Source organism: Acinetobacter sp., from assembly GCF_039596015.1.
GTDB lineage: Bacteria > Pseudomonadota > Gammaproteobacteria > Pseudomonadales > Moraxellaceae > Acinetobacter.
Map to the genome: position 1 here is coordinate 1 of NZ_JBCNKN010000005.1, position 216529 is coordinate 216529.

Below are 216529 nucleotides of genomic sequence, written 5' to 3' on the forward strand. Positions count from 1 at the left end.
ACCACGGGTCTTGAAACTGGCGCATTGTGGCAATACAGCACCGATAGCGGTACGACTTGGACGACAGGAACAGGCAACAGCTTTAACCTGGCAGAAGGCAGCTATACCGCAGGTACCGTACAGATCCGTCAAGTGGATGCCGCGGGCAATGTGGGTAGTGCGAGCAGCTTAGGTGCAGTGACCATTGACCAAACCAATCCAGCGAGCCTGCCACTACCAAGCTTAGCCGTGGATACCGGAAGCAGTAACAGTGACGGCATCAGCAGCAATGGCACGATCCATGTGGATACCACGGGTCTTGAAACTGGCGCATTGTGGCAATACAGCACCGATGGCGGTACGACTTGGACGACTGGAACAGGCAACAGCTTTAACCTGGCAGAAGGCAGCTATACCGCAGGGATGGTGCAAATCCATCAAGTGGATGCCGCGGGCAATGTGGGTAGTACGAGCAAGTTAGGTGCAGTGACCATTGATACAGCAGTTGATGCTAAAGATGATATTAAAAATCTAAATCCAGTGGCTTTGGATAATGAGACCTTAACCACGATTAATGCAAATAATGTCAGTTTGCTTGGGGTTGGTAGCATCATTGACGTGAGTGTTACAGGTAACAATACCAGCTCTGTTGGATTTGCAATTCCACAAAATAGTGCAAATGCAGGCAAAGGTTATGAAGGCGATGTTGTTATTACCGTAAGTCATGATGATTTAGTGGCAGTGGCTGGTGGTATTAATGTGCTGATAGTGGATGCACATACCAATCAAATCATTGAAATAGCAACCAGCAACTCTGGATTAGTTGCAGATGCACTCGGCCTAAGTGTATTAGGTGTTGTAAATGATGGAAATACAGTTGCAGTACACCTGAAGGATTTGCCTGAGGGCGACTATCGTGTGGTTGTACAAGCCAATAGCGCATTGGGTGATTTAGTCAGAGGATTAAATCTAACGGCATTATCCTCTGATGGTGCAGTATTAGGTCAGTCTAATCAGACTTTGATTGTAGACGCTTTAAATACTGCTTTAGGCGGAGGGGTGGTTGCAAACTTAATTACTGGTGGTGTGCTCAATCCATTATTGAGTACTGTGAATGGCTTAACCCTTGATTTAGGTGTGCAACAAGTACTGAATGGTTTAGTTGGAGTACCATTGTTAGCAGGTGTTGTTTTGCCAACAGCTAACAGTTTATTAAGTACGATTTCGACTTATCTTGTTGATAACTTGGCTACAGTACTGTCTAGTACGAATGTAACGATTAATGGTACTCAAAGTCACTACACAACATCACAAGTGACTGGCAATGTGATAAGCGATGCAGATCCTCAAGCGGATGTTCTGGGTTTAATTAATGCGGGTACAATTGTTGCAGTGAATGGTGTTGCCATATCTCAAACAGATGGTTCAACAACGAGCATCGTTGGTCAATACGGTACTTTAATTATTGATAAAAATGGTGCTTATACCTACACCTTGAATGGCGATGCTCATGCAGCAGGGAAAACAGATCAATTCACTTATACCTTGTCGAATGTCGCATCTAGTGATACTGCGGTATTAAACATTAACATTGCTGATGTTATCGCCCCAAATACACCTGTGATTACAAGTGCAGATATTACTGGTTCGATCAATAATAATTCGCCGACCATTACAGGTACAGCCGAAGCCAACAGTACGGTAACTGTTTATGATAATGGCACACCAGTTGGTACGGCACCTGTAGATGGCTCAGGTAATTGGACATTTACACCAACCAGTCCGCTTATTGATGGTAATCATAGCATTACTGTTACAGCCAAAGATGCTGCTGGGAATGAAAGTTCGGCAACTACGGCAGATACATTTGTCGTAGATACGGTCATCAATGCACCTGTCATCACCAGTGATATTCCTGCATTGACCAATAACAAATTGCCAACCATTACAGGTACGGCAGAAGCCAATAGTACGGTAACTGTTTCTGATAATGGTACAGCAATTGGTACGGCAGCTGTAAATAGTTCAGGCAATTGGACATTTATACCGACCAATCCACTGATCGATGGTAATCATAGTATTACCGCAACAGCCAAAGATGCTGCGGGTAACGTAAGTACGGTGAGTGTTGTAGCAGATACATTCACACTAGATACTACACCACCAGCGGTTACCATTTGGGGTGCGCAGGATCATGCGGGTGGAGATACGGGCAACGTATACTCAGGTGTAACCATTGATGACAATGCCCCAACGCTATATGGTGTGGCTGAACCTGGCAGTACGGTGACCTTGAGTCAAGATAGTGGTACGGCAGTGTCTCTGACGACCGATGCCAATGGTAATTGGAGTTATACACCAGCAACAGCATTGACGGCGGGTAATCATAATTGGACAGTGACAGCAACAGATGCGGCAGGCAATGTTGCAAATGATACATTTAATTTAACGATTACGAATGCTACAGCACCTGTTGCTGCAGTTTCTAACAATGCTTTACTAGGTATTCTGAATGCAGATGTTCTTGGGGCTATTAGCTTGGATAAGCAGGTATTTGCCGCAGCAGATCCAAATGATGACTTAAGTACCGTTGAAATCCGATTTGGATCAGCATTGGGGCTAGGTGGTGAAAAATTCAACTTCTCATCTGAGTTGAAGACGTTATTTGGTTACGATGTTCAGGTTCAAACGAGTACGCTATCTGTTCTTGGAATAGGTAATGATGCAGTAATTACGATTAAATCGGCATCTGGGGCAGCACTGGACAATCAGGAAATCAATGAATTCTTGGCATCTGTAACGATGAGTGGTGGCCTATTAGGAGGTGTTCTTAATCTAAGTTTATTGAGTAATTTAAAAGTTACCGCAACAGACTTGGCGGGTCATTCGACTTCATATACTAACGGTACAATCGCTGACGTTGGTGTTCTAAAAAGCCTGCTTAGTGGTACGTCTTCACCAATCGTAATGGGTACAGATAATAGTGAGAGCTTAGGTAACTCAAGTGCATCTAGTAGTCAACATATTTACGGTTTAAAGGGCGATGACACCCTTAATGGTGGTGCGGGTAACGACATTCTACGTGGTGGTGATGGCAACGATATCTTAAATGGTGGTGCGGGTAACAACTACTTAAATGGTGGTGCTGGCAATGATACCTTTAATAGCCTGATTGGCGGTGGTTCTGATACAGCAGTGTATAATGTGCTGAATCAGACCGATGCGACAGGTGGTAATGGTACAGATACATGGAATAATTTCCATGTAGGTAAGGTGGGTACAGATACTGATGCTGACAAAATTGATATTCACAAGTTATTAGATAGCAATGCGAATGCAGGGAATATTCATGATTATGTGAGTATTGTGAAAGATCAGACAGATACGACAAATACGAAGTATGACGTCGTTGTTGATCGTGATGCAGGAGGTGCATTGCCATCTGGGGTATTATTACATCTGGTATTAGATACAGCACAAACATCAGGAAATCTGACAATAGATGAATTAATCAAAAACCAACAGCTATTGTTCTGATAATCTAAATTTTACGATGGAAGAGAGCCTTTGGGCTCTCTTTTTTATGATTAAAAATAATAGGTTAAATGATTTTATAATAAATAATGTGCTATATTGTTAAAGACAAAGTTTCGTGGAAAAACGATGAAAAAAATATGTTTGAATATGATTGTTAAAAATGAAGCACATATTATAAAAAAGACATTGAAAAATATTTGTGATCATATTGAAATTGATACATGGGTGATTTGTGATACAGGTTCAACAGATAATACAATAGAAGAAATAAAACAATTTTTTCAAGAAAAAAATATTCAAGGTGAAATCTATCAGGACGAATGGACAAGCTTTTCCCATAACAGAAATTTAGCTTTGCAACGATGTTCAGGTAAAAGCGATTATATTTTAATTTTTGATGCGGATGATTATTTTGAGGGTGTATTTAAATTACCACAGGTCTTAGAAAAAGACAGTTATTTAATGAATATGAGTAGCGAATCAAAAAGTTTACGTTATCAGAGAAAATTATTATTAAAAAATGATGCTGGTTTTTATTGGCGTAGTGTGTTACATGAGTTTATTGATAACAAAAATCATGGCATAACATTTGGGACAATAGAAGGTGATTACTATGTTGTATCGGGTCGCCAAGGGAATCGGAGTAAACAATCTGATAAATATTCAAAAGATGCTTTAATATTAAAAACAGCATTTGAACAAAAAGAAGATGAAGAACTTTTACCACGTTATGCATTTTATTGTGCCCAATCGTATCGTGATGCTGGAGATATAGATCAGGCGATTCATTGGTATAAAAAACGTATTGAACTACAAAATGGATGGAGTGATGAAATTTATTGTAGTTATATCGAATTAGGTTTATTGCTTGAACGACAAGAAAAAATAGATGATGCAATTTCAGTTTGGTTAAAAGGAGTAAGCCACGATGCAAAACGAACAGAATGCTGGTATCAGTTAGCCCGTATTCATAACTGGAATAAAAGATATGACCTTGCATATTGTTTTGCAAAACAAGGTCGTACATTAGTGTTTCCGCAGGGTAATCGCTTGTTTGTGAATCGAGATATTTATCACTACTGGATTATTTATGAATGGTGTTTAAATTCATTTAAAATCGGGATGATGGATGAATCTTATGAAGCATTTAAATTATTAATTAATGTTGCTCCAAATGATTTAATTAAAAGACTAGAAAGTCAGGTTTTATCGTATCGGGATATGATTTTAAATGATAAAACTCAGTCTTATCTAGAATTAAAAAATAAGCTTAATAGTTTAAATATTGATATTAAAATTTAGTCAGATTAGTTTTTATCGAATAATTTTTATTTTTAAAATGCTATATTGATTGCTATATCATATAGCAATTTTTATGATGGGGTGTTTAAGGTGAATATAAGAAGTGTCTCCATGCTTAGGTTGAAAGTGATCTAGCCCTCATCCTGTATTTCCAGATAGTGAAACAATGAAATTTTATAAAGCAATATATTAATTAAAGGTAATTCATTTTTAAGACTTCTGTATAGATTATTTCATAATAAAAATAGCAAGAAAGAAATGATAAACATTCTAATCTTCGAAATTTGATGGGGAAAATGGTGAAAGGAACTAATTATTAAGCATATTTATATAAAAAAGTTGTTATTTTGTTTAATTGTTAAGCTAATTTAAGATTAAATTAAGTTTTCTACGCTCATTACATTTTATGCTTTAGGTGAAAAAATGGTCAATGATTATGGAGAATCAGATGATGCAAGCTCAAGTAGAGCAGCAGAGTACATCTCGAGTACGTGCGATTTTTAATGTGACAAGCGGCAATTTTTTAGAACAATATGATTTCTTTTTATTTGGCTTGTATGCCAAATTTATTGGTGAGACTTTCTTTAAGTCTGAAAGTGCATATGCTGCTCTGATTAAGACATTTCTGATTTTTGCTGTAAGTTTTTTAATGCGCCCAATAGGTGCATTGGTTTTAGGACCTTATGTTGATCGGATTGGACGTCGTAAAGGCTTAATGGTGACATTAAGTATTATGGCGTTGGGTTCCGTTATTATTGCTTTTACGCCAGGTTATGAATCTATTGGGATTGCAGCAGCGATTTTAATTTTTGCGGGGCGTTTGGCACAAGGTTTTTCAGCAGGTGTGGAACTTGGTGGCGTATCTGTTTATCTTTCAGAAATTGCAGATAAGCATAATAAAGGGTTTATCACCAGTTGGCAGTCTGCCAGTCAACAGGTTGCAGTTATTTTTGCTGCGCTGTTAGGATTTGGTATTCACCAAATTTTTACAGAGCAACAAGTTTCAGCATGGGCATGGCGAATTCCATTTATTGTGGGATGTTTGATTATTCCAGCGATTTTTTATTTACGTGGTAATTTGAAGGAAACAGAAGAATTTACTTCGCGTAAACATCACCCAACTACAAAAGAAATTCTTTCTACATTAGCACAAAATTGGAAAGTGGTTATTGCGGGTATGTTGATGGTCGCAACCACCACCACAATGTTCTATTTTATTACCGTTTATACGCCAACTTATGGTAAAGAAGTTTTACATTTGACCAGTAATCAAAGTCTGATTGCAACGATATTTGTCGGGGTAAGCAACTTTATTTTCCTACCAATTGGAGGAATATTGGCAGACAAGTTAGGGCGTAAAACTATTTTGATGAGCATGACCATCCTGATCTTATTCTGCGCTTATCCATTATTAAGTTGGCTAACGAGTAATATTAGCCTTGCGCATATGCTAGAAGTTTTGTTTATTTTGTCTGTTTTATATAGTTTCTATAATGGTGCACTTGTTGTGACGTTAACTGAAATTATGCCTAAAACTGTTCGTACAGCAGGCTTTTCTGTTGCGTATAGTCTGGCAACGTCTGTATTCGGTGGATTAACACCTGTGATTGCGACTTATATTGTTGGACAAACGGGTAGTCAAAGTGCTCCTGCTTTTTGGCTTATGACAGCAGCAGTGGTGAGTTTAATCTCGACATGTTATGTGTTTATGGTTGCTAAATTGCATACTTCACAGGAAGTTGTTGCTGTAGAGGCTTAAAAGAAGTCTAGAGCGGATGAGTTTTTGGTGAATCAATCATCGATGGAAATTAAATTCGCTTACTTTTAAAGCATAAATTGAAAATTTGGCGAAACAATATGCAGTTGTTTGTTTTTGATTGAAAAATTACTTGATCAAAGATCAGAATCTTTATATTATTTCGCACATGGAAGCGTGGCAGAGCGGTTTAATGCACCGGTCTTGAAAACCGACGAGGGTTCACGCCCTCCGTGAGTTCGAATCTCACCGCTTCCGCCAAATTCTAAAAAGCCCTTGTTTTTACAAGGGCTTTTTTTTTTGCTTGTTTTATTCTGAATAAAACTGGTTTATTACATCGTAAATAAACCAATAAATTAAATATACTCAGAAAAATTATTTATTTGCCATCAAAAACGAAGGTTATCTTTGTGTGACTTTCAGCTTATGTAAGTGCAGAGAATATTAAATGAGTACTCAACCGTTGCTTAAATAACATGTACGGGCAAGTCATGTGCCATCAAGGATAGCGCAATTCCTTACGAGCAGTTATGATGCTTAAAATTGAATTTTGCGGTAAGTTGCACATGAAAATTGTTGCTGATGAAAATCTTGCTTTTACAGATTATTTTTTTTCTGAGCTCGCTGAAATAGAAACCAAACCAGGACGAACGCTAAAACAGTCAGATTTGACCAAATGCGATACATTGCTTGTACGTTCTGTGACTCAGGTGAATCAGACATTATTAAGCCAGACACCTGTTCGTTTTGTTGGAAGTGCAACGATCGGGACTGATCATCTGGATATTGCTTATCTGGAACAAAATAATATTACATGGGCAAATGCAGCAGGGTGTAATGCGCAAGCGGTTGCAGAATATGTCATTACTGCATTACTGCATTTGCAGCCTGAACTTTTGCATGCCGAACAAAACTTTACCCTTGGTATTATTGGGCTTGGCAATGTTGGGCGCAGACTGGCATTCATGGCGGAATTAATGGGCTGGCAAGTGCTAGGGTATGACCCATTTGTACAGCATGAAAATATCAAACAGGTTGAACTCTCTGTCTTGTTGCAACAAGCCAATGCGATTTCTTTACATGTGCCTTTAACGAAAACAGGTGAGTGTCCAACTTATCATCTGATCAATGAACAACGCTTGGCACGCTTATCGCCAAAAGCAATTTTAATTAATAGTTCACGCGGGCCAGTCATCGAAGAAAGTGCATTGATTGCAGACATCTTAAAAACTGGTCGTCAGGTTGTTTTAGATGTTTTTGAGCATGAACCTGTCATTTCTCAAGAACTGCTTGATTTGGTCAGTTTGGTTACACCGCATATTGCTGGGTATAGCTTAGAAGGCAAAGCACGAGGTACACAGATGATCTATGAGGCTTTTTGTCAGCATAATCAAAAAACAGCGAACAAAGACTTTCGGACACAACTGCCAACATGTGCAGATTATTTTACCCATGTGCCATTCAAGCAGGCTTTAAGCCAACACTTAACCCAGATATATGATATTGCACAGGACGATGCTAGCTTGCGTGCTTGTGTGGTTAATGGATTTGTAGATCAACCTGCCTTTGATGCACTCAGAAAAAATTATCCGCTACGCCGGGAATGGGCTGCACATGGAGGGCCTGCTGCATGAGCCAGTCTTACCAACCGACTTGTGATTTGGCCGCATTAAAGGCACGTGCTGAGCTTTATCAACGCATTCGTCAGTTTTTTGCTGCACGTGAAGTCCTTGAAGTTGAAACACCTGTTTTATCGCAGGCAGGTGTAACCGATGTTCATTTGGCATCTGTTGTGGCTAAAAGGCATGTGAATGGTCAATTACAAACACATTATTTACAAACCTCGCCTGAGTTTGCAATGAAGCGTTTACTCGCGAGTGGTAGTGGGCCAATTTATCAAATTTGTAAAGTTTTTCGGGATGATGAACACGGGCGCAAACACAATAGTGAATTTACCATGCTTGAATGGTATCGCCCGCAATTTAGTTTGCAAGATTTGATGCACGAAACAGCAGATTTACTCAATGTATGTCTAGCGGAACGATTTGGTGAACTTCGCCCAGTTGTGCTGAGTTACAAACATGCATTCCAAGACCGTTTAGATCTAAATCCACTACAAGCGACGCTCAAAGAATTAAAAGATACAGCCCATCGGGTCGGGTTAAATCTTGACTTGGGGGATGATCGGTTGGCATATATGGATTTATTATTTTCACATTTTGTTGAGCCAAGTTTAGGATTTGATGCTCCCGTATTTCTAACTGATTTTCCACCTGAAATGGCATCTTTAGCTAAAACTAAACAAGACGATGATGGAGAGTGGGTTGCTGCTCGATTTGAGGTCTATATCGAAGGTCTAGAGTTAGCAAATGCGTATGATGAACTGGTCGATGCGGATGTGCTAAGACAGCGTTTTGATGCGGATAATGCAGAAAGAGAAAAGCAAGGACTGGCTATCATGCCTGTAGATGAGCATTTATTGGCGGCATTGCCACACATGCCTGCTTGTTCTGGTATTGCATTAGGCGTAGACCGTTTATTAATGATCGCTCAAAACAAGCTACAACTGGAAAAAGTCATTACCTTTCCAGCAGATATTGCATAAATGTACCAAGTGCGCATAGTTTTAGGTTATGCGCACTTATTTAGAATATTTAGCAATGTTCATCTGTGATTAATATTGCAGCATGTTTTTTTAATTGAGAAAGGGCATCAATTCGTCTTTGAATTAGCATTTCACCAATATCAGGGCCTTTGATTTCTGCGGGCAAATCTTGTGCCTTAATAGAGCGTACACATTCAATAGCTTTGTGCATATAATCTGCCTGAGGATAGGCGCGATTTTCTAACCCCAAACGACCTTTCGCATCACATTCACACGCCTGAATAAATGCTTCCACACGCTCAGGTTTTCGCAACACATCCAATCGCTGTAGTAAACGCCACAATGTCCCCGGTTTTAATTTTAATGCCTGATGACATTTGAGATGTTCTTTACATACGGCCAAAGCCAGTTGCTTCATGGTTGTCGGGACTTTTAAACGATCACAAATTGTTGTAACAGGTAAAACACCACGTTCTTCATGCAAAATATGTCGAGGTAAAATATCAACAGGGGTGAGTGCTTTTCCTAAGTCATGAACCAACACGGCAAAACGCACATCTAGGCTATAGTTGGCTTGGCAAGCTTGACGTAATGACAACAGGGTATGTACCCCACAATCAATTTCAGGATGAAATTCAGGACGTTGTGGTACTCCAAACAGTGCGTCAATTTCAGGGAATAACACCTTTAATGCGCCGCATTCACGTAAAACTTCAAAATAAACTTCGGCATTTTTTTCCATTAAAGCGCGAGAAGTTTCTTTCCAGACACGTTCAGGTGTCAGGCTATCAAGCTCACCTGAAACCGCCAATTTCTGCATGAGTGCCAGAGTTTCATCTGCAATACGAAAACCATATTCAAAATATCGGGCAGCAAACCGTGCAACGCGCAAAACACGTAGCGGGTCTTCCACAAACGCATGGGAAACATGGCGCAGAATTTTCTGTTCTAAATCACGTTGACCATGATATGGGTCATAAACAATGCCATTTTCATCTTGTGCCATTGCATTGATTGTGAGATCTCGACGGATGAGATCCTGTTCTAAAGTAATTTCTGGGGCGGTAAAAAATTCAAATCCATGATAACCATGCCCTTGTTTGCGCTCTGTCCGTGCGAGTGCATATTCTTCTTTGGTTTCGGGATGTAAAAAAACGGGGAAATCTTTACCAACAGGTTGATAGCCTTGTGCCAGCAGTTGCTCTGGCGTCGCACCAACAACTACATAATCCTTTTCGTGATAGGGGTGACCCAGCAGTCGATCTCTGACTGCTCCACCGACTAAATAAATTCGCATGAAAAAACCTCTATTCTAAAGGCAATCATGCTACAGAATAGAGGTTTACACAAGCCTGTTCAGTGTGCTTTTGTACAAGGTTAAGCTTGTTGTTCCTGTTGGATTTCAGCCACAGTCAAAGCAGTCATATTTACCAAACGACGAGTCGTTGTTGTCGGGGTAAGAATATGAACTGGTTTCGCTGCACCTAATAAAATAGGCCCAATCGTGACATTATTTCCTGATGTTGATTTTAACAAGTTGAAGGAAATATTTGCCGCATCAAGGTTAGGCATAATCAACAAATTCGCTGAACCTTTGAAACGTGAATTTGGGAATGCAAAATGACGAATGCTTTCGTCTAATGCAGCATCACCATGCATTTCACCTTCAACAGCCAGCTCAGGTGCTTGTTCTGCAAGTAGGCGATAAACTTCACGCATTTTTTGCGCACTTGGGTCAGATTCATTGCTACCAAAGCTTGAATGTGACAACAATGCAACACGTGGTTCGATACCAAAACGACGTACTTCAGCAGCCGCTAAAATGGTCATTTCAGCAAGTTGTTCAGCCGTTGGGTTGGTATTGACATAGGTGTCGGCAATAAACAGATTACGGTCTTCAAGCATCAATGCGTTTAGCGTAAAGAAGTTGTTCATATCTTCTTTTAGACCAATTACATTACGCACGAAGTCAAGGTGAATGTCGTAGCTACTGTATGTACCACACAACATACCATCTGCCTTACCAAATTTAACCAGTAAAGAGGCGATTAAAGTTGAACGACGACGTGCTTCACGTTGCGCATATTCAATGGTGATACCTTTACGCTGCATTGTATCGTAGTAGTCTTTCCAGAATGCTTCGTACAATGGATTTTGTTCTTGGTCAACGATTTCAATATTTTGACCATTCACTAAGCGTAAGCCTAATTTTTGAATATTTTCTTCGATAACTTTGGTGCGACCAATTAAAATTGGATGTGCAATGCCTTCATCTACAACAACTTGCGCAGCACGTAATACACGAACATCTTCACCTTCGGCATAGGCAATACGTTTTGGTGCACTTTTTGCCTGAGCGAAAATTGGTTTCATGATAAACGCAGAGTTATAAACGAACTCTGAAAGTTGTTGATGATACGCTGCAAAGTCGGCAATCGGTCTGCTTGCAACACCTGAGTCCATTGCAGCTTTTGCAACAGCAGGTGCAATTTCCAAAATAAGACGTTGGTCAAGCGGGCGAGGAATAATGTAGTCACGTCCAAATGCTGCTGATTTTTCACCATAGGTTGCAGCATCAGCTTCGACATGTGCCATACGCGCAATTGCGTGGACACAGGCGATTTTCATTTCTTCATTAATGGTTGTGGCACCGACATCTAACGCACCACGGAAAATATAAGGGAAACAAAGCGCATTGTTCACTTGGTTTGGATAGTCTGAACGACCTGTCGCCATAATCACGTCTGGACGTGCTGCATGTGCATCTTCAGGTAAAATTTCAGGATCTGGGTTCGCCAAAGCAAAGATAATTGGATTTTCAGCCATTTTCTTCACCATATCTTTGGTGAGAATACCTGCTGCAGAAAGCCCAAGGAACATGTCCGCGCCATCCATAACCTCATGCAATTGGGTTTGAGGGATGTCTTGTACATATTCTTTTTTAGAGTCGTCCAGACCTTCACGTGAAGTGGTTAACAGACCACGCGAGTCAGCGACAGTAATGTTTTCTCTTTTTGCGCCCAAAGCACGAAGAAGATTTAAACAAGAAAGTGCGGCTGCACCTGCACCTGATGCAACAATTTTAATATCTTCAATTTTTTTGCCAGTCAGAATTAATGCATTGAGCAATGCTGAACCGACAATGATACTTGTTCCGTGTTGGTCATCATGGAATACAGGAATCTGCATGCGTTCACGCAATTTTTTCTCGATATAGAAGCATTCAGGCGCTTTAATATCTTCCAGATTGATCCCACCAAAGGTTGGTTCTAATGCAGCAACAATATCGACAATTTTGTCGGGATCATTTTCTGCAATTTCAATGTCAAAAACATCAACCCCAGCAAATTTTTTAAAGAGAACGCCTTTACCTTCCATAACAGGTTTTGACGCTAATGGCCCAATATTCCCTAAACCTAAAACAGCAGTACCATTACTGATCACAGCAACAAGATTACCGCGCGCAGTATAACGGGCTGCCGTTGATGGATCACGTGCGATTTCTAAACAAGGCTCTGCAACACCAGGCGAATAAGCAAGAGCGAGGTCACGTTGGTTACTTAATTGCTTGCTAGGTGTAACACTGATTTTACCAGGGCGTGGAAATTCATGATAATTCAGCGCTTGTTGTTTGAGTGTTTGATCGTCCATTTGTATCCCATATACGACAGGTGATTCCAGATCATCAAGGGATGATCTGGTAAAAAATTTAATCGAATATAGCATTAGTTTTTAAGTTCGCACAGTTCAAAAGTGCTTAATTTTTTATATGTATAATGGTATTTCTATAAATTATTGTGATGAAGGTGAAGAATTTAGATGATTAGTGAAATAAATCAGGGTTTAGGCTGATCATCTCACTTTATTTTAGGGCTAGGCAATATAATTAAGGATTGAAAGCGCGACAACGGGAGCGGTTTCAGTTCTTAATACACGTTCACCAATACACCAGTTTTGAAAACCAGCCTGATTGGCTGTTTCAATTTCTGCTTCACTTAGCCCACCTTCAGGGCCAATCAATAATGCGACCTGAGCAATTTGAGTTGCAGAAAGTTGTAATGCCTGTTTATTGGGTGCTAAAACCAATTTGGTTTCAGGCAAAGGTTGGGCAAACCATTCATTTAAAGAAATCGGGGGAAGGATTTGTGGAACTCGATTCATTCCACACTGTTCACAAGCGGCAATGGCAATGCTTTGCCAATGATCTAGTTTTTTTTGATCGCGGTCGTATTTTAAGCGCATTTCACAGCGGTCACTGGTCAGTAGTTGAATTTGCGCAACACCGAGTTCAGTGGCTTTTTGGATGGCATAATCCATACGGTCGCCTTTACTCATGACTTGCCCAAGCAGGGCCTGAAAATGAGGTGTTCGGTCATCGGCTTGGAAAGATAACACACGAACAAAGGCATTTTTTTTATTGATTTCATCGAGTTCAACGAGGTATTCACCCCCTTGTCCATTAAATAAAATCGCTTGTTGCCCCAGTTGTGCGCGAAGTACTCGAACCCAATGATGAAATACGGTTTCAGTGAGCATGACACGTTCATTCACGTCCAAAGCTGTTTCTATATAAAATCGATTACTCATAGGGTTCGGAACTCTTTATAACAATTAAGCCAGACCGAGGTCTTTAACAAGCTTACGGGTTGGATCTGTGGTGTTCATTGTATAAAAATGCAAACTCGGTGCACCACCTGCAATGAGTCGTTCGCACAGTTTTACAACAACCTCATGCCCAAATGCCTGAATACTTTTGCTGTCATCGCCGTAACCTTGTAATTGTTTACGAATCCAGCGTGGTACATCAGCGCCTGTGCCATCTGCAAAACGAATAAGATTGTTTGCATTGGTAATTGGCATGATGCCTGGCGCAACAGGAATATCAACCCCTTCTTTTTGAAGACGTTCAATAAAGTAAAAATACGCATCTGGATTAAAAAAGAATTGGGTGATGGCTGCATTTGCCCCCGCTTGTGCTTTTTCAACAAAGCGTTTGATATCGGTGTCAAAATTTTCAGCTTGTGGGTGCATTTCAGGATATGCCGCCACTTCGATATGAAAATAATTGCCCGAATGTTCACGGATAAAGCGAACCAAATCTTGTGCGTAAGGCAATTCACCTAAGCCGACCTGACCCGAAGGTAAGTCACCACGCAATGCCACAATGCGGTCAATCCCTTGAGATTTGTAGAGATCTAGAAGCTCGGCAATACGGTTTTTATCATCACCAATACATGAAAGGTGTGGGGTAACTGGAGTGCCTTTACCATTAAAATCTGCAATTGCGGCCAGTGTACGTTCACGAGTTGAACCACCAGCACCGTAAGTAATGGAGAAAAACTCGGGATTAAGCTGTTGTAACTCTTGATGAACGAGTCGTAATTTTTCTGCACCCGCATCAGTTTTAGGTGGGAAAAATTCAAAAGAAATAGGAACGTGCTTGGTCATATCCAAATCCATTTTGAGTACATTTTAAAGTCATAAAAAAGGGCAGAAGGTTTTACGTTCTGCCCTAATCTGTCTTAGTATTTGTAAGCGTCAGATTTGAATGGACCTTCAACAGGTACACCGAGGTATTCTGCTTGTACTTGCGTCAATTGAGTCAGTACACCACCAAAACCAAGTACCATTGCCGCAGCAACTTCTTCATCTAGTTTTTTCGGTAATACTTCTACACGAATATGCGCTTGTTTTTCAGCAGCAGGCAGGTCAGCAAATTTTTCTTGGAACAAGTGAATTTGACCTAGAACTTGGTTGGCAAAAGAACCATCCATCACACGTGAAGGGTGACCTGTTGCATTTCCAAGGTTAACCAAACGACCTTCAGAAAGAAGAATCAGATAGTTGCTTTCGTCTTCTGAACGATAAACTTGGTGAACTTGAGGTTTTACTTCAACCCATTTGTAACCACGTAAATAGTTGGTGTCAATTTCAGTGTCAAAGTGACCGATATTACAAACAACAGCGCCTGCTTTTAATGTATCCAGCATTGCAGAGTCACAAACGTGGTAGTTACCCGTTGTCGTCACAATGAGGTCTGTGTTTTGAAGCAAATCAAGATTGATGTCTTCTTTTTTACCTGTTTGAACACCGTTTTTATATGGAGAAACGACTTCGTAGCCATCCATACATGCTTGCATTGCACAAATTGGGTCAATTTCAGTTACACGTACAATCATGCCTTCTTGACGAAGTGATTGAGCAGAACCTTTACCTACATCGCCATAACCAATGACAAGCGCACGACGGCCAGAAAGAAGCATGTCTGTACCACGTTTGATGGCATCGTTTAATGAGTGACGGCAGCCGTATTTGTTGTCGTTTTTAGACTTGGTTACAGAGTCGTTGACGTTAATTGCTGGAACTTTGAGTGTGCCTTCTTTCCACATTTCAAGAAGACGAGCAACACCTGTAGTTGTTTCTTCAGTAATACCGTGGATACGTTCTAAAAGGGTAGGGTATTTTTCATGAACAACAGCAGTTAAGTCACCGCCGTCATCTAAAATCATGTTGGCATCCCAAGGTGTGCCATTTACATTGATTTGTTGTTCTAAACACCAGTTATATTCTTCTTCTGTTTCGCCTTTCCAAGCAAAAACAGGAATACCACGTGCGGCAATTGCTGCTGCTGCATGGTCTTGAGTAGAGAAGATGTTACAAGATGTCCAGCGAACTTCTGCACCTAATTCAACCAATGTTTCAATTAAAACAGCAGTTTGGATTGTCATGTGGATACAACCCAAAATTTTTGCGCCTGCAAGTGGTTTTGCCGCAGCATAACGCTTACGCAAACCAATTAATGCTGGCATTTCAGCTTCTGCAAGTTTGATTTCTTTACGGCCGTAATCAGCAAGTGAAATATCGGCAACTTTATAATCTGTGAATGAAGCATTAACCGCGTTCATCAGGATCTCCTAGGGAAAAAATAGTATGGATCATTCTGTTCGCGGATGCCGTTGTCTTGCGCAGCAATGCTGCTTACATCGAGCCTGGCAAATTTACATTTATATGCCTGTAAATTGTTGCAGCATCCCTCGACTAACGCAACATTGTACTTGGAAAAGCTTTTAGTGCCAATGCAGTTTTGTTTATTATCTGCCTAATTATTTCTTTGGATTCAAACGATGGCGTTAAATATTCCCCAATCTTTGGTCAATCTTGACGCAAACTGTGGTGTTTTTGCAGTCTGGATGGTGTTACAGCATCATGGTGTGAACATGGATATTGCTGAGTTGGTAAAAATATGCCGTCATGACGATGGTGATGGTACATTTACGATTGCTTTGGCGGTTGCACTCAAAAAAATGGGGTTTGATGTGTCATTTCATTCAGATCAAGACCCGAATATTGATGCCATAGAACGCATGAGCTATAGAGAAGCCAAAGCATTAAAGATTCCAGTTCAAGCTGCACTGAGTTATCAAGAAATTCAAACCGCGATTTTGAATGGAAAAATGGTGATTGTTTATTACGATACTTTAGATGATATTGGAAATCAGTCGTTAGTGTATTCTATTGATTTAAAAGAAATTTGTTTCTTTGATAATTTTGAGCCAATGCCTGCGGTTGTTTTTGAAAAACAACGCAAGGCAGAGGGGATTTGTCGACAGGCAATCGTGATTGGTGATCATGATTTACATATTCATTCGACTAAATTGAACTAAATTTGGCCTTGAAACCTTACTCGGTTTGATTCAAAGCTAATCTAAGAAATAAAAACATGATGTGATGTGGTCATAAAAATTATCCAATAAAAAGTGAATCACGGAGGATTCACTTTTTAACGACTTTTAAGATTAATCGATTTTGGGATGCTGTTTCGCCAAATGATCGCGTTTGGCTTGAAGCTCCTCAATTTTAGAATCGATTTGCTCAATTTTTTGCTCTAAATTATCGTGATATTGTTCAAGTAATTCTTCTGCCTCTTCAGTGTCTACCGCAATAGGTGTCGCACCTTTGAGTGGCAAATTGGCTGTTTCTTTTAAATAAACTGCGGTGATAATACCGAAAACACCAAAAAACATCAGATAATAGGCTGGAACCATAATGTTATGGGTCATTTCAACTAGCATTGCGGTAATGGTTGGGGTTAAACCCGCAATAACCACCGAAATATTAAAAGCAATGGCTAAAGCACTGTAACGAATTGCTGTTGGAAATAAGGCAGGGAGTGTCGATGCCATTACGCCAATCAGCATGTTTAAAGATAAAGCTAAAACCAATAGTCCAAGAAAAATTAACAGGACATTATCTGAATCAAGCAATAAAAATGCAGGATAAGAAAATAGGAGAAGTGCTGTACTTCCTGCAAAAATGAAAGGACGACGTCCAATTTTATCGCTCAACATACCAATGAAAGGCTGAACAAATAGCATCCCGATCATGACGGCAATAATAATTAAAACCCCATGATTTTCTGGATAGCCTAAGTTATGTGAGAAATAACTTGGGAGATATGTGAGTAACATGTAGTAGGTGACATTTGTACAGAGCACTAGACCGACACAAACCAGTAAGCTACGTTTATGTTGTTTAAAAATTTGTTTAAAACTTGCTTTTTGTGGTTGTGATGTCGTTTGTTGCATTTCACTATGTGCCTGAAATGCAGGTGTTTCATCTAGTGCATGACGTAAATATAGACCAATCATGCCTAAAGGTAAGGCAAGAAGAAAGGGAATACGCCAACCCCATTCTAAAAATCTATCTTCACCAATTGAAAAGTTAATCAGTGAAACGACACCAGCACCGACGACAAAACCAAGAATCGAGCCAAAATCAAGCCAACTCCCCATAAAGCCACGTTTACGGTCTGGTGAGTATTCCGCCACGAAAATGGCTGCACCCGCATATTCACCACCAACGGAGAAACCTTGTGCAATTTTGACAATCAATAATAAAATCGGTGCCCATATCCCAATCGTTTCATAAGAGGGAATTAAGCCAATTCCAAAGGTACTGATTGACATAATAATAATGGTCATGGCAAGAACTTTTTGCCGACCATACTTATCCCCTAGAACCCCAAAAAATAAGCCCCCAAGCGGTCTAAAAACAAAAGGAATAGAGAAAGTCGCAAGTGCAGCAATCATCTGCACACTTGGTGATGAGTGAGGAAAGAAAATTTTACCTAAAACATAGGCAACATAACCATAAACACCAAAATCGAACCATTCGATGGCATTGCCAAGAGCGGCTGCCCGAATAGCTTTTTTGGTCTTTTCATAATCGACAATTGCAATATCATCAATTTCTAATGGTTTTGTTTTCCTTTTAAATGTGCGCATTTACAATTCCTTAAATGCAATGTTTCAGACAGATGCTTTAAGTTATAAAATCTCTGTTGCGACATTGTTTACAAGTTTTTAAAATGCGATATTTAAATTAATCTTTTCCAAAAAGTGATCATAAACTCAATGTTTGATTTTATAATCTTTTTTGAAAAACTATAAATATCAATGAATTAATATTTTATGCCGAATATGGAATTTGGTATGTTGTGCGATTATGGAAGAAATGTTGGTTTCTTTTTTTAGTTATGTAAAATTATTATATTAAATTATAAAATTATGTTAGTAAGCAAGGTGATCAAAAAACCCTCTTCGTAAAGAGGGCTTGGTTTGAGCTTAAAACAAGATGAAATTAAGCTTCAATGGTTTGTACATTAATTTTTTTCGCCGGGTCTGCTTTGCGACGAACTTCTGGAACAGGTTCACCATAATATTGACGGTCTGCAAAGTAACTTGAACGAACCATTGGTGCTGACCAGATATTTTTAAAACCAAGTTTGCGACCATGTTCAGCATAGCGTTCAAACTCTTCTGGCGTTACAAAACGGTCAATTGGTGCATGGTTTTTAGATGGCTGTAAATATTGACCAATCGTGACATAGTCAACGCCATGCGCACGTAGATCATCAAGCAGAGAAATCACTTCGTCTTCGTTTTCACCAATACCAACCATCAGACCACATTTTGTTGGAATCTCAGGGCAGTATTCTTTAAACATTTTAAGCAGGTTCAATGAGTGTTGATAATCTGAACCTGGACGCATTGCTTTATAAAGGCGTGGTACAGTTTCAATATTGTGGTTAAACACATCTGGCGGGCATTCAGTCATGATGCGTAATGCAATATCCATACGCCCACGGAAATCTGGAACCAAAATTTCAAGGAGGGTATTTGGACTGAGCTGGCGTGTTTCTTTAATACAATCTACAAAATGTTGTGCGCCACCATCGAGTAGGTCATCTCGGTCTACAGAGGTAATCACTGCATATTTGAGTTTTAGATTGGCAATGGTTTCTGCCATGTGGCGAGGTTCATCTGCATCTAAAGCGTTTGGACGACCATGTGCAACATCACAGAATGGGCAACGACGTGTACAGATGTCACCCATAATCATGAAGGTTGCAGTACCCCCACCGAAACATTCGGGTAGGTTAGGACAAGCAGCCTCTTCACAAACGGTATGCAGTTTTTGAGCGCGTAAAGTTGTTTTAATACGTTGCACTTCTTCAGGTGCGGTCATTTTAACCCGAATCCAGTCAGGTTTACGCGGCACTTCAACCGTAGGAATCACTTTAACAGGAATTCGGGCGACCTTTTCTGCGCCACGTAGTTTGACCCCCTGTTCAGGTTTACGGTTACTTGTCATATTCAACTTTTCCACTGTTTGACGATAAGCGATTTTAAGTACTGAGCCCCTCATTATAACGAAAACCATAACCTTTAGGGGCGAAAAGGCATTCATGAAATAAATATTGACATAAAATATTTATGCTATGGAAATACGGTAAATTCACCTATATTCTGCTAAAATTTACTATAAAATGTCACGAAAATAAATCGGAAAGGGAGTGTTGAATGCGACGCAAGAAAGAGGTCATCAGAGGGAATTTTGTGAAATATGATGCTGTAGTCCTTGGTTCAGGCCCTGCGGGCGAAGGTTCCGCAATGAAATTGGCGAAGTCAGGCAAGCGTGTTGCGATTGTAGAAATGCATGAACAGTTAGGTGGTAACTGTGCGCATGTTGGCACCATTCCAAGTAAGGCTTTACGTCAAACTGTTTCAAGCATTATTCGTTACCAACGTGACCCAATGTTTCAAAAAGTCGGTGAATGGAAGAAATTCACCATGAAACAAGTGTTGACGCATGCACATCGCGTGATTCAACAACAAGTTGCGACACACTCCCGTTTTTATGACCGTAATAATATTGATGTTTATCATGGTCGTGCCTATGTGCAAGACAAAAATACGGTCATGGTGTTTACGCCTGAAGGGATTAAAGAAACGATTGTTTTTGATGAACTTGTCATTGCAACAGGAAGTCGTCCATATCATCCGCAAGGACTAGATTTTAAACATCCACGTGTATTTGATTCAGATAAAATTTTAGATTTGGACTATACCATCGGCAAAATTATTATTTATGGTGCTGGTGTAATTGGCTGTGAATATGCGTCTATCTTTATTGGGTTAAATAACAAAGTTGACCTGATTAACACCCAACCAAAATTATTAAGCTATTTAGATGCTGAAATTTCGGATGCACTGTCTTATCACTTGCGTGAGCAAGGCGTATTGATTCGCCATAATGAACAGATTGATCATCTTGAAACATTTGATGACCATGTGGTGCTATATCTACAAAGTGGTAAGAAAATTAAAGCCGATGCTATTTTGTGGTGTAATGGTCGTTCAGGAAACACCGATGGTTTAGGTCTGGAAAATGTCGGTCTGACACCAAACAGTCGCGGTCAGTTAACGGTAAACGAAAAGTACCAGACTGAAGTTGAAAATATTTATGCAGCAGGTGATGTTGTTGGATGGCCGGCCTTAGCTTCGGCAGCGTATGACCAAGGTCGTTGTGCTGGTGCGAACATGAGTGGCGAAGAAAATGTAAAACCTGTGACCGATATTCCGACAGGGATTTACACCATCCCAGAAATTTCATCTTTTGGTAAAACTGAACAGCAGTTAACTGAAGAAAAAATTCCTTACGAAGTTGGACAAGCATCTTTCCGTCATTTGGCACGTGCGCAAATTACAGGGGATACAGTGGGCGAGCTTAAGATTTTATTCAACCGTGATACGTTGGAAATTTTAGGTATTCACTGCTTCGGGAATAACGCTGCGGAAATTATCCATATTGGGCAAGCTGTGATGCAAAGTCCAAACAACAGTTTAAAATATTTTATTGAAACAACATTTAACTATCCAACGATGGCAGAAGCTTATCGTGTGGCTGCGTTAAATGGTTTAAATCGTTTATTTTAAATCTTTGAATAAATAAAGATCAAAAGGGTGTGATTGAATCGCGCCCTTTTTTATATGCAAGACAATTAAACATATTACAACAAAGTTGCTGAATATAATTTTGAGTTTAAATAGGATAGATTGATGAAAATCTCAGCAGGAAAAGTTAATAAAAGATAAGTTGGCGTGTTTTTCGCAAAGAGAATAATGAAAACAGGATGTCATTGTTGAAATATGAATATTAAAACTGCGTTAAACCCTACATCTTCTGCTACATCATGGTTCGCTCGTCTGGAACTCAGATTTTCTGCACAACAAGAACGCACTGTTTTGAAGCATAGAAAACATTATGGCCCGATTCGTGTGCAAAAAATGTTGTGGCCTGAGAAAACAGGGGTTTGTCATACCATTATTGTGCATCCGCCCGCAGGTATCGCAGGTGGAGATCACTTGAGTTTTGTCATTGATGTGGCGGAAAAAGCCCATGCGTTGGTGACGACTCCGGGGGCAGGGAAATGGTATAAAACCAATGGTAAGCAGGCTTTTCAGGACATACAGATAGAGGTTAAGGCCAATGCGATTTTTGAATGGTTGCCTCAGGAAACCATGCTCTTTAATGGTGCGGTGGCACAAACCAAAAATCATATCCATTTGGCTGAATCTGCAAGTTTTATGGGTTGGGAAATGTTGGTGATCGGGCGTCAGGCACGGTTGGAAAGTTTTGAAACAGGGCAATACCATAGCGAGATCAAACTTTGGCGAGAACAGAAGCTGTTGGTTGCAGATACTTTGTATTTTCAGGGAAATGATCGCTGGTTGAGTTCTCCACTGGGGATGAACAATTGTGCTGTGATGGGCAGTTTTTGGGCGGTGTCACCGCCGCAGTTTCGTAAACAAAATGTGTTGGAACAGCAGCTTGAACTTATTCGTGAACTAATGATGCGAATGGATACACCTGTCACCGTGACGTTATTGGACGATGTAATTTGTGGTCGTTATTTAGGTCATGATACTCGGCAATGTCATGATGCCTTTGCTGCAATTCGTGCAAGGCTACGCCGTTATTGGTTTGATCTTGATGAAGAATTTCCAAGAATCTGGCGTACATAATAGTATCGAATTGATTGTTTTTAAAACAGATAAATGGCATATGCGATTTTTTAGCATGCATTTTGCTTAAGTTAAACCAGATGCGATTTAGGAACGAGATATGGAACTCAATCCCACCGAAAAAGATAAACTCCTCATTTTTACTGCTGGGCTAGTCGCAGAGCGTCGTAAGGCGCGGGGATTAAAACTGAATTATCCTGAGGCAATTGCTTATATTTCAGCAGCATTGTTAGAGGGGGCACGAGATGGAATGAGTGTTGCCGAGCTTATGCACTTTGGAACAACCTTATTGTCTCGTGAAGATGTCATGGATGGCGTGGCAGAAATGATTGCTGAAGTACAGGTTGAAGCGACTTTTCCAGATGGCTCAAAACTGGTGACAGTCCATCAACCTATCATCTAAATAGAATAAAAAGGAGTAGCACATGATTCCTGGTGAAGTGATCACCGAAGAAGGTGAAATTGAACTAAATGTCGGTAGAGAAACATTCAAACTTAGTGTTGCCAATACGGGAGATCGTCCGATTCAGATTGGCTCGCATTTTCATTTTTATGAAGCAAACGATGCGTTGTTGTTTGACCGTGCTGCGGCAAAAGGGTTTCGTTTAAATATTGCAGCAGGTACAGCAGTTCGGTTTGAGCCAGGACAACAGCGAGAAGTTGAATTGGTTGCATTGACAGGAAAACGTGAGGTGTATGGTTTTGCTGGACGTGTGATGGGGAAATTAGATTTATGATCCAGATTCGTATCGCCTGTATGATGGATTTAGATGCCATCCATGCACTTATTCAGCCCCATGTTTCTGATTTTATTGTCGATGAAACGGGTAAAAATCATTTTACGAAACAAAGTATTGAATCATTACTGCTACAACCACAAAGCCATTATTTTGTTGCGGAAAAAGAGCAAACCATTGTTGGTGTGATTGCCTATCGTCAACCTGCTCATTTGCTGCATTTTTTTGTAGAGGAGAAATATCAGCATCAAGGTATTGGTCGCAAGCTATGGGACTTCGTAGAAAAACAAGTGACTCAACAGCACGTGGATACATTCACAGTAAATTCAAGTTGTAGTGCTCAAGCTGTTTATGCGCGTTTCGGATTTATTTCCGTTGAACCCGTAACCGAGAGTCGAGGGCTAAGATTCATTCCGATGAAGAAATTTTATACCTCTGCAAATATTACACATTAAAGGTATGTCTCAATGAAAATGTCACGTCGTGCGTATGCCGAAATGTTTGGCCCAACCGTTGGGGATCGTGTTCGTTTAGCCGATACCGAGCTGTTTATCGAAGTTGAACAAGATTTTACTGTTTATGGTGAAGAGGTTAAGTTTGGTGGCGGTAAAGTCATTCGTGATGGCATGGGGCAGTCACAGTTATTGGCGGATGACGTTGCAGATACGGTGATTACCAATGCCTTAATTGTGGATTGGTGGGGCATTGTTAAAGCCGATGTGGGGATTAAAAATGGGCGTATTTGGAAAATAGGCAAAGCAGGCAACCCTGATATTCAGCCTGAAATTAGCATTCCACTTGGTGCTGCAACGGAAGTAATTGCAGGTGAAGGGCAAATTTTAACAGCGGGTGGCGTGGATACACATATTCACTGGATTTGCCCGCAACAAGTTGAAACTGCACTGATGTCTGGTGTCACTACGATGGTTGGTGGTGGAACAGGGCCAGCAGCAGGTACATCGGCAACCACAGTTACTCCGGGGCCTTGGCATATTGGTACCATGTTACAAGCCATTGATGATTTACCGATGAATATTGGTTTGCTAGGCAAAGGCAATTTGAGCTTGCCTGAACCGATTCGGGAACAGATTAAAGCGGGCGTTATCGGCCTGAAATTACATGAAGATTGGGGTTCAACCCCAGCGGCTATTGATAACTGTTTAAGTGTTGCCGATGAATTTGATGTGCAAGTGGCAATTCATACTGACACTTTAAATGAAAGTGGCTTTTTAGAAGAAACACTAGCGGCATTTAAAAATCGTACCATCCATACCTACCATACCGAAGGTGCGGGTGGTGGACATGCACCTGACATTTTAAAGGCGATTGGTCAGTCCAATGTTCTGCCTTCATCAACCAACCCGACACGTCCATATACCGTCAACACCATTGATGAACATTTAGATATGCTGATGGTCTGCCATCATCTAGCCCCCGCTATTGCTGAAGACATTGCATTTGCAGAAAGCCGTATTCGCCGTGAAACCATTGCAGCAGAAGATATTTTGCAGGATATGGGTGCAATTGCAATGATGTCCTCCGACTCTCAGGCAATGGGGCGTGTGGGTGAGGTGATTATTCGTACATGGCAAACAGCACATAAAATGAAGCTGCAACGTGGCAGTTTAGAAGGTGACAATGCCGTTCATGATAATAACCGTGTGAAACGCTATATTTCCAAATACACCATTAACCCTGCAATTACGCATGGTTTAAGTCATGAAATTGGTTCAGTTGAAGAAGGTAAATTGGCTGACTTGGTGTTGTGGAAGCCCGCATTTTTTGGGGTGAAGCCTTCTATGATTATTAAAGGCGGCATGATTGCGGCTGCACCAATGGGGGATATCAATGCCTCGATTCCAACCCCTCAGCCTGTGCACTATCGACCAATGTTTGGCGCGTATCCGCGTGGTGTGCATCGTACTTGTTTGACCTTTTTGTCACAAGCTGCAATTGATGCGGGTGTACCTGAAAAACTGGATTTAAAGAAAATGATCAGTCCATGTAAAAACACCCGTGAGATTCAAAAATCAGATTTAAAACACAATAGTTATTGTCCTGTGATGGAAGTGCATCCTGAAACCTATGAAGTTCGTGCTGATGGCGAGTTACTGACTTGCGAACCTGCCGAAGTGCTTCCGATGGCGCAGCGTTATTTCTTGTTTTAACAGGGATTCGACTTTTTAAATCTAAAAATAGATGGATATAAATTTAAATGAAAATCTACACCCAACGTCTTGAACATATTTCGCCAGAACAGCAGTTTGAAACCGTTGAACTGAGCTTTGATACAAGACAAAAATCACGCTTTCGTGCCACATTGTCGAATGGCACGGACATTGGTGCAGATTTACCACGTACAGGCATTTTACGGAGCGGCTCATTCATTGCAACAAATACAGGTGATGTGTTGAGAGTAAATGCCAAACCAGAACATTTAATGCAAGTGACGACACAGCATGAATTTGACTTGCTCAAAGCTGCCTATCATTTGGGCAATCGTCATGTACCTTTAATGTTGACGCCAACCGCACTGTATTTTGAACCTGACCATGTTTTGGCTGAAATGGTGGAAGGTTTAGGCTTGGTGGTAAATGAAGTTGAGCATCCGTTCGAGCCTGAAAGCGGTGCTTATGCACAGCACAGTCATGAGCATCGTTTAAGCCCGATTAAGGCTTTGCATCATGTCCATCACTAATGCAGCACAGTTGCTCAAACTACTCACGCTGTCTTCTACAGCATTGCCAGTTGGGGCTTACTGTTATTCGCAAGGTGTGGAAAGTGCAATAGACATTGGCTTGATTCAAGATGAAGCCAGCAGCAAGGCCTATTTTGAAGATGTGCTGGAACTGCTTTTGGTTCGTTTTGAGTTGCCGTTATTGCAACGATTGATTCAAAACGCAAAGAATATGGATGCATTTTTGCCATGGGCAGAGCTGTATAAAGCCAGTCGTGAAAGTAAAGAATTACTGGCTGAATCGCAGCAGTTGGCATTTTCTTTGAATGCGTGGATTAAAGATGTATTGCAAATACCTGTCGAGGTGAAAAAACAATACGGTTTTGTCCCTGTGTATGCAGAGCTCTGTGCCCGTTTAAATCTGAATGTAATGGATGCACTTACCGCCTATTGTTTCACTGTATTGGAAAATCAGGTGCTTGCTGCGGTAAAGACTGTTCCATTGGGGCAAATGGCAGGACAACGGATTTTATGGCATTTGCATAGTCTAGTTCCCGATGCCGTGGCACATGCCATGCAATTGCCTGATGAAGCTTTAAGCAGTGCCTTACCACACTATGCCATGCTCAGTATGCAGCATGAAACTCAATATTCACGATTATTTAGATCATAAAGCAGATTTTCTCGTTTAGTACGAGATTCATAAATTGAGAAGGAAATAACGATGTCAGAACGTAGCCCGTTGCGTGTTGGAATTGGTGGTCCAGTGGGATCAGGAAAAACCGCATTAACATTAAATCTATGCCGTGCTTTACGTGACAAATACAACATGGCAGTGGTGACTAACGATATTTACACCAAGGAAGATTCTAATTTTTTAACCCGTAACGAAGCCATGAACCCAGAGCGTATTGTGGGCGTTGAAACAGGCGGCTGTCCGCATACTGCAATTCGCGAAGACGCATCGATTAATCTGGCTGCTATTGATGATTTGTGTGAAAAATTTGATGGTTTGGAATTGATTATTATTGAAAGTGGTGGGGATAACTTGGCAGCAACTTTTAGCCCAGAGTTATCTGACTTGACGTTATATGTGATTGATGTGGCAGGTGGTGAAAAAATTCCACGTAAAGGTGGCCCGGGAATTACGAAGTCAGACTTATTGATTATTAATAAAACAGATTTGGCGCCGATGGTGGGAGCAAATTTAGACGTTATGGATCAGGATGCCAAGCGGATGCGCGGTGAAAAACCATTTTTATTTTCCAATATGAAAACGGAAGATGGTTTGGCACAGATCATCGAATTTATTGAAAAACAAGGCTTATTAAAAGCTTAGTTATTCGCACTGAGGAAATTGATATGCAAAAACTAAATCATAAAATCTTTGCAGCTATTTTTGCGAGTATGCCGATGCTTGCTTTGGCACATCCCGGGCATGAGTTCCCTGAGCTAGGTTTCTTAAGTGGGTTTGTTCATCCATTTACAGGTCTAGATCATATGTCGATGGCTGTTGGTTTGGGAGTTTTACTTTATAAAGCGAAACAGCGTTGGCAGGTAAAAGGATTATTGGGGCTTGCCTGTGCCTTGATGTTTGGTTTTGCGATTGGGGCACAAAATTGGCTTACTGCAAGCGTTGCTGAATATGGAATTGTCGCTTCACTATTGTTTTTGGCATATGCTTTATGGCGCAAACAGGCGACTTTATTACCCACGGCAACGGTGTCATTTGCCATATTTCATGGAATGGCGCATGGAACTGAACTGAGTGGGCATGGGCACTGGACTGCACTCATGTTGGGTATGGCGAGTGCAATGAGTCTTTTGTATGTTGTGGGACTCGGATTGGGTGCAGTATTGCAGCGTTTCCTTCCTCAACAAGGGCGAAAAATGGTGGCTGCTGTTGTCGCTTTTATTGGGTTACTCGGTTTAGCCTGATTCACAGATGATGTGAATATTTTACTTTTCGCTTCCACAAAACAGCTCTTGGTTTACAGTTAATCAAGAGCTGACAAAACAAGTCGTCACGACTGTCTTATTTCTTCACCAAATCTTGCATAATTCTCCATAATTTGTGTTTAAAAAATAATGCAATTTGATGTCATGAGTAGATGGCATGATGCGATATTTCTGGACGTATTTGCTGTGCATTGTTTCTTTAAGTGGGTGTATTGTGACGACAACACATGCCCAAGTTGCAACCATGACCTGTAACACTGTGCCTGTCACGACGTTTCATATTGAAAATGGATATCATGATGATGACGGGCGAGAACATGAACCTGTACGCACCCGCCGTGAGCAATTACCCGATCATTTACGTAGGGATAATCGACCTGATGAAATTGAAGAGCAAACAGACCTCTTATAATGCCTGTTTTTGAAATAAACCTGCGCGTACTAATCCCGCCTTGGTTTCTTTAATTAGTTGCCATGATGCAGGAAGTGCTAATTGTTGTAAGTCCCGATCTGCTTCAACATAAATAAATCCTTGCGCTTTAATGAGTGGATCTGCCAAAGTCGCTAAAGATTGCCATAAATCTAAGCTATATGGTGGGTCAAGAAAAACCACATCGAACTGTTGCTTTAAACGTGGTAAAACCACTTCGGCAGTATTGACATGTAATTTACAATTCTGAATGTTTAAGCGTTCAATATTTTGCTTTAAGAATTGACTCTGATTTTTATCGGGTTCAATCATCACCAACTCACGTGCGCCACGTGACAATGCTTCAAAACCTAATGCACCTGAACCTGTACACATGTCGAGTACAACAGCATTTTGAATATTCCACATTAACCAATTAAACAAAGTTTCCCGTACCCGATCAGGAGTTGGGCGTAGACCTTCGACTGTGGCAAAAGGTAAAACCCGTCGTTTCCATTCACCGCCAATAATGCGTAATTGATTTTTCATATTCACTATTCACTAATGTCCGGTTGAGATGCTATGCGACTAGGGGTTGCAGCTGCATTTTGTGGTTTATTTTTTTCTTTTGTATTTGGTGTTGCATTTGGATCTGCTTGCAAAATATTTTGCCCGCTTGGAAGTTGTCCCGGTTGGATCCCCGCTGTCATTAAACTTCCAGTAATTTGATGCGATGTCGGGCGAATCGGATTATTTTTGCGTTGTACCAACCAATAATCAAAGATAGGTCGAGCCAATTGTGCGGCTGCACCACCATGACGACCATTTTCCCAAATCACGGCAACGGCAATTTGTGGGTTATCAGCAGGGGCAAAGCCCACAAATAAAGCATGGTCAAGCTGGCGTTCTGTAAGCAAGGATTCATTATAGCGTTTACCTTGAGCAATACTTTTTACCTGTGCTGTCCCTGTTTTACCTGCAATGAGATAAGCACTCGTCCGAATACGATGTCCTGTTCCAGCTTCAACAACATTCACCATTGCATCACGCATTCTGACCCAATCTTCGTCGGTACCATTAAACTTAACACGTCCATCTGGTGCATTACGAACTGGGAACGGTTTTGAACCTTTGGTATTGCTTAACACGTGTGGAACTACGTGATTACCATGGTTAGATAAAATAGCGGTTGCCATTGCCAACTGGAGTGGTGTTGCAGTAAAGGCACCTTGACCAATACTGACAGAAATTGTTTCACCACGAAGCCATTTGCTTTTGCGGACTTTCATTTTCCATTCTGGATTTGGATACAAACCTGAGTTTTCATTCGGCAAATCAATCCCTGTTTTTGCTCCGAAACCAAATTGGCGCATCCATTCATTCATGTGCTCAATCCCCATTTGACTTGCTAATGTGTAGAAATAGGTGTCACATGAAAATTGAATGGCTTTATCTAAATCAACAATACCATGACCAGTTTTTTTCCAGTCACGGAACTTATGAGAATCGCCTGGTAAATGGAAATAACCTGGGTCATTGATTTTGGTTGACCAGTCGATTACACCATAATTAATCCCACCTAGACCTTCAACAGGTTTGATGGTTGAACCTGGTGGATAAACCCCTTGTAAGGAACGGTTATATAAGGGTTGGTCAATATTATCTCGTAGGGCGCTGTAGTCCTTACTACTGATACCAGAAACGAACAGGTTCGGGTTAAAGCTTGGGCTAGAAACCATAGCAAGCACTTCACCTGTACGTGGGTCAATGGCAACAATTGCACCACGACGTCCTGCTAATTGCTCAGAAGCAACCGTTTGCAAACCATAGTCCAAAGACAGGTAAAGATCATTCCCACGTGCAGGGTCTTTACGACCTAAATAACGTAACACATTGCCATGAGCATCGGCTTCAACAGATTCATTTCCTGGTGTTCCATGAAGCAGATCTTCATAAAATTTTTCAACCCCAATTTTACCAATCAGGTTCGTTCCTGCATAAACATCTTTATTAATGGTTTTGAGTTCTTTGTCATTAATTCGTCCTACATAACCAATGACATGAGCGAAAAGTTCTCCGTAAGGATAATAACGCGTCATTTGCGTTTCAATTTTTACCCCAGGAAATTTATATTTAACTTCACTAAATTTGGCAATCTCAGCTTCATTGAGATTGAGTTTTAATGTCACACGTTCGGTTTTTTTAGCAGTTTTAATTCGACTATTAAAACGATCTACATCATCTTGTGTTAACCCCAGTACAGGAATCAGGGCTTTTACGGTTGCATCAATGTCTTCAACATCTGCTTTACTTAAAGTTGCAGTAAATACTGGGTAGTTATCGGCCAATAAAATACCGTTACGGTCATAAATATAACCACGAGCAGGGGCTAGAGGCTGTAGACGAATACGGTTATTGTCTGATGCAGTCGAAAATTCTTGATAATGAAAAATTTGCAAATAAATGTAGCGGGCGATCAGTGCACTAAAACATAATACAACAAGCCCAATGGCAATGAATATGCGACTACGAAAAAGGCGCTTTTCTTGCTGAACATTCTTGAGGGGGAGATGTTGCTTCATAGTCAGTTCATCAATCTGTTATTGGGCTTGAAAAGCGCATTATTTTAACTCAAGCGGCTCATGAATGAAGCAGTATTTTTTATATTCTGCATAAAACTTGTTGTATTGAACAAATTGAATACATAAACCTCAAAAATATGCTATCAATCAGGAGGCCATCACTCATTTTGAAATAGTCGTGTGATTAACTATTTGGGATGAGTGAAAAATAGCTGTTGTTGTGGGCATTTGTGCAAGGTCTGCAGTCCTAAAACCCATTTGTAAGATGTTTGTACGCATTTTTGCCAATAAAGGCCAATAGAAAATACAAATTTGGTATACTTTAACGTATTGTATTGGCTCAAAATAGCAGATTAAGTCACATAAAACCCTAAAACCGAGAGCGCTTCATGCTGGAATATATTAGTCACTTGTGGCAAGTTTTTCTGAATCGTCCAGATCATTGGGCGATTATCAGTATTATTCCCGTAACGGCCTTTGTCACTTGGGCGCATGTGTGGATGGCACTCAAGATGGTGTTTTTTCCCATTCATTTCTGGGGCTTTCATATTGGTAGTATTCCTGTGGGGTGGCAAGGCATCGTGCCACGTAAGGCAGGGCGTATTTCTGGCATCATCACCGACAACACACTTAAAAAAATTGGTTCACTGAGTGAATTTCTTGAAGCCATGAATCCTGAAGAAATGGCAAGAATCATTGGTGAACAGATTAATCGAGATTTAGAAAATTTAATTGATGAGATTATGCTTGAGCGTAATCCTGTCCTTTGGGAAAACATTCCTTATTCCATTCGCCGCCGTATTTATGATCAGGCACATAAGCAACTGCCAAGCGTTTTAGAGCATCTCGTTACAGAGCTGACCAGTAATGTCGAATCTTTGGTCGATATGCGTGAAATGGTGGTTCGTCAGATGGAAACTGACCGCCGTTTAATGGTTCGCATGTTCCTTAAAGTTGGTAAAAAAGAGATCAATTTTATTTGGCATATTAGCGCGCTGATTGGTTGTGTTTTTGGGTTATTCCAAATGATCGTCTGGTTTATTGTGCCTTGGCACTGGACCGTTCCTTTCTGGGCATCTATTTGGGGCTTCTTAACCAACTGGATTGCAATCTGGATGGTCTTCAATCCTATTTATCCTCACTATGTTCGCTACCCGCAGTTCTTTCGACGCACAAAAAATCATCAATTTCCGTGGATTATTCCTATGATTCCAAGAATAGGAACGTATAATATCCAAGGGGCATTTATGAAGCGCCAAGAAGAAGTTTCCGATGTGTTTGCCAAAGTTGTGACTGAAGAGTTAATCACAGTGAAAACCATCATGACCGAAATGATGTATGGTCTTCATAAAGAAAGAACGCGCCGTATTGTCAAACAGCATGTGAATCAAATTATGGATACACCTTTGGTTCGGACCACATTACAGTTGTCTTTGGGACCAAAAGAGTACGCACGGTTAAAAACAGACTTGATTGACCGCTCAATTGAAATTACGATGGTTCCCGTATGCGACCCTGCATTTAATGCAAGCCGTGCCCGTAAAATATTTCAAATGTTTCGTGACCGTATTCGAGAATTAACTCCAGATGAGTTTCAAAATCTATTACGTCCCGCATTTAAAGAGGATGAGTGGATTTTGATTTTATTAGGGGGTGTGACTGGCTTTATTGCTGGTACAATACATTTGTTTGTTGCTTTTTTATAAGGTTTAATTTTCATGGGCTAATTCAAGCACATGATATTAAGCTGTTTTACTATAGATGAGGATTTATTAAATGCGCATTATCTTACTCGGACCACCTGGAGCAGGTAAAGGCACTCAGGCTCAGTTGATCTGTAAGCGCTATGATATCCCACAAATTTCAACCGGTGATATGCTCCGTGCTGCGATTCGTGAAGGTACTGAATTAGGTTTAAAAGCCAAAAGTGTCATGGAAGCTGGCGGTTTGGTTTCTGACGACCTGATTATTGGTTTGGTAAAAGAGCGTATTGCACAGCCTGATTGTGTAAATGGCTGCATTTTTGATGGTTTCCCACGTACTATTCCACAAGCAGAAGCTTTGGAAAAAGAAGGGATCACGATTGACCACGTAATTGAAATTGATGTACCTGACGAAGAAATTGTTCAACGTCTTTCAGGTCGTCGCCAACATCCTGCATCGGGTCGTGTTTATCACATCGTTTATAACCCACCAAAAGTAGAAGGTAAAGACGATGTAACAGGCGAAGATTTAGTTCAACGTCCTGATGACCAAGAAGAAACGATTCGTAAGCGTTTAACTGCTTATCATGCAGAAACAGCGCAGTTGGTTGGCTTCTATCAAGGTCGTGCAGCTTCTGGTGTAAATGCACCAAGCTATGACAAACTCAATGGCTTACGCCAGATTGACGATGTTCAAGCAGACTTGTTTAAAATTTTAGATCAATCTAAATAAGCTTGATCTTAAATTAAAATCCAAAGAGTCCTAATCGATATTAGGGCTCTTTTTATATGGAAGATGAAATGTTAAAAATTGCCCTAACTATTTTGGTGGTTGTCAGTTTTGTTATGCTGATGTTTTTATTGCGCCAAAGTAAACGTATGCTGAATGAGGTGCAAAAGCAAAATGCAGCATTGCCGAAAAAGCCACGTGAACGCGAGTTACATCCGAAATTAAAGCAGGATCAGGATAAATAGAAAATTGGTTATTTAGGCGCACCAAACTCAAAGCGTTCAGGCCAGTTACACACATCAGACACGACACATTCTGCACATTTGGGTTTACGTGCGACGCAGCAGTAACGCCCATGTAAAATGAGCCAATGGTGTGCATCTAACATAAACTCTTTGGGAATCACTTTAATAAGTCGTTGTTCTACTTCAAGCACATTTTTCCCTACGGCCAATCCTGTTCGATTACCTAATCTAAAAATATGTGTATCTACTGCCATGGTTGGATGACCAAACGCTGTATTTAGAACGACATTGGCAGTTTTGCGTCCAACGCCCGGCAATGCCTCTAAATCTTTACGGCTGTCTGGCACTTCACCTTGATGTTTTTCAATTAAAATTTGACAGGTTTTAATGACATTTTCAGCTTTTGAATTATATAAACCAATGGTTTTTATATAGGGCTTGAGTCCATCTACACCTAATGCAAAAATCTGTTGTGCTGTGTTAGCAACAGGGAAAAGTTTATCGGTTGCTTTATTGACACTTACGTCGGTAGCTTGTGCAGAAAGCATAACTGCAATGAGTAGCTCAAAGGGAGAAGAAAACTTAAGTTCAGTGGTTGGATGTGGCCGTTGTTCTTGCAAGCGTTCAAAAAAAATCTGAATCTGCTTTTTGGTCATATTTTTACTGGTCATCTTAAACCCCTTGCACTTGTTCAAGTTCAGTTTGCAGTAGGCTTAATTGTTGACGCTTTGCTTCATCGTCATGTACAGAAAGCTGTTTTTCGAGTTTTTTGATTTGAGTACGAAGTTTTGCAAGCTGAATAGTCATTTTTGCATCGGCAACAAGCGATGCAGTATTGGTTTTTTCTGCAAGTTGAATCGTGGGTACAGCATTTAAATATTGAGAAAACTGAGCAAATAACTCACTGTCAATTTCAGCACGAACGATTGGGCCTTTGCGCAGTTTACGACGTTGTTCTTCACGTTGGATATGCGCATAGTAACGATAGCGCAAGTCATTTTGTTGTTCTTGTTGAATTTCTACCGTTGGAATCGCCTGAGGATCTGGAACGAGATCGATACAGTCGACAGGGCAAGGTGGAATACACAATTCACAGCCTGTACATAAGTCACTTAACACCGTGTGCATGACTTTACCACTTCCAATAATCGCATCGACAGGGCAAGCACTGATACATTTGGTACAGCCGATACATTCATCTTCTCGAATGATGGCTTTCATTCGTTGTGGTCGACCATCGGTCTGAATTGGCCAGACGCTTTGTTCTGCAATCAGTTTTGGTCGTTTTAGAAGTTCTGCCAAAGCATCGGCAACAGGTTGTCCTCCTGGTACACATTTATTGGCATCTTCTCCCTGAGCAATCGACTGGGCATAAGGTAGGCAACCATCACGGTGTCCACAAAGTCCACATTGGGTTTGGGGCAGTAAAGTATCAATTTGCTGGATGAGAGAAAATGTTGAACTCATTGGGCTACTAACTAAAACGAAGGGAAGGGATAACATGCACAACAGTGCAAGTGGGTTATTCTAGCATAAATGTAAGATGGACGATGCTGTTAGGAAAATAGCCGCTTTAAAAATGAAAAGAGCCAACACAGGGTCAGCTCTTGATTCATTGGGTAAAAAACTTATTTTTCTACGAACGCACGTTCAATTACGTAATCGCCCATTTCACCCATGCGTGGAGATTCTTTTAAACCGTGTTGGTCAAGAAGTGCCGCAACGTCTTTTAAGAAGTGCGGGCTACCGCAAAGCATTGCACGGTCAGTTTCTGGGTTAAAACGTGGTAAACCGATTTTTTCAAATAAAGCACCAGATTCAATAGCGGTTGTTACACGGCCTTGAGTATGGAAGTCTTCACGCGTCACGGTTGGGTAATAAACCAGTTTGTCTTTGATACCAAGTTCTTCAAAGAATTCGTGGTTTGGCAGTTCATTTAAAATCAGGTCTTGGTAAGCCAATTCGCTGATGAAACGTGTACCATGAACAACAATGACTTTTTCAAAGCGTTCATAGGTTTCTGGGTCACGAATAATAGACAAGAATGGTGCTAGACCTGTTCCTGAAGATAATAAATACAGGTTTTTACCTGGTAATAAGTCATCGATGACTAAAGTCCCTGTCGGTTTTTTAGAAATCAGAATTTCATCACCAACTTGAACTTTTTGTAAAATAGAAGTTAATGGACCGTCTTGAACTTTAATTGAGAAAAACTCAAGTTCTTCTTCATAGTTTGCACTTGCAATCGAGTAAGCGCGCATTAAAGGCTTGCCGTTAACTTCCAGACCGATCATGACAAATTGACCGTTTTTGAAACGTAAACTTTGGTCACGTGTCGTTTTAAAACTAAATAAAGTGTCATTCCAGTGGTGAACGTGAGTGATGCGTTCAGCGTTAAAAGCAGCCATTCGAGAAATCTCAAGTACGAATAATAAATTGATGGGTATTTTAATCTAAAATTATAGCCTATAAACTGAATATATTTAATTGTCTTTATAAGAAAAAATGATGAGTAACTTATTGAGTATACCGATGATTGGTGTGATGCGTTCTCCGTATAAGGAGAAATTCGGTATTCCACGACAACCAAACCTTGTTGAAGTTGAGAGTTATATTGAAATGTTTGCGCCGTATGATACCGAGCAGGCATTTGAAGGGTTGGATGCTTTTAGCCATATTTGGTTGCTATGGCAATTTCACCAAAACAAAGCGCAGGACAAAACGACCTTTCGGGCACAGGTTCGTCCGCCACGTTTGGGTGGCAATGAAAAAATCGGAGTTTTTGCGACACGCAGTATGTATCGTCCATCTCCTATTGGTTTGTCTGTGGTGAAGTTTAAACGTGTTGTGCGTGAACAAGGACAATTGCGGGTCTATGTTCAGGGAAGTGATTTGCTTGATGGTACGCCCGTTTTGGATATTAAGCCGTATATTGCGTATTCAGATGCAATTGTGGATGCACAAAGTGGTTATGCCATGCAGGCGCCAGTGTTGAAATCTGTAATATGGCAGCCGCAGGCTTTGGCTCAACAGCAGGTGTATGTAGAGCAGACATTGCTTTTAGAACAAACACTGAATGAACTGGAACAAGTATTGGCTTTAGACCCACGACCAGCATATCAGCATGACCCCGAACGGGTTTATGGATTACGTTTTGCTGCGTTTAATATTCGTTTTCAGGTCGATGAACAATCCATTACGGTGGTGGAGATACAATGGGTTGGAAATGATATTTAGTTGAGAAAAGACGGACATCTTTTCAATGGAAATCATCTACATCAGTAGGCTAAAACTGCTACCATTGCGGCTTGAAATTAAAAAAGAATAGTATTGAGGGGTGCTCATGGGGACAACGCACAGATTGGATCAATTTTCCTTTATGATTGATTTAACGTGGTGTTTAGATCAATTGCTGCAAGATGGGAAAATTTCTGAGCGAGATCGGGCACTGGTTCTCACCACTCAACGCAGTCGGGCGCAGTTGGCATGGCATCCTCTACAGTGGATTGCACAGTTTAATTTTCAGGATTTAAGCCTGTCACAGCCATTAAATTTAAAGGCATTGTGTCAGTGGTTATCTGAAAAATCAGGGCTGCCTTTTTTCCGTATTGACCCGTTAAAGGCAGATGTGCCTACGTTAACGGCAATTATGTCACAAGAATTTGCTGTGCATAATCGAATTTTAGCAGTTGCCGTGACGGATACAGAGGTTGTCATCGGCACAGATCAGCCATTTATGAAGGATTGGTTGATTAATCTGGAACCGAGTTTAAAACCAAAACAGATTAAACGTGTTTTGTTAAATCCTGAACAATTACAACGCTATTTGGTCGAGTATTATCAGGTGAGTCGTGCTGTGCATTCGACCCAGCATGGGAGCATGCCTGAGCAAAAAGGCGTAGAAGCCTTATTACAACTGGGGGATATGCAAAACCCCGATGCTAATGATCAGCACATTGTAAAACTGGTCGATTGGGTTTTACAGTTTGCTTTTGAACAAGGTGCAAGTGATATTCACTTAGAGCCACGTCGTGAAAAAAGCAAGGTTCGTTTTCGTATAGATGGCGTGTTGCATACCATTTATAACATGCCATCCAATACACTCAATGCGGTTATTGCCCGTATTAAAATTTTGGGGCGAATGAATGTTGCTGAAAAACGCAAACCTCAGGATGGGCGTTTAAAAACCAGAACACCAAAGGGAATCGAAACAGAATTACGTTTGGCAACGCTCCCGACAGCATTTGGCGAAAAAATGGTGTTGCGTATTTTTGACCCTGAAGTGTTGGTTCGTAGCTTTACCCAACTTGGTTTTGATGAAAAATTGCTGCAAAAATGGGATGAGCTAACCCATCATAGTCATGGCATTATTTTGGTGACAGGGCCAACGGGGTCGGGGAAAACCACGACATTGTATTCATCGTTAAAACAGTTAGCGACGGAACAAGTCAATGTTTGTACCATTGAAGACCCGATTGAAATGATTGAACCGAGCTTTAACCAGATGCAGGTCAATCATGCCATTGAGCTGGAATTTGCTGATGGTGTACGTGCGCTGATGCGTCAAGACCCAGACATTATTATGGTCGGGGAAATTCGAGATCAGGACACGGCTGATATGGCGATTCAAGCTGCACTGACAGGACATTTGGTGCTCTCGACATTGCATACCAACGATGCACCATCGAGTTTGACACGGTTACATGATTTGGGTGTACAGCCATTTTTATCTTCGGCGACCTTGCTTGGTATTTTGGCACAGCGTTTAGTGCGAACTTTATGCCCACATTGTAAACAACAGGCGGCAATGGATGAACAGCAATGGAAATATTTAACAGTGGATTATGTGGTGGATATTCCAAAAACGTCATTTGTTCCTGTTGGATGCGAAGCCTGTCGTTTTACGGGTTACAAAGGGCGAGTCGGGATTTATGAATTTATGCCTTTAAGTTTGCAGCTTAAACAATTGGTGAGTGATAATGCACCCTTGGCAAAATTGCGTCATCAGGCAAAAGTAGAAGGGGTCGAACCGTTACGGATTGCAGGTGCAAGGAAAGTGGTGGCGGGCGTTACGTCTTTAGAAGAAGTATTGCGGGTTGTTCCTTTAAACTAAACAATCATCAAAGCATTGCCTTAACCTTGAGCATCAAATTTGAAACGCTTTGATTTTTTGAATTGAATCTTTCGGTGAGGCTTTTGGGTGGATTTTGCGATGCAATTTATGTAATAAAAATAGTGACTCAGTTGTGTCAATAAAAAAAGCAGCAAGAAAATTGCTGCTTGTTTCCACGTTTATTTTTGTATTGAACACCACAATATGTGTGGGGTTACTTGGTTAAAATCAGACGATTATTACGTGTGAGGCGTAAACGGTATTCTTCCCCTGCATGCATAATGCGAATTTCACGACCAAGCGCAAATAAGTTATTAGAATGTAGCATTGGTAAAGATTGAGCTGCTTCGGTACTGCGTGTAAACAAGTTAAAAGGTGCGTTCATGTTTGTGTTCTCCGTGGTGTACTTTAGTGTTTTAAATGATAATCATTATCGAATAATACTGTCAATCCTAAATTTTAGAATTTATAAAGAACTTTGTAACACGTAAACTATGTGTCAACAGATAACAGGGGGAATGAATATTGAAACCAGTAATTGATGTGGCGATTGGCTTGGTTTTTTCACAGGCAAAAGTGCTTGTCGGTTGGCGTGAGGCAAAGCAGCATCAGGGCAATAAATATGAGTTTCCGGGGGGTAAAGTTGAGCAAGGGGAAACACCTGTACAGGCATGTCGACGTGAAATTTTAGAAGAGGTTGGGGTGGATATTCAGACTTGGCATCCATTTCAGTTGATTCAACATGATTATGAAGATCTTGAAGTTCGTCTTCACATCTTTTTTGCGCAGCTTGAACAAAACCAAATGCAACAGGTGAAACAACAGTGGCAATGGTATACACGTGTTGAATTGCTGACTTTAAATTTTCCAAAAGCAAATGTGGACATTTTAAAGCGTTTGTATTGGGCACCATATTTAAAAATCAGTCCAAAGTTGTCTGAACTGACCGATCAAGCAGATGACCGATTATTTTATTTTCGTCCAGAACAATGGACTGAACAGCAGATGCAAGCAATTAGAGAATTGTCTGTTGCCCAGCAGGCTCAGCTTATTTTAAATGAAAATGACTGGAAGACACTGGATCAATCGGTAATTAAAATAGCGGCCGTTCATTTAAAACAATCTCAATTAATGCAAAAAAGTGTCGGAGATTTGATGATTGGTCAGCGTTATATTGCTGCCTGCCATGATTTGGAAAGTTTGCAACATGCACAGCATATCGGCTGTGAAGCTGTGTTGTTAAGTCCTGTTTTAGCAACACCGAGCCATCCCAATGATATGCCTTTAGGATGGCAGCAAGCACAAGCGTGGATAGAAACTGTAGATATTCCCGTATTTGCTTTAGGTGGAATGCAACCTGCATTTTTGCAACAGGCAGCGCAATACGGTTTTTATGGTTTGGCAGGTATTTCTAACTTTTAAAGTTATAAACTAGGGTTGAGCCTTGCTGGCTTGTTGCTGAATCAACTGAAGTTGTTTTTTGACAGCACTGTCTGATGCCAGACTTAGACCACGTTGCGCCAGTGATTTGGCCTGAGCATATTTTTTCTGCGATAAAGCACTTTGAGCCAGCACAACATAACTTTGCGGTGCTTGAGGAGAAATGCGCTGTGCCTGTGTTGCCAGACGTTCTGCTTGCACATATTGTTGGCGATTCAGCGCAACCTGAGCCTGCCCAATGACCTGCTGAAATGCAGGAAGTTTGGAGCCATCATTTTGCTGTGGTTGGGGCTGCTGTTTTGGAACAATGACAGTTGGTGTGACAGGGGTGCGTTTAATTTCACCTGGGTTATATGGGGTGATGGTCACCCCATGAGATGATGTTTGACTGTCAGAATGTGATGGCGTTACTGGTTTAGGTGTTGGCGAATGTGTTGAGGGTTGTAAGGTATTACAGCCCACCAATAATGTCGTGATTCCAGCACCTAAAACAAACTTAAAACGCATCCATTATTCTCCTATCCAAAATTAATTTGCATCGTAACTACCACTTGAAATAACACGTGCAGGTGGTGGGTTATCTGAATCACTTTCGTGAATCAAGTTTTCTATGCTATCTGGTTGAGCCGAAGTTGCAGGGGCTGAAGCGCCGTTGTCTGAACTTGGCGCAACCTGATAATGTGGCAATGCACAGTTGGTTGAATGGTTTGGAATGTGAGAAACCATCAATGGAATATACATCGCACCAGAGCAGCCTTGAGCAGACAGATTTCCGCTTGCAACATCAATCCAATGCCATTGAACGTCATCAGGTTGTTTAAAGTTAATCGGTTGTTGGCGCAATTGTTTCATGACATTTGTCCATACGGGCAATGCACCAGACGAACCTGTTAAGCCTGTAATTTTGTTGTCATCACGTCCTAACCATACCACTGTCAAATAATTTCCAGAGAAACCTGCAAACCATGAGTCACGTGTGTCATTGGTGGTACCCGATTTACCTGCTAGTTTTAGATTGGTTGGCAAGCTACGATACGCTGCCTGACCTGTACCCGAACTCATGACTTGTTGTAAGCCATAGTTTAAAATATATGCACTAGATGGATTGATGGTTTGTTGTACATCTAAGCTATAACGGTCAAGTATTTTACCGTTTTGATCTACGACAGAACGAATTGCTTTGGTTGGATACTTAAAGCCACCTGATGCAAAATTACTATAAATCCCCAATATTTCCATTGGTGACATATTCACCGCGCCTAAAAATACAGAAGGGTAGGCTGGAATCGGGCTAGTAACGCCAAATTTGCGTAATTGGTTGCTAAATGCTGGAACACCAAATTCTTGTCCTAAACGTACAGCAGCAAGGTTATAAGAATGTTCAAGTGCCTGTACCATTGGTACCATGCCATGACCACCGCCACTATAGTTTTTAGGTGTCCAGTTCTTACCATCACTTGGAATACTAATTTCTGTATCCTGAATTAAAGATGCCCAAGTGTAACGACCTGAGTCGATGGCATTTAGATAAATCACAGGTTTAAGTAATGAACCCACTTGACGTTTGGCATCTAAAGTACGGTTAAAGCCAGTAAAACTTTGGGTTGAACCAATGGCTGCAACAAGTTCGCCATTATCTGGCCGCTGAATAAGAACAGCACCTTGTAAATTGCTTAATGTACGTGGATTGCCTTTGCTTAATTGGTCAACCGTTTGTTTAAAGGCTGTTTGTGCTTTGGTTTGAGCAATTGGATCAAGCGTGGTAAAGATGCGTAATCCTTGATTGGTCAAGTCGGATTCCTGATATTCGCTACGAAGTTGGCGACGGACAATGTCCATAAAGTCAGGGAAACGAGAAGGCCCTAAAGCAGGTTTTTCGACAACACCAAGAGGACGAGCACTTTCTTGTTCATATTGGGCCTGAGTTAGATAACCCATCACTAACATATTGTGTAAAACAGTATTACGACGATTCAATGCACCTTCTGGATTGCGCCAAGGATTGTACAGTGAAGGGCCTTGTACCAGACCAACTAAATAGGCTTGTTGCGCAATATTGAGTTCACGCAGTGGTAATCCAAAATAGAACTGTGAAGCTAGACCATAACCATTAATAGAATAGTTGCCATTTTGACCTAGATGCACTTCATTTAAGTAAGCTTCTAAAATTTCATCCTTGCTATAGTGCATTTCAAGCAATAAAGCCATTAAGGCTTCATTGGCTTTACGTTTGTAAGTTTGCTCAGGAGACAAGAAGAAGTTTTTGACAAGCTGCTGCGTGAGTGTTGAACCACCCTGACGCTTGCCACCCGTAATATTACTCATAATGGCACGTGCAGTACCACGAATTGATACGCCATGATGATGATAAAAATTTCTATCCTCAGTGGAAACCAAAGCTTCAATGAGTGGCTTAGGCACGTTTTTGAGTTTAATCAGTACACGGTCTTCATTATGCTGAGGGTAGATCCCCCCAATGAGTAACGGTTCAAGGCGAGTCATGCCCGTATTGGTTGGTTTTGTTGTTTTAACATCAGTAATGCTGTCTTGAGCAAACTGAATATTCAACACCTGTTCTGGCTCGGTGCTATCACCAAAGTCAAACCCACGCGTATGAACATATAGCGTATTGCCATTTACAACGAATGTACCCGGCTGGGTATAGCTGTCAGCACGTTTATAACCTAAAAGGTTCAACTCTTCTAGAAAGTTGGTTTCACTGACAGGTGCCTGAGCATAAATTTCAAGTGGTCGTGCATATACCTTGGCCGGAATGTCCCAACGCTGACCTTCAAATTTAGTCCTAATGATATTGTCTAGACGCACAAGGTAAACACTGAGCGCCAGAAAACCGCCAATTACCAAAATGCAAAAAATAAGTGCAAAAATGCCAAGACCGCGTTGTGACTTCATAAAAAGTGATAAGCTATCCAAGATAAACTGTGTAATCATGCGAAGCTTTTTTATAATTTGCAATGATTATTCGTATCCCAATGCAAAAATCTGTACAAAAAGACAGATGAATCAAACGTTTTGTGGGCTTTTTAAAATATTTTAACAACGTGCTATTATTGGCGCGAATCCGAACGGAGCGCTTGAATTGGTGAGAATTTCACACAAGTCGTTTCGCAACATTGGTTTAATGGGTCGTCCAGACAAGTCCTCTGTTGTAGAAACCCTTTGTCTTATTTATGACCATCTATTGGCATTAGGGTTACACCCAATTTTTGATGTAGAAACAGCAAAACTGGTTCCTTATCAGGATTGTCAAATTGTTGGACGTCATTTAATGGGCGAAGTTGCTGATCTGGTTGTTGTGGTTGGGGGCGATGGTTCCTTATTACATGCAGCACGGGCTTTGGTGAAATACAACACTCCTGTTGTTGGGGTAAACCGTGGTCGCTTAGGGTTCTTAACCGATATTAAACCGAGCATGGTGTTGTCGAAACTGGATCAGGTCTTAAAAGGTGAATTTCAGTTAGATAAGCGTTTCTTGCTGGAAATGGAAATCCGTTCTGCGGGTGATGTTATTTATCAGGCGATTGCCTTAAATGATATTGTGCTGCACTCAGGGCGTTCGGTACACATGATTGATTTTGAACTGTCAATTGATGGGCAGTTTGTGTATCGCCAACATAGTGACGGTTTAATTGTTTCAACACCAACAGGTTCAACCGCATATGCGCTTTCTGGTGGTGGCCCGATTATTCACCCAAGTATGGATGCGATTGCGTTAGTTCCGATGCACCCACACACTTTGTCATCCCGTCCGATTATTGTGGGTGATCAAAGCGAAATAAAAATTAGGGTTCAAGAAAACCGTGTTATGCCGATGGTCAGTGCCGATGGTCAGCATAGTGTGGCACTCAATGCAGGAGATGCTTTACATATTCGTAAGCACCCATTTAAATTAAATCTATTACATCCACCTGGGTATGATTTTTATATGTCGTGCCGTACTAAACTTGGTTGGAATCAGGATTTTGAAGCCTTAACTCAGCAGGAAGAATGAGATGAATATTGAACAAATGCTGTCTGTGTTAGACCCTGAAATTGTACAGCGTTTAAAAACAGCAGTTGAAATTGGAAAATGGCCGAATGGCGTTGCGTTGACACAAGAACAGCGTGAAATTTGTATGCAGGCGGTTTTAGCTTGGGAATACAAACATTTACCTGAAGAAGAACGCACAGGCTATATTGACCGTGGTAAGAAAAAAGAGGGTGAAGTTTGTGAAGATGATCATCACAAAACTGAACCTGAGTTTAAGCCAATTCGTTTTGTTTAAATGATATATCCCGTGTCATTTAAATGGCTTCTCTACGGATGATCTAAAATCCGTAGAGAGCAAAAGTCAAAAAATAATTAAAATCGATCTTGCCAGAGTTGTTTTGCTTTGAGCATAGCATCTTCATAAGTTGCACAGACACCCATCGTATATAAAGCAATACCCATGGTTTCAGTGACGGCCACTTCGCCATATTCATGTGTTTGTTTGCCTTCCCACACTGCTTTAAACACAGATAAATCCAGTTCTTCTTCTATATCGCTGCGGCCAGCCGTAAGTTTTGGTAATTCATGCTCGTACATTGCACCTTCATGAATACCACAAATCAGGGTTTTGGCATCGGGGTTACGTTCAAACTCTCCGCCTTCACCTTTAATCACGGCACTGTTTTTATAACCCAAAGTAAACGCCGTGCGTTGATGTGAGGCACGATACGCAGGGTGGAAAATTGCCTGCAACGTTGCTTTGGCATTAAATGGGTTAATTAAACGTGCCAATGTATGCACAGGTGAACGTAAGCCCATCACATTTCGGAGTCCGATTAATTCATCTAGAACAGGTGAAATGACCGAAAGAGGCAAATAGGCAAAATGACGATCAGCCAGTTGTTGTGCAACATCGGTCTGATTTTGACAGATTGGATAGTCGAGATAATCTAACACTTGTTCGGTATAGACTCGGTTTAAAGTGTGTCCTGCTGCACCATGCATGACGATACGATAACCATGATGTGCCAATGTTAAAGCTGCAAGTAAAAACCAAGGATAGTGTTTACGTTTACCTGCGTAAGATGACCAGTCTAAATCGACATCAAGTGGGGTAAATGGCAGTTGATCTCGTGTGGCTCGAACGAAGCCTGCTAATTCTTCAACCGATTCTTCTTTCACCCGTAATAACATTAAAAATGCACCGAGCTGCACATCTAATACGTCACGTTTTAAAATCAGGCTAAAAGCGTCATACGCTTCTTGATAGGTTAACGAGCGCGCTCCTGTTTTTCCTTTGCCGATAATACGGATGTACTGCGCAAAGGGGTGTTCAAAGTCCTGATACAGATTACGTTTGGTATTCATTTCAATATATAGCTTTTATAAGTGTTAAAAATTATCATACCGAATTATAACGCAAGGCAAAACAGATTTTTGGTGAGCGGTTAAACCTTTAATTTCTAGTCATTTTACACGAATTGGTGAAGGGAAACTCGTCTTGGTGTTTGTACTGTTGAGATGATGTTTTGGGTATAGCTCTTGTGTATTGCGTTGTAATTGTTCTATTTTAGCGAATGGCGCAAGTGATTCATCTAAAGTTGAATCGTTCTCTTTGATCTTGAGTAACATTTCTGATTTGAATATGGTTATACTTGCAAACAATCCGTTATGCGTATGGGGCGAATTCAACATGGTCCATGATGATCATCAAACGACTTCTCTAAATTTAGATCAAATCCGTTCAGATATTGATAGTGTCGATCAACAGATACAAGATTTGTTGAATCGTCGAGCACGTTTGGCTGAGGCTGTGGCAAAAGCGAAATTTGCAACAGAAGAGAACCCGTTATTTTACCGCCCCGAACGTGAGGCGCAGGTTCTACGTCGAGTGATGGAGCGTAATCAGGGGCCTTTATCTGATGTCACAATGGCACGTTTGTTCCGTGAAATCATGTCGGCCTGTTTGGCACTTGAAGCACCGCAAAGTATTGCTTTTTTAGGGCCTGAAGGGACATTTACACATGCTGCTGCATTAAAGCATTTTGGTAAAGATGCTGTGGTACGCCCAATTACCACCATTGATGAAGTGTTCCGTGAGGTTGAAGCGGGCAGTGCGCATTATGGCGTTGTACCTGTTGAAAACTCATCTGAAGGCGTGGTCAACCATACTTTAGATTGTTTTAAAAATTCAAATTTAAATGTGATTGGGGAAGTTGAATTACGTATTCACCATCAATTCCTCATTTCAGAAAATACTCGTAAAGACAGCATTAAACAAATTTATGCGCACCAGCAAGCATTGGCACAATGCCGTAAATGGTTAGATGCACATTACCCTGGGGTAGAGCGTATTGCACTGTCTTCAAATGGTGAAGCTGCGCGCCGTATTCGCAATGAATGGCATTCGGCAGCCATAGCGTCGGATGTTGCGGCAAGTACCTATGGTTTGGAGATTTTGCATAGCAATATTGAAGATAACCCAGAAAATACAACACGTTTCTTGGTCATTGGTCGTGAAAAAATTCCAGCAAGTGGCAATGATAAAACATCATTACTGATTGCAGCACATGACCGTGCTGGTGCATTACTGGATATTCTGGAGCCTTTTGCAAAACACGGAATCAGTTTGACCAGTATCGAAACGCGCCCTGCGCTTCCTGAAAAATGGGCGTATGTGTTCTTTGTTGATTTAGAAGGGCATATTGATCAGCCAAATGTTGCGGCTGCACTAGATGATATCCGTCCGATTGTGAAAGAGTTACGAATTTTAGGATCTTATCCTGCTGCGGTTCTTTAAAGATCATGCTAAGGCTTCTGGAGATGTTCAGAGGTCTTATTCTGTTTGCCATCCTTCATCATAAAAGAAGGATGATTCATTGTTAGTGAAAGGTTCAATGCTTATGTTGTCGCACAAGGCGAGAGGGTAAAGATGTCATCTCCGCTGTTTCATAAAGTTGCATTTATTGGATTAGGACTGATTGGTTCAAGTCTGGCACGGGTTATTCAGGCACAAGGTTTGGCTGAACAGGTGGTGGCTTCGACACGGTCAAAACAAACTTTGCAGGATGCTTTGGCACTTGGGTTGATTCAGCAGGGATATGCGTCACCTGAACAAGCGGTACAAAATGCTGATTTGGTGGTTTTGGCGTTACCTGTGCAGGCAACAGAAAAGGTATTGCATTTGATTAAGCCTTATCTGAGTGAAAACGCCATCTTAACCGATGTGGGCAGTACCAAAGGTAATGTGGTTGCAGCGGCAAAACGCGTTTTTGGAAACCAACTTCCCGCAGGGTTTGTGCCGGGACATCCTATTGCAGGTAGTGAACATACAGGTGTTCATGCCGGAAAAGTTGACTTATTTGCCAACCATAAAGTGATTTTGACGCCATTAGACAGCAGTGCAACATGGGCAGTAGATCAGCTCGTGGCATTATGGACAGCTGCTCAAGCTGAAGTCATTTGCATGGATGTGCAAAAACATGATGAAGTGTTGGCACATACCAGTCATTTACCGCATTTGATGGCATTTAATTTAGTCGAGCAACTGGCAAACCGTGAAGATAATCTCGATATTTTCCGTTATGCAGCAGGTGGCTTTCGTGACTTTTCACGGATTGCAGCATCTGATCCACAAATGTGGCATGACATTTTCTTTGCCAACAAAACTGCAATTTTAAACGCTGTTGATGGTTTTGAAGCACAACTTGCAACCATTCGTAAACTCATTGAAGATGAAAATTCGAGTGAATTAATGGGGCTACTTGAACATGCTCAGGCAGCCCGACAACACTTTAACCATATGCTTGCCAAAAAGAATGTATCGGAGGCGAATCACGTGACACAAAAATTTACCATCCAGCCACAACAACATCAGTTTAAAGGAACATTCACGGTTCCTGGTGATAAATCGGTGTCACATCGTTCCATCATGTTTGGTGCAATTGCCGAAGGCACAACACATGTGACAGGTTTTCTGGAAGGTGAAGATGCATTAGCAACTTTGCAGGCATTTCGTGATATGGGCGTGGTCATTGAAGGCCCTGCCAATGGTGAAGTGACTATTCATGGTGTCGGCATGCAAGGCTTAAAAGCACCTCAGCAGGCGTTATATATGGGTAATTCTGGCACCAGTATGCGTTTGCTTTCTGGCATGTTGTCTGCACAAAAGTTCGATACAGTCATGACAGGTGATGCTTCATTGTCAAAACGTCCAATGGAACGGATTGCTAAACCATTACGTTTAATGGGTGCTCAAATCCAGACCACAGGTGAAAAAGGTACGCCACCAGTCAGCATTACAGGAAATCAGGCTTTGGCAGGAATTGCCTATGATTTACCAATGGCATCGGCTCAGGTGAAATCTGGAATTTTACTTGCAGGTTTATGGGCAGAGGGCGAAACCTCAGTGACAGAACCAGAGCCAACCCGTGACCATACAGAACGTATGTTACGCGCCTTTGGATACGATGTTAAAACAGAAGGTAATCGTATTTCATTGACAGGGGGCGGTAAACTGGTTGCAACCAATATTCAAGTGCCATCGGATATTTCATCTGCTGCATTTTTTATGGTGGGTGCTGCGATTTGTGAAAATGCAGATGTGACCTTAGAAGCGGTAGGTATTAACCCAACTCGTACAGGTGTTATTGAAATCTTAAAAGCGATGGGTGCAGACCTTGAAGTGCTGAATGAACGCATTGCAGGTGGCGAACCGATTGCTGATATTCGTATTCGTGGTTCACGCACATTGAAAGGGATTCATATTCCAGAAGACCAAGTTCCTTTGGCAATTGATGAATTCCCAGCATTGTTTATTGCTGCTGCATGTGCAGAAGGAGAAACCGTGTTGACGGGTGCGGCAGAACTTCGTGTGAAAGAATCTGACCGTATTCAAGTCATGGCAGATGGTTTACATGCGATGGGAATTGAATGCACTCCAACAGCAGACGGGATTATCATTCAAGGGCAAGGCAAAACAGGCGATTGGTCACCAATTTTTAAAGGTGCAGAGATTGAATCTCACCATGACCACCGTATTGCCATGAGTTTTAGTATTGCAGGGTTACGTGCTGCAGAAACAATTAGTATTATTGGTACGGAAACAGTTGCGACCAGTTTCCCAACGTTTACTCAGTTGGCAAATCAGGCTGGTTTAAGCATTGAAGTCGCTGAATAAGCCAGTCGAAATACGCAAACAGCAATAAAGTAAACCAAGAACGTCAGGCACATGCTTGGCGTTTTTTTGTGCTTTTCGTTGGAATGTAAAGACTTTTCTTCTGAGAGTGTAAAGTCTATTTCATGAGGTTTTTTGCATGATGATCTTTAAGCATTGGTGCTAAAAAATGTATCTCGTGAAAATAGAAGTCTGGTTTGTCCTTTGTCGTGTGTCATGCCTTTTCTATTTAATTTCGAATTATGATGTAAATCCTTTTGGTGTATAGTCAAAACTTGCTTGAAAAAAGAGAATATGCAATGAATACCCCTGTTGATTTAACTCAACTTGAACCACAAAACGTATGGACGCATTTTGCGACATTGTGCCAAATTCCAAGACAATCAAAACATGAACAACAGTTACGTCAGCATTTACAGGATTGGGCGATTACGAAGGGCTTGGAAACTTATGTGGATCAGATTGGGAATTTGATCATTCGTAAGCCTGCAACACAGGGAATGGAACATGTCGCAGGGGTCATTCTGCAAGGTCATCTGGATATGGTGACGCAAGCCAATCGGGGAACGGAACATGACTTTAGCCAAGACCCGATTCAACCTATTTTAAAAGATGGCTGGTTGATTGCAGAAAATACCACACTGGGAGCAGACAATGGCATTGGGGTTGCGTTGGCCTTGGCGGTGTTGGATGCCAAAGAGATTTCACATGGGCCGATAGAAGTTCTATTAACCATTGATGAAGAAGCAGGCATGAGTGGCGCACGTTTCTTGGAAAAAGGCGTATTACACGGCAAATGGTTATTTAATATTGATACCGAAGAATGGGGGCAATTGTACCTCGGTTGTGCAGGTAGTCAGGATGTTGAGATTCATCAACCACTTGATTATGTAGATCTTCCACAGCATTTACAACACGTTGAAATTCAGGTTTTGGGTTTAAAAGGTGGACACTCAGGGGTGGATATTCATCTGGGGCGGGGCAATGCCAATGTGATTTTGGCACAGTTTCTAAATGAAAACCTCGACGCATTGGGTGGGTATCTGATTGAGTTCTCAGGTGGAACAGCCCGAAATGCACTCCCGCGTGAGGCAACCGCGAAAATTGCATTACCTGATACAGCATTTGCAGCATTACAGCTGCGACTTTTACAAGCCCAACAACATTGGCAAGATATGCTGAAAGGCATTGATGATGCATTGCAACTGAGTTGCCATATTGTGGAAAATACAGCAACGCAAATGTTGGAAAAAAGCCAGCAAACGATATGGCTAAATGCTTTGGCACACTGCCCGTATGGGGTGATTCAAATGAGTCAGAGTTTAGAAAATGTTGTTGAAACATCCAATAATATTGGTGTCGTGCGTCTGAATAACACAGGAGCAGATGTTTCAATTATGGTGCGTTCGATGGTCAATCATGCGTTATCTGCACATGCAGAACAGATTCAACGCCTATTTAACAATGACGGTATTTCTGCAACTTTAGCCCCATTGGTTTCAGGGTGGACACCCAACCCAAATTCGGCAGCATTACACTGTTTACAAGATGCTTATCAACAACGCTTTAATATAGAACCTGATCTGAAAGTCATTCACGCAGGCTTAGAGTGTGGGATTATTGCAGAGCATTATCCGCATTTGGAAATGGTGTCTTTTGGCCCAGATATTCAAGGGGCACATGCACCAGGCGAACGTGTCAATGTTGAAACAGTCGAAAAATGCTGGAAACTTTTGACAGCAGCATTAGCACGTGTCACAGCATAAGGCACTGCGCAAGAGTTTAAACATTATACTCTTGCGCAAGATTTTATAGGGTCAAGTAACGGTCTACAACTTGGCGTAGCTGTTTTAAATAGCCTGTGAAAAAATGATTCGCACCCGGGAAAATAGTAATCGGATGTTTTTGCGGTTTTGCCCAAGCGACAACATCACGAAGTAGGGTAATGTCATCTTCTTCGCCATGAACAAATAAAAGATTACCCTGAATTTCTGGTGTCTGATAATCCCGCAGACCACGTACCATCGCTGTTGGAAGCCCACAGAGAATCATCTGTTTTGGACGTAGTTCTAGGCTAAGTTCGGCATAGCATTTTGCTAGGACGTGTGCGCCAAAACTAAACCCACCTGCATAAAAAGGAAACGTTGGAAATTGTGCACGTATTTGTGCAATAACTGCCAAAATATCGTTGGTTTCACCAACGCCTTCTTCATGTGGGCCTTCGGTTGAACCTGCGCCACGAAAACTTGGGCGGTACACAATACAACCACGTGCGGTCAAAGCATTAGACAGTAATACGGGAATTTTATGCTGTGCATTGCCACCTTGTAACGGGTGCGGATGGCATACCACAGCGAAACTGCTGATTTCGCCTTGAGGTCGGTCAACAAAGACTTCAATCTTCCCCGCAGGTCCTTGCAGGAATATTGTTTCAGACATGAATCATCATCTTTCAATAAAAATAAGGTTTATTTTACCGATAAAAGCCATCAAAAACATAAATTGGCATTGAATAATATGGGCTGTTATAGTGAGCAAAATCAGAAAATCAGGATTGTTATGCTTGCGCTTATTTCACCCGCAAAAACTTTAGATTATGAAACAGCTTTGCCAACAGACCAATTTACACAACCACGTTTATTGGATGACTCGGCAGAATTAATAGCGGTAACACGTCAGCTTTCAGCAACAGAAATTGCGACATTGATGAGCGTGAGTGAAAAAATTGCCCAGCTCAATGTGGCACGTTTTCAGGATTGGCAGCCTGACTTTGATTTTGCCAATGCTCGTCAGGCGATTTTTGCATTTAAGGGCGATGTCTATACAGGTTTGGATGCATATCATCTGAATGATGCACAGCTTGATTTTGCACAGCAGCATTTACGTATGTTGTCGGGACTCTATGGTTTATTACGCCCCTTAGATTTAATGATGCCGTATCGTTTGGAAATGGGAACAAAACTTCATAATCCGCGTGGGCAAAATTTATATGCGTTTTGGGGCGATAAAATTACCCAAATGATCAATGCCGATTTGGCAGATGCAGACACCGAAATTTTGGTAAATTTAGCATCGGATGAATATTATAAATCGGTGAAGGAAAGCAAGATTAAAGCTGAAATCATTAAACCCGTTTTTCTGGATCAGAAAAATGGGAAATACAAAGTAATCAGTTTTTATGCTAAAAAAGCGCGTGGGTTGATGGCACGGTTTATGATTGAAAATAAAATTGACCGTGTTGAGGACTTAAAAGCTTTCCAAAGTGAAGGGTATTATTTTGATACTGCAAACTCATCTGCAACCGAGTTGGTGTTTAAACGAGATGAACAGTAACGCTGAAAAATAGTATAAAAGATGGAGTTTGATGCTCCATTTTTCATGAAAGCGACTTAAAGGCATCCAGTGCGCGCAGGCGACTGGCTTTTAAATCCACGATAGGTTCTGGATAGTCCAAATGTGGTTGTTCTGATGTGGCATAAGGTGCATGAATGGTTTTTGCATCTAAATGTCGTAATTCAGGCAACCATTTTCGTAGATAATCCCCATTTGGGTCGAACTTCTTCGACTGCTCAATCGGGTTGAAAATACGAAAATAAGGCACGGCATCTGTTCCTGTCGAAGCGCACCATTGCCATCCACCATTATTGGCTGCAAGGTCACCATCGATCAAATGCTGCATAAACCATTGTTCGCCTTTACGCCAATCGATGAGCAGATTTTTGCTTAAAAACATGGCGCAGATCATACGGACTCGATTATGAATCCATCCTGTTTGCATGAGTTGGCGCATTCCAGCATCTACAATGGGGATACCTGTTTGTCCATGCTGCCATGCTTTTAAATCCGTTTCATTTTCTCGCCACACAAGCTGACGGGTTTTGGTTTGAAAGAGCTGATGTTTTGATACCTGTGGAAAATCAAACAAAATATGCTGATAAAATTCACGCCATAATAATTCATCTAGCCAGCATCGCTGTCCTTGATTTTGAATCAGAAATTGTCCATGTTGAGCCTGAAATAAGGTTTGTAGACATTGGCGAATGGATAAAATGCCGATATTTAAATAGGCAGCAAGCTGACTCGTGGCAGACAATGCAGGGAAGTCACGTTGTTGTTGATAATGCACAACATCTTGTTCAATAAATTCATTGAGCTGTTTTTTTGCAAAATCTTCACCCACAGGCCATAAATGTTGAATGTCGAGGGTAGGGGCAATATAGCCTAAGTCAGCAAGAGCAGGAATGGTGCTTTGGCTTGGTTCGATATCTAAATTAAGTGGTATTTGTGGTGTGATGTCAGGAAAACAAGCCGGAATTTGAATATCTAATCGTTGATAACAATTATGTTTAAATGCGCTAAAGACTTTATAAGGTTGCCCTGATTGGTTGCGAATATGACCGACTGGAAAAAGGGTACGATCTTGGTGGAGATAAAAGGTAATTTGTGTTGATTTGAGTATATCTTTGAAGCATTGATCCCGTTGTTGTTCGTGGACTCCAAATTCAAGATTGGCATGTATCTGTTGAATATCAAATTGTTTGCAAAGTTCTAATAATGGCTGTGCAATGTCTTTCCAAAATGGAATGACCTGTACGATGAGCGGGATATTGAGTTGATGAAGTTGTTGTTTTAATTGTTGTAATTGCCGTAAATAAAAATCGATTTTGATTGCAGCATCATCATGTATTCGCCATTGAGCAGGAGAAAGTGCGACATAGGCAATACATTCGGCTTGTTGTGTGGCATGCCAAAGAGCAGCATGATCTGAAATACGTAAATCTTGCCGAAACCAAATCAGATTTTTCATTGCAGTAGATAGATCGTAAATTTATAAACTAAAAAATAGCATAAAAAAATGGAGCATGATGCTCCATTTTTTGATTTCGTGGTGAAATCTTAGTGGTGATGACCACCAGCACCGTGAACGTGACCGTGTTCAAGCTCTTCTTCGCTTGCATCACGTACTTCTACGATTTCAACATCAAAAGTTAAATCTTGACCAGCCAATGGGAAGTTCGCATCAACAAGTACGTTGTCGCCTTCAACTGCTTTTACTGTAACGATTTGAACACCGTCATCAGTTTGAGCTTGGAACTGCATACCAGCTTCAATGTTTTCAACACCTTGGAACATTTTTGCAGGAACTTCTTGTACAAGATCAGGGTTGTATTCGCCATAACCTTCCGCAGCAGGAATCGTTACTTTGAATTTGTCGCCTGCAGTTTTACCTTCAAGTGCTTTTTCTAAACCAGGAATGATGTTACCTGCACCGTGCAAATAAGCTAGTGGTTCGCCTTGAGATTGATCAAGCGTTTCGCCTTCGGCATTTGTAAGTGTGTAGTTAAAAGAAACTACGTGGTTATTTGCAATTGCAGTCATGTTTTTTAATCCATGTCGAGTTAAGGTTACATCATAAAAGCAAAGCTGTTTTTGGAAAAATAAAATTTCTGCAAAATGCTGAATTTTTCATGATGAATATCTATTTTAACTATCATATGGGGATGTGGTAATAAAATTCAATGCCAATTTATTCTTAAGTTGTTTTAAAAAGTTTAGATATGGGTTGAATGATACTTTTTAATGCAGTTTATGGGTGATATACCCGATAAAACGGTGCAAAAGTGTTTTTTTATGGTGCCTTGAAATTGTAAAAAGATGGCATAAACCATCTTTTTACAATATGCCTAAATTCAAAGATTTTTAAAATCAGGCAGATTTAGTGCAGTGGAAAAATAGTCGCAGGTGAAGCGGCTTCTTTGAAAAAAGGTAAAATTTGTTTGATCCATGCCCAAAAGCGCTGTAATAGGCTTGCGGGCTCTAACTTTACATCATTGTTAATTGCAACATCTTCAACCCACTGGTTGTTTTGATAGATTTTAACTGTAGCGAGTTGCACATTTTGGTTGAAAGGTGCAGTCAGTTGTTGTTTGTTTAACTGTACCTGTAGTTTGGTTGCCGTTTGGGCAAGTGGTTGTACAGTTTGTCCATTGAGTTTTAGCAGACCACTTGCCTGATCAAAACTACGCATATCAATCGCTACAGGTTGTTGGTAAAGCGATGTTGTCATGATTTTATTGTTTTGAGGGGTAATGGTGTAGCGTTTAATTTGCCCCGAGAGTACCGGAATTTCGGCAATCGGCTGTTTGGCTTTAATCGCAACTTCATCGCGGGTGTAGTTATAAGCAAGGTTCATTAAACGGTGGGCAACCTCTGCGCGCATCACAGGGCTAGTTGTACCGAGTACCACCACAATCAAACGACGGTCAGGCATGTCTGGGTTCATGGTTGGACGCTTGGCTGTTAACGCAAGGTTAAAGCCCGCAGCACGTGTAAATCCTGTTTTTAAACCATCGACAGTAGCATCTTGTTTTACCAAAATATTAGTGGCATGGTGTGTTCGGTTATTCCACGTATAACTGGTTTGTTTTGAATAATAAAGATAGTCAGGATATTGTTGAATTAAGGCATTGCCTAACTTTGCCATATCTGCCGCAGATGAATAATGTCCATCCATGGTAATGCCGGCTGGGTTGGTAAAATGCGTGTCGGTCATGCCTAAAGCTTTGGCTTCCTGATTCATTCGTGCCACAAAATGAGGAAGATCTCCGCCAATGCGCTGTGCAAGTGTTACGGCTGCATCATTGGCTGACATGACGACTAGACCAGAAAGAAGTTGATCAATCGAAATTTTTTGCCCAGGACGTAAAAACATTTGTGATTCATCGGGCTGAACCACATGTACGACATCGTTTGCCGTAATAATTTCATTGCGTTTTAGCTTACCTGCTTTGATCTCTTTTAGGGTGATATAAGCAACCATCATTTTGGTTAAAGAAGCTGGGGCACGTTGTGCATGGCTATTAAATTCAGCAATGGTTTGACCTGATTGTGGGTCAAAAATAGTCCATGCTGCCGCAGGCACCGATGTCGGGTCAATATTTAAAATTGCCGCATGCGAAAGGCCTGTGCATAAAAAGCTCATGCCAGCACACAATGAAATGAAACGTTTCAACGGGAATATCCTAGGGGGAAGAAAAAACATATATTCTATGCACAAGCTTAATTTGAGCTTGATTCGCTTGATCTTGTGAACAGAATGACAGCAGTGCGCCATATTAGAGTAAAAAAGTGCTAAGCTAAAGCCCTGCATAACTTCATCAAGATTAGAATTCTGACTTATGTTGCACTATCAAATTGAGTTTGACGATTATCAACAACATCTCGTTCACGTAACCCTCCGTTTTTTGGCAAATCCAACGCAGGTTTTATGGCTTCCAACATGGATACCCGGTAGCTATTTGATTCGTGAATTTGCCAAACACATCGAGTCAGTTCGTGCCTATGATGAGGCTGGACGTGTTCTTAAAATAAGTAAATTTGAAAAGAATAAATGGCGATTGTTTAATACAGACCACGAGCTGATCACGGTTGAATATGATGTTTATGCATACGACTTATCTGTGCGTGGCAGCTATGTCGACCAAACTCGGTTGTATGTCAATCCCGCGAGTATTTGTCTTGGGTTAGAAGGCCAAGAACAAGCACCATGTGAACTTGAAGTATTTTTGCCCGATGCCTTAAAACACTTTCAATTGGCAACGGGTTTAATTTCAAAAAGTCTGGTGAAAGGGCGTTATACCCTAAAAGCAGACCATTATATGCAGCTTATTGACTGCCCATTTGAGTTGGCAGAGCAGACCCGTTTTAGTTTTGATGCAGAACAAATTCCACATGAGTTTGTGCTGTCAGGCAAGCACAGTGCAAATTTGGAACGCTTAAAGCAAGATTTGCAAAAAATTTGCCAAACAGAAATTCAGATGTTTGGTTCAGCGCCATTTCAAAACTATGTCTTTATGACCATGGCAACGGGCAATAGCTATGGTGGATTAGAGCATCCGAATAGTACCAGTCTGATTACACCACGGAATGACTTGCCTAAAGCCAATGAGCCTGAAGAACCATCAACAGATTATCAACGCTTTTTGGGGCTATGCAGTCATGAATATTTTCACTCATGGTTAGTGAAATTTATTCGTCCCGAAAACTTGGCGCAGTATGATTTGCACAAGGAAAGCTACACTTCGTTGTTGTGGATTTTTGAAGGGTTTACCTCGTATTATGATGATTTGATCTTGTTACGAAGTGGGGTTATTTCGCAAGATTCTTATTTGACATTACTCAAAACACAAATTGATCGATATCTACAAAATCCGGGTAAATCGATTCAGACGGTTGCAGAGTCAAGTTTTGATGCGTGGATTAAATTTTATCGTCCAGATGAAAACAGCAACAATGCAGGCACAAGTTACTATAACAAAGGTAGTCTAGTTGCTTTGTGTTTAGACTTAGGATTGCGTTTGCGTGGTTCAAGCTTAGATGCGCTTATGCGTCGTTTATATGAAAATACGCAACAAGGTATTCAGGTCAATGAGCGGACAATTTTTGAGCTTTGTCAGGCGTTGACAGGGGATAACTGGATTGAACAGATCAATCATTTAATTAATACCACAGATGATTTACCGTTAGATCAATTATTGCCTGAATTTGGTTTAAGCTATCAGCTAAAAGCGGAACAAGCCTTTCCTTTTGGCTTAAAATTAAGTGAAAAACCAGAGGGCGTGGTGGTTCAGCAAGTGAGTCGGATGAGCACAGGGGCAAAAGCGGGGCTATCGGCACACGATGTCATTATTGCCATTGATGGTTTAAAAGCATCTGAAAAGTTACTTACGCAATATGCCAAACAACAAGGCGAATTTACGGTGTTGGCATTTCGCCGTGACGAGCTGATGCAGTTTGAAGTGACAGGCGCAGAGCTTTCATTACAAACAGTAGCGTTTAATGTCGAAGACCAGACAAAACTAGACAGTTGGTTGAAGTCTTAAATAAAGATCAGTCCTGATATTAAAATGATATCAGGACTGATACTAAATTATTCATTGGTATAATAAGTTGAATAACCATAAGGGCTCATTTGCAACGGAATGTTGTAATGGTCTTGTGAGCCATCAATAATAAAAACAAGTGGAACTTCAGGGTAGAAACTACGCTGATTATTTTTTCTGAACCAGTCGCCTGTTTTAAAGGTCAGTTTATAAAAGCCCTTATCTAATGTCGTTTTATCTTTAGGATAAAGCGTATCGAGTCGTCCTTGGGCATCGGTTTGCCCTTCACCAATTTTAACCCATTGGTTATTTTGCTGTGCTTCTAACACGACAGCTAACTGATTAACAGGTTGGCCATTGGTCAAACTGGTCACTTTCACTTGGATGGGTTGTTCTGCAAAAATGGCCGTAGAAAAAAGTAAAGCCAGCGTAGAGCAAAATAATTTATACATTCGGTTAAAACCTGATATCTAAATTCAAATGCTATGTTAAGAATAAGTTTGCGTCATGAAGATATGAATAATGTAACAATGATGATTTAAGCTTTGAATAATAAATAAACTTTTCATCCATTTTATTTAAAAATCTGTATCAAAAAGGATGATTTATCTTTTTGATTAGGCGGTACATCGGCAGATTTTGTACCATATAAATTTGACCTTTAGTCGGCTGGTTAAAATGTTTGCAGCAGAAAATGAAATGGATGTGTGTGAAATTTAAGCAAAATATCCATATTAAAAGATATTTATTAGTTGACTGATATACGATGAAGGTCGATACTTTCATCGTTTTGTTTCAGTAAACCTGTTTGCAGGGGCTGAGTCTAAACCTTAGTCCTAAAAAAATTCAATCCAATGCAAGGAGCTATATATGGCTGGTGGAAAGTCAAAAATCATTTATACACTGACCGACGAGGCACCACTATTGGCGACTTACTCGTTATTGCCGATTATTGAGACCTTCACTAAGCCGGCAGGTGTAGAGATTGTTAAAACTGACATCTCTGTGGCCGCGCGTGTGCTTGCAGAATTCAAAGACTATCTAAGCGATGACCAGAAAGTAACTGATAACCTCGCAGAGTTAGGTCGTCTTACGCAAGATCCAGACACAAATATCATCAAACTCCCAAATATTAGTGCCTCAGTTGGCCAGTTGGTGTCGTGCATCAAGGAACTTCAGTCAAAAGGTTTTGCAATTCCTGACTATCCTGAAAATCCGACTACAGATGAAGAAAAAACACTTAAGGCACGTTATAGCAAATGCCTTGGCTCGGCTGTAAACCCAGTATTACGTGAAGGGAACTCAGACCGTCGTGCACCTGCTGCTGTAAAAAATTATGCGAGAAAGCACCCACATTCAATGAGTGAATGGAAGCAGTGGTCACAAACCCATGTTTCACATATGGAACATGGTGATTTTTATCATGGCGAAAAGTCATTGACGCTTGACCGTGCGCGCAAAGTAAAAATGGAATTGATTACTCAAAGCGGCAAAAGCATTGTTCTTAAACCTGAAGTTAAATTGCTTGATGGCGAAATCATTGATTCAATGTTTATGAGTAAGAAAGCACTATGTGATTTCTACGAAAAAGAACTTGAAGACTGCCGTGAAGCAGGAATCCTGTTCTCATTGCACGTAAAAGCAACCATGATGAAAGTTTCACACCCGATTGTATTCGGTCACTGTGTGAAAATTTATTATAAAGATGCGTTTGAAAAACACGGTAAATTGTTTGATGAGTTAGGGATTAACGTCAACAATGGTATGGCGAATCTTTACGAAAAAATCGAAACTTTGCCAGAATCTCAACGCGATGAAATCATCCGTGATTTACATGCATGCCAAGAACACCGTCCAGCTTTAGCGATGGTTGACTCTGCAAAAGGCATTACTAACTTCCATTCTCCAAACGACGTTATTGTCGATGCATCTATGCCAGCCATGATCCGTGCGGGTGGTAAAATGTGGGGTGCAGATGGCAAGCAGTATGATGCGAAAGCAGTAATGCCAGAATCAACATTTGCGCGTATTTACCAAGAAATGATCAATTTCTGTAAATGGCATGGCAACTTTGATCCAAAAACCATGGGTACAGTTCCAAACGTCGGTTTGATGGCACAAAAAGCTGAAGAATACGGTTCACATGACAAAACTTTTGAAATTTCAGAAGCAGGTGTTGCCAACATTACTGACCTAGAAACAGGCGAAGTATTGTTATCTCAAGATGTTGAGGAAGGTGATATCTGGCGTATGTGTCAGGTGAAAGATGCACCGATTCGTGACTGGGTTAAACTTGCGGTAACGCGTGCACGCAACTCTGGTATGCCTGCAATTTTCTGGCTTGACCCGTACCGCCCACACGAAAATGAATTGATCAAGAAAGTAGAAAAATACTTGAAAGATCATGATACGACTGGTTTAGATATTCAAATTATGTCACAAGTTCGTGCAATGCGTTACACACTTGAGCGTGTTGTTCGTGGTTTAGATACGATTTCTGTGACAGGTAATATTTTACGTGATTACTTGACAGACTTGTTCCCAATCATGGAATTGGGTACATCTGCGAAAATGTTGTCTATCGTGCCGTTAATGGCAGGTGGTGGCATGTACGAAACAGGTGCAGGTGGTTCTGCGCCAAAACACGTACAGCAATTGGTTGAAGAAAACCATTTACGTTGGGATTCTCTAGGTGAGTTCCTTGCACTTGCAGTTTCTTTGGAAGAAATGGGTATTAAAGAAAATAATACTCGCGCGAAATTACTTGCGAAGACACTGGACGAAGCAACAGGTAAATTGTTGGACAACAACAAATCACCATCACGTCGTACAGGCGAACTTGATAACCGTGGCAGTCACTTCTATCTTTCATTGTATTGGGCGCAAGCACTTGCTGCACAAGACGAAGATGCTGAGCTAAAAGCAAAATTTGCACCTTTAGCAAAAGCATTGGCTGACAATGAAGAGAAAATTGTAGCAGAGTTGGCACAAGTTCAAGGTAAACCTGCGGATATCGGTGGTTACTATGCTGCTGACCCACAGAAAATTGATGCGATTATGCGTCCAAGTGCAACTTTAAATGCGGCATTGGCTGCTGCAAGTGCTTAACGCTGTAGAGCATAAACACATAGACCTATGATGGGTCATGTACTTAAAATCGATGCTTCGGCATCGATTTTTTGTTTTAGTCTTTGGTAGATTTGTCGAAATAAATTCAGATACTGAGCTGAAAAAAAAGCCCACTTTCGTGAGCTTTAAAAAAACTTAAATTTTAACGACCATTACGGCCACGACCCCGTGGTGCCTTGGTATTTGGACGTGTGGTTCCATTGGTCTTACGACGTGGTTTTTCACTTTCATCCATTTGCCAAATGCGTTTGGTGCCAGACTTTTTCTTTTCACCTTCTTTTTTCTTATGGTGCATTGGCTTACCACCTGTACCGCCCGGTTTCTTCACATAAGAACGGGAACGGTAAGGTTGTTCGGCAGGAACATCTTTAAAGTCAGGGTATAGTAATGGTTCAATTTCTTTGGTTTCACCCGGTTGTAAACCGAGTTGTACCAAGTCAATCGAGCCAATTTTTGTACGAATTAAACGTAAAGTCGGGAAACCAATAGCCGAAGTCATACGGCGAACTTGGCGGTTACGACCTTCACAAATCGAGATTTCAACCCAAGACGTTGGAATGTTTGCACGATAACGTACAGGAGGATCTCGATCCCACAACCATTCGGGTTGAGCAACTTTAATGGCTTTGGCTGGTAAAGTGATGCCATCGTTGAGTTCAACACCTTTGCGTAATTGTTCTAACGCTTCTTCAGAAATATCACCATCAACCTGAACCAGATAGGTTTTATACTTTTTATTTGCTGGATTGGTAATAAACTGGTTTAAACCACCATGATCGGTTAAAAAGACCAGACCTTCAGAATCCATATCCAATCGGCCTGCAATACGCAAAGTTGGATCGTCCACAAAATCAGACACGGTCATATGTGCTTCATCTTTGCGGAACTGGGAGAGAACGTCATAAGGTTTATTAAGAATGACAATTTTCATAAAAAATGACTTCTTTTTTCAGATAACTAAATAAAATATTATGCTTTAGATAAAGCACAAAAATGATTAAATTGAATAAAAGCTATTATGCGTGAAGAACAGTGGAAAGTATTGCTTATTCGTCATTTTTTTGATGAAAAGATTAGGTGGTAACAAAAAAAACCAGAAATTGTATAAAAAATGACAAGTGATTGACGAGAGAGGTTACTGATAGTGAGGGCGCAATTTAAAGCCATTCAGAAGACAAAGCACCATAAATTGGTTGTTAATCATCAATATTACATTGTTTATTGAGATGCTACTGCTGCTTGATCAAACTCGAAAAACCAACAGGAGTTTGGCAAAGAAATTTTTACAGGGACATTAGGGATTGCCTTATTGATGACGGGCACATTAAGTTCATGTCTATGTTGTTGGTGCAATATTTGCAGCTTTAATTGTTTTACCTGCAATGTGGTCACTACTTTGGCTTCACTTTGGGTTTTTACTGTACTGCTTTTTTTGGAGAAACTGTATCTACTCATTTATTTTAAAATCGTCACAATAAAGCAGAACATGAAGGAGAATATAACAATGAAAATGTACCAAGTTGATGCGTTTAGTGAAGTGTTGTTTCAGGGAAACCCTGCTGCGGTCATTGTGACAGACCACTGGCTTGCGAATGATGTTATGCAACGCATTGCACTTGAAAATAATTTATCAGAAACAGGTTTTGTACGAATTATTGATCAAAAACATTATGAAATTCGTTGGTTCACGCCCGAGGCAGAAGTGGCTTTTTGTGGGCATGCGACGTTGGCCAGTGCCTTTGTGTTATTTCGGGATTATACCAGTGAAACTGAAATCGAGTTTTTAGTGAAAGACTTGGGTACTTTTTATGTGTCTAAACAGGCAGATGGCAAAATTGCCATGAACTTTCCAGTACGTAAGCCACATCGTTTAGAAAACTATCCTAAATTATTAGATGAAGCTTTGAGTGAGTCTTTTCAGGCTGTTTATGTCAATGAACAAGCGTATATTGTCGAATATCCTTCGGCAGAATCCTTACGCAAAGAGCGGCCTAATTTTGAAAAACTCAAACAACTGAGTGTGTCGATAGAAGGACAATGTTTGGATATCGCCATTACCGCACAAGGTGAACATGGCATAGATTGTGTTTCACGTTATTTTGCGCCCGCCATTGGGATAAATGAAGACCCTGTGACAGGTTCGATTCATACCGCCATTGTGCCGCTTTGGGCTGAAAAGTTAAATAAAACCACACTTATTGCACAACAAGCATCACAACGGGGAGGCACTTTGTTTTGTCAAATGCTCGGGCAAGAACGAATTGAAATTTCGGGTTATGCAAAACTGTATATGATTGCAGAAATTTTTGTAGAAGCATGAGGTTGAAAATCAGGTTGGCTTTTGATGTGGTTTTTCTGATAATAGCTTGTCCTGATTTTATCTTTGCATGCTTATGACACCTTTAGAAATTGTTGCAGTCATTATTAGTTTGATTGGTGTTGCCTTAACTGTAATACGAAATATGTGGTGTTGGCTGTTCAATTTCTTGGCTTTCGCCTTGTATGCCTATTTGTTTTATACCTATAAGCTTTATGGCGAGACCATCTTGCAATTTTTCTTTATGGTGGTCAATTTTTACGGTTTTTATTATTGGCTCAAAGGCAAACAGCAAGACCATGATATCCGTATTGAACCCATTGCAAAAGTTACCGTCATTTGGCAAATGGTTGTTGCCGCAATCGGTGGATTACTTTTTGGGTTAATCCTTAAGCACTTTACCGATGCGGCTGTGCCAATGTTAGATTCTCAACTGGCAGCGTTTAGCTTGCTTGCCACGTATTGGACAAGTCGTAAACACATTGCAACATGGGTACTTTGGGTATTTGTCGATATCATTTATGTGGGTATGTTTATTTATAAGGATTTGTGGCTGACTTCTGGCCTATATGCTGCATTTGTCTTGATGGCAGCCTATGGCTGGTGGCAATGGGAACAGGTGAAAAAGAAACAACAGCAAGAAATTTTTCGTGGTTTATAAGCGCATGCCATTGGTTTCTTTTGCACAGTTTAAGCAACAGCAGTTTATTGCACTTGCAGAAAAAATAATTCAACAGCCTGAGCAGTATCTACACTTTGACAGTGTGGCAGATGTCTATCAGGCACGTTGGTTAGATGATTTTCCAAAGGGCACAACGTGGCAGGTGACAGGGCTGGATAATGGCGCTGAAACTTTTTGTTTATTGATCTGTTATCAGAACTGTCAGTTGAGTATTGATTATATTGAAAATGGACAGGTCAAAACCCAGTTAAGCTATCCTAAGCATGAGTTGGGAAAGTCATAATGATAGACTGGATGGGCTGTGACGATATTTTGCTATGCCTTTATTTAGCCTAAGTTAAATTTTCAGTTTCCTTAAAGCGGAGAAAGTCATGTCAAATAAACTGGTTATTATGCTGCATGGTGTTGGCAGTAATGGGGATGATTTGCTTCCGATTGCTCAATTTTGGCAAAAGCAATGCCCACATTTAGACATTACTTCACCTGATGCACCATTTTCCTTTATGAACAGTCATGAGGCTTTTCAATGGTTCAGTATTCAGGGCGTAACTGAACAAAATCGTTTACAACGGATTGAACAAGCCCGCGAAAGTTTTGATAAAACGATTGGACAGATTGTGGGAAATGCAGGATATGAACAGCGTTTAGAGGACGTGATTTTTTGTGGATTTTCACAAGGCACGATGATGGCACTCGATGCTGTTGTTTCTGGACGTTGGAAAATTGCGGGCGTGATCGGTTTCTCTGGGCGATTGGTCACGCCTATTCAGGGTGTAATCACAACCCCTATTTTATTGATGCATGGTTTAAATGATACTGTCATTTTTGTGCAAGAAAGTCGACTTGCCTTAGCGCAGTTACAACAAGTTGATGCCAATGTGCAGTTAAAAACCTATCCTAATTTAGATCATGCCATTAATGAACAGGAAGTACAGGACGGACTGGCATTTATTCAAAGTTTATAAGTGAGGAATATGAATGGGTTAAACCTATTCATACTCATATTTTGCCTTAAAAATCCATGCTGTAAAAAAGGCAACAGCCGCCGTCACTAAAATATAATACATGGCACCAATGGGATTAAAACGACTTAACCAATGTACCAATGGTAGGGTGACTCCCCCAATAATGGCGTAGGACACGTTATAAGAAAATGAAATCCCTGAAAAACGTATGGGTGCAGGGAACATTTTCACCATACCCGAAGCGACCATTCCCACAGTACCTGAACAGAAACCTAAGCATAGGTATAACAAGATAATATGATACAGGTCTCCATGTTCTAAATGGGTGTAAAACAATGCAGCAAAAATCATAACAGCAACAGCACCGACCATCATAACAGTACTACAGCCCAAGCGGTCTGTTGCATAACCTACAACAACACAACCGATCATTTGCATGACAATTGCTGCACTCTGCATTTCAAAAGTAAGAGTGCGGTCAAAACCAAAAGTGGTCATCAGTAAATTTGGCATAGCTAAAATAAGAACAATGACACAGCCTGTTAAAAACCATGTAAACAGCATGCCAACAATCACAGCGCCTTTATGATGGTGTAACACTTGCTGAATTGGAATCTGTCTGGATTGTTTTTGTTGTGCTTCTATGGCTTGAAACACGGGTGTTTCTTTTAAAAACTGGCGTAAATACAGGGTTATTAAACCCAAAATACCACCACAAATAAAAGGAATCCGCCAAGCCCATTGGTAAATTTGTGACTCTGAAAATTGTAAGGAAATCCACAAGGACATAAGTGAGCCAAGTAAAATTCCGAGTGATAAACCTGCGGTTAGTAAACCGTTGGCAAAGCCGACTTTAGACGTAGGGACATGCTCTGACACAAATGTCCATGCTGCAGGAACTTCACCGCCTATGGCGATCCCCTGAATAACTCGCATAAAAAGTAACAGTACTGGCGCAAAGTAGCCAAGTGTAGAAAAAGTGGGTAGAAAACCAATGATTAATGTTGGCAGTGCCATGAGTAAAATAGACAAAGAAAATAAACGCTTACGTCCTAATAAATCGCCAAAATGTGCCATCACGATTCCACCGAGTGGGCGGAAGAAATAGCCAGCTGCAAAAATACCGTAAGTGTTTAGCATCGCCCAAAAAGGACTGAGTGTATTTGGAAAAAACAAATCAGAAATAATTTTGGCGTAAAATATATAAATAACAAAATCGTAAAATTCTAGTGCGCCCCCTAAAGAAGAGAGCGAAAGTGTTCTCTTATCTTCATAATTCAAGCGTGTTGCGAATGACATCTATTTTTCCTAAATCAGGTGCTTTTTTATCATGAATAAACTATGGTACTGAAAATAAGCATTTTAATAAATAAGTCTGAAGACTAAATCAAAAGCTTTGCAAATATTTGTATAACAAAAGAGAAGATTTTCTAGATGCACATGGTTGAAAGTGTGAAAATAAAAAACAGCATCAAAATATAAGGAACAGAAAATGGCGGCAATTTTACCTGTGGCACAACGTGGCGAAACGATTTTAACCCTCACGGCTGCACCAGTTTCAGCATCTGAATTTGGCAGTGAATGGTTATTACAACTGGCTGTTGCCATGACTGCAACCATGCTTGAACGTAATGGTGTGGGGATTGCTGCACCGCAAGTGTATATCTCTAAACGGGTGATTATTGTAGCTTCTCGCCCAAACCCGCGTTATCCGGATGCACCCGAAATGGATGCTGTGGTGATGGTCAATCCTGAAATTTTGGCATTTTCAGAACAAACGTGTTTGGGGGAAGAGGGCTGTTTGAGTGTGGTGAATCAAAGGGGGGAAGTGGCACGAGCACAGACCATTTGCATCCGCTATTACACTATTGCTGGGCAGCGAGTAGAAACCACTTTCGAAGGATTCCCAGCTCGCATTGTGCAACATGAAGTCGATCATTTAAATGGGGTGTTGTTTGTTGATAGGCTGACATAACAATCTAATTTTATCTTGACTTTAAGTCAAATTAATAATAACCTACGGCAAATTTTTATTGTGGAGTCCCGCCGTGGGCACAAGCTCGAGTAGTCGATCGGAAAATTTATCCGAAAACGTAAAATAACGAGACTTCACAACATTTGTTCTGATCTCTCGTTATTCTACGAGAGGTCGTTTATTATCTTTTCTTATAATACACCTCTTTCTACAGCTTTATTTTGTGATGTCTAGTCATATGGCTTTTGCGTGTCTTTTTGAAACGTATTTTGAGCATATCTAGGGATTCACTGTGCCTATCTGGACTCTTCGCAAAAGAGGTGCAAGATATGTATTTAACTGACCTGACCTTCCATTCATTGTTCTGTTCATACAGAACGATCATGCTTTCCATTTGTCTTTACTTTTGTAAAGTTTCTGCGCCAATTCCTCAGCATTAGTCATAATTTTACGCCTAGATTTAAATCGTAACTATATATTTTATATGTTTATTTTTTAAAGTTTATTTAAAAAATCGAATTTAGGAGTTGCACTAATGCACTCAAATTTTTTCAAACAACTGTTTCTGCGGTTCTTAAAAGCACGTCATATTGCCCGCCATTTTCAGCGTTTTGTGACATTAGAACATGTCACCCGAAATAATGGGGCTCAGTCATTCCCACCAGAATTGACACAAGCGCTCATTAAAGCGGCATTAAATTCACCAGATCAACTTTATCAAGATTTAGGTTCACGACCTGAAGGATTAAATGACGCTGAAATTCAACAACTTCAGCATCAATATGGTTTAAATGAAATTCAACAAGAAAAACCATTAAGTTGGTGGGTACATCTGTGGTTGTGTTATCGCAACCCGTTCAACTTACTCCTTACGCTTTTGGCTGTGGTGTCTTACCTTACCGATGATATGCAAGGCGCAGTGGTGATTGGCACCATGGTTCTTGTGTCAACATTCTTGCGTTTCTGGCAAGAAATGAAGTCAAATAAAGCAGCCGATGCGCTTAAGGCAATGGTCACAAATACTGCGACTGTCATTCGCCAAGTGCCTGAAAACGTGGTTCTTTCACCTGATTCAGTCAGCATGATGGGAACTCAGCAAGGACAGGAAATTGCCATACAGTTATTGGTTCCTGGTGATATTATTTTGCTCTCTGCTGGGGATATGATTCCTGCGGACTGTCGTATTTTAAGTGCCAAGGACTTATTTGTGGCTCAGGCTGCCATGACAGGAGAGTCATTGCCTGTAGAAAAATATGCTGTTCAAAAAGATCAAGATGCAGTTAACCCACTAGATCTGGAAAATATTTTGTTCATGGGAACAAATGTTGTGTCTGGATATGCGATGGCAATTGTGTTGGCAACAGGTAGTCATACTTATTTTGGTGCTTTGGCAAAAAGAGTAACTGCCAGTGACCGTGCGACGACATCTTTCCAACTGGGTGTTAATAAAGTTAGTTGGTTGTTGATCCGTTTTATGGCCATCATGGCGCCGATTGTCCTATTGATTAATGGATTTACAAAAGGGGATTGGACTCAGGCGAGCCTGTTTGCATTATCGGTTGCTGTTGGTTTAACCCCTGAAATGTTGCCAATGATTGTGACCTCGACACTGGCAAAAGGTGCAGTATTTTTATCTCGTAAAAAAGTTATCGTAAAACGTCTAGATGCCATTCAAAACTTTGGTGCGATGGATGTTTTGTGTACAGATAAAACAGGAACATTGACACAAGACAAAATCTTTTTAGAAAGACATGTCGATATTTGGGGTGAAAATTCAGAGAAAGTTTTGGAACTGGCTTACCTTAATAGCTATTTTCAAACAGGATTGAAAAATTTGCTTGATGTTGCAGTTCTTGAATTTGGTAAAAATAATATTCCTGTTTCAGAACTTCAAAACTATAAAAAAGTCGATGAAATTCCATTTGATTTTAACCGTCGTCGTATGTCTGTTGTTGTTGAAGATATGACGCATCAACAAATGGTGATCACCAAAGGGGCGGTTGAGGAAATTTTATCAGTATGTCGCTATGTCATGAATCAGGATGAAGTGGTTGATCTGGATGACACAAAATTAGCGCATATTCGTGAAGTGACTGCACGGTTAAATGCAGAAGGTTTACGTGTTGTTGCTGTTGCGACAAAAGCAGGATTGAGTGCTCATGAATATGGTGTTGCTGATGAAAGTGATTTAATTTTAGTGGGTTATGTTGCATTCCTTGATCCACCAAAAGAGTCAACTGCACCTGCTATTCAAGCACTTACAGAGCATGGTATTGCCGTTAAAATTTTAACAGGTGATAACGATTTGGTGACAGCGAAAGTCTGCCGAGAAGTGGGTTTAAATGTCACAGGCGTTGTGCTTGGTAGTGATATCGAGAAAATGACTGAGTCTGAGCTTGCTCAAGCAGTAGAACAATACAATGTATTTGCCAAACTTACGCCAGCACACAAAGAGCGGATTGTGAGTGTCCTAAAAAGTAATGGTCATGTGGTTGGCTTTATGGGAGATGGTATTAATGATGCGCCTGCTTTACGTAGTGCCGACATTGGTATTTCTGTAGATACAGCAGTCGATATTGCAAAAGAAGCTGCGGATATTATTTTGCTTGAAAAAAGCTTGATGGTGTTAGAACAAGGTGTTTTGGAAGGTCGCCGTACATTCTCGAATATGCTGAAATATATCAAAATGACAGCAAGTTCAAATTTCGGTAATGTTTTTTCGGTATTAATAGCAAGTGCCTTTATTCCATTTTTACCTATGTTGCCACTACACTTACTTGTACAGAACCTTCTATATGATGTATCACAAATTGCAATTCCATTTGACCATGTGGATGATGAGCTTTTGCAAAAACCACAAAAATGGCAGCCTGCGGAAATTGGTCGTTTTATGATCTTCTTTGGGCCAATCAGTTCAATTTTCGATGTGGTAACGTTTGTGATGATGTGGTTCATTTTTGATGCAAACACCAGCGCGCATCAAACAATGTTCCAATCTGGCTGGTTTGTTGTGGGTTTGGTAACACAAACTTTGATTGTTCATATGATTCGTACACCTAAAATTCCATTTTTACAAAGTCGGGCATCTATGCCATTAATGATCATGACTCTGATCATCATGGCGATTGGTATTTATTTACCAATGGGTCCATTTGCATCTTATTTTAAATTGCAGGCTTTACCACCGATGTATTTTGTTTATCTGCCATGTATTGTTATTGCTTATATGGCACTTACACAACTCGTCAAACACTTTTACGTTCGTCGTTATGGCTGGCAATAATTTAAAATTGAAGAGTATGGTATATGCAATCTCAAGCTATTCAGAATATTCGACTTGATTCATTATTAGACTCAAGTATCAGCTTACTCACTGCGTTTATTTTAGGCGGTCTCATTGGTTTTGAACGTCAATATCGCCAACGGACAGCAGGGTTGCGAACCAATGTACTCGTTGCAATTGGCGCTGCAAGTTTTGTTGATATGGCATGTCGTTTAGATGGGAATGAAGGCGGTATTCGGGTTATTGCCTATGTGGTTTCTGGTATTGGTTTTCTTGGCGCAGGGGTCATTATGCGTGAAGAAGGCCATGTCCGTGGTTTAAATACGGCAGCAACACTTTGGTGTTCTGCTGCGGTTGGTGCGGCAGCAGGTGCTGATTTAATTCTAGAAGCAATGGTTGCAACCCTATTTATTCTCTCGGCAAATACGCTGTTACGCCCGATTGTCAATACGATTAACCGACAACCGCTTGATCTGGAATCTACAGAAATGACCAATGTGATTTATGTCATTATTGATCGTTTGAAAGAAAAAGTCGTTGTGCAACAAATCATAGAAACCTTAGAGTCGCATGACTTTCCTGTCAGTCATTTAGAAGCACATTCATTTGGGCAAAATGAACTGGAAGTTGAGCTGACACTCGCCGCACACTCGGTGGATGGAGAAGAACTTGATCAAATTATTGAGAAACTTTCGGCACAGCCCGATGTCCGGCAAATCTTCTGGTCACCAAGTAGCCGTGATTAGAAATGATTGATATTACATAAATCCGAATAGTACTCGGAGAAATTAGCTAAAGTGAGCTTGCTGCACACTTTAGCTTTTTTTATGCCATAAAATGAGGATGTTTGGCGATAAAATAGCTGATGATCGCTTCATTTATGGTCTTTTCAAATGCGCTAAACGCTAAAAAAAGGTTAGCTTTTACATGTTTTAACGGTGTTAGTTATCGATAAATGCTCTACAGTCTTTAATGGTAAAAACTTTATTTTAAAGAATTTTCCAGTTTTCTGAGTAACTGGTTTAAGGTTTCAACTTCGTTGGTCGTTAAATGTGACAACAACTGATTTTCTAATGTGATATGTGCGGGAACACATTCATGAATGAGTTTTTCACCTTTTGCCGTGAGTTTTACCATTAAACTTCTTTTGTCATTTGAGTCGATGACACGTTCAATTAATTCTCGTTTTTCAAGCTGTTGCAAACGATGGGTCATTGTTCCCGAAGACACCATCATATCTTTAAATAGCGTGGTTGGGGTGAGTGTGGCATTAGAACGCTTTAAGGTCGCCAAAACATCAAACTCCCACCATGACAAATCAAACTTTTTATAGTTTTCTTCAAGTTTTTTCATGCCTTGTACTTCAATACGTTTGATCCGCCCTATGGTTTCCATCGCGATAAGCTCTTGTTTTGAATAACCTAAAGCCATCCATTGAGCAATGATTTTATCGACTGGGTCATCATAAGTATTTTGCATAAAGAAGTTCCTGCGTTTATCTCGTTATCATAGCGTATAAAAATATCTTGATGTTAAGATACTTTTAATTTATCTTGATATTAAGATAACTTGCAGAATAAATATCCAATGAATCAAAATCACGAGATCAAGTATCTATTGCTCACGATACTGGCACCGATACTGTGGGGAACAACCTACTTTACGACAACAGAGTTTTTACCCGCAGATCGCCCCATTTTAGCGGCAATTATTCGTGTACTTCCTGCAGGGTTGCTCCTTACATTATGGAAACGCCAATTACCGCAAGGACAACAATGGTGGCAGGTGTTGGTGCTGTCATTTTTGAATATCGCATGCTTTCAAAGCTTATTATTTTTTTCCGCATATCGATTAGAAGGGGGGATTGCCGCTGCAATTGGTTCAGTGCAACCGCTCATTATTTTCTTTTTAGCATTGTTGATTGATAAAAAAGCAGCCGATATCGTTTCTTTTATTGCCATGATTTTTATGGTACTTGGAATGTGGTTACTTTTAGTTTATGGCAAGGGTCATCAGCATACGTTTGATCTGTTGGGATGCGGTGCTGCGCTGCTTGGTGCTATATCCATGGCGTTAGGAACATATTTCACTAAAAAGTGGAAACCCAATGTCGATAATTTTACGTTTACGGGGTGGCAGTTACTGTTTGGTGGTCTGCTTCTAACGCCGTTATTTTTTGCTGTAGAAACATTTCCAAGCACAATCACACTCACAAATATTCTCGGTTATAGCTATTTGGCAATTTTCGGTTCGTTGCTTGCCTATAGTTTATGGTTTTTGGGGATTGCAAAATTACCGCCTGTTGCTGTTTCTATTTTGGGCGTTTTTAGTCCGATTACGGCTTTATTGGTTGGCTGGTTTTTCTTGGGGCAAGCACTTAACTTTCTTCAATTAATTGGATTTATTATTGTTTTAATCTCTGTGATGGTCGTACAAATGCAAAGTAGAGCGAAATAATAGATCACTTCAATCCTAAAACGCCTTTAATTGAGAGGGTGATTAGCTATTGAGGAATTTGATAAAAATGATGATTTAAAAAGATGAAAATTTTGAGATTTTCATCTTTGAGAGATAACCAGATGAATGATGAAATTGAACGATAAAAATATTCTACATGGCGATTTAAAATTGGTTATGCTAGGCGCAAATTTTTAAGGTAATTTGTAAGCACATGGCACTTAAGGCAACGATTTATAAAGCAGAGCTCAATATTGCGGATATGGATCATCACAATTATGGTGACTATCAATTGACGATGGCATTGCATCCTTCAGAAACGATTGAACGCTTAATGGTGCGTGTTTTGGCTTTTGCTCGTTATGCCGATGAACAACTTGAATTTACTAAAGATTTATTCGAAGTGAATGAGCCCGCATTATGGCAGAAAGATTTAACAGGTTTGCTTGAAAAGTGGATTGAAGTGGGCTGTCCAGATGAAGATAAAGTGAAGAAGGCGAGTGCACGTTGTCCACAAGTGGCTGTCATTGCTTATGGTGGTGCGGTGACAGAATGGTATAAGCGAAACAGTAAACTTAAGACGTTAAAAAATGTGGAAATTTGGCAATTAAGTGAAGAAACGACTACGGCAATTCAAGCATTATGTGAGCGTACTATGCAATTGCAACTCAATATCATGGATGGTGAATGGACGCTGATGAGTGATGCTGGGCAGGCTGTCATTGAATGGGTGAAATTGCAGTAATTTTGACATATTGATTTTCAGATCCTCTCTAATTGAGGGGATTTTTTTTGGAAGTTCTCTTTTTAGGGGAAAGGGATTGAAATTGTCTGATCATCTAGAGATGGGGAGTCCTCTTCGATGAACAGGAAGAGATGAACGATGCGCTATCGTAAATGATGTTTGACCAGAATAATGATGGATTCGACTTTTAATTAAAATAAGTACTTTCTACTTGGGCATGTTGAGCCAAAATTTAAGAAGCAGGGTATCTGGAGTAATTTATCTAGGCCATATGATTAACCAAGACTGTTTAACTGAAATAAATAAAAATGTGGAACAATAATCAAAAAATTATGCCTCCTCTAATGTGCTGATTCCTAAAATGACATTAATTTAGAATATTAATCTGGAAAAGAGGGATTTAAATTTTTTGTGTGATCTGCATTATATTAATTTTAGAAATTATTCAATATTTATTACTTATAGAGTGTGTAAGTGTTATAAATAATTATCATTTATAATGTTTGCATATAAAAACATGATAATACTATATTTTTTAGTAATCTGCATTCATCTTATATTTATTTGGGAGCCCTCTTATTTAATATTCTTACAGCTCGGTGTGTATTTATATACTAAGAAAAATAGGTTTTAATAGGTGACTATTTAATTATCTATAAAAATAACTTTTAGCCTTGTTTAAACACTTTTAAATAATTAGTATGGTGATAACACTTCAAATAGTTCTTAGAACTATTCAAGACAGGTTAGATATCATATAGGGATATGTATGAAACTTAAAATGGACATTTCTGATGTAGAAAAAAGTACAATACGAAAGTTGTCTTTCCGTATTCTTCCTTTTTTAATTTTATGTTATTTAATTGCTTATATTGATAGAGTCAATGTAGGTTTTGCCGCGTTAACCATGAATCAAGAAATTGGTTTGACAGCTACTGCTTTTGGATTTGGCGCAACTTTATTTTTTATTGCATATGTTGCTTTTGAAATTCCAAGTAACGTTGCTATGGAAAAGTTTGGTGCAAGAATCTGGATTGCCAGAATTATGATCACATGGGGTATCGTTGGCGTTGGTACGGCGTTTGTTACAGGTCCAACTTCCTATAGTATTGCACGATTTTTAATGGGTGCTGCTGAAGCTGGTTTCTTTCCAGGAGTTTTATTGTATTTAACACTTTGGTTTCCTAAACGCTATATGGCCAGTATCGTAGCTGCATTTATGGTGGCCATTCCTCTTTCCAGTTTTTTAGGTTCACCAATCTCAGCAATGCTTCTGAGTTTACATGGTCTATTTGGATTTAGTGGTTGGCAAATTCTTCTTATGTTGGAAGGAATACCTGCCGTGATACTTGGTCTATTGTGTTTAGTTTGGTTACCGAACAGACCACAAGATGTAAATTGGTTAAATGCAGAACAGAAAAAGTGGCTTACAAACACTCTGATGTATGAGCGAGACCAACAGTTAAATATAGAGAATAAAGAATCTAAAGCACAGAGAAAAAATAAGTTAATGCAGTTGTTAACTAATAAATATTTATGGCTTTTTACAATAATTTATGCAGGTAGCTCAGCTACAAGTAATATTTTATCACTGTGGATGCCGCAAATCTTAAAATCATTTCATCTGACAGCAATGCAAACGGGGCTACTTAATATGATTCCATTTGGGTTAGCAGCTGTATTCATGATTTTTTGGGGAATCCGATCTGATAAAACAGGAGATCGTAGTTTAAATACTGCAATACCATTATTTATAACAAGTTTTGGATTATTTCTGACATTATTTAATAGCTCTTTAAGTATTAGTTTAATTTTATTTTCTTTAGTTTTAATGGGTAACTATGCAATTAAGGGACCTTTCTGGGCATTGGTATCTGAAAAAATACCACCAACTATTGTTGCGCTTGCAATTGCATCTATTAATACTCTGGCGCACATCGGCACAGGAATTATGAATTACATTATGGGAGCATTAAAAGATTATTCAGGCAGTTTCCAGGTATCTTTATTGCCATTGTGTGCTTTAACTTTCGCAGGCGCTGTAATTGCTTTATTGTTAAGTAGAAAACCGAGAAACTTAAAACCTAAAAAAGTGCATGTCTCTCCTTAGTTATAATTTATATTAGATGAGCTATTTGGGGCTCATCTAATAATTTACAATAATGAACCTTCTACTAAACAAAATTTTAAAAGTATAGAATTCAAAAAATCATGATCTTAAAACACACCTAAAAGTTGACTTGGTAACATATTGGTTTTTAACTATTTTTTGATTATTACTAAAATAATTAGCTGAGAAATAGTAAAAATCATGATTTCCTCTTATTTCTTAACCATTCTATTCTCTGTGAGCAACTCTTGGTATAGAAAGGGAGACTTTGTACGTTCTGGCTTACAGTGGTTCAAGACAATTGCCAATAGTCAGATACAGCCTGATTTTTTATGATGGACTCATTGAGAATAGGATGTTTCAGAAAACAAGAATAAGATGAGCGACAGGACGCGAGGGATGACAGGAGTTACCCCTAACATGTAAATATAAAAAAACCAGACAGGATGTCTGGGTTTTTTATTACGTGTATCTTTTTGTATTGTGCTTTCTCATATCTTTTATACAGGAACAGTTCGAATATTAAAATGAAGTCGTTGGAATTATCTACTAAAAGCGGGAGTTATTTCATTTTTTGTTTTCTTAATTTGCATATTTAAATTGTTGAGGTGTTTTTCCTAAATGCCGTTTAAACATCGCACTGAACGCGCTGGGGTTGGTATACCCCAGTGATTCAGAAATCTGAGCAATCGATTCACCATTCGCGATTTTACTCAAGGCAAGTGCAATATGCATTTGCTGTATCCACGCCCGATAAGACAGCCCAGTTTCTTTTTGGAACATGCGCATTAAGGTTCTGGAACTCGCACCAATATCATCAGCCCAATCGGTTAAATCTTTTGAGTGATTCGGAGTGTGTAATAGCACTTGGCAAATTTTTAATAACCGTTTGTCTTTTGGCCATGGAATTTGGATAGGCAACAAATTGGCTCGATGAATTTCTTCAAAAATCAAAATTTGTAAAGAACGAGAAAGCTCTTGAGAGGTCACAGTGTTGGGTGATTCCTCTCGTTCGATTTCATTTAATCGAATCAAAAGCTCATGCAAAAGATTACTCACTCGAATAATAAAGCAATGTTGCCCCATTAAAGCGGCTGCATTTATCTCCACTAATGCTGTATTTAACTTAACATGACTGAGTGAAATTACACTGTGTTCGACATGAGCTGGAATCCATAACGCACACATCGGTGGCACAATCCAAACATGGTTTGGTGTAAAAACCTGAATGTTTCCAGTAGATGCATACAAAAATTGAGCGCGTGTATGGGTATGAGTGGGGGTGATTTCTCGGTAAGCATGTTCGGATGATAGCCCAATTACAAGTTCAGACCAATCAGACTGAATAAGAGAATCGGACATAAATTATCCTAAAAATTGTCACTTATACGATGATTATTGGAAGATAACTTTATAAGCGACAATTTACAATAAGCATCTCATTTAAAAATATTGGAGTTTTTCAGGTATGACGTCTTCAATACAATTGAAAGATGGTATTGCCAATACCGTTGCAAATGATCAGCCTCAAGGAATGATTATTAAAATTGTAGGCGCTGTCGCCGTTGCACATTTACTGAATGATTTAATTCAGGCGGTGTTGCCAGCCATTTATCCAATGCTAAAAGCAAACTTTACACTGAGTTTTGCTCAAGTCGGTCTGATCTCGTTTGTATATCAAATTACAGGTTCACTGCTTCAGCCTTGGATTGGACTTTATACCGATAAACATCCAAAACCATATCTTCTCCCACTCGGAATGGTCGTCACATTCTGTGGCATTATTTTGTTGGCATTTTCACCAAGTTTTGCTGTGTTGTTATGTGCATCTGCGCTAATCGGGGTAGGCTCTGCAACTTTTCACCCTGAAGCTTCACGTGTGGCGAGAATGGCATCGGGTGGGCGCTTCGGTACGGCACAGTCAACTTTTCAGGTGGGCGGAAATACAGGTACTGCCATTGGCCCATTATTAGCCGCTTTGCTGATAGTACCGTTTGGACAGCATGCAGTTGCAGGCTTAGTAATATTTGCACTTTTAGCGATTTGGGTTTTGTTTGGTGTAAGCCGTTGGACGGTGAGCCATGCTAAAAGTCAGGTGGTTGCACGTGCTACACAAGCACAGACTAAATTGCATGGTCGTAAGCTCATTCTTGCCTTAGGCACCATTAGTGTGTTGATGTTTGCCAAATTTACTTACATTGCCAGTATTAGTAACTATTTTACTTTCTACTTAATCCAAAAGTTTCATATCAGCATCCAGAGCGCACAGTTGCACTTGTTTGCATTTTTGGCTGCTGTCGCTTTAGGTACATTTGCAGGTGGCCCAATTGGTGACAAGATTGGTCGTAAAGCGGTCATTTGGGTTTCATTTGTTGGTATGGCCCCGTTTGCGTTAATGATGCCGTTTGCAAACTTGTTTTGGACAACGATCTTGTCAATTATGGCAGGTTTGGTGTTGTCATCTGCGTTTGCAGCGATGGTGGTTTACGCACAAGAAGCTGTTCCAGGCCGTGTTGGCATGATTGCAGGCTTAATGTTTGGTCTTATGTTTGGGGTGAGCGGTATTGCCGCAGCAGGGCTAGGGCATTTGGCTGATGTTAATGGTATTGAGTGGGTATTTGGTTTATGTTCACTTTTACCATTGCTTGGATTCGCAACGGCATTTTTACCTAATACCAAAGTTAAATAAAAAGTGTCATTCTGTTGTGTCAAATCCTTCAGTCATAAAAGGTTGGGGGATTTTTTGCGTTATCATACTGTGTAAGGTGAAATTATTAAAATGATCTATCATGGTTTTTCTGTAGTGTTGTTGAGCATGAAGTTGATCATTTAAATGGATTGTTGTTTGCGGAGCGTTTAGGATAAATGACACGGTGGTTATGGACGGTATGTTATGAGCAGTGAAATGAGCAAGAATAATTTAGAAAAAATTGAGTTAATGATTGAAACTATTAATAAAATTCATGCTGATTTTTCTCGTGATTATTTTGAAACAGGTCGCATTGAGAAAGTGAATCTTTCTAAAACAATTGCAAAAGTTCCTTATCAGCATATTACAAAATATCGTCTAAATTTGCATGAAAGTATTAATGATTATTTAATTAAAAATAAAAGAGGGTTTTTATTGCAATATTATTATCGAGTTAAAACACTTGAAAGTATTGATGATAAAATAAAAAGATACTCTGGAAATACTGACCAATACCCTGTAAATAATTGGCTAAATGATATTTTTGGTGCCCGTGTAATTCTAAATACGCTTGAAGTTGAAGCAATTAGTGAGTTGCTTGATGAATGGCAAGAAAAGTATGGATTGAAAAACTGGTATTACCGAGATAAACAAGGCTATAAGGGATTGCATGTGTATTTTAAGAATAAATCCAATTTTTATTTTCCATGGGAATTGCAAATTTGGGATGAAAAAGATGAATTAACTAATATTGAAAATCATGAAAAATATAAACGAACATTTGTTTAATATCGCATACAAATTTTAAAGCAAGAGTAATGGCAATATATGATTATTGGACTAAATTCTGATTGAAACATGAAAATGGCTACCGAAGTAGCCATTTATATTTTAAGCAATCGAATCATCTAAATTTGGTCCTAACCAGCGTTTCGCTTCATCCAGTGTCCAACCTTTACGTTTTGCATAATCTTCAAGTTGGTCCTGAGAGATTTTACCTACGTTAAAGTATTCACTTTGTGGATGAGAATAATAGAAACCACTGACTGACGATGGCGGCATCATTGCAAAGTGTTCAGTCAGCTTGGTGCCTATTTTATCGGTAGAACCTAACCAGTTAAACAAAGTCGCTTTTTCTGAATGTTCAGGGCAGGCAGGATAGCCCGGTGCAGGGCGAATTCCCACATATTTTTCTTTAATCAATTCTTCATTGCTTAACGTTTCATTGGCTTGGTAGCCCCAATATTCTTTACGAATCCGTTCATGCAAATGTTCAGCAAAGGCTTCAGCAAAACGGTCAGCCAATGACTGAACTAAAATTGCAGAGTAGTCATCACCTTTGGCTTTATACTCATTTGCCAATTCTTCAGCACCAAAAATTGAAACAGTGAATCCGCCTAAATAGTCTTGCTGAGTTTGGTCAGGGCGAATAAAGTCAGCCAAAGACAAGTTTGGTTTGCCCGTGACTTTATCGGATTGTTGGCGGATATGTTCAAAGTGATGCGTGATTTTACCTTGCTCATCAAATACAGCAACAGTATCGGCAGCAGTACGTTCAGCAGGGTATAAACCAAACACCGCACGAGCATCAAAACGTTGGTTATCGATAATATCTTTGAGCATCGCTTGCGCTTGATTATACAAATCAATTGCCGCTTCACCAACCACTTCATCTTCTAAAATTTTCGGGAATTTACCTGCCAAGCTCCAAGAAATAAAGAATGGTGTCCAGTCAAAATATTCGACAAGTGTTGCAAGTGGATAGTTTGTTAAGACCTGTGTTCCCAAAAGATTTGGTTTTGGTGGTACATAGCTTTCATCAATTTTAAAGCCATTCTCAACCGACTCTTTATAAGTCAGTTTTGCAGCTTTTGGCTGTTTATTGGCTAAACGTTCACGGATTTTGGCATATTCCGCTCGGTGTTCTGCAATATATTCGCCCCGCATTTCTTTAGAAAGTAACGTTGTAGCAACACCGACAGCACGGGAAGCATCTGCCACATAAATCACCGCATCATTTTGGTATTGAGGGTCAATTTTTACAGCAGTATGGGCTTTGGATGTCGTTGCACCACCAATCAAGAGTGGAATATTAAATCCTTTACGCTGCATTTCTTTGGCAACAAACACCATTTCGTCCAAAGAAGGAGTGATGAGTCCTGATAATCCGATAATATCGACTTTTTCATCGATTGCCGTTTGTAGGATTTTTTCGGCAGGGACCATCACACCAAGATCAATAATGTCATAACCATTACAACCCAAAACAACGCCTACAATATTTTTACCAATATCGTGAACGTCGCCTTTCACAGTGGCCATCAGGACTTTACCTTTTGACTCACCATCGGCTTTTTCAGCTTCAATGTATGGGTTCAACCATGCAACTGCCTGTTTCATCACGCGTGCAGATTTGACCACTTGCGGCAAAAACATTTTACCCGAACCAAACAAGTCACCCACGACATTCATACCAGACATCAATGGACCTTCAATCACATCGAGTGGGCGTTTTGATTGTAGACGTGCTTCTTCGGTATCTTCGTTAATATAAGTCGTGATCCCTTTGACCAAGGCATATTCTAGACGTTTTTCAACAGACTGATTACGCCATTCAAGGTTTTCAGCCTCTCGAACAGTACCACCTTGACCACGATATTTTTCTGCAATTTCTAAGAGTTTTTCGGTTGCATCATGTCTACTTTCACCTTGGTTTTGGTTGAGTACAACATCTTCAACGGCATCTTTTAAGTCTTTTGGAATGTCATCGTAAATGGCAAGTTGGCCTGCGTTGACAATCCCCATCGTCATGCCTTGCTTAATGGCATAATACAAAAACACTGCATGAATGGCTTCACGTACAGGTTCATTTCCACGAAAAGAGAAAGAGACGTTGGATACCCCACCTGAAATCATGGCATTTGGTAGATTTTGTTTAATCCAGCCTGTGGCTTCAATAAAGTCCACTGCATAGTTGTTGTGTTCTTCAATCCCTGTTGCAATAGCAAACACGTTCGGGTCGAAAATGATATCTTCCGATGGGAAGCCAACGTCATTGACCAAAATATCATAAGAGCGTTTACAAATTTCACGTTTGCGTTGTGCGGTGTCCGCCTGACCGTTTTCATCAAAAGCCATGACAATGACCGCAGCACCATATTGGCGACATAGACGTGCTTTGTGTACAAACTCGTCATAACCTTCTTTTAAGGAAATAGAGTTAACAATCGGTTTACCCTGAACGCATTTCAAGCCCGCTTCAATAATTTCCCATTTTGATGAGTCAATCATCAGCGGAACACGTGAAATATCAGGTTCAGAGGCAATCAGATTGAGAAAGGTCACCATTGCTTGTTGCGAGTCAAGCATCCCTTCGTCCATGTTGATGTCGACTACTTGCGCGCCGCCTTCAACCTGACTTCGGGCAATATCGAGTGCTTCACCGTATTGTTCTTCACGAATTAAACGAGCAAATTTACGTGACCCTGTGACGTTGGTACGCTCACCAACGTTTACAAATAAAGAGTCATCATAAATGTTGAATGGTTCTAAACCACTTAAACGACAGGCTGGAGTCGTTTCAGGTACATGACGTGGCGGCAGGTCTTTTAGTGCATTAGAAATGGCACGAATATGGGTAGGTGTGGTTCCACAACAACCACCAGCAATATTTAAAATCCCGCTTTCAGCATAATCTTTTAAAAACGCAGCCGTTTGTTCGGCAGTTTCATCATAACCGCCAAAAGCATTTGGCAAGCCAGCATTTGGATGGGCTGAAATATAGACATCGGCTACATCGCTGACGGCTTTGACGTGTGGGCGCATGGCATCTGCACCCAAAGCACAGTTAAAACCAACCGAAAGAACATTGGCATGACGTACCGAGTTCCAGAACGCTTCGGCAGTTTGACCTGTCAGTGTGCGACCAGAGGCATCGGTAATGGTTCCTGAAATCATGATCGGTAAAGTACGACCAATGATTTTAAACGCTTCTTCGACTGCAAAAATGGCAGCTTTACAGTTTAAAGTATCAAAAACTGTTTCAATCAAAATAATATCTGCACCGCCTTCGATGAGGGCTAGGGTAGATTCAATATAATTGTCTTTGAGTTCATCAAACGTAATATTACGAAAGGCGGGGTTGTTCACATCGGGTGAAATTGAACATGTCCGAGAGGTTGGCCCTAAAACGCCTGCAACAAAACGAGGTTTGTCTGGGGTAGAGTATTTTTCACAAGCTGCTTTGGCTAGACGTGCGGCTTCACGGTTGATCTCTGGAACGAGGTCTTCCATATGATAGTCTGACATGGAAACACGTGTACCGTTAAAACTGTTGGTTTCAACAATATCTGAACCTGCTTCCAAATACGCTTCATGAATGCCTTGAATAATCTGTGGTTGTGTTAGAACCAATAAATCATTATTGCCTTTTAAATCATGTGCCCAGTTTGCGAAACGCTCACCACGATAGTCTTCTTCTTGCAATTGATGCTGTTGAATCATCGTTCCCATTGCACCATCGAGCATCATAATTCGATGAGCGAGAATTTCTTTTAAAGTATCAAGCGTTGACATACACAGCCTTAATTTAGTCAGCCAGAGCGGGGAAAATGACCTATTATACGCAGGAATTATTGAATTTGGACATTCAGTCCAATTTTGATTATTTCAATTTCTGATAAGCGATATTGGTAATCATGTGCCTGCCGGATCGATATATAAATCAAGCGGGGAAGGCCAGTTTAGCTTTTTATTATTTTTGAAGATTTATACCTTTTGTTTGATTTTATTTGCCCATCAAGCCATTTTGGCAACATGTGTTATTAGATCGATATCTACAAATTTAAAAAATATGATGTGATCGTCATCATATTGAAATATTTTAGCTATTGAATATCGTATAACAATTGATCCGTTAAGGTGTGGGAAAGGACAAGAATGAGCAAATAGTATTCATGCAGACAACATGCGTTGTATTAAAAACATTCAAAATTGTGCAATCTGATTCAAAATGAAAACAAAATTCAAAAAATTGTTTTTTCTGAAAATCAGAATGTCATATAATTGTCACAATTTAAATGAAGAATAAGGGGACTTTTTGATCCTCTTTACATGACTGCATGAATTCAAATATTCCTCCTGCACAAAAGTCAGTACAACTTGAGCCAGTAAAGCCATCAAATGTACATGCACCGACGCCTAAATTTTTTACGCCAGTGTTTTTGACGGTTATTATTGCGACATTAATTTATATTGCTTTGCAAGTGAACGCTGATTTAGCCCATGTTCCATCGTTAAATCTGTATTCCGTTATCCTTTTATCTACCGCTTTGGTTATTGCCTTGGGGTTCGAGTTTGTAAATGGCTTTCATGATACAGCTAATGCTGTAGCAACCGTAATTTATACCAACTCCTTATCTGCACCTGTCGCTGTAATGTGGTCAGGTTTTTGTAATTTTTTTGGTGTGATGCTTGCCAGTGGCGCTGTCGCTTACGGGATTATTGCGTTATTACCTGTAGAACTCATCATGAATGTGGGGAGTGGTGCAGGTTTTGCGATGGTCTTTGCATTACTGATTGCCGCAATTATCTGGAATTTAAGCACATGGTTCTTAGGAATTCCTGCTTCTAGTTCTCATAGCTTGATTGGTTCAATTTTGGGTGTTGGAATTATGAACCACCTGTTGAACCTTTCTACAGGCGTCAGTGGTAGCGGCGTTGATCTGGATCAGGTAATTAAAGTTGGAAAGGCGTTACTGTTTTCTCCTTTGATTGGTTTTGCATTTGCTGCTTTGGTTTTTGTTTTAGTTAAAGTGGTTTTTAAACGCCATCTTGCTTTATTCCAGCCACCAAAAGGCACAGAACCACCACCACTTGTTATTCGTGCATTGCTGATTTTTACCTGTACAGGGGTAAGTTTTGCACATGGCTCGAATGATGGGCAAAAAGGTATGGGGCTCATCATGCTCATCCTTGTTGGTCTGGTTCCTCTGGCTTATTCTTTAAATAAAAATATCGATAGTCAGCAGCTACAAGATTTTAGTCAATTGTCTGCTCAAACAGCGGTATTGATTGCACCCAATAATCCAAAAATTGACGATCAAAAAGCATCACAAGTATTGACTCGTTATTTGCAAGATAAGCAAGTTACCCCTGAAGTCTTACCTGCATTGGCAAGTATGACGCATCATTTAAGTCAAGAAATGGTGCAATATAAATCAGTAAAAGATATTCCTGAGAAACAAGTCAGTGAAATCCGCAATGAAATGTATTTAAGTACTACGGCATTGAAAACGCTGGGTAAAAAAGATGCATTACCACATTGGGATGAAGCACAGCAGAAGACTGTAAAAACATACCAAAAAAATCTGGATAGTTTCTTGCAGTATATTCCGACATGGGTAAAAGTTGCAGTTGCTTTAGCACTTGGTCTTGGAACAATGGTGGGTTGGAAACGTATTGTTGTTACCGTGGGCGAGCGTATTGGTAAAGACCATATGAATTATGCGCAAGGGATGTCTGCCGAGTTGGTTGCAATGAGCACGATTGCTGCCGCAGATGGTTTCGGTTTGCCTGTTTCAACAACGCATGTTTTAAACAGTGCGGTCGCAGGTACTATGGTTGCCAATAAATCTGGCCTACAGTGGGCAACGATTCGCAGCATTATTTCGGCTTGGGTCTTAACTTTACCAATTACCATGTGTTTGTCTGGTGGTTTATATTGGTTGTTCTTGAAGTTTGTATAACTGAATACCAGCATAAATTTTTGATATAAAAAAACTTTGCCGAGGCAAAGTTTTTTTATATGTATTTTTTAGATTAGCGTTTAAATGAAAGTTTCTCTTTGACCAACCCATAAATCGCAGAAAAAGGAAGGGCTGTACGTACCAAGTAGGCGGCATTCCATAACCCACCATGATTTGCACCATCCATCATTAGTTCTAAAGGATGATCCAATTTATTTTGAGGGTTTGCTAAAGCATCAGGGTTACGCAAATCGTGAATCCACATTGCAGCCATAATGGCATTGGTGGTTTCAGGTTCAAATGCTTCAACATCAAATAAATGTGCACCCGCAAAAGCTGCTTTGAGTAACGGATTTTTGGTTACGGAATGCGTTGTAGTTGAAGGTGCAATATTAATACAGACATGTTGTCCTTGTTCTCTGGCAACGGTAGCCCGCCATTGCTGAATGCGTTTTGCCAGTGCATAGTTTGGACCTTGTTCCAGTACCAGACAGTCTGCAATACTATAATCTTTGCCATTATCCGCACGGATTAACTGATGCGTATGCGGTTTAAGAAAACGATGGATTGTGAGTCGGGAGATGCCCTTAGCAAGGAGTTTTTCCAAAGAAGAACATTGTTTTACTTTTTGCTGTGCTCTTGCCATCACCTGATGCGGAACAGCGTAGATATCTGTAGGTGTACACATAAACATCAAACTGCTGTCAGGTTTTTTTGTACTGACATATTGCATGATTGCATCCATTGCCATCGCAACACGAACATGTTTTTCACCATCTAGGTAGGCGATTGCTGCTAAGTCTAGATGTTTTGGCATTTCGGCAAGCCATTGGGCAATTTCAGGTGTTTGTGTGAGTAAATTTGCACCTAAATTTTCTGCGATTTGATCTGTTTGAGTCAAACGCTGATTTGATGGTGCGATCAGCGTTGCATTGCCTTGTTGAATCGTATTTAAAATGCGTGTCCAAACTTTTTCACTAGGTAAATCAACGGCAACAATATTGGCTTTCCATTTAGACAGCCATGTGAGCGGACCTGCTTCGGAACCTGCACCAAATAAAACCAAAGTACGGTCAGATAGATCAAGCCATTCAGGATGAGCGTGTACTGTTCTTAGAGCCTGAGCATGACTAGGTTCAATAATGCCTTGTTGTTCCCATCGTTCTAGTTGATTGAGTAAGGTTTGACCTTGTAATTTCTGACCTTGATATGGAATATACCATTCGGGGGCTTGAGTGCTTTGTCCTTTTATGGTCATGCTATATAAACGATGGATGTGGGGAATATCCATAAAGTCTTTGAGGGAAACTTTAGAGCCATCACGATAAAATTCAAAAAGTTGATGTGCTTTTTGTAAGCCATGTTCTGCAATTTTAACGGGGTTCTCACATAAACGGATGCCGTGTTCTACCATTGATTTAAAATAGCGAGGATATTTTTTTCGCCAGTTTTTTTCTTTTAGCACGTCTTGAGAGGCTTTATTATCCACCAAAGCAAGTGCTTCAGATAAGATCTGTTGACCAGTACGAGAGGTACTAATACGTTGGTGCTCTTCGTCTAGAGGAAATTGTAGTCCTTCTGGTGCGTCTGACATGCACATTGTCCTTTAAAATTACACTACAGTCGTATTTTATTATTATGGCGTGACAAAGACCTTTGTGCCTAGCATTTATTGCCAAATTTGAGGTAAAAATGTAGCCAATGATAACAGCTTGTACAAAAGTTTGATTCAAACAGGTCAAGCGGCAGGGCTATTGATGATGAGTGGATTGGGATATCCAATCATCAATAGACCTGAGAGTTTAGAATGGAAGTTGGGTTAAAGCTGATAAGAAATGTGGCAGAACTTTGGGATTGACTAAAATCGTTACAACGACACCATAAGCAGCACCCCAAAGGTGTGCGCTATGGTTGATATGTTGTCCTGTTCTTTTGGCAGACCAAATGCTATATCCCACATAAAGGACCGCAAAAATAATCGCTGGGACTGGAATAAAAAAGACCAGAATTAGACTCCATGGTTTAAACAAGATATAGGCAAATAAAACAGCAGAAACAGCGCCCGATGCACCTAGACTTGCCCATTGATAGTCATTTTTATGTTTGATGTAGCTCGGTAAAATTGCAAAAATCAGCGCACCCAGATAGAACAATACAAATCCCATATTAAAGGCATATTGTCGATAAAACTGTTCAATGGCACTACCGAAAAAGAACAAAGTAATCATATTAAACAGAAGGTACGTACCATCGGCGTGAACAAAACCATGCGTAATAAAACGATCATATTGACCTTTTTGCATGGCAGGCGGCCAAAAAATCAGTCGGTTCATGACGGCTTGATTTGAAAAAGCCAGCAAGGACACAATCACTGTAATAATAATCAGGGTAATACTATGATTAAAAGGCAAATGAAGCATAAAATTTTATCGCAAATATTTAAGTCAGTATGAAGGGTAAAAAAGAATTCCGACAATTTTAGTTGATTTTTCTCAATTACCCCATATTTTTAGTTAAAATACAGCCTTCATATTGAGGAAAGCAAACGTCATGTCGACTGAGAACAACAACTCTGCGGTGGCAGGAACAGAAGAAATTCCAAATTTATTGATCACACCGACTGCTCAAGAATATTTAGCAGATTTACTGGCAAAACAAAATACGCCAGGAATTGGTGTTCGTATTTTTGTAGAAAGTGCTGGGACACCTCGTGCAGAATGTTGTATGGCATATAGTGCTCCAGAAGAAGTAGTACCTACAGACTATAAACAAGATTATCCAGATTTTCCTGCATTTATTGATGCACCGTCTATTCCTTATTTGCGTGATGCAGTTATTGACTATAACAAAGACCGTTTTGGTGGTCAGTTAACTTTTCGTGCACCAAACTCGAAAGTACCACGTGTTGGACCAGATGCGTCAATTGAAGAGCGTATTATTTATATTCTTCAAGCAGAAATTAACCCTGGACTTGCAGGTCACGGTGGTAACTGTTCTTTGGTTGAAGTGGTCGAAGATGCTGAACATGGCTTAACGGCTGTCTTGAAATTTGGTGGTGGATGCCAAGGCTGTTCAGCAATTGATGTGACTTTGAAACAAGGTGTTGAAACTACTTTGCGTGAGCATATTCCAGAGTTACAACGTGTGGTTGACCAAACTGACCACTCGCAAGCTGAAGGGGCTTATTTTAAATAAGTCTGCTTTGCTTTAAAAAGATCTCCTTGTGAGGTCTTTTTTATCTCTTGAGAAAAGCAAGGAAAGTCATGCGGTTTGGTGTTTTGAATTGAGCTAAAGCCAAATAGACACGGACTGAGTAAATAGATGATATAAAAAATACCTATTGGTTTTGATGGTGTTATCAAACAAAGTCTGAAAGTCAAATCTATGCCCATTGGCGGCTTAATTTGATGCGCTTGATCCAATTAAGCCTGACCATCTGCCTCGTTATTTTTTCATGTTCGGGATAAACAGGTTGTCACGGGATTTTGTTTGCGGCACAGCGCATCATTGACTGCTGTGAGTTTGCGTGAGGAGTGTACGGGTTGCATCTGAATAATAAAATTTCACTAACAATGTGCGTGCTCGCTGACGAAAATAACCCGTAGAAACCAGTCTAAAAATAAGCGGTTCAATGAGGTTATATAATTCATTTTGAAGTAAGTCTGCATGAATATTTAAATCTTGCAAAAGTAAATCGAACGGGCGTTGTTGGTTGCGGATATACCACGTATAAATTCCATCATGTAGTTGTTGTTTTAAATAATCACTTTGGCGCAAATATTCCCAAAATTGATTGATCAGATCAGTGATTTGAGGCAAGTCTTCTAAAACCACATAATTTTTCAATACACTCAATGGCTGGTTTTTAATTTTGTGCCATAAATTTGCCTGAAAATGATAGAGTTTCTCATCATCAAAATGCTGATTCAGGACCTGTTCACTCAGTTGGCTTAATTTTAGGATGTTTTTTTGCAAATAGTTTGCAATCGTGTCATCCAGACGGCTGTCGGTAACGGTTTCTAAAACAGATTTTCCCATTTTCATAAAGCGTCCAACATTTGGAACGCGTTTGTTCATGCTATGGTCAAGATAGTCTTGAAGCGTATGCTGAATAAGCTGGGAAATTAAAGCACTAAATGAAGGGTGGTTCACGATGTTATGAACCAGTTTTATGCGGTGTTCACTTTTACTTGAAATATATTGGGCGAGTCGGTCAATTGCCATAACATCGAATATATCTTCAATTTTGGTGCTGTCATTGATATCGTGGCTGAGTGCGAAATGAAGATGTGTCGCACATTGTTCGATAAAAAAATCACTGAATGGGGTATTTAAAATTTGTTGTTGGATGAGTTGTTGAAGCTGCTCAACTTGCCAAAGGTCTTGTAGTGTTTGGCTTTTAAACCAATCAAAAAATGATTGGCATTCATTTTGTACTGTGGAAGATGTACCAAATTCTTGCTCTAAAAAATCGAGGTGTGCTTCAATGAGTTGCTCAATAAGGGGATGTGGTGTGTAATCAGTCATCAATAGCTACAGCACAAAAGACATGTGTTTGAGTATAACGTGTCTAGAGGGACAAAGAAGGTGTAAATCATGTGTATGTTTAAAAAAAGCGCGGATGATGAACTTGGCAAAATCAATTTAAAGTCGGCACGATTGATCGCACATAAAAAGCAAAAATCGTCAGTTTAAAAATATTCATGCTCATCAATCTAAATGCGTGAATCATCTAAGCTCAAGAACAAGAAAAAAAGATGTTTAGAAATGGAATAGGTCTCTATTTTTTGTCTTTTAATGGAAAAATAATAAATTCTGTTTTTTGTCTGCAAAGTTTTAAGTAGGGTGTTATTTTAGCAACATATTATATATTAAAGTAAATTGTATGTAGGAATAATTTGAGTTTAAAAAAATAGAGAAATGAGTTGAAAACAATAATTTTTGTCAATGACAAACGTAGCATCTGACTTTACAATGTAAGTCACTCTTATCGGTCAGTGAATGGGAAAAGTATGTTAACGGCACAAGAAGCCCTTGAACGTTTAAAACAAGGGAATCAGCGTTTTATCAATGGAAAATCTTCTATTGCAAATGTAGTTTCTCATGAGCAGCGTACACAATTGGCACAGGATCAAAATCCATTTGCAATTGTTTTAGGTTGTTCAGATTCACGTGTTCCTGCTGAAATTGTATTTGATCAGGGATTAGGCGATTTGTTTGTGATTCGCGTTGCGGGCAATATTGTGGCACCTTCTCAAGTTGGAAGTGTTGAATTTGCAGCAGAACGCTATGATTGTGCGGTTGTGGTGGTGTTGGGTCATAGTCATTGTGGCGCGATTCAGGCAACGATTGACACGCTGATGAACCCAGAGCAACCCCCATCAGCCAATTTAATGTCGATTGTAAATCGGGTACGTCCTTCAGTTGAAATTTTATTACAAACTGAATTAAAACATGACCTATGTAAGTTATCGACCCATGCGGTACGTTCAAATGTATTTGCATCGGTGAATCAATTACGTCATGGTTCGGCAGTACTTGAGAGTTTAATTGCCAAAGGTAAATTGATTATTGTCGGTGCCGAATATTCATTGGAAACAGGCGAAGTCGTTTTCTTTGATTTTTAAATAAAATGAAATAAGAAGGGCACTGATTTTAGTGCCTTTTTTTATGCCTGATGGTTTTAAAAATTAAGGTTTAGCGTGTAATGCCTGTTGAATATAAGGATATGCATTATTTAAAAGAATCGATTGCGCCTGTGCATTGGGATGGATTAAATCTTTTTGCATGAGTTGAGGATGTCCTGCAATTCCTTTCATGAAAAATGGCAAGTATTTAACCTTGTATTGTTGGCTTACTGAAAGGTATGTTTTTTCAAAGGCTTGTGTGTAGGCTTGTCCATAGTTAGGTGGAATTTTCATCCCCAGTAAAATCACTGTTGCTTGACTTTGCTGGCTTAGACTGACCAATTTTCCTAGATTTTGCTGCAAGATTTGAGGCGGCTGCCCACGTAAACCATCATTACCACCGAGTTCAATGACCACAATATGGGGTTTATACGTCTGTAATAGGCGGGGCAAACGTGCAAGTGCGCCCGAACTGGTTTCGCCACTGACACTGGCATTGACCACTTGATGTTTTTTCGGATACTGTTGATTTAGGCGCTGTTGTAATTGCGTCACCCAACCTTGTTGCGGTTGTAGCCCATAACCTGCACTAATGCTATCACCCAAAATCATGATTGTTTTGGCATAAACAGCAGCAGGCAAACACATAACAATTAGACAGTGAACGGCTTGTTTAACGCGTAAGGCAATGAGCATCCACATCTCCCTTGATCTGATCAGCTAGGATTTTTTATCATGCCACAACTGATAATTTCAGCACAGCATTTAAGTCAACAGATTCAAATCCAACATAAAACCCTCACGATTTTGCAACAGATCAATCTTGAAATTGTGGAAGGCGAACAAGTCGCCATTACGGGACGTTCTGGTTCAGGAAAATCGACATTATTGGGCATCTTGGCAACGCTAGATCGGGCAAGTTCGGGTGAGTTGTGGTTGTGTGGGCAACCCGTACATACCTTAAATGAGGAACAACGAGCCAAATTGCGGTTGCAAAATGTTGGTTTTGTTTTTCAATCATTTCAGTTGCTTGCACATTTATCTGCACTTGAAAATGTTTTGTTGCCGCTGAGGTTGCAGCCCAATTTTGAATATGCCAAAGCAGTGCGACAGGCTGAAACAATGTTGGAGCGTGTGGGATTATCTGACCAGATCTACCAAATGCCCAAAGTGTTATCGGGTGGGGAACAACAACGTGTCGCCATTGCCAGAGCCTTGGTGACACAACCCAAAATTATTTTTGCCGATGAACCGACTGGAAATTTAGATCGTCAGACTGCACAGGACATTGAACAGCTTTTATTTGAGCTAAACCGGGAAATGGGTGTGACTCTGATTTTGGTGACACATGATTTAAATTTGGCAAGTCAATGCCAACGACATTATGAACTTAAAAGTGGTCAGCTTTTTGTCGTACAGCATGATAAGGACGGCGGATGATGAATACCTTATTTAAACCGTTGTTACAGCAAAGTCTGCGTAACCAGAGTTTATGGTTACTCATGATCGCATTAAGTCTGGCGATTTGTGCAACGACAGCGTTAAAGTTTAGTAATGGTCAAATTCAACAGGCCGTGCGTTTACAAGCAGCACAAATGTTGGCGGCTGATTTGGCTTTGACAGATCAGAACCCGATTCAATCGCAATATGTGAAACAGGCACAACAACTTCAATTACGACAGTCGCAGGTGATGGTTTTTGGCACGATGGCCCGAACCGATAATCAATTTGTGATGGTCACGGTAAAAGCGGTGGATCAACATTATCCCCTGAGAGGGAAATTGCAAATTTCGTCGCATCAGGCACAGATTAAGCAAGGTCAAGTTTGGTTAAGTCCCCGAGCGCAAGAACTCCTCAAGGTAAAACTCGGGGATGAAGTGTCTATTGCTGATGCCAAACTTAAATTTACAGGGATGATTCAACGAGATTTAAATCAGGAAATGGGCTTTTCTGGATTTTCTCCTACCGTGATTATTTCCAATCAGGATATTGCACAAACCCATGCTGTCCAGACTGGCAGTCGTATTGAATATCGGTTATTGCTTTCGGGTACATCAACACAGATTCAAAACTATCAACAATGGTTTCAGCAACATCATGCACAGCTTCAGCATGAGGCTCAAAATCAGGTAACAGGAAATCTGTTATTGCGTGATGCCAGACAGGGCAACAGTCGTTTACTAAGACCGCTGCGAAATTTGGATTTATTTTTGCAATTGAGCAATTTGATCACTGTTTTGCTATGTGGCATTGCCATTGCACTAGCAAGTCGCCGTTATGTACAGCAAAGTCAGGATCAGATGGCATTACTTCGCTGTTTGGGTGCAAGTCAACGTCAGATTCTAACAATGGTTATGCTCTTGATGTTGAGTATTATGATTATTTCGGCAGTAGTAGGGTGCATCGTTGGCCTAGGCATAGGTGGGTTATTACTGCAAATCATGTTGCAGTTCATTCCAAATTTAGATTTGAGCTTATTGGGTTTTGAAAGTTTATTGCCATCGTTAGGAATCGCATTGTTGACCAGTAGTTGTGTCTTGTTTGGCTTTATGGCGCCCAATATTTATCAACTTTTTAAGATCCCACCCATTCGAGTCATTCGACCAGAAAGTGTCGCACAAGGTCGCTATGTATGGACTGCGATAACAGGCATATTTAGTTTAGCTGTCCTGAGTTTTATACTCACAGGTAATTTGAGTTTAACGCTTGGTTTGCTTGTCGCTATTTTATTGATTGGTGTGGTGTTTTTTAGTCTGTTGTGGTTGTTTTTAAAATGGCTTAAACAACAGAAAAATCGATTCTCTGTCTATGCGCGTATGCCTGCACAAATGGCAAGTTATATTACCGTTTTGGCATTGGGTGTGAGTCTAATGTCGGTTTTATTGGTGCTTAAAACAGATTTATTTAATCGTTGGCAACAACAATTACCTGCAAATACGCCAAACCAATTTGTTTATGGTTTGCCGCCTATGGATAAGCCTGCTTTTGAAAAGCAGCTATCGCGCAACGGTTGGTCACATACACCGTTATATCCCAACATTCGTGCAAGGTTGATTGCTAAAAATGGTCAGGCTTTTTCTAATGAATTAATCCAGCAGAACAATAGCTTAAGACGAGAATTAAACTTGACGCAATCGGCTGTTTATCCATCAGATAATCGTGTTGTACAGGGCACGGCTCAATTGGAAAAAGCAGGTGAGGTTTCGGTAGAAGAAAAAACTGCACAGGCTTTAGGAATCCAACTAGGAGATCAATTAACTTTCCAATTGCCTGAAGGAAACCTAAATGCAAAAGTGGTCAATTTTAGAAAAGTGACTTGGGAAAGTTTTAGTCCAAACTTCTTTTTTATTTTTGCACCTAAAACTTTAGATGAAAATGCAGGAAGTTATTTGGGGAGTTTCTATGTTCCACCACAGGATAAAACCGAACTAATTGATTTAATTCAGAATAATAGCACCACAGTATTTATTGATATTAGTAATATTCTTGAACAAGTTAAAGCATTATTGGGAATATTGGTGAAAGTCATCACCATTTTAGCGACGCTCGTGGCAATTTCTGGTTTTTTGGTATTGGTTGCCTGTTTAAATTTATTGATGGATGAGCGTAGATATGAAGTGGCTTTATTGCGGGCTTTTGGGAGTTCACAGCAACAAGTAAAACGAATGTTTAGTCTTGAATTTGGTTTTATTGGTGCATGTGCAGGCATTATTGCCTGTATTTTTGCAGAAGTGATTAGTGCAATTGCTGGGTATAAGCTTGGCTTAAATATGCAGTTTCATTTGAATCTGTGGCTGATTTTACCTACGAGCATGACGTTGATGTGTATTTTGATTGCACGTTATTGTTTCCGCCATATTTATCAAGTTTCTCCATTGTTGGCACTTCGGGAATGAGCATCTGAGGTTGTTCTACTGCATTGTTTAAATTTACAAATTGCTGAATCGTTCCATATTGACCTTAAAGTTCACTTTAAGCTTAGAGTAAATGGATAAGCAAATAAGAGATTGAACATGAAGTTATTTACTGAACTAACTTTACCCAATGGCGTTGTTCTTCCAAACCGGCTCGCAACAGCCGCGATGGAAGAGAATATGGCAGATGAGAATCAAGCACCATCAGAACAATTAATGACATTATATAATACTTGGGCGAAAGGGGGTGTTGGGCTGATCATTAGTGGCAATATCATGGTAGATCGTCATGCAATGACAGGGCCTGGCGGTGTGGTACTCGAAGATAAAACCGATCTTGAAAAATTTAAAAAATGGGCATCTATTGGTCGTTCACATGGGGCAGCATTTTGCTTGCAAATCAATCATCCTGGACGTCAAATGCAATCTAATTTAGGGCAAAAAACATGGGCGCCCTCTGCAATTGCTTTAGATTTGGACAAACTTTCCAATCGGTTTAATACGCCATACGTCATGACAGAAGACAAGATTCAAGAGGTGATTCAGCGTTTCGCAACGACAGCACAGCTTGCTGAACAAGCAGGATTTACAGGTGTAGAAATTCATGCTGCACATGGCTATTTGCTCAGCCAGTTTCTTTCGCCATTAACCAATCATCGAACTGACCAATGGGGTGGTTCTTTGGAAAATCGGGCAAGGATGCTTATTGAAATTGTTAAAGCGGTACGAGCCATTGTTTCTCCAACATTTGTCGTTGCTGTCAAACTCAACTCAGCAGATTTTCAGCGTGGTGGTTTTAGTACAGATGATGCAAAGCAAGTCATTTCGATGTTGAATCAATATGCAATTGATTTTGTCGAGTTGTCTGGGGGGAACTATGAAGCACCTGCAATGCAGGGGCGGGCACGTGATGGTCGGACACTGGCTAGAGAAGCTTACTTTTTAGAGTTCGCTCAAGAAATTGGTAAAGTTGCAAATATGCCGATAATGGTAACAGGTGGAATTCGCCGTAAAGCAGTTGCAGAAAATGTAGTAGATCAAGGCATTGCGATTGTAGGTATGGCAACGGCTTTATCAGTAGAGCCAAATTTACCTCATTTGTGGCAGCAAGGAAAAGATGTTATTCCAGAAATAAAACCCGTCATGTGGAAAAATAAAGTCTTTGCTTCACTGGCGAATATGGCTGTTGTCAAATTTCAATTGAATAAACTCAGTCATGCGGAAGCACCCCATCCAAATGTTTCTCCTGCGTGGGCATTGTGTGTACACCAAGCGACAATGCATTGTCGGACCAAGCAATATAAAAAACGGATGGCGCAATTGGGATAATATTTTGAGCGAAGGAAAAAGCTGCTTCGGCAGCTTTTTAAGCGATTTGGATTGTGGCTGGGGAGTGAAACTTGTAATTAAGTTGCATGATAAAGAGGGCCCAATAACCGCTGTGTATTTTCTTCACAACTGATATCTTGAGGGGTATTTTGAATCGCTTCGACCATTTCAAGCAAATTTTTTTTGTTTTTGGCAAGTTTAATTTCAAGCTCCTCAATTTCTTTAACTTTCTGATTCAAAATATAAACAAGCTTATCCTGATCCCAACCTGCGACATGGGGCGGTAAAAATGTCTTAATTTCAGCCAAAGAAAAACCAACCTGTTGTGCTTGTTTAATCAAGAAAAGCTGTTGGAGATCTTGCGTTGTATATTCGCGATAACCATTTGCCTTGCGTTTGGCTTTTGGCAATAATTTGATTTGTTCATAATATCGAATTGTTGGAGCGTTAAGTCCACTTAATTTTGATAAGTCACTAATATTCATAGATGATTTTATAAAGTTTCCAATTAATATTTATTTTAAAGCATGAGAACCATAAGTTTAGCTTAATTTAAGAGCCGCATTTGTTCCAAAATAGCATGCCATAAAGGTTCAATTCCGACCACCAGATGCTGACAATATAAATAAGCTGCAATAACAGTCAATGTACCAAAACAGAACCCACAGATGATTGCCAACTTTGGATGCTGTTTCTGTTGCAGCAGCATCCAGATCAGTCCAAGTAAAGCACCCATTAACAACCCGCCCAAATGTGCGGCATTATTAATATTAGGTGTGAGTAATCCAATTCCAAAATTTAACCCAATAACCAGTAGTAAGGTGCGTTTGAGCAAAATAAAAGACTGATCGGGAAGTGGCGGGAAAAAGGACAAAATTGTTAATGCTCCACCGATTCCCATCACAGCACCCGATGCGCCTGCATTCAAATGTGGCAGCAAAGCCAGATCGTGTTGTTGTAAAAAAGCGTAGCTATTATGAATGCTGAGCCAACTGCTAAGCAAACTACCAGATAATCCACACAACAAATAAAGACTTAAAAAATAGAAACGTCCGAAAATTTGCTCTGCAATATGACCAAAAATATAAAGTGCCCACATGTTGAGGGCTAAATGAATAAATCCAAAATGAAAAAAGATACTGGTAAACAGGCGTTCAGGTTCTTCTAAGAAAGTAAGCGGAGAATAGTCCGCACCCCAAATTAACGCATCAGTCACGCTGGGTTGCTGTGGATCTACGCCTGTCGAAATTTGCCATAAATATAGACCTGCATTGAGCGCGATCAATACCGCAGTCATCCACCATAACTGTAAATTGATTTGCTGGTGATAAAATGAAGGTTGTCTTATTTTTGGCATGTTATGCTGTGTCACTTTTAAAATCTCAGCTTAACATAAGCATGCTTGCAGAAGGGAGCGCGTTGTAAGAATGAAATTATTGATTCAGCGTATTGTAATGTTGATGTTTGGTCTTTTTTTACTGATTCAACTCTGGATTTTTCTGAGTTTATGTTGGTGGAAATTTTCACCTGTTCAGACCACAATGTTTATGCGTATTGATCAATGGCAACATCCTGATGCGGTGATTCACCATCAATGGCGTGACTATGACGAGATCAGTGACCAATTTAAACGTGCCGTAATTGCAGGGGAAGATGGCAAGTTTATTCATCATCATGGATTTGATATTGATGGAATGATGGCGGCATTGCAGCGAAATAAAGAAGATGGGGAAATTGTGGCAGGTGGCTCGACGATCTCTCAACAATTGGCAAAAAATCTGTTTCTTTATAATCAGCGTTCATTTCTTCGCAAAGGGCAAGAAGCGATTGCAACTTGGATGATGGAAATGTTGTGGTCTAAGCAACGGATTTTAGAAACATATGTCAATTCGGTAGAGTTAGGCGAAAATATCTATGGTGTTGAAGCTGCTTCACGACATTATTTTCATAAAAGTAGTGCACATTTAACCCGTGATCAGGCGATTTTTCTTGCAGCATTATTGCCCAATCCAAAATATTATCAAGAACATCCAAACGACAGTAAATTCAAATTTCGAAAACGTTTTATTGCCAAATATATTCGATATAGTCAATTACCTGAATAATTGTAGAAAAATGGTATGTTTTTGAATTTTAATACAGAAATTTTATGAAATTGTCATAAAGATGAAGCATACTAACGCTATAGATTAAAAGATTACGGAACAGAGCATGAATACCGAGGTATCTCCTACACCGTCAACAGCATCTAAAGCACTTATCGCAAGTGAATATGCGTATAATGATCGTTATATTAATCGGGAATTATCGATTCTTGATTTCCATTTACGCGTTTTAGAACAGGCAGTCGATCCACGACATCCTTTGCTTGAACGGTTTAATTTTCTACTTATTTTTTCACGTAATTTAGATGAGTTTTTTGAAATTCGTGTTGCGGGAATGATGGAACAGTTGACGTTAAGCAATGAAAGCCATACGCCAGATGGTTTAACGCCAAAACAAGTCTTAGAAAAAATTTCCAAAACTGCACATGAAGCGATTGAACGTCAGTATCGTATTTTAAATCAGGAAATTTTACCAAAGTTACGTGAAGAAGATATTTGCTTTTTGCGTCGTGGTGAATTGACTCCAGCACAAACGGTATGGATTCGTAAATATTTTCAGGAACAGGTTGCACCTGTATTAACACCGATTAGTCTAGATCCTGCACATCCATTTCCACGTTTGGTCAATAAAAGTTTAAACTTTATTGTGACTTTGGAAGGAAAGGACGCATTTGGTCGTCAAATTGATTTGGCGGTTGTGCCTGCACCACGTTCATTGCCTCGAGTCGTTCGTTTGCCAGATGAATTGACAGACGGCAAAGAACATCATGTGATGCTTTCCGCTATTATTCATGAACATGTGTCTGATTTGTTCCCTGGCATGACGGCAACAGGTTGTTATCAGTTCCGTGTGACACGAAATGCCGACCTTGCATTGAATGAAGATGTTGAGGATTTGGCAAAAGCGTTAAAAGGTGAGTTAAGTTCACGTCGTTTTGGTCGCGCAGTTCGTTTGGAAGTGACAGAAAATTGTCCGCAACAGATTTATGACTATCTATTAAAAGAATTTGAACTCAGCGACAAAGAATTATACAAGGTCGATGGCCCTGTCAACTTAGCACGATTATTGTCGAATTTTAAACGCCCACATCTTAAATATGATGCGTTTACACCTGTTATTCCAAAAGCATTGACCAAGGCTGAGAATATTTTTGCTGCAATGCGTAAGCAGGATATTTTGTTACATCATCCATTTGAATCTTTTGCACCAGTTATTTCTTTTTTACGTGAAGCAGCACGTGACCCACAAGTGCTTGCGATTAAACAAACGCTTTACCGTAGTGGTGCGAACTCTGAAATTGTTCAGGTTTTGGCAGAGGCTGCCCGCAATGGTAAAGAAGTGACTGCGGTCATTGAGTTACGTGCGCGTTTTGATGAAGAATCAAATATTGAAGTTGCCAACGTATTACAAGAGGCGGGAGCTGTCGTTGTTTACGGTATTGTGGGATATAAAACCCATGCCAAAATGATTTTGGTGGTACGCCGTGAAAACAATAAATTGGTGCGTTATGCGCATTTGGGGACAGGGAACTACCATGCAGGTAATGCTCGAATTTATACCGACTATGGTTTATTGACCACCGAAAAAGAGCTGTGTGAAGACGTCCATCGTATCTTTCAGGAACTGACAGGTATGGGCAAAATGGCAAAATTAAAAAAATTGCTGCATGCACCATTTACCCTGCATAGTCATTTGATGGGATATATCGAGGATGAAATTAATGCGGCTAAAGCAGGAAAAGAAGCCCGAATTATTATTAAAGTCAATGCATTAACTGAAGTCCAGTTGATTAATAAATTGTATGAAGCATCACAGGCAGGTGTACAAGTTGATCTGATTATTCGTTCGATTTGTTGCTTACGTCCGGGCTTGCCGGGGTTGTCTGAGAATATTCGAGTGCGTTCGATTGTGGGACGTTTCCTAGAACATACACGCGTTTATTATTTTGCGAACCAAGGGAATGCACGAATTTATTGCTCAAGTGCAGATTGGATGGATCGTAATTTATTTAACCGTGTTGAGGCATGTTTCCCAATTGAAGATCCAGCATTGCGTAAACGCATTTATCAGCATGGTTTATTGAACTATTTGAAAGACAATCAACGTGCATGGTCGTTACAAAGTGATGGCACTTGGGAACGCGTAAAACCTCAAGAAGGTGAAGTTGCATATAGTGCACAACTGGCTTTGTTAGAGTCTTACAAATAAGCTTGTCATTTAAAATGAAAATAAGAGCCGAAAATGGCTCTTATTTTTTATGGGATTGCTACTTTTTTGCTTGAATGACCAATCGCCTATAGGCAAAGCTAAGTAGAAGCGAGGTGCAGATCATAAGAAAAAGTAATTGTGGTAAAACAGTGATGGTGCGAGCACCGATCTGATTTAACTGTATAAACATTTGAATACCATGCGTAGATGGAAGGCACCACGCAATGATCTGTAAGAATTCAGGCATTGCCTGATGTGGCCATGCAATACCTGAAAGTAGAAAAAGAGGAATAGAGGTTATCACCAAAAGATGCCCAGTTCTTTCCTGCATATCCAAATACGATGCGATGAACATACTTAATGCAACGACCGCACTGATATAAATGGGTACTGCCAATAGCATGCCGAAAAAGTTTCCGCCACGAGGATAATCATATAACCAGAAAATAAAACCAAATAGATAAAAGCACCCTAAACAACCAACAGTAAAAGCACTGGCAAAGTGAGCAAAGAATTCGGCTGAAGAAGGTTTCCAATGTTGTTCACGATATCTTGCAATAAGCATCGTAAACCCGAGCAAAAGCGTCTGATGAATAATCAAGGGAGCGACTGCGGGAAAGATATAACTACCATAGCCCGAAAGTGGGTTAAATAGGGGGGAGGAGTGAATACTTGGGGTTAAATTAAAATGTGAAACTTGGGTAAATTGTGCCGAATATTCACGGACAACAGCTTCAATTGCTTGAGCCAGTCCAGCCCCAACATCTTTTAGGCGAACCAAATAGGCGGCACTTAAATAAAGCCCTATACCACCTGTTTCACCACGGCGTAGGCTTTCACTTAAATGATCGGGTAAATATAAAATACCTTCTGCTTGCTGATTTTTCAGCATATTTTGTGCTTCAGCAAAATTAACGGTTATACGTTTGATTGAAATATTTGGACTTTGTGATGCGGCTGTAATAATGGCATTGCTGAGTTGGCTTTGTTCCTGATCAACAATCACAATCGGTAATGCTTCGGCATGTTGTGCCTGATATGCGGTTGGGTAAAAGAATCCGTAAATGATAATGGCTAATATCATGGTGGTAAAAACCGATGAATTTTTAGCGATATTTTTAAAGGCCTGAATATAAAATTTGAAGAAGTTTTTCATGTGACAGGCTCCTTCTGAATTTTACGCAAGAGCCATTGACCAAGTCCAAAGTAAACACATGCAGAAATCAGCAGAATCAACAGTGGAAGTAAGGAAACACTGAGGCTACTGCCGATCACCCATTGTTCAGTTTGCAATTTGACATACGGTGTATAAGGCAATAGTTCTGACCAAAAGCGGGTAAATACGGGGGCGTTGTTCACAGGCAAGGTCACGCCAGCAAAACTTAAAGATGAACCGCCATAAACCGCAATGACACCAAAAGATTTGTTTAAGTTTTTGGTTGCCAAAACAATCACGCTACTAATACAGGCGTAGGTGAAATACATAAAAAATTGTGCAATGAGCACGAGCCAGACACTTCCTGCGATGAACCATCCACGAAAGGCCACCATCCAGAACATCCACAGCCAACTCCATAAACAAATGATGATGACATGAACTAAAATTTTGCCAAACAGTGCTGAAACAGGTGAGTTTCCTAACCATTGATCAACAGTTTTAAATTTGAGTTCTTGCCCGACACTAAATGCAACCGTACAACATAACAGCAGATGCAGCATGGCTGGAATTACAAAGGGCTCTAAAAAGAACTCATAATTCATGTCAGGATTATAAAGTACGGAAAGTTTCAGATGTGGTGTTGGCGTACCCAAATAGGGCAGTAGGTTCTGGAGGTAATCCTCTCCTAAAAAATTGGCAGTTGCCTGATAGGTCGCCAGTTGCATCGCACCTGAAATGCTATTACCGATGCTATAAAACGACTGGTTATAAAAAATGCCAATTTGAGCATCTTCACCTTTGACGAGCCGTTGTTCAGCACCTTCAGGAATGCTGACATATCCCCAAATTTGGGTTTTATTGAGCAAGTGTTCAGCTTCTGTGGTTTGTTGGGTAATAATAGTCACAGCAACAGATTGATTTTGCTTTAAATATTGAGTGATATTACGACTTAACTGGCTATGATCCTGATCAACAATGGCAATAGGTAAATGTTCGGCTTTGCCCGCATAAAACATGCTGCCAAATAAAACCAAAATGAGCAATGGCGCAAGTATGAGCATGCTCAAGTCCCATTTGTGTCGCCGTAAATATTGCAGTTCACGCAACATGCTAGACAACATTAGTGTTTTTCCTGTTGAATTTTAAAAATCACACTCATACCCGCTTTTAAACCCGAAATGGGTTGTTCGGGTGTGAGATGCAGTTTAAAGCTACGAATATCATAACCACCTGTTTGGCGTGTATTTTTTATGGTGGCAAAGTCACCCTCGGCATTAATACTTTCTACTTTGAATTGGACGGTTTTATCCAGTGCAGGAATTCTTCCTTCAATACTTTTTTGTTGATAGATATTGGCATATTGATCTTCTCGAACATTTAAACTGACCCAAAGGTGATGCGTGTCTAACAAACTGATCACAGGCACTCCGATGACCACAAGCTCGGAAGGTTTATTATAAATTTTTGAAACTGTACCCGAAATTGGGGCGAGCAACTTTGTTTCAGCAACCAGTGCATTGACCTCGTTGACGGCAGCTTTTGCAATATCGACTTGGGCAGAGGCGATAGAGCGCTGTTCGGTTGTCCCTCCTGCCTTGGCACGTTTATATTGCTGATAGGCAGCTTCAGCTATTTCACGACTTGATTTTTGGGCAGCGAATAATTCATCACGACGTTGGCGAGAGATTACGCCTTGTTGATAGAGTGTTGTACCACGTTGATATGTTGTGGCTGCCAAGTCTGCCTGTGCTTTTAGACTTTGCCAAGTGGCGTACAGTGTGTCGGCATTTTCTTCACGTGCACCGCGGTCTGTTGTTTGTTGTAACGCAAGAGCAGATTGTAAGGTGGCAAGAGCTTGCTGTTTTTTTGCATCAATTTCAGGACTATAAAGACGTACCAAGGCTTGACCTTTGGTCACAGTTTGTCCCTCTTCAACATAGAGTTCTTCAACTCGGCTTGGAACTTTGGTACTCACATGAATCGTGTCTGCTTCTACACGCCCTTGAAGTTCAACCCATTGTGGTTGGTAACTTTTCCAAAGACCAAAAGCAATCAGCATGAGAAGCAATAAAACGACCACCACTACAATCATTTTAATTTTGGTGTGTTTTTGATTACCCTCAGTTTTTTGTTTTGACGGTTCATCGACATGAACAGGCTTAGCATTTTGGTCTGAATGCTGATTATTTTGATATTCATCGGATTGATTCATGAGATTCTTCCTTCAGACCTTAACGAATGTAATCTGTATTGGGTAAAGTGGTATAGGTTTTAAATTGTTCAAGTGAACCATGACTTTGTAATAATGTTGCCAATGACAAAATATATTGATAAGCATTGATTGCTTCTTCGGCACGAATGGCATTGAGTGCATTTTCTGCATCAATGATTTGTGTCGGCGTTCCCATACCTTCTTTAAAAGAGAGGGTTTGGATTCTTAAATTTTCTTGTGCTGCTGCCTTATTTTGCTGTAATAACACATGTGTTTTTTGACTACGATCCATACTGGAAAATGCTTTAAAAAGTAAATTTTCAATTTCCTGTTTGCCTCGTTCGGTTGATAATTCGGCTGCCTGACGTTCAAATTCAGCCGCTTGCGCCTTTTTCTTAAAATTTATCCCTGAAAATAAATTGTAACGTGCAGCAATTCCAACAATCCAGTTATGATGGTCATCTAAGCCATATTCACCAAAGGCATATAAACTGGGTTTACGTGCAGCATTTTGTAGTTTGACGTTTTGTGCCGCAATAGCACTGTCAAGTTGCATTTTTTGGATGAGCGCAGATTTCTGAGCATAGGTTTGCATTAAAGACGTTAAGTTTTGCGTCATGTGACGTTGAATAAATAAAGGTGTTGAAAGCTCAACATTCTGTTCATTTCGCAATAAATTATGCAGTACAAACTGACTATTTCTTTTTTCAGCCTGAACACTTTGCAGGGCGCGTAGCGCAGCATTTCGCGCCACCTCAAACTGCATCCGTTGGCCTTTGCTAATAAAACCTTGCTTTTCAAGTTTAAGCGCATTGTCTAAATGCTTTTGCATGGTGCTTAAATTCAGTTGAGCAATAGCGAGCAACTGCTGTTGTAATTGTACATTGAAGTAATTTTGGATAATTTCAAAGCGTTGAATGTTTTGTTGTTGTTGGTCGCCAAGCGTACTACGGTTGGCCTGTAATTTGGCAATCCGTTGCGTTGTCGTCACTAAGCCACCTGTATATAACGGCATCATCACTGAAACGGTGGGGGTGATGGCGTGATCTTTGACGGTAACATCGACATTGTCTGGAATAAGATTGACGCCAGAGTTAATGGCTTGCTGTGTGCCTTGATTAATGGTGTTGATGGCTTCACTGCTCAAACCCAGTTGACTTTGAATGTCAGACATCTGGTTATTGAGGCCCTGAGAAATTGAGTTTTGAATATTTTGTTTGGTTTTATCCAAAGGGACATTGGTTTCACTGCGAAAAGCATAGGCGCGAACATTGAGGCTCACATGTGGCAACGCCAAATATTTCACCGCTTCTGAGTTTAATTGTGCCGCTTGTTGTAACGATTGCGCGGCTTGGGTTGTATAACTTTGATTTAAAACAATACGTTCTGCCTGACTGTAACTTAGTTCTTCAGCATGACCAAACTGTGTTAAAACAAGGCACACAGATAATAGCCCTAATTTTTGCTGTACATTTATAGGTGGACATTGCTGTTTTAAATTGAAGAATTTAAAAAGATTCATTTTTTTAGGGATATTTCATTGTATAGGTTATAGATAAACATAAAATGAAATATTAAAAAAGCAAATAAAATATCTACAATATGAACAAATTGAATACTTTTTGTTGAAAGATAGTTGTTTGTTAAAACAAAAAATCGCTTTAAAAATTGAGAAAACAGTAAACACCAATGTATTTTGAACTCATTTAATTATCTTCATCGGCATTTTTCTTTGATAAGCAAAGGTTAATCGAAAAATTAAAATATGTTTTTATTTTGAATAGAAATATTAATGAATGAAAAGTCACATCATTTACAGATTATGTGGTTAAATATCGCCAATTTTATTGTGTTTAACCATGAAAGGAACAATCATGCGCGCGTACAATTTCTGTGCTGGCCCTGCTGCATTACCTACTGCTGTTTTGGAAAAAGCCCAACAAGAATTATTAGATTGGCAAGGTAAGGGCGTTTCCATCATGGAAATGAGCCATCGTAGTAAAGATTATGTTGCTGTTGCTGAAAAAGCAGAAGCAGATTTACGCAAGCTCATGAACATTCCTGAAAACTATAAAGTCCTATTTTTACAAGGTGGGGCAACCTTACAGTTTTCAGCTATTCCTTTAAATCTATTGGGTAAAAACTCACAAGCAGACTATATCCATACGGGCATTTGGTCAGAAAAGGCGATCAAAGAAGCTCAGCGTTATGGTCAAATCAACATCGTTGAAGCAGGAACAAAAGTTGAGGGCAAACTTGCAATTTCTGATGCAAGTACATGGCAGCTGTCTGAACAGGCTGCTTATGTCCATTACTGTGAAAATGAAACGATTGGTGGTTTACAGTTTAATCAAATTCCTGAAACAAAAGCGCCGTTGGTTGCCGATTTATCCTCTAGTATTTTATCAGCGCCGATAGATGTATCTAAATTCGGTTTAATTTATGCAGGCGCACAAAAAAATATTGGGCCAGCAGGTTTAACTTTGGTTATTGTACGTGATGATTTACTTGATCAGGTAAAACCAGAAATTCCAAGTCTATTAAAATATTCAGCGCAAGCAAAAAATGACTCGATGGTGAATACCCCTGCAACCTATGCATGGTATTTATCTGGACTGGTTTTTGAGTGGTTACTTGAACAGGGTGGGGTAGACGCCATTCACAAAATTAACCAGCAAAAAGCAGCATTGCTTTATGGTTATATCGATGCAAGTGATTTTTATAACAATCCGATTGCACCAGCAAACCGTTCATTGATGAATGTGCCATTTACTTTGGCAGATAGCAATTTAGATAAATTGTTCTTAGAAGAAGCAGAGAAAAATCATTTGCTTAACTTGGCAGGTCACCGTTCAGTGGGTGGAATGCGTGCAAGTATTTATAATGCTGTGCCATTAGAAGCTGTACAAGCTCTGGTTCAGTTTATGGATGATTTTGCAAAACGTAATGGTTAAATATCTATAAAAAAAGGTGCTGATTGAGCACCTTTTTAAAAACCAGAAAATTAAATGTGATTTTCTGGTTTTTTTATAACTTAAAATTAGAATAAATGGTGAATCAATAAGGCAACAAGAAACATTCCTAACATAAAAAAGCACATCGCGCCAAAGTCGAGTTTAATACGCGGCTGGCTATGTTGTTGAATCATGGTCGAGGTCTGTTCTTGCGTAATTTTCATTGATGAATGCCTGAATATGATCAATTACTTATATTTGGCTTACTTATGTTTACTTTTTAGCATAAATATTTGCCTGAATCCATATATTACCTCGAATATATTGTCCAATTTCAAAATTTTTATATTCACTATTTTTTGTAGCAATACGTACCAGTGTCGCTTCTTGTTGGTCTTCGAGTAATAATGTTACATCGTACAAGGTATAATCATCATTCATGCAATTTGTTGACGATTTACCAACAATTTTTCCTTGGAACCAAGCCTCATCTTCCTGTCCCATATTTTCGCCATATAAATAAGCCACCATTTGCGAAAAATCGACAGTAACAGGTGCTTTATCATCTTCTGTTTTGGGTTCCCATGCGTTAATGAGTTCTTGCAGGTTTGGCGGCGCAACACCATTGTGTTCAGATAAAATGTCATTGAGCGCACGATGATGCTTAATGGACGCAGGATCATCAACAACAATATGTTCATGTTCATTGACGACCTCGAGTTGATATGCCCAAGCATTGAGATGAACCTGATAGCGCTGATCTTTTTGATATTGATCGTGATTAACACTGTAAAGAGTGTCGAAAGCGTAGACAGTGGCATTTTGTCCGACGTTTAAACACAGGACTGCCTGTGTATTGGACTGATTTCGAATAATTCGGTCAATCTTTGCGGCAGTTGAATATGGACCTTCAAAGCTTGGAAATGCCATTTGTACTGCTTTGGGGCGATTATTTTCTACAGCAACGATTTGGGTAAATTGAATGGCTGAAGAACTTGGCCCCTGAATCAGCCATGCATCGGTGTCCATGTCTTCTTCTTTACAACACAATCCCATTGGCATAATGGGTGCATCAAGTGCTAGACCTAACCATTTGGGTACAGTCTGACAGGGTTCTTCAGTCAGAAGACTCCAATGTTCGATATGACTGCCAAAGTTTGTATCATCAATTGTAATGACTTCAGGTCTACTGTTTTGCATATTCATAAACACACATGTCTGCCTCGTTTTATATGTTTATCGAGGATAAATCAGTATTTTTCAAGGGCTAATATGAAATTATGTGTACGATTGCTTCGATTTAGGTCTTTTTCTATTCCGAAAACGAGAAAAATGGGTGAAATTGAATGGTGATATAATGTACGAAACACCCAAGAAAGGCTGAATTTGTTACACTAGTTCCAATTTGAATTAAACGAGCATATTTGTGGCCAGTTTTAAACTGTGGATTGATGCAGACGCATTGCCTAAAATTCTGAGAGAGATTATTTTTAGAGCATCTGACCGTTATTTACTCGATGTGATTTTTGTTGCTAATCAACCTTTAGGGATCGCGCCATCGGTTCGGATCAAATCTTTACAGGTGTTGAGTGGGGCAGATCAGGCCGATCAGGAAATTGTTCGGCAAATGGCTGAGGGTGATATTGTGGTTACGCAAGATATTCCTCTGGCAGCACAAGTGATTGAACAAGGCGGGGTTGCCATTCATCCACGAGGTGAAATTTTTACCACAGCGAATATCAAGGCACGGTTACATTTGCGAGATTACATGGATGTTTTACGTGGCTCTGGCGTACAAACAGGCGGGCCAAAGCCAATTAATGATCGTGATAAGCGTGAGTTCTCAAGTGCGCTAGATCAAACCATTCAACGACAACTTAGAAAGACCAAAGTTTAACATGTCTTTTTTTGCACGACACCATATTGGCCTGACCTATGCGTTACTGGTTCTCATCTGGTCATCAACGCCACTGGCAATTGTCTGGAGTGTGTCGGACTTAAACCCGTATTGGGCTTTGTTATTTCGTTTCTTTTTGGCCTGTCCTTTGGCATTTTTATTATTGCGTTTTTTAGGTTTGAAGTTGCCGTTGCATTCGCGAGCCATTCATAGCTATGTTGCAGGTTCATTTAGTCTCATCGGATCGCAGCTTTTTACCTATATAGCAACGCAGTATTTAAGCTCAGGTATGATTGCGTTGATGTTTGGTCTGTCGCCAATTATGGCAGGGTTGATTGGTTGGGGCTGGTTCAAACATCGGTTACGTTTGATGCAATGGTTTGGGATGGCTGTTTCGCTGGTTGGTCTGGCGATGATTTGTTTTAGCCATCAACAACGACACATTCAGGCATTGGGAATTGTGTTGATGTTAGTGAGTGTTTTTAACTATGCCATGTCCATTTTCTGGGTTAAAAAAATTGAGGCGCAATTGCCACCATTGGTTCAGGCAACAGGGTCGATACTGGTTTCAACTTTGGTTGCAATTTTACTGATTCCATTTATTTGGTCGTATGTGCCGCAGCATTTACCATCATTAAAAGCAATTTTCGCGATTATATATTGTGTGGTGATGGCATCGTTATTGGCGATGTTTTGCTATTTTAAACTGGTCCAACAAATTCAGCCGACAACTTTGTCATTAACCAATGTCATGACACCTTTATTTGCCTTGTTACTTGGTGCGTTGCTCAATCATGAACAATTGTCCTTGCAAGTGGTATTTGGTGCATTGATTTTACTTTTCGGACTGTTAATTTATTTTTTTCGAGATTTACAAATGTTCAGCTTCTGGCAAAAGCGTTTCAATTCCTCTAAGAATAAATAATCTCAATCAAATTTGGATTAAATCGGGGAAATTGAAGTGTGGGTAACATGCTTTGTACAATACTCCAAACAAGATCAATCGATTAAGCGTTTACTTTTGTGGGAATCAGGATAAGATTTTGCTGTCTTTTATGATCATCACAAAATGAGAATGACCGAAAGAATTTCTCTTTTTGGCTTTGAATATGTCATAGTCAATAAAGTGATCTGTTGTGCTGCATTATCGTGGCAGATAAAAATTTGATTTTAGAGCAATATGTTAGGGTTGTTGATCAGTTTAAATATAAGTAAAGTTGAATTGAGCTTCATTTCACATATTGTTAAAACCTTATAAAACACCTTGGATTTGGGTCATATGTTTAAACCAATCTCGCTGTATATCGGTTTAAGATATACACGCGCTCGGCGTAGTAATCATTTTATTTCCTTTATTGCTTTAGTTTCCATGATCGGGTTGACGCTCGGTGTTGCAGTGCTCATTACCGTTTTGTCCGTTATGAATGGATTTGACAGGGAATTAAAGAACCGTGTTTTGGGTATGATTCCACAAGCCAGTGTTTCTTCAAATGAAATTATTACCAACTGGCCTGATTTGGCTAAAAAAATCGAGAAACACCCGCACGTGGTCGGTGTTGCTCCGTTTACCCAATTACAAGGCATGCTGACAGCCCAAGGACAAGTTTCGGGGTTGATGGTTAACGGGATTGACCCACAATATGAAAAGAATGTTTCTATTATTCAAGACCATATGGTGGCGGGGAATATTGATGCGCTGAAAAAAGGCAGCTTTGGTATTGTTCTTGGTAAGCAGCTCACAGATGCTTTAGGTTTGGGGTTAAATGACAATATCACGCTGGTTTTACCCGAAGCGACACCATCTCCTGCGGGCGTTGTTCCTCGTTTTAAACGCTTTAAAATTGTGGGGATTTTTAGCATTGGTGCAGAAGTTGACTCGACCATGGGTTATATCGCATTAAATGATGCTGCAACCTTGTTACGTTTGCCTGACGGTGCACAAGGGATTCGTATGAAACTGGATAATCTATTCCTTGCGCCACAAGTAACGGAAGATCTTGTCAAAAAATTACCAAGCGGTTTCTATGGTTCAGACTGGACATATACTCACGGTAATTTGTTTAGTGCGATTCAGATGGAAAAATCAATGGTCAGCTTGCTTTTATTCCTGATTGTACTGGTGGCAGCTTTTAATATTGTGTCTTCTTTGGTGATGGTCGTGACTGATAAAAAAGCCGATATTGCTATTTTAAGAACATTAGGTGCATCGCCTGCAACCATTACCCGTATTTTTATGGTTCAAGGTACGATTATTGGAGTGATTGGGACGCTAGCAGGTGCGGTACTTGGTATTATTTTAGCGACCAGTATCAGTGGCATGATTGACTGGTTAAATACACGCTTAGGCTGGCATTTGTTTGATGCCTATTTTATCAACTATTTACCGTCTTATCTAAGATGGCAGGATGTGGTTGTTATTGTTGGTGTATCTCTGGTTTTAAGTTTCCTTGCAACGATTTACCCTGCTTTACGTGCAGCTAAAATTCAACCTGCAGAGGCTTTACGCTATGAGTAATATCGTATTAGAAGCGAAAAATATTTATAAAACATTTACCGACGGCAAGAGTAGCGTAGAAGTTTTAAAAGGGCTTTCTTTACAGGTGAAAGAAGGTGAGTTTATCTCGATTGTTGGTTCAAGCGGTTCAGGTAAAAGTACCTTATTGCATGTGCTAGGTGGACTAGACCGACCAAGTCGTGGTGAAGTCTGGTTAAATTCAGAACGATTCGATCATATGAATGAAACCACACGTGGTCATTTACGCAATCAAAATTTGGGTTTTGTTTACCAGTTCCATCATTTATTGCCTGAGTTTAGCGCTTTGGAAAACGTGGCTATGCCGTTGATGTTGCGTAAAGGAACACAATATGCAGAGGTCAAACAAAAAGCAGAATATTTGCTAGATCGTGTTGGATTATCACATCGTTTAACGCATAAACCTGGTGAACTTTCAGGTGGTGAGCGTCAGCGTGTAGCATTAGCCCGCGCATTGGTGACTAATCCGAAAGTTGTTTTGGCAGATGAGCCGACAGGGAACCTTGACCGTAATACTGCAATGAGTATTTTTGAATTGCTCAGCGATTTAAAAAAAGAGTTCAATATGTCGATGCTGATTGTCACGCATGATGAGCAATTGGCTCAGGCGGCCAATAAGGTCATGCACATGCAGGATGGCCTTTGGCAAAGCACATAAATTCGTAGCTAAGACTTGTTAAAGCCCCATAAGTGGGCTTTAATTATGTTTTTATAAAATAAAAATTATTAGCAAATGTGGATGTTGGTTTGTCTGGGATGGATTTTGGGGATTGCAACGCTAGGAATATCGATTGTTCCCGTTGTTTCAAAAAATGTAATTGTAGGGCTTTTACTCTGTAGTTGTGTCGTTGCTGTTTGGGGCAAAATTCGACCCTCCATTGGCATAGGTCATTGGACGCTTCATTTTAGTTGCGTGTTATGGGTTGTGACGGCATTTTTGAGTGCAACTTATTATGCTCAGTCGAGCTTGGAACAACGCTTAGCCCTGCGTGAAACACAGTCTAAAATAGTCGATGTCGTGGTCTTTGTTGACAAAATGGATGAACTGACGCAACAAGGTTCACAACAGGTGATTCGTGTTTATTCGACAGAACATCAACAAGCTGTCAATTGGTTGGCGCGTTTTAAAAGCACTCAGTTCATAGCATCTTCTTCTCCATTGCAGATCGGGCGGTATTATCGTTTAACAGGTAAAGTGCATCCTGCACATAGTTATGCTGTAGCGGGGGTATTTGATCAGGAAAAATGGTATCTACAACGTAATTTACAAGCCAACTTTCAGGTTAAAAAATTTCAGGAAATTTCAGCAGTACAGGCACAACAACAGAGCAGTGCTGCTTTTGTTTTGGGAAATACAGGATGGTTACATTTCCTAAATATGGCGATTGAAAAGCGACGTTTGGCATATAGACAGTTGCTTTTACAACAGCCTTTTCAACAAAAAGGCTTGCTATTGGCGTTATTGACAGGTGATGAAAGTTTATTACCCCAAACGATACAACAACAGTTTCAGCAATTGGGAATTAGTCATTTACTGGCAATTTCAGGCCCGCATGTCCTCATTTTTGCTGCAATGTTCTGCTGGTTTTTACATCGTTGTATTGTCTTATTTTTTCCTACGTTGTATTTGAAATATCCAAAACCCTTTCTTTTAAGCTTACCTCTGGTTGGTGGCGTTCTGTTTTATTGCGCTTTTGTTGGTTTTGAAATTCCAGCTTGGCGGACATTGCTTACATTAGGCATTGTGATTGTGAGCCTGTGGTTACATCAAAAAATCTGCCCTTTCGCCATTTTGTTATGTAGTGCAGCCATCATGTTGTGGTTAGATCCCTTTAGTATCTGGTCAGCGGGGTTTTGGCTTTCGTATGGTTCCTGTTTTATTTTGCTTCGAATTTATCAAACCTGTCAGCAATACCCACAACAGGCCTTTTTAAACTGGAAGGAACAAGGTTGGTTTTATTTTAAAGTTGCGGTGCAATCACAGTGGAAAATTTTTATTGCGCTTTTGCCTTTAACAATGCTGTTTTTTCAAAAGGTTTCATGGCTCTCACCACTCGCAAATTTATTGGCTGTCCCGTGGATTGGAATAGTGATTGTTCCCCTAGACATTTTTGCATCGATGTTGTCGTGGTTTTCCCCAAGTTTAGGAATGGGTTTCTATCAACTTGCTGAATGGAACTTGAGCCTGCTTTTGTATTGTTTAGCGTGCTTACAAAAGATGATTCCTGTTTCGTTGCAATGGATTCACATTACATTATGGCAGTTAGCTTGTTTGACAATAGGGCTGTTCATTCTGTTCCTTCCTCGTGGTGTTTTGCCTAAAGCATGGGCAGCCGTGTGTTGTTTGCCGCTTATTTTTCCATTGAAGTATCCATCGGCTTTTGAATTACAAGTTCTGGATGTCGGGCAAGGTCAGGCGGTTTATGTGAGGGAGCAGTCTAAACATTTAATGATTGATACAGGTGGAAAATATCAGGAACAGCACGCTGGTATCGGTCAGCAGGTGTTGATGCCATTCTTTGCACAGTCTGCTATTTCTCGGTTAGATCAGGTTATTTTGACGCATCTGGATCTTGATCATAGCGGTGCATTTGCAACCATTGCGCCAGAAATGAATATTCAGCAGTTAACTGCAAATGAAAATCCAAATCCTGTTGATGCCATTCCATTTCAATATTGTTCGGCGGGTCAACATTGGCAGCAAGGCAATTTGACCATACAGGTTTTATCTCCATTGGTGGAGGAATTAACCCAAGTACCAGATCAGCGCAATGAACTGTCCTGTGTCTTATATTTGCATTATCAACAGGCTCAAGGACAGCTCAATATCTTGATTATGGGGGATGCAGGGGACTTAGCTGAACAGCGAATTTTACGCCAATATCCAAACTTGGCTGTGGATGTTTTGATTTTGGGCCATCATGGTAGCCGATATAGTTCATCTTATGCGTTTTTGGAAAAACTAAAACCCAAAATTGCAATTGCATCAGCAGGTTTTGATAACCGTTATGGACATCCTAGTGTGGCAGTCAAGCAACGTCTGGCGCAGTTAAATATCCCGCTTTATAACACTGCTGAACTCGGTTCCATTCGTTTTAGTTTAAACCGTCATGGTGAGTTACAGCAGGAATTTACGCGTAAATCAAGGCGCTGGCTGTTTGGTTTCAGCTGAATACTGTTGACGAACTTGAGCAACCTTGGCCAATGCTTCGTCTATTGAGAGATGATAAACATTGTGTAGTTCGGGGTTGGCTTTGAAGCGTTTATAGCTCCAGTGATAATGTTCAGGATATTGACGAATTAGATTTTCAATCATTTCATGAATAATACGTGTACCGTCAGCATCTGTTCCCTGATAAATACGCTCGTCCATTGGCTTGATAAACATATCATAGCCTGCATTATCGTTGCGGATGGCATATAAAAAGAGCGCCCGTGCTTTGGTTTTTTGAATCAGTTTGGCAGACAAGTTGCTCGAAGCGAGGGGAATGCCAAAATAATTGACCATTGTCCCGCCCATATTTGGGGTATGGTCTGGCAAAATAACGGTTGTTCCACCACGTTTTAAATCTTTAAACACTTGTCGAACACCAGATTCATCTGTTGGAACCAGCGTGGCATTTTCACGACTACGTGCTTCACGGACAAAGACATCTGCTGCATCATTTTTGATGGGTTTATACATAATGGTCATTGGCGTATAGCTTGCAAACCATGCATTCATTGCTTCCCATGTACCAAAATGTGGAACAATGAGCACTAAACCTTTACCTTCGGCAATTGCATCATGAAAAAATTGTTCACCATGAATGTTCTGGATTCTTGAAATATTCTTTTGATTGGTCGCACCCCAGACATTGAAAAATTCACAATAAGATGTCATTTCATTTTGGATGGCTGTTTTGGCAATACGTTTGTATTCATGCTCATCTAGCTCGGGTAGCGCAATACGAATATTCAGCTCGGCAGCTTCTGCTGTCTTTGAGATATGAAAAGTATTGATGATTGATGCGAATAAACGTGCCATAAAACGTGCAAGATGTAAGGGTTGCTTACTGATGAATTTAAGAGCACGGTAAGTAAAAGAATTAGAATTTGACATTATAAGCTAAGAAAAAAACATCTTTTGTCATTACAGATAGTAAATATTATATGTGAAAAGTTATGTTTTAGACAGAGAGTCGTGTTGTAGTGTATATAATGAGGCAATTTTATTAAGTAGGATGTGTATCAATGTCTGATTGGCCACCAAAACCATTAAACGATAATACGTCACAACAAAATCCATCACAGCAATCAACAGGGCAAGAATGGAAGTTACTTGAGAAAGTATTGCTAAGTTCAGTTGATGAACAAAAAAAAGCACGCCGTTGGGGCATCTTTTTTAAGATATTGACCTTTATTTATTTATTCGTTGTGTTGGTCTTGATGTTGCGTAGCTGTTCAGATACCACAAACGAAGGCGATAACGGTGCAAGTGCGGGAAACCATTTGGCTGTCGTTGATATTGTAGGCACCATTGGCGCAGGCGGAACCAAGTCTGTAGACAGTGCGGACACAATTAAAGCATTGAAAAAAGCATTTGCAGCGAAGAACAGTCAGGCAGTTGCTTTGAATATCAACTCTCCTGGGGGTTCTCCTGTTCAGTCGGATGATATTTGGCAAGAAATTCGCTTCCTTGAACAAAAATATCCAAATAAAAAAGTCTATGCTGTGATTGGTGATATGGGTGCATCGGGTGCGTATTATATCGCTTCTGCTGCCAATGAAATCTGGGTCAATCCATCAAGTTTGGTCGGTTCTATTGGTGTAATCATGCCAAATTATGGTGTTGCTGGTTTGGCGCAAAAGTTAGGTGTAGAAGACCGCACCATGACATCGGGTGAAAACAAAGACATTTTGAGTATGACCAAACCGATTAACCCTGCACAACGTGCACATGTTCAATCGGTACTTGATGATGTGCATCAACATTTTATTGATGCTGTAAAACAAGGTCGTGGAACGCGCTTAAAAACAACAGACCCTGCAATTTTCTCTGGTTTGTTCTGGAGTGGTGCTCAGGCAGTAAAAATTGGAATTGCTGACCGTACAGGTAATATTGAAAGCTTGAAACGTGATTTAAAACTGACTAAAACAGTAAATTATACAGTTGAACATAGTCCATTTGAGTCTATTTTAGGCAAAATGGGGGCTGAATTTGGTCAGGGTTTTAGTGAAACAGTGACACAAAAATTAAGTAGTCAAAAACAGGTCGAGTTACAATAACAAGGCTTGAATAGGTCAGGGAATAATGAATCAGTTAAAACCTATTATTCATTTTGCACATGCCAATGGTGTTCCATCTCGGGTTTATCAAAAACTCTTTCATTTGCTTGAAAAAGATTATGAAATTGTTTTTGTTCCCTTGATTGGCCCTGATCAGCGTTATCCGATTGACCAGCACTGGAAAAGTCTTATACAGCAAATCATTGATAGTGTGGTGCAACAGGGAGGAGGTCGCCCTGTTATTGGCCTAGGGCATTCTTTGGGGGCTGTACTGACTTATCTTGCCTGTCAGCAACGTCCCGAATTATTTAAACAACTTATTTTGTTAGACCCTGCTTTTATTATGGGGAAAGCCGCTTTTGTTTTTGATATAGCAAAACATTTGCAAATGAAATGGGTTGATCGTTTAAGTCCTGCGGGATTATCAAAACATCGGAGAGATCATTGGGAATCTCGGGAACAGGCTGCTCAGTTGTTACGTCCGAAGGCATTTTTTCAACATTTTGATGAAATGTGTTTTCAGGATTATCTTCGTTATGCTTTAACTGAAGACCTCATTCGTGGTGGTGTCACATTGACGATTCCAAAAATGGATGAAGTAGAAATTTTTAGAACAAACCCTTCTTATTGGTGGCGTGTTTGGCATGCAGCGCCAAAGGTGAATACCCAAATACTGGTGGGTCGTGAAAGTATGTTTTATCAAAAGAAATTTACTGAAATGGTTCATCGACAGTTGCAGATTCCATTTTCTGTGACAGATGGTGGACACATGTTTCCATTGGAATATCCAGAGAAGACAGTGGAACAGATCCGAGCATTGATAGAAAAGAGTTGATGTTTTAAAGCAGTTTTATTACAGCTCATGCGAGCGTTAAAATAAAATCCAAAGATAAGTAAGCGGTGCCTCTTTAGTTAGATAAAGAGGCTTTTATTTTTGTTTGTCCTGATTTTGAAAAAATTTCAAAATCACCACCAATCCGTTTCATTCGGATACACATGCTTTGTAAGCCTACATGTAAATCTCTTTGTACATGATTTGGATCAAAACCAATACCATCATCTTCAATTTCTAAGATCAGGTGTTGAGCATTCCAATGTAAACGAATAGAGACATTTTTTGCCTGACTGTGTTTAATGGTATTGGTGAGTGCTTCTTCAATGACACGTAATAACGTCAAACATTGTAATGAACTCGGCTGGATACGCCAGTATTCGGGAACTTGCCAGCTAGAATGAATATCTAGCTCATCAAAAATTTGTACAAAACGATAGCGAATAGGGGCAACCCAAAGCGTTGGTGTTTCAGGGACTTTAGCACCTGCACTAGAGCCGTTATCAATGATTTGTCGTAAATCATCTCTTAGTAACTTGAGCATGGATAAAAATTGTTGATTACTTAGGTTACTTTTACTTTGTCCAATCAGTGCCATTGAACGAACCAGAGAACTGCCTAAACCATCATGCAAATCGTGTGCGAGATGAATTCTTTCCTGAAGCTTGGTGTTTTCCAGTTCTAGCTGATGCTGTGTATTGAGTGAAGTTGCAAGTTCATTTTTGGCTTGAATCACACGTTCTTCCAATATTCTATTAAAACGGGCGATTCGACGTAGGTTGTTAGACTGACGCATTGCCAAAATAGTTGCAACCAATAACGTTTCTAAAGAAGATGTATAGGGGGTCCATGAAAAAGGATTACCCGTTTTGAACAGAGATAGTGAATCATGAACAATGACCACGATATAAATTAAAAATACGGCAGCTAATAAATAAGCCTCTATTTTTTTTGAATGATAAGCAATAAATGGATAACTGATAAAATTGAGCAATAACAATAGGGTTGCTGTAATAAAACCAATAGCAAGATAGGGAGCCAAAGCCGAATCTGGCAAAAATACACCTAACAAAATGATACAGCCCAGTAGAAGATAAAGTACTTTTTCAATACGGGGAAACTCTCGTTGTGCAAATCGCCATGCATAAAGGTATGAAAAAACACTATATGCAAATATTGCAATAATATTTATTCGGGCAATTTGCAATGTTTTTAACCCAAATGGTGGGGTGACAATCAGAGTATTACCGATGATGAGTACCCACGCTAAAGCGCTGAGAGCAAACCAGCCAAAGACTTTATCTTCACGATAAAATAACCATACCAACAGAGAAATCAAACCTAATGTTAGCGAAAAAATAAAATTAAAAAAGCCAAGCGTTTGTTGTCTAAACCAGAAATTCTGATATAGCGGTATGGCACGATCAGGGATATCGAGTATAACCTTTCCTAATCCTGAAGCTTGGGTTTTCACCCCGATCACACGAATCCATAAGATGTTCTCACCTTGTTTTAAACTGGATGAAGGTAAATTCCAGTAGCGGGGCATGTTCCAACTACGTGATAACGGTTCGACCAAGCGTTGATCTTGCCAAAGCAGTTCGTGATTGAGATAAATCTGACCTGCCATATTGATATTGTTAATGACCAGTGTAATCGGTATTTTTTGTGGTTGATTACACGCATAATGCCATCGAATTTTATACCAGACGCTTCCTGAATAACCTTGCCAGCGCGATTCAATATAATCGGGAAAATGCTGAATATTGATCCAACCTTTTTGGGGACGTTGTATGCCATTAATACCTACTGCTTTGGCAACTTGACTTTGAATGATATTGGCATGGCAAGAGGTTGTCTCAGTATTTGCATAGACTGATGTTTGGAAAAGAAAACAAAAAAATAATATGAACCAAATTAAGACAGCAAACCTAAATTGCGAGCAATACTGATGGCTTTGGAACGATTTCCAACACAAAGTTTTCGATAAATATTTTTGATATGGCACTCTACTGTATATCTCGATAAATGAAGATGTTCCGCAATTTCCTTATTGCTTAGCCCCTGCGCAACCAGCTGTAAAATTTCCAGTTCCCGTGTAGATAATGGATGATTTGTAGTAAGGGAAATCTGATTTTGTTGTTGTGGTTGCACAATTTTATTTAAAATTTGTTGTGCTATAAATGGATCAATGGGCGCACCGCCACGTAATAAATTTCGTATTGAAAGTGTGATCTCAAAATCATCACGTTCTTTCAGAATATAACCTGTTGCACCTGCTTGGATTGCACTTAAAATCGCATCTTGTGTAGACCATGCTGAAATAACCAGAATTAGACTGTTGGGGACACGCTGTCGCAATGTCTGAATAAACGTTGTGCCATTACCATCAGGCAATCCCAAATCAACCAATGCAAAAGCAATGGTCTGTTGTTTTAGATGTGTGAGTGCAGTTGTTAATGTGTCTGCAAAAAATAGCGCATTTGTCTGATAACCAATCGCCAATAGAATATCGCTGAGCCGTTTTTGCATGATGGCATCATCTTCCACAATCAAGATGGGTACTGGCAAAGAAACGGGGTGATCTGACAAGAACGTAATCCTGAAATTTTAATTATCAGCATAGGATAACGAGATTAAGGGAAAATGCTATCCCTAAGACAGTGTATTTGATATGAAAATACCCAATTTAAGGGATATACAATTCATAATGTAATGTTTTGTAATAATGTCGAACATTTAACAATTATATTTACAAATATGAACCATATCTTTAAAAAAATCTGGAATAAATCATTGGGGCGAATGGTCGTTGTGTCTGAACATACTAAAAGTTCAGGAAAAACACAAAATACCACGGGGGGGATTGTCGATTCAGATATACAGGTGTCTGATTTTTCTATACGTGATTTGAGTTTGCAAACATTGGTGCTCAGCATGGCCATGGTATCAGGCGGTCATGTTTGGGCGCAAATTTGTACGTTAGATGGGGGCGACACAGGTGGCAGTGGTGCGACTTTGGGAAGTGTTGTCTGTGGACTCAGTAGTGTTGCCTTAGGTCAAGGTGCTAGTGTCGTCGGGGGCGCTATAGGCGATCCAAACAACCCTCAAACGGCTTTGACACCAATGATTACATATAATAGTAACAATACCATTAGCACGATAAATGGTATCTCTGTCACTACTACTGCGACGAGTTGGTCTCAATTATTAGCTACACCAAGCCTATTAACACAAGTGAATGGGGTGATGGTATCAGATGCAGATTTTTCCAGAGAAGGTTTTTTTAACGCCATACAGTATGGTGGGAATATTGCTTCTGCGACACATAGTAGTGTGTTTGGTGTCCAAAGTATGGCAATTGCTGATAATGCCACAGCGATTGGTTATAACTCAGTTGCAGATGAAGCCAATACGATATCTGTAGGTAAAGTCGGTGCAGAAAAACGTATTACCAATGTTGCTGCCGCTTCAAAAGGCACAGATGCGGTGAATTTAACACAAGTACAAAGTTTAATTGCCGCGATTCCACCAAGTGGTGCAGTTGCAACGGATAACTATGCTGATGAGTATACAACGGCCTTAGGTTCAGCCAGTGGTTCTGCTTATATGACAACAGTAGACACGACTGGGAAAATTATCAGTGTTGCCGGTATTGCAGTGACGACTGACCCCGCGACAGCAGGCGATAACATTGGTGATATTACTTCATTTACGATGAATGGATTGACAGAAACAGATCCAGTCAAAGTAGCCGCTTTTAAGAATACCGTAGAAAAAGGCGGTAATATTTCTGCTGGTTATTTGAGTAGTGCTATAGGCGTTGCTAATCTTGCACTGAGCAGTTCGAGCAATGCAGTAGGTTCTGGCAATATGGCGCTAGAGTCTGGTAGTAGTGCAATTGGATATAATAACACCGCATCAGGATCGAGTAGCAGTGCTGTGGGTTTTAATAATACTGCCTCAGGATTGGGAAGCAGCGCTGTCGGGTTCGGTAATATTGCCTCAGAACAAATTAGCAGCGCGGTGGGTTATAGTAATACTGCATCAGGATGGGGGAGCAATGCAGTGGGGAATAGTAACACTGCATCAGGATGGGGGAGCAGTGCCGTAGGTTATAATAATATGACCTCAGGTCAAAGTAGCAGTGCTAGTGGAGTAAGTGGTTTAGCATCGGGTGCTGGTAGTTCGGTGATGGGGGGAGCGCTGACAGATCTGAGTAACTATAATCCAACCCAAGGGCAAACCATATTAAGTGGTCGTGAAATTGTGATCGACTCTGTAACTCAAAAGTTGATGAGTATAGATGGTCTGCCTGTTGTTGATGATAGTGGTAACCCAGTAAATCCAACAGTTAGCATAGGCGGTAAGTCATTAACTGTCGATGAAATGATTGCTCTAAGGAAGGTATTGCAGGCAGGTGGTGCAATTGCAATCGGTGAGCAAGCCCTTGCAGCGGGTTCACGCTCAACTGCATTTGGCAATAAATCTACAGCGATTGGTGCAGAAAGCAAAGCTTATGCAGATAATAGTACAGCAGTGGGCACAGGATCGGTAGCAGATGAAGCCAATACAGTATCTGTGGGTAAAGTAGGTGCAGAAAAACGCATTACCAATGTAGCAACCCCAACTCAGGCAACCGATGCAGCCAATAAAGGTTATGTTGATACTGTATTAAGTACTTTTTCAGGCAACCCAGATAGCGTTTTATATGATACCAGTACCAACAAAGCGACTTTAACTCTTGCTGGTGCGAATGGCACGACAATTCAGAACCTAAAAGCCGGGATAGCCGATACAGATGCTGTAAATGTTAAGCAACTAAAAGACAGTATTCAGGGCGACAACTATGCTCAAAAAGATCAGAATGCCACTGCACTTGGATCAGGTAAAAATTCTGCTTATATGCCAACAACAGATGCGACTGGAAAAATCACCAGTATTGCAGGGGTTGTGGTTGCAACAGATCCAGCCAGTAACGGTGTCAATATTGATGACATTATTTCATTTACTGTTAATGGTACGACTGTCACAGACCCAGACCAAGTCGCTGCTTTTAAAAATGCAGTGAAAAAAGGCGGTAACATTGCGGTAGGTACTCAGAGTAGTGCCATAGGTGTTGCCAATGTTGCTACAGGGACAAATAGTGGCGCATTAGGCGCGAACAATACTGCAACGGGTGATAATAGTGTTGCTATAGGAACTAGTAATACTGCAATTGGAAATTTTAGTAGTGCGGTAGGTAGTAATAATAGTGCTCTTGGTGTGCGAAGTAGCGCCAGTGGCGTAAGCGGTGTCGCAATCGGTGCTGGTAGTTCAGTGATGGGCGGTGCACTAGAAGACAATAGCACCTACACTCCTGGTCAGTCAGGAGCACAGATGCTCAGTGGTCGTGAAATTATCGTCAATACAGTAACACAAGTACATCAGACAGGCAGCATCGATGGTTTAGCTGTTGTATCGGATGTGACTGATCCAAATAACCCTGTTATATCGTGGGGCGGTAAGCAATTTACAATGGAGCAGTGGGCTCCAATAGGCCAAGCAATAACATCTGGTGGTGCAATTGCGGTAGGTGAGCAAGCCCTTGCAGCGGGTTCGCGTTCAACTGCATTTGGCAATAAATCTACAGCGATTGGTGCAGAAAGCAAAGCGTATGCAGATAATAGTACAGCAGTGGGTACAGGATCGGTAGCAGATGAAGCCAATACAGTATCTGTAGGTAAAGTAGGTGCAGAAAAACGCATTACCAATGTAGCAACCCCAATGCAGGCAACTGATGCAGCCAACAAAGGCTATGTTGATGCTGGTTTGGTGCTTAAAACGGATAAGACAGCATTTGATACCCTAAATAATCAGGTAAATGATGCAAGTACAGGTTTAGTGACAAAAGCGTCGCAAGCTGATTTAACAGCACTAGGCGGACGTGTAACAACAAATGAAAGCAATATCGGTAACTTACAAACGGGTTTAGGTACTGCAAACACCAACATTGGTAATTTACAAACAGGTCTAACAACAGCCAATACTAATATCGGTAACTTGCAAACAGGCTTAAGTACCGCAAACACTAACATTACAGCATTGGATGGTCGAGTCACGACCAATACCAGTAATATTACAGCCTTACAAAATGGTTTAGGCAACATTGCAACGAATGCCATAGTTTATGACAGTGCTGCGAAAGACAGTATTACATTGGCGGGTGCAGCAGGTACTCAACTCACCAACCTGAAAGATGCACGATTATCGACAACATCGACAGATGCGGTGACAGGCAAACAATTGTATGCAACCAATAACAATGTTTCGGCATTGGACGGACGAGTGACGGCTAATGAAAGCAACATTGGTAACTTACAAACGGGTTTAACAACAGCGAATACCAACATTGGTAATTTACAAACAGGTTTAAGCACAGCAAATACCAGCATTACAGCATTGGATGGTCGAGTCACGACCAATACCAGTAATATTACAGCCTTACAAAATGGTTTAGGCAACATTGCAACGAATGCCATAGTTTATGACAGTGCTGCGAAAGACAGTATTACATTGGCGGGTGCAGCAGGTACTCAACTCACCAACCTGAAAGATGCACGATTATCGACAACATCGACAGATGCGGTGACAGGCAAACAATTGTATGCAACCAATAACAATGTTTCGGCATTGGACGGACGAGTGACGGCTAATGAAAGCAACATTGGTAACTTACAAACGGGTTTAACAACAGCGAATACCAACATTGGTAATTTACAAACAGGTTTAAGCACAGCAAACACCAACATTACAGCGTTAGATGGTCGAGTCACGACCAACACCAATAATATTACAGCTTTACAAAATGGTTTAGGTAACATTGCAACGAATGCCATAGTTTATGACAGTGCTGCGAAAGACAGCATTACATTGGCGGGTGCAGCAGGTACTCAACTCACCAACCTGAAAGATGCACGATTATCGACAACATCAACAGATGCGGTGACAGGCAAACAATTGTATGCAACCAATAACAATGTTTCGGCATTGGACGGACGAGTGACGGCTAATGAAAGCAACATTGGTAATTTACAAACGGGTTTAACGACAGCGAATACCAACATTGGTAATTTACAAGCGGGTTTAACGACAGCAAATACTAACATTGGCAATTTACAAACGGGCTTAGGTACTGCAAACACCAACATTACAGCGTTAGATGGTCGAGTCACGACCAATACCAGTAATATTACAGCCTTACAAAATGGTTTAGGCAGCATTGCAACGAATGCCGTAGTTTATGACAGTGCTGCGAAAGACAGTATTACATTGGCGGGTGCAGCAGGTACACAACTCACCAACCTGAAAGATGCGCGATTATCGACAACATCGACAGATGCGGCGACAGGCAAACAATTGTATGCAACCAATAACAATGTTTCGGCATTGGACGGACGAGTGACGGCTAATGAAAGCAATATCGGTAATTTACAAACAGGTTTAGGTACCGCAAACACCAACATTGGTAATTTACAAACAGGTCTAACTACAGCCAATACTAATATCAGTAACTTACAAATAGGTTTAACTGCTGTAGATAGTAACTTCAATACGTTTGCAAATACCTTTACAGGGATGCTCGGAGGTGGAGCAGCCTTTAGCAATGGCCTATTTACTCCACCAACGTATATCATTCAAAACAATAGTTATAAAAATGTAGGTGCTGCTTTTGCTGCTGTAGATAGTAAGTTGACTGCTTTGGACTCTCGGTTAACTACAGTCGAACATAATGGCTCTGGTACAACTGGTATAGGAGCAAATGGTAAGAGTGCTTATGAAATTGCACGATCAGAAGGTTTCACAGGTTCTGAATCAGATTGGTTAGCCTCTATTAAAGGTGCAAAAGGCGACAAGGGAGATCAAGGTTTGCAAGGCGCAACTGGAGCTAAAGGCGATAAGGGGGACCAAGGCGTGCAAGGTGCAACTGGGAGCAAAGGTGATAAGGGTGATCAAGGCCTGCAAGGATCAACTGGAGCCAAAGGTGACCAAGGGTTAAGTGCTTATGATGTTGCAGTTAAAAATGGCTTTAGTGGCACAGAACAACAATGGGTGGCATCACAAGGTAACCCTTATACAGCGAATGCGACAGCAACTGGTACAGGCGCTTTAGCTATGGGAGATGGTGCATCGGCAAATGGTGACTATAACACTGTGGTTGGTGCGGGAGCCTCTGCGACAGGTAAAGCCAATACTGTGATGGGGAAAGAGAATCATGTACAGGGAAATCGTTCAGGTGCTTTTGGCGACCCGAATACGGTACAGGCTAATGCAAGCTATGTGGTCGGTAATGATAATACTGTGAAAGGCGATAACACTTTTGTTTTGGGTAATAATGTCAAAACAGATGCTAAAAATGCCGTTGTTTTGGGGAACAACTCAAGCAATGAGCGAGACAATACAGTATCAGTGGGATCTGCAAGTAATACACGTCAGATTATTCATGTAGGCGCTGGTACTGAAGATACGGATGCAGTGAATGTTGCACAGATGAAACAATCAAGTACAAATACGTTGAATAGTGCAAAATCATATACAGATAGTCAAATTTCGAATTTGGAAAGTAGCTTTGGAGATTATCGTCTACAAACAGAACAACGGTTCCATGAAGTCAATAAAAGATTTGACCGCCAAGGCGCTATGAGTGCAGCGATGATGAATATGGCGATGAATACATCAGGGCTTAGAGGTCAAAATCGTGTTGGTGTCGGTGCGGGTATGCAGGGGCAAGAGCAGGCAATATCTGTTGGCTATCAACGAATACTCAATGAAAATACCAGTTTTAGTCTTAGCGGAGCTTTGAGTAAAGAAGAAAGCTCTGGAGGTGTAGGGGTAGGTTTTAGCTGGTAAAGTGTTTGATATCAAAATGCCCGATGGAATTTCATCGGGCATTTTATTTTGTCTGCAATAATTTTAGAGTAAAACGCGATAGTACCGAGATTTCAAATCGTGAAACGCATAGGATGTTGGAACAACTGGTTGTGGAAATAGGCTTGACCATTTTCCCATGTGAGCTGATTTGAACAAATCCATTCGACTACCTGAGGGTAGACTAAATGTTCAAGTTTATGTACACGTTCTGCAAGGGTTTCAGTCGTATCATGACGATTGACTTGTAAAACACCCTGAGCAAGTGTCTGACCTGCATCCAGTTCTGCCGTTACAAAATGAACGCTACAACCATGCCATACATCCCCAGTATTTAAAACACGTTGGTGGGTATGCATCCCTTTGTAAAAAGGTAATAGAGAAGGATGAATATTTAGCATTTTCCCTTCCCATGATTTGACAAATTTTGCGGTTAAAATTCGCATAAAACCTGCCAAAATGACAAGATCTACATCCCAGTCAAGGAGCTGTTGATGCATTGCATCATCAAAACTTTCCCGTGTTGCAAAGTTTTTATGCTCAATGACATGCGTCGCAATACCTGCTTGTTTGGCACGTTCTAAAGCATAGGCATTTTGTTTATTAGACAAAACACCTACGATTTTTCCAGATAAATTGGCATCAATTAACGCTTGTAAATTGCTGCCATTTCCAGAAACAAGGACTGCGACTTTGATCATGCGAAGATTACACGAATCTTTTCATCAGCACCTTCAACAGACTCAGCATTTTCTTGGATATGACCAATTTTCCATGCTTTTTCACCTTGAGTGTTTAAGATCTCAACGGTTTTTTCTGCGTCAGCTGCATCAACTGCAATTACCATACCTACGCCACAGTTAAATGTACGATACATTTCAAAGCGTTCTACATTTCCTTCGCGTTGTAGAAGTTTGAAAAGTTCTGGCCATTCCCAAGACGACTCATTAATCACGGCTTGTGCACCATTTGGAAGTACACGTGGTAAATTACCCGGTAGACCGCCACCAGTGATGTGCGCCATAGCATGAACATCAACTTGTTTGCAAAGTTGAAGAACAGGTTTAACGTAAATACGGGTTGGTTCCATTGCAACGTCAGCAAGTGGGCGACCATCAATATTTTGAGTTAAATCAACATTTTTAACGTCTAAAATTTTGCGCAATAATGAGTAACCATTTGAATGTGCACCACTTGATGCAACACCAATTAATACATCACCAGCTTTTACTTTAGAGCCATCAATAATTTTGCTTTGCTCAACTACGCCAACGGCGAAACCAGCAAGGTCGTAATCCTCACCTTCATACATGCCTGGCATTTCTGCTGTTTCACCACCCACGAGGGCGCAACCAGCAAGTTCACAGCCTTGACCAATACCTGTTACAACATTGGCAGCAACATCAACATTCAAATGACCTGTTGCATAGTAATCTAAGAAAAATAAAGGTTCAGCACCACAGACCAAAAGGTCATTTACACACATTGCGACAAGGTCTTGTCCAATGGTGTCATGACGATTTAAATTAAGTGCTAAACGCAGTTTAGTTCCAACGCCATCTGTGCCTGAAACCAAAACAGGTTCTTCATAGCCTTTAGGAATTTTACAAAGTGCGCCAAAGCCACCTAAACCGCCCATGACTTCTGGACGAGAGGTACGTTTAGCTACAGATTTAATCCGATCAACAAGTGCATCACCAGCTTCGATGTCCACACCTGCATCTTTATAACTTAGGCCAGTATTAGGGGTAGTTGAGTTGCTCATATTGAAGTCTCCGCTTTGGCGGCAGATTATACCCTAATATACGAAATTCTTACGTTATTTATGCGAAGAAAATGTTATCTTTGCTCAAATAATCTTATAAATAACTTTAAAAACTGGAGTAGGCAGATACATGGTCGATCGCACTCTACGTCGAATCTTTATTTTGACAGGGATAGTTGCCATTATTTGGTTGATTTATATCCTAAAACCCGTTGTGCTGCCTTTTGTCGGTGCTTTTCTTATCGCATATCTTTTTAGTCCATTAGTTGGAAAACTATCCGAATATCATATTCCACGTTGGCTATCGACAAGCATTGTATTCTTAGGAATTGCTATTGGTTTATTTTTAGCCATCTGGTTTGTCATTCCGTTGGTCTGGAAACAGGTTATCTATGCACGAGATAGTATTCCATCAGGTATCAGTTGGATTAATCATAAATTATTGCCTTGGGCCGAACGAACTTTTAACCTAGAACCGATGCGTTTGAATACAGATCAGGTTTCAAATGCCGTTATGGACTATATCCAAACCAATTATAGTGTAGATAGTATTCAGTCATTTGTGCTTAAGCTCGCACAGTCTGGATTAAATTTTATCCAAATTGGTGGGACGATTGTTTTAGTTCCGATTATTGCGTTCTACTTTTTGCTAGATTGGGAGCGTATGCTCACTCAAATGCAGCGACTCATTCCTCGTCCTTATGAAACCAGTACAATGCGAATTGTTCGTGAATGTCACAGCGTACTTGGGGCTTTTGTCAAAGGGCAATTCTTAGTGATGTTTTTACTTGGTGTTGTGTACGCTGTCGGATTGCAGGTTATCGGTTTAGAAGTGGGGCTCATTATTGGAATGGTTGCAGGTCTGGCCAGTATCATTCCATATTTGGGTTTTGCGGTTGGGATTATTTCGGCTGTAATCGCAACATTGTTCCAGTTCGGTATCGACTGGATGCAACTGGTTTTAGTCGGTGTTGTTTTTATGATCGGGCAAATTATTGAGGGCTATATTCTACAGCCATTTTTGTTAGGCGATAAAATTGGTTTGCCTCCTGTTGCGGTTGTTTTTGCGGTGTTAGCGGGTGCGCATTTGGGCGGCATATTGGGAATGCTGGTTGCTTTGCCTGTCGCTGCAATTATTGTCGTTTTGCTGAAACATATTCGTGAATTTTATGAAAATACAGCACTTTATGGTAAGCCAGAATATATGACAGAAACGGTTGAAGTGACAGAGGGACATGTGCAGGTAAGTGCTCAGGCGGTGGATGTCGACATTCAAATAAAAAGTCAGCAAGATGCCGAAAAATCAAGTAATATTGGATCAGATTAATTTGAATCTGTAGGTATATGTGTATTTATGCGTCAATTACAATTGGATATAGAACCTCAACTTGATGCCCGAATCAGTGATTTCTCGGGGCCGAGTTGGGGACATGTGATTGATGGTGTCCGACAACTCCATGCCAATTTGGTGAATCGTTTCTATATTTACGGTGGCGCAGGTACTGGGAAAAGTCATTTGCTTACGGCAATTTGTGATTCCTACCTAGAAATAGGGAAGTCTGCCATTAAGGTTTCCTTACTCGAACTGCTAGATGCACCAATCGAAGCAATTACTTCCCTTGAACATTATGACCTCGTTGCATTGGATGATATCGAGGCTATTAGCGGTGTACCACATTGGCAACGAGCAGTTTTTCATTTAATGAATAATCATGAAGGGCAACTGGTTTTTTCTTCACGTTTTGCACCGATAGAACTACGTCTGGAATTACCTGACTTACAATCTCGTTTAACGCAAGCAGTGAGTGTTAAAGTGCCGAGTGGTAGTCTATATGCTGACCGTTATGCTTTGGTCACATCGGTATTATCTCGACGGGGGATTCATTTTGACCAGCAGATTGTTGACTATTTGCTGTCGCATGGTCCTCATCAGGCCTCTTTATTATTACAAACCGTTGCGAGATTGGAAAAATTGCTGAAAGGCGAAAAAACAAAATTATCCAATGCGACATTACGGCAAATTTACGTCCTCATTGATGAGTATCAACAAGTACGTTAATTCATTGTTATTATTGTTTTATTGTCTAAAAATTAAAAATAGCGGACTTCTATTAAATGATTGGTTGTAGGTTATAACATATCAATAGACTCAAATAGATCATGGCCTAATTGGTCAATTTCTCCGTTGATGCAGGTTGAAACTTTTGCATATATTCCTGACGGATGGTATTACGTTCATCTAGGCTTTTGGCTTTTTGCATTCTTGAGCGCATTTCCTGACGTTGTTGCGTACTCATTTGTTGCCATACTTCACGCATCTTTTGTTGTTCTTGTTCTGGAAGTTGGGTGAACCAGTCCATACGGTTTTGTAAACTTGAACTTTGGTTAGTCGAAATATCTTTTAGGTTCTGATAACGTTGTAATAATTGTTTTTGCTGATCAGTTGAAAGCTCACTCCAATTATCATCTACTTGCGAAGTTGTATTGCTTTTTGTCCAAAATGGCCAAAAACGTTCAAAACCAGCAAAACCAGTTTGTAAAAAGGCTAAGGTGCAGAATGCCAAAGTCAATTTTTTAACTGCCATGAGTATTTTTATCCTCACCGAAAACCATCACCATCTCTAAGTCTTCCATCATCTGTGGAGAAAGCTTATTACTGTTTGTATTCACAATTGCTTGTTGGGGCTGCTGTTGCTTATTGTGCAGATTGAGCGCATTTGGCAACACAAGAAAACCTGCAAGCGTTGCGGCAAGTGCAAAGCCTGTCATCTTCCATAAGTTATGACGACGATGGTGTTCATGGTGAATATGATCAAGAACTTGATTCATCACAAGATCTTTATTTTTATGCTCTTGTGCTAAATTTTCAAGTTTTTGAGTCACTTGATTTGCAAAATCATCATTCTTCTTCATGTGATGATCCTCCAATATTCGGGTTCAGATGTGATAGGGCTGTTCTTAAACCTTGTATCGCACGATGGTAATGTGTTTTTACACTGCCTTCACTACAATTCATGATATGCGCAGTCGTACTAATGTCGAAACCTTCCCAAGCTCTTAGCATAAATGCCTGTTGTTGGCGGACAGGTAATTGGCGGACAGCTGTTTGAATTTCATCTGCTGTTGCCAACTGTGCAAGTGCTTCGGGCGGGTTGATCTGCTGTTCATCTGCAATATCAAATTCGTCTTCATCATCTTCAGATTGATTTTTTTTGAAGAAAGAAAAAGGTTGTATTCTACGAGTCTCTTTTCGACGCCAATCCTGTAATTTGTTGTTTAAGATGGTATAAAACAGCGGATACCATTCTTCGATAGATTTATCTGCATAAGATTTGTGAAGGGAAATAAATGCTTCTTGTACCAAATCCATGGCAATCCCTTGTTGTCCTTGGGTTGCATTTTCCATCATAACCAAAGCACGACCTGTCACATCTCGCATAAAATGTTTCAAGCGCTGCTCAACGGTACCCGTTTGGATACGATCGTGTTCAGACTGTGTCTCTTTTGGTGTTAGATCCATAGAGATGGAAAATCCCGTCATTGGATACCCACCTTGTTCATTGAATGAATTATTCCTAATAACGCCCAACAAACAAGAAAGGTTGACAATCCTCGTAATTATTTTCAGTTTAAATGAGTTGTACTGTAAAAAGATAGGGTAAGAGGTTAAATTCTTAACAAAGAAAGGCATTTAGATGTTTTCATGACTCCTTGATTTTCTTGTGATAATGAAGAAAATCAAGGAGGTGTATAAAAATAGATAAAAGACGTTTATTTCATTTTGAATTTTTTCAATGCCCTGACGTATTTGACTGTGCAAGGATAAAAGATCAATTACACCAAGCGTTGTCTTACCATTTCAAATAAACAAATTGAGCCAGCAACCGCAACATTTAATGATTCTTGTCCACCTGGTTGTGGAATGGTAACTGCTTGTGCGTGTTCGAGTGCAAACTCAGATGCCCCTTGTCCTTCATTCCCTAAAATCCATGCGCATGGTTTGCGAAGATTTTGTTCATAGATACTTTCGGGTTGGTGTGAGCTTGTCACAAATACTGGAATTTGAAATTGAGGAAGTATTTGTTCTAAATCGACATTTTCATAGCAACTTAAAGAAAAATGTGCGCCCATGCCTGCACGTAAAACACGTGGTGACCATAAGGAAGCAACACCGTGTGTGCAAACAATTTGTTTAACATTGGCTGCTGCGGCAGAGCGAAGAAGCGTTCCTACGTTGCCTGGGTCTTGTACATTGTCTAGCACCAATGTATCGACATTAAACTGTAGTGCTTGACTACTACGTGGAATATCGATAATAGCAAGGCAGGCAAGGCTTGTGCCCAATGTGCTTAAATCTTTATAGAGTGCTTCACTAATAATAAAGATATGGCCCGAATATTGTTGTTGAATTTGTTCTAAATCTGAATGTGCTAATGCAGCTTCGGTTGTGAAAATAGACACAATTGCTTGTTGGGTTTGTAACCATGCGAGCGTTAGATGTGTCCCTTCCAAAACGGTTTGATGCTGCTTTTTGCGATATTGGTTTTGTTCAATCAAAGCACGAAGATGTTTGATTTTAGGGTTATCTTTTGAAGCGAGATAAATAATAGACATGTTTAAAAAACCAATCGGGCATACGTCTGGAATGACGTTTGCCCGATTTAAAATAGAATCGAAAATTAATGATAGCTTGTAACGAGCTTCACTTCTTCTTGAGCACCAAGAACGACAGGGACACGTTGATGTAACTCTGTAGGCTGAATGTCTAGAATACGTACACGACCAGTGGTTGCTGCACCGCCAGCTTGTTCAATGATCATGCTCATTGGGTTGGCTTCATACATTAAACGTAAACGACCTGCCTTTTCAGGGTTTTTAAAGTCGTATGGATATAAGAAGATCCCGCCACGGCATAAGATACGGTGAATATCTGCCACCATACAAGCGACCCAGCGCATGTTAAAGTCTTTACCACGAACACCTGTTTTACCTTCAAGAAGCTCTGAGATATAGCGTTGTACAGGTGCTTCCCAGTGACGTTGATTTGAAGCATTGATGGCAAATTCTTGTGTTGTGGTGTCAATAGCAACATTTTCTTTAGTTAAGATGAATTCTTTGCGATCAATATCAAAGGTAAATAACACAACACCCGCACCAACAGTAAGGGCAAGCATTGTCGATGGACCATATAAAACGTAGCCTGCTGCAACTTGATTGACACCTGCCTGCATAAAATCTTCGGCTTGTGTCACTGCATTTTTTGCAGGGAGAATAGAGAAGATTGTGCCAACACACATATTAATATCAATATTGCTTGAACCATCTAATGGATCAAATAATACGAGGTATTCTCCATTTTCTTGTGCAGCAGTAAAAACATCAAGTTCTTCAGATGCTAAACCACCAACAGAAGGATGTGCTTGAAGGATATCAATCAGCTGTTGGTTTGAAATAACATCTAATTTTTTTTGAGTTTCACCTTGAACATTTTCATGTTCTGCACTTCCAAGAACGCCTGCAATAGCGCCTTTTTGAAGTACCTGATCAATGATTTTACAACTGTCAGCAATTGCATCAATAACGCTGGCTAAAGCTGGTGTTAGATTTCCCTTTTGTTGTTTTAAATATTGGGATAACGTGGTATTTGACATAATGAAGTTGCTCCAAATCTTATGCAATTTGTTCGAGGCTAGACAGCTGGCGGTTATTTTAGATGAGAACGAGTAAAAATAAAAATTTTCTTGACATAATTATCAATATTTTTCTTCTTGAATCTCTAGAAGAACATGCTATGTTTAATGATAAACCTTTATCAGGAAGAGGTATTTTATTATGACAACAAAAAACTTTGATGCGATGCCGACTCCAAGCGAAGCGATTGATTTTGAAGACATCTCTGATGAAAATGTGAAGTCTGCTTGGGCAGATTATGCGTCTAAACCTGAGTATAAAGAATTCAATAAGCACGATATGATTGAGTCAATGCAATCTTGTAAAGTGATGGATAAAGATACAAAAACATCGCAAAAAAATTAAAAAGTCGCTCTGATCATGAGCGACTTTTTAATTGATGCAGCAAAAATCATTACTTTAATAGCGGTGGAACGGCTTCATAGTTGATTTCTACGCGTCGGTTTTCTTTCCATGCTGCTTCGTCATGACCAGGGTTAATTGGCATTTCTTTTCCGTAACTTACAGCTTCTAATTGAGTCGGATTAACACCATAAGAAACTAAATAGTTCAGTACAGCTTTGGCACGACGTTCGCCTAATGCCATATTATATTCGCGTGTACCACGTTCATCGGTATGACCTGTCAATGCAACTTTTGAACCTAAGTTCGCTTTTAGGAACTGTGCATGTGCTTGTAAAGTTTGATAGTCGGTAGGCGATAGATCGCTACTGTCATAATCAAAGTGAACAACACGTTGTGCAAGGAAAGAACGGTTTGCGTCTGTCACCCCTTTAGATGAAGCACCCGCCAGATTTTGGGCAGCCAACGCGGCATCATCGCTTAAGCCAGTGGTGTTTACAGTCGTGGCAGCAGTAGGCGTTGTTGTTCCATTTGCTTGAGTACTTGGTTTACGGCTCGCACAACCTGTCATGATTATGGTTGAAGCAAGTGCAGGAATGATTAACAGTTGTAATGCTTTCATTTTCTACTCCATGAAAGTTTAATGTATTAAAAACGATTATTATTTAGGGGCCCATGCAGGTTCACGGACTTCGCCTTGTTCGCTTGGGAGATTTAAGCGGAATTGTCCATTCGTTGAAACAATAGACAATAAGCCACGGTTGCCTTCATGTGTTGCATAAACAACCATTTGCCCATTTGGAGAAAAACTAGGAGATTCATCTAAACTGGTTGGTGTAAGAATATTAAGAACACCTGAGTTTAAATCCTGTATGGCAATCTTAAAGTTACTTCCAGAAGGGCGATGAACCATTGCCAATTTCTGACCATCGGCACTGACGGATCCGCGCGCATTAAATCCGCCACGGAAGGTCAGACGTTTAGTCGAGCCATCAGCAAAGGTATAACGGTAAATCTGAGGTGAACCACCACGGTCAGAGGTAAAAATAAAGGCTTTACCATCAGGCGTATAACGTGCTTCTGTATCAATTGCAGAGTCATTGGTCATGCGTTGAACCTGACGTGTACTGATGTCCATGCGGTAAATGTCAGGGTTTCCATCCATAGATGAGGTAAATAGCATGTATTTGCCATCTGGAGAGAAACTTGGCGCACCGTTTAAGCCTGTGAAACTGGCAAGAACCTGACGTTGGCCTGTTGAAAGGTCTTGTAAATAAATGGCAGGGCGCTTGGTTTCAAAAGAAACGTATGCAATTTTCTTACCGTCTGGTGTCCATGCTGGAGACAAAATCGGATCGTGCGAAGCAAGTACAGTAAATGGGCGTTCGCCGTCTGTATCTGCAATTTGTAAGGTATATCGTTGATTTGGTGTAGCAGGGTTGCGTAATACATAGGCGATACGACCACTAAAATCGCCTGCAATGCCTGTTAATGCTTGATAAATAGCATCACTAATGGAGTGTCCAGCTTGTCTTAAACGCGAGGTCGGTGCGGTTAATACTTCATTGAGTAGATATTTTTGTTTGTCTACATCATAGAGTTGATAGTGGATTTGGTAGGTGTTGGCATCAGGCTGGCTTACTTTCCCAACCACAACATAGGGAATTCCCGCATTTTTCCAGCTTTCGGCTTGAATCGCATCAATACTTGCGGTTGTTGGTAAATTTTGCGAAGCACTTGAAAAACGTCCAGAGCGATTTAAGTCATTTTCTACAATCGGAAACAAGCTCTGGTCATTGCTAAAAGGCACAATTGCGATTTTTGGGGCTTGGTCTGGTGCTTTAGCAATCTCAAGATGCAGTTGAGCAGAGGTCGTGGTTGAAATGGTCTGTCCACAGACAACCATGAGAGCTAGAGCAAGTAAATGTTTACGATTCATATTCATAGTGGTTATGTTCGCATCTTTCAATAAAATGAAATTGTGATTGAATGAGATGCCTTACACTGTAAAACATCTCACTTTCGATGACTATTATCTTGCTGTAAATGTTGCACTAAATGTTCGTGCTTCTTTACGGGCATCTGGGTCGCTCGGCATTGGATAAGGCGCAGCATGGCGTACAGCTGCTTCTACACTGGCTTTTACATCAGGGTCGCTTGAATTCACAATGACGGAAATAACCGAACCTGAGTCACTTAATGTAACACGAACATTTGCCGTTTTTCCTGTAGAACCTGAAGGGACATCCCATGCACTTCGGATTTTATTGGTAAAGTCTTTTTTAGCACTCGATGCGATGCGTTTTGCTTCAGCTTTTTTATTGGCTGCGTCCGCTTTTGCATCTGCTTCGGCTTTTGCTTTCGCATCGGCTGCAGCCTTGGCTTTAGCATCTTTTTCAGCTTGGCGTTTCTGTGCCAATGCTTGAGCTTTTGCATCAGCTGCAGCCTTGGCTTTAGCATCTTTTTCAGCTTGGCGTTTCTGTGCCAATGCTTGAGCTTTTGCATCAGCTGCAGCCTTGGCTTTAGCATCTTTTTCGGCTTGGTGTTTCTGTGCCAATGCTTGAGCTTTCGCGTCAGCTGCTGCCTTGGCTTTGGCATCTTTTTCAGCTTGGTGTTTTTGAGCGAGTGCCTGAGCTTTTGCATCAGCTGCAGCCTTAGCTTTGGCGTCTTTTTCGGCTTGGTGTTTTTGTGCGAGTGCTTGAGCTTTCGCATCCGCTTCGGCTTTGCGTTTAGCCTCTTTTTCGGCCTGATGTTTTTGTGCTAATGCTTGAGCTTTGGCATCTTTTTCAGCTTGATGTTTTTGTGCGAGTGCTTGAGCTTTTGCGTCAGCTGCTGCCTTGGCTTTGGCATCTTTTTCAGCTTGATGTTTCTGAGCGAGTGCTTGAGCCTTCGCATCCGCTTCAGCTTTGCGTTTAGCCTCTTTTTCAGCTTGATGTTTTTGTGCTAATGCTTGAGCTTTGGCATCGGCCGCTGCTTGAGCCTTCGCATCCGCTTCGGCTTTGCGTTTAGCCTCTTTTTCAGCTTGATGTTTTTGTGCTAGCGCTTGGGCTTTGGCATCGGCCTCTGCTTGAGCTTTCGCGTCCGCTTCGGCTTTGCGTTTAGCCTCTTTTTCAGCTTGGGCTTTTGCGTCCGCTTCGGCATTCGCCTCAGCTTTGGCTTTCGCTTCTTTTTCCGCTTGAAGTTTTTGGGTTTCTACTCGTTTTTGTTGAGCTAAGGCATTTAATTCTTGTTTTTGTAATAAAGCTTGCGCTTGTTGTTGAGCTTGCGCCAGTGTTGGTGATGGCTCTTTAGGGGGTGAAGGTGGGGCTACAGGTGTATTTTCGGTTGCTGAGGGTGCTGCATTTGCTGCCGTATTCGTTGCTGTTGCTGTGTTGGCAGCAGCTAAGCTTTCGGGCGTAACCAAAAATGTTTTAATTTGTTTAGGTGGCTCTGGTGGTTTGCTTAACCCTAAATAGAGTAAAGCAATAACTGCAACCGTATGTACCCCTAAGGTAAAACCAACGGCAATGGCCTTTTGTTTAAATTGTGGTTCCTGAAACTTTTTCATAACACACTACTTAACAGAGTCTGTAAGTAAACCAACTTGAGATAAGCCAGCATCTTGTAGATTCGCCATGAGAGAAACCACATCTCCATAAGGGCGTGACTTATCACCATTGACCAAAACATTGAGCTGTTGCTGATGTTGTTCAGCATCTTGCTGTGCTTGACTTAAAATCTGTTTAAGTTGATCTAAACTTAATGCCTGATCATTTTTTTGATCTTTATAGTCTAAATAATATTGCCCGTCTGCTTTAAGGGTCACAATAGCGGGTTTTTCTTTAGACTGAAAAGGTGTGCTACTTGCTTTGGGTAAATCAACCTTAATACTGCTGGTAATCATGGGTGCAGTGACCATGAAAATAACCAAAAGCACAAGCATGACATCAATGTAAGGAACAACATTCATGTCACTTTTGAGTGGTTTTTTGATACGTGCAAATTTACTGGAACGTCGGATCGCCATTATTCAGTTTCCTGTGTAGCCCCTAAAGATTGGCGTTGCAATAATGCAACCATTTCTTCAGAGAACAATGCTCGATCAGCATAAATGGCTTCACTTTTTGCAGTGAAATGGTTAAATGCAAGTACAGCAGGAATGGCTGCAAAAAGACCAATGGCCGTTGCAACCAATGCTTCTGCAATACCCGGGGCAACAGTTGCAAGCGTGACTTGTTGTACTGCTGCAAGTCCAATAAAGGCATTCATAATGCCCCAAACTGTTCCAAACAGTCCGACATAAGGTGCAACTGAACCAATACTGGCAAGTGTTCCTAGACCTTGTTCCATACTGCTTTGGTCACGACTCAGGCCAACGCCTAAAATTCGCTCAGTCCCTTCAATATTTTGGGTTAAGCTTGCATGGCGTTTTTTTAGTTTTAAAAACTCGCCTAGACCTTGATAGAAAATATCTTCAAGACCCGAGCGTTTAGAGTTGAGTTGAGCGTTGTTATATAACGTACTCAACTCTGCACCAGACCAGAATATTTTTTGAAAATGTTCGTCTTGTTGTTGTGCCTTTTTAAAACCTAAATGTAACCTAGCAATCAAATACCAACTATATAAAGATGCCAGAAATAAAAGCAGCATAACGGCTTGAACGACTGGGCTTGCTTGCAAAATTAAATCGGAAATATGCAGGGTTGGAGTGGTAATTTGATTAGCCATAATAAAAACGGTCACTTAATCTTTGTCTTATTCCATTTGTTCATGGATCAGATGTTTTAAATATTCAGGTAGACGACGTGGACGCATATCTTTGGTTAGACACGCAAGCTCCACTTCGCCTGAAGCTAGCAAGATTTCATCACGATAAATTTCTTGTTGCAATATAAAAGATGCAGTTTTACAAGAAATTACACGAGCAGTCACTGTGATCAGGTCATCCATTAAGATAGGACGATGATATTTAATGTTAATTTTGTGGACAACAAAATTGTAATCGGTTTGATGCCAGTAATGATCAATGCCTGAGGCACGTAACCATTCAGTGCGCGTACGTTCCATATAACGAATATGATTGGCATGATACACAATGCCACCTGCATCGGTATCTTCAATATAGACGCGTATGTTGAAATCAAAACGATTAGCCATGAATATTTTCCATAATTACGGTTCAGGAGGAGTCAATCCAAATTGGAGGTAGGATTGATTGGTGGCAATACGTCCACGCGCAGTACGCATGACATAGCCTTGTTGGATTAAATAAGGTTCAATTACATCTTCGAGTGTGCCACTGTCCTCAGCCATTGCGGCTGCAAGCGCCTCAATACCTGCTGGCCCACCATCAAAACGCTCAAGCAACATGCTCAAATAACGACGGTCTAAAGTGTCCAGACCTGCTTTATCGACATTGAGCATATCGAGGGCGCGTTGAGCCATTTCATGTGTTACTTCACCCGTGCCTTTGACTTGGGCATAGTCACGGACACGACGTAAGAGTCGGTTGGCAATACGTGGTGTTCCGCGTGCACGGCGGGCAATTTCTGCTGCGCCTTGTTCGGTCATTGGAACATCCATCAAATATGCCGAACGACTGACAATAGACGTTAAATCTTCAACAGAATAGAATTCCAGACGTTGCACAATACCGAAACGATCACGTAACGGTGAGGTCAGTAAGCCCGCACGAGTCGTTGCTGCAACGAGTGTAAAAGGCGGCAGGTCAAGCTTGATTGAACGGGCAGCAGGGCCTTCACCAATCATGATATCCAGTTGGTAATCTTCCATGGCTGGATAAAGAATTTCTTCAATGACAGGCGATAGACGATGAATTTCATCGATAAATAAGACATCGCCTTCTTCAAGATTGGTTAATAATGCGGCTAAATCGCCTGCACGTTCTAATACAGGGCCAGAGGTTGATTTTAAATTTCCACCCATTTCTCGGGCGATAATATTGGCAAGTGTGGTTTTACCAAGGCCAGGTGGGCCAAAAATAAGGGTATGGTCGAGTGCTTCACCCCGTCCACGTGCTGCACCAATGAAGATTTCCATTTGTTCACGCACAACAGGCTGACCGACATAGTCCGCAAGAGTGGCTGGGCGTATAGCACGATCAATTTGATCTTCAGGTTTTTCTGAACCGCTAATAAGTCGATCTTGCATGGTCTATCATTTCATCATGGATTTAAGTGCTGCACGAATTAGGTCTGCAACATCGGAATATTGGTCTTTCACGGCTGCAATTGCTTTTTGTGCTTCGAGAGGTCTATACCCCAGCGATTGCAAAGCGGCTTCGGCCTCAGCAACGGCAGCATTTGCTGAAAGCTGAATCGTATTTGAATGGGTGAGTGCATTTGTTCCACTACCAAAGTTTTTAATACGATCACGTAGTTCGATCAGCAAGCGTTCAGCCGTTTTTTTACCAACGCCTGGCACTTTAACCAAGGTGTTGACATCATCATGCTCAATGGTTTGGATTAAAAGATCCACGCTTAGGGTCGATAAAATACCTAAAGCCATTTTTGGGCCAACGCCATTTACTTTAAGTAAAGTCCGAAAAAGTGCCTTTTCTTTCGCATCGCTAAAACCATAAAGTTGATGTGCATCTTCACGGACAACCAAGTGCGTCCATAGTGTCACTTTTTGGCCCTTTTGTAATTGGCAAAATGTTGAAAGTGGCGTGTCTATTTCATAACCGACGCCATTAACATTGAGCAACACAGCGGGTGCTTCCAATGCAAAGACTTCTCCGATTAAACAACCAATCATATTGATTTCCTAATTAAAAAATACTGGTACGGTGACCTTGTAATACTTGAGCCAGATCATACGCCTGATGGTCTGAAAATTTGCTAATAATGTCGAGTGCCTGCATGATATTTTGATAGTGATTGTCTTCAAAATGTGCACCAAACTGATTAAGGATCATCATGAGGCTCTGTTCTTTAAAGCTCAGCGTCTTGTTTGGTAATGTCAGTGGCATAAATTCATCCAGAATATATTGCAGGCTCATGTGGCCAATGACTTCAAGTTCAAGTTTTTCTTTGTGGCTAAAAATTTTGCTGCGCGTTAGTTCTTTGGCACGTTCGATGCCAAGCGGAATATCTTGTGGGCAGTATTGCAATAAACTGCCTTCGAGTTGCCCAGATAAAATTTGTACCTGATGACGCGCAAAAGCTGTGGTGACTTCATCGACAATTCTTTTCATGACCCGACCACGCAAGGCTGCAATTTTTTGTTGCCAAGTTGTCCACGGCAATGACAATTCGCTAGGGACACCAAAATCAGCAATCAGGTTTAAAAAGATCGGCTCGACTTCTTCATAGCTCAAAATATTTAAATTAATGCCATCTTCAAGGTCAATGAGGGCGTAACAAATGTCGTCAGCAGCTTCAAGTAAGTAGGTGAGTGGATGACGACTATAATGGTATTCACCTAACTGAATCAGCCCGAGCTGTTCAGCAATTTCTTTTAAAATCTCTTTTTCTGTACGGTAACAGCCAAACTTTGCACGTTTGTGTGCGGGCTGATCTCCTTGTTCCTGAATGGTTTTGGATAACCAAGGATATTTGAGATAAGCCCCAAGAGTGGCAGAGGTCAGGCGCATTCCGCCTTCGTTAGGATGATAATCGGTACGGGTCAATAGACGAAGACCTTGCGCATTGCCTTCAAATTGGCGTACATCGGCTTCCTCTTCTTCGTTAAGTTGGTCTAAGAAACCAGTAGAGGCTGCACGGTCAAACCATTCCCGAATCGAGTATTCGCCTGCATGCCCAAAAGGTGGGTTGCCAATATCGTGTGCAAGACAGGCTGCTTGAATAATTGCACCAATATCGGCGGGTGAAATCCACATTGGGAGGCTATCTTTAATTTTTTCGGCAGCCATCATGCCTAAAGAACGTCCAATACAGGACACTTCGAGAGAATGTGTCAGGCGGGTATGTACGCCATCATTTTGGGTCAGTGGGTGAACTTGGGTTTTTCGGTTGAGTTGTCTAAAGCTTTGAGAAAAAATGATTCGATCATAATCTTTATGGAAAGGACTTCGTCCTAATTCGTTACGACTTTTTTTTGTTCCTAAGCGAACTGCTGAAAGCAATTCTAACCAGCGCATTTGTTTCATTAATTGTATGATTTCCCTTTTTTTAATCAATTATGCCAAGAAAGCAAAAGTGACTCTAGTCTATAACGTCAAGCATTGTCGCTATGCTGTTAAATTGTTTATGTCGCTCAAAAATACCATGACTTATGTTATATATCAGTGTGTCCATAGGCTGGGTTGATATTTTATATACGGCTATTTTTATCGTATTTCGAGGCGATAGAATGCAATATCAACACATCCCCAACAAATTTTGATAATAAAAGAAGTATAAGGATATGGCACATCACTATTCATATCATGCAGAAAAACATTTTATAGCGCGTTCAGGTTGGTTGCGTGCAGCCGTTCTTGGTGCAAATGATGGCATTATTTCAGTGACCAGTCTGGTGGTTGGTTTGGCTGCTAGTGGCGTAGCAACGCATACGTTATTAATTAGTTGTGTCGCGGGATTAATTTCTGGTGCTGCATCTATGGCTGCTGGAGAATATATTTCAGTCAAGTCTCAGCAGGATATTGAGCAGGCTGATTTGCAGATGGAAGCAAAAGAGCTTAACCATAATCCTGAGCAGGAACTGAATGAACTCATCAAAATATATGTTATGCGCGGGTTAGATAAGCCTTTAGCAACGGAAGTGGCGCAACAGTTGACGGCAAATAATGCTTTAGAGGCACATGCCAGAGATGAAATTGGCATTATGGAACAAACACAGGCACAACCTGTACAGGCTGCCATGTCATCGGCATTGTCGTTTTCTGTGGGGGCGTTGTGCCCATTACTCACAATTTTATGCCTGCCAGAAGCCTATTTACAGTATGAGATTGTGATTGCGGGGATTGTTTTTTTAGGTGTGCTGGGTGGTGTGGCAAGTTATGTGGGGGGCAGCCCGATTGTAAAGGGAACAGTTCGTGTCATGATTTGGGGAATATTGGCAATGGGGTTTAGTTTTATTGTTGGTTCTTTCTTTCATGTGGGTGTTGTGTAAAATAAAACCAAAATGTTTTTTGTATCAGATCATTTTGCCTCGAATTAAATTAAAAGTAACTATTTAAATTTTAGATGAAAAATAATCTGTTTTTATTTGGTTTTTTACATCTCTTCTCTCTGTTCTATCTAGCTGAAATGGCAAAATCAAAGTAGAATATGCGCTCTCTATCAAGTCACATTGCGGTGATGTCCTCAAGACTAGCCCGTGGAGCCAAAATCAACATGTTTATCGTGGCCGGTGCCTCAGCGCATTCTTCTTTTAAGAAAACTCAACTATTATCACGATTATCGTCAATTAGTTCTGTTCAATCTTTTGATAGCCAATGGGTTTATCTGTTTGATCAAGCGCTCAGCGAGCAGCAACATCAGTCAGCTTTACAACTTCTAAACGATGGTGAATCTTTCGAGTTACGCCAAGCTGCTGAGGATGAAATTCAGATTTTAGTCACACCGCGTGTGGGAACAATTTCTCCGTGGTCATCTAAAGCAACAGATATTTTCAAAAACTGTAATCTTCCTGTTCATCATTTAGAACGCGGTCTTTTATATACCCTTAAAGGTGTATCGAATGTGTCTAACGAATTAAAGTTAGCGCTTCATGACCGCATGACAGAAAGCGTATTTAACGCTATCGAAGATGCTCAGGCGTTATTTGTTGAAACTGCGCCAAAACCTTTAAATTCAATTGACATTTTAGGTCAGGGCAAAGAAGCCTTGGTGAAAGCGAATCAAGAGTTCGGTTTTGCGTTGTCAGAGCAAGAAATTGATTATTTAACAGAAGCTTTCACAAAGCTCGGTCGTAACCCGCATGACATTGAATTAATGATGTTTGCTCAGGCGAACTCTGAGCACTGCCGTCATAAAATTTTTAATGCAGAATGGACAATTGATGGTGAAAAACAACCATTGTCTTTGTTCCAGATGATTAAAAATACGTATAAAGAGTCACCAGATGACGTGTTATCGGCATATAAAGATAACGCTTCGGTGATTGTGGGTTATGACACCATGCGTTTTTATCCAAAAGCGGATGAGCAAGGTCGCCACGTTTATAAATATAAGAGCCAAGCAGCTCATATTTTAATGAAAGTTGAAACCCATAACCATCCAACAGCAATTTCTCCATTTGCTGGTGCTGCAACTGGTTCGGGCGGTGAAATCCGTGACGAAGGTGCAACAGGTCGTGGTGGTAAGCCAAAAGCAGGTTTAACAGGCTTTACGGTTTCTAACTTGAACATTCCTGGTTTTGAACAACCTTGGGAAGACAACTACGGTAAACCATCTCGTATGGCATCGCCACTTCAAATCATGATTGAAGGCCCATTGGGTGGTGCAGCATTTAACAACGAATTTGGTCGTCCTGCGTTAAATGGTTATTTCCGTACCTTCGAACAAAATGTCAATGGTGATGTAAAAGGTTTCCATAAGCCAATTATGATTGCGGGTGGTTACGGTAACATTCGTCCTGACCATGTAGAAAAAGATGCGATTCAACCGGGTGACTTACTCATTGTGTTGGGTGGCCCTGCAATGCTGATTGGTCTTGGTGGTGGTGCTGCGTCTTCTGTAGATAGCGGTACAATGGGTGAAAGCCTTGATTTTGCTTCAGTACAACGTGAAAACCCAGAAATGGAACGCCGTTGTCAAGAAGTGATCGATACCTGCTGGCGCATGGAAGACAACAACCCAATCGTATCTGTACATGATGTGGGTGCGGGTGGTATTTCAAATGCTATGCCTGAATTGGTGAATGATCACGAATTGGGCGCACACCTAAACTTACGTAAGATTCCATCACTAGAGCCGGGTATGAGTCCGATGGAAATCTGGTCAAATGAAGCACAAGAGCGTTATGTACTTGCGATTCACCCAGATTCTCTTGCATTATTTGAATCAATTTGTGCTCGTGAACGCTGTCCGTTTGCTGTGTTGGGTGAAGCGACTGAAGCTCGTCATTTAACTGTTGAAGATCCATTGTTTGAAAACAGTGCAGTAGATATGCCAATGCAAGTCATGTTGGGTGGAACACCACGCATGCAGCGTTCATATGAAACAGTTGAACGTCAAGGCAATGAATTTGATGCATCAAAAGTGGATTTGAAAGATGCGATTTTCCGCGTATTGAAAAACCCTACAGTTGCGTCTAAGTCATTCTTAATCACCATTGGTGACCGTTCAATTACAGGTATGGTTGCACGTGACCAAATGGTAGGTCGCTGGCAAGTGCCAGTTGCCGATGCTGCGGTAACCACGACAAGCTTACAGGGCTTTACAGGTGAAGCAATGGCAATGGGTGAACGTCCACCAGTTGCATTGTTGAACCCTGCTGCATCTGCTCGTTTGGCAGTAGCCGAAGCATTAACCAATATTGCATCTGCAAATATTGAACAATTGGGTGACATTAAACTTTCTGCAAACTGGATGGCAGCAGCAGGGCAAAAAGGTGAAGACCAAGCCTTGTTTGAAGCTGTTCGTACAGTAGGTATGGAAATTTGTCCTGCACTTGGTATTGCAATTCCAGTGGGTAAAGACTCATTGTCAATGCGTACTACGTGGAATGACGAAGGCGAAGATAAATCTGTAACTTCACCAATGTCACTGATCATTACTGCTTTTGCGCCAGTGTTAGATGTTCGTAAAACATTAACACCTGAACTAAAAGCCATTGATGATTCTGTACTTGTACGTATTGATTTATCTAAAGGTCAATTCCGTTTAGGCGCATCGATCCTTGCTCAAGTTTATAAAGCAATTGGAACAATAGCTCCAGATGTTGACAGTTTTGAAGACGTAAAAGACTTCTTTGCACTGGTTCAGGACTGGAACAATCGTGGTCTGATTCAGGCGTATCATGACATCGGCGACGGTGGTTTATTGGCGACAGTTACAGAGATGATGTTTGCATCACGTCTAGGTGTTGCTCTTGAGCCACAAACCATTGACAGCTTATTTGCTGAAGAAATTGGTGCTGTGTTGCAAATCAAGGCATCTGACTGGAATGCTTTACAAGCTGAAGTGGCTGAGTCTCGCTTAAAAGATGCGATTCAAGTTGTAGGTACGGTAAACAATACTGACCAGTTAAGCGTGAATGGTTTAAGCCTTGCACGTGTAGCGTTACAACAAGCATGGACAGAAGTTTCACATCAAATCCAACGCTTACGTGACAATAACGAAACAGCAGATCAAGAGTTTGCTTTAATTGCAGATAACAACCACCAAGGTCTAATCGCAAAAGCAACGTATGATTTGAATGAAGCGATTGAAGTACCGTTCTTGAACTTGCGTCGTCCAAATATGGCAATCTTGCGTGAGCAAGGGGTAAATGGTCATATTGAAATGGCGGCTGCGTTTGATAAAGCAGGTTTCAATACTGTGGATGTTCACATGAGCGATTTACTTGCAGGTCGTATCTGTCTTGACGATTTTGAAGGTTTGGTGGCGTGTGGTGGATTCTCTTACGGTGACGTACTTGGCGCTGGTGGTGGCTGGGCGAAATCTGTGTTGTTTAATGGCAGACTACGTGACCAGTTTGAAACATTCTTCCAACGCGAAAATACTTTCAGCCTAGGGATTTGTAACGGTTGTCAAATGTTGTCACAACTTGCACCATTAATTCCTGGTGCAGAGCATTGGGGACGTTTCCATCGCAATACTTCAGAAGTATTTGAAGCACGTACAGTCAATGTTCGTGTTGAAAAATCAAACTCTGTATTGCTTGAAGGTATGGATGGTTCGATTTTACCAATCGCTGTGGCACATGGTGAAGGTCGTTTGGTTGCAACTGCTGAGCAAATCGCAACATTAAATGCAAATGACCAAGTGGTATTGCGTTATGTGGACAGCCAAGGTAATCCAACACAACACTATCCGTTAAACCCAAATGGTTCTCCAGAAGCGATTACAGGTTTAACCTCTCAGGATGGTCGTGCAACAGTGATGATGCCACACCCTGAACGTACATTCCGTGCCTTGCAACATTCTTGGAAACCTGAAGAATGGCAAGAAGACGGTGCTTGGTTACGTATGTTCCGTAATGCGCGTAAATTTATTGGTTAATTGAAAAATTGCCAATGAAATGCCACCTTCGGGTGGCATTTTTATGACTAAAATAAAGAGGAAATAGAACAATGCTCAAACTGATCTACTATGTTCCCGAAAGCCATCTTGAATCAACCAAGCAAGCAGTTTTTGCAGCAGGTGCAGGGGGAATTGGTAACTATGAACAATGTGCTTGGCAAGTCAAAGGGATTGGGCAGTTTAAGCCTGTCAAAGGGGCAAAGCCTTTTTTAGGGCAATTAGAACAACTTGAACAGATTGAAGAATGGCGTGTTGAAACCATTGTGCCCGAAACATATGCCAAGCAAGTAGCTCAGGCGCTTCAAGCAAGCCATCCTTATGAAGAGCCTGCTTTTGAATTTATTCAAATGGTGGATGTTTCGTATTAAAGCTATCAGGATGCCATCTTGTAATTTAATTTTTGATTGAGGGCTTAATGTTTGCTGAATTCTACTTTTGTTTTGGCAAAAGTAGGCAAAACCATTGTCATCAGTAAAACTCGGCAAAGTTCATCATTCAATTAAACTGATCGCAGAAATTTTACGATGCGATTTTCACCTTGCCTCGAACAGTTGCTGATGACTTTGGTGCGTATCAAATTGCTGCGAGTGGCTAATAATAAAGTGTTCGATTAAACCTTCTGAACAAATAGTTCACGTTCAAAACGAATTTGTGGCCAGAAAACACCATCCTTCGCACGTTCACCTGCACCAATCACCATAACAGGGTATTCTTCATCTTTAAGGTTTAAAAGTTTGCGGACATGCGATTCGTCAAAACCTTCCATCATGCAGCTATCAAAACCGTAAGCACGTAACGCCAAGACTAAATTTTCACAGGCGAGTGCTGTGCTTTTAACTGCCCATAATGTACGGTCAGCAGGGCTAAATGCTGTAATGGGTAACGGTGTAAATTTACGTGCAATACCAAAAGCCAGTTTTTTGGCATTACCAATACTATTTAAAATGCCTGTGCGGTAGTTATAGCCAATAAAACGATAATAGCTTTTCATGGCTTTAGGAACTTCGGGCAATGGGAATTGGCGTAAATTTTCAATGGCCATTTCATCAATGCGGTCGGTACGTGCAACACAAACAATCAGTTCTGAAGCGGTACGTGCAGCGAGTTGCCCCATGCAGGCTTTCACCAAGGCTGCTTTCTTCACTGGGGATTGAACTACATAAAACATCCACGGTTGTAAATTGGATGAATTGGGTGCAAGTAGGGCAAGGTCTAAACACTCATCTAAAATTTCCGCAGGAATAGGTGTAGATGTAAATTTACGTACAGAACGTCGGCTTTGTACTACTTTTTTAAACTGTGTAGCATCGATATCGGTGGGTGCAGGCTCGTAATAGCGTTGTTTCTGTTCTGTTTGGGGTAATTTAGAAGAGGTCATGATTTGCAACCAAAAGAAACTGTATCTGTCTAAGTCTAGCAGTTTATTAGGAAGGGAAATAAAAAAGTCCTGTACTTTATTGTGTAAAAAAGCAGGCATAGCGCCTGCTCCAATATGTGGAATTTTAGCCTGTAATATATGGCTAGAGTGTTGACAATGCTTAAGTGAATTGTGAAAAATCAGGTGCTCGTTTTTCTAAAAAGGCTTGTACTGCTTCACGGAGTTCAGGTGATTTGACACGTTGCATAAAAATCTCAGCTTCAATATCAATATTTTCTAAAATACTTGCCAGATCTTTTTTCATTAAAGCTTTACTGAGTTTTAAGGATGCAATAGGAAGTTGAGCAAGCTTTTGCGCGGTAGAGTCGGCATAACCATAGACATTACGGTCGCCTAAAGCCATTAAGTGATAAGGGGCACGGACATTATCTTCAGCAAAAACCTGATTGATTAATCCGTATTTTTCAGCAGTTTGAGCATCGAATTTTTCTGCGGTCAGTAGCAGTTCGGCTGCGCGATGGTAACCCAATTGTTCAACAAGCAATTTACTTGCTGCACCTTCAGGAGATAGCCCTAAACTGACAAAAGGAAGTTGAAAGATTGCAGACTCATCAGCATAGGCCAAATCTGCATGGAGTAAAATAGTCACACCAATGCCAATTGCAACACCTTTGACAGCGGCTATAAATGGTTTTGAAAATCGGGCAATTGCTTTGAGTAAAATAAAAGGCGGTTGATCACCTGCAAGCCCTTCGAGGGGCTGTTGTAACGACTCTAAAAAGTCCCGCATGTCGTTACCCGCAGTAAAGTCCTGTTCTGCGCCACGGAAAATAACAACTCGTACATCATCACTTGCATCGGCTTCATCCAATGCTTGTGCAATCCAGAGATAGAGTTCTTTATAAAGTGCATTTTTTGCAGAAGGGCGATCAATCGCCAAGGTCAACACACCTTTTTCTAAGGTTGCAAGTAGGTGTTGGTGTGGTTGATGAAGACAGTTTAGCATAGTCATAAATTGTTCCTTTTTTACAGTATTATCAGTGATTTTAAGTGTTTAACTTGTTATGCTTTTCAGTCTGTTTTTCACATGCTGACCACCAAACTATGACGGCTGTCATGGAATATCCTTATGTATCATTTTGATTATCTTGTTTTCATTGGTCGTTTTCAACCATTTCATTTAGCACATATGCAAACGCTTGAAATTGCATTACAACAAAGTCAAAAAGTCATTATTGCTTTGGGATCTGCCCAACCTGAGAGAAATCTAAAAAATCCATTTTTAGCACAGGAACGTGAGCAAATGATTCTGGCAAATTTTAGTGAACAAGACCAGAAACGGATTGAATTTGTGCATATTATCGATGTTTATGATGATCAAAAATGGGTGAAATTGGTGAAAGAAAAGGTGAATGAAAAGATTGAAGGTGAGGCGAAAGTCGGGTTAATAGGGCATTTTAAAGACGATTCGTCTTATTATTTAGCGTTGTTTCCTGAATGGTCGCTCTATTCATTAGAGAGTTTACAGGGATCAATTTCTGCAACGCCAATGCGTGAAGCATTTTATCGGGGAGAAATTCAAACACAATTTTTCCCTCAAGGTACGATTCAGTTCTTAACCGAGTTTCAGAAAACTCCTGTTTTTCATCAGCTACAAGCACAATATTTGCAAAATCAGGCAGAAGAATAAGGTAATCCAGCATTTAAGGCTAAAATGCTGGATGATGTTTAGATAGAGCCTGCTTGTAGGGCTTTGAGGTCCGCAAGCACTTGTTCGGCATGGCCTGCGGCTTTGACTTTACGGTATTCTTTCACCAATTTGCCTTGGTGGAAAATGAAAGTTGAGCGCTCTATGCCAAAAACCATTTTGCCATACATATTTTTTTCTTTAATGACATCAAAGTGTTTGCAGAGTACTTCTTCTTTGTCACTAATGAGTTCAATGGTCAGATTTTGTTTTGCAGTAAAGTTTTGATGTGCTTTGACAGAATCACGAGATACACCAATCACTTGAGTATTTAATTCAGCAAATTGTGCATTTAAACAAGTGAAGTCTACAGCTTGAACGGTGCAGCCTGGTGTTGAATCTTTAGGATAAAAATAAATCACCAACCAGTCGGATTGAATCTGGGTTAAATTAATTTCACCAGTTGTTGTTGGAAAGTTTGAATCTGGTAATTGAATGGATTTCATAAAAACCTCAGTAATAAAAAAACTAGCTACATGATGTAGCTAGTTTAATTTCAAATCATTGACAGAAAAAAGTCTAAGGACTTATTTCTTTTGTGCTTGCGCATTTTTCATTGCTTCTTCAGTCAATGTTTTTAATTTTGCTGTTAGCTGTGGGCCAAAACATGTCTGGATTGCTTTGTTTTGTTGTTGAACAAAACCTAAAGTGCTCGGGCTTTTCTTTTGGTTTACAGTGCTGATGATTTGCCATTCTTGTGCTTTAGTCAAACGACCTTCTGCATCTACTTGGCAAGTACAGAATTTGTCAGCTTCGGCTGCTGTTAATTTACCGCCTTTGCTTGCACCTTCTTTACAGTTGCTGATTAAAGTGCCACGTACATTGGTACTTTTTGATGGATCTTGTGCTGCATGTGAAGCTGTTGCTGTAAGCGCGACTGCACTAAAAACAGTAGAAAGTACAAGTTGAGAGTTTAAGAATTTCATATAATCTTACCTTTTTATTGCGGTATGTAGCGTGTGGGGTCTGCAACGCCTGCCTGCGCAAAACCTTCTTTGCGTAAACGACAGCTATCGCATTTACCACAAGCACGTCCTTGGTCATCTGCTTGGTAACAAGAGACTGTTTGACTGTAGTCTACACCATGTTCTAGACCGAGACGTATTATATTCCCTTTAGATAAATGTAACAGAGGTGTTTCAATTTTAAGTGGTTTTCCTTCAACACCTGCTTTGGTTGCCAAGCCTGCAAGATGAGCAAAGGCATCAATAAAGGCAGGGCGGCAGTCAGGATAACCTGAATAATCAACAGCATTGACCCCAATAACGATGGCTTCGGCTGAAAACACTTCGGCTGCGGCAAGCGCATAAGAAAGGAAAATGGTGTTACGTGCTGGAACATAAGTAACAGGAATACCTTCTTGTGCTTGCTCTGGAACAGCAATGGAATGGTCTGTAAGTGCCGAACCGCCCAAATTTGCCAAATCAATATTGATTACACGATGTTCAACACCAGCACGTTGTGTCAGTGCTTTTGCTGCATCAAGTTCAGTTGTTGAACGCTGACCATACATAAAGCTCAGTGCAATACATTCATAGCGGGCTTGAGCCCAAGCTAAACATGTTGTTGAGTCTAAACCACCTGAAAGTAATACAATGGCACGAGGGTGCATATTGATCTCCAAAATATTTGAATAATTTAACGACCAGTTTCATCCTGCCATAAAATTTTATGCAGTTGTAACTGGAAACGTACAGGTAAATGATCCTCTAAAATCCATTGTGCAAGATCACGTGCAAAATCGGGTAGACGAGCATTTCCTTTTTCGACGGCAAAAGCAGGGGAGAACCAAACGGTACTGACTTTTTTGTCGAGTTGATAAGTTTTAAGTTGTTGCTTAGACCATTCATAATCTTCTTTGTCACAGATGACAAATTTAATTTGATCATGCATGGTGAGTAAATCGAGATTGCTGAGCAAATTACGTGCCGACTCACCCGAAGCAGGGGTTTTTAAGTCGAGGACTTTAGAAACCCGTGGGTCTACTTTTGAGACATCTAATGCACCACTGGTTTCGAGAGAAACTTGAAAACCTTGCGCACATAACTGATCCAATAAGGGAATACAGTTTGGCTGAGCCAAGGGTTCGCCACCAGTCACACAAATATACGGTGTGTTAAAACTGCGTGCAGTTTCAATAATTTCTTCCAGTGATTGACGGGTTCCGCCTTCAAAGGAATAGGTGGTGTCGCAATAATGACAACGTAAAGGACAGCCTGTTAGGCGGATAAAAACTGTAGGTAATCCCGCTGTATTGGCTTCTCCTTGCAAAGAATAAAAAATTTCCGTTATGCGTAAGCCAGCAGCTGGATCTGTAACAGGAATCGAAAGAGAGCGAATCGGGGAACTCATAGTCAAATAACCGCAGTATGTTAAAAAGAAAAATCTCTACAACCATTAAGATTGTAGAGACGAGGAACGCTTCAAGTTCCGTGATGAAGCAGATTAGTCTTCGCGAAGTAATTCGTTCAGGCTTGTTTTAGCACGTGTTTTAGCGTCTACTTTTTTCACGATAATCGCAGCATATAAGCTGTAAGTTCCACATTTAGATGGTAGGCTACCTGAAACAACAACCGAACCTGCTGGAACACGACCATAGTGAATTTCACCAGTTTCACGGTCATAAATCTTGGTTGATTGACCAATGAATACGCCCATTGAAATTACTGAACCTTCTTCAACAATGACACCTTCAACAATTTCAGAACGTGCGCCAATGAAGCAGTTGTCTTCAATAATCGTTGGGCCTGCTTGTAAAGGTTCTAATACACCACCAATACCAACACCGCCAGAAAGGTGAACATTTTTACCAATTTGAGCGCATGAACCAACAGTTGCCCATGTATCTACCATCGTACCTTCATCTACATATGCACCAATGTTGACATAAGATGGCATCAATACAACATTTTTTGCTTGGAAGCTGCCACGACGTGCAACGGCAGGTGGTACAACACGTACACCCGCTTCTTTAAATTGAGCTTCAGTCCAGTTAGCAAATTTGGTGTCTACTTTGTCATAAAAACGTAGATCACTTGCTTCGATTGGATGGTTATCATTGAGTTTAAAAGATAAAAGAACAGCTTTTTTTAACCATTGATGAACAACCCATTCACCATCGATTTTTTCAGCAACACGTAACGAACCGTTATCTAAACCTTGAAGTGCTTGTTCAACAGCACTACGAACTTCAGCAGGACAGTCTGCCGCAGTAAAGTTAGCTCGGTTTTCAAAGGCTTGTTCAATGATTGTCGAAAGCTCTGACATGGACTTTTCCCAAATTTCACTCAAAAAATTAGTTCGATTTTACACGAAAAAAGCAGTAATGCATTTGAAAATTAGTAAAAGTTATCAATTCTCTATTCGTAAAACTGATAAAGAATATGAGGTGTTTGGGTATTGCTATAAATATGTTAACTTGTTTGTTGGTTAATTTTTATCAAGTCACTGTTTTTATTGAAATTGTTTAAGAAATAGTGTTGGTGAGCAGATAAGAACAATAGCAGAAGCTCACAAAAAGCGAGCAAATTTTGCATAAAACTCGTAAGAAAGATTGGTTTTTTGAAATTAAGATAGGAATCGTTCTGTATCCAGTATTTTATTTGACGAAAACTGTGCTTCAAGTCTTTTTATGCTTGCAATTGTAAGGAGAAATATCATGTATAGAATACGCAAACTATTGGTTTGTTCTGCTTTGGCAACTGTTGCAATTAATGCAATGGCAGATGAAGCAGTGATCAAAGAACCAGGGAATACCTATAAAACCTATTTACCAACATCTGTGCGGGTTGAAGGGGGAACCACGGGTTATGGTGGTGCATTTACATGGGATGTCAATCCGATTGTTGGTGTAACACTAGGCTATAACGGGGGCAATATTAACTGGCGCAATGACATTAAAAGCCACGGAACGAAATATAATTTAGATCAGGACAATAACAGTAATGTCTATTTAAATGCAGAAATTCATCCGTGGGGGCATAGCCAGAATATGTGGGCACAGTCTGCTTATATTGCAGGCGGGGTGGCGTATTTAGATAATGACTATAAATTAACCTCTAAGTCGGACAACGGTAATGTTACGGTAAATGACACCAAATATAATGTTACGGGTGATATCACGGGGAAAATGAAATATAAGAATGATATTGCACCGTATGTCGGTTTAGGTATTCGTCCAATGTTTAGTCAACACTGGGGAATGTTTGGTGAAGTCGGGGCATATTATTCAAATAACCCTTCAGTCAGTTTAACGTCCAATGCAACAGTGAACTCAGGCGGTTCACAAGCACAGTTTCAAAATGATTTGGCGGCTGAACAGAATAAAATCGCCAATGATGACAAGTATAAATGGTTACCCGTTGCCAAAGTGGGTGTGGTCTATAAGTTTTAAACCAGACGAAAAAAACGAGCCTCGGCTCGTTTTTTTATATCTCGAATTTAAGCATTTAGCGTAACTTTGCTAGCCAATTTCCGAGGGTCTGAACAATTTGTACTAAAATAATGAGTACAATCACGGTTAAAATAATCGCACTATTGTCAAAACGTTGGTAGCCATAAGAAATGGCTAAATCACCAATACCACCTGCACCTACAGCACCTGCCATTGCAGTTGCGCCAATCAAACTAATCGTGGCTGTGGTCATGTTCAAAATCAGAGAACTACGCGCTTCAGGAACGATAAATTTAAAAATAATTTGTGCAGGTGATGCTCCCATGGCTTGGGCAGATTCAATGATTCCTTCGTTGACTTCTAATAATGAAGTTTCAATTAAACGTCCCATATACGGGCCAACGTAAATGGTTAAAGGAACGATTGCCGCCCATGTTCCAATAGATGAACCGACTAACCACTGGGTAAAAGGAATTAAAGCAATCAATAAAATGATAAAGGGCAAAGAACGTAGCGCATTGACGATTGGATTTAACAAATGATAAATCGCACGGTTGGGCAAAATACCTTCTGGGCGAGTGACTAATAACGTAATCCCTTGAATGAGCCCCCAAATGCCACCAAAAATAAGCGAGAAGAACACCATCTGGAGAGTTTCTTGCATCGCATCGACAAATTGGTCAATTCCAAGTGAACTATGCCAAAATGATTGTGTCAAAATGGTTAAGCAATGAATAATCAAATCTCTCATTCGTGTACTCCTTCTTGACGCACTTCGACACCATGTTGTTTCAGATAGTCAATTGCCTGAGCAAGAACAGCGTCTTCCCCTAGAAGTTGCACAAACATTTGTCCAATAACCGTGCCATTAATTTCAGTCATATTGGCAAATAAGATATTTAAGCTCACATCAAACTGTTTGATCATGCTTTGAATGACAGGCTGTTGTGCTGACTTGCCCAAAAATTGCAGACAATAAATACTTTTTTCATGCTGATGTTCAAGCTGATTTAAAATATTGCGTGGAAGCTGTTGCTGAAGCACTGTTTGAATAAAGTTTTTGGTTGTTGGGTGTTGTGGATTACTAAAAATATCAATGGTTGAGCCGTACTCAATCACCTTGCCTGATTCCATCACTGCAACATAATCACAAACACTTTCAATCACATCCATCTCGTGTGTCACCATCACGATGGTAATATTTTGTTCTTTATTAATCTTTTTTAATAAAGCCAAAACAGATTTCGTTGTTTGAGGGTCTAATGCTGATGTTGCCTCATCACAAAGCAGAATTTTAGGGTGATTGGCAAGGGCACGTGCAATACCGACACGTTGCTTTTGACCACCTGAAAGTTCATCAGGATACGCATTTTTCTTATGGGCAAGATCAATAAATGAAAGAAGTTCATCTAAACGCGCTTGACGTTTTGCCTTACTCACACCCAGAAGTTTCATTGGCATTTCAATATTTTCAGCAACTGTTTTGGTTTCAAGCAAGTTGAAGTGCTGAAAAATCATACCAATATTGGCACGTTCCTGACGTAATGAACGTGCATCCAATGCAGTAAAGTCTTTTTGATTAATGACAATTTGTCCTTCACTTGGACGTTCAAGTAAATTAATCAAACGAATAAGGGTACTTTTACCTGCACCACTATAGCCAATAATGCCAAAAATACTCCCGTCAGGAATATCAAGGTTGATCTGATCGAGTGCCCGAATAGTCTGGCCCTTGAGCTGATAGTGTTTTGAAATGTTTTTAAATTGAATCATGTGGTCAAAAACTATGCTAAAAAGAAAAACAGGCAAAGAAACTTTGCCTGTTCGTTCACAGCTATTTTATTGTTTGTTTTCAGTAAAATAGCTGACTGGTTTGTTCACATCAATTTTTGTACCACCAAATTTTTCATCAATGAATTTCTTCACTGCTGCTGTATGGTACAACTCACCAAGTTTTTTCAGTGTAGGATCATTTTCACGACCTGCAGCTGTTGCAACAAGGTTGACATAAAGTTTAGTGGATTGATCTGCTGGTTCGTAGAATAAAGCATCTTTCAATACATTTAAACCACCTTCCATTGCAAGTGTGTTACCCAACACAATGGCATCTACATCAGTTTTAACACGTACAGCCGTTGCCATTGGGATTGGTTTAAGTTGTATATGTTTCGGGTTTTCTACAACATCATTGGTTGTACCCTGAATCGGGTTAAAACCTGCTTTTAACTTTAATAAGCCAGCAGTTTGCAGTAAAGATAAAGCACGGGCTTCATTTGCTGCATCATTCGGAATTGCAATGGTTGCATTATTTGGGAATTGATCAATCTTTTTGTATTTACTTGAGTAAATGCCCATTGGTTCAATATATGTTGTAGAAACAGCAGCAACTTTTGCTTTGCTTTCAGTATTGTATGCAACCATATAGTTATATGATTGGAAAGCATTGGCATCTACTTCTTTGTTTGCTGTCGCATTGTTCATGGCAACATAATCTGTAAAGTTTTTCACTTCAAGATCGATACCTGCTTTTTTTGTTTCAGGTAAAGTTGAAATAAATTTCCAAACATCTGTATCTGAACCAGTAGATGCAAGCACAACTTTTTGTAAACCCGCTTCAGTTTTTTGTTCTGACGCTGGTGCATCATGTTTGCTGCATCCTGCTGCAAGTAATACACTTGTACCTAATACAACACTCAATACTTTTTTCATGAGGTGGAGATCCTACCTAAACAATACAGCTCTATAATATATGAAGAGCAGATAATCCAAAGATGATTTAAATACAATCACATAACAACAAAGAGCAAAAGACAAAAGCTTCATTTAGGTTTTGTTCAAAGAAATTTGCATCTTTTACCGAATATGAAAACCACAGATGATTGCTGTGTGTTTTGAAGATCAAAAACGATTGAGCTAAATCAGTGCGGAAACGTTGTCCATCATATCAAGAAAATGAAGTGCAATACAGTAAAAGCATTTGGATTACTTATGAACAGCTCGCCCCAGTTCGATTTTCATATTGGTGTTGATGTAAGATACTGGCAGTATAAAGTTTTGTATTTATATGTCAAAACAATAAAAATCACAATGTATATGAGAAATAGTGAATTACAATCAACAGAAATAATCACAGCAGGTTGTTCTGTTTTAGCTATTGATATCGATAGGTATTTTCTAATATACAGGGTAGTAGGGTGTGAGGTTAAGTTCTTTAAGATAAAAAAATCAGCAGATATCTTGAATGAAAAATACTCTAATTTTAAATGGTTACTACTCAAGTTATTTTTAATTTGACATTAAAATCCAAAACAAAGTCGTCATATTTTTGCTTCGGATATTTTATTTTGGTTGATTAGAGCAGTTGTTTATAAAATGTTGAAAGGTATAAGAACCTAATCACAGTATTATCGCTAAAAAGTCTAAAGAAAAAATGCACCCCGAAGAGTGCATTGATCTTATTTTACGGCTTATGCTTTTTCACGGGCAATTGCGCGATAACCAATATCTGAACGGTATTGCATGCCTGTGAAGTTAACCTGTCCGCACACTTCTAGTGCACTGATTTGCGCTTCAAGTACGCTATCACCTAATGCAGTGACACATAACACACGACCACCAGAAGTGATGACATGCCCATCTTTAGAGATTGCTGTGCCTGCATGGAAGATTTTAGTGCCTTCAGGAGACTGGTCTAAACCTGAAATGACATCGCCTTTGCGTACAGTTTCTGGGTAACCTTCGGCTGCAAGTACGACACCAATCGATTTACGTTCGTCCCATTGTGCTTGTTCAGGTAAGTTGCCTGCAATACCTGCTTCAACTAAATCAACCAATGATGATTGTAGACGCATCATAATCGGTTGGGTTTCAGGGTCACCAAAACGGCAGTTGAATTCGATAACGCGAGGTTGACCTTGTTCATCGATCATCAAACCTGCGTAAAGGAAACCTGTGTAAACGTGTCCGTCAGCCGCCATACCTTCTACAGTTGGGCGCATAACTTCATTCATTACACGTTCAAAAACGTCAGCAGTCACCACTGGAGCAGGAGAGTAAGCCCCCATACCGCCTGTGTTTGGACCTTGGTCGCCTTCAAAAATACGTTTGTGGTCTTGTGAAGTTGCCATTGGTAAAATGTTTTTACCATCGATCATACAAATGAATGATGCTTCTTCGCCCGCAAGGAATTGCTCGATCACCACACGTGAACCTGCATCACCAAATTTGTTGCCTGCAAGCATATCTTCAACTGCTGCAAAGGCTTCGTCATTGGTCATCGCAACGATAACGCCTTTACCTGCTGCAAGACCATCGGCTTTAATCACGATTGGCGCACCATTTTGTTCGATATAAGCTTTTGCTGCATCGACTTCGGTGAAGACATCATAAAATGCGGTAGGAATGTTATGGCGTTTTAAGAAGTGCTTGGCAAAAGCTTTAGAGCCTTCAAGCTGTGCAGCATATTGGGTTGGTCCCCAAATTTTTAGACCAGCTTCACGTCCAGCATCGACAACACCATTGACTAACGGTGCTTCTGGCCCAACAACGATTAATGCAATTTGATTGTCTTTTGCAAACTGAATAATGGCAGGGTTGTCTAAAATGTTCAGTTCAACATTGACACATTTATGTTCTGTTGCTGTTCCTGCATTTCCTGGTGCAACGAAAACTTTGCTGACTTTTTCATCCTGAGCGATTTTCCATGCCAATGCATGCTCACGACCACCGCTACCCAAAACTAAAATATTCATCGGTTCATACTCCATGAATCGAAAAGTCACAAAGCCCTAAACTGAAACAGTCAGGACTTTGTGAAATGATTTAGAAAGTGTTCATTGTTTTCGTCAGATTAATGACGGAAATGGCGCATACCTGTAAACACCATCGCAATACCGGCTTCATCGGCAGCTGCAATTGTTTCTTCGTCGCGCATTGAACCACCCGGTTGGATAATACATTTAATGCCCGCTTTAGCTGCATTATCGATACCATCACGGAATGGGAAGAATGCGTCAGATGCCATAACCGCACCTTCAACAACCAAACCAGCATGTTCAGCTTTAATTGCCGCAATACGTGCTGAGTTAACACGGCTCATTTGACCTGCGCCTACACCAATGGTTTGGCGGTTTTTCGCATAAACAATTGCATTTGATTTTACATATTTTGCAACTTTCCATGCAAAAATAAGGTCATCAATTTCTTGTTCAGTTGGAGCGCGTTTTGTCACGACTTTAAGATCATCTTTAGTAATCATACCCAAGTCTTGATCTTGAACAAGTAAACCACCGTTTACACGTTTATAGTCGAGTTGTGGCGCGCGTGCATCAATGGCAGGTAATTCGCCACAAACTAAAACACGTACGTTTTTCTTCGCACCAGTGACTTCAAGTACGCCGTCAGCAATGCTTGGAGCAATAATCACTTCAACAAATTGACGTTCCACAATGGCTTGAGCAGTTGCAACATCTAACTCGCGGTTAAATGCAATGATGCCACCAAAAGCTGATTCTGGATCAGTCGCATATGCCAAGTCATAAGCAGCTTTAATGCCGTCTAAAGAAACAGCAACACCACAAGGATTCGCGTGTTTTACAATCACACATGCAGGTTTAACAAAAGATTTAACACATTCAAGTGCTGCATCGGTGTCTGCAATGTTGTTATAAGATAATTCTTTACCTTGTAACTGTTGTGCAGTAGAAACAGATGCTTCTTTTGCATTGGCTTCAACATAAAATGCAGCAGATTGGTGTGGGTTTTCACCGTAACGTAAATCTTGCGCTTTAATCAATTGAGTATTGAAAGTACGTGCAAACTTGTCTGCTTGACCTTCTTCTTTGCCTACACGAGCGCCTAAATAAGAAGCGATCATACCGTCATATTGTGCAGTATGTTCAAATGCTTTTACTGCTAAGTCAAAACGTGTTTCATAAGATAAAGCACCGTTTTGTTTTAACTCAGCAATCACAGCATCATAGTCAGAAGCATTGACGATGATCCCTACAGAAGCATGGTTTTTTGCCGCAGCACGAACCATTGTAGGGCCACCGATGTCGATATTTTCAATCGCATCAGCAAGTGAGCAGTTTGGTTTTGCAACGGTCGCTGCAAATGGATATAAGTTCACAATCACCAGATCAATCGGATCAATGTTGTGTTCTTGCATGACTGCTTCATCTAGACCGCGACGAGCCAAGATACCGCCATGAATTTTTGGATGTAATGTTTTTACACGACCGTCCATCATTTCAGGAAAGCCTGTGTGTTCAGAAACTTCAACAACAGCCACATTATTGTCTTTTAACAATTTGTATGTGCCGCCAGTTGATAAAATTTCTACCCCTAAAGCTGCCAAGTTTTGTGCAAACTCAACAATACCAGTTTTATCAGAAACAGAGATTAAAGCGCGTTTAATAGTCATGGTGTACAAGTTCTTCAGATTAAACAAATAGGCAAAAAAAATGCCCACGACAACGTGAGCATTTTATCATTTATTCACTCATTAAACCGTGAGCTTTTAACTTTTTACGTAAAGTACCACGGTTAAGTCCTAAAATTTCAGCAGCGCGAGTTTGGTTACCGCGAGTGTATTCTAGTACGACAGATAAAAGAGGTTTCTCCATTTCTGCTAGCACCATGTCATAAACCTGAGATGGTTGCTCACCTTGCAGTTGTGCAAAATAATGGCGAACTGCGCGATCCACATGGATGCGAAGAGCAACATCAGATTGTGCAGTAAAAATAGGAGATTTGCTATTCATGCGTTTTAATCCGAAATTAATCTATAACCACTTGGATAAAGTGGTTTGAGTTTATAAAAAGGTTAAAAAATGTTTGCTTTTATGGTTAAAAGACGAACATTAAAAATAAGTAGCTAGCTTGCCATAAACTTCTCGATCTGGCTAAAAAATAAGCGTAACAGTTGTTTAAAAATTGTTACAGCCCTAAAATCAAAATAAAAAAAGCCACTCAACGTGCAAAAAATATTTATGCACATCCGGTAGTCATTTAGTTATGGGATTTAGACGAGATGTTTGTGTAGCCAAGCTTTCGTGGCGCGTATCATACCATTGTCTTAGAAAAAGTGAGTAAATTTGCTGCAAAAAAATTACATTTTTTATCGTTTTTTTAGATTTTTATTTAAATTTGATTTGTTTTTTAGATTATTGCTCGGAAACTGGGTTTTTTATCTACGTTACATCACAAAAAAATATGATACAGCTCACCATTATAATCATAGGGTTATTTTTCTAGTCTATATAAAAGTTGAATCGACCAAAGATTAGGTACTGATAAGGCATGTGTGCAAGTTCATTATTGCTGTTGTTTTATGTTTGGTTCGATTTGATTAGGATAGAAGGAACAGTCAATGATCTGAGAAAGCGGAAACATTTTGACTTTAATGGTCAACAGTTTTTGTAATAAAAAATATTCTGGCATTCTTTTTGTTCGAGGATACAGCTTATATCGTGTATTTGATGAGGCATGTTTTGTAGGCTTTAAGGTCATCACTTATATATGAATGATCAATAGACGTTAAATTATTCTGGACGACAAAGAATAAAGAGATGGGGGGCCATCTCTTTATCTGGTATGTTCGATGAGATTAGTTGGTTTTGCGTTTACCTGAAATACGACACCAGTTTTCTTCACGTTTTTCGACTTCTAAAATGTCAAAGAACGCTTGATAAACTTCAGATACATCGTGTACTTGTTCTTCGATAACACCTGCTAAAGCGAATTCACCTGCGGGTTTCGTCAGTGTTGCAAATTCAGGTGCGAGTGCCATTAATGGGCCAGCCAGAATATTGGCAACAAGTACATCTGCTTGTTGGTTTTTAAATTCAGCATTGAATTCTTCAGGTAGACCGACATACAGACCATCGAGTACACCATTGAGTTCGGCATTTTGTTTTGTTGCAAGAATGGCTTGTGGGTCGATGTCTGTGGCATAGACTTTTTTAGCGCCTAATAAAAGTGCCGCTACACCCAAAATCCCAGAACCACAACCATAGTCGACAACAATTTTGTCTTTAAGGTCGGTTTTACCAAGCCACTGTAGGCAAAGGAAGGTACTGGCATGGTTGCCTGTTCCAAATGCCAAACCTGGATCAAGTTTGATATTTACAGCATCCGCTTCAGGTGGTTCTAACCATTCAGGCACAATCCAGAATTTGTCAGAAATTTCGATAGGTTCGTAATAATCCATCCATGAGCGTTCCCAAACCTGATCTTCAAGTTCATCTGAACGAATCGGTGCATCAGGAAGCTGGTTTTGCAAAAACTGCGTAAGGCTATCGGCATCAACTGGTTCTTCATCTGTTTGTTGGAAGATTCCCGTTACAATGACTTTATTCCAAAGTGGTGTCTCGCCTGGAAGTGGCTCAAGTAGGGCCTGATCTTCAGCATCATCTAAAGTTACGCTCACCGCACCTAACGATAAAAACAGGGTTTCGGCAAAATCAACTTGTGCTTGATCAACCGTAATATGTATTTGTAGCCACTTCACGTAGATATAACCTAAAAAATATTTTAACAGTATTGTACGAGATCAAATTGGCTTGGGAAAGTAACAAACAGGGAATTACAATGACAAAAATTCTGATACCTGTTGATGAGATATCAGAATTTTGACGAAAGTGAAGATTTAGGTATGACGTTGAGTCAGTTCTTTACGGCTAAAGCCTCGGGAAATAAGAATTTGAGTGATTCCTTTAATAACATCCTCATCCTGAGAATTTGCCAATGTTTGAAGTAATTGTTCATTGGTTTTGCATATGCCGTGGTTTGCGATCCATGCCACATGGTTTTTGTGGGCATTGCTTTGGGTCTGTGACGCGAATAATTTCTGCAAGAAACTCATAGAGCCTTCTTCTGTAATTAGACATAGCTCGAAATATAATTGAAAACTTAAAAAATACAAGATGACCATTATCGTCAGACAATGTGAAGATGAAGTAACGAGACGTGTCTTTCATGAAATTGTAATGAAATACAAGTAAATAAAATTGCAGGTTTTGTCGTATTTAGTTACAAATTTGAATAATTTAAGGCAGCTTAAAGTCTGTGTTTTTGGGATGAATGGCATTGTGAACGGTGTTTTTAGATTAAAAAAGTTAAAAAGATGGTTTTTTTATTTGGCACTTATTTTGCTTGAAGAACAATAAACTTGGACTAAATGGTCGAAAAAATCAATGTATCATCTTTATCCATCGCATAAGCCAGATGCAAAAACTGTGGTGTTAAGCTCAGGTTTAGGCGGACATGCTCATTTCTGGCAACCACAGATTGCACATTTACAGCAGGATTTTCATGTTTTTGTTTATAATCAGGCGGGCGTTTCGGCTGAAAGTGCTCAATTGCCTGACGATTATAAAGTAGAACATATGGCAGCGGAGTTATGGCAGTTACTACAACAAGCCAAAATTGAACAGTGCTATCTGATTGGGCATGCACTTGGTGCATTTATTGGTCTGGAGCTGGCCAAGTTAGCGCCACAATGTGTGGAAAAATTAATTTTGCTGAATGCATGGGATGCGCTCGATGCACATACTCAGCGGTGTTTCGAAACACGATTAAGTCTGCTGAACCATGCAGGTGTTGCAGCTTATGTTAAAGCACAGGCTTTATTTTTATATCCACCGCAATGGATTTCTGAGCATGGTCAGCAACTGGCAGTGCAAGAAGAAAAAATGATTGCACAGTTTGCCCCAATTGCAAATGTCAAAAAACGCCTTGATGCCTTGCGTTGTTATTTGCCTGATGCAACGGCAAAAACAATTCAGCAACCATGTTTGGTGATTAGTCAGCAGGATGATTTTTTAGTGCCGTGGCAACGTGGTTTGGCCTTATCTAGATTATTAGAAAATAGTGATTTTGAATTAATTCCGATGGGGGCGCATGCGGCAACAGTGACGCAAGCAACCTTGATGAACACATTAATGTCAGCATATTTATTAAATGAAAAGGAGCGTGGTGATGAATAGTTTAAATCTGTCTTTGCAAGAAGATATTTTAGCGCAGTTATTTACGGAAGCAAGAACACATAGCGCATGGCAAGATCGGGCTATACCGACATCGGTGTTACATCAAATTTATGATTTGTTAAAAATGGGACCAACATCTGCCAACTGTTTACCTGCTCGTTTTGTCTTTATTCAAAGCCCTGAAGCAAAAGAAAAATTAAAGCCAGCATTGTCATCGGGAAATGTTCAAAAAACCATGACAGCACCTGTGACAGTGCTTGTAGCTTATGATGAAGCCTTTTATGAAAAGTTACCGACATTATTTCCGCATGGTGATGCACGTTCATGGTTTACATCTAGCCCTGAACTCGCGCATGAAACTGCTTTTCGGAATGGTTCAATGCAGGCTGCATATCTGATTTTGGCATGTAGAAGTTTAGGGTTAGATACAGGGCCAATGTCTGGATTTAATGCGGCTTTGGTGGATGAGTTGTTTTTGGCAGGGACGACATGGAAATCGAATTTGTTGATTAATATGGGTTATGGCATTCCTGAAAAACTGCATAACCGATTGCCACGTTTGCCTTTTGATGAAGCATGCAGCGTTGTTTAATGTTTGCTTAGCATATGTAAGACAGTCATTATAGGCTGTCTTTTTTTTCGATCATTTCTGTTGTTCCAAAAGGAATAAGGCTTTCGAGTAACAGTTGTTTGGTTGTTGCCAGCGCATCGTGATAAAAGCTTTTATTGTTTAAACTTTTTCCTGAAATTGCCTGTGTCTGAATAGAAAAATCTGAATAATGTTGTGTTACCGCCCAAATATGAATAATTAGATGAAGCGGAGAAACAGGTTTGAGTTTCCCTTGTTCAATCCACGTTTGAATAATGTCTGTTTTTTGCTGAACCAGTTGTTTAAGCGATGTTTTTAAAATATGTGACACATAAGGTGCGCCTTGCATCATTTCGAGTGCATATAGGCGAGAAGCCTGTGGCATTTTTTTTGCGAGTCGGTATTTGATTTCGATGTAATCGCCTAACGCTTGTTGAGGGTTCTGGTCTGTAGATAGGCGATTCAGTGGTAATAACCATTCAGTTAATACATAAGACAAGACCGCAATATATAAGTCATCCTTGCCTTGGAAATAATAAAAAAGATTGGATTTTGAAATACCTGCTTCCTCAGCAATTTGTTCCATGCTTGCGCCTTGTAGACCATAGACAGAAAAAACATTTAAAGCGGATTCAATAATATGTTTCTGCTTTTTGACCGCATTGGGGCTTTTTTTTGAAGAAATGGTTTGAGTTTCAGGCATGAAAATTTATTCAGTTTTCTCAGGAAATCAAGATTTTAGCAAATTGTATTGTACTTTTACGGTATTTTTGCGTAGCCGGTGAGCAAAAGTTGCACAATGCCTGTGCGCCAATGCGCATTGTTGGGGATTATTTGGACTAATTAGTCTAATAATATTTTAAAATTAAATTTATTAAATAATTGAAAAATAACATATAAAAATATTGGCATGATGTTTGCTTAACCTTAATTATAGTGATCAATTTAATCTTAAACAGGTTCAACCTCTCATGATGTGAAACCAAGGAGAAGCGACATGCAAATCGGTGTTTTTTGCCCAATTGGCAACAATGGATGGCTTATTTCCAAAAATTCGCCTCAATACAAACCCAGTTTTGAATTGAATAAAACAGTTGTACAAAGTGCAGAACAATATGGCTTTGATTTTGCATTGTCGATGATCAAGCTGAGAGGTTTTGGTGGAGAAACTGAGTTTTGGGACTATAACTTGGAAAGCTTTACCTTAATGTCTGGTTTAGCTGCGGTAACCTCTAAAATTAAAATTTATGCAACAGCCGCAACCTTGGCAATGCCACCTGCAATTGTTGCACGTATGGCGGCCACTATTGATTCCATTTCAAATGGGCGTTTTGGTTTAAATGTGGTTACGGGGTGGCAGCGCCCTGAATATAGTCAAATGGGCATGTGGCCAGGGGATGAGTATTTTGGTAAGCGTTATGAATATCTAGCTGAATATGTTCAGGTTTTAAAGGAACTTTGGGCAACAGGACATTCCAATTTTAAAGGCGAGTTTTTTAAAATGGAGGACTGTCAGGTAAAACCACAGCCATCAAAAGATCTAAAAATTATTTGTGCAGGGCAATCTGATGCTGGTTTGGCATTTTCTGCGCAATATGCCGATTACAACTTTGTCTTTGGTAAAGGACTAAATACACCTACAGCTTTTGCACCCATCAATGATCGTTTAAAACAACACACTGACCAAACTGGTCGTGATGTTTCTACATTGGCACTGTTTATGGTGATTGTGGATGAAACCGATGAAAAAGCGATGGCGAAATGGCAAAGCTATAACGATGGGGCGGATATGGAGGCTATCCACTGGTTGCAGGATCAGGGAGATAAAGACAAATTTTCTGGAAAAGAAACCAACATCCGGCACATGGCTTCGAGCGTATCACCCGTCAATATCAATATGGGCACTTTGGTCGGTTCTTATGCAAAAGTCGCAGCCATGCTGGATGAAATTGCCGAGGTTAAAGGCACAGACGGCATTTTATTAACCTTTGATGATTTTGTAGAAGGTGTTCGTGATTTTGGTGAAAAAGTTCAACCCTTGATGAAAAGCCGTGTTAATGCGGACAGTAGCGTTCCAAGTTTAATCAAAACCATTGCGATGGAGAAAAGCGCATGAACAAAGATCAAATTATTCGAGCCGAGTTTACTCAAGCACATGCCCCTGTGTTGTTGGCAGAACCTGAATCGATTCAACTTGACCCAAAACAAACCGCATTAATTGTGGTTGATATGCAAAATGCCTATGCCAGTTTAGGTGGCTATCTTGATTTGGCTGGTTTTGATGTCTCGGCAACCAAACCTGTGATCGAGAATATCCAGAAAACCATTGATGCTGCCCACCAAGCAGGGATTCAGGTGATTTTCTTTAAAAATGGTTGGGATGATCAATACGTTCAGGCGGGTGGCGAGGGTTCACCGAATTATCACAAATCTAATGCCATAAAAACCATGAAAAAACGCCCAGAATTACAAGGGAAGCTACTCGCAAAAGGGGGATGGGACTATGAACTGGTGGATGCCTTGCAACCTACACATCAGGATATTGTGATTGAAAAGCCAAGATATAGTGGATTTTTTAATACCAATTTGGACAGTATGCTTCGTGCGAAAGGCATCCGTAATCTGATTTTTACAGGCATTGCGACCAATGTGTGTGTGGAATCAACACTCCGAGATGGCTTCTTTTTAGAGTACTTTGGCGTGCTGCTTGACGATGCGTGTTATCAGGCAGGGCCAGCGTCAGCACATGAGGCGACTTTATTTAATGTTAAAGCGTTTTTTGGTTGGGTGTCTGATACTCAAACCTTCGTTAAAACATTTACATCACCTACTTTAAAACAACAACTCGAAACAGCGATAACTGAATAAAGGAAAAAACATTATGCCAAAACAAGTTGTTATTCCAGAAGGAACTTCAAAGCCACTTGCACCGTATGTGCCTGCCACACTTGCGGATAATATTGTCTATGTTTCGGGAACACTTGCATTAGACGAAAATAATGATGTTGTTGCTGTTGGTGATGCTGCTGCCCAAACCCGTTATGTATTGGAAATCATTAAAAAAGTGATTGCAACGGCAGGTGGTACGATGGATGACGTGACCTTTAATTCTATTTTCATCAAAGACTGGGCAGATTATGCAGCGATTAATGCAGTCTATGCCGAATATTTTCCAGGGGATAAACCTGCACGGTACTGTATTCAGTGTGGTTTGGTCAAAGCCGATGCACTGATAGAAATTGCATCGGTTGCACATCTTGGCACTTGAGAAAATAGCAGGAGTTTGAATGATGTTGGTAGATAATGCCGAATACAAACATTCAAATTATCTGTATGATTTACAGGAGAAAACAATGAATACATTTGTACCGAAGTATAAGCCTGACCAAGCTGAATTAGAAACCAGTCGGATGCTCTTACAGGGCATTCAGACACAAATGGCTGAGAAAAAGCAGCAAACGAAGGCGGTAAAATCGTTGACTGAAACACAACAACAATTTCGTAATGCAATGAGTCATTTGGCAGCAGCAGTAAATGTGGTGACAACCGATGGCGTTGCAGGTCGGTCAGGGTTTACCGCATCTGCGGTATGCAGTGTGACAGATTCTCCTCCGACATTATTGGTGTGTTTAAATCGCAATGCTTCGGTTTACTCCGTTTTTCAGGAAAATCAGGTGTTATGTGTGAATACATTGGCACAGAACCATCAGCAACTTTCCAATGTTTTTGGTGGAAGAACACCCATGGAAGAACGTTTTGCACAAGGAAGTTGGCATCAATTATGCACAGGTTCTCCTGTGTTAAAGGATGCTGTTGTGGCATTTGATTGCCAGATTTGTCAAATCGTGAGTGTTGGCACACATGATATTTTGTGTTGCCAGATACTTGAAACACAAATGAATCATGGGACACAAGGCTTAATCTATTTTGACCGTGCTTATCATAATCTTACACGGCATCCATAAGTCAGATCGGCGCATGATCAGAGGGAATTTCAATGAAAGAAGAAGGTTGGTTTAGTGCGTGGAAACCGTATAAAGGAAATTTGGAAACAACACCTGTTGCCATGAATGAATATTTGCCACTTGGGCAAAGTATGGTTTTAGGGGCGCAGCATGCCTTTGCCATGTTCGGTGCAACGGTACTTGCGCCGTTACTCATGGGATTTGACCCTAGTCTGACCATGTTAATTACGGGTATTGGTACTATTTTATTTTTCCTGATCACAGGTGGGCGAGTGCCAAGTTATCTTGGTTCAAGCTTTGCATTTATTGGTGCAGTGGCAGCAGTCACAGGGTATAGCGGTGTTGGGTCGAACCTGAATCTCCCTGTTGCATTGGGTGGAATTATTGCCTGTGGTGTGGTTTATGCCATTGTTGGGCTGATTGTAATGAAATCAGGCACAGTATGGATTGAAAAACTATTACCGCCTATTGTGACGGGTTCTATTGTCATGATTATTGGGTTAAATCTTGCACCTGTGACCATTAAAGGCGTGTCATCAAATAGTTTTGATACATGGATGGCGTTGGTAACGGTACTGTGTATAGGTAGTATTGCGGTATTTACTCAGGGCATGCTGCGCCGTTTATTGCTTCTGGTTGGTCTGATTCTGTCTTATGTTGTGTATTTTGTTTTAGCCAATGTACTTGGTTTCGGTAAACCCATCCATTTTGAACCGATTGCAAATGCAGCATGGTTTGGGCTTCCGACATTGCATTCACCTGTATTTTCAACTAATGCGATTTTGCTGATTGCACCTGTTGCCGTTATTTTAATTGCTGAAAATTTAGGACATTTTAAAGCTGTTAGCGCCATGACAGGGAAAGATATTTCACCTTATATGGGGCGTGCATTTTTTGCCGATGGGCTTTGTACGACACTTTCTGCCATGGTCGGTGGAACAGGCATGACAACCTATGCAGAAAATATTGGTGTGATGGCTGCAACTAAAATTTATTCAACTATTGTGTTCGTCTTTGCTGGTGTATTTGCCATTTTATTGGGATTATCTCCTAAATTTGGCGCATTGATTAGTACCATTCCTGTTGCGATTTTAGGTGGTGCATCGATTGTGGTGTTTGGCTTGATCACCATCGCAGGGGCACGAATCTGGATGAATAATAAAATCGATTTTAGCCAAAATGGAAACATGTTGGTGGCAGCCGTTACCATTATTATGGGAACAGGAAACTATTCAATCCATCTTGGTGGTTTTGATTTAGGTGGGATAGGCACAGCAACTTTTGCCGCTATTTTATTGAATTTATTATTAAATCGTGAAAAAGTAAAACAAACCCAGCCGAAGCTAGAAGACTCTCAATTAATCTCGAAATAAAAATAAAAAGCCGATAAGGATATCGGCTTAAGCATCTGGATGATTAGATCTTTTCTAGTAACACGCCTGTTTCGACATGATGGGTATATGGGAACTGATCAAACAATGCAAAACGCTGAATACGATGTGTTTGGCTTAACATTTTTAAGTTGTCATGCAAGGTGTCAGGGTTGCATGAAATATAAATAATATGTTGAAAACCCTGTAAAAGTTTTAAGGTATCATCATCAATGCCTGCACGCGGTGGGTCAACAAAAACAGTTCCAAATGCGTATTCTTTTAAATCAATTTTGGCTTCTTGTAAGCGTCTAAACTCACGTTCGCCCTGATACGCCTGTGTAAACTCTTCTGCGGCCAAACGTGCAATTTGAATGTTCTTAATTTGATTTTTTTCGATATTCCACTCTGCGGCATACACAGAAGATTTGGCTAATTCAGTGGCTAAAACACGTGGAAATTTTTGTGCAAGCGGTAGGGTGAAATTTCCATTCCCACAGTACAGCTCAAGTAAATCGCCTGAACAGTTTGAGGCAACATCACAGGCCCATTGCAACATTTTTTGGCAAACCTGTGCATTCGGCTGGGTAAACCCGTTTTCAATTTGTTTGTAGTGGAATGTTTGACCATCTACTTGAAGTTGCTCAATTACAAAATCATCACTTAACACCAGTTTTTGACCACGGCTACGACCAATGAGCTTAATGTCGAGTGCTTCGGCAACCTGTTTGGCAAGCGCTTCCCAAGTGGCATCTAGTTTGCGGTGATAAATCATACTCACCAACATTTCGCCACTTAAACTGGACAAGAAATCAATTTCAAACAAACGATGATGCAATTCAGGATGCTGTTTTAATGCTTCAAGCAGTTTTGGCATTAATTGATTAATGCTTTGATCTGCAATTGGAAATTCATCCACACGCACCACTGTTTTTTGTTTTTCATCTGTGTTGCGTTCAAACATGGCATAGAACAGATCATTTTCTGTGTGCCAGATACGAAATTCAGCGCGCATACGAAAATGTTGTTCTGGCGAGTCAAACACCTCAAGTTCAGGTGGTTGATACTCAGAGAACTGTGCGCGAATACGTTCGACTTTGGCTTGCAGTTGTTGTTGATATGCTGATGTCATAGACCTAAAGATCACACAATGAAAAACAAAGGCGCAATGTTAGCAAACTCTATTGGATAAGCCTAGTATCGGCATTTGAAAGAGCCCCCTTAAATAAAAATTAAGGGGGAAGTGTGATTAGTCCGACATGGTCATCAGGCTGGCATTGCCACCTGCCGCAGCCGTATTCATACTAATGGCACGTTCAATCACCAGACGTTCTAGTGGGATAATCGTATTGCGATCATCAAGATGAGTAATACCCACAATTGCACCTTCGCGCTCGGTCATGGTGTGTTGAAGTTGTTGAAGCGATGCAATTGAACCATGATGTAACACGGCATCGTATTCGGCATGGGTGATATCATTCGTTAAGTGAATCGCAGATAAAATTTGTTCTGGAAGCGTGCTCTGATAACGCTGATAAAAGAAGTCATCCTGCTTTAAAACAGCCTGTGCATTTACAGCAAAAATTGCCAGTAATTGTTCGACTTGTTGAAGTTCATGCGTTGCAATTGAAAGCACACGCTGACGCGGTAAAATCACATATTGGTTACTTTCACCTGTTGGGCCTTGCAATTCATAGATTTGATCGACCATGAAAGGCTGAACTTTTTCGATATTAAAATTTGGGTAAGTTTGTTGTACCCATGTTTTGAAAAGTCTGAAGTTTTGCAAAGTTGTTTCGGGTTGTTCAAGCAGTGTCGATTTGACTGCAAAAGGTGTTTTTAGTGTTGCAGATGCACCTTGCTGTAAAAGACGATAAAGATAAAGCGGGCCACCTGCTTTTGGGCCAGTACCTGATAAGCCTTCACCCCCAAAAGGCTGAACCCCAACAACTGCACCGACAATGTTACGGTTAATATATAAGTTACCGACATGGGCAGACTCGATGACGGTGTGAATCGTTTCATCAATACGGGTATGTAGCCCCATAGTTAAGCCATAGCCTTTGGCATTAATTTGTTTCATTAACGCATCGAGTTCGCCATAAGCATAGGTGATGACATGCAGTACAGGGCCAAACACTTCACGTTCCAAGTCATCCAAATTTGGCAGTTCAATAAGCGTTGGGGGCACAAAATTTCCTGTGTTTAAAGTAGCTTGAGTCTGTGCCTGATCAAACATAAGTTGATGAACAGCATAGCCTTTTTTACTCATGTTTTCGATATGGCGCTGAATACTGTGTTGTGCCTCGGCATCGATGACAGGCCCAATATCGGTGTTGAGTTTGAGTGGATCTCCAACACGTAATTGTTGCATCGCACCTTTGAGCATGGTGAGCACAGCATCCGCACTGTCTTGCTGAACACATAAAATTCGCAGCGCAGAACAGCGTTGACCAGCACTGTCAAATGCAGAGTTGATCACATCGGCAACGACTTGCTCGGTCAGGGCAGAGGAGTCTACGATCATGGCATTTTGTCCGCCTGTTTCTGCAATGAGCGTAACTGGTTGACCATTTGGATTGAGGCGTTTAGAAACAGTACGTTGTAGAATTTTGGCAACTTCGGTTGAACCTGTGAACATGATGCCATGAATACGAACATCTTGACTAAGTTGTGCTCCAACCGTTTCGCCTTGCCCCGGCAAAAATTGTAGAGCAGCCGTTGGAATGCCTGCTTCATGTAATATTTGTACTGCCTGATACGCAATGAGAGGCGTTTGTTCAGCAGGTTTTGCAATGACACAATTCCCTGTGACAAGTGCTGCGGCAATTTGACCTGTAAAAATTGCTAAAGGGAAATTCCAAGGGCTAATACATAAAACTGTACCTAAGGCATTTAACTGTCCCTGTTGTGGGAAAAATTGTCCTTGTTTGGCATAGTAGCGAAGGAAATCAACAGCTTCTCGCACTTCTGCAATTGCATTGGCATACGTTTTGCCACTTTCTCTTGACAATAAAACCATCATTTCTAAAAGACGGGATTCAAGGATGTCTGCGGCAGACTCTAAATATTGGGCACGTAAGGCAATTGGGGTATGTTGCCATGTGTCTTGTTGCGCTCGAGCAAGTTGTAAGGCCTGTGCTGCATGTGCAGATGTTGCTTCGATGACATGACCGACAATATCCTGATGGTTTGCAGGATTAATCACCTCAAGGTGTGGGGAAACGGTTTCAGTATAAACCGGCTGAGCAATCAGACTTTGTGCATGCCATTGAAAATGCTGATATTCACTTGCAACTTGGTTCAACTGTTCAAGACACTGGTCATTTGCCAAGTCGAAACCTTGAGAATTGATTCGTTCCAAACTATATAAGTTTTTTGGATAGGGGATTGCTGCATGTTTTAAACCAATGGCTTGACCTTGTTGTTCTGCATCTAGCAAAGTTTGCATCGGAGATTGAATCAGATCCTCAATTTCAAGATGTTGGTCAGCAATGCGATTCACGAAGGATGTATTTGCGCCGTTTTCTAGCAGGCGGCGAACCAAATAGGCTAGCAAGGTTTCATGACTACCGACAGGGGCATAAATTCGACATGGAACGCCCAATTGCCCATCTTGTTTTTTACCGACCACTTGTTCATATAAAGGTTCACCCATGCCATGTAAACACTGAAATTCATATTGTCCCGCATAATAATTTTCAGGTTGTGCCATGTGGTAAATCGTTGCAAGACTTTGTGCATTGTGCGTGGCAAATTGTGGGTAGATTTGCTCAGGCGCTGCAAGTAACTTTTTCGCACAGGCAACATAAGACAAGTCGGTGTGGATTTTACGGGTATAAACAGGGTAGTCACTCATCCCGTCAATTTGCGCTTTCTTAATTTCACTATCCCAATACGCGCCTTTGACCAAACGAATCATGAGACGTCGTTGGCTGCGTTTTGCCAAATCAACCACATAGTCCGCCACAAAGAAACAGCGTTTTTGATAGGCTTGAATTACAAAGCCAATACCTTTCCATCCTGCCAAATCAGGCTCAAAACATAAGCGTTCAAGTAACTCTAAAGATAGTTCCAGACGGTCAGTTTCTTCGGCATCAATATTTAAACCAATATCATAATGTTTGGCTAAACGAGCTAACTCTAAAATTCGTGGATATAACTCGGCATGAACCCGATCATGCTGCGCGCGTTGATAACGTGGATGAATGGCAGAAAGTTTGATAGAAATGCCCGCACCTGAATAAACATCTTGCCCAACCGTGGACTGACCAATGGCATGAATCGCTGAAACATAATCATCCATATAACGCTGTGCGTCAGCGTCGGTAAATGCAGCTTCACCCAGCATATCGTAAGAATAGCGGAAACCTTTTTGCTCCAAATTTTTTGCATGGTGCAAGGCTTGTTGAATGGTTTCACCAGTGACGAACTGTTCACCCATCATCCGCATAGCAACATCAACTGCTTTACGGATAACACCACGGCCACTTTTTGCCAAAATTGAAGTCAAAATGCTAGAAAGGCTACGATGATTAGGCGTACCCATCAGTTTCCCTGTCAGCATTAATCCCCATGCTGCGGCATTGACAAAAATAAGGCTACTTTGTCCAACATGCTCTTTCCAGTTGCCTTGATTGATTTTGTCACGAATCAATAAATCGCGTGTTGCTGTATCTGGAATACGTAACAACGCCTCAGCCAAACACATTAATGCAATCCCTTCCTGAGAGGACAGCGAGAACTCTTGGAGTAGCCCTTGAACAATACCCGCTTTGCCTGTGCTGCCTTTGCGCTCACGTAAATGTTTAGATAACGCATAGGCAAGTGTATGAATTTGTTGTTCTTGCTGTTCAGATAAACGGGAAAATGCCAGTAATTCCTCAACTGCTTCCGTTTCAGGACGACGCCATGCCTGATTGATTTTCTGTAAGTCGCTATTTTTAGACTGAAAATCGGTAATCAGCTCTTTCGTATTTTGATTAGGTGTAGTAATAGTTTTTGTTTCTGTCATGGCGTTATCCTTAAAACGAGCACGTATTGCAGTATGGGTTTAATAAAAACTATAATTACAAAATAAATAGTGAATAACTCACTATAATATGGATATTATTTAGAGAATAACTCAGATGGCAGATAGTGTTTTTCAGCTTGATCGAATTGATCTTAAAATTTTAGATTTGCTGCAAAAAGATGGCAGGATTTCAAATATCAAACTTGCAGAGGCTGTTAATTTATCGCCTACAGCCGTGATTGCACGTGTGCAAAAGCTGACAAAAGAAGATTTCATATCGGGCTATCATGCACATTTGAACCCAGATAAACTCAATGCCAGTTTTTTGGTGTTTGTAGAAATTTTATTGGATAAAACCACGCCACATGTTTTAGATGATTTTATTGAAGCGGTGCAGCGCTATCCTGAAATTATTGAATGTCACATGACCAGTGGCGGTTTCGATTTTTTAGTTAAAATTCGCAGTAAAAATATGGAAGAATTTCGACGTATTTCAGGACAGGTTCTGTGGCAATTGCCAGGCATCAAAGAAACCCGAAGCTATCCTGTCATGCAGGTTGTCAAAGAAAATATGATTTTGAAACTCAATCCTAAACAAAAAAATTAGTCAAAAAAATGGGCTCATATAGAGCCCATCCTTTACAAAGAATTTACTGATCAAGATGGTAGCGTTGGTCTGCTTCTTCAAACCGTGCAACAACCTCAGTATTTGGTGTTTTATCGAGCAAACTCACCACAACAATACTAATTGCAGACAAAATAAATCCTGGAATAATTTCATATATGCCTGTTGATGCAAACATGTTTTTCCAGAGAATAACTGTGACTGCACCCAAAATCATACCTGTTACCGCGCCTTTGAGCGTCATGCGTTTCCAGAATAATGACAGGATAATCAGTGGGCCGAATGCAGCGCCGAAACCTGCCCATGCATATGCCACCAGACCGAGGACTTTACTTTCAGGGTTACTTGCCAGAAAAATTGCAAAGACTGAAATCGCAAGCACCATACCGCGTCCAATCCAAACCAGTTCTTTTTGGGTTGCATTTTTGCGCAGGAAGGCTTTATAGAAGTCTTCGGTTAAGGTACTTGAACACACCAGTAACTGACAGCTAAGGGTACTCATAACCGCAGATAAGATACCTGCCATGACAATACCCGCAATCCACGGATTAAATAGGATTTGGGTGAGTTCCATAAACACCAGTTCGGAGTTTTTGCTTACACCACCAGCCAGTTCTGGATGTGCCTGAAAGAATGCGATTCCAAAGAAACCCGCACCGACAGCACCCGATAGACATAAAATCATCCATGACATGCCAATACGACGTGCAGCAGGAATTGATTTTACCGAGTCGGCTGCCATGAAGCGAACTAAAATATGCGGTTGTCCAAAGTAACCCAAGCCCCATGCCATAGACGAGATGATCGCTACAATGGTGACATTTGACATCATGTCAAACGCGTGTGGACGTGCAGTCACAATGTATTGGGTAAATTGTTGTCCATCGCCAGTGACTGCCAAATAGGTAAATACAGGGGTTAAAAACAATGCGAATAGCATCATTGCTGCTTGGAAGGTATCTGTCCAGCTAATTGCAAGGAAGCCACCGATACACACATAACTAATGGTTGCAATTGCACTTAGCCAAAGTGCTGTGGTGTAGTCCATGTGAAAAATCGTTTCAAATAGACGCGCGCCTGCCACCATGCCTGATGCACAATAAATTGAAAAGAAAATCAAGATAATGAGTGCTGAGCAAATTCGTAAAATCCGCGATTGATCATCAAAACGGTTGGTAAAATAATCAGGTAAAGTCAAAGAGTTATTTTGTACTTCGGTGTGGACACGGAGTCGACCTGCAACCAGTAACCAGTTTAGCCATGCGCCAATGATCAGCCCAACGGCAATCCACGCTTCAGATAAGCCACTCAGATAGATTGCACCAGGCAGCCCCATCAATAGCCAGCCACTCATGTCCGATGCGCCTGCAGAGAGTGCAGTCACGAAACTTCCCAGACTACGCCCGCCAAGGATATAGTCTGAAAAATTAGAGGTTGCCCGATAGGCATATAGGCCAATACAGACCATAGCAGTGATGTACAGTACAAAAGTAATGACTGTAGGATTAGCGTAGTTCATACGAGAATGATCCTATTTTAACGCTTAACTTAAACGCTCCATGTTTAAATTGACGAAATCAAATGAAAGATGGCTATTCTAAAAGAGTTGACCCAATGTTACAAAATTAAAAAAACAAATTATGTTTTTGGAGGCGTTATTTTTGCTGTAATCGTTATATTTGAGCCAGCACAATACGCCCCCCAAGAGAGACTAGATAAGTTTAAAAATATAAAGCTATAAGCTGACTTTTAGAAAATCATGCAGTGCATTTCTGAATTTTAAGGGCTCAGAAACCAACGGAGTATGTCCAGATTGATGAAATTCGACCACCTTTGCCTGAGGGATGTGCTGCGCAATCATGTGTTGCCCCTGAGCAGGATACAGACGAGATTGCATTCCGATAAAAAACGTGGTTGGACAGGTGAGCTGAGTAATGGCAGGACGATAATCTTCTTGATGATTTAAATAAGTGTCGAGATACCACGCCAAATAATCAAGGCGTTGCAAAGGAAGTAGCGGTGATTGCAAAAATGGATATTCTTTTGCCAGTTTAAATAAAGCAGGAAAAAGCTGATTACTCCCTTGAAACTCAATCAATTCTTGCCATGTATGCACTAAAAAATAACGCTCACTATTAGACAGTTCATGCAAATAACGTGGATTTTTCGCATGGGTTAATAGTGCAGAAAGTTGATGAAGATATTGTCTAAACTGTTGATGTTGTTCTGCAAATAAACCATGTTCCCAAGTTGCATCTACTGCTATTTTAGGGCTTTGATCGATATGTAAATAGGTTTGAATATATTCGCTAAAGTCACCATATTGCATGCCATGCATGGCGGTTGTAGCCCCCATTGAGTAGGCAATTACAATACATTTTTCAATCTGTGCTTGTTTTAAGATTTGTTGTAAATCTGACCAATGGCTTTCAATCGCATGGATATCTTCAGGAATATCACAGTCTGCGGATAGACCAAACCCACGCCAGTCTGGAATAAAAAATTTAAATTTTTGTTGGAGGGGAAAAAGAAATGGAAGCCATTGCCAGCTTTTCATGCCTAGACCTGACAAAATCAGGACAGGTTGACCTTTGCCAATTTCTCGAACAAAAAGCGATTGTCCGTCAGACATGCGATAAAACGCCATTCATACTCCATAGTAGAACTAGAAAATAGTTTAAATAAAATGGTGGCTTTAGGCCAATATCCATTCGAATCTGATTTAAAGTGCCAATTGTAAAATTATTTTATGAAGAAACAAGTGATCGGTCACATCATTTGTTTGTTATGGTCATGAGATAGTGCAGTATGTATTTGAAATGATGAACTCATTTACTTTGTATTTTTTAATCAATATCTACTTCAAAAACATGATGAGATAGTCAGCAGATGCCTTTTTGAGGTGAAATTCGAGGGTTTCTAAATGTGAATGACTATTGAGATTATGTAAAAAGTTTCACAAAAGAATGATCTTCGACTATAACTTTATGAAATCAGTTGTATAAATAATAACGCAAGCATGATGCTAGCCGAGGAGTTGCAAATGTCAAATTATCCGCATTTATTTGAACCCTTAGATTTAGGTTTTACTACATTAAAAAATAGAGTCATTATGGGATCAATGCATGTGGGATTGGAAGAAGCACCACAAGGCTATGAACGGATGGCTGCCTTTTATGCAGAGAGAGCCAAAGGTGGCGTCGCGCTGATTGTCACAGGTGGAATTGCACCCAATGCCGCAGGTGTTACTTTTTTAGGTGGCTCGAAATTAGAAAATCGACAAGAAGCCGAGCATCATAAAATCATTACTCAGGCCGTGCATGATGCGGGCGGTAAAATTGCCATGCAGATTTTGCATACAGGACGTTATTCGTATCAGACCGATATTGTTGCGCCATCGCCAATTCAGGCACCAATTAACCCCGTAAAACCCCATGCGTTAACGAGTGCAGAGGTACAACAAACCATTGATGACTTTGTGAACTGTGCCAAATTGGCTCAATATGCAGGTTACGATGGTGTTGAAATTATGGGGTCAGAAGGATATCTGATCAATGAGTTTATTGCCTCCAGAACCAATCATCGAGAAGATGAATGGGGTGGCAGTTATCAAAATAGAATTCGTTTTCCTATTGAAATTGTTAAACAAGTTCGTCAGGCAGTCGGTGAAAATTTTATAATTATTTATCGGGTATCGATGCTGGATTTGGTTGAAGGCGGTTCGACACTTGCGGAAGTCATTCAACTGGCACAAGCCATAGAACAGGCAGGCGCAACAATTTTAAATACTGGCATTGGCTGGCATGAAGCGCGTATCCCAACCATTGCAACTCAAGTGCCTCGGGCGGCTTTTACGTGGGTGACACAGAAACTAAAAGGCTTGGTTAAGATTCCACTGGTGACGTCTAATCGGATTAATACACCAGAAATGGCGGAACATGTATTGGCAACAGGACATGCTGACATGATCTCTATGGCTCGCCCAATGTTGGCCGATCCTGAGTTTGTCCTAAAAGCTCAACAAGGCCGATCAGATGAAATTAACACCTGTATTGGCTGTAATCAGGCATGTTTAGATCATATTTTTGCCATGAAAACGGCTTCGTGCCTTGTAAATCCACGTGCTTGTCGTGAAACAGAACTGATTTTTAAAGAGGCCGTAGCAAAGAAAAAAATTGCAGTGGTGGGTGCAGGCCCCGCAGGGTTAAGTTTTGCTCTTCATGCGGCACAGCGTGGGCATCAGGTGGTTTTATATGAAGCAGCCTCCCAAATTGGTGGGCAATTTAATGTTGCCAAGTTGATTCCGGGTAAAGAAGAGTTCTATGAAACCTTACGCTATTTTCAGCGAAAAATTGAGCGATTATCCAACCAGATAGAATTAAAACTGAATCATAAAGTAAGTTTTGATGAACTGGTGCAACACGACTTTGATGACATTGTGGTTGCAACAGGTGTTAAGCCTCGACAACTGGATATAGAAGGGGCGGATCATCCAAATGTTGTGAATTATCTCGATGTTCTAAAACATAAAACCCCAATTGGATCACGTGTTGCGATTATTGGTGCGGGTGGTATCGGTTTTGATACTGCCGAGTTTCTAACACAAGAAGGAAGTAGTGCAAGTGTAGATCCTCAGAAATTTTATGATCAATGGGGGATTGATACCGAATATGCACGGGCGGGTGGATTAAAAACCTCTCATCCTGAAAAAAGTGCACGACAGGTCTATTTATTGCAGCGTAAAAATACGCCAGTTGGTGCAAATCTAGGGAAAACAACGGGATGGATTCATCGTACAGAGCTGAAAAATCGTCAGGTTAAGATGATGTCAGGAGTGGATTATCAAAAGATAGATGATCTTGGTTTACATATCACTGTCAATGGTCAGTCTATATGTTTAGAGGTCGATCATATCGTGGTGTGTGCAGGGCAAAATTCGTATACCGCCATGTATACGCAGCTTGTTGAACACGGAAAAAATGTGCATTTGATTGGGGGCGCCAAAGAAGCTGGCGAGCTTGATGCAAAACGTGCCATAAGCCAAGGGGCAGAGTTGGCAGCGATGATTTAAGGTTAAAATAGTGAGTCTATAAAAGAAGCATCCAGCATGAATGCTTCTTTTTTTGCATAAAAATTAATTTTTAAGCGCAGGTGTCGCAGCAGCAATGGCAGCAGCAACGGCATCATCTTCAGATAATTTCGCTGAAGATGATTTTTGGTGTGTTGGTGCATCTGTATTTGCAGCTTTGGTTTTGCTTGCTGTATCGGCTTTAGGTGCTGTGTCTTTTTCTGACGTTGGCGCAGTATTTTTCACTTTCTCTTTGGCCGCAGGCGCTGGCGTGTCAGTGTTGTCGTGATCAGTAGATGCTGGTGCATCATGAACTTCACGACGAATCTCAGTTGTTGTGTTATTGGTTTCCTGATGCTCAACTTCTACCTTGTGCGCAGGTGCAGGGGCAGCAACAGGAGCAGATTGTTCAGTTGGCGTCAGTGAGTGGAATTGTTCCGAAGCCACATTTTGATTTGATTGTTCAGATGGTGTTGCTTGTTGATCTTGAGCGTCAGATGCATGTTCTTTTTTAGAACATGCTGTCAAAACTAGACCCGCTACAATTACACCGCAGATAAGAAGCTTTTTATTCATTGTCGAAAAACATTTTAGATGGATTGAGGATGGTGTCTATTATAACAATAAAAATCAGATTAAAAATGTTCAGTTGTGTCACTAAATTTGCAATAAAATGATGTTAAAATAGTCGATTATTTATTGTTGGATGAATAGATGCGGATTGCCTTTGCTTTATAGGTGCATAGTAAAGTAAAATTATCCAGCATTGCATGCCGATTTAGGCTTGATTGTATGAGAAACCGAATGACCCATTTTATTTTCGTTACTGGTGGTGTTGTATCATCACTAGGTAAAGGTATTTCAGCTGCTTCAGTTGCTGCACTTTTAGAAGCCCGTGGTTTGAAAGTGACCATGGTCAAAATGGATCCATATATTAATGTCGATCCAGGTACAATGAGCCCATTCCAACATGGTGAAGTCTTTGTCACTGAAGATGGTGCCGAAACAGACTTGGATTTAGGGTATTACGAACGCTTCTTGCGTCTTGCAAAAATGACCAAACTCAACAACTTTACGAGTGGTCGTGTATATCAAGACGTATTAAATAAAGAACGTCGTGGTGACTATCTTGGTGGAACCGTTCAGGTTATTCCACATATTACCGACAACATTAAAGAACGTGTACTTCGTGCAGGCGAAGGTTATGACGTTGCGATTGTCGAAATTGGCGGAACAGTGGGTGATATTGAATCACTTCCATTTATGGAATCAGTACGCCAACTTTTAGTTGAACTTGGTCATAAACGTAGCATGTTAATGCATTTGACCTTGTTGCCGTATATCAAATCTGCTGGCGAATTAAAAACTAAACCAACACAACATTCTGTAAAAGAATTACTTTCTATCGGGATTCAGCCTGATATTTTAATCTGTCGTACAGAACACGATGTTGATGCAGATACAAAACGTAAAATCGCATTGTTTACTAACGTTGAAGCACGTGCGGTTGTTGTTTGCCAAGATGCGAAAACAATTTACGAAATTCCACGTAAATTCTATGAACAAAATGTTGATGATTTAATTTGCGAACGTTTTGGTTTTAATGATTTACCAGAAGCGGATTTGTCAGATTGGGATCAAGTGTGTGAAGCACTTTCAAATCCTGAATATACCGTTCGCGTTGCGATGGTGGGTAAATACGTAGAATTGCCAGATGCGTATAAATCTGTAAACGAAGCACTGGGTCATGCAGGTATTCAAAACCGCGTTAAAGTTCAAATTGACTATGTCGATGCAGAACAGCTTGAATCAATTGATGTTCATGAAACATTAAAAGATGCAGACGCAATTTTGGTTCCGGGTGGTTTTGGTGAACGTGGTACTGAAGGCAAAATGAAAGCAATTCAGTATGCCCGTGAAAATGAAATTCCATTCTTGGGAATTTGTTTGGGTATGCAGCTTGCTGTGATTGAATATGCGCGTCATGTGGCGGGTATTCCTGAAGCAACTTCGACAGAATTTAACCGCTCTACAAAATATCCATTGATTGGTTTGATTACTGAATGGTTAGATGAGCGTGGTGAATTACAACAGCGTAGTGTTGAGTCTGATTTAGGTGGAACGATGCGTTTAGGTGCACAAAAATCTGAATTGGTTGAAGGCACAAAAACACGTGAAATGTATGGTAAAGCTGAGATTACCGAACGCCATCGCCATCGCTATGAAATGAATGATCGTTTTATTGCACCAATTGAAGCAGCAGGAATGAAAATTTCTGGTTATTCAACAGCTCAACATTTGGTTGAAACAGTTGAAATCCCTGCGCATCCTTGGTTTATTGCGGTACAGTTCCATCCAGAATTTACAAGTTCACCACGTGATGGTCACCCATTATTTGCAGGCTTTATCGATGCTGCAAAAAAACAGTATCAAAAAGCAAAATAATGGCGAAACGCAATTTAGGATAGTTTAAATGTCACAATTAAAACCACAGGAAATTGTACGTTTAGGCGATATACAAATGGCAAATCATTTGCCATTTGTACTATTCGGCGGCATGAATGTACTTGAGTCAAAAGATTTAGCTTTTGAAATTGCAGAAAGTTATATCGAAATTTGTAAGCGTTTAGACATTCCTTATGTCTTTAAAGCAAGCTTTGATAAGGCAAACCGTTCTAGCCTTCACTCTTTTCGCGGACCAGGTCTGGAAAAAGGGGTAGAGTGGCTCGCTGAGATCAAGAAAAAACTGAATGTACCGATTATTACAGACGTACATGAGCCATACCAAGCGGCAACTGTTGCTGAGGTTGCAGATATTATTCAGCTTCCTGCTTTCCTTAGTCGTCAAACAGACTTGGTTGAAGCAATGGCGAAAACTGATGCCATTATCAATATTAAAAAAGCACAATTCCTTTCACCACGTGAAATGAGCCATATCCTGAATAAATGTCTTGAAGCAGGAAATGACAAACTTATTTTGTGTGAGCGTGGTTCAGCATTTGGTTACAATAACCTTGTGGTGGATATGCTTGGTTTTGACACCATGAAAGAAATGAATGTACCTGTCTTTTTTGATGTCACACACGCATTACAAACCCCAGGTGGACGTGCTGATTCGGCAGGTGGACGCCGTGCGCAAATCACAACATTGGCACGTGCTGGTATGGCAACAGGTTTAGCAGGTCTATTCCTTGAAGCACATCCAAACCCTGATGTAGCAAAATGTGATGGGCCGTGTGCATTACGTCTATCTCAACTAGAACCATTCTTGGCACAGATCAAAGAATTGGACACGTTGGTTAAAGGATTTAAACAATTAGACACACACTGATGCACAGAATAGCATCAGATTATTAATTAACAGAGGAATAGTTCATGAGCCAAATCGTTGACATTCGTGCGCGCGAAATTTTGGACTCTCGTGGTAACCCAACCATCGAAGCAGATGTCATTTTAGAGTCAGGTGTTGTTGGTCGTGCAAACGCACCATCGGGCGCTTCAACAGGTTCACGTGAAGCGCTTGAGTTGCGTGATGGTGACAAATCTCGTTATCTTGGCAAAGGTGTACGTAATGCTGTGCAAAACGTAAATCAGGATATTCGTGAATTGTTAAAAGGTCAGAATGTTTTTGAGCAAAAAGCGCTTGATGACAAAATGATTGCGCTTGATGCGACTGAAAACAAAGCGAAACTTGGCGCGAATGCAACTTTGGCTGTTTCTCTTGCTGCTGCACGTGCGGCTTCAATGGAACAAAAACTTCCTTTGTTCCAATACATTGCGAACTTACGTGGGCAAGAAACTTTGTCTATGCCTGTTCCAATGATGAATATTTTAAACGGTGGTGCACACGCAGATAACACTGTTGATATTCAGGAATTTATGATTGAGCCTGTTGGTTTTACTTCTTTTGCAGAAAGTTTACGTGCGGGCGCTGAAATTTTCCATGCTTTAAAATCTGTTTTGAAGAAACAAGGTTTAAACACGGCTGTTGGTGATGAAGGTGGTTTTGCACCAAACCTTCGTTCTAACGAAGAAGCAATCACGGTTATTTTACAAGCGATTGAGCAAACAGGTTATAAAGCTGGCTCAGACATTATGTTGGCTTTAGACTGTGCATCTTCAGAATTCTATCAAAATGGTCAGTACATTCTTGCAGGCGAAGGCAATAAGTCATTCACAAGCAATCAGTTTGCCGACTATTTGGCTGGACTTGTTAAACAATATCCGATTATTTCAATCGAAGACGGTTTAGATGAGTCTGACTGGGATGGCTGGAGCTATTTAACTTCAATTTTGGGTGACAAGATTCAATTGGTTGGTGATGATTTATTCGTAACCAATCCAAAAATCTTACAACGTGGTATTGATCAACACGTTGCAAACTCGATTTTGATTAAATATAACCAAATCGGAACATTGACTGAAACTCTAGATGCAATTTACCTGGCGAAAGCCAATGGTTATAGCACTGTAATTTCACATCGTTCAGGCGAAACTGAAGATTCAACGATTGCAGACCTAGCAGTAGGTACAGCAGCAGGACAAATCAAAACAGGTTCATTGTGCCGTTCTGACCGTGTTTCAAAATACAACCAATTGCTTCGTATTGAAGAATTAACACATGCAGTTTACCGTGGTAAAGCTGAATTTAAAGGCTTGAACTAATCTTTATGTTGACCTATTTGAAAGAAGTATTTGATTCTTTTTCAAGTCGTGTCATTTTGGGGCTTGCGATCATTTTGGTCGTAGGCTTCCAATATATGTTCTGGTATGGCGAGGGTGGTTATTATGACCATCAGCGTTTAATGCAACAGATCCAGCAACAAGATGACGTGAATAATGAATTAAAAGAGCGTAACCGTATTTTGGGTGCGGAAGTTTATGATTTGAAAAATGGTGCAGAAGCTATCGAAGAACATGCCCGTTTAGATTTAGGTTTAATTAAGCCTCATGAAACTTTTGTGCAAATGAGCACTATCAGTACACAATATCAATCTACTTATGTAGAACCGAATAATCAAAAAGATTTAAGTAATAATGAAGATGAAGACAGTCCTGACTTCCACTAAACTTTGGGCAATTATTCCCGCTGCTGGTTCAGGACGTCGTTTCTCTCAAACTGAATTAAAACAATATCAGACCATTCTCAATAAAACTGTGCTTGAGCATAGTGTTGCCCGACTCAATCAATTGCCTCTACAGGGTTATGTATTGGCGATTAGTCCTGATGATGATCTTGCAAAAAAATTAGCGCTTTCACACCCTGAAAGGACACATTTTTGTCATGGCGGGGTAGAGCGTGTAGATTCTGTTTTCAATGCCTTACAGTATCTGCTGTCAGTTGCCGATGAACAGGACTATGTATTGGTACATGATGCGGCACGTCCATGTGTTGCAAAAGAAAGCCTTGAAACATTGGTCGAATATGCGGTGATACATCAGACCAGTGCAATTTTAGCGACCCCTGTACGAGATACCTTAAAAAAAGTTGGTGGGCAAAAAGCAATTCAACACACGGTAGACCGTGAAGGTTTATGGCAGGCGCAGACCCCTCAAATTGCCCAAATTGGTGTATTAAAGCAAGCCATTGAACAGGCTTTGGCTGCACGGGCGACCATTACCGATGAAGCCAGTGCATTAGAGTTTATTGGACAATCTGTTGCTGTTGTGATGGGGCGTTCAGATAATATAAAAATTACTTACTCTGAAGATTTAACTTTGGCAAAGCTCATTTTGACTGCCCAGATGGCAGATTAACATTATCTTCATTCCATGCCTGATAGAAGTGATCTGGGCTGATCATACAGGTCATGGGTGTCAAAATGCTAATCGTAGAGTTGATATGTCCCCACAAAACGGTCGCAATATTTATGCGGCTGTGTTTGAAGTAACGAGACTGTTAAAATTGCTTTTTGGAAATTAAACGTATATTTGCAGGCAGTTTCATTGTTAATAATTTCATTTTTTTGATCTTGATTACGATAGGCTAAAAATGAAATCATTTGTTTTGCCTTGCTATTATTGGGATTACGATAAGCAGTGCCTTCGATTTTAATCCGATTTTGGTCTAGTTGATGAACTTGTAAATGGACTTGTGGCTGAGCAATTTGACCTTGTTGGTATTTAATAAAATGTTGTGTCAGACTTTGATTAAGTGAACCATAGGTGTTTAGGTCTTCGTTGCGGGCATCGAACTGTTGTGCGATACAGCGCTTGGTTTTGCATTGTTCAACGCGCTTTTGCCAGAGTAACTGGGTGTCCTGAATCAGTCGTGTTGGCGCATTGGTCGTCATGTTGGTTGTAAAAAGCAGTTGCTTGAGCTGTTTATGCAAGGTAAGCGTATCTGCTTGGCAAAGTAAATGCTGATGCGTTGTGTATGGACAATCGGGGGGACGTGCATGACTGGGTATGCAACATAGTAATATGCTAAGCCCGATAACAGACTGGCATGTTTTATTGAGATTGAGCTCAAACTTCAAAGACATGATCGCGTATACTTTTACAATATAATGCTAGCGTTACTATAGCGAATCCATCACGGCAAACACAAGATATTCAGTGTGATTTATAGAGAGATCAATGCATGGTTAAAATGAGAATTGGACAAGGAATGGATGTGCATGCCTTTGAAGAAGGCGATTTTGTGACTTTAGCGGGTGTCCGTATACCGCATAGTCATGGTTTAAAAGCACATTCAGACGGTGATGTTGTTCTACATGCCCTATGCGATGCACTACTCGGAGCGTTGGCTTTGGGTGATATTGGACAGCATTTTCCAGATACCGATCCTGATTTTAAAGGTGCAGATAGCCGTGAGTTGCTACGCCATGTTTATCAATTGATTTTAGCCCAAGGCTATTCATTAAATAATGCTGATATTACAGTTGCCTGTGAAAGACCAAAGCTTGCAAAATATAATCTTGAAATGCGCCAGAGTATTGCCAATGTATTGGCTGTAGAGGTCGATCAAATTAGCGTAAAAGCCACGACAACAGAAAAATTAGGGTTTACAGGTCGCCAAGAAGGGATTCTGGCGACAGCAACCGTTCTGTTAAGTTGTGATGCTTAAATAAATTGATTGGTTTGCATCAAGGATTGTTGTAGCTCTTGCGTTGCACGACGCCCTTGTAATTGCAATGCGACATTATGAATCAGTCCAGTCCATGTATCATTCGGTGTCCAGATTTGATGCATGAGATCTTGGGCTGATGGTAAATCGATATCCATATAATATTGACGATATAAATACATTAAGGCACTCACGCGATAATTTTTTGCGCAGTGCAGCCACACGGTATGTTCTTCTGTTAAGCAATTTAACATATCCAAAACCAACATGGCTTGTTCTGGGTCGGGTAGTTCCCAGTGAATTGGAAGCTGAATATAGTTCAGTCCAAGCTCAAGGCAAATTTTGTCCTCATTGGGGAGGGCATTGCTGGCATCGGTTAGCGCAATATTAATAATGGTATTAACACCATAAGCCTTAATTTGTTGAAGTTGTTTTGCCGTAGGCTGACCTGAAGTTAACAGGTGCTGATGAATAAATTGAAAGTTTAAGGTCTTGCTGAGCGCTTGTTCTAAAGTGTTCATAATACGACTTTTATAAAAAACGCCATCAAATGATGGCGTATAAAATATAAATTAACGGTGAGGTAATACATCCTGAAGAGCTTCATGCATTTCTAAAAGCACTTTTTCAGTTGTGTCCCAGTCTATACAACCATCAGTGACAGATTTACCGTACTCTAAATCACATAAATTTTCAGGAATATCCTGACGTCCACCCTTGAGATGACTTTCAACCATCAACCCAACAATAGACTTGTTTCCTTCTAAAATTTGTTCAGTGACATTTTTAAGTACAAGCGGTTGTAGGTATGGGTCTTTATTTGAATTGGCATGGCTTGCATCAATCATGATTTTGTTGCTGACTTTTGCTTTTGCCAATGCTTGTTCTGCTTCTGCAACAGAGGTTGCATCGTAGTTTGGTTTTCCGTTGCCACCACGAAGTACAACGTGTGCATACGGGTTACCACTGGTACGAATCACGGAAACTTGACCTTCATCGCTTAATCCAAGGAAGCTGTGTCCATGTTGAACTGCTTGCATGGCATTGGTTGCAACGGTTAAACCACCATCTGTACCATTTTTAAAGCCGACAGGAGAGGATAAACCTGATGACATTTCGCGGTGTGTTTGGCTTTCTGTGGTACGTGCGCCAATTGCAGACCAAGAAATCAAGTCTTGTAAATATTGTGGTGAGTTCGGGTCAAGTGCTTCAGTCGCACATGGCAAACCTTTTTCATTTAGTTCTAAAAGAAGTTTACGACCAAGGCGTAACCCTTTTTCAATGTTGAATGAATCATTCATGTCAGGGTCATTAATTAGACCTTTCCAACCAACTGTCGTACGTGGTTTTTCAAAATACACACGCATAACAATGTATAGAGTATCTTTTATTTTTTCACTTAATGCTTTTAGGCGGTCCGCATATTCATGTGCAGCTTTAGGATCGTGAATAGAACATGGTCCAATGACAACAAATAAACGTTTATCTTCCCCATCTAAAATTTTACGAATGGTTTCACGACCGGTAAGAACAGATTGATATGCATTTTCAGATAAAGGAAGCTCAGCTTTTAATTGTGCTGGCGTGACCAAAGGTTGAATGCTTTGAATATTGATGTCATCAATATCTGTAGAGGTAATAGAATGGGACTGTAAAGTATTCATTGCCGTCACTGATAAAAAAATACAATTGCTGGGTATAATCTGAATATAACATGCTTTCAGACGTGAAGGGATCATCTTAGCTAGAATTCATGCAATATGAAATCTTTATTAGACTAATGTCATTTCTTCGATGAATCCGCTGCATGTTGCGGTTGTACCAACATCGCTGTTTCGGATGTTGGCTTTGGTTTTTCTTTGGATGGATTCACAATGAAGTTGATCCCCAACAAGAAAAGGGTAATACCTAAAATTTTACGAATCATTTTTTCAGGCATTTTGGAGCTAATGAGTGTTCCGACAATAATGGATGGGATTGATCCAACCAATAAATAGGCCAATAAATGAAAATCTACATTTCCCGAACTCATATGCGCCATGCCTGCAACAAAGGTGAGAAGCACGGCATGGGCAACGTCTGATCCGATGATGCGAATCATTGGAAGGTTAGGGAAAAGTAAAATTAGCGCCATAACACCAAATGCACCCGCACCCACAGAAGACAGTGTCACAAAGATGCCCAGCACAATCCCCATGATGATGATATATGCCACACGTTTAGGGGTAAAAGACAGTGCTTCACCATCTGCATGTTGTTTGCGGAAACGGTTAAAGAACTTCTCGATGTGTACCCTGAAAATAATCGAAATCCCTGTAAGTGTGAGCATCGCCCCTAAAACAGTGGTTAAAACTTTTTTATATTCAGTCGATTGGCTGAGGTAATTTTCTAATACCCAGTGTGTCGCAAATGAGGCGGGTAGACTGCCAACAGCTAGCCATAACACAAGTGGCCAAACCACATTGAGTTTCTTTGCATGAACCAATGAGCCACAGAATTTAGAAATCGAGGCATAGATGAGGTCTGTTCCGATGGCGATATGCGGTTCTATCTTGAATAAGCTAATTAAAATGGGTGTCATTAATGAACCACCACCAACACCCGTGATTCCAACACAAAAACCGACAAGCATACCTGCAAGTATAAACTGGATCGCATCAAACATTTTTATATGCCATTATTCAAAATCATGCATATGTTATGGCTTTTTATGAAAAAATGTAGTCATAAAAAATGATTTACTTATTCAAAAATCGAAAAAGCAAATAACTCTTATTTACCTTTATTCGATGTTAATGGGTTCACTGACAAAATGAATAAAAATAAAATCGGACTGGCAAAGACCCAAAAACTAATGAACCCAATCGAAACGTGATATTGCTGACTTAATAGTACGGTCGCAAGAAGATAAAAGCCGCAGGCAAACAGACGACAAAGTTGTGGTCGATGACTAAGAAAATGGAGAGGGAGATAACTCCACTGCATTTTTTTCTTGTTGCTTGCGAGGTAACAACAAAAGAATGTTAAAAAAATGCAGATAAGGCTGATGATCATCATGGTATTTCTCTTTGTTGTTGTATTTTTTTGATCATTCGTTGTTTTGCATGTTCTTGAATGGGCTTAATTTTAAAATAAATAAAAACAGCAAGTGCTGCAAATCCCCAGACAAATAAGTCGAAGTTGAGGTAATACAGATAATCCTGCCAGTGGTGAATCCAGTGTTGTTGGAACAGCGTGAAGATATTAAGCAGAGGTAAACATACCGCTAAAACAATAAACACGGCCAATTGGCTCTGCCAAAGTATTTTTTTAGGCGTAAATAAAGCACATATCAAACTTAAGAACCATGCGATAAAGAAACAGGGAATTTCAAGGTTTATTTGATGGCTCAGCGTCCATAAACGGTTACTGTAAAAATATGCGAGTACAGCAATAGGCAACCCAACACAGGTATTGATATTAAGGCGGTCAACCATGTAATGGCCAAAATGAAATTGCTGTTGTTTATTTTGTAATTGTCTTTTTAGGCTCCACAACAACATGCCCGAGGCAATCATCAAACAGCCGAATAGCCCACTTAAAAATAAAGCAAAACGTAATATGGGTTGGGCAAATGGCGCCATGTGTAAGCCGTAGATGCCTGCATATAAAGAAGAAACAGCAGTATTACGGCGTGTATTTTGAATGATTTTTCCTGTTACTCCCGATAAAACCAGTTGCGGACTATTTAGGGTAATGCTGTGGTCTTGCTTTTGCTTAATGATAATTTGTGCAGCACGGGTATTGGGTTGTTTTACATTTACGGTGCTAATTTCAGGTTGTCCTGCCCATTGTTTATTTAAAATGGATTGAATTTGAGGAAATGTGAGCATGGCAGCAGATGGATTTGAACTGTCGGGATGCTGGGTTGGGGTTTCGGCAATTTCTTGGAAAAACTGCTGGGTATTTTCAGAGTAATTGTGTTTTAAGCCATAAGGGAGATATATGTAGAAAAAAATCGCAAGCCCTGTAAACGTAATGGTTAAGAAAAAGGGCAGTGCAATAACAGAGACCACATTATGAAAATCTAGCCATGAGCGTTGTGATTTAAAAGTACGCAATGTAAAAAAATCAGTAAAGATTTTTTTATGCGTGATGATGCCTGAAATGAGCGCAATTAGCATAAAAAAGGCGGCAAAACTGGTGATGATGCGTCCCCACATGACAGGAACCGCATAGAGCTGAAAGTGAAAATTATAAAAGAAATCACCGCCCTGAGTTGTTAAACTGACCTCCTGACCCGAACGATAATCTATGTTTTTAAAGACATAACGATGGTCTGCTGCCTGCCAGTAGATACGGTTAAAAGGTTGCTCTGTGCTTGCGACATTGATCTGCCAGTTTTGGGCATCAGGTGCATTTTTTTGTAAATAAGACCATGCTGATGCGAAAGCATGTTGTTGCGAAATGCTTGCTTGATGCCATTGAGGTTGCATCCATTGACTGATTTGACTTCGATAATAAGAAAGTGTTCCGAAGAGGAAAATGGTAAAGATTAACCAACCCAGAAGTAAGCCAGCCCATGAGTGTAACCATGCCATCGATTGGCGGATTGATTTATGCATGATTTAACCTATTGCTTGGTAAATGGCAAACAGGAATAAGCCGAATACAACACTATAAGTACTTAATTTTTTTAATGAAGGGATACAGAAACCAATGATAAAAAATGTAAGATAAAACAGAATCGCAATGATAGCGGCAAGGTAAACCGCATCTGCTTTTTGTAGCCAGTATTGCAAGGTAATGGACAAATTAACCGTAAGTAATGATGTACAAGCGTATCCGATGACGAGGATCAGAACTAAGCGATACAGTACTGCCAAGCGATAGGGAAACATAGCACTCACCTTTATAAAATATAAATGAAAATGATTATCAATATAATTAACTATTGTGAGTTTGGATGCAAGATGAAAAATGAGCATGAATTATTGAAATGAGGGGAGTGATAGATTGTGAATTTCTAGGGGCGCTATGTATTGGTGTTTGCGAACAAAGGCGAAAGACAGTTTATAAAATTGAATGTTGCAGGAGGAAATGAAAGTGTTGGGGGGAAGTTTTATGCACGGCTTTGCATAGGAGTAGGTTTCTTATTTGATTTAATTATTTTAACTCATGATGACTTGGCTATTTTAATAAATCATGGGATGGAGCATTTTAAAGTGAAAATAAAAAAGGCCTCCGTGTCAGAGGCCTAAAGGGTGATGATTCAAAACATGCTTTTAGAGTGCGACTCCGCCTGTTCCAAAAGCTTCACTATGAATATTTTGTTGTGGAATTCCACGTTGAAGTAGTGACTGATGTTGTTGCTTCATAAATGGCATTGGGCCACACAAGTAGTAATCAGCGTCTTTTGGCAACCATTGCTCATCAATCGAGCTTAGATCAAGACGACCTTGAACGTCATAATCTTGTCCAGCGACATCTTGAGCATTGACATGTTCATAGGCAACTAAAGTTTTTAGTTGGTCATTTTCCTGACGAAGTGCCTGAATGTGTGCTTTCATTGCATGAACAGGAGCGCCACGTACAGCATGGATAAAATGAACAGGTGGTTGTGTATCGCCTTGGGCTGATTGTTGCTCACCCAATAATTGATTAAGCATTGAAACCATTGGTGTGAGTCCAACACCCGCACTAATCAGAACATTGGTTCGTGCTGGATTAATCAGGAAGAAGTTACCTGTTGGTGCTGAAAGTTCAATTTCTGATTTTTCAGATAATTGATGTAGTGTATTTGACACATAACCCGGTTTTTGATCTTGTTCTTTTGGACCTTCACGTTTAACCGAGATACGGAAATAATCTTTTGATGGGCTATCAGACAATGAATATTGGCGTGGTTGTTTTAAGCCAAGTTCTGGTACAAATACACGTACACTCACGTATTGACCCGGTTGATACGTTGGAAGAGCGCCACCATCTTTAGGAACAAGATAGAAAGAGGTGATCTCATCACTTTCTTGTACTTTTTTATCAATGATGAATGTTCTCCAGCCTAACCAGCTGCCTTCGGTTTGTTCATGTTCGGTGTAAAGTGCTTTTTCTGCACCAATTAAAATATCAGCCAATTGACCATACGCCGCAGCCCATGCAGCGATCAGCTCACTTTCCATTGGAACATTTAAAACTTCACTAATCGAGTGGAGTAAATTTTCACCAACGATACTATAGTCTGGTGCTTGAATATTTAAGCTGACATGTTTATGGCTGATGAGTTCAATCGCAGAAGCCAAAACACTTGGGTTATCAATATTTTCCGCATAAGCCAAAACTGCACCCGCCAATGCTTTTGCCTGAGCACCACTACGCTGATGTCCTAAATTGAATGTTTCTTTTAATTCAGGATTATTGGTCAGCATACGGTTGTAGAAATATCCTGTTAAAGCAACGCCATTTTCACGAAGAACGGGAATAGTGGCTTTAATGAGTTCTTTTTGTTGCTGGCTTAACATGGCGACGCACTCTTTGGTTTTATAAGATATATTTAAAATACATCTTTATTAAAATAAACGTCAATAGTGATTCGTCGAATTATTAAAAAATATTTTTAAACTATTGTTTTTAAAATAAATAAAAGGGTGCATCTTGTAGCGGATCACCCCAGTATTTTTAGTATTTAAATCTGATTGAAATACTATAGTTTGCAGGAGCACCATAGTAGGCCTGTGAGTTTTGGAAGTTAAATAAGTATTTTTTATTGCCGATGTTATTGCCATTGAGCTGAACAGAAAAATGATCGTTGATGTCATAATTGGCCATTACATTCACCAATGCAAAATCGTTTTGTTGTATTCGTGTGTTGGCATCAGAATTATACTGGCTTACATGGTCTTGCCACTGTAATCCAACACCTAATTTAAGCGCTGGTATGCGTGGGATGTTATATGTCATCAATAGATTGAGCATCTGACTTGGGGTATAGGTTCGGGCATGACCGCCATTTTTCATATCTTTTAAACTAAAATTGGTGTAACCAAAAGATGCATTGAGGTGAGGTGTGAGTTGTCCCGCTAGGCTGGCTTCAATGCCTTGAGAACGTAAATTACTAATCTCGGTGATGCGGGTGATAATATCAGTAGATCTGAGTGGATAATTGTTTTCATCGGTTCTAAATATCGCCAGTGAACCTGTCAGTTTGTCATCTAACCATGTACTTTTAATACCGATTTCATAACTTTTACCGTCAATTGGATCTGCAATTCCTGTTGCTGTTTTTAATGTTTGCGGTCTAAAAATAGAGGTATAGCTTGCATAGGCCGTGTATTCAGGTGAAATGTTATAGGTGAGTCCGACATAAGGTGTTAATTTTGAAGTGTTATATTCGGCTTTGCTGCCATAATTATAGCCCTTGCTTTTAGCCTGAATATAATTGAGCCCAAGTAATAATTTGAGGTCATCGGTGATATGTAATCGTGTTGCGCCGTAAATCGATTGTACTTTTTGGTCAATATTTGAAGAATTATCCTGTGATGGCGTTGAATAGTCCCAAGTCGGTTGGTTGGGTGTCCAACTTGCTTGATCTGTCGTATAGGCATTTGGAAATATTCCAGGATAAGACGTTTCTTTGGTTTTAGCCGATGCCCAGCTATATCCGATCAGCGCTTCATGCTTTTGCCCAAATAAAGGAAATGTTCCCTGAAAATTTACATTTGCCTGTTTTTGCGTATACGTACCATCAAAGGCAGACGGCCAGAGTAAAATACCAGAGGTACTGTCATTGCCGTTTGGCAAACCATTAAGATAGAGAAGTTTGGATCGGGCTTTTGATTCTTTGTGATTCAGGATAAGTTTAGCTTTCCAATCTCCCCAGAGTTTTTGAGTAAGTTCTGCAAGGCTCGAATTTACCGTATTGTTCCAATACGTCCAGTCAGGGCTATAATTATAATTCCGAGGGTAACTTAGCTGCTGGCCTGCCTGATTTAATAAGGGTAGAGCACCCCAATTCACCCCATTCGACAATGTCTTTTCCTGACTTGTTCCTAGCGTTAACAGGGTGCTATCGGTTAAATCTGCATCTAAAATGGCGGCAAGAGCATTTTTTTCTTGTGAATAGTGGTCTAAATAAGAATTTCCTGTTTGTTCAAAACCAATAATCCGACCACGAACATGACCTTCTTGGGTTAAAGGGCCTGAAACATCTGCTTCATATCGCTGCGTATCCCACGAACCATAACTAACCGCTCCATTTGCCTGAAACTGTGGGGTGGGGCGTTTACGAATCATATTGATTGTCGCCGCAGGATCACCAAAAGCATTGATGAGCGCATCGGCACCTTTAATGGTTTCTACCCGATCATATAAAAACATATCGGGGTTGGTGTTTTGATAGTTAAAACCTTCTGTCGGGAAACCAATCCCATCAACCAGCACATTTGAAATTTCAAAACCACGTGCCATGTAGGTTGTGCGTTCAGTTTCCTGATTTGCAACATAGATCCCCGCTGTGTTTCGTAACGCATCACGTGTATTGGTGATATGAAAATCATCGAGTTGCTGTCGGGTTACTACATTGACAGTCTGGGGTGTTTCTTTGGTGTCGATATTAAGTTGTGTTGCACTCCTACTTTTTTTGATGATATAGGTATTTCGTGAGTCATTCGTTGCTTCAGACTCTGCAGTAACGGTAATGGTTGGTAAAATCGGATCATTGTTGTCTGTTGCATAGGCAAGGGGAATGCCCATCATGCTAAGAACAGTCGCTGAAAGCGTGGAGAAAGCGTAACGCATAGTAATTCCTTTTATTGAATACTAATAAAAATAATTATCATTATCTATTAAAATTAATTTTAGTCATCATATGATTTGATAGTTAAAACAGATAAAATAGTGGTGAAAATAATATTTAATCGATTAGTAGAATGTTATTTGTTTTTAAATAAGGTCAATATTTTTTTATAGTTGCGATTTAAAGCTTAAAAGTCATGGTTTGCTCTATTGAGCCAATGTCAAAGGTTAGTAGGGGGAGATTTGTGATTTAATCTTTAGGATTTATTCAAAGCAAAGTGTTTGGAAAGAAAGTTTGTTCAGGATGAATTCTGATTTATCATACAAGGCAAATGTATTCAGTCAGTACAGGATAAGCTTTTGCAAAATCGTAAATTAAAAATAGGTATAGTTGTTGGTGAAGTTTCAGGCGATACCTTGGGTGTTGAGTTAATGCAACGCTTTCGCGATTTGGGCATAGATGCTGAATTTGAGGGTATCGGTGGCCCGCAAATGATTGCGGCTGGGTTTCATAGCCTGTATCCGATGGAAACGTTGGCTGTAATGGGAATTGTTGAAGTTTTAAAAGATTTAAAACAATTGTTTGCGGTTCGAAATGGCCTGATTGAACGCTGGCAGAAAGCCCCTGTGGATGTGTTTATTGGGATTGATGCACCCGATTTTAACTTGAGAGTGTCTAAAAAAATAAAAGAACAACATTTGCCGATAAAAACTGTGCAATATGTGAGTCCTTCGGTGTGGGCATGGCGACAAAATCGGGTTTATGGCATTAAGCGTAGCATTGATTTGGTGATGTGTTTATTTCCTTTTGAGAAAGCCTTTTATCAAAAATATCAGGTTCCTGCGATTTTTGTCGGGCATCCATTGGCGAAACAATTGCCATTGCAACAACAAACACAACAGGCAAGGGCAGCGTTAAATTTAAATGCAGATGGAAAGTACATTGCATTGTTGCCAGGAAGTCGCCGTGGCGAGGTCGAACGTCTTGCCCCTTTGGTGTTTTCAGCAGGGCAAATTTTGGCACAAAAACATCCACAATATCAGTTTTTAGTCCCTGCAATTAATGAGCAACGTAAACAACAAATTTCTCATATTTTGCAAGGCTACCCACAGGAATTTCGGGATAGGGTTCAACTTTTGGAAAACCATTATACCGAGTCCAAAGTTGGGCGCATGGTGATGGAAGCCAGTGATATTGTGGCATTGGCTTCGGGAACAGCCACTTTAGAGGCTATGCTTTTGCACCGTCCAATGGTGACGTTTTATAAATTGCATTGGCTGACTTATCGTATTGCCAAATTATTGGTCAAAATTCCTTATTTTTCATTGCCGAATATTATTGCGGGTAAAAAAGTTATTGAAGAATTGGTACAAGATCAGGCAACACCCCAGCGTTTGGCTACGGAAATTGAAAAATTGATGGATGTAGAGCGCGCGCAGATTCAGGTGATGCAGCATTTATCGATGCATAAACAATTGATTTCAGGAGATACGCAAGACCCTGCGAAAGCAATTTTAGCATTGCTTGAGTCATCTCCTGAACATTCCCACTCTTGATGGGGATGTGGTTTATTCAGTACGAATAATAATTTGATAGCCTGTGTATTTACGGATATTGATTACACCCGTATCCATGATCAGATATTGCCCCTTAATGCCGTGTAGTTTTCCACGAATGGTTGGGGTTTTATCTAAATTATGTGATTTTATTTTTTCAGGATATTGCTCGACAGGGTAGATAAATTCACGCATATTTTCCTGATCTAGTAATTCGATACCTTCAGAAAACTGGAGGTTTTGACTGAATTCATCACGAATTTTCTGAATTTTGGGTGCAAATTCTTCTAAAAGTTGCTCACGAACATCCACCAGATTCAGTGGTTCAGCTTCGCCTTTGAGCAGTTTTCGCCAGTCGGTTTTATCTGCAACTTGTTCACCAAACATGGTTTCCAAATGCCCAGACAAACGCCGTGAACCGACTTTCATAATCGGTAACGCCTGTGTTGCACCTTGATCAAGCCAGCGTGTTGGCATTTGTCCTAAACGGGTAATGCCAACTTTAAGCGCGCTAGAGTTTGCCAGATAAACAATATGTGGCTGAAAACAAACACTTTGTGCAAAGCTTTCTTCACGACACGTACCAAGATGATAATGACAGGTTTCAGGTTTCATGATGCACATGTCACATGAAGCTTTGGTTTTAAAGCATTTAAAACAATGCCCTTGTGAATAGGATTTTGGGGTTTTTGCACCACACGAAACGCAATAGATTTGACCTGTCCATTCAATTTCAATTTCTTGACCTAAACTGAACGGCAATTCAACTTTTGATTCATCTAAAATAAATTGGTACTCAACATTTGCCTTTTGGGTATTGTGTTCAGTTACACTACTATTGGCTAAACTGGCATGCATTTTATGGCAGATGCCTTGTAATTCCATATAGAATTTCTCTCTTACAATTTTAAAGGTGTAGTTTTATGGCTGAACACAATGTCATTACTTCAATGCTAGACGATTTATGTCAGGAGCAGCCGATTCAAACTGCATTATGTATTGGTCAAGACCTTGCGCAATACGACTCAGCGCAAACCATTCAATGGCAACATTTTAACGTATCTGAACTGCTAAGTCTGCCTTTTACACAGCGTTATGATTTGGCAGTGGTTTTACTCGATTTACCAGAAATTGCGACATTATCAGAACAGCAAAAGTCCCAGTTTTTGGTGAAATTACGCGATTTATTGGCAAAACGCTTGGTGGTTGTTTGTTTGCAAGCAGATATGAAACTTATGAGAGCGTTAGGGTTTACACAAATGTTAGACCAGTCGCAGCCCGATGGTTCGGTGACGCTTTGGCAATTTAATATTTTAACCTACAAACATGTGCCAGACTGGTTTAACTCTAAGTTTTGGGCGAACCCTGAAAATTGGAATAAATTTAGATGGTAAAAGGTTGAAACGCTACGAAATAGAAACATTTCTGCTGATTTTTATATAAAAATTTTGCATATGCTGTAATGACAACAGATAGAGAGATTCAATATGTCCGATTTAGCAAAATTAGTCGAGCAACTTGCGACACAGGCACTTTCTGGTCAACAACAAAGCGGTCAAGGCGGATTAGGTGGTATTCTCGGTGGGGTATTGGGGCAATTGGGCGGACAATCCCAAGAATCAAATGCTGCTGGCGGCGGAATTTTAGGTTCTGTTTTGGGACAATTAACTGGGAACAGTGAAAACGGCAACCAGTCTTCACTTTTAGTGGCTGTCATTCCATTGGTATTAAACTGGATTCAGCAACAAGGTGGTTTAAGTTCTGCACTAGATCAATTACGTAGTGCAGGTTTAGCAGATCATGTTCAAAGCTGGATTGACCCGAACCAGACGAATCAGAACAATGTTGCGGTAGAACAAGTTCAATCTTTATTTAATGATCAAGACATTGAAAATGTTGCAGCACAAACGCAAAGTCAACCTCAGGATGTCTATGCAGCCATTACCAAGGTGATTCCTCAAGTGATTGATAGCTTAACACCAAAAGGCGAGCAGACCGATGGTGAGGCTGCAAATACGGATATTCAAAATGTTTTGAATCTTGCCTCGAACTTTTTTAAATAAGTGAAAAAATACCTGATCAATTGATCAGGTATTTTTTTGTTGCTGAGTGGTGGACGAAACACCACAGAAATTAAAGTGCAGCTTTAATTTTTTCTGCATTGGCTTTAATTTTTTCAACATCACCCATTTCTGCTGCGTGTTGACGCATTTTATGGATTGAGCTTGGAACTAAGTGAAAGTGTACATGCGGCACGGTTTGACCCGCAGCTTCACCTGAAAGCTGCATCAGAACAATCCCTTTTGCATCGAGTGCTGTTTCAATTGCTCGCGCAACTTTTTGTACAATTTGAATGGTATAAGCTGCATCCTCAGCAGGAAGGTCAAGCAATGTGATTGCTTTTGCTTTTGGAATGACCAAAGTATGACCTTCTGCCTGTGGCATGATGTCCATAAATGCAAGAACGCGATCATCCTCATATACTTTTATAGCAGGAATTTCACCGCGTAAAATTTTTGCAAAAATATTCTGATCATCGTATGCCATATTTAAATCCTTAAAATTAAACTTATTTACAGTTTAATTCTTTCTGACGAGCCTTGATTTGGTCAAGACGTTGTTGCTCTTTATCTGAAAATTTTGGTTTCGTTGTGAAGCAGTTTTGGTTGCCATATTTGGCTTTTGCTGCTGCATCACTAAAACAATAACCTTTTGCTGCATAGATGAGATTATAGTCATCTTCAAGTTTTTGGCACTCTGCTGATGCTGCAAAAGCAGTTGAAACGCCCATAAAACTGATGGTGCTTGCAAATATCATGGTTAGAAATTTTTTCATGTTTTCCCTCATGTGTAACATGATGTGTAAGTACACGGTTTCTAATATGGCTATTGTCTAGTGAAAATGCAATGTTTAAAACTTACTCAATTGTAATTTTACTCCACGATTCGTACATTTTTGCGACCGTTGAGAAGTCACTATTGTCTTCGGCAACGCCATTGGCTGCTTGAACTAAACTTTGTGAGAGGGCAATGACAGGCGCAGCAAGTTTGGCTTCACGCACTAAATCCAGTGCAATTCCTGTGTCTTTGGCAAGTAAAGGTAATGCAAAAGTCAGTGGGAAACGACGGTTAAAAACTCGGTTGGGTAAAATATTACTGGTCACGGTGCTCTGACCGCTTGAAGCATTAATACATTCAAAAGCTTCGGCTAAGTTTACACCATGTGCTTTTAAGGTAGTTGCACCTTCGCAAGCTGCGCATAGATGAACAGCCATGAGCATATTATTGACGGCTTTCACGGCAAAGCCTGCACCTGATTCACCTACATGTTTGATTAATTTACCTATAGCATTCATTGCGGGTAATGCACGTTCAAACGCTTGAGCATTTCCTCCGACCATGATGGTCAGTGTTGCATTTTCAGCACCGATGGTTTGACCACTGACAGGTGCATCCAGATAATCGATATGTTGTTGTTTAAGTTGAGCCGCCAGTTTCTTTGCGCTTTCAGGAACGCCACTGGTACAGTCAATCCAGATACTACCTTGTTTGAGTTCGACACTGGCAATCAGTTTTTCAACATCTGCACTGGTGGGTAAACAGGAAAAAATAAGGTCTGCCTGAACGGCTTCTTGTAAAGTAACAGCTTGTGTTCCATAGGTTTGAGCATGTTGCTGTGCTTTTTCGGCTGTTCTGTTCCAGACAAACACCTGCTGGAAATGTTTAGGTAAATGTGCTGCCATACGATAGCCCATAGCGCCTAAACCAAGAAAAGCGACAGAAAGCGAGTTCATAATAAAATTCCTTATTTCATCAAATTGTTCAGTGTTGATTTCTTCGCCAACTTGACACAGGACGATATCAAGATCAAGGCTTGCTTGTGCGAAAAAATATGATTGAAATTGATTTAAATTTGTTGATGTTATCGCCGTTTTAGTCGATCAGGTCATCCATAAATGAATGATCAACAAACCCTATGTGAGTAGAAAGCATTTATTGTGCCATCAGAAAAAAATTATTGGATAAATAACAAACATTCATTCATCTAAATGGAGATAAAAAATGATCTTATATTCTAGGTTTTGCGTTATTGTTATCATTATTTTTCATAAGCTTATCTTTATTTATGACAAGCTAAAGATGAATGCTATAAGTTGTTTAAGGATTAGACATTCATTGCAGCTTATCGCTTGACCTAAACGGTTGTAGACGCTCAAAATGTTGTCAATTCTTTGTTTACAAGATTTGAGACAATTATGAGCCAACAAGATGATACTCAATACCAATTAGATACATTGGCGGTACGTGCAGGGCATACCCGTACTTTTGAAGGTGAGCATGATGAACCTATTTTCCTCACTTCTTCGTTTGTTTACAAAAGTGCAGAAGAAGCAGCCAATAAATTTCAGGGCAAAGAACCTGGAAATATCTATTCACGTTTTACCAATCCAACCGTTGCCATGTTTGAAAAACGTCTTGCAGCCTTGGAAGGGGCAGAACGTGCGGTTGCGACAGGTTCAGGCATGGGCGCAATTTTAGCCGTTGCTATGGCTTATTTAAAAGCTGGCGACCATGTGATTTGTTCACGTGACGTATTTGGTTCAACTGTTGGTTTATTTGAGCGTTATATTGCAAAATTTGGTGTTGTAGTTGATTTTGTTGATTTAACTGATTTGGCAGCATGGAAAGCAGCATTACGTCCAGAAACCAAACTTTTATTTATCGAATCACCATCTAACCCACTTGCGGTAATTGCGGATATTCCTGCTTTGGCGGAAATTGCGCATAGTAACAATGCCTTGTTGGCAGTCGATAACACTTTATGTACCCCAGTTTTACAAAAACCATTACAACTTGGTGCAGATCTGGTGATCTATTCAGCAACCAAATATATTGATGGTCAAGGCCGTACTCTAGGTGGTGCTGTTGTTGGTGGGCATCAACTTTTAGAAGATGTGTTTGGTGTGGTTCGTACACTTGGCCCATCAATGAGCCCATTTAATGCGTGGGTTTTCTTAAAAGGTTTGGAAACTCTGCGTTTAAGAATGAATGCACATTCACAAAATGCGCAAGCTTTGGCTGAATGGTTAAGTGCACATGATAAAGTTGAGCAGGTTTATTATGCTGGCTTGCCAACACATGTGGGACATGAACTTGCGAAAAAACAACAGTCAGGTTTTGGCGGTATTGTATCGTTCGAAGTCAAAGGTGGGCGTGAAGCAGCTTGGAAAGTGATTGATAGTACCCAATTTATTTCAATTACAGGTAACTTGGGCGATGCAAAATCGACCATTACCCATCCAGCAACCACGACACATGGCAAATTATCACCAGAAGCGAAAGAAGCAGCGGGAATTCGTGAAGGATTAATTCGTGTTTCTGTTGGTCTGGAGGATATCCATGATATTATCGCAGACCTTTCACGCGGACTTGATCTGATTTAATTTTTGGAGATATGTAATGAACATTAATATGTTGATGCAGCAAGCACAGCGAATGCAAAAAGATATGGAAGCCAATATCAAAAAGGCAAAAGAACAGCTTGCACAAACAGAAGTTCATGCCGAAGCGGGCGGTGGTTTGGTTAAAGTGACAATGACTTGCCGTAATGTCGTAAAACGTATCGAGATTAGCCCTGACTTGTTACAAGACGAAGCAGATATGATTGAAGATTTGATTGCAGCAGCAATGAACGATGCTGCACGTCAGGCTGAAGCAATCACTGAAGAAAAAATGAAAGCTGCAAATGCAGGTACAGGATTACCTCCTGGTCTTTCAGGTTTATTCTAAGGAAAGCAATTGCGTGTTTAGTCAACGTTTTGAAGAACTTGTACAGGCATTGCGTGTTTTGCCGAGCGTTGGGCCAAAATCGGCTCAGCGCATGGCACTGCATTTGGTGATGAAAAATCGGGAAGGTGCTGTATTTTTAGCGCAGGCTTTGAATGAAGCGGCAAACTATATACATGCCTGTCAAATTTGTAACTCACTGACTGAAAATGATATTTGTGATATTTGTGCATCGCATGAACGAGATGAGCAACTACTATGTGTTGTTGAATCTCCCGCAGATGTGATGGCGATTGAGCAAAGCGGTAGTTTTAAAGGAAAATATCATGTATTAGGGGGGCATTTGTCACCACTAGATGGTATTGGCCCTGATGAAATTGGGATTCCTGCACTGATTGAGCGTTTGAGCCAAAATGTGATTCAGGAAGTCATTATTGCAACCAATGCAACGGTTGAAGGGCAGGCAACAGCACACTATTTGCTAGAGTCATGTAAACATTTACCCGTACGTATGACACGTATTGCGCAAGGCGTACCGCAAGGTGGAGAGCTTGAATACGTTGATAGCCACACCCTGAGTCAAGCAGTACATAATCGAATGCAATTAAAATAACGCATGATGGAACACATTGTGGGTTAAAAACAACCAGCTTGGCTTTTAAATATTAGAAAAATGTATTTAAAGATGTAAAAAAAGTTCTTTTTGATGGATAATTTATTCTTAACATCATTTATATAATTTTTTATTGCCGATGATTCGCAATCAAAATGTTCTCACAATGCATTTTGATGTTTTTTAGACTTTCTATTATATGAACAATGCATCGAGCATTTTATACAGACATGTATCAATTTATTCAAGATCAACACCAACTTAACTCCGTTTTGGAGATCATGAATCAGAGTGCAGTGTATGCACTAGATAGTGAGTTCATCAAAGTCGATACATTCTGGCCAAAACTCGGCGTGTTTCAAATTAATGTTTCAGATCAAGTTTATTTACTTGATGGTGTCAGTCTAAATTTAACGCCATTTTGGCAAAAAATTTGTTCCGCACAGCAAAATATTTTCCATGCGTGCAGTGAAGATATCGACTTAATTTATCATTATGCACAGGTGAATGAATTAAATAATGTATTTGATACACAAATTGCCATGTCATTTTTAGGGCATGGTTTACAAGTGAGTTATCAGAATGCATTAAAACATATTTTAAATATCGATATTGAAAAAGATCAGACCCGTTCTGACTGGTTAGCACGACCGTTAAATGACAAGCAACTTTGCTATGCCGCGAATGACGTAATTTATCTAAAGCAGTTGTCACACGAGTTACAGCATCAATTAAAACAAAAACAGTTGCTCAATTTTGTACTCGAAGATTGTACAAGTTTAACGCAAGAAATTGCGCAGGAAACACCGACGGAAGAGTTATATTTAGATGTCGGAAATTACCGACATTCACGTCGCCAACTGATGCAGTTACAACAGTTAGCTGTTTGGCGTGAACAATTAATTAAGGCGTTAAATGTCCCACGTAGTTTTATTTTAAAAAATGCAACCATGATTGATCTGGTTGAGAAAAACCCGAAAAATCATTTTCAATTGTCTAATATTAAACAGATTCGTCCCAATATTATTCGTGAATATGGCAAGACTATTTTAGATTTATTAAAGTTTTTGCCTGAAAAAGAAGAATGGCCGCTGAATATTTCACGTCCGATCAAACATGTCACACCAGAAATTGCCCAATGTGTAGAAGCGCATATTCATAGCGTTGCACAAGAACTCGATATTCCCAAAGATATTCTGGTACGCAAAAAATGGCTGAATGAATTGTATCATCATGTTGTTTTCCAAAAATATGATAAACCGTTCTCTCCATATTTAACGGGATGGAGATATGAATATATTACTCAGCCATTGCTTGAAATTTTACAACATGATGCCGCTAATTTGGCACAGCAGATGAAAGTACACAAATAATGGTGTATTTTCCTATACAATAGACATTGGCCGATCTGTTTAGAATCAAACAGACTGGCTATTTTGAGTTTTTTGAATCTGTTTTAAACCAAGAGTGCTGTTCTTATGCATTGTGATATTTACCGTTCTAGCAAAAAAGATGAAATGTATTTGTATGTGGCAACATCTACACAGGAAAATGCGGATCCTTTTGAAGTAGTTCCTGAGGCTGTCTTACAGGCATTTGGTAAAGCAACATTTGTGATGCATCTTGAACTCCATGAGCAACGTAAACTTGCACGAGCAAACGTATTGCATGTCATGGATTCATTACACACCAAAGGTTTCTTCTTACAAATGCCGCCAGAAGGGCTAATCAATCCAAATGCAGTCGAGCCAGAGGGACTTCGCGGTGCTTAATACAAATACAGGAATCTTGCAGCAATTTTTATCTGTACTGGATATTTTTCCAGAAGATACACTTGCTATAAGTGTTTATGTGATCGGGGCAATTGTTGTGTTATTGGCTTGGTATTTTATGACCAAGTCTTATCCAAAATTCTGTTTTGTTTCAACCTTAATCGCATTTGCCTGTATTGCTACACCAACAGTTTCTGAAGGAACAAATGCTTCCGTTGCACCTGCAATTTTCGGGTTGCTTTTTGGGGTACTGACACATGACAAGCAGTTAATTGAGGTGAATTTAGGCTCAATTTTGTTTGTCATGGGGCTAGGATGCGTGATGGGTTTCTGCTGGAGCAAGTGGAAAGGTTATCAGTCATTGAGCCATAAACGTAATATGCCGCTTTAAATGAGATAAATTTAGCATATTGAAGAACGGCTTTTGGAACAGCCTTATTGTCAATGTGTCAAAAAGAACGCCATGTTTTCATGGCGTTACCCGATATAAACTTGCATTTAAATCGATCAATCAGTTTCTTTGATGCTTCTTTCGTGTCGCCAACATAAAAATAAAAACAATTCAGAATAACTTGTACTTCAATGACTTTAAAAGTAATAGAAGGTATGACAAAGTATCTAACACGATAAAATAATTGAGAGATGGACATGCAACAATTAAAAGACATTGCTTTACCTGATGAATTTGGATTCTTTGGGAAATATGGTGGTCAATTCATTCCACCGCATTTAAAACAGGCAATGGATGAAATTAATGCAGCATACGAAGAAATCCGTACCACACCTGAATTTCAGCAAGAACTTGCAGAATTGTTTAAATATTATGTTGGGCGACCAAGTCCTTTGTTTTTTGCAAAACGATTGTCTGAACAACTCGGTGGTGCACAAATTTATTTAAAACGTGAAGATCTAAACCATACTGGCGCACATAAAATTAATCACTGTTTAGGCGAGGCATTGCTTGCAAAGTATATGGGCAAAACCAAAGTGATAGCTGAAACGGGTGCAGGGCAACATGGGGTCGCATTAGCAACAGCGTGTGCATTAGTAGGAATTCCTTGCGAAATTCATATGGGGCAAGTGGATATTGAAAAAGAACATCCTAATGTCGTCAAAATGAAAATTTTGGGCGCGAAACTGGTGTCGGTCACACGTGGTACAGCAACTTTAAAAGATGCGGTAGACAGTGCATTTGAAGAATATCTAAAAGACCCTGAACATTATATTTATGCCATTGGTTCTGTGGTTGGGCCTCATCCATTTCCGAAAATGGTTCGAGACTTTCAAACCATTATTGGCAATGAAATTAAACAACAAAGCTTGGAACAATTTCAAAAATTACCAGATTATGTAGTTGCTTGTGTCGGTGGCGGGTCAAATGCGATCGGCGCGTTCACTGCATTTTTACATGATGAAGCGGTTAAATTGGTTGGTGTAGAACCTGCGGGGCTGGGCTTAGAAACCGATAAACATTCAGCGACACTTACATTAGGCAAGCCAAGTCAAATTCATGGGATGGCATGTTACGTGTTGGAAGATGAACAAGGAAATCCTTTACCTGTTCACTCGATTGCTTCGGGGCTAGATTATCCTGGTGTTGGGCCACAGCACAGTTTCTTAAAAGATATCGGACGAGTAACGTATAGCACTGCGACAGACCAAGAATGTTTAGACGCTTTTATGCGTTTATCACGTGTAGAGGGAATAATTCCAGCTTTGGAAAGTTCGCACGCTGTCGCTTGGGCATTACGTGAAGCACCAAACTTATCTGTAGACACTAAAATTGTAGTGAATTTGTCAGGCCGTGGTGATAAAGACGCGGACTATGTTGCCAATAAGCTCGGACTTTAAAAAATAGAAACAAAAAAACAAGAGCACCGTGCTCTTGTTTTTTTTATTGGTTCTTGATTAGTTTGTAATATAGTGCTGTAACTGTTGAATCAGATCATGCTGATCTTTTATGGTTGCTTTTACCAGATCGCCGATAGCCACAAGACCAACCAACGCATCTTTTTCTAGCACAGGTAAATGACGTAAATGACGATCTGTCATTAGAGTAAGACATTCTTCGACTGTATTGTTTAAATGCACACTGATTACATTTGTGGTCATAATTTCACTCACAAGTGTATCTTCTGCGACAAGATTTTGCATAATGACTTTTCTTGCACAGTCCCGCTCTGAAAGAATCCCTACAATATGTTGGTCATGGGTGACAATCACTGCGCCAATATCTTTTGTGGCCATTAAACTTACTGCATCTACGATAGATGCATCGGGAGAGATTGTGTAAATAGAAGCATCTTTTTTTTGCTGAATTACCTGAGATACCGTAGTCATGATAAAGCGATCCTTGGTTGCTTATTGTTCTTGTCTTATCTAGATTGAAATGGATACAGGTGTTTTGCAAGTGAAAAAATGAAAAAAATCGTATGCTAAATTTCACAAAATTTAGGCATTAAAAAACGCCACTAAAGTGACGTTTTGTTAGGCTTTCATCGTGGCGACATTCTGCCAATACTGCGCTTTTAGGCTATCTCGTTCAACTCGGAAACCTTGGTAATAAAGTTCAGCTAAAAACATTGCTGCTTTACCATGTCCCGCGCGAGCGACGTTTTCTAAATCTGTTACAGCATCTGCAAAATTCATTTGCGATTGGATTGTATTTACAGCATTTGAATACACATGCTCTAAGTCTTGTTGAGAAAATTGTTGAATCATATAAGGCTCCTTATTTTAATTATGATTACAATGTCACTTCATCCGAAGTAAATATAAAATAACTGAATTACGTTTAAGTATTATTACAGTTTGATTTTGAAGTCAAACTAAAAATGGAGGTTTGACGGCATAATTCAAGTTAAATGTAGTTTACATGATTAAACAGTAATCACAAATGCTTTTTACTAATATATTTAGATATAAATATAACAAGGAGAAGACTCATGATAACACTTATTGATGGTTTTGAATTTGCGACGCCTTTAAACCCTGAAGACGTAAAAGCGTTGGCAAAATTTCACCGTAAACAATTGGGCGATGCCATTTATCATGAAGATCAGCATATTGGTAATATTGGGATTGAACATCGGATTAAAATAGCACAGTTCACGAGAGGGTTAGATGCCGATCAGCGAGCTGAGTTTTATAGAATTTACAATAAAGAGCTGCATCGATTAGCCATAGATGATCCAATTCATCCGTTACATGCCGAGCATGGTGTGAACATCTTTTTGCTTGTTGTGACTTTAGTAATTATTGCAATCATTTTATATTTTGCCTTTGTTCGTGACATCACATCTTAGCATTTGCTGTTATGAACCTAGATTCATGACTCTAGTGTTTTAAATGGAAAGGCGAAATAGAACTGAACTCAAATCCTTGTGAATTGAGATGGTTTGTCCGAGATGTTTTTTATTTTGTACTTTAAGCATGATCAACTATACTCTAGGGCTATAGAGGTTGATCATGTTTAAGTCGATAGATATTTTTAATTCGGTAAAGTCTAAATTTTCATTCGCATATTATGTGCATTACTTTGTTGTTTTTATTGTTGTGAGTGTGCTTTTTCTTGGGTATTTATTGCTCACTTCTCCCATCAAACCCAATCAATATCCAAAAATTCAGCGTCTTGCTTTAATGGGGCAATATCCTCAGACTCAAAATTTAGCAGAACAATTGTTAAGACAACCTCAGGTAAATAAACAGCAATATTTTCGTTTGATTCGTGCGTTTCAGTACGAGCAAAAAGCGATTAAGCAATATCCTGCACTAGATCCCGAACACCCATCACAATAAATATTTTATCAAGGGTAGATCAGCAGCAACCGAAAGCAATCTATGCTAAACTTTTATTTTAATGTGATGTTTTTTTTCGAAGGATTAGCATGCAACAGAACACACACGGGCAAACAAAATTCTTAATTGATGCGGAAATTGGTGATGATGATGTAACTTTGCCAAGTTTACCTGCTGTGGATGTGCCTATTGTTGAACAGAAAACAGAACATACAATCACTGCAACGGAAGTGCCTTTATCTGAAACTGAAGAAGACCAGCCTAAAAAAGGTTTCTTTGGGCGAATGAAAGAAGGGCTCACAAAAACTCGTAAAAGCTTTACCGATGGAATGGTCAACATTCTAATTGGTGGTAAAGAAATTGATGATGAATTGTTAGAAGAAGTAGAAGAACAACTTCTTATAGCAGATATTGGTGTTGAAGCAACCAAAACGATTATTGCGAACCTGACAGAACGTACTGCACGTGGCGACTTGATCTATTCACATGCTTTGTATAAAGCATTGCAAGAAGAATTGGTAGCCTTGCTTGCACCTCGTGTTAAACCTTTACATATCGATAGCAATAAAAACCCATACGTTATTTTAATGGTGGGGGTCAATGGTGTCGGTAAAACCACCACGATTGGCAAGTTAGCAAAACGTCTGCAAGGTGAAGGCAAAAAAGTCATGCTTGCTGCGGGCGATACATTCCGTGCTGCGGCAACTGAACAGCTACAAATCTGGGGTGAGCGTAATAATATTCCTGTTGTTGCACAAGGGCATGGTGCGGACAGTGCTTCAGTCATCTTTGATGCGTTTGAAAGTGCGCGTGCAAAAGGGATTGATGTTCTTATTGCAGATACAGCAGGGCGCTTACACAATAAAAGCAACTTGATGGAAGAGCTGAAAAAAGTTAAACGTGTCATGCAAAAAATTGATGCGACAGCACCACATGAAATCATGTTGGTTGTTGATGCTGGAACAGGACAAAATGCAATTAATCAGGTGCAAGAGTTCGATCAGGCTGTTGGTTTGACTGGGATTACCATTACCAAACTGGATGGTACTGCAAAAGGCGGTGTTTTGTTTAATATCGCAAGTCGTACCCATGTGCCGATTCGTTTTATTGGTGTGGGTGAAAAAATTGATGACCTGCGTCCATTCTCTGCAAAATCTTTCGTTGCAGCATTATTTGAAACAGATAAATAAAATGCACTGAAACTTGGCAATAATCTTTTGCAATGAATGTATTTTTTGTGATTACAATCATGTGAAATTTTTATTGAGAAGAATGAAATTTCATTTTGTACGATTTAAAAGACGTGTATAGCAAATGAGATGAATGTTGAGTTAATCCTAATTTAGCGTGTCAAGCATCCCTGATTTTTAACAGTATATTGTTATAAATCAGGGATGTTTTTTATTGCTATCGTGCTATTGTCAAATATGTTATTAGAATTTATTCTAAAAATAGAACACTGTGTTAAGTGAAACACACTTTGTATTTTTTTTATAAAAAAATAAACTAAGTTCTGCTTAAAACCGAAAGATTCAAAATAGAAGTAAGGAGTTTGCCATGTCATTTATTGATCAAATTGAAAAACGTCGCACCATCTATGCCCTTGGTAATCAAGTAAAACAATCGAACCAAGAGATTGATGAGATCATTAAAAAAGCGATTCGTTTGAGCCCATCTGCATTTAATTCTCAATCTTCTCGTGCAGTCATTTTATTTGATCAATCACATCAAAAATTCTGGAATATTGTATTAGAAACATTACGTAAAATTGTTCCAAAAGCAGCTTTTGAAGGAACTGCGGCTAAAATTGCAAGTTTTGCAGCAGGCAAAGGAACAGTTTTATTTTATGAAGATCAAGATGTTGTAAAAGGTCTACAAGAACAATTTGCTTTATATGCAGATAACTTCCCAATCTGGTCAGAACATGCTTCTGCAATTGCTCAGTTTGCGGCATGGACAACATTGTCTGAAGAAGGCATTGGTGCATCATTACAGCACTATAATCCAATCGTAGATGAAGAAGTTGCGCAAATTTTTGGTTTGCCAGCAAGCTGGAAACTTCGTGCTCAACTGGTATTTGGTTCAATTGAAGCAGAGGCTTCAGAAAAAGCATTTATCGAAGATGATCAACGCTTTAAAACTTTCAACTAATTTTGTTTGAGTTGAAGTGAAAAAAACCAGCAGTGATTGCTGGTTTTTTTATGATGCATTTTATTAGGACAGCCAAATATAATAGCCTAAAGCCATTAAGGGCCATGAAATCAATGGGCTAAATAACCATTTCCATAGCCAAAACTGAGGCATGAAACCAATACCATAAATAAATCCACCAGAAATCCCTAGCATGACTAACATCAGTAGCGGATGGCTGTAATGACCATTTGCATCAAGCATTAGTGATGGATAAATCATGAGTATTGCAGCAAGTGGCAATGCCAACGTAAATGAGATGATCATAATGAAGATCCGCATTGCCCCTTTAGATGGAGGTGGTGTTGTCATTACATCTGCCATTGTTTATTCCTCATCAAGGTTTTGGTGGTGTTCAATATACAAGGCACTGAGTACACCTGCAAAACACGCCATTAAAATTCCGAGAATCCAAGCAAAATACCACATCTTTTATCCTCCTTTTTAGTACAAGCTATGTGAGTGAGTTTCAATATGTTTGTTGGTGATAACACCCCACATTTTGTAGTAGCACCAAGTGGTGTAGCACAAAATGGTTGGCACAAATATGCAGGCTGCAACAGTCATCACGCCTAATGTTTTATGGCTAGAAACTGCATCCCACATTGTTAAGCTTGAGGTTGGGTCAATGCTTGATGGGAGCAAGAATGGAAATAATGCAAAACCAGCGGTCAGAATTGCGCCAATAATACTCAAACTTGTCCCCATAAAACTAAATCCAGCTTTATTTGAACGACCACCAAGTACGGTAATTAAGCCACCTAAAATGCCGATAACAGGTGCAATCATGGTAATTGGATAAGCTGAGTAGTTATGCATCCAGCCCGGATTTGCATTGGTTACAACATGTTTAGTTAATGGGTTGATTGCTGCATTTGTATTAACAGGGGTTGCCAAGCTATAACCTGGCATTTGTCCAAAGTACAACCATGCACCTGCCACAATGAAACAGATCAGGAAGACAAGTCCCATAATCTGTGTCGCTTTTGCTGAGCGTTGACGTAGAACACCATCGGTACGAAGCATTAACCATGCACCACCATGAGCTGAAAGCATTGATAAGCTTACAACACCACACACCAAGGCAAATGGGTTGAGCAATGCAAAAAAGCTGCCTGTGTATTGCGAGCGCAGTGTGTCGTCAAACTGAAATGGAATGCCTTGAAATAAGTTACCAAATGCAACACCAAAGACAAGTGCAGGTACAGCACCACCAATACAGAGTCCCCAGTCCCAAGATGTACGCCATTTGGTATTTTCTAGTTTGGAGCGATAGTCAAAACCAACAGGACGAAGAAAGAGGGCAAACAGTACCAATAAGAGTGCCCAGTACATGCCTGAGAATGCAACAGCGTAAACCATTGGCCATGCCGCGAACAACGCACCTCCTGCGGTAATAAACCAGACTTGGTTGCCATCCCAGTGAGGGGCAATGGTATTAATTGCAGCACGACGTTCGTTATCTGTTTTTCCAACGAACGGCATGATTGCCATAGATCCCATATCAAAACCATCGGTGAGTGCAAAGCCAATGAGCAGTACGCCAACCAAGACCCACCAAATAATTTTTAATAATTCATATTCGATCATGATTGAGCCTCCCCAACAGAAGAATCATGGTGATGTACTGTGTTTTTTTCGAAATGATATTTACCTGTATGCAGCGAGCTTGGGCCAAGACGAGCGAATTTAATCATCAAATACATTTCGATAATTAATAAGACTGTATAGAACGCGACCAGTGCAAAGATAGAGCCACCTAAATCGGCTGTACTTAAGCTTGAAGCAGATAAGTGGGTTGGCAAAACTTCACCAATGGTCCAAGGTTGACGACCACCTTCAGCCACATACCAGCCTGTTTGTGCAGCAATCCACGGTAAAGGTAGTGCATAAAGTGCAAAACGTAATAACCATGGTTTGTCTTCAGCATTGCGTTTTGCAACCGACCAAGCCGCTAAAACAAAAAGTAACAGCATGAGAACACCCGCAGCAACCATTGCGCGAAAGCTTAGGAACAAGGCTTTTACATTTGGAATACTGTCTTTTACCGCAGACTGAATTTGCTCATTCGATGCATTTGTAACATCGTTTGTATATTTTTTAAGAAGTAGTCCGTAGCCTAAGTCTTTTTGTGTATCTTTAAATGCAGCAAGCAGTTCAGGTGTACGATCACCTGCACGAAGTTTCTCAAGTTGACTATACGCAATCATACCATTGCGGATACGACCTTCATGTTCTTTCATTAGGTCTTTGATGCCTGTAACTTGACCATCGGTAGAACGTGTTGCAATTAAACCTAAAACATAAGGAATTTTAATCGCATAGTCAGTACGCATTTCCTGCTGGTTTGGAATACCAAATAAGGTAAAACTTGCTGGCGCTGGTTCTGTATTCCATTCGGCTTCAATGGCTGCCAATTTGGTTTTTTGTACATCGCCAATTTCATAACCAGATTCATCACCCAGTAAGATCACAGAAAGTGTAGAGGCAAGACCAAAAATAGCTGCAATGGCAAAAGAACGACGTGCAAAAGGAACATCTTGTTTTTTAAGCAAATAGTAGCTTGAAATTGCAAGAACAAAGATTGCACCTGTTACATAACCTGCCGAAACGGTATGTACAAATTTAACCTGTGCAACAGGGTTGAAAATGAGTGCACCAAAATCAGTCAATTCCATACGCATGGTTTCAAAGTTAAATGCAGCACCAACAGGGTTTTGCATCCAGCCATTTGCAACCAGAATCCATAAGGCAGACATGTTAGAGCCAATAGCAACTAACCACGTCACGGCCAAGTGTTGACCTCTAGATAGGCGTTCCCAGCCAAAAAAGAATAAACCGACAAAGGTAGACTCAAGGAAGAAAGCCATCAGTCCTTCAATGGCTAGTGGAGCACCAAAAATATCACCTACATAATGTGAGTAATATGCCCAGTTTGTACCGAACTGGAACTCCATAGTCAGACCAGTCGTTACCCCAAGTGCAAAGTTAATACCGAATAATTTGCCCCAGAATTTGGTCATGTCTTTATAGATTTCTTTGCCAGAAATAACATAAGTTGTTTCCATGATGGCAAGAAGAAATGCGAGACCGAGAGTTAAAGGCACAAATAAAAAGTGATACATCGCTGTCATTGCAAATTGCAACCGCGAAAGATCGACCACGCTTTCAGAAATCATCAACGTGTCTCCTTAGTTTCAGATGGATTACCCGAAATATGTTGGGCAGTTTGATTGTCAAAATCTTTGGGAATCGTAGGGGAATTAAACCAGATAGATTTAATAAGCATGAGAATGGCAACTTTAATTACAAGAATAACTGCAATTTCTTTTACCAGTTTACGATCAGGGTTTTTATTTTCTAAGCCCATTTTAAAATAAGCCTATAAGATTTACTTGATTTATTATTGAACAAAAAATAAAAAAAATAAATAACAAATAGATAAAAATATAACAATTAATTTTTATATTAAAAACATTAACTTATATTGTTTTTGTGAAAAATAAGATCATTTTTTATTCTAATTAAAGCATAGTTAATTACTCGGAATTTACATAATAAAATATAACTAAATTGGTAGGATTAAATAAAAAAGTAAATCAGAATAGTAGGTTTTTTTATTGTTTTTTAGATAAAAATTATAAGAGATA

196 protein-coding genes, 1 tRNA gene and 1 pseudogene are annotated in these 216529 nt (G+C 40.2%); 99 read left to right on the plus strand and 99 right to left on the minus strand.

The genetic code is table 11. The features are described from left to right. From ABDV70_RS06720 to epmA, 6 genes are all read left to right on the plus strand, one after another. Positions 1 to 3516: Ig-like domain-containing protein (locus ABDV70_RS06720; protein ID WP_343596459.1), on the plus strand; the 3516-nt coding region annotated here is incomplete at its 5' end. Between the two features lie 126 nt (positions 3517 to 3642). After that, positions 3643 to 4818 carry a glycosyltransferase gene (locus ABDV70_RS06725; RefSeq protein WP_343596461.1) on the plus strand — a complete coding sequence of 392 codons (1176 nt, stop codon included), beginning with the start codon at positions 3643 to 3645 and terminating at the stop codon, positions 4816 to 4818. 451 nt (positions 4819 to 5269) lie between these two features. Continuing rightward, positions 5270 to 6577, plus strand: coding sequence for an MFS transporter (locus ABDV70_RS06730; protein WP_343596764.1), 1308 nt, complete (start codon positions 5270 to 5272; stop codon positions 6575 to 6577). 168 nt (positions 6578 to 6745) lie between these two features. Then, positions 6746 to 6835: transfer RNA gene (locus tag ABDV70_RS06735), tRNA-Ser, on the plus strand. Between the two features lie 305 nt (positions 6836 to 7140). Next, positions 7141 to 8208 carry a 4-phosphoerythronate dehydrogenase gene (locus tag ABDV70_RS06740; RefSeq protein ID WP_343596463.1) on the plus strand — a complete coding sequence of 356 codons (1068 nt, stop codon included), beginning with the start codon at positions 7141 to 7143 and terminating at the stop codon, positions 8206 to 8208. Next, positions 8205 to 9179, plus strand: coding sequence for an EF-P lysine aminoacylase EpmA (gene epmA, locus ABDV70_RS06745; protein WP_343596464.1), 975 nt, complete (start codon positions 8205 to 8207; stop codon positions 9177 to 9179). The genes ABDV70_RS06740 and epmA overlap by 4 nt, the downstream gene beginning before the upstream one ends. Before the next feature lie 49 nt (positions 9180 to 9228). Here epmA and ABDV70_RS06750 read toward each other — a convergent pair whose 3' ends face one another. The 5 genes from ABDV70_RS06750 to ahcY form a co-directional block, all read right to left on the minus strand. Then, positions 9229 to 10476, minus strand: a complete 1248-nt coding sequence (locus ABDV70_RS06750; protein ID WP_343596466.1) for a multifunctional CCA addition/repair protein — start codon at positions 10474 to 10476, stop codon at positions 9229 to 9231. Positions 10477 to 10556: 80 nt separating this feature from the next. After that, positions 10557 to 12830: an NADP-dependent malic enzyme gene (locus ABDV70_RS06755; RefSeq protein ID WP_343596468.1), complete on the minus strand. Its 2274-nt coding sequence runs from the start codon at positions 12828 to 12830 to the stop codon at positions 10557 to 10559. 222 nt (positions 12831 to 13052) lie between these two features. Continuing rightward, a complete protein-coding gene (locus ABDV70_RS06760) occupies positions 13053 to 13766 on the minus strand; it encodes a 16S rRNA (uracil(1498)-N(3))-methyltransferase (RefSeq protein WP_343596470.1) in 714 nt (237 codons plus the stop codon). Between the two features lie 24 nt (positions 13767 to 13790). Beyond that, entirely contained in the window at positions 13791 to 14627 is an 837-nt protein-coding gene (gene metF, locus ABDV70_RS06765) for a methylenetetrahydrofolate reductase [NAD(P)H] (RefSeq protein WP_343596472.1), read from the minus strand. Between the two features lie 74 nt (positions 14628 to 14701). Next, a complete protein-coding gene (ahcY, locus tag ABDV70_RS06770) occupies positions 14702 to 16084 on the minus strand; it encodes an adenosylhomocysteinase (RefSeq protein ID WP_343596473.1) in 1383 nt (460 codons plus the stop codon). 219 nt (positions 16085 to 16303) lie between these two features. Here ahcY and ABDV70_RS06775 point away from each other — a divergent pair, with 219 nt between their 5' ends. Continuing rightward, a complete protein-coding gene (locus tag ABDV70_RS06775; protein ID WP_343596474.1) occupies positions 16304 to 16843 on the plus strand; it encodes a cysteine peptidase family C39 domain-containing protein in 540 nt (179 codons plus the stop codon). Between the two features lie 132 nt (positions 16844 to 16975). On the opposite strand, the gene proP is transcribed toward ABDV70_RS06775, so the two are convergent. Together proP and lipA are read right to left on the minus strand one after the other, a co-directional pair. Next, positions 16976 to 18463, minus strand: coding sequence for a glycine betaine/L-proline transporter ProP (gene proP / locus ABDV70_RS06780; protein ID WP_343596475.1), 1488 nt, complete (start codon positions 18461 to 18463; stop codon positions 16976 to 16978). 355 nt (positions 18464 to 18818) lie between these two features. After that, on the minus strand, positions 18819 to 19832 hold the full coding sequence (gene lipA / locus ABDV70_RS06785) for a lipoyl synthase (protein WP_343596477.1): 1014 nt from the start codon (positions 19830 to 19832) through the stop codon (positions 18819 to 18821). 209 nt (positions 19833 to 20041) lie between these two features. Between lipA and sthA the strand changes: the two genes are divergently transcribed. From sthA to ABDV70_RS06840, 11 genes are all read left to right on the plus strand, one after another. After that, on the plus strand, positions 20042 to 21457 hold the full coding sequence (gene sthA, locus ABDV70_RS06790; RefSeq protein WP_343596478.1) for a Si-specific NAD(P)(+) transhydrogenase: 1416 nt from the start codon (positions 20042 to 20044) through the stop codon (positions 21455 to 21457). 213 nt (positions 21458 to 21670) lie between these two features. Next, complete coding sequence (locus ABDV70_RS06795) at positions 21671 to 22546, plus strand: urease accessory protein UreD (RefSeq protein ID WP_343596479.1); 876 nt, start codon at positions 21671 to 21673, stop codon at positions 22544 to 22546. Between the two features lie 100 nt (positions 22547 to 22646). Further along, on the plus strand, positions 22647 to 22949 hold the full coding sequence (gene ureA, locus ABDV70_RS06800; RefSeq protein ID WP_343596481.1) for an urease subunit gamma: 303 nt from the start codon (positions 22647 to 22649) through the stop codon (positions 22947 to 22949). 22 nt (positions 22950 to 22971) lie between these two features. After that, positions 22972 to 23283 carry an urease subunit beta gene (locus ABDV70_RS06805; protein WP_343596483.1) on the plus strand — a complete coding sequence of 104 codons (312 nt, stop codon included), beginning with the start codon at positions 22972 to 22974 and terminating at the stop codon, positions 23281 to 23283. Next, positions 23280 to 23738: a GNAT family N-acetyltransferase gene (locus ABDV70_RS06810; RefSeq protein WP_343596485.1), complete on the plus strand. Its 459-nt coding sequence runs from the start codon at positions 23280 to 23282 to the stop codon at positions 23736 to 23738. The genes ABDV70_RS06805 and ABDV70_RS06810 overlap by 4 nt, the downstream gene beginning before the upstream one ends. Before the next feature lie 12 nt (positions 23739 to 23750). Then, positions 23751 to 25451 (plus strand): urease subunit alpha, encoded by a 1701-nt coding sequence (gene ureC, locus ABDV70_RS06815; RefSeq protein WP_343596487.1) that lies wholly within the window; start codon positions 23751 to 23753, stop codon positions 25449 to 25451. A 47-nt stretch (positions 25452 to 25498) separates the two neighbouring features. Then, a complete protein-coding gene (gene ureE / locus ABDV70_RS06820) occupies positions 25499 to 25981 on the plus strand; it encodes an urease accessory protein UreE (protein WP_343596489.1) in 483 nt (160 codons plus the stop codon). After that, positions 25968 to 26633: an urease accessory UreF family protein gene (locus ABDV70_RS06825; RefSeq protein ID WP_343596491.1), complete on the plus strand. Its 666-nt coding sequence runs from the start codon at positions 25968 to 25970 to the stop codon at positions 26631 to 26633. Before ureE ends, ABDV70_RS06825 begins: the two co-directional genes overlap by 14 nt. Positions 26634 to 26684: 51 nt before the next feature. Then, positions 26685 to 27299, plus strand: coding sequence for an urease accessory protein UreG (ureG, locus tag ABDV70_RS06830; protein ID WP_343596492.1), 615 nt, complete (start codon positions 26685 to 26687; stop codon positions 27297 to 27299). 23 nt (positions 27300 to 27322) lie between these two features. Then, positions 27323 to 27898: a HupE/UreJ family protein gene (locus tag ABDV70_RS06835; protein ID WP_343596494.1), complete on the plus strand. Its 576-nt coding sequence runs from the start codon at positions 27323 to 27325 to the stop codon at positions 27896 to 27898. A gap of 178 nt (positions 27899 to 28076) precedes the next feature. After that, positions 28077 to 28331, plus strand: a complete 255-nt coding sequence (locus ABDV70_RS06840) for a hypothetical protein (protein WP_343596495.1) — start codon at positions 28077 to 28079, stop codon at positions 28329 to 28331. Here the strand turns inward: ABDV70_RS06840 and rsmD are convergent. Both rsmD and mrdA read right to left on the minus strand, forming a co-directional pair. Beyond that, the gene (gene rsmD, locus ABDV70_RS06845; protein WP_343596497.1) at positions 28326 to 28877 is read right to left on the minus strand and encodes a 16S rRNA (guanine(966)-N(2))-methyltransferase RsmD; all 552 of its coding nucleotides are present in this window, start codon (positions 28875 to 28877) and stop codon (positions 28326 to 28328) included. The two genes, ABDV70_RS06840 and rsmD, sit on opposite strands and share 6 nt — an antisense overlap. A 5-nt stretch (positions 28878 to 28882) precedes the next feature. Beyond that, complete coding sequence (mrdA, locus tag ABDV70_RS06850; RefSeq protein ID WP_343596499.1) at positions 28883 to 30910, minus strand: penicillin-binding protein 2; 2028 nt, start codon at positions 30908 to 30910, stop codon at positions 28883 to 28885. A gap of 389 nt (positions 30911 to 31299) precedes the next feature. Here mrdA and ABDV70_RS06855 point away from each other — a divergent pair, with 389 nt between their 5' ends. From ABDV70_RS06855 to ABDV70_RS06865, 3 genes are all read left to right on the plus strand, one after another. After that, entirely contained in the window at positions 31300 to 32616 is a 1317-nt protein-coding gene (locus ABDV70_RS06855; RefSeq protein ID WP_343596501.1) for a hypothetical protein, read from the plus strand. A 70-nt stretch (positions 32617 to 32686) separates the two neighbouring features. Next, positions 32687 to 33346, plus strand: a complete 660-nt coding sequence (gene adk, locus ABDV70_RS06860) for an adenylate kinase (RefSeq protein WP_343596502.1) — start codon at positions 32687 to 32689, stop codon at positions 33344 to 33346. A gap of 68 nt (positions 33347 to 33414) precedes the next feature. After that, a complete protein-coding gene (locus ABDV70_RS06865; protein WP_343596503.1) occupies positions 33415 to 33588 on the plus strand; it encodes a hypothetical protein in 174 nt (57 codons plus the stop codon). An 8-nt stretch (positions 33589 to 33596) separates the two neighbouring features. On the opposite strand, the gene nth is transcribed toward ABDV70_RS06865, so the two are convergent. The 3 genes from nth to ABDV70_RS06880 form a co-directional block, all read right to left on the minus strand. Beyond that, positions 33597 to 34259 carry an endonuclease III gene (gene nth / locus ABDV70_RS06870; protein ID WP_343596504.1) on the minus strand — a complete coding sequence of 221 codons (663 nt, stop codon included), beginning with the start codon at positions 34257 to 34259 and terminating at the stop codon, positions 33597 to 33599. A gap of 1 nt (position 34260) precedes the next feature. After that, positions 34261 to 35097, minus strand: coding sequence for an RnfABCDGE type electron transport complex subunit B (locus ABDV70_RS06875; protein WP_343596505.1), 837 nt, complete (start codon positions 35095 to 35097; stop codon positions 34261 to 34263). 119 nt (positions 35098 to 35216) lie between these two features. Beyond that, positions 35217 to 35996, minus strand: coding sequence for a ferredoxin--NADP reductase (locus tag ABDV70_RS06880; protein WP_343596506.1), 780 nt, complete (start codon positions 35994 to 35996; stop codon positions 35217 to 35219). Positions 35997 to 36096: 100 nt separating this feature from the next. Here ABDV70_RS06880 and tsaA point away from each other — a divergent pair, with 100 nt between their 5' ends. Beyond that, the gene (gene tsaA, locus ABDV70_RS06885) at positions 36097 to 36825 is read left to right on the plus strand and encodes a tRNA (N6-threonylcarbamoyladenosine(37)-N6)-methyltransferase TrmO (RefSeq protein WP_343596507.1); all 729 of its coding nucleotides are present in this window, start codon (positions 36097 to 36099) and stop codon (positions 36823 to 36825) included. A 142-nt stretch (positions 36826 to 36967) separates the two neighbouring features. Beyond that, positions 36968 to 38701 carry a GspE/PulE family protein gene (locus tag ABDV70_RS06890; protein WP_343596508.1) on the plus strand — a complete coding sequence of 578 codons (1734 nt, stop codon included), beginning with the start codon at positions 36968 to 36970 and terminating at the stop codon, positions 38699 to 38701. Positions 38702 to 38915: 214 nt separating this feature from the next. Here ABDV70_RS06890 and ABDV70_RS06895 read toward each other — a convergent pair whose 3' ends face one another. Next, positions 38916 to 39086, minus strand: a complete 171-nt coding sequence (locus ABDV70_RS06895) for a hemin uptake protein HemP (RefSeq protein ID WP_343596509.1) — start codon at positions 39084 to 39086, stop codon at positions 38916 to 38918. A gap of 137 nt (positions 39087 to 39223) precedes the next feature. Here ABDV70_RS06895 and ABDV70_RS06900 point away from each other — a divergent pair, with 137 nt between their 5' ends. Next, the gene (locus ABDV70_RS06900) at positions 39224 to 40123 is read left to right on the plus strand and encodes a thiamine phosphate synthase (protein WP_343596765.1); all 900 of its coding nucleotides are present in this window, start codon (positions 39224 to 39226) and stop codon (positions 40121 to 40123) included. Between the two features lie 9 nt (positions 40124 to 40132). Here the strand turns inward: ABDV70_RS06900 and ABDV70_RS06905 are convergent, their stop codons facing one another. Then, positions 40133 to 40648, minus strand: a complete 516-nt coding sequence (locus tag ABDV70_RS06905; protein WP_343596511.1) for a tetratricopeptide repeat protein — start codon at positions 40646 to 40648, stop codon at positions 40133 to 40135. Positions 40649 to 40669: 21 nt separating this feature from the next. Then, positions 40670 to 43054: a penicillin-binding protein 1B gene (mrcB, locus tag ABDV70_RS06910; RefSeq protein WP_343596513.1), complete on the minus strand. Its 2385-nt coding sequence runs from the start codon at positions 43052 to 43054 to the stop codon at positions 40670 to 40672. A gap of 190 nt (positions 43055 to 43244) precedes the next feature. On the opposite strand from mrcB, the gene ABDV70_RS06915 reads away from it, so the two are divergent. Continuing rightward, positions 43245 to 44153 carry an NAD(+) kinase gene (locus ABDV70_RS06915; protein ID WP_343596515.1) on the plus strand — a complete coding sequence of 303 codons (909 nt, stop codon included), beginning with the start codon at positions 43245 to 43247 and terminating at the stop codon, positions 44151 to 44153. Position 44154: 1 nt separating this feature from the next. Next, the gene (locus ABDV70_RS06920) at positions 44155 to 44427 is read left to right on the plus strand and encodes a YeaC family protein (protein WP_343596517.1); all 273 of its coding nucleotides are present in this window, start codon (positions 44155 to 44157) and stop codon (positions 44425 to 44427) included. Positions 44428 to 44504: 77 nt separating this feature from the next. Here ABDV70_RS06920 and ABDV70_RS06925 read toward each other — a convergent pair whose 3' ends face one another. Both ABDV70_RS06925 and ABDV70_RS06930 read right to left on the minus strand, forming a co-directional pair. Continuing rightward, positions 44505 to 45500, minus strand: a complete 996-nt coding sequence (locus ABDV70_RS06925) for a glycosyl transferase family protein (RefSeq protein ID WP_343596519.1) — start codon at positions 45498 to 45500, stop codon at positions 44505 to 44507. A gap of 99 nt (positions 45501 to 45599) precedes the next feature. Beyond that, complete coding sequence (locus tag ABDV70_RS06930) at positions 45600 to 45764, minus strand: hypothetical protein (RefSeq protein ID WP_343596521.1); 165 nt, start codon at positions 45762 to 45764, stop codon at positions 45600 to 45602. A gap of 61 nt (positions 45765 to 45825) precedes the next feature. Here ABDV70_RS06930 and pheA point away from each other — a divergent pair, with 61 nt between their 5' ends. The 3 genes from pheA to ABDV70_RS06945 all read left to right on the plus strand — a co-directional run bounded on the left by pheA (position 45826) and on the right by ABDV70_RS06945 (position 51074). After that, positions 45826 to 46932 carry a prephenate dehydratase gene (pheA, locus tag ABDV70_RS06935; RefSeq protein WP_343596523.1) on the plus strand — a complete coding sequence of 369 codons (1107 nt, stop codon included), beginning with the start codon at positions 45826 to 45828 and terminating at the stop codon, positions 46930 to 46932. Positions 46933 to 47064: 132 nt separating this feature from the next. Beyond that, entirely contained in the window at positions 47065 to 49311 is a 2247-nt protein-coding gene (locus ABDV70_RS06940) for a bifunctional prephenate dehydrogenase/3-phosphoshikimate 1-carboxyvinyltransferase (RefSeq protein ID WP_343596525.1), read from the plus strand. Positions 49312 to 49607: 296 nt separating this feature from the next. Continuing rightward, positions 49608 to 51074: an aminoacyl-histidine dipeptidase gene (locus ABDV70_RS06945; RefSeq protein WP_343596527.1), complete on the plus strand. Its 1467-nt coding sequence runs from the start codon at positions 49608 to 49610 to the stop codon at positions 51072 to 51074. A 43-nt stretch (positions 51075 to 51117) separates the two neighbouring features. Here ABDV70_RS06945 and ABDV70_RS06950 read toward each other — a convergent pair whose 3' ends face one another. After that, entirely contained in the window at positions 51118 to 51747 is a 630-nt protein-coding gene (locus ABDV70_RS06950) for a hydrolase (RefSeq protein WP_343596529.1), read from the minus strand. Positions 51748 to 51867: 120 nt separating this feature from the next. Here ABDV70_RS06950 and yaaA point away from each other — a divergent pair, with 120 nt between their 5' ends. Next, positions 51868 to 52641: a peroxide stress protein YaaA gene (gene yaaA / locus ABDV70_RS06955; protein WP_343596531.1), complete on the plus strand. Its 774-nt coding sequence runs from the start codon at positions 51868 to 51870 to the stop codon at positions 52639 to 52641. A 43-nt stretch (positions 52642 to 52684) separates the two neighbouring features. Here the strand turns inward: yaaA and ABDV70_RS06960 are convergent, their stop codons facing one another. From ABDV70_RS06960 to ABDV70_RS06970, 3 genes are all read right to left on the minus strand, one after another. Continuing rightward, positions 52685 to 54115: an FAD-binding domain-containing protein gene (locus tag ABDV70_RS06960; protein ID WP_343596533.1), complete on the minus strand. Its 1431-nt coding sequence runs from the start codon at positions 54113 to 54115 to the stop codon at positions 52685 to 52687. Positions 54116 to 54204: 89 nt separating this feature from the next. Beyond that, the gene (locus ABDV70_RS06965; RefSeq protein ID WP_343596535.1) at positions 54205 to 54687 is read right to left on the minus strand and encodes a peptidylprolyl isomerase; all 483 of its coding nucleotides are present in this window, start codon (positions 54685 to 54687) and stop codon (positions 54205 to 54207) included. A 337-nt stretch (positions 54688 to 55024) separates the two neighbouring features. Beyond that, on the minus strand, positions 55025 to 56320 hold the full coding sequence (locus ABDV70_RS06970) for a D-alanyl-D-alanine carboxypeptidase family protein (RefSeq protein ID WP_343596537.1): 1296 nt from the start codon (positions 56318 to 56320) through the stop codon (positions 55025 to 55027). A 166-nt stretch (positions 56321 to 56486) separates the two neighbouring features. Between ABDV70_RS06970 and ABDV70_RS06975 the strand changes: the two genes are divergently transcribed. Then, the gene (locus ABDV70_RS06975; RefSeq protein WP_343596539.1) at positions 56487 to 58190 is read left to right on the plus strand and encodes a PDZ domain-containing protein; all 1704 of its coding nucleotides are present in this window, start codon (positions 56487 to 56489) and stop codon (positions 58188 to 58190) included. Between the two features lie 47 nt (positions 58191 to 58237). Here the strand turns inward: ABDV70_RS06975 and uraH are convergent, their stop codons facing one another. Next, positions 58238 to 58642, minus strand: a complete 405-nt coding sequence (gene uraH / locus ABDV70_RS06980) for a hydroxyisourate hydrolase (RefSeq protein ID WP_343596541.1) — start codon at positions 58640 to 58642, stop codon at positions 58238 to 58240. 418 nt (positions 58643 to 59060) lie between these two features. Here uraH and ABDV70_RS06985 point away from each other — a divergent pair, with 418 nt between their 5' ends. Continuing rightward, positions 59061 to 61298: an NADP-dependent isocitrate dehydrogenase gene (locus ABDV70_RS06985; RefSeq protein ID WP_343596543.1), complete on the plus strand. Its 2238-nt coding sequence runs from the start codon at positions 59061 to 59063 to the stop codon at positions 61296 to 61298. Between the two features lie 163 nt (positions 61299 to 61461). On the opposite strand, the gene ABDV70_RS06990 is transcribed toward ABDV70_RS06985, so the two are convergent. Both ABDV70_RS06990 and ABDV70_RS06995 read right to left on the minus strand, forming a co-directional pair. Then, complete coding sequence (locus ABDV70_RS06990) at positions 61462 to 62250, minus strand: pseudouridine synthase (protein ID WP_343596545.1); 789 nt, start codon at positions 62248 to 62250, stop codon at positions 61462 to 61464. 287 nt (positions 62251 to 62537) lie between these two features. After that, on the minus strand, positions 62538 to 62774 hold the full coding sequence (locus ABDV70_RS06995) for a hypothetical protein (RefSeq protein WP_343596547.1): 237 nt from the start codon (positions 62772 to 62774) through the stop codon (positions 62538 to 62540). Between the two features lie 49 nt (positions 62775 to 62823). On the opposite strand from ABDV70_RS06995, the gene ABDV70_RS07000 reads away from it, so the two are divergent. From ABDV70_RS07000 to ABDV70_RS07015, 4 genes are all read left to right on the plus strand, one after another. Continuing rightward, positions 62824 to 63639 (plus strand): PhzF family phenazine biosynthesis protein, encoded by an 816-nt coding sequence (locus ABDV70_RS07000; RefSeq protein WP_343596549.1) that lies wholly within the window; start codon positions 62824 to 62826, stop codon positions 63637 to 63639. 73 nt (positions 63640 to 63712) lie between these two features. Then, positions 63713 to 64297, plus strand: coding sequence for a nicotinamide riboside transporter PnuC (pnuC, locus tag ABDV70_RS07005; RefSeq protein ID WP_343596551.1), 585 nt, complete (start codon positions 63713 to 63715; stop codon positions 64295 to 64297). Positions 64298 to 64301: 4 nt separating this feature from the next. After that, the gene (locus ABDV70_RS07010) at positions 64302 to 64601 is read left to right on the plus strand and encodes a hypothetical protein (protein WP_343596553.1); all 300 of its coding nucleotides are present in this window, start codon (positions 64302 to 64304) and stop codon (positions 64599 to 64601) included. A gap of 88 nt (positions 64602 to 64689) precedes the next feature. Beyond that, on the plus strand, positions 64690 to 65283 hold the full coding sequence (locus ABDV70_RS07015) for a prolyl oligopeptidase family serine peptidase (protein ID WP_343596555.1): 594 nt from the start codon (positions 64690 to 64692) through the stop codon (positions 65281 to 65283). A gap of 24 nt (positions 65284 to 65307) precedes the next feature. Here ABDV70_RS07015 and ABDV70_RS07020 read toward each other — a convergent pair whose 3' ends face one another. Next, positions 65308 to 66582, minus strand: a complete 1275-nt coding sequence (locus ABDV70_RS07020) for an MFS transporter (protein WP_343596557.1) — start codon at positions 66580 to 66582, stop codon at positions 65308 to 65310. Between the two features lie 193 nt (positions 66583 to 66775). On the opposite strand from ABDV70_RS07020, the gene def reads away from it, so the two are divergent. The 3 genes from def (at position 66776) to ABDV70_RS07035 (ending at position 71287) form a co-directional block, all read left to right on the plus strand. Further along, a complete protein-coding gene (gene def / locus ABDV70_RS07025) occupies positions 66776 to 67258 on the plus strand; it encodes a peptide deformylase (protein ID WP_343596559.1) in 483 nt (160 codons plus the stop codon). Positions 67259 to 67793: 535 nt separating this feature from the next. Further along, entirely contained in the window at positions 67794 to 70541 is a 2748-nt protein-coding gene (mgtA, locus tag ABDV70_RS07030; RefSeq protein WP_343596561.1) for a magnesium-translocating P-type ATPase, read from the plus strand. A gap of 23 nt (positions 70542 to 70564) precedes the next feature. Beyond that, positions 70565 to 71287 (plus strand): MgtC/SapB family protein, encoded by a 723-nt coding sequence (locus tag ABDV70_RS07035; protein WP_343596563.1) that lies wholly within the window; start codon positions 70565 to 70567, stop codon positions 71285 to 71287. Positions 71288 to 71525: 238 nt separating this feature from the next. Here ABDV70_RS07035 and ABDV70_RS07040 read toward each other — a convergent pair whose 3' ends face one another. Continuing rightward, positions 71526 to 72020, minus strand: coding sequence for a MarR family transcriptional regulator (locus ABDV70_RS07040; RefSeq protein ID WP_343596564.1), 495 nt, complete (start codon positions 72018 to 72020; stop codon positions 71526 to 71528). Positions 72021 to 72128: 108 nt separating this feature from the next. Here ABDV70_RS07040 and ABDV70_RS07045 point away from each other — a divergent pair, with 108 nt between their 5' ends. The 3 genes from ABDV70_RS07045 (at position 72129) to ABDV70_RS07055 (ending at position 75853) form a co-directional block, all read left to right on the plus strand. Next, a complete protein-coding gene (locus ABDV70_RS07045) occupies positions 72129 to 72998 on the plus strand; it encodes an EamA family transporter (RefSeq protein WP_343596565.1) in 870 nt (289 codons plus the stop codon). A gap of 214 nt (positions 72999 to 73212) precedes the next feature. Then, on the plus strand, positions 73213 to 73743 hold the full coding sequence (locus ABDV70_RS07050; protein ID WP_343596566.1) for a YaeQ family protein: 531 nt from the start codon (positions 73213 to 73215) through the stop codon (positions 73741 to 73743). A gap of 769 nt (positions 73744 to 74512) precedes the next feature. Next, positions 74513 to 75853 carry an MFS transporter gene (locus tag ABDV70_RS07055; RefSeq protein ID WP_343596568.1) on the plus strand — a complete coding sequence of 447 codons (1341 nt, stop codon included), beginning with the start codon at positions 74513 to 74515 and terminating at the stop codon, positions 75851 to 75853. Between the two features lie 582 nt (positions 75854 to 76435). Here ABDV70_RS07055 and ABDV70_RS07060 read toward each other — a convergent pair. Continuing rightward, positions 76436 to 77215 (minus strand): helix-turn-helix transcriptional regulator, encoded by a 780-nt coding sequence (locus tag ABDV70_RS07060; RefSeq protein ID WP_343596570.1) that lies wholly within the window; start codon positions 77213 to 77215, stop codon positions 76436 to 76438. 106 nt (positions 77216 to 77321) lie between these two features. On the opposite strand from ABDV70_RS07060, the gene ABDV70_RS07065 reads away from it, so the two are divergent. Both ABDV70_RS07065 and ABDV70_RS07070 read left to right on the plus strand, forming a co-directional pair. Then, complete coding sequence (locus ABDV70_RS07065) at positions 77322 to 78542, plus strand: MFS transporter (RefSeq protein ID WP_343596572.1); 1221 nt, start codon at positions 77322 to 77324, stop codon at positions 78540 to 78542. A 216-nt stretch (positions 78543 to 78758) separates the two neighbouring features. Then, positions 78759 to 79331 (plus strand): GTP pyrophosphokinase, encoded by a 573-nt coding sequence (locus ABDV70_RS07070; RefSeq protein ID WP_343596766.1) that lies wholly within the window; start codon positions 78759 to 78761, stop codon positions 79329 to 79331. A 102-nt stretch (positions 79332 to 79433) separates the two neighbouring features. On the opposite strand, the gene metH is transcribed toward ABDV70_RS07070, so the two are convergent. Continuing rightward, a complete protein-coding gene (gene metH, locus ABDV70_RS07075; protein WP_343596573.1) occupies positions 79434 to 83117 on the minus strand; it encodes a methionine synthase in 3684 nt (1227 codons plus the stop codon). 545 nt (positions 83118 to 83662) lie between these two features. Between metH and ABDV70_RS07080 the strand changes: the two genes are divergently transcribed. Then, positions 83663 to 85288: an inorganic phosphate transporter gene (locus ABDV70_RS07080; protein WP_343596574.1), complete on the plus strand. Its 1626-nt coding sequence runs from the start codon at positions 83663 to 83665 to the stop codon at positions 85286 to 85288. 73 nt (positions 85289 to 85361) lie between these two features. Here ABDV70_RS07080 and ABDV70_RS07085 read toward each other — a convergent pair whose 3' ends face one another. Further along, the gene (locus ABDV70_RS07085) at positions 85362 to 86882 is read right to left on the minus strand and encodes a hypothetical protein (protein ID WP_343596575.1); all 1521 of its coding nucleotides are present in this window, start codon (positions 86880 to 86882) and stop codon (positions 85362 to 85364) included. 208 nt (positions 86883 to 87090) lie between these two features. Continuing rightward, positions 87091 to 87708, minus strand: coding sequence for a rhomboid family intramembrane serine protease (locus ABDV70_RS07090; protein ID WP_343596576.1), 618 nt, complete (start codon positions 87706 to 87708; stop codon positions 87091 to 87093). A gap of 130 nt (positions 87709 to 87838) precedes the next feature. On the opposite strand from ABDV70_RS07090, the gene nfuA reads away from it, so the two are divergent. Beyond that, a complete protein-coding gene (nfuA, locus tag ABDV70_RS07095; RefSeq protein ID WP_343596578.1) occupies positions 87839 to 88483 on the plus strand; it encodes a Fe-S biogenesis protein NfuA in 645 nt (214 codons plus the stop codon). Positions 88484 to 88792: 309 nt separating this feature from the next. Here the strand turns inward: nfuA and ABDV70_RS07100 are convergent, their stop codons facing one another. Continuing rightward, the gene (locus tag ABDV70_RS07100; RefSeq protein ID WP_343596580.1) at positions 88793 to 89815 is read right to left on the minus strand and encodes a hypothetical protein; all 1023 of its coding nucleotides are present in this window, start codon (positions 89813 to 89815) and stop codon (positions 88793 to 88795) included. A gap of 485 nt (positions 89816 to 90300) precedes the next feature. Between ABDV70_RS07100 and ABDV70_RS07105 the strand changes: the two genes are divergently transcribed. Further along, on the plus strand, positions 90301 to 90915 hold the full coding sequence (locus ABDV70_RS07105) for a carbonic anhydrase (RefSeq protein WP_343596581.1): 615 nt from the start codon (positions 90301 to 90303) through the stop codon (positions 90913 to 90915). Between the two features lie 63 nt (positions 90916 to 90978). On the opposite strand, the gene ABDV70_RS07110 is transcribed toward ABDV70_RS07105, so the two are convergent. Continuing rightward, complete coding sequence (locus ABDV70_RS07110) at positions 90979 to 91563, minus strand: arylesterase (RefSeq protein WP_343596768.1); 585 nt, start codon at positions 91561 to 91563, stop codon at positions 90979 to 90981. A gap of 87 nt (positions 91564 to 91650) precedes the next feature. On the opposite strand from ABDV70_RS07110, the gene ABDV70_RS07115 reads away from it, so the two are divergent. The 3 genes from ABDV70_RS07115 to ABDV70_RS07125 all read left to right on the plus strand — a co-directional run bounded on the left by ABDV70_RS07115 (position 91651) and on the right by ABDV70_RS07125 (position 96158). After that, a complete protein-coding gene (locus ABDV70_RS07115) occupies positions 91651 to 92355 on the plus strand; it encodes an ABC transporter ATP-binding protein (protein WP_343596583.1) in 705 nt (234 codons plus the stop codon). Beyond that, a complete protein-coding gene (locus ABDV70_RS07120; RefSeq protein WP_343596770.1) occupies positions 92355 to 94811 on the plus strand; it encodes an FtsX-like permease family protein in 2457 nt (818 codons plus the stop codon). The genes ABDV70_RS07115 and ABDV70_RS07120 overlap by 1 nt, the downstream gene beginning before the upstream one ends. A 117-nt stretch (positions 94812 to 94928) precedes the next feature. Continuing rightward, complete coding sequence (locus ABDV70_RS07125; RefSeq protein WP_343596585.1) at positions 94929 to 96158, plus strand: NADH:flavin oxidoreductase/NADH oxidase family protein; 1230 nt, start codon at positions 94929 to 94931, stop codon at positions 96156 to 96158. 77 nt (positions 96159 to 96235) lie between these two features. On the opposite strand, the gene ABDV70_RS07130 is transcribed toward ABDV70_RS07125, so the two are convergent. Both ABDV70_RS07130 and ABDV70_RS07135 read right to left on the minus strand, forming a co-directional pair. Then, a complete protein-coding gene (locus tag ABDV70_RS07130; RefSeq protein ID WP_343596586.1) occupies positions 96236 to 96643 on the minus strand; it encodes a MerR family transcriptional regulator in 408 nt (135 codons plus the stop codon). A 62-nt stretch (positions 96644 to 96705) separates the two neighbouring features. Continuing rightward, positions 96706 to 97515 carry a rhomboid family intramembrane serine protease gene (locus ABDV70_RS07135; protein ID WP_343596587.1) on the minus strand — a complete coding sequence of 270 codons (810 nt, stop codon included), beginning with the start codon at positions 97513 to 97515 and terminating at the stop codon, positions 96706 to 96708. Between the two features lie 70 nt (positions 97516 to 97585). Between ABDV70_RS07135 and mtgA the strand changes: the two genes are divergently transcribed. Further along, complete coding sequence (gene mtgA / locus ABDV70_RS07140) at positions 97586 to 98263, plus strand: monofunctional biosynthetic peptidoglycan transglycosylase (protein ID WP_343596589.1); 678 nt, start codon at positions 97586 to 97588, stop codon at positions 98261 to 98263. 106 nt (positions 98264 to 98369) lie between these two features. After that, positions 98370 to 100472 carry a polyphosphate kinase 1 gene (ppk1, locus tag ABDV70_RS07145; protein ID WP_343596590.1) on the plus strand — a complete coding sequence of 701 codons (2103 nt, stop codon included), beginning with the start codon at positions 98370 to 98372 and terminating at the stop codon, positions 100470 to 100472. A gap of 58 nt (positions 100473 to 100530) precedes the next feature. On the opposite strand, the gene ABDV70_RS07150 is transcribed toward ppk1, so the two are convergent. The 4 genes from ABDV70_RS07150 to ABDV70_RS07165 are packed head-to-tail and all read right to left on the minus strand — an operon-like array spanning position 100531 to position 105365. After that, positions 100531 to 101628 carry an ABC transporter permease gene (locus tag ABDV70_RS07150; protein ID WP_343596591.1) on the minus strand — a complete coding sequence of 366 codons (1098 nt, stop codon included), beginning with the start codon at positions 101626 to 101628 and terminating at the stop codon, positions 100531 to 100533. Continuing rightward, on the minus strand, positions 101625 to 102752 hold the full coding sequence (locus ABDV70_RS07155; protein ID WP_343596593.1) for an ABC transporter permease: 1128 nt from the start codon (positions 102750 to 102752) through the stop codon (positions 101625 to 101627). The genes ABDV70_RS07150 and ABDV70_RS07155 overlap by 4 nt, the downstream gene beginning before the upstream one ends. Next, positions 102752 to 103843, minus strand: a complete 1092-nt coding sequence (locus tag ABDV70_RS07160; RefSeq protein ID WP_343596594.1) for an efflux RND transporter periplasmic adaptor subunit — start codon at positions 103841 to 103843, stop codon at positions 102752 to 102754. The genes ABDV70_RS07155 and ABDV70_RS07160 overlap by 1 nt, the downstream gene beginning before the upstream one ends. Before the next feature lie 19 nt (positions 103844 to 103862). Beyond that, positions 103863 to 105365, minus strand: a complete 1503-nt coding sequence (locus tag ABDV70_RS07165; protein ID WP_343596596.1) for a TolC family protein — start codon at positions 105363 to 105365, stop codon at positions 103863 to 103865. Between the two features lie 352 nt (positions 105366 to 105717). On the opposite strand from ABDV70_RS07165, the gene serC reads away from it, so the two are divergent. After that, entirely contained in the window at positions 105718 to 106797 is a 1080-nt protein-coding gene (gene serC / locus ABDV70_RS07170; RefSeq protein WP_343596598.1) for a 3-phosphoserine/phosphohydroxythreonine transaminase, read from the plus strand. Positions 106798 to 106883: 86 nt separating this feature from the next. Here serC and ABDV70_RS07175 read toward each other — a convergent pair whose 3' ends face one another. Together ABDV70_RS07175 and ABDV70_RS07180 are read right to left on the minus strand one after the other, a co-directional pair. Continuing rightward, positions 106884 to 107021, minus strand: coding sequence for a hypothetical protein (locus ABDV70_RS07175; RefSeq protein ID WP_343596600.1), 138 nt, complete (start codon positions 107019 to 107021; stop codon positions 106884 to 106886). Between the two features lie 49 nt (positions 107022 to 107070). Then, a complete protein-coding gene (locus ABDV70_RS07180; RefSeq protein ID WP_343596601.1) occupies positions 107071 to 108003 on the minus strand; it encodes a hypothetical protein in 933 nt (310 codons plus the stop codon). Positions 108004 to 108223: 220 nt separating this feature from the next. Between ABDV70_RS07180 and ABDV70_RS07185 the strand changes: the two genes are divergently transcribed. The 5 genes from ABDV70_RS07185 (at position 108224) to ABDV70_RS07205 (ending at position 114399) form a co-directional block, all read left to right on the plus strand. Further along, positions 108224 to 108694, plus strand: a complete 471-nt coding sequence (locus ABDV70_RS07185; protein WP_343596603.1) for a YaiI/YqxD family protein — start codon at positions 108224 to 108226, stop codon at positions 108692 to 108694. Between the two features lies 1 nt (position 108695). Then, a complete protein-coding gene (locus ABDV70_RS07190; RefSeq protein ID WP_343596605.1) occupies positions 108696 to 109619 on the plus strand; it encodes a DMT family transporter in 924 nt (307 codons plus the stop codon). A gap of 354 nt (positions 109620 to 109973) precedes the next feature. Beyond that, on the plus strand, positions 109974 to 111209 hold the full coding sequence (locus ABDV70_RS07195; RefSeq protein ID WP_343596607.1) for a lipoprotein-releasing ABC transporter permease subunit: 1236 nt from the start codon (positions 109974 to 109976) through the stop codon (positions 111207 to 111209). Beyond that, a complete protein-coding gene (gene lolD, locus ABDV70_RS07200) occupies positions 111202 to 111885 on the plus strand; it encodes a lipoprotein-releasing ABC transporter ATP-binding protein LolD (RefSeq protein ID WP_343596609.1) in 684 nt (227 codons plus the stop codon). Before ABDV70_RS07195 ends, lolD begins: the two co-directional genes overlap by 8 nt. A gap of 81 nt (positions 111886 to 111966) precedes the next feature. After that, positions 111967 to 114399, plus strand: a complete 2433-nt coding sequence (locus tag ABDV70_RS07205) for a DNA internalization-related competence protein ComEC/Rec2 (protein WP_343596610.1) — start codon at positions 111967 to 111969, stop codon at positions 114397 to 114399. On the opposite strand, the gene ABDV70_RS07210 is transcribed toward ABDV70_RS07205, so the two are convergent. Next, complete coding sequence (locus tag ABDV70_RS07210) at positions 114370 to 115329, minus strand: lysophospholipid acyltransferase family protein (protein WP_343596611.1); 960 nt, start codon at positions 115327 to 115329, stop codon at positions 114370 to 114372. The genes ABDV70_RS07205 and ABDV70_RS07210 overlap by 30 nt on opposite strands. 131 nt (positions 115330 to 115460) lie before the next feature. Here ABDV70_RS07210 and sppA point away from each other — a divergent pair, with 131 nt between their 5' ends. Both sppA and ABDV70_RS07220 read left to right on the plus strand, forming a co-directional pair. Further along, entirely contained in the window at positions 115461 to 116495 is a 1035-nt protein-coding gene (gene sppA / locus ABDV70_RS07215) for a signal peptide peptidase SppA (RefSeq protein WP_343596612.1), read from the plus strand. Between the two features lie 25 nt (positions 116496 to 116520). Beyond that, positions 116521 to 117330: an alpha/beta hydrolase gene (locus ABDV70_RS07220; protein ID WP_343596613.1), complete on the plus strand. Its 810-nt coding sequence runs from the start codon at positions 116521 to 116523 to the stop codon at positions 117328 to 117330. 73 nt (positions 117331 to 117403) lie between these two features. Here the strand turns inward: ABDV70_RS07220 and ABDV70_RS07225 are convergent, their stop codons facing one another. After that, positions 117404 to 118957 (minus strand): ATP-binding protein, encoded by a 1554-nt coding sequence (locus ABDV70_RS07225; RefSeq protein ID WP_343596614.1) that lies wholly within the window; start codon positions 118955 to 118957, stop codon positions 117404 to 117406. 287 nt (positions 118958 to 119244) lie between these two features. After that, a complete protein-coding gene (locus tag ABDV70_RS07230; RefSeq protein ID WP_343596615.1) occupies positions 119245 to 119919 on the minus strand; it encodes a response regulator transcription factor in 675 nt (224 codons plus the stop codon). Between the two features lie 168 nt (positions 119920 to 120087). Between ABDV70_RS07230 and ABDV70_RS07235 the strand changes: the two genes are divergently transcribed. Further along, entirely contained in the window at positions 120088 to 126216 is a 6129-nt protein-coding gene (locus tag ABDV70_RS07235) for an ESPR-type extended signal peptide-containing protein (protein WP_343596616.1), read from the plus strand. 92 nt (positions 126217 to 126308) lie between these two features. Here the strand turns inward: ABDV70_RS07235 and purN are convergent, their stop codons facing one another. Both purN and purM read right to left on the minus strand, forming a co-directional pair. Further along, positions 126309 to 126935 carry a phosphoribosylglycinamide formyltransferase gene (gene purN / locus ABDV70_RS07240; protein WP_343596617.1) on the minus strand — a complete coding sequence of 209 codons (627 nt, stop codon included), beginning with the start codon at positions 126933 to 126935 and terminating at the stop codon, positions 126309 to 126311. Further along, positions 126932 to 127999, minus strand: coding sequence for a phosphoribosylformylglycinamidine cyclo-ligase (purM, locus tag ABDV70_RS07245; RefSeq protein WP_343596618.1), 1068 nt, complete (start codon positions 127997 to 127999; stop codon positions 126932 to 126934). The genes purN and purM overlap by 4 nt, the downstream gene beginning before the upstream one ends. Positions 128000 to 128129: 130 nt before the next feature. On the opposite strand from purM, the gene cxpE reads away from it, so the two are divergent. Both cxpE and ABDV70_RS07255 read left to right on the plus strand, forming a co-directional pair. Next, positions 128130 to 129326 (plus strand): chloramphenicol efflux transporter CxpE, encoded by a 1197-nt coding sequence (cxpE, locus tag ABDV70_RS07250; RefSeq protein WP_343596620.1) that lies wholly within the window; start codon positions 128130 to 128132, stop codon positions 129324 to 129326. A gap of 27 nt (positions 129327 to 129353) precedes the next feature. Then, positions 129354 to 130058 carry a DnaA/Hda family protein gene (locus ABDV70_RS07255; RefSeq protein ID WP_343596622.1) on the plus strand — a complete coding sequence of 235 codons (705 nt, stop codon included), beginning with the start codon at positions 129354 to 129356 and terminating at the stop codon, positions 130056 to 130058. Positions 130059 to 130164: 106 nt separating this feature from the next. Here ABDV70_RS07255 and ABDV70_RS07260 read toward each other — a convergent pair whose 3' ends face one another. From ABDV70_RS07260 to ABDV70_RS07280, 5 genes are all read right to left on the minus strand, one after another. Then, entirely contained in the window at positions 130165 to 130584 is a 420-nt protein-coding gene (locus ABDV70_RS07260) for a DUF3106 domain-containing protein (protein ID WP_343596624.1), read from the minus strand. Then, positions 130574 to 130912 (minus strand): hypothetical protein, encoded by a 339-nt coding sequence (locus ABDV70_RS07265; RefSeq protein ID WP_343596626.1) that lies wholly within the window; start codon positions 130910 to 130912, stop codon positions 130574 to 130576. Before ABDV70_RS07265 ends, ABDV70_RS07260 begins: the two co-directional genes overlap by 11 nt. After that, the gene (locus ABDV70_RS07270; RefSeq protein ID WP_343596628.1) at positions 130899 to 131540 is read right to left on the minus strand and encodes an RNA polymerase sigma factor; all 642 of its coding nucleotides are present in this window, start codon (positions 131538 to 131540) and stop codon (positions 130899 to 130901) included. Before ABDV70_RS07270 ends, ABDV70_RS07265 begins: the two co-directional genes overlap by 14 nt. A gap of 293 nt (positions 131541 to 131833) precedes the next feature. Further along, positions 131834 to 132613 carry an RNA methyltransferase gene (locus ABDV70_RS07275; RefSeq protein ID WP_343596630.1) on the minus strand — a complete coding sequence of 260 codons (780 nt, stop codon included), beginning with the start codon at positions 132611 to 132613 and terminating at the stop codon, positions 131834 to 131836. Positions 132614 to 132678: 65 nt separating this feature from the next. Beyond that, positions 132679 to 133650, minus strand: a complete 972-nt coding sequence (locus ABDV70_RS07280; RefSeq protein ID WP_343596632.1) for a class 1 fructose-bisphosphatase — start codon at positions 133648 to 133650, stop codon at positions 132679 to 132681. A gap of 181 nt (positions 133651 to 133831) precedes the next feature. Between ABDV70_RS07280 and ABDV70_RS07285 the strand changes: the two genes are divergently transcribed. Then, the gene (locus tag ABDV70_RS07285; RefSeq protein ID WP_343596634.1) at positions 133832 to 134035 is read left to right on the plus strand and encodes an NF038105 family protein; all 204 of its coding nucleotides are present in this window, start codon (positions 133832 to 133834) and stop codon (positions 134033 to 134035) included. 49 nt (positions 134036 to 134084) lie between these two features. On the opposite strand, the gene pal is transcribed toward ABDV70_RS07285, so the two are convergent. The 9 genes from pal to ABDV70_RS07330 all read right to left on the minus strand — a co-directional run bounded on the left by pal (position 134085) and on the right by ABDV70_RS07330 (position 142142). Further along, positions 134085 to 134654, minus strand: a complete 570-nt coding sequence (gene pal / locus ABDV70_RS07290; protein ID WP_343596636.1) for a peptidoglycan-associated lipoprotein Pal — start codon at positions 134652 to 134654, stop codon at positions 134085 to 134087. Positions 134655 to 134693: 39 nt separating this feature from the next. Next, positions 134694 to 135977: a Tol-Pal system beta propeller repeat protein TolB gene (tolB, locus tag ABDV70_RS07295; protein WP_343596638.1), complete on the minus strand. Its 1284-nt coding sequence runs from the start codon at positions 135975 to 135977 to the stop codon at positions 134694 to 134696. Between the two features lie 87 nt (positions 135978 to 136064). Then, positions 136065 to 137579 (minus strand): cell envelope integrity protein TolA, encoded by a 1515-nt coding sequence (gene tolA, locus ABDV70_RS07300; protein ID WP_343596639.1) that lies wholly within the window; start codon positions 137577 to 137579, stop codon positions 136065 to 136067. A 6-nt stretch (positions 137580 to 137585) separates the two neighbouring features. Then, on the minus strand, positions 137586 to 138038 hold the full coding sequence (gene tolR / locus ABDV70_RS07305) for a protein TolR (RefSeq protein ID WP_343596640.1): 453 nt from the start codon (positions 138036 to 138038) through the stop codon (positions 137586 to 137588). Beyond that, the gene (tolQ, locus tag ABDV70_RS07310; protein ID WP_343596642.1) at positions 138038 to 138739 is read right to left on the minus strand and encodes a protein TolQ; all 702 of its coding nucleotides are present in this window, start codon (positions 138737 to 138739) and stop codon (positions 138038 to 138040) included. Before tolQ ends, tolR begins: the two co-directional genes overlap by 1 nt. A 27-nt stretch (positions 138740 to 138766) precedes the next feature. Then, positions 138767 to 139168: a tol-pal system-associated acyl-CoA thioesterase gene (gene ybgC, locus ABDV70_RS07315; protein ID WP_343596643.1), complete on the minus strand. Its 402-nt coding sequence runs from the start codon at positions 139166 to 139168 to the stop codon at positions 138767 to 138769. A 15-nt stretch (positions 139169 to 139183) separates the two neighbouring features. Further along, entirely contained in the window at positions 139184 to 140182 is a 999-nt protein-coding gene (gene ruvB / locus ABDV70_RS07320; RefSeq protein ID WP_343596644.1) for a Holliday junction branch migration DNA helicase RuvB, read from the minus strand. Positions 140183 to 140188: 6 nt separating this feature from the next. Continuing rightward, complete coding sequence (gene ruvA, locus ABDV70_RS07325) at positions 140189 to 140788, minus strand: Holliday junction branch migration protein RuvA (RefSeq protein ID WP_343596645.1); 600 nt, start codon at positions 140786 to 140788, stop codon at positions 140189 to 140191. A gap of 13 nt (positions 140789 to 140801) precedes the next feature. Then, positions 140802 to 142142, minus strand: a complete 1341-nt coding sequence (locus tag ABDV70_RS07330; RefSeq protein WP_343596647.1) for a deoxyguanosinetriphosphate triphosphohydrolase — start codon at positions 142140 to 142142, stop codon at positions 140802 to 140804. A gap of 257 nt (positions 142143 to 142399) precedes the next feature. On the opposite strand from ABDV70_RS07330, the gene ABDV70_RS07335 reads away from it, so the two are divergent. The 3 genes from ABDV70_RS07335 (at position 142400) to ABDV70_RS07345 (ending at position 147554) form a co-directional block, all read left to right on the plus strand. Next, positions 142400 to 143107, plus strand: coding sequence for a VIT family protein (locus tag ABDV70_RS07335; protein ID WP_343596649.1), 708 nt, complete (start codon positions 142400 to 142402; stop codon positions 143105 to 143107). 224 nt (positions 143108 to 143331) lie between these two features. Then, positions 143332 to 147165, plus strand: coding sequence for a phosphoribosylformylglycinamidine synthase (gene purL, locus ABDV70_RS07340; RefSeq protein ID WP_343596650.1), 3834 nt, complete (start codon positions 143332 to 143334; stop codon positions 147163 to 147165). Between the two features lie 71 nt (positions 147166 to 147236). Continuing rightward, positions 147237 to 147554, plus strand: a complete 318-nt coding sequence (locus ABDV70_RS07345; RefSeq protein ID WP_343596651.1) for an NGG1p interacting factor NIF3 — start codon at positions 147237 to 147239, stop codon at positions 147552 to 147554. Positions 147555 to 147796: 242 nt separating this feature from the next. On the opposite strand, the gene ABDV70_RS07350 is transcribed toward ABDV70_RS07345, so the two are convergent. Beyond that, positions 147797 to 148564 (minus strand): nitroreductase family protein, encoded by a 768-nt coding sequence (locus ABDV70_RS07350; protein ID WP_343596653.1) that lies wholly within the window; start codon positions 148562 to 148564, stop codon positions 147797 to 147799. 160 nt (positions 148565 to 148724) lie between these two features. Next, the gene (locus ABDV70_RS07355; protein WP_343596654.1) at positions 148725 to 149576 is read right to left on the minus strand and encodes an enoyl-CoA hydratase; all 852 of its coding nucleotides are present in this window, start codon (positions 149574 to 149576) and stop codon (positions 148725 to 148727) included. Between the two features lie 117 nt (positions 149577 to 149693). Here ABDV70_RS07355 and ABDV70_RS07360 point away from each other — a divergent pair, with 117 nt between their 5' ends. Further along, entirely contained in the window at positions 149694 to 150254 is a 561-nt protein-coding gene (locus ABDV70_RS07360; RefSeq protein WP_343596656.1) for a nicotinate-nicotinamide nucleotide adenylyltransferase, read from the plus strand. A 38-nt stretch (positions 150255 to 150292) separates the two neighbouring features. On the opposite strand, the gene ABDV70_RS07365 is transcribed toward ABDV70_RS07360, so the two are convergent. The 5 genes from ABDV70_RS07365 to dapD form a co-directional block, all read right to left on the minus strand. Beyond that, positions 150293 to 150757: a peroxiredoxin gene (locus ABDV70_RS07365; protein WP_343596658.1), complete on the minus strand. Its 465-nt coding sequence runs from the start codon at positions 150755 to 150757 to the stop codon at positions 150293 to 150295. Positions 150758 to 150838: 81 nt separating this feature from the next. Next, entirely contained in the window at positions 150839 to 151237 is a 399-nt protein-coding gene (locus tag ABDV70_RS07370) for a hypothetical protein (RefSeq protein ID WP_343596659.1), read from the minus strand. Positions 151238 to 151251: 14 nt separating this feature from the next. Next, complete coding sequence (gene queC / locus ABDV70_RS07375; RefSeq protein WP_343596661.1) at positions 151252 to 151923, minus strand: 7-cyano-7-deazaguanine synthase QueC; 672 nt, start codon at positions 151921 to 151923, stop codon at positions 151252 to 151254. Positions 151924 to 151949: 26 nt separating this feature from the next. Beyond that, positions 151950 to 152663: a 7-carboxy-7-deazaguanine synthase QueE gene (queE, locus tag ABDV70_RS07380; protein ID WP_343596663.1), complete on the minus strand. Its 714-nt coding sequence runs from the start codon at positions 152661 to 152663 to the stop codon at positions 151950 to 151952. 93 nt (positions 152664 to 152756) lie between these two features. Then, positions 152757 to 153578 (minus strand): 2,3,4,5-tetrahydropyridine-2,6-dicarboxylate N-succinyltransferase, encoded by an 822-nt coding sequence (dapD, locus tag ABDV70_RS07385; protein WP_343596665.1) that lies wholly within the window; start codon positions 153576 to 153578, stop codon positions 152757 to 152759. 391 nt (positions 153579 to 153969) lie between these two features. On the opposite strand from dapD, the gene carO reads away from it, so the two are divergent. Continuing rightward, the gene (carO, locus tag ABDV70_RS07390; protein WP_343596667.1) at positions 153970 to 154704 is read left to right on the plus strand and encodes an ornithine uptake porin CarO; all 735 of its coding nucleotides are present in this window, start codon (positions 153970 to 153972) and stop codon (positions 154702 to 154704) included. A gap of 55 nt (positions 154705 to 154759) precedes the next feature. On the opposite strand, the gene ABDV70_RS07395 is transcribed toward carO, so the two are convergent. The 8 genes from ABDV70_RS07395 to ABDV70_RS07430 form a co-directional block, all read right to left on the minus strand. Then, positions 154760 to 155455: a methionine ABC transporter permease gene (locus ABDV70_RS07395; protein WP_343596669.1), complete on the minus strand. Its 696-nt coding sequence runs from the start codon at positions 155453 to 155455 to the stop codon at positions 154760 to 154762. After that, positions 155452 to 156477, minus strand: coding sequence for a methionine ABC transporter ATP-binding protein (locus ABDV70_RS07400; protein ID WP_343596670.1), 1026 nt, complete (start codon positions 156475 to 156477; stop codon positions 155452 to 155454). The genes ABDV70_RS07395 and ABDV70_RS07400 overlap by 4 nt, the downstream gene beginning before the upstream one ends. 66 nt (positions 156478 to 156543) lie before the next feature. Continuing rightward, the gene (locus tag ABDV70_RS07405) at positions 156544 to 157413 is read right to left on the minus strand and encodes a MetQ/NlpA family ABC transporter substrate-binding protein (RefSeq protein ID WP_343596672.1); all 870 of its coding nucleotides are present in this window, start codon (positions 157411 to 157413) and stop codon (positions 156544 to 156546) included. A gap of 758 nt (positions 157414 to 158171) precedes the next feature. Beyond that, positions 158172 to 159455, minus strand: a complete 1284-nt coding sequence (gene purD, locus ABDV70_RS07410) for a phosphoribosylamine--glycine ligase (protein ID WP_343596673.1) — start codon at positions 159453 to 159455, stop codon at positions 158172 to 158174. Positions 159456 to 159553: 98 nt separating this feature from the next. Beyond that, positions 159554 to 161128 (minus strand): bifunctional phosphoribosylaminoimidazolecarboxamide formyltransferase/IMP cyclohydrolase, encoded by a 1575-nt coding sequence (gene purH / locus ABDV70_RS07415; RefSeq protein WP_343596675.1) that lies wholly within the window; start codon positions 161126 to 161128, stop codon positions 159554 to 159556. Positions 161129 to 161198: 70 nt separating this feature from the next. Beyond that, a complete protein-coding gene (gene fis, locus ABDV70_RS07420; protein ID WP_001086304.1) occupies positions 161199 to 161468 on the minus strand; it encodes a DNA-binding transcriptional regulator Fis in 270 nt (89 codons plus the stop codon). A gap of 845 nt (positions 161469 to 162313) precedes the next feature. After that, positions 162314 to 163216, minus strand: a complete 903-nt coding sequence (gene prmA / locus ABDV70_RS07425) for a 50S ribosomal protein L11 methyltransferase (protein ID WP_343596677.1) — start codon at positions 163214 to 163216, stop codon at positions 162314 to 162316. 138 nt (positions 163217 to 163354) lie between these two features. Next, positions 163355 to 163570 carry a hypothetical protein gene (locus ABDV70_RS07430; protein ID WP_343596679.1) on the minus strand — a complete coding sequence of 72 codons (216 nt, stop codon included), beginning with the start codon at positions 163568 to 163570 and terminating at the stop codon, positions 163355 to 163357. A 331-nt stretch (positions 163571 to 163901) separates the two neighbouring features. Between ABDV70_RS07430 and rutD the strand changes: the two genes are divergently transcribed. Continuing rightward, a complete protein-coding gene (rutD, locus tag ABDV70_RS07435; RefSeq protein ID WP_343596681.1) occupies positions 163902 to 164693 on the plus strand; it encodes a pyrimidine utilization protein D in 792 nt (263 codons plus the stop codon). Continuing rightward, positions 164686 to 165285 carry a malonic semialdehyde reductase gene (locus ABDV70_RS07440; RefSeq protein ID WP_343596683.1) on the plus strand — a complete coding sequence of 200 codons (600 nt, stop codon included), beginning with the start codon at positions 164686 to 164688 and terminating at the stop codon, positions 165283 to 165285. Before rutD ends, ABDV70_RS07440 begins: the two co-directional genes overlap by 8 nt. 28 nt (positions 165286 to 165313) lie before the next feature. Here the strand turns inward: ABDV70_RS07440 and ABDV70_RS07445 are convergent, their stop codons facing one another. Next, entirely contained in the window at positions 165314 to 165985 is a 672-nt protein-coding gene (locus tag ABDV70_RS07445) for a TetR family transcriptional regulator C-terminal domain-containing protein (RefSeq protein ID WP_343596685.1), read from the minus strand. A gap of 294 nt (positions 165986 to 166279) precedes the next feature. Between ABDV70_RS07445 and rutA the strand changes: the two genes are divergently transcribed. The 5 genes from rutA to ABDV70_RS07470 all read left to right on the plus strand — a co-directional run bounded on the left by rutA (position 166280) and on the right by ABDV70_RS07470 (position 170620). Beyond that, complete coding sequence (rutA, locus tag ABDV70_RS07450; RefSeq protein ID WP_343596687.1) at positions 166280 to 167398, plus strand: pyrimidine utilization protein A; 1119 nt, start codon at positions 166280 to 166282, stop codon at positions 167396 to 167398. Next, positions 167395 to 168150, plus strand: a complete 756-nt coding sequence (gene rutB, locus ABDV70_RS07455) for a pyrimidine utilization protein B (protein WP_343596689.1) — start codon at positions 167395 to 167397, stop codon at positions 168148 to 168150. The genes rutA and rutB overlap by 4 nt, the downstream gene beginning before the upstream one ends. A gap of 13 nt (positions 168151 to 168163) precedes the next feature. After that, a complete protein-coding gene (gene rutC, locus ABDV70_RS07460) occupies positions 168164 to 168550 on the plus strand; it encodes a pyrimidine utilization protein C (RefSeq protein ID WP_343596691.1) in 387 nt (128 codons plus the stop codon). Between the two features lie 169 nt (positions 168551 to 168719). Next, entirely contained in the window at positions 168720 to 169247 is a 528-nt protein-coding gene (rutF, locus tag ABDV70_RS07465) for an NADH-dependent FMN reductase RutF (RefSeq protein WP_343596772.1), read from the plus strand. Positions 169248 to 169279: 32 nt separating this feature from the next. Beyond that, on the plus strand, positions 169280 to 170620 hold the full coding sequence (locus ABDV70_RS07470; protein WP_343596694.1) for a solute carrier family 23 protein: 1341 nt from the start codon (positions 169280 to 169282) through the stop codon (positions 170618 to 170620). Between the two features lie 43 nt (positions 170621 to 170663). Here ABDV70_RS07470 and trmA read toward each other — a convergent pair whose 3' ends face one another. Both trmA and putA read right to left on the minus strand, forming a co-directional pair. After that, the gene (gene trmA, locus ABDV70_RS07475) at positions 170664 to 171749 is read right to left on the minus strand and encodes a tRNA (uridine(54)-C5)-methyltransferase TrmA (protein ID WP_343596696.1); all 1086 of its coding nucleotides are present in this window, start codon (positions 171747 to 171749) and stop codon (positions 170664 to 170666) included. 117 nt (positions 171750 to 171866) lie between these two features. Beyond that, positions 171867 to 175631 carry a trifunctional transcriptional regulator/proline dehydrogenase/L-glutamate gamma-semialdehyde dehydrogenase gene (putA, locus tag ABDV70_RS07480; protein ID WP_343596698.1) on the minus strand — a complete coding sequence of 1255 codons (3765 nt, stop codon included), beginning with the start codon at positions 175629 to 175631 and terminating at the stop codon, positions 171867 to 171869. Between the two features lie 115 nt (positions 175632 to 175746). Between putA and ABDV70_RS07485 the strand changes: the two genes are divergently transcribed. Beyond that, positions 175747 to 176238 (plus strand): Lrp/AsnC ligand binding domain-containing protein, encoded by a 492-nt coding sequence (locus tag ABDV70_RS07485; RefSeq protein ID WP_343596700.1) that lies wholly within the window; start codon positions 175747 to 175749, stop codon positions 176236 to 176238. 43 nt (positions 176239 to 176281) lie between these two features. Here the strand turns inward: ABDV70_RS07485 and putP are convergent, their stop codons facing one another. Next, complete coding sequence (putP, locus tag ABDV70_RS07490) at positions 176282 to 177775, minus strand: sodium/proline symporter PutP (RefSeq protein ID WP_343596701.1); 1494 nt, start codon at positions 177773 to 177775, stop codon at positions 176282 to 176284. A gap of 216 nt (positions 177776 to 177991) precedes the next feature. Then, complete coding sequence (locus ABDV70_RS07495; RefSeq protein WP_343596703.1) at positions 177992 to 178903, minus strand: alpha/beta hydrolase; 912 nt, start codon at positions 178901 to 178903, stop codon at positions 177992 to 177994. Between the two features lie 396 nt (positions 178904 to 179299). Between ABDV70_RS07495 and ABDV70_RS07500 the strand changes: the two genes are divergently transcribed. Further along, positions 179300 to 181327, plus strand: a complete 2028-nt coding sequence (locus tag ABDV70_RS07500) for an NADPH-dependent 2,4-dienoyl-CoA reductase (protein ID WP_343596705.1) — start codon at positions 179300 to 179302, stop codon at positions 181325 to 181327. 63 nt (positions 181328 to 181390) lie between these two features. On the opposite strand, the gene ABDV70_RS07505 is transcribed toward ABDV70_RS07500, so the two are convergent. Beyond that, positions 181391 to 181900 (minus strand): internalin, encoded by a 510-nt coding sequence (locus tag ABDV70_RS07505; RefSeq protein ID WP_343596707.1) that lies wholly within the window; start codon positions 181898 to 181900, stop codon positions 181391 to 181393. 228 nt (positions 181901 to 182128) lie between these two features. On the opposite strand from ABDV70_RS07505, the gene ABDV70_RS07510 reads away from it, so the two are divergent. Genes ABDV70_RS07510 through ispD form a run of 5 tightly spaced genes read left to right on the plus strand, consistent with a single transcriptional unit; the run spans position 182129 to position 187081 of the window. Beyond that, complete coding sequence (locus tag ABDV70_RS07510) at positions 182129 to 183769, plus strand: CTP synthase (RefSeq protein WP_343596708.1); 1641 nt, start codon at positions 182129 to 182131, stop codon at positions 183767 to 183769. A 28-nt stretch (positions 183770 to 183797) separates the two neighbouring features. Continuing rightward, complete coding sequence (gene kdsA / locus ABDV70_RS07515) at positions 183798 to 184655, plus strand: 3-deoxy-8-phosphooctulonate synthase (RefSeq protein ID WP_343596710.1); 858 nt, start codon at positions 183798 to 183800, stop codon at positions 184653 to 184655. Between the two features lie 44 nt (positions 184656 to 184699). Then, a complete protein-coding gene (eno, locus tag ABDV70_RS07520; RefSeq protein ID WP_343596712.1) occupies positions 184700 to 185989 on the plus strand; it encodes a phosphopyruvate hydratase in 1290 nt (429 codons plus the stop codon). A gap of 5 nt (positions 185990 to 185994) precedes the next feature. Next, the gene (ftsB, locus tag ABDV70_RS07525) at positions 185995 to 186393 is read left to right on the plus strand and encodes a cell division protein FtsB (protein WP_343596713.1); all 399 of its coding nucleotides are present in this window, start codon (positions 185995 to 185997) and stop codon (positions 186391 to 186393) included. Further along, a complete protein-coding gene (ispD, locus tag ABDV70_RS07530; RefSeq protein ID WP_343596714.1) occupies positions 186362 to 187081 on the plus strand; it encodes a 2-C-methyl-D-erythritol 4-phosphate cytidylyltransferase in 720 nt (239 codons plus the stop codon). The genes ftsB and ispD overlap by 32 nt, the downstream gene beginning before the upstream one ends. Before the next feature lie 68 nt (positions 187082 to 187149). On the opposite strand, the gene ABDV70_RS07535 is transcribed toward ispD, so the two are convergent. Beyond that, complete coding sequence (locus ABDV70_RS07535) at positions 187150 to 187809, minus strand: hypothetical protein (RefSeq protein WP_343596715.1); 660 nt, start codon at positions 187807 to 187809, stop codon at positions 187150 to 187152. A gap of 98 nt (positions 187810 to 187907) precedes the next feature. On the opposite strand from ABDV70_RS07535, the gene ispF reads away from it, so the two are divergent. Beyond that, positions 187908 to 188393 carry a 2-C-methyl-D-erythritol 2,4-cyclodiphosphate synthase gene (gene ispF, locus ABDV70_RS07540; RefSeq protein ID WP_343596716.1) on the plus strand — a complete coding sequence of 162 codons (486 nt, stop codon included), beginning with the start codon at positions 187908 to 187910 and terminating at the stop codon, positions 188391 to 188393. Here the strand turns inward: ispF and ABDV70_RS07545 are convergent. The 5 genes from ABDV70_RS07545 to ABDV70_RS07565 all read right to left on the minus strand — a co-directional run bounded on the left by ABDV70_RS07545 (position 188390) and on the right by ABDV70_RS07565 (position 193273). After that, entirely contained in the window at positions 188390 to 188914 is a 525-nt protein-coding gene (locus ABDV70_RS07545) for a protein tyrosine phosphatase family protein (protein ID WP_343596717.1), read from the minus strand. The two genes, ispF and ABDV70_RS07545, sit on opposite strands and share 4 nt — an antisense overlap. A gap of 51 nt (positions 188915 to 188965) precedes the next feature. Next, positions 188966 to 190057: a 3-deoxy-7-phosphoheptulonate synthase gene (locus tag ABDV70_RS07550; protein WP_343596719.1), complete on the minus strand. Its 1092-nt coding sequence runs from the start codon at positions 190055 to 190057 to the stop codon at positions 188966 to 188968. Between the two features lie 119 nt (positions 190058 to 190176). After that, a complete protein-coding gene (locus tag ABDV70_RS07555) occupies positions 190177 to 191058 on the minus strand; it encodes a sulfite exporter TauE/SafE family protein (RefSeq protein ID WP_343596721.1) in 882 nt (293 codons plus the stop codon). A gap of 388 nt (positions 191059 to 191446) precedes the next feature. Further along, entirely contained in the window at positions 191447 to 192997 is a 1551-nt protein-coding gene (locus ABDV70_RS07560) for a PepSY-associated TM helix domain-containing protein (RefSeq protein WP_343596722.1), read from the minus strand. A 3-nt stretch (positions 192998 to 193000) separates the two neighbouring features. Continuing rightward, positions 193001 to 193273 carry a hypothetical protein gene (locus ABDV70_RS07565; RefSeq protein WP_343596723.1) on the minus strand — a complete coding sequence of 91 codons (273 nt, stop codon included), beginning with the start codon at positions 193271 to 193273 and terminating at the stop codon, positions 193001 to 193003. Positions 193274 to 193417: 144 nt separating this feature from the next. Between ABDV70_RS07565 and ABDV70_RS07570 the strand changes: the two genes are divergently transcribed. Next, positions 193418 to 193633 (plus strand): hypothetical protein, encoded by a 216-nt coding sequence (locus ABDV70_RS07570; RefSeq protein WP_343596724.1) that lies wholly within the window; start codon positions 193418 to 193420, stop codon positions 193631 to 193633. 24 nt (positions 193634 to 193657) lie between these two features. On the opposite strand, the gene hmpA is transcribed toward ABDV70_RS07570, so the two are convergent. Both hmpA and ABDV70_RS07580 read right to left on the minus strand, forming a co-directional pair. Next, positions 193658 to 194890: an NO-inducible flavohemoprotein gene (hmpA, locus tag ABDV70_RS07575; RefSeq protein ID WP_343596725.1), complete on the minus strand. Its 1233-nt coding sequence runs from the start codon at positions 194888 to 194890 to the stop codon at positions 193658 to 193660. A gap of 157 nt (positions 194891 to 195047) precedes the next feature. After that, complete coding sequence (locus ABDV70_RS07580) at positions 195048 to 197165, minus strand: TonB-dependent siderophore receptor (RefSeq protein WP_343596726.1); 2118 nt, start codon at positions 197163 to 197165, stop codon at positions 195048 to 195050. A 357-nt stretch (positions 197166 to 197522) separates the two neighbouring features. Here ABDV70_RS07580 and lpxB point away from each other — a divergent pair, with 357 nt between their 5' ends. Further along, the gene (gene lpxB, locus ABDV70_RS07585; protein WP_343596727.1) at positions 197523 to 198719 is read left to right on the plus strand and encodes a lipid-A-disaccharide synthase; all 1197 of its coding nucleotides are present in this window, start codon (positions 197523 to 197525) and stop codon (positions 198717 to 198719) included. A 12-nt stretch (positions 198720 to 198731) separates the two neighbouring features. Here the strand turns inward: lpxB and ABDV70_RS07590 are convergent, their stop codons facing one another. Continuing rightward, positions 198732 to 199604, minus strand: a complete 873-nt coding sequence (locus ABDV70_RS07590) for a DUF2797 domain-containing protein (protein WP_343596728.1) — start codon at positions 199602 to 199604, stop codon at positions 198732 to 198734. A gap of 38 nt (positions 199605 to 199642) precedes the next feature. Between ABDV70_RS07590 and ABDV70_RS07595 the strand changes: the two genes are divergently transcribed. Both ABDV70_RS07595 and ABDV70_RS07600 read left to right on the plus strand, forming a co-directional pair. Continuing rightward, positions 199643 to 200113 (plus strand): DUF6231 family protein, encoded by a 471-nt coding sequence (locus ABDV70_RS07595; RefSeq protein ID WP_343596729.1) that lies wholly within the window; start codon positions 199643 to 199645, stop codon positions 200111 to 200113. 93 nt (positions 200114 to 200206) lie between these two features. Beyond that, positions 200207 to 200782: a YidB family protein gene (locus tag ABDV70_RS07600; RefSeq protein WP_343596730.1), complete on the plus strand. Its 576-nt coding sequence runs from the start codon at positions 200207 to 200209 to the stop codon at positions 200780 to 200782. Positions 200783 to 200852: 70 nt separating this feature from the next. Here ABDV70_RS07600 and ABDV70_RS07605 read toward each other — a convergent pair whose 3' ends face one another. The 3 genes from ABDV70_RS07605 to ABDV70_RS07615 form a co-directional block, all read right to left on the minus strand. Beyond that, on the minus strand, positions 200853 to 201266 hold the full coding sequence (locus tag ABDV70_RS07605) for an HIT family protein (RefSeq protein ID WP_343596732.1): 414 nt from the start codon (positions 201264 to 201266) through the stop codon (positions 200853 to 200855). A gap of 22 nt (positions 201267 to 201288) precedes the next feature. Next, positions 201289 to 201537 carry a YARHG domain-containing protein gene (locus tag ABDV70_RS07610; RefSeq protein ID WP_343596774.1) on the minus strand — a complete coding sequence of 83 codons (249 nt, stop codon included), beginning with the start codon at positions 201535 to 201537 and terminating at the stop codon, positions 201289 to 201291. Positions 201538 to 201637: 100 nt separating this feature from the next. Continuing rightward, positions 201638 to 202513: an NAD(P)-dependent oxidoreductase gene (locus ABDV70_RS07615; RefSeq protein ID WP_343596734.1), complete on the minus strand. Its 876-nt coding sequence runs from the start codon at positions 202511 to 202513 to the stop codon at positions 201638 to 201640. A 462-nt stretch (positions 202514 to 202975) separates the two neighbouring features. Here ABDV70_RS07615 and ABDV70_RS07620 point away from each other — a divergent pair, with 462 nt between their 5' ends. From ABDV70_RS07620 to trpB, 7 genes and pseudogenes are all read left to right on the plus strand, one after another. Beyond that, complete coding sequence (locus tag ABDV70_RS07620) at positions 202976 to 204163, plus strand: O-succinylhomoserine sulfhydrylase (protein WP_343596736.1); 1188 nt, start codon at positions 202976 to 202978, stop codon at positions 204161 to 204163. Positions 204164 to 204173: 10 nt separating this feature from the next. Further along, positions 204174 to 204509, plus strand: a pseudogene (locus ABDV70_RS07625) (YbaB/EbfC family nucleoid-associated protein); the annotation flags it as partial. A 13-nt stretch (positions 204510 to 204522) separates the two neighbouring features. Then, entirely contained in the window at positions 204523 to 205119 is a 597-nt protein-coding gene (recR, locus tag ABDV70_RS07630) for a recombination mediator RecR (protein ID WP_343596738.1), read from the plus strand. 230 nt (positions 205120 to 205349) lie between these two features. Then, entirely contained in the window at positions 205350 to 206492 is a 1143-nt protein-coding gene (locus tag ABDV70_RS07635; RefSeq protein ID WP_343596740.1) for an HRDC domain-containing protein, read from the plus strand. A gap of 105 nt (positions 206493 to 206597) precedes the next feature. After that, positions 206598 to 206891: a YcgL domain-containing protein gene (locus ABDV70_RS07640; protein ID WP_343596741.1), complete on the plus strand. Its 294-nt coding sequence runs from the start codon at positions 206598 to 206600 to the stop codon at positions 206889 to 206891. Then, on the plus strand, positions 206857 to 207282 hold the full coding sequence (locus ABDV70_RS07645; RefSeq protein ID WP_343596743.1) for a hypothetical protein: 426 nt from the start codon (positions 206857 to 206859) through the stop codon (positions 207280 to 207282). The genes ABDV70_RS07640 and ABDV70_RS07645 overlap by 35 nt, the downstream gene beginning before the upstream one ends. 257 nt (positions 207283 to 207539) lie before the next feature. After that, positions 207540 to 208742: a tryptophan synthase subunit beta gene (trpB, locus tag ABDV70_RS07650; protein WP_343596744.1), complete on the plus strand. Its 1203-nt coding sequence runs from the start codon at positions 207540 to 207542 to the stop codon at positions 208740 to 208742. Positions 208743 to 208799: 57 nt separating this feature from the next. On the opposite strand, the gene ABDV70_RS07655 is transcribed toward trpB, so the two are convergent. Further along, positions 208800 to 209231 (minus strand): CBS domain-containing protein, encoded by a 432-nt coding sequence (locus tag ABDV70_RS07655; RefSeq protein WP_343596746.1) that lies wholly within the window; start codon positions 209229 to 209231, stop codon positions 208800 to 208802. Between the two features lie 147 nt (positions 209232 to 209378). Then, the gene (locus tag ABDV70_RS07660) at positions 209379 to 209612 is read right to left on the minus strand and encodes a hypothetical protein (RefSeq protein ID WP_343596748.1); all 234 of its coding nucleotides are present in this window, start codon (positions 209610 to 209612) and stop codon (positions 209379 to 209381) included. Between the two features lie 224 nt (positions 209613 to 209836). On the opposite strand from ABDV70_RS07660, the gene ABDV70_RS07665 reads away from it, so the two are divergent. From ABDV70_RS07665 to ABDV70_RS07680, 4 genes are all read left to right on the plus strand, one after another. Beyond that, entirely contained in the window at positions 209837 to 210196 is a 360-nt protein-coding gene (locus ABDV70_RS07665) for a hypothetical protein (protein ID WP_343596750.1), read from the plus strand. A gap of 163 nt (positions 210197 to 210359) precedes the next feature. After that, positions 210360 to 210689, plus strand: a complete 330-nt coding sequence (locus ABDV70_RS07670) for a hypothetical protein (RefSeq protein ID WP_343596752.1) — start codon at positions 210360 to 210362, stop codon at positions 210687 to 210689. A gap of 89 nt (positions 210690 to 210778) precedes the next feature. Then, entirely contained in the window at positions 210779 to 211879 is a 1101-nt protein-coding gene (gene ftsY / locus ABDV70_RS07675; RefSeq protein WP_343596754.1) for a signal recognition particle-docking protein FtsY, read from the plus strand. A 367-nt stretch (positions 211880 to 212246) separates the two neighbouring features. Next, positions 212247 to 212840, plus strand: coding sequence for a nitroreductase family protein (locus ABDV70_RS07680; protein WP_343596756.1), 594 nt, complete (start codon positions 212247 to 212249; stop codon positions 212838 to 212840). 63 nt (positions 212841 to 212903) lie between these two features. Here ABDV70_RS07680 and ABDV70_RS07685 read toward each other — a convergent pair whose 3' ends face one another. Genes ABDV70_RS07685 through cydP form a run of 5 tightly spaced genes read right to left on the minus strand, consistent with a single transcriptional unit; the run spans position 212904 to position 216249 of the window. After that, entirely contained in the window at positions 212904 to 213203 is a 300-nt protein-coding gene (locus tag ABDV70_RS07685; RefSeq protein WP_343596758.1) for a cyd operon YbgE family protein, read from the minus strand. A 3-nt stretch (positions 213204 to 213206) separates the two neighbouring features. Continuing rightward, positions 213207 to 213308 (minus strand): cytochrome bd-I oxidase subunit CydX, encoded by a 102-nt coding sequence (gene cydX, locus ABDV70_RS07690; RefSeq protein ID WP_000270276.1) that lies wholly within the window; start codon positions 213306 to 213308, stop codon positions 213207 to 213209. Between the two features lie 15 nt (positions 213309 to 213323). Continuing rightward, on the minus strand, positions 213324 to 214469 hold the full coding sequence (gene cydB / locus ABDV70_RS07695) for a cytochrome d ubiquinol oxidase subunit II (protein ID WP_343596760.1): 1146 nt from the start codon (positions 214467 to 214469) through the stop codon (positions 213324 to 213326). After that, positions 214466 to 216058: a cytochrome ubiquinol oxidase subunit I gene (locus ABDV70_RS07700; protein ID WP_343596761.1), complete on the minus strand. Its 1593-nt coding sequence runs from the start codon at positions 216056 to 216058 to the stop codon at positions 214466 to 214468. Before ABDV70_RS07700 ends, cydB begins: the two co-directional genes overlap by 4 nt. After that, positions 216058 to 216249 carry a cytochrome oxidase putative small subunit CydP gene (gene cydP / locus ABDV70_RS07705; protein ID WP_343596763.1) on the minus strand — a complete coding sequence of 64 codons (192 nt, stop codon included), beginning with the start codon at positions 216247 to 216249 and terminating at the stop codon, positions 216058 to 216060. The genes ABDV70_RS07700 and cydP overlap by 1 nt, the downstream gene beginning before the upstream one ends. Between the last annotated feature and the right edge of the window lie 280 nt (positions 216250 to 216529).

Coding starts and splice junctions, on each gene's coding strand:
- ABDV70_RS06725 (WP_343596461.1), top strand. CDS start 3,643: ATGAAAAAAATATGTTTGAATATGATTGTTAAAAATGAAGCACATATT.
- ABDV70_RS06730 (WP_343596764.1), top strand. CDS start 5,270: ATGCAAGCTCAAGTAGAGCAGCAGAGTACATCTCGAGTACGTGCGATT.
- ABDV70_RS06740 (WP_343596463.1), top strand. CDS start 7,141: ATGAAAATTGTTGCTGATGAAAATCTTGCTTTTACAGATTATTTTTTT.
- epmA (WP_343596464.1), top strand. CDS start 8,205: ATGAGCCAGTCTTACCAACCGACTTGTGATTTGGCCGCATTAAAGGCA.
- ABDV70_RS06750 (WP_343596466.1), bottom strand. CDS start 10,476: ATGCGAATTTATTTAGTCGGTGGAGCAGTCAGAGATCGACTGCTGGGT.
- ABDV70_RS06755 (WP_343596468.1), bottom strand. CDS start 12,830: ATGGACGATCAAACACTCAAACAACAAGCGCTGAATTATCATGAATTT.
- ABDV70_RS06760 (WP_343596470.1), bottom strand. CDS start 13,766: ATGAGTAATCGATTTTATATAGAAACAGCTTTGGACGTGAATGAACGT.
- metF (WP_343596472.1), bottom strand. CDS start 14,627: ATGACCAAGCACGTTCCTATTTCTTTTGAATTTTTCCCACCTAAAACT.
- ahcY (WP_343596473.1), bottom strand. CDS start 16,084: ATGAACGCGGTTAATGCTTCATTCACAGATTATAAAGTTGCCGATATT.
- ABDV70_RS06775 (WP_343596474.1), top strand. CDS start 16,304: ATGGCGTTAAATATTCCCCAATCTTTGGTCAATCTTGACGCAAACTGT.
- proP (WP_343596475.1), bottom strand. CDS start 18,463: ATGCGCACATTTAAAAGGAAAACAAAACCATTAGAAATTGATGATATT.
- lipA (WP_343596477.1), bottom strand. CDS start 19,832: ATGACAAGTAACCGTAAACCTGAACAGGGGGTCAAACTACGTGGCGCA.
- sthA (WP_343596478.1), top strand. CDS start 20,042: ATGCGACGCAAGAAAGAGGTCATCAGAGGGAATTTTGTGAAATATGAT.
- ABDV70_RS06795 (WP_343596479.1), top strand. CDS start 21,671: ATGAATATTAAAACTGCGTTAAACCCTACATCTTCTGCTACATCATGG.
- ureA (WP_343596481.1), top strand. CDS start 22,647: ATGGAACTCAATCCCACCGAAAAAGATAAACTCCTCATTTTTACTGCT.
- ABDV70_RS06805 (WP_343596483.1), top strand. CDS start 22,972: ATGATTCCTGGTGAAGTGATCACCGAAGAAGGTGAAATTGAACTAAAT.
- ABDV70_RS06810 (WP_343596485.1), top strand. CDS start 23,280: ATGATCCAGATTCGTATCGCCTGTATGATGGATTTAGATGCCATCCAT.
- ureC (WP_343596487.1), top strand. CDS start 23,751: ATGAAAATGTCACGTCGTGCGTATGCCGAAATGTTTGGCCCAACCGTT.
- ureE (WP_343596489.1), top strand. CDS start 25,499: ATGAAAATCTACACCCAACGTCTTGAACATATTTCGCCAGAACAGCAG.
- ABDV70_RS06825 (WP_343596491.1), top strand. CDS start 25,968: ATGTCCATCACTAATGCAGCACAGTTGCTCAAACTACTCACGCTGTCT.
- ureG (WP_343596492.1), top strand. CDS start 26,685: ATGTCAGAACGTAGCCCGTTGCGTGTTGGAATTGGTGGTCCAGTGGGA.
- ABDV70_RS06835 (WP_343596494.1), top strand. CDS start 27,323: ATGCAAAAACTAAATCATAAAATCTTTGCAGCTATTTTTGCGAGTATG.
- ABDV70_RS06840 (WP_343596495.1), top strand. CDS start 28,077: ATGATGCGATATTTCTGGACGTATTTGCTGTGCATTGTTTCTTTAAGT.
- rsmD (WP_343596497.1), bottom strand. CDS start 28,877: ATGAAAAATCAATTACGCATTATTGGCGGTGAATGGAAACGACGGGTT.
- mrdA (WP_343596499.1), bottom strand. CDS start 30,910: ATGAAGCAACATCTCCCCCTCAAGAATGTTCAGCAAGAAAAGCGCCTT.
- ABDV70_RS06855 (WP_343596501.1), top strand. CDS start 31,300: ATGCTGGAATATATTAGTCACTTGTGGCAAGTTTTTCTGAATCGTCCA.
- adk (WP_343596502.1), top strand. CDS start 32,687: ATGCGCATTATCTTACTCGGACCACCTGGAGCAGGTAAAGGCACTCAG.
- ABDV70_RS06865 (WP_343596503.1), top strand. CDS start 33,415: ATGTTAAAAATTGCCCTAACTATTTTGGTGGTTGTCAGTTTTGTTATG.
- nth (WP_343596504.1), bottom strand. CDS start 34,259: ATGACCAGTAAAAATATGACCAAAAAGCAGATTCAGATTTTTTTTGAA.
- ABDV70_RS06880 (WP_343596506.1), bottom strand. CDS start 35,996: ATGGCTGCTTTTAACGCTGAACGCATCACTCACGTTCACCACTGGAAT.
- tsaA (WP_343596507.1), top strand. CDS start 36,097: ATGAGTAACTTATTGAGTATACCGATGATTGGTGTGATGCGTTCTCCG.
- ABDV70_RS06890 (WP_343596508.1), top strand. CDS start 36,968: ATGATTGATTTAACGTGGTGTTTAGATCAATTGCTGCAAGATGGGAAA.
- ABDV70_RS06895 (WP_343596509.1), bottom strand. CDS start 39,086: ATGAACGCACCTTTTAACTTGTTTACACGCAGTACCGAAGCAGCTCAA.
- ABDV70_RS06905 (WP_343596511.1), bottom strand. CDS start 40,648: ATGCGTTTTAAGTTTGTTTTAGGTGCTGGAATCACGACATTATTGGTG.
- mrcB (WP_343596513.1), bottom strand. CDS start 43,054: ATGAAGTCACAACGCGGTCTTGGCATTTTTGCACTTATTTTTTGCATT.
- ABDV70_RS06920 (WP_343596517.1), top strand. CDS start 44,155: ATGAATATTGAACAAATGCTGTCTGTGTTAGACCCTGAAATTGTACAG.
- ABDV70_RS06925 (WP_343596519.1), bottom strand. CDS start 45,500: ATGAATACCAAACGTAATCTGTATCAGGACTTTGAACACCCCTTTGCG.
- ABDV70_RS06930 (WP_343596521.1), bottom strand. CDS start 45,764: ATGTTACTCAAGATCAAAGAGAACGATTCAACTTTAGATGAATCACTT.
- pheA (WP_343596523.1), top strand. CDS start 45,826: ATGGTCCATGATGATCATCAAACGACTTCTCTAAATTTAGATCAAATC.
- ABDV70_RS06940 (WP_343596525.1), top strand. CDS start 47,065: ATGTCATCTCCGCTGTTTCATAAAGTTGCATTTATTGGATTAGGACTG.
- ABDV70_RS06945 (WP_343596527.1), top strand. CDS start 49,608: ATGAATACCCCTGTTGATTTAACTCAACTTGAACCACAAAACGTATGG.
- ABDV70_RS06950 (WP_343596529.1), bottom strand. CDS start 51,747: ATGTCTGAAACAATATTCCTGCAAGGACCTGCGGGGAAGATTGAAGTC.
- yaaA (WP_343596531.1), top strand. CDS start 51,868: ATGCTTGCGCTTATTTCACCCGCAAAAACTTTAGATTATGAAACAGCT.
- ABDV70_RS06960 (WP_343596533.1), bottom strand. CDS start 54,115: ATGAAAAATCTGATTTGGTTTCGGCAAGATTTACGTATTTCAGATCAT.
- ABDV70_RS06965 (WP_343596535.1), bottom strand. CDS start 54,687: ATGACTGCAATTGCAAATAACCACGTAGTTTCTTTTAACTACACACTT.
- ABDV70_RS06975 (WP_343596539.1), top strand. CDS start 56,487: ATGTTGCACTATCAAATTGAGTTTGACGATTATCAACAACATCTCGTT.
- uraH (WP_343596541.1), bottom strand. CDS start 58,642: ATGTATAAATTATTTTGCTCTACGCTGGCTTTACTTTTTTCTACGGCC.
- ABDV70_RS06985 (WP_343596543.1), top strand. CDS start 59,061: ATGGCTGGTGGAAAGTCAAAAATCATTTATACACTGACCGACGAGGCA.
- ABDV70_RS06990 (WP_343596545.1), bottom strand. CDS start 62,250: ATGAAAATTGTCATTCTTAATAAACCTTATGACGTTCTCTCCCAGTTC.
- ABDV70_RS06995 (WP_343596547.1), bottom strand. CDS start 62,774: ATGAGTAGATACAGTTTCTCCAAAAAAAGCAGTACAGTAAAAACCCAA.
- ABDV70_RS07000 (WP_343596549.1), top strand. CDS start 62,824: ATGAAAATGTACCAAGTTGATGCGTTTAGTGAAGTGTTGTTTCAGGGA.
- pnuC (WP_343596551.1), top strand. CDS start 63,713: ATGACACCTTTAGAAATTGTTGCAGTCATTATTAGTTTGATTGGTGTT.
- ABDV70_RS07010 (WP_343596553.1), top strand. CDS start 64,302: ATGCCATTGGTTTCTTTTGCACAGTTTAAGCAACAGCAGTTTATTGCA.
- ABDV70_RS07015 (WP_343596555.1), top strand. CDS start 64,690: ATGTCAAATAAACTGGTTATTATGCTGCATGGTGTTGGCAGTAATGGG.
- ABDV70_RS07020 (WP_343596557.1), bottom strand. CDS start 66,582: ATGTCATTCGCAACACGCTTGAATTATGAAGATAAGAGAACACTTTCG.
- def (WP_343596559.1), top strand. CDS start 66,776: ATGGCGGCAATTTTACCTGTGGCACAACGTGGCGAAACGATTTTAACC.
- mgtA (WP_343596561.1), top strand. CDS start 67,794: ATGCACTCAAATTTTTTCAAACAACTGTTTCTGCGGTTCTTAAAAGCA.
- ABDV70_RS07035 (WP_343596563.1), top strand. CDS start 70,565: ATGCAATCTCAAGCTATTCAGAATATTCGACTTGATTCATTATTAGAC.
- ABDV70_RS07040 (WP_343596564.1), bottom strand. CDS start 72,020: ATGCAAAATACTTATGATGACCCAGTCGATAAAATCATTGCTCAATGG.
- ABDV70_RS07045 (WP_343596565.1), top strand. CDS start 72,129: ATGAATCAAAATCACGAGATCAAGTATCTATTGCTCACGATACTGGCA.
- ABDV70_RS07050 (WP_343596566.1), top strand. CDS start 73,213: ATGGCACTTAAGGCAACGATTTATAAAGCAGAGCTCAATATTGCGGAT.
- ABDV70_RS07055 (WP_343596568.1), top strand. CDS start 74,513: ATGAAACTTAAAATGGACATTTCTGATGTAGAAAAAAGTACAATACGA.
- ABDV70_RS07060 (WP_343596570.1), bottom strand. CDS start 77,215: ATGTCCGATTCTCTTATTCAGTCTGATTGGTCTGAACTTGTAATTGGG.
- ABDV70_RS07065 (WP_343596572.1), top strand. CDS start 77,322: ATGACGTCTTCAATACAATTGAAAGATGGTATTGCCAATACCGTTGCA.
- ABDV70_RS07070 (WP_343596766.1), top strand. CDS start 78,759: ATGAGCAAGAATAATTTAGAAAAAATTGAGTTAATGATTGAAACTATT.
- metH (WP_343596573.1), bottom strand. CDS start 83,117: ATGTCAACGCTTGATACTTTAAAAGAAATTCTCGCTCATCGAATTATG.
- ABDV70_RS07080 (WP_343596574.1), top strand. CDS start 83,663: ATGAATTCAAATATTCCTCCTGCACAAAAGTCAGTACAACTTGAGCCA.
- ABDV70_RS07085 (WP_343596575.1), bottom strand. CDS start 86,882: ATGTCAGACGCACCAGAAGGACTACAATTTCCTCTAGACGAAGAGCAC.
- ABDV70_RS07090 (WP_343596576.1), bottom strand. CDS start 87,708: ATGCTTCATTTGCCTTTTAATCATAGTATTACCCTGATTATTATTACA.
- nfuA (WP_343596578.1), top strand. CDS start 87,839: ATGTCGACTGAGAACAACAACTCTGCGGTGGCAGGAACAGAAGAAATT.
- ABDV70_RS07100 (WP_343596580.1), bottom strand. CDS start 89,815: ATGACTGATTACACACCACATCCCCTTATTGAGCAACTCATTGAAGCA.
- ABDV70_RS07105 (WP_343596581.1), top strand. CDS start 90,301: ATGTTAACGGCACAAGAAGCCCTTGAACGTTTAAAACAAGGGAATCAG.
- ABDV70_RS07110 (WP_343596768.1), bottom strand. CDS start 91,563: ATGTGTTTGCCTGCTGCTGTTTATGCCAAAACAATCATGATTTTGGGT.
- ABDV70_RS07115 (WP_343596583.1), top strand. CDS start 91,651: ATGCCACAACTGATAATTTCAGCACAGCATTTAAGTCAACAGATTCAA.
- ABDV70_RS07120 (WP_343596770.1), top strand. CDS start 92,355: ATGAATACCTTATTTAAACCGTTGTTACAGCAAAGTCTGCGTAACCAG.
- ABDV70_RS07125 (WP_343596585.1), top strand. CDS start 94,929: ATGAAGTTATTTACTGAACTAACTTTACCCAATGGCGTTGTTCTTCCA.
- ABDV70_RS07130 (WP_343596586.1), bottom strand. CDS start 96,643: ATGAATATTAGTGACTTATCAAAATTAAGTGGACTTAACGCTCCAACA.
- ABDV70_RS07135 (WP_343596587.1), bottom strand. CDS start 97,515: ATGCCAAAAATAAGACAACCTTCATTTTATCACCAGCAAATCAATTTA.
- mtgA (WP_343596589.1), top strand. CDS start 97,586: ATGAAATTATTGATTCAGCGTATTGTAATGTTGATGTTTGGTCTTTTT.
- ppk1 (WP_343596590.1), top strand. CDS start 98,370: ATGAATACCGAGGTATCTCCTACACCGTCAACAGCATCTAAAGCACTT.
- ABDV70_RS07150 (WP_343596591.1), bottom strand. CDS start 101,628: ATGAAAAACTTCTTCAAATTTTATATTCAGGCCTTTAAAAATATCGCT.
- ABDV70_RS07155 (WP_343596593.1), bottom strand. CDS start 102,752: ATGTTGTCTAGCATGTTGCGTGAACTGCAATATTTACGGCGACACAAA.
- ABDV70_RS07160 (WP_343596594.1), bottom strand. CDS start 103,843: ATGAATCAATCCGATGAATATCAAAATAATCAGCATTCAGACCAAAAT.
- ABDV70_RS07165 (WP_343596596.1), bottom strand. CDS start 105,365: ATGAATCTTTTTAAATTCTTCAATTTAAAACAGCAATGTCCACCTATA.
- serC (WP_343596598.1), top strand. CDS start 105,718: ATGCGCGCGTACAATTTCTGTGCTGGCCCTGCTGCATTACCTACTGCT.
- ABDV70_RS07175 (WP_343596600.1), bottom strand. CDS start 107,021: ATGAAAATTACGCAAGAACAGACCTCGACCATGATTCAACAACATAGC.
- ABDV70_RS07180 (WP_343596601.1), bottom strand. CDS start 108,003: ATGAATATGCAAAACAGTAGACCTGAAGTCATTACAATTGATGATACA.
- ABDV70_RS07190 (WP_343596605.1), top strand. CDS start 108,696: ATGTCTTTTTTTGCACGACACCATATTGGCCTGACCTATGCGTTACTG.
- ABDV70_RS07195 (WP_343596607.1), top strand. CDS start 109,974: ATGTTTAAACCAATCTCGCTGTATATCGGTTTAAGATATACACGCGCT.
- lolD (WP_343596609.1), top strand. CDS start 111,202: ATGAGTAATATCGTATTAGAAGCGAAAAATATTTATAAAACATTTACC.
- ABDV70_RS07205 (WP_343596610.1), top strand. CDS start 111,967: ATGTTGGTTTGTCTGGGATGGATTTTGGGGATTGCAACGCTAGGAATA.
- ABDV70_RS07210 (WP_343596611.1), bottom strand. CDS start 115,329: ATGTCAAATTCTAATTCTTTTACTTACCGTGCTCTTAAATTCATCAGT.
- sppA (WP_343596612.1), top strand. CDS start 115,461: ATGTCTGATTGGCCACCAAAACCATTAAACGATAATACGTCACAACAA.
- ABDV70_RS07220 (WP_343596613.1), top strand. CDS start 116,521: ATGAATCAGTTAAAACCTATTATTCATTTTGCACATGCCAATGGTGTT.
- ABDV70_RS07225 (WP_343596614.1), bottom strand. CDS start 118,957: ATGGCAGGTCAGATTTATCTCAATCACGAACTGCTTTGGCAAGATCAA.
- ABDV70_RS07235 (WP_343596616.1), top strand. CDS start 120,088: ATGAACCATATCTTTAAAAAAATCTGGAATAAATCATTGGGGCGAATG.
- purN (WP_343596617.1), bottom strand. CDS start 126,935: ATGATCAAAGTCGCAGTCCTTGTTTCTGGAAATGGCAGCAATTTACAA.
- purM (WP_343596618.1), bottom strand. CDS start 127,999: ATGAGCAACTCAACTACCCCTAATACTGGCCTAAGTTATAAAGATGCA.
- cxpE (WP_343596620.1), top strand. CDS start 128,130: ATGGTCGATCGCACTCTACGTCGAATCTTTATTTTGACAGGGATAGTT.
- ABDV70_RS07255 (WP_343596622.1), top strand. CDS start 129,354: ATGCGTCAATTACAATTGGATATAGAACCTCAACTTGATGCCCGAATC.
- ABDV70_RS07260 (WP_343596624.1), bottom strand. CDS start 130,584: ATGGCAGTTAAAAAATTGACTTTGGCATTCTGCACCTTAGCCTTTTTA.
- ABDV70_RS07265 (WP_343596626.1), bottom strand. CDS start 130,912: ATGAAGAAGAATGATGATTTTGCAAATCAAGTGACTCAAAAACTTGAA.
- ABDV70_RS07270 (WP_343596628.1), bottom strand. CDS start 131,540: ATGACGGGATTTTCCATCTCTATGGATCTAACACCAAAAGAGACACAG.
- ABDV70_RS07275 (WP_343596630.1), bottom strand. CDS start 132,613: ATGTCTATTATTTATCTCGCTTCAAAAGATAACCCTAAAATCAAACAT.
- ABDV70_RS07280 (WP_343596632.1), bottom strand. CDS start 133,650: ATGTCAAATACCACGTTATCCCAATATTTAAAACAACAAAAGGGAAAT.
- ABDV70_RS07285 (WP_343596634.1), top strand. CDS start 133,832: ATGACAACAAAAAACTTTGATGCGATGCCGACTCCAAGCGAAGCGATT.
- pal (WP_343596636.1), bottom strand. CDS start 134,654: ATGAAAGCATTACAACTGTTAATCATTCCTGCACTTGCTTCAACCATA.
- tolB (WP_343596638.1), bottom strand. CDS start 135,977: ATGAATATGAATCGTAAACATTTACTTGCTCTAGCTCTCATGGTTGTC.
- tolA (WP_343596639.1), bottom strand. CDS start 137,579: ATGAAAAAGTTTCAGGAACCACAATTTAAACAAAAGGCCATTGCCGTT.
- tolR (WP_343596640.1), bottom strand. CDS start 138,038: ATGGCGATCCGACGTTCCAGTAAATTTGCACGTATCAAAAAACCACTC.
- tolQ (WP_343596642.1), bottom strand. CDS start 138,739: ATGGCTAATCAAATTACCACTCCAACCCTGCATATTTCCGATTTAATT.
- ybgC (WP_343596643.1), bottom strand. CDS start 139,168: ATGGCTAATCGTTTTGATTTCAACATACGCGTCTATATTGAAGATACC.
- ruvB (WP_343596644.1), bottom strand. CDS start 140,182: ATGCAAGATCGACTTATTAGCGGTTCAGAAAAACCTGAAGATCAAATT.
- ruvA (WP_343596645.1), bottom strand. CDS start 140,788: ATGATTGGTTGTTTAATCGGAGAAGTCTTTGCATTGGAAGCACCCGCT.
- ABDV70_RS07330 (WP_343596647.1), bottom strand. CDS start 142,142: ATGAAACAAATGCGCTGGTTAGAATTGCTTTCAGCAGTTCGCTTAGGA.
- ABDV70_RS07335 (WP_343596649.1), top strand. CDS start 142,400: ATGGCACATCACTATTCATATCATGCAGAAAAACATTTTATAGCGCGT.
- purL (WP_343596650.1), top strand. CDS start 143,332: ATGTTTATCGTGGCCGGTGCCTCAGCGCATTCTTCTTTTAAGAAAACT.
- ABDV70_RS07345 (WP_343596651.1), top strand. CDS start 147,237: ATGCTCAAACTGATCTACTATGTTCCCGAAAGCCATCTTGAATCAACC.
- ABDV70_RS07350 (WP_343596653.1), bottom strand. CDS start 148,564: ATGACCTCTTCTAAATTACCCCAAACAGAACAGAAACAACGCTATTAC.
- ABDV70_RS07355 (WP_343596654.1), bottom strand. CDS start 149,576: ATGACTATGCTAAACTGTCTTCATCAACCACACCAACACCTACTTGCA.
- ABDV70_RS07360 (WP_343596656.1), top strand. CDS start 149,694: ATGTATCATTTTGATTATCTTGTTTTCATTGGTCGTTTTCAACCATTT.
- ABDV70_RS07365 (WP_343596658.1), bottom strand. CDS start 150,757: ATGAAATCCATTCAATTACCAGATTCAAACTTTCCAACAACAACTGGT.
- ABDV70_RS07370 (WP_343596659.1), bottom strand. CDS start 151,237: ATGAAATTCTTAAACTCTCAACTTGTACTTTCTACTGTTTTTAGTGCA.
- queC (WP_343596661.1), bottom strand. CDS start 151,923: ATGCACCCTCGTGCCATTGTATTACTTTCAGGTGGTTTAGACTCAACA.
- queE (WP_343596663.1), bottom strand. CDS start 152,663: ATGAGTTCCCCGATTCGCTCTCTTTCGATTCCTGTTACAGATCCAGCT.
- dapD (WP_343596665.1), bottom strand. CDS start 153,578: ATGTCAGAGCTTTCGACAATCATTGAACAAGCCTTTGAAAACCGAGCT.
- carO (WP_343596667.1), top strand. CDS start 153,970: ATGTATAGAATACGCAAACTATTGGTTTGTTCTGCTTTGGCAACTGTT.
- ABDV70_RS07395 (WP_343596669.1), bottom strand. CDS start 155,455: ATGAGAGATTTGATTATTCATTGCTTAACCATTTTGACACAATCATTT.
- ABDV70_RS07400 (WP_343596670.1), bottom strand. CDS start 156,477: ATGATTCAATTTAAAAACATTTCAAAACACTATCAGCTCAAGGGCCAG.
- ABDV70_RS07405 (WP_343596672.1), bottom strand. CDS start 157,413: ATGAAAAAAGTATTGAGTGTTGTATTAGGTACAAGTGTATTACTTGCA.
- purD (WP_343596673.1), bottom strand. CDS start 159,455: ATGAATATTTTAGTTTTGGGTAGCGGTGGTCGTGAGCATGCATTGGCA.
- purH (WP_343596675.1), bottom strand. CDS start 161,128: ATGACTATTAAACGCGCTTTAATCTCTGTTTCTGATAAAACTGGTATT.
- fis (WP_001086304.1), bottom strand. CDS start 161,468: ATGAATAGCAAATCTCCTATTTTTACTGCACAATCTGATGTTGCTCTT.
- ABDV70_RS07430 (WP_343596679.1), bottom strand. CDS start 163,570: ATGAGTTTCTTGCAGAAATTATTCGCGTCACAGACCCAAAGCAATGCC.
- rutD (WP_343596681.1), top strand. CDS start 163,902: ATGTATCATCTTTATCCATCGCATAAGCCAGATGCAAAAACTGTGGTG.
- ABDV70_RS07440 (WP_343596683.1), top strand. CDS start 164,686: ATGAATAGTTTAAATCTGTCTTTGCAAGAAGATATTTTAGCGCAGTTA.
- ABDV70_RS07445 (WP_343596685.1), bottom strand. CDS start 165,985: ATGCCTGAAACTCAAACCATTTCTTCAAAAAAAAGCCCCAATGCGGTC.
- rutA (WP_343596687.1), top strand. CDS start 166,280: ATGCAAATCGGTGTTTTTTGCCCAATTGGCAACAATGGATGGCTTATT.
- rutB (WP_343596689.1), top strand. CDS start 167,395: ATGAACAAAGATCAAATTATTCGAGCCGAGTTTACTCAAGCACATGCC.
- rutC (WP_343596691.1), top strand. CDS start 168,164: ATGCCAAAACAAGTTGTTATTCCAGAAGGAACTTCAAAGCCACTTGCA.
- rutF (WP_343596772.1), top strand. CDS start 168,720: ATGGCTGAGAAAAAGCAGCAAACGAAGGCGGTAAAATCGTTGACTGAA.
- ABDV70_RS07470 (WP_343596694.1), top strand. CDS start 169,280: ATGAAAGAAGAAGGTTGGTTTAGTGCGTGGAAACCGTATAAAGGAAAT.
- trmA (WP_343596696.1), bottom strand. CDS start 171,749: ATGACATCAGCATATCAACAACAACTGCAAGCCAAAGTCGAACGTATT.
- putA (WP_343596698.1), bottom strand. CDS start 175,631: ATGACAGAAACAAAAACTATTACTACACCTAATCAAAATACGAAAGAG.
- ABDV70_RS07485 (WP_343596700.1), top strand. CDS start 175,747: ATGGCAGATAGTGTTTTTCAGCTTGATCGAATTGATCTTAAAATTTTA.
- putP (WP_343596701.1), bottom strand. CDS start 177,775: ATGAACTACGCTAATCCTACAGTCATTACTTTTGTACTGTACATCACT.
- ABDV70_RS07495 (WP_343596703.1), bottom strand. CDS start 178,903: ATGGCGTTTTATCGCATGTCTGACGGACAATCGCTTTTTGTTCGAGAA.
- ABDV70_RS07500 (WP_343596705.1), top strand. CDS start 179,300: ATGTCAAATTATCCGCATTTATTTGAACCCTTAGATTTAGGTTTTACT.
- ABDV70_RS07505 (WP_343596707.1), bottom strand. CDS start 181,900: ATGAATAAAAAGCTTCTTATCTGCGGTGTAATTGTAGCGGGTCTAGTT.
- ABDV70_RS07510 (WP_343596708.1), top strand. CDS start 182,129: ATGACCCATTTTATTTTCGTTACTGGTGGTGTTGTATCATCACTAGGT.
- kdsA (WP_343596710.1), top strand. CDS start 183,798: ATGTCACAATTAAAACCACAGGAAATTGTACGTTTAGGCGATATACAA.
- eno (WP_343596712.1), top strand. CDS start 184,700: ATGAGCCAAATCGTTGACATTCGTGCGCGCGAAATTTTGGACTCTCGT.
- ftsB (WP_343596713.1), top strand. CDS start 185,995: ATGTTGACCTATTTGAAAGAAGTATTTGATTCTTTTTCAAGTCGTGTC.
- ispD (WP_343596714.1), top strand. CDS start 186,362: ATGAAGATGAAGACAGTCCTGACTTCCACTAAACTTTGGGCAATTATT.
- ABDV70_RS07535 (WP_343596715.1), bottom strand. CDS start 187,809: ATGTCTTTGAAGTTTGAGCTCAATCTCAATAAAACATGCCAGTCTGTT.
- ispF (WP_343596716.1), top strand. CDS start 187,908: ATGGTTAAAATGAGAATTGGACAAGGAATGGATGTGCATGCCTTTGAA.
- ABDV70_RS07545 (WP_343596717.1), bottom strand. CDS start 188,914: ATGAACACTTTAGAACAAGCGCTCAGCAAGACCTTAAACTTTCAATTT.
- ABDV70_RS07550 (WP_343596719.1), bottom strand. CDS start 190,057: ATGAATACTTTACAGTCCCATTCTATTACCTCTACAGATATTGATGAC.
- ABDV70_RS07555 (WP_343596721.1), bottom strand. CDS start 191,058: ATGTTTGATGCGATCCAGTTTATACTTGCAGGTATGCTTGTCGGTTTT.
- ABDV70_RS07560 (WP_343596722.1), bottom strand. CDS start 192,997: ATGCATAAATCAATCCGCCAATCGATGGCATGGTTACACTCATGGGCT.
- ABDV70_RS07565 (WP_343596723.1), bottom strand. CDS start 193,273: ATGTTTCCCTATCGCTTGGCAGTACTGTATCGCTTAGTTCTGATCCTC.
- hmpA (WP_343596725.1), bottom strand. CDS start 194,890: ATGTTAAGCCAGCAACAAAAAGAACTCATTAAAGCCACTATTCCCGTT.
- ABDV70_RS07580 (WP_343596726.1), bottom strand. CDS start 197,165: ATGCGTTACGCTTTCTCCACGCTTTCAGCGACTGTTCTTAGCATGATG.
- ABDV70_RS07590 (WP_343596728.1), bottom strand. CDS start 199,604: ATGGAATTACAAGGCATCTGCCATAAAATGCATGCCAGTTTAGCCAAT.
- ABDV70_RS07595 (WP_343596729.1), top strand. CDS start 199,643: ATGGCTGAACACAATGTCATTACTTCAATGCTAGACGATTTATGTCAG.
- ABDV70_RS07600 (WP_343596730.1), top strand. CDS start 200,207: ATGTCCGATTTAGCAAAATTAGTCGAGCAACTTGCGACACAGGCACTT.
- ABDV70_RS07605 (WP_343596732.1), bottom strand. CDS start 201,266: ATGGCATACGATGATCAGAATATTTTTGCAAAAATTTTACGCGGTGAA.
- ABDV70_RS07610 (WP_343596774.1), bottom strand. CDS start 201,537: ATGATATTTGCAAGCACCATCAGTTTTATGGGCGTTTCAACTGCTTTT.
- ABDV70_RS07615 (WP_343596734.1), bottom strand. CDS start 202,513: ATGAACTCGCTTTCTGTCGCTTTTCTTGGTTTAGGCGCTATGGGCTAT.
- ABDV70_RS07620 (WP_343596736.1), top strand. CDS start 202,976: ATGAGCCAACAAGATGATACTCAATACCAATTAGATACATTGGCGGTA.
- ABDV70_RS07635 (WP_343596740.1), top strand. CDS start 205,350: ATGTATCAATTTATTCAAGATCAACACCAACTTAACTCCGTTTTGGAG.
- ABDV70_RS07640 (WP_343596741.1), top strand. CDS start 206,598: ATGCATTGTGATATTTACCGTTCTAGCAAAAAAGATGAAATGTATTTG.
- ABDV70_RS07645 (WP_343596743.1), top strand. CDS start 206,857: ATGCAGTCGAGCCAGAGGGACTTCGCGGTGCTTAATACAAATACAGGA.
- trpB (WP_343596744.1), top strand. CDS start 207,540: ATGCAACAATTAAAAGACATTGCTTTACCTGATGAATTTGGATTCTTT.
- ABDV70_RS07655 (WP_343596746.1), bottom strand. CDS start 209,231: ATGACTACGGTATCTCAGGTAATTCAGCAAAAAAAAGATGCTTCTATT.
- ABDV70_RS07660 (WP_343596748.1), bottom strand. CDS start 209,612: ATGATTCAACAATTTTCTCAACAAGACTTAGAGCATGTGTATTCAAAT.
- ABDV70_RS07665 (WP_343596750.1), top strand. CDS start 209,837: ATGATAACACTTATTGATGGTTTTGAATTTGCGACGCCTTTAAACCCT.
- ABDV70_RS07670 (WP_343596752.1), top strand. CDS start 210,360: ATGTTTAAGTCGATAGATATTTTTAATTCGGTAAAGTCTAAATTTTCA.
- ftsY (WP_343596754.1), top strand. CDS start 210,779: ATGCAACAGAACACACACGGGCAAACAAAATTCTTAATTGATGCGGAA.
- ABDV70_RS07680 (WP_343596756.1), top strand. CDS start 212,247: ATGTCATTTATTGATCAAATTGAAAAACGTCGCACCATCTATGCCCTT.
- ABDV70_RS07685 (WP_343596758.1), bottom strand. CDS start 213,203: ATGGCAGATGTAATGACAACACCACCTCCATCTAAAGGGGCAATGCGG.
- cydX (WP_000270276.1), bottom strand. CDS start 213,308: ATGTGGTATTTTGCTTGGATTCTCGGAATTTTAATGGCGTGTTTTGCA.
- cydB (WP_343596760.1), bottom strand. CDS start 214,469: ATGATCGAATATGAATTATTAAAAATTATTTGGTGGGTCTTGGTTGGC.
- ABDV70_RS07700 (WP_343596761.1), bottom strand. CDS start 216,058: ATGATTTCTGAAAGCGTGGTCGATCTTTCGCGGTTGCAATTTGCAATG.
- cydP (WP_343596763.1), bottom strand. CDS start 216,249: ATGGGCTTAGAAAATAAAAACCCTGATCGTAAACTGGTAAAAGAAATT.